The organism is Castellaniella ginsengisoli, from assembly GCF_040955415.1.
In the GTDB taxonomy this organism is placed as follows: domain Bacteria; phylum Pseudomonadota; class Gammaproteobacteria; order Burkholderiales; family Burkholderiaceae_B; genus Castellaniella; species Castellaniella ginsengisoli.
Genome location: NZ_CP158257.1, coordinates 332,060 through 559,430, shown reverse-complemented (window position 1 = coordinate 559,430; position 227,371 = coordinate 332,060). Strand labels below are relative to the sequence as shown.

201 protein-coding genes and 4 tRNA genes (2 of these 205 cut by a window edge) are annotated in these 227,371 nt (G+C 66.9%); 112 read left to right on the top strand and 93 right to left on the bottom strand.

What is annotated here, in order from left to right; all coding sequences use genetic code 11:
- On the top strand, window positions 1-95 hold the 3' portion of the coding sequence (locus ABRZ00_RS02645; protein ID WP_343837252.1) for a response regulator transcription factor. It extends 571 nt beyond the left edge of the window; the window shows 95 of its 666 coding nt (coding positions 572-666); its start codon lies beyond the left edge, outside the window; its stop codon occupies window positions 93-95.
- On the top strand, window positions 92-1,456 hold the full coding sequence (locus ABRZ00_RS02640; RefSeq protein WP_368640259.1) for an ATP-binding protein: 1,365 nt from the start codon (window positions 92-94) through the stop codon (window positions 1,454-1,456). The genes ABRZ00_RS02645 and ABRZ00_RS02640 overlap by 4 nt, the downstream gene beginning before the upstream one ends.
- A 48-nt stretch (window positions 1,457-1,504) precedes the next feature.
- On the opposite strand, the gene ABRZ00_RS02635 is transcribed toward ABRZ00_RS02640, so the two are convergent.
- The 9 genes from ABRZ00_RS02635 to ABRZ00_RS02595 form a co-directional block, all read right to left on the bottom strand.
- A complete protein-coding gene (locus ABRZ00_RS02635) occupies window positions 1,505-1,915 on the bottom strand; it encodes a DoxX family protein (protein WP_343837248.1) in 411 nt (136 codons plus the stop codon).
- Window positions 1,916-1,935: 20 nt separating this feature from the next.
- A tRNA-Pro gene (locus ABRZ00_RS02630) sits at window positions 1,936-2,012 on the bottom strand.
- Between the two features lie 66 nt (window positions 2,013-2,078).
- Window positions 2,079-3,968: an LTA synthase family protein gene (locus tag ABRZ00_RS02625; protein WP_368644406.1), complete on the bottom strand. Its 1,890-nt coding sequence runs from the start codon at window positions 3,966-3,968 to the stop codon at window positions 2,079-2,081.
- Window positions 3,969-3,980: 12 nt separating this feature from the next.
- On the bottom strand, window positions 3,981-5,237 hold the full coding sequence (locus ABRZ00_RS02620; RefSeq protein WP_368641242.1) for a phospholipase A: 1,257 nt from the start codon (window positions 5,235-5,237) through the stop codon (window positions 3,981-3,983).
- 118 nt (window positions 5,238-5,355) lie between these two features.
- Window positions 5,356-6,864, bottom strand: a complete 1,509-nt coding sequence (locus ABRZ00_RS02615) for an ATP-binding protein (protein WP_368644405.1) — start codon at window positions 6,862-6,864, stop codon at window positions 5,356-5,358.
- On the bottom strand, window positions 6,861-8,144 hold the full coding sequence (locus ABRZ00_RS02610) for an AMP-binding protein (protein ID WP_343837240.1): 1,284 nt from the start codon (window positions 8,142-8,144) through the stop codon (window positions 6,861-6,863). The genes ABRZ00_RS02615 and ABRZ00_RS02610 overlap by 4 nt, the downstream gene beginning before the upstream one ends.
- Before the next feature lie 20 nt (window positions 8,145-8,164).
- Window positions 8,165-10,714, bottom strand: coding sequence for an acyl-CoA reductase (locus tag ABRZ00_RS02605; protein WP_368641244.1), 2,550 nt, complete (start codon window positions 10,712-10,714; stop codon window positions 8,165-8,167).
- On the bottom strand, window positions 10,704-11,882 hold the full coding sequence (locus ABRZ00_RS02600; protein WP_368641245.1) for an acyl-protein synthase: 1,179 nt from the start codon (window positions 11,880-11,882) through the stop codon (window positions 10,704-10,706). Before ABRZ00_RS02600 ends, ABRZ00_RS02605 begins: the two co-directional genes overlap by 11 nt.
- Window positions 11,883-11,970: 88 nt before the next feature.
- Window positions 11,971-12,047: transfer RNA gene (locus ABRZ00_RS02595), tRNA-Arg, on the bottom strand.
- A 213-nt stretch (window positions 12,048-12,260) separates the two neighbouring features.
- Between ABRZ00_RS02595 and ABRZ00_RS02590 the strand changes: the two genes are divergently transcribed.
- The 3 genes from ABRZ00_RS02590 to ABRZ00_RS02580 all read left to right on the top strand — a co-directional run bounded on the left by ABRZ00_RS02590 (window position 12,261) and on the right by ABRZ00_RS02580 (window position 14,985).
- Window positions 12,261-12,569 (top strand): DUF485 domain-containing protein, encoded by a 309-nt coding sequence (locus tag ABRZ00_RS02590; RefSeq protein WP_368641246.1) that lies wholly within the window; start codon window positions 12,261-12,263, stop codon window positions 12,567-12,569.
- Window positions 12,570-12,580: 11 nt separating this feature from the next.
- Entirely contained in the window at window positions 12,581-14,290 is a 1,710-nt protein-coding gene (locus ABRZ00_RS02585) for a cation acetate symporter (RefSeq protein WP_368642807.1), read from the top strand.
- A gap of 215 nt (window positions 14,291-14,505) precedes the next feature.
- Window positions 14,506-14,985 carry a carboxymuconolactone decarboxylase family protein gene (locus tag ABRZ00_RS02580; protein WP_368641247.1) on the top strand — a complete coding sequence of 160 codons (480 nt, stop codon included), beginning with the start codon at window positions 14,506-14,508 and terminating at the stop codon, window positions 14,983-14,985.
- 8 nt (window positions 14,986-14,993) lie between these two features.
- Here ABRZ00_RS02580 and ABRZ00_RS02575 read toward each other — a convergent pair whose 3' ends face one another.
- From ABRZ00_RS02575 to ABRZ00_RS02555, 5 genes are all read right to left on the bottom strand, one after another.
- A complete protein-coding gene (locus ABRZ00_RS02575; protein WP_368641248.1) occupies window positions 14,994-16,202 on the bottom strand; it encodes a PLP-dependent aspartate aminotransferase family protein in 1,209 nt (402 codons plus the stop codon).
- A gap of 61 nt (window positions 16,203-16,263) precedes the next feature.
- Window positions 16,264-17,718 (bottom strand): phospholipase D-like domain-containing protein, encoded by a 1,455-nt coding sequence (locus ABRZ00_RS02570; RefSeq protein WP_343837226.1) that lies wholly within the window; start codon window positions 17,716-17,718, stop codon window positions 16,264-16,266.
- Entirely contained in the window at window positions 17,715-18,011 is a 297-nt protein-coding gene (locus ABRZ00_RS02565) for a hypothetical protein (protein ID WP_368641249.1), read from the bottom strand. The genes ABRZ00_RS02570 and ABRZ00_RS02565 overlap by 4 nt, the downstream gene beginning before the upstream one ends.
- A gap of 47 nt (window positions 18,012-18,058) precedes the next feature.
- Window positions 18,059-18,571: a multidrug/biocide efflux PACE transporter gene (locus tag ABRZ00_RS02560; RefSeq protein ID WP_368641250.1), complete on the bottom strand. Its 513-nt coding sequence runs from the start codon at window positions 18,569-18,571 to the stop codon at window positions 18,059-18,061.
- 58 nt (window positions 18,572-18,629) lie between these two features.
- A tRNA-His gene (locus ABRZ00_RS02555) sits at window positions 18,630-18,705 on the bottom strand.
- 195 nt (window positions 18,706-18,900) lie between these two features.
- Between ABRZ00_RS02555 and ABRZ00_RS02550 the strand changes: the two genes are divergently transcribed.
- The 4 genes from ABRZ00_RS02550 to bamC all read left to right on the top strand — a co-directional run bounded on the left by ABRZ00_RS02550 (window position 18,901) and on the right by bamC (window position 22,369).
- On the top strand, window positions 18,901-19,527 hold the full coding sequence (locus tag ABRZ00_RS02550; RefSeq protein WP_368641251.1) for an L-threonylcarbamoyladenylate synthase: 627 nt from the start codon (window positions 18,901-18,903) through the stop codon (window positions 19,525-19,527).
- 76 nt (window positions 19,528-19,603) lie between these two features.
- Window positions 19,604-20,257 carry a site-2 protease family protein gene (locus ABRZ00_RS02545; protein WP_368640266.1) on the top strand — a complete coding sequence of 218 codons (654 nt, stop codon included), beginning with the start codon at window positions 19,604-19,606 and terminating at the stop codon, window positions 20,255-20,257.
- An 82-nt stretch (window positions 20,258-20,339) separates the two neighbouring features.
- On the top strand, window positions 20,340-21,242 hold the full coding sequence (gene dapA, locus ABRZ00_RS02540) for a 4-hydroxy-tetrahydrodipicolinate synthase (protein WP_343837216.1): 903 nt from the start codon (window positions 20,340-20,342) through the stop codon (window positions 21,240-21,242).
- Window positions 21,243-21,244: 2 nt separating this feature from the next.
- Window positions 21,245-22,369 carry an outer membrane protein assembly factor BamC gene (bamC, locus tag ABRZ00_RS02535; protein WP_343837384.1) on the top strand — a complete coding sequence of 375 codons (1,125 nt, stop codon included), beginning with the start codon at window positions 21,245-21,247 and terminating at the stop codon, window positions 22,367-22,369.
- 98 nt (window positions 22,370-22,467) lie between these two features.
- On the opposite strand, the gene cysG is transcribed toward bamC, so the two are convergent.
- From cysG to ABRZ00_RS02500, 7 genes are all read right to left on the bottom strand, one after another.
- A complete protein-coding gene (gene cysG / locus ABRZ00_RS02530) occupies window positions 22,468-23,907 on the bottom strand; it encodes a siroheme synthase CysG (RefSeq protein ID WP_368641252.1) in 1,440 nt (479 codons plus the stop codon).
- Window positions 23,904-25,622: an assimilatory sulfite reductase (NADPH) hemoprotein subunit gene (gene cysI, locus ABRZ00_RS02525; RefSeq protein ID WP_368641253.1), complete on the bottom strand. Its 1,719-nt coding sequence runs from the start codon at window positions 25,620-25,622 to the stop codon at window positions 23,904-23,906. The genes cysG and cysI overlap by 4 nt, the downstream gene beginning before the upstream one ends.
- A gap of 42 nt (window positions 25,623-25,664) precedes the next feature.
- Window positions 25,665-27,470, bottom strand: a complete 1,806-nt coding sequence (locus ABRZ00_RS02520) for an assimilatory sulfite reductase (NADPH) flavoprotein subunit (protein WP_368641254.1) — start codon at window positions 27,468-27,470, stop codon at window positions 25,665-25,667.
- 160 nt (window positions 27,471-27,630) lie between these two features.
- Window positions 27,631-28,821, bottom strand: a complete 1,191-nt coding sequence (locus tag ABRZ00_RS02515; protein WP_368641255.1) for a JmjC domain-containing protein — start codon at window positions 28,819-28,821, stop codon at window positions 27,631-27,633.
- 42 nt (window positions 28,822-28,863) lie between these two features.
- Window positions 28,864-31,461, bottom strand: coding sequence for a DNA mismatch repair protein MutS (mutS, locus tag ABRZ00_RS02510; protein WP_368641256.1), 2,598 nt, complete (start codon window positions 31,459-31,461; stop codon window positions 28,864-28,866).
- A gap of 169 nt (window positions 31,462-31,630) precedes the next feature.
- On the bottom strand, window positions 31,631-31,942 hold the full coding sequence (locus tag ABRZ00_RS02505; protein WP_368641257.1) for a HigA family addiction module antitoxin: 312 nt from the start codon (window positions 31,940-31,942) through the stop codon (window positions 31,631-31,633).
- 262 nt (window positions 31,943-32,204) lie between these two features.
- Window positions 32,205-33,455 (bottom strand): IS256 family transposase, encoded by a 1,251-nt coding sequence (locus ABRZ00_RS02500; protein WP_368641258.1) that lies wholly within the window; start codon window positions 33,453-33,455, stop codon window positions 32,205-32,207.
- 164 nt (window positions 33,456-33,619) lie between these two features.
- On the opposite strand from ABRZ00_RS02500, the gene ABRZ00_RS02495 reads away from it, so the two are divergent.
- Both ABRZ00_RS02495 and gnd read left to right on the top strand, forming a co-directional pair.
- The gene (locus tag ABRZ00_RS02495; protein ID WP_368641259.1) at window positions 33,620-35,659 is read left to right on the top strand and encodes an OPT family oligopeptide transporter; all 2,040 of its coding nucleotides are present in this window, start codon (window positions 33,620-33,622) and stop codon (window positions 35,657-35,659) included.
- Window positions 35,660-35,749: 90 nt separating this feature from the next.
- Complete coding sequence (gnd, locus tag ABRZ00_RS02490; RefSeq protein WP_368641260.1) at window positions 35,750-36,781, top strand: phosphogluconate dehydrogenase (NAD(+)-dependent, decarboxylating); 1,032 nt, start codon at window positions 35,750-35,752, stop codon at window positions 36,779-36,781.
- Window positions 36,782-36,989: 208 nt separating this feature from the next.
- Here gnd and ABRZ00_RS02485 read toward each other — a convergent pair whose 3' ends face one another.
- The gene (locus ABRZ00_RS02485; protein WP_368641261.1) at window positions 36,990-38,153 is read right to left on the bottom strand and encodes a methyl-accepting chemotaxis protein; all 1,164 of its coding nucleotides are present in this window, start codon (window positions 38,151-38,153) and stop codon (window positions 36,990-36,992) included.
- Between the two features lie 506 nt (window positions 38,154-38,659).
- Here ABRZ00_RS02485 and ABRZ00_RS02480 point away from each other — a divergent pair.
- Window positions 38,660-39,508 (top strand): mechanosensitive ion channel family protein, encoded by an 849-nt coding sequence (locus ABRZ00_RS02480; RefSeq protein ID WP_343837196.1) that lies wholly within the window; start codon window positions 38,660-38,662, stop codon window positions 39,506-39,508.
- 29 nt (window positions 39,509-39,537) lie between these two features.
- On the opposite strand, the gene cysE is transcribed toward ABRZ00_RS02480, so the two are convergent.
- The gene (gene cysE / locus ABRZ00_RS02475; RefSeq protein ID WP_368640275.1) at window positions 39,538-40,452 is read right to left on the bottom strand and encodes a serine O-acetyltransferase; all 915 of its coding nucleotides are present in this window, start codon (window positions 40,450-40,452) and stop codon (window positions 39,538-39,540) included.
- 8 nt (window positions 40,453-40,460) lie between these two features.
- Complete coding sequence (locus ABRZ00_RS02470) at window positions 40,461-41,282, bottom strand: RNA methyltransferase (RefSeq protein ID WP_368641262.1); 822 nt, start codon at window positions 41,280-41,282, stop codon at window positions 40,461-40,463.
- A 40-nt stretch (window positions 41,283-41,322) separates the two neighbouring features.
- Between ABRZ00_RS02470 and ABRZ00_RS02465 the strand changes: the two genes are divergently transcribed.
- Both ABRZ00_RS02465 and ABRZ00_RS02460 read left to right on the top strand, forming a co-directional pair.
- Window positions 41,323-42,093, top strand: coding sequence for an inositol monophosphatase family protein (locus tag ABRZ00_RS02465; RefSeq protein WP_368641263.1), 771 nt, complete (start codon window positions 41,323-41,325; stop codon window positions 42,091-42,093).
- 13 nt (window positions 42,094-42,106) lie between these two features.
- On the top strand, window positions 42,107-43,684 hold the full coding sequence (locus ABRZ00_RS02460; protein ID WP_368641264.1) for a TerC family protein: 1,578 nt from the start codon (window positions 42,107-42,109) through the stop codon (window positions 43,682-43,684).
- Here ABRZ00_RS02460 and ABRZ00_RS02455 read toward each other — a convergent pair.
- From ABRZ00_RS02455 to ABRZ00_RS02445, 3 genes are all read right to left on the bottom strand, one after another.
- A complete protein-coding gene (locus ABRZ00_RS02455) occupies window positions 43,675-44,451 on the bottom strand; it encodes a UDP-2,3-diacylglucosamine diphosphatase (RefSeq protein ID WP_368641265.1) in 777 nt (258 codons plus the stop codon). The two genes, ABRZ00_RS02460 and ABRZ00_RS02455, sit on opposite strands and share 10 nt — an antisense overlap.
- On the bottom strand, window positions 44,444-44,953 hold the full coding sequence (locus ABRZ00_RS02450) for a peptidylprolyl isomerase (RefSeq protein ID WP_343837382.1): 510 nt from the start codon (window positions 44,951-44,953) through the stop codon (window positions 44,444-44,446). Before ABRZ00_RS02450 ends, ABRZ00_RS02455 begins: the two co-directional genes overlap by 8 nt.
- Window positions 44,954-45,107: 154 nt before the next feature.
- Window positions 45,108-45,761, bottom strand: a complete 654-nt coding sequence (locus tag ABRZ00_RS02445) for a tetratricopeptide repeat protein (protein ID WP_368647824.1) — start codon at window positions 45,759-45,761, stop codon at window positions 45,108-45,110.
- A 248-nt stretch (window positions 45,762-46,009) separates the two neighbouring features.
- Here ABRZ00_RS02445 and cysS point away from each other — a divergent pair, with 248 nt between their 5' ends.
- From cysS to ABRZ00_RS02415, 6 genes are all read left to right on the top strand, one after another.
- On the top strand, window positions 46,010-47,452 hold the full coding sequence (cysS, locus tag ABRZ00_RS02440) for a cysteine--tRNA ligase (RefSeq protein WP_368641267.1): 1,443 nt from the start codon (window positions 46,010-46,012) through the stop codon (window positions 47,450-47,452).
- 8 nt (window positions 47,453-47,460) lie between these two features.
- On the top strand, window positions 47,461-48,108 hold the full coding sequence (locus tag ABRZ00_RS02435; RefSeq protein WP_368642808.1) for a DNA-3-methyladenine glycosylase: 648 nt from the start codon (window positions 47,461-47,463) through the stop codon (window positions 48,106-48,108).
- Window positions 48,109-48,152: 44 nt separating this feature from the next.
- Complete coding sequence (locus ABRZ00_RS02430) at window positions 48,153-49,115, top strand: acetyl-CoA carboxylase carboxyltransferase subunit alpha (RefSeq protein ID WP_368641268.1); 963 nt, start codon at window positions 48,153-48,155, stop codon at window positions 49,113-49,115.
- Window positions 49,090-50,190: a tRNA lysidine(34) synthetase TilS gene (gene tilS / locus ABRZ00_RS02425; protein ID WP_368641269.1), complete on the top strand. Its 1,101-nt coding sequence runs from the start codon at window positions 49,090-49,092 to the stop codon at window positions 50,188-50,190. Before ABRZ00_RS02430 ends, tilS begins: the two co-directional genes overlap by 26 nt.
- A gap of 87 nt (window positions 50,191-50,277) precedes the next feature.
- Window positions 50,278-51,546: an aspartate kinase gene (locus ABRZ00_RS02420; protein ID WP_368642809.1), complete on the top strand. Its 1,269-nt coding sequence runs from the start codon at window positions 50,278-50,280 to the stop codon at window positions 51,544-51,546.
- A 70-nt stretch (window positions 51,547-51,616) separates the two neighbouring features.
- A tRNA-Ser gene (locus ABRZ00_RS02415) sits at window positions 51,617-51,709 on the top strand.
- 139 nt (window positions 51,710-51,848) lie between these two features.
- On the opposite strand, the gene ABRZ00_RS02410 is transcribed toward ABRZ00_RS02415, so the two are convergent.
- Together ABRZ00_RS02410 and ABRZ00_RS02405 are read right to left on the bottom strand one after the other, a co-directional pair.
- Complete coding sequence (locus tag ABRZ00_RS02410; RefSeq protein ID WP_368641270.1) at window positions 51,849-52,796, bottom strand: hypothetical protein; 948 nt, start codon at window positions 52,794-52,796, stop codon at window positions 51,849-51,851.
- Between the two features lie 69 nt (window positions 52,797-52,865).
- Complete coding sequence (locus tag ABRZ00_RS02405) at window positions 52,866-53,378, bottom strand: hypothetical protein (RefSeq protein WP_368642810.1); 513 nt, start codon at window positions 53,376-53,378, stop codon at window positions 52,866-52,868.
- A 165-nt stretch (window positions 53,379-53,543) separates the two neighbouring features.
- On the opposite strand from ABRZ00_RS02405, the gene ABRZ00_RS02400 reads away from it, so the two are divergent.
- The gene (locus ABRZ00_RS02400) at window positions 53,544-54,464 is read left to right on the top strand and encodes a phosphorylase (RefSeq protein ID WP_368641271.1); all 921 of its coding nucleotides are present in this window, start codon (window positions 53,544-53,546) and stop codon (window positions 54,462-54,464) included.
- Here ABRZ00_RS02400 and ABRZ00_RS02395 read toward each other — a convergent pair.
- Both ABRZ00_RS02395 and ABRZ00_RS02390 read right to left on the bottom strand, forming a co-directional pair.
- Window positions 54,461-55,690: a nucleoside recognition domain-containing protein gene (locus ABRZ00_RS02395; RefSeq protein WP_368641272.1), complete on the bottom strand. Its 1,230-nt coding sequence runs from the start codon at window positions 55,688-55,690 to the stop codon at window positions 54,461-54,463. The genes ABRZ00_RS02400 and ABRZ00_RS02395 overlap by 4 nt on opposite strands.
- Window positions 55,684-56,844, bottom strand: a complete 1,161-nt coding sequence (locus ABRZ00_RS02390) for an L-lactate dehydrogenase (RefSeq protein WP_368641273.1) — start codon at window positions 56,842-56,844, stop codon at window positions 55,684-55,686. Before ABRZ00_RS02390 ends, ABRZ00_RS02395 begins: the two co-directional genes overlap by 7 nt.
- A 252-nt stretch (window positions 56,845-57,096) precedes the next feature.
- Here ABRZ00_RS02390 and ABRZ00_RS02385 point away from each other — a divergent pair, with 252 nt between their 5' ends.
- The 18 genes from ABRZ00_RS02385 (at window position 57,097) to ABRZ00_RS02300 (ending at window position 75,716) form a co-directional block, all read left to right on the top strand.
- Window positions 57,097-58,341, top strand: a complete 1,245-nt coding sequence (locus tag ABRZ00_RS02385; RefSeq protein ID WP_368644404.1) for a porin — start codon at window positions 57,097-57,099, stop codon at window positions 58,339-58,341.
- A gap of 331 nt (window positions 58,342-58,672) precedes the next feature.
- Window positions 58,673-59,764 carry a porin gene (locus tag ABRZ00_RS02380; RefSeq protein ID WP_368641275.1) on the top strand — a complete coding sequence of 364 codons (1,092 nt, stop codon included), beginning with the start codon at window positions 58,673-58,675 and terminating at the stop codon, window positions 59,762-59,764.
- Between the two features lie 306 nt (window positions 59,765-60,070).
- Entirely contained in the window at window positions 60,071-60,385 is a 315-nt protein-coding gene (locus ABRZ00_RS02375) for a DUF4148 domain-containing protein (protein WP_368641276.1), read from the top strand.
- Between the two features lie 244 nt (window positions 60,386-60,629).
- Window positions 60,630-60,989 carry an NADH-quinone oxidoreductase subunit A gene (locus tag ABRZ00_RS02370; protein ID WP_343837148.1) on the top strand — a complete coding sequence of 120 codons (360 nt, stop codon included), beginning with the start codon at window positions 60,630-60,632 and terminating at the stop codon, window positions 60,987-60,989.
- A 10-nt stretch (window positions 60,990-60,999) separates the two neighbouring features.
- Complete coding sequence (locus ABRZ00_RS02365; RefSeq protein ID WP_043680684.1) at window positions 61,000-61,476, top strand: NADH-quinone oxidoreductase subunit B family protein; 477 nt, start codon at window positions 61,000-61,002, stop codon at window positions 61,474-61,476.
- 28 nt (window positions 61,477-61,504) lie between these two features.
- Window positions 61,505-62,116, top strand: a complete 612-nt coding sequence (locus ABRZ00_RS02360; protein ID WP_343837146.1) for an NADH-quinone oxidoreductase subunit C — start codon at window positions 61,505-61,507, stop codon at window positions 62,114-62,116.
- Window position 62,117: 1 nt separating this feature from the next.
- Entirely contained in the window at window positions 62,118-63,371 is a 1,254-nt protein-coding gene (locus tag ABRZ00_RS02355) for an NADH-quinone oxidoreductase subunit D (protein WP_368640291.1), read from the top strand.
- Window positions 63,372-63,399: 28 nt separating this feature from the next.
- Window positions 63,400-63,885, top strand: coding sequence for an NADH-quinone oxidoreductase subunit NuoE (gene nuoE, locus ABRZ00_RS02350; RefSeq protein WP_368641277.1), 486 nt, complete (start codon window positions 63,400-63,402; stop codon window positions 63,883-63,885).
- Window positions 63,882-65,249, top strand: a complete 1,368-nt coding sequence (gene nuoF / locus ABRZ00_RS02345; protein ID WP_343837137.1) for an NADH-quinone oxidoreductase subunit NuoF — start codon at window positions 63,882-63,884, stop codon at window positions 65,247-65,249. The genes nuoE and nuoF overlap by 4 nt, the downstream gene beginning before the upstream one ends.
- A 14-nt stretch (window positions 65,250-65,263) precedes the next feature.
- Window positions 65,264-67,594 carry an NADH-quinone oxidoreductase subunit NuoG gene (gene nuoG, locus ABRZ00_RS02340; RefSeq protein WP_368641278.1) on the top strand — a complete coding sequence of 777 codons (2,331 nt, stop codon included), beginning with the start codon at window positions 65,264-65,266 and terminating at the stop codon, window positions 67,592-67,594.
- Window positions 67,594-68,667 (top strand): NADH-quinone oxidoreductase subunit NuoH, encoded by a 1,074-nt coding sequence (gene nuoH, locus ABRZ00_RS02335; protein ID WP_368641279.1) that lies wholly within the window; start codon window positions 67,594-67,596, stop codon window positions 68,665-68,667. The genes nuoG and nuoH overlap by 1 nt, the downstream gene beginning before the upstream one ends.
- Before the next feature lie 10 nt (window positions 68,668-68,677).
- A complete protein-coding gene (nuoI, locus tag ABRZ00_RS02330) occupies window positions 68,678-69,166 on the top strand; it encodes an NADH-quinone oxidoreductase subunit NuoI (protein WP_269357307.1) in 489 nt (162 codons plus the stop codon).
- A gap of 16 nt (window positions 69,167-69,182) precedes the next feature.
- The gene (locus ABRZ00_RS02325; RefSeq protein ID WP_368641280.1) at window positions 69,183-69,809 is read left to right on the top strand and encodes an NADH-quinone oxidoreductase subunit J; all 627 of its coding nucleotides are present in this window, start codon (window positions 69,183-69,185) and stop codon (window positions 69,807-69,809) included.
- Complete coding sequence (gene nuoK, locus ABRZ00_RS02320) at window positions 69,806-70,114, top strand: NADH-quinone oxidoreductase subunit NuoK (protein ID WP_343837127.1); 309 nt, start codon at window positions 69,806-69,808, stop codon at window positions 70,112-70,114. Before ABRZ00_RS02325 ends, nuoK begins: the two co-directional genes overlap by 4 nt.
- A gap of 7 nt (window positions 70,115-70,121) precedes the next feature.
- Window positions 70,122-72,185 carry an NADH-quinone oxidoreductase subunit L gene (gene nuoL / locus ABRZ00_RS02315; protein ID WP_368641281.1) on the top strand — a complete coding sequence of 688 codons (2,064 nt, stop codon included), beginning with the start codon at window positions 70,122-70,124 and terminating at the stop codon, window positions 72,183-72,185.
- Window positions 72,186-72,196: 11 nt separating this feature from the next.
- Entirely contained in the window at window positions 72,197-73,684 is a 1,488-nt protein-coding gene (locus tag ABRZ00_RS02310; protein ID WP_368641282.1) for an NADH-quinone oxidoreductase subunit M, read from the top strand.
- A 12-nt stretch (window positions 73,685-73,696) separates the two neighbouring features.
- Window positions 73,697-75,181 (top strand): NADH-quinone oxidoreductase subunit NuoN, encoded by a 1,485-nt coding sequence (nuoN, locus tag ABRZ00_RS02305; protein ID WP_343837120.1) that lies wholly within the window; start codon window positions 73,697-73,699, stop codon window positions 75,179-75,181.
- 13 nt (window positions 75,182-75,194) lie between these two features.
- Window positions 75,195-75,716, top strand: a complete 522-nt coding sequence (locus ABRZ00_RS02300; protein ID WP_368640297.1) for a DUF2818 family protein — start codon at window positions 75,195-75,197, stop codon at window positions 75,714-75,716.
- A 12-nt stretch (window positions 75,717-75,728) separates the two neighbouring features.
- On the opposite strand, the gene ABRZ00_RS02295 is transcribed toward ABRZ00_RS02300, so the two are convergent.
- Window positions 75,729-76,808, bottom strand: coding sequence for an alpha-hydroxy acid oxidase (locus ABRZ00_RS02295; RefSeq protein WP_368644403.1), 1,080 nt, complete (start codon window positions 76,806-76,808; stop codon window positions 75,729-75,731).
- A gap of 157 nt (window positions 76,809-76,965) precedes the next feature.
- Between ABRZ00_RS02295 and serB the strand changes: the two genes are divergently transcribed.
- Window positions 76,966-77,817 (top strand): phosphoserine phosphatase SerB, encoded by an 852-nt coding sequence (serB, locus tag ABRZ00_RS02290; RefSeq protein WP_368641284.1) that lies wholly within the window; start codon window positions 76,966-76,968, stop codon window positions 77,815-77,817.
- Between the two features lie 79 nt (window positions 77,818-77,896).
- On the opposite strand, the gene ABRZ00_RS02285 is transcribed toward serB, so the two are convergent.
- From ABRZ00_RS02285 to ABRZ00_RS02275, 3 genes are all read right to left on the bottom strand, one after another.
- On the bottom strand, window positions 77,897-78,577 hold the full coding sequence (locus tag ABRZ00_RS02285) for a Fe2+-dependent dioxygenase (protein WP_368641285.1): 681 nt from the start codon (window positions 78,575-78,577) through the stop codon (window positions 77,897-77,899).
- A gap of 141 nt (window positions 78,578-78,718) precedes the next feature.
- Window positions 78,719-81,058 (bottom strand): TonB-dependent receptor, encoded by a 2,340-nt coding sequence (locus ABRZ00_RS02280; protein WP_368644402.1) that lies wholly within the window; start codon window positions 81,056-81,058, stop codon window positions 78,719-78,721.
- A gap of 306 nt (window positions 81,059-81,364) precedes the next feature.
- Complete coding sequence (locus ABRZ00_RS02275; protein WP_368641287.1) at window positions 81,365-83,623, bottom strand: TonB-dependent receptor; 2,259 nt, start codon at window positions 83,621-83,623, stop codon at window positions 81,365-81,367.
- 191 nt (window positions 83,624-83,814) lie between these two features.
- Between ABRZ00_RS02275 and ABRZ00_RS02270 the strand changes: the two genes are divergently transcribed.
- Complete coding sequence (locus ABRZ00_RS02270) at window positions 83,815-85,938, top strand: prolyl oligopeptidase family serine peptidase (RefSeq protein WP_368641288.1); 2,124 nt, start codon at window positions 83,815-83,817, stop codon at window positions 85,936-85,938.
- Here the strand turns inward: ABRZ00_RS02270 and ABRZ00_RS02265 are convergent.
- The 4 genes from ABRZ00_RS02265 to hexR all read right to left on the bottom strand — a co-directional run bounded on the left by ABRZ00_RS02265 (window position 85,935) and on the right by hexR (window position 93,999).
- Window positions 85,935-87,257: an MFS transporter gene (locus ABRZ00_RS02265; protein WP_368641289.1), complete on the bottom strand. Its 1,323-nt coding sequence runs from the start codon at window positions 87,255-87,257 to the stop codon at window positions 85,935-85,937. The genes ABRZ00_RS02270 and ABRZ00_RS02265 overlap by 4 nt on opposite strands.
- Entirely contained in the window at window positions 87,248-89,353 is a 2,106-nt protein-coding gene (locus ABRZ00_RS02260; protein WP_368641290.1) for a TonB-dependent siderophore receptor, read from the bottom strand. The genes ABRZ00_RS02265 and ABRZ00_RS02260 overlap by 10 nt, the downstream gene beginning before the upstream one ends.
- A gap of 296 nt (window positions 89,354-89,649) precedes the next feature.
- Window positions 89,650-93,138, bottom strand: a complete 3,489-nt coding sequence (gene mfd, locus ABRZ00_RS02255; RefSeq protein ID WP_368641291.1) for a transcription-repair coupling factor — start codon at window positions 93,136-93,138, stop codon at window positions 89,650-89,652.
- A gap of 15 nt (window positions 93,139-93,153) precedes the next feature.
- The gene (gene hexR / locus ABRZ00_RS02250; protein ID WP_368641292.1) at window positions 93,154-93,999 is read right to left on the bottom strand and encodes a transcriptional regulator HexR; all 846 of its coding nucleotides are present in this window, start codon (window positions 93,997-93,999) and stop codon (window positions 93,154-93,156) included.
- 191 nt (window positions 94,000-94,190) lie between these two features.
- On the opposite strand from hexR, the gene edd reads away from it, so the two are divergent.
- The 9 genes from edd (at window position 94,191) to ABRZ00_RS02205 (ending at window position 103,003) form a co-directional block, all read left to right on the top strand.
- Window positions 94,191-96,023: a phosphogluconate dehydratase gene (gene edd / locus ABRZ00_RS02245; protein WP_368641293.1), complete on the top strand. Its 1,833-nt coding sequence runs from the start codon at window positions 94,191-94,193 to the stop codon at window positions 96,021-96,023.
- 44 nt (window positions 96,024-96,067) lie between these two features.
- On the top strand, window positions 96,068-97,180 hold the full coding sequence (locus ABRZ00_RS02240) for a LacI family DNA-binding transcriptional regulator (RefSeq protein ID WP_368642811.1): 1,113 nt from the start codon (window positions 96,068-96,070) through the stop codon (window positions 97,178-97,180).
- 101 nt (window positions 97,181-97,281) lie between these two features.
- Window positions 97,282-97,956, top strand: a complete 675-nt coding sequence (locus ABRZ00_RS02235; RefSeq protein ID WP_368641294.1) for an amino acid ABC transporter permease — start codon at window positions 97,282-97,284, stop codon at window positions 97,954-97,956.
- Entirely contained in the window at window positions 97,953-98,609 is a 657-nt protein-coding gene (locus ABRZ00_RS02230) for an amino acid ABC transporter permease (RefSeq protein ID WP_368640311.1), read from the top strand. Before ABRZ00_RS02235 ends, ABRZ00_RS02230 begins: the two co-directional genes overlap by 4 nt.
- 108 nt (window positions 98,610-98,717) lie before the next feature.
- Window positions 98,718-99,500 carry a transporter substrate-binding domain-containing protein gene (locus ABRZ00_RS02225; protein WP_368642812.1) on the top strand — a complete coding sequence of 261 codons (783 nt, stop codon included), beginning with the start codon at window positions 98,718-98,720 and terminating at the stop codon, window positions 99,498-99,500.
- Window positions 99,501-99,520: 20 nt separating this feature from the next.
- Window positions 99,521-100,291, top strand: coding sequence for an amino acid ABC transporter ATP-binding protein (locus ABRZ00_RS02220; protein ID WP_343837087.1), 771 nt, complete (start codon window positions 99,521-99,523; stop codon window positions 100,289-100,291).
- Between the two features lie 9 nt (window positions 100,292-100,300).
- Window positions 100,301-101,098 carry a glutamine ABC transporter ATP-binding protein gene (locus ABRZ00_RS02215; protein WP_368644400.1) on the top strand — a complete coding sequence of 266 codons (798 nt, stop codon included), beginning with the start codon at window positions 100,301-100,303 and terminating at the stop codon, window positions 101,096-101,098.
- Window positions 101,085-102,035, top strand: a complete 951-nt coding sequence (locus ABRZ00_RS02210) for a sugar kinase (protein WP_368641296.1) — start codon at window positions 101,085-101,087, stop codon at window positions 102,033-102,035. Before ABRZ00_RS02215 ends, ABRZ00_RS02210 begins: the two co-directional genes overlap by 14 nt.
- Complete coding sequence (locus ABRZ00_RS02205) at window positions 102,035-103,003, top strand: 2-hydroxyacid dehydrogenase (RefSeq protein WP_368641297.1); 969 nt, start codon at window positions 102,035-102,037, stop codon at window positions 103,001-103,003. Before ABRZ00_RS02210 ends, ABRZ00_RS02205 begins: the two co-directional genes overlap by 1 nt.
- Before the next feature lie 30 nt (window positions 103,004-103,033).
- Here ABRZ00_RS02205 and eda read toward each other — a convergent pair whose 3' ends face one another.
- Entirely contained in the window at window positions 103,034-103,660 is a 627-nt protein-coding gene (gene eda / locus ABRZ00_RS02200) for a bifunctional 4-hydroxy-2-oxoglutarate aldolase/2-dehydro-3-deoxy-phosphogluconate aldolase (RefSeq protein WP_368641298.1), read from the bottom strand.
- 156 nt (window positions 103,661-103,816) lie between these two features.
- Here eda and ABRZ00_RS02195 point away from each other — a divergent pair, with 156 nt between their 5' ends.
- A complete protein-coding gene (locus tag ABRZ00_RS02195) occupies window positions 103,817-104,545 on the top strand; it encodes a 2-C-methyl-D-erythritol 4-phosphate cytidylyltransferase (protein ID WP_368647823.1) in 729 nt (242 codons plus the stop codon).
- A gap of 25 nt (window positions 104,546-104,570) precedes the next feature.
- Complete coding sequence (gene ispF, locus ABRZ00_RS02190; RefSeq protein WP_368641300.1) at window positions 104,571-105,071, top strand: 2-C-methyl-D-erythritol 2,4-cyclodiphosphate synthase; 501 nt, start codon at window positions 104,571-104,573, stop codon at window positions 105,069-105,071.
- Between the two features lie 69 nt (window positions 105,072-105,140).
- Here ispF and ABRZ00_RS02185 read toward each other — a convergent pair whose 3' ends face one another.
- From ABRZ00_RS02185 to ompR, 3 genes are read right to left on the bottom strand one after another with little or no spacing between them, the layout of a single operon-like run.
- Window positions 105,141-105,689 (bottom strand): peroxiredoxin, encoded by a 549-nt coding sequence (locus ABRZ00_RS02185; protein WP_343837072.1) that lies wholly within the window; start codon window positions 105,687-105,689, stop codon window positions 105,141-105,143.
- A 50-nt stretch (window positions 105,690-105,739) separates the two neighbouring features.
- Complete coding sequence (locus ABRZ00_RS02180; RefSeq protein ID WP_368641301.1) at window positions 105,740-107,167, bottom strand: ATP-binding protein; 1,428 nt, start codon at window positions 107,165-107,167, stop codon at window positions 105,740-105,742.
- Window positions 107,168-107,215: 48 nt separating this feature from the next.
- Window positions 107,216-107,950 (bottom strand): two-component system response regulator OmpR, encoded by a 735-nt coding sequence (gene ompR, locus ABRZ00_RS02175; protein ID WP_043680797.1) that lies wholly within the window; start codon window positions 107,948-107,950, stop codon window positions 107,216-107,218.
- 127 nt (window positions 107,951-108,077) lie between these two features.
- Here ompR and tsaB point away from each other — a divergent pair, with 127 nt between their 5' ends.
- Window positions 108,078-109,316: a tRNA (adenosine(37)-N6)-threonylcarbamoyltransferase complex dimerization subunit type 1 TsaB gene (gene tsaB, locus ABRZ00_RS02170; RefSeq protein WP_368641302.1), complete on the top strand. Its 1,239-nt coding sequence runs from the start codon at window positions 108,078-108,080 to the stop codon at window positions 109,314-109,316.
- The gene (locus ABRZ00_RS02165) at window positions 109,313-110,197 is read left to right on the top strand and encodes a uracil-DNA glycosylase (RefSeq protein WP_368641303.1); all 885 of its coding nucleotides are present in this window, start codon (window positions 109,313-109,315) and stop codon (window positions 110,195-110,197) included. Before tsaB ends, ABRZ00_RS02165 begins: the two co-directional genes overlap by 4 nt.
- Here ABRZ00_RS02165 and lplT read toward each other — a convergent pair.
- Window positions 110,189-111,493 (bottom strand): lysophospholipid transporter LplT, encoded by a 1,305-nt coding sequence (gene lplT / locus ABRZ00_RS02160; protein WP_368641304.1) that lies wholly within the window; start codon window positions 111,491-111,493, stop codon window positions 110,189-110,191. The two genes, ABRZ00_RS02165 and lplT, sit on opposite strands and share 9 nt — an antisense overlap.
- Window positions 111,494-111,667: 174 nt before the next feature.
- Here lplT and smc point away from each other — a divergent pair, with 174 nt between their 5' ends.
- The 3 genes from smc to ligA are packed head-to-tail and all read left to right on the top strand — an operon-like array spanning window position 111,668 to window position 118,372.
- Window positions 111,668-115,201, top strand: a complete 3,534-nt coding sequence (gene smc / locus ABRZ00_RS02155) for a chromosome segregation protein SMC (RefSeq protein ID WP_368647887.1) — start codon at window positions 111,668-111,670, stop codon at window positions 115,199-115,201.
- A 58-nt stretch (window positions 115,202-115,259) separates the two neighbouring features.
- Window positions 115,260-116,249 (top strand): cell division protein ZipA C-terminal FtsZ-binding domain-containing protein, encoded by a 990-nt coding sequence (locus ABRZ00_RS02150; RefSeq protein WP_368641305.1) that lies wholly within the window; start codon window positions 115,260-115,262, stop codon window positions 116,247-116,249.
- Window positions 116,246-118,372 (top strand): NAD-dependent DNA ligase LigA, encoded by a 2,127-nt coding sequence (gene ligA, locus ABRZ00_RS02145; protein WP_368647822.1) that lies wholly within the window; start codon window positions 116,246-116,248, stop codon window positions 118,370-118,372. Before ABRZ00_RS02150 ends, ligA begins: the two co-directional genes overlap by 4 nt.
- Before the next feature lie 81 nt (window positions 118,373-118,453).
- Here the strand turns inward: ligA and ABRZ00_RS02140 are convergent, their stop codons facing one another.
- Genes ABRZ00_RS02140 through msrB form a run of 4 tightly spaced genes read right to left on the bottom strand, consistent with a single transcriptional unit; the run spans window position 118,454 to window position 120,513 of the window.
- Window positions 118,454-119,245, bottom strand: a complete 792-nt coding sequence (locus ABRZ00_RS02140) for a peptidylprolyl isomerase (RefSeq protein WP_368641307.1) — start codon at window positions 119,243-119,245, stop codon at window positions 118,454-118,456.
- A complete protein-coding gene (locus ABRZ00_RS02135; protein ID WP_368641308.1) occupies window positions 119,242-119,529 on the bottom strand; it encodes a BolA family protein in 288 nt (95 codons plus the stop codon). The genes ABRZ00_RS02140 and ABRZ00_RS02135 overlap by 4 nt, the downstream gene beginning before the upstream one ends.
- Window positions 119,526-120,110, bottom strand: coding sequence for a septation protein A (locus ABRZ00_RS02130; RefSeq protein WP_368641309.1), 585 nt, complete (start codon window positions 120,108-120,110; stop codon window positions 119,526-119,528). The genes ABRZ00_RS02135 and ABRZ00_RS02130 overlap by 4 nt, the downstream gene beginning before the upstream one ends.
- A gap of 16 nt (window positions 120,111-120,126) precedes the next feature.
- The gene (gene msrB, locus ABRZ00_RS02125) at window positions 120,127-120,513 is read right to left on the bottom strand and encodes a peptide-methionine (R)-S-oxide reductase MsrB (protein WP_368641310.1); all 387 of its coding nucleotides are present in this window, start codon (window positions 120,511-120,513) and stop codon (window positions 120,127-120,129) included.
- A 249-nt stretch (window positions 120,514-120,762) separates the two neighbouring features.
- Here msrB and ABRZ00_RS02120 point away from each other — a divergent pair, with 249 nt between their 5' ends.
- The 4 genes from ABRZ00_RS02120 (at window position 120,763) to ABRZ00_RS02105 (ending at window position 125,755) form a co-directional block, all read left to right on the top strand.
- Window positions 120,763-121,914, top strand: a complete 1,152-nt coding sequence (locus ABRZ00_RS02120) for an ABC transporter substrate-binding protein (protein ID WP_368642814.1) — start codon at window positions 120,763-120,765, stop codon at window positions 121,912-121,914.
- 88 nt (window positions 121,915-122,002) lie between these two features.
- Entirely contained in the window at window positions 122,003-123,040 is a 1,038-nt protein-coding gene (locus tag ABRZ00_RS02115; protein ID WP_343837045.1) for a branched-chain amino acid ABC transporter permease, read from the top strand.
- A gap of 49 nt (window positions 123,041-123,089) precedes the next feature.
- A complete protein-coding gene (locus ABRZ00_RS02110; protein WP_368647886.1) occupies window positions 123,090-124,961 on the top strand; it encodes an ATP-binding cassette domain-containing protein in 1,872 nt (623 codons plus the stop codon).
- Complete coding sequence (locus tag ABRZ00_RS02105) at window positions 124,958-125,755, top strand: ABC transporter ATP-binding protein (protein ID WP_368647821.1); 798 nt, start codon at window positions 124,958-124,960, stop codon at window positions 125,753-125,755. Before ABRZ00_RS02110 ends, ABRZ00_RS02105 begins: the two co-directional genes overlap by 4 nt.
- Before the next feature lie 59 nt (window positions 125,756-125,814).
- Here the strand turns inward: ABRZ00_RS02105 and ABRZ00_RS02100 are convergent, their stop codons facing one another.
- The 10 genes from ABRZ00_RS02100 to ABRZ00_RS02055 form a co-directional block, all read right to left on the bottom strand.
- Window positions 125,815-126,783 (bottom strand): branched-chain amino acid ABC transporter permease, encoded by a 969-nt coding sequence (locus ABRZ00_RS02100; protein ID WP_343837040.1) that lies wholly within the window; start codon window positions 126,781-126,783, stop codon window positions 125,815-125,817.
- Window positions 126,780-127,667 carry a branched-chain amino acid ABC transporter permease gene (locus ABRZ00_RS02095; RefSeq protein WP_343837037.1) on the bottom strand — a complete coding sequence of 296 codons (888 nt, stop codon included), beginning with the start codon at window positions 127,665-127,667 and terminating at the stop codon, window positions 126,780-126,782. The genes ABRZ00_RS02100 and ABRZ00_RS02095 overlap by 4 nt, the downstream gene beginning before the upstream one ends.
- Before the next feature lie 84 nt (window positions 127,668-127,751).
- Window positions 127,752-128,960: an ABC transporter substrate-binding protein gene (locus tag ABRZ00_RS02090; RefSeq protein WP_368641312.1), complete on the bottom strand. Its 1,209-nt coding sequence runs from the start codon at window positions 128,958-128,960 to the stop codon at window positions 127,752-127,754.
- Between the two features lie 53 nt (window positions 128,961-129,013).
- Entirely contained in the window at window positions 129,014-129,730 is a 717-nt protein-coding gene (locus tag ABRZ00_RS02085; RefSeq protein WP_368641313.1) for an ABC transporter ATP-binding protein, read from the bottom strand.
- The gene (locus ABRZ00_RS02080) at window positions 129,727-130,509 is read right to left on the bottom strand and encodes an ABC transporter ATP-binding protein (RefSeq protein ID WP_368640326.1); all 783 of its coding nucleotides are present in this window, start codon (window positions 130,507-130,509) and stop codon (window positions 129,727-129,729) included. Before ABRZ00_RS02080 ends, ABRZ00_RS02085 begins: the two co-directional genes overlap by 4 nt.
- A 154-nt stretch (window positions 130,510-130,663) precedes the next feature.
- Window positions 130,664-131,308 carry an endonuclease III gene (gene nth / locus ABRZ00_RS02075; RefSeq protein ID WP_368641314.1) on the bottom strand — a complete coding sequence of 215 codons (645 nt, stop codon included), beginning with the start codon at window positions 131,306-131,308 and terminating at the stop codon, window positions 130,664-130,666.
- Window positions 131,305-131,967: an RnfABCDGE type electron transport complex subunit B gene (locus ABRZ00_RS02070; RefSeq protein ID WP_368641315.1), complete on the bottom strand. Its 663-nt coding sequence runs from the start codon at window positions 131,965-131,967 to the stop codon at window positions 131,305-131,307. Before ABRZ00_RS02070 ends, nth begins: the two co-directional genes overlap by 4 nt.
- Window positions 131,968-131,979: 12 nt before the next feature.
- Window positions 131,980-133,197, bottom strand: a complete 1,218-nt coding sequence (locus ABRZ00_RS02065) for a polyhydroxyalkanoate depolymerase (RefSeq protein WP_368641316.1) — start codon at window positions 133,195-133,197, stop codon at window positions 131,980-131,982.
- Window positions 133,198-133,369: 172 nt separating this feature from the next.
- Window positions 133,370-133,696: a ferredoxin FdxA gene (fdxA, locus tag ABRZ00_RS02060; RefSeq protein ID WP_368641317.1), complete on the bottom strand. Its 327-nt coding sequence runs from the start codon at window positions 133,694-133,696 to the stop codon at window positions 133,370-133,372.
- Window positions 133,697-133,910: 214 nt separating this feature from the next.
- Window positions 133,911-134,414: an NAD(P)H-dependent oxidoreductase gene (locus ABRZ00_RS02055; RefSeq protein ID WP_368641318.1), complete on the bottom strand. Its 504-nt coding sequence runs from the start codon at window positions 134,412-134,414 to the stop codon at window positions 133,911-133,913.
- Between the two features lie 97 nt (window positions 134,415-134,511).
- On the opposite strand from ABRZ00_RS02055, the gene ABRZ00_RS02050 reads away from it, so the two are divergent.
- From ABRZ00_RS02050 to accD, 4 genes are all read left to right on the top strand, one after another.
- Window positions 134,512-136,707: a bifunctional (p)ppGpp synthetase/guanosine-3',5'-bis(diphosphate) 3'-pyrophosphohydrolase gene (locus ABRZ00_RS02050; protein ID WP_368641319.1), complete on the top strand. Its 2,196-nt coding sequence runs from the start codon at window positions 134,512-134,514 to the stop codon at window positions 136,705-136,707.
- Between the two features lie 134 nt (window positions 136,708-136,841).
- Window positions 136,842-138,041, top strand: coding sequence for a tryptophan synthase subunit beta (trpB, locus tag ABRZ00_RS02045; RefSeq protein ID WP_368641320.1), 1,200 nt, complete (start codon window positions 136,842-136,844; stop codon window positions 138,039-138,041).
- 19 nt (window positions 138,042-138,060) lie between these two features.
- Window positions 138,061-138,891 (top strand): tryptophan synthase subunit alpha, encoded by an 831-nt coding sequence (gene trpA, locus ABRZ00_RS02040; protein WP_368641321.1) that lies wholly within the window; start codon window positions 138,061-138,063, stop codon window positions 138,889-138,891.
- A gap of 2 nt (window positions 138,892-138,893) precedes the next feature.
- Window positions 138,894-139,772: an acetyl-CoA carboxylase, carboxyltransferase subunit beta gene (gene accD / locus ABRZ00_RS02035; protein WP_343837008.1), complete on the top strand. Its 879-nt coding sequence runs from the start codon at window positions 138,894-138,896 to the stop codon at window positions 139,770-139,772.
- Window positions 139,773-139,888: 116 nt separating this feature from the next.
- Here accD and ABRZ00_RS02030 read toward each other — a convergent pair whose 3' ends face one another.
- Window positions 139,889-142,846, bottom strand: a complete 2,958-nt coding sequence (locus ABRZ00_RS02030; protein ID WP_368641322.1) for an Rne/Rng family ribonuclease — start codon at window positions 142,844-142,846, stop codon at window positions 139,889-139,891.
- A 483-nt stretch (window positions 142,847-143,329) separates the two neighbouring features.
- Between ABRZ00_RS02030 and ABRZ00_RS02025 the strand changes: the two genes are divergently transcribed.
- Both ABRZ00_RS02025 and ABRZ00_RS02020 read left to right on the top strand, forming a co-directional pair.
- A complete protein-coding gene (locus ABRZ00_RS02025) occupies window positions 143,330-144,292 on the top strand; it encodes an RluA family pseudouridine synthase (protein WP_368644398.1) in 963 nt (320 codons plus the stop codon).
- On the top strand, window positions 144,289-144,969 hold the full coding sequence (locus ABRZ00_RS02020) for an HAD-IA family hydrolase (protein ID WP_368641324.1): 681 nt from the start codon (window positions 144,289-144,291) through the stop codon (window positions 144,967-144,969). The genes ABRZ00_RS02025 and ABRZ00_RS02020 overlap by 4 nt, the downstream gene beginning before the upstream one ends.
- A 36-nt stretch (window positions 144,970-145,005) precedes the next feature.
- On the opposite strand, the gene ABRZ00_RS02015 is transcribed toward ABRZ00_RS02020, so the two are convergent.
- Together ABRZ00_RS02015 and ABRZ00_RS02010 are read right to left on the bottom strand one after the other, a co-directional pair.
- Window positions 145,006-145,716: an SAM-dependent methyltransferase gene (locus ABRZ00_RS02015; RefSeq protein ID WP_368641325.1), complete on the bottom strand. Its 711-nt coding sequence runs from the start codon at window positions 145,714-145,716 to the stop codon at window positions 145,006-145,008.
- Window positions 145,713-146,306 carry a Maf family nucleotide pyrophosphatase gene (locus ABRZ00_RS02010; protein WP_368641326.1) on the bottom strand — a complete coding sequence of 198 codons (594 nt, stop codon included), beginning with the start codon at window positions 146,304-146,306 and terminating at the stop codon, window positions 145,713-145,715. The genes ABRZ00_RS02015 and ABRZ00_RS02010 overlap by 4 nt, the downstream gene beginning before the upstream one ends.
- A gap of 141 nt (window positions 146,307-146,447) precedes the next feature.
- Between ABRZ00_RS02010 and ABRZ00_RS02005 the strand changes: the two genes are divergently transcribed.
- From ABRZ00_RS02005 to rarD, 18 genes are all read left to right on the top strand, one after another.
- Complete coding sequence (locus ABRZ00_RS02005; protein ID WP_343836996.1) at window positions 146,448-146,948, top strand: YceD family protein; 501 nt, start codon at window positions 146,448-146,450, stop codon at window positions 146,946-146,948.
- A 65-nt stretch (window positions 146,949-147,013) separates the two neighbouring features.
- A complete protein-coding gene (gene rpmF, locus ABRZ00_RS02000; RefSeq protein WP_043680877.1) occupies window positions 147,014-147,196 on the top strand; it encodes a 50S ribosomal protein L32 in 183 nt (60 codons plus the stop codon).
- A 31-nt stretch (window positions 147,197-147,227) separates the two neighbouring features.
- Complete coding sequence (gene plsX / locus ABRZ00_RS01995; protein ID WP_368640334.1) at window positions 147,228-148,274, top strand: phosphate acyltransferase PlsX; 1,047 nt, start codon at window positions 147,228-147,230, stop codon at window positions 148,272-148,274.
- A 22-nt stretch (window positions 148,275-148,296) separates the two neighbouring features.
- Window positions 148,297-149,271, top strand: coding sequence for a beta-ketoacyl-ACP synthase III (locus ABRZ00_RS01990; RefSeq protein WP_368641327.1), 975 nt, complete (start codon window positions 148,297-148,299; stop codon window positions 149,269-149,271).
- 10 nt (window positions 149,272-149,281) lie between these two features.
- Window positions 149,282-150,214 (top strand): ACP S-malonyltransferase, encoded by a 933-nt coding sequence (gene fabD, locus ABRZ00_RS01985; protein WP_368641328.1) that lies wholly within the window; start codon window positions 149,282-149,284, stop codon window positions 150,212-150,214.
- A 1-nt stretch (window position 150,215) separates the two neighbouring features.
- Window positions 150,216-150,956, top strand: coding sequence for a 3-oxoacyl-ACP reductase FabG (gene fabG / locus ABRZ00_RS01980; protein ID WP_368641329.1), 741 nt, complete (start codon window positions 150,216-150,218; stop codon window positions 150,954-150,956).
- Window positions 150,957-151,144: 188 nt separating this feature from the next.
- A complete protein-coding gene (gene acpP, locus ABRZ00_RS01975) occupies window positions 151,145-151,384 on the top strand; it encodes an acyl carrier protein (protein WP_043680887.1) in 240 nt (79 codons plus the stop codon).
- Between the two features lie 186 nt (window positions 151,385-151,570).
- Window positions 151,571-152,800 carry a beta-ketoacyl-ACP synthase II gene (gene fabF, locus ABRZ00_RS01970; protein ID WP_368641330.1) on the top strand — a complete coding sequence of 410 codons (1,230 nt, stop codon included), beginning with the start codon at window positions 151,571-151,573 and terminating at the stop codon, window positions 152,798-152,800.
- Window positions 152,801-152,849: 49 nt separating this feature from the next.
- Complete coding sequence (gene rpoE, locus ABRZ00_RS01965; RefSeq protein ID WP_343836984.1) at window positions 152,850-153,449, top strand: RNA polymerase sigma factor RpoE; 600 nt, start codon at window positions 152,850-152,852, stop codon at window positions 153,447-153,449.
- Window positions 153,450-153,458: 9 nt separating this feature from the next.
- Window positions 153,459-153,965 (top strand): sigma-E factor negative regulatory protein, encoded by a 507-nt coding sequence (locus ABRZ00_RS01960; protein ID WP_368640337.1) that lies wholly within the window; start codon window positions 153,459-153,461, stop codon window positions 153,963-153,965.
- A gap of 53 nt (window positions 153,966-154,018) precedes the next feature.
- Window positions 154,019-154,951, top strand: coding sequence for a MucB/RseB C-terminal domain-containing protein (locus tag ABRZ00_RS01955; RefSeq protein ID WP_368641331.1), 933 nt, complete (start codon window positions 154,019-154,021; stop codon window positions 154,949-154,951).
- A 26-nt stretch (window positions 154,952-154,977) separates the two neighbouring features.
- A complete protein-coding gene (locus tag ABRZ00_RS01950) occupies window positions 154,978-156,444 on the top strand; it encodes a DegQ family serine endoprotease (RefSeq protein WP_368641332.1) in 1,467 nt (488 codons plus the stop codon).
- A 276-nt stretch (window positions 156,445-156,720) separates the two neighbouring features.
- The gene (gene lepA, locus ABRZ00_RS01945; protein ID WP_343836975.1) at window positions 156,721-158,514 is read left to right on the top strand and encodes a translation elongation factor 4; all 1,794 of its coding nucleotides are present in this window, start codon (window positions 156,721-156,723) and stop codon (window positions 158,512-158,514) included.
- Between the two features lie 12 nt (window positions 158,515-158,526).
- A complete protein-coding gene (gene lepB / locus ABRZ00_RS01940) occupies window positions 158,527-159,414 on the top strand; it encodes a signal peptidase I (protein ID WP_368641333.1) in 888 nt (295 codons plus the stop codon).
- Entirely contained in the window at window positions 159,414-160,202 is a 789-nt protein-coding gene (gene rnc, locus ABRZ00_RS01935; protein WP_368641334.1) for a ribonuclease III, read from the top strand. The genes lepB and rnc overlap by 1 nt, the downstream gene beginning before the upstream one ends.
- Window positions 160,199-161,092 carry a GTPase Era gene (gene era / locus ABRZ00_RS01930; RefSeq protein ID WP_368641335.1) on the top strand — a complete coding sequence of 298 codons (894 nt, stop codon included), beginning with the start codon at window positions 160,199-160,201 and terminating at the stop codon, window positions 161,090-161,092. The genes rnc and era overlap by 4 nt, the downstream gene beginning before the upstream one ends.
- Entirely contained in the window at window positions 161,085-161,675 is a 591-nt protein-coding gene (gene recO / locus ABRZ00_RS01925; protein ID WP_343836966.1) for a DNA repair protein RecO, read from the top strand. Before era ends, recO begins: the two co-directional genes overlap by 8 nt.
- Window positions 161,676-161,690: 15 nt before the next feature.
- A complete protein-coding gene (gene rarD, locus ABRZ00_RS01920) occupies window positions 161,691-162,575 on the top strand; it encodes an EamA family transporter RarD (RefSeq protein WP_343836964.1) in 885 nt (294 codons plus the stop codon).
- Here the strand turns inward: rarD and ABRZ00_RS01915 are convergent.
- Window positions 162,544-163,980 carry a PLP-dependent aminotransferase family protein gene (locus ABRZ00_RS01915; protein ID WP_368641336.1) on the bottom strand — a complete coding sequence of 479 codons (1,437 nt, stop codon included), beginning with the start codon at window positions 163,978-163,980 and terminating at the stop codon, window positions 162,544-162,546. The two genes, rarD and ABRZ00_RS01915, sit on opposite strands and share 32 nt — an antisense overlap.
- A gap of 61 nt (window positions 163,981-164,041) precedes the next feature.
- Here ABRZ00_RS01915 and ABRZ00_RS01910 point away from each other — a divergent pair, with 61 nt between their 5' ends.
- Window positions 164,042-164,695, top strand: a complete 654-nt coding sequence (locus ABRZ00_RS01910) for a YitT family protein (protein WP_368641337.1) — start codon at window positions 164,042-164,044, stop codon at window positions 164,693-164,695.
- Window positions 164,696-164,975: 280 nt separating this feature from the next.
- Here the strand turns inward: ABRZ00_RS01910 and ABRZ00_RS01905 are convergent, their stop codons facing one another.
- From ABRZ00_RS01905 to ABRZ00_RS01895, 3 genes are all read right to left on the bottom strand, one after another.
- Window positions 164,976-165,677 carry a Bax inhibitor-1/YccA family protein gene (locus tag ABRZ00_RS01905; RefSeq protein ID WP_343835882.1) on the bottom strand — a complete coding sequence of 234 codons (702 nt, stop codon included), beginning with the start codon at window positions 165,675-165,677 and terminating at the stop codon, window positions 164,976-164,978.
- A 150-nt stretch (window positions 165,678-165,827) separates the two neighbouring features.
- Window positions 165,828-166,289, bottom strand: coding sequence for a DNA polymerase III subunit chi (locus ABRZ00_RS01900; protein WP_343835880.1), 462 nt, complete (start codon window positions 166,287-166,289; stop codon window positions 165,828-165,830).
- Window positions 166,290-166,308: 19 nt separating this feature from the next.
- The gene (locus tag ABRZ00_RS01895) at window positions 166,309-167,805 is read right to left on the bottom strand and encodes a leucyl aminopeptidase (RefSeq protein ID WP_343835878.1); all 1,497 of its coding nucleotides are present in this window, start codon (window positions 167,803-167,805) and stop codon (window positions 166,309-166,311) included.
- 62 nt (window positions 167,806-167,867) lie between these two features.
- Between ABRZ00_RS01895 and lptF the strand changes: the two genes are divergently transcribed.
- Window positions 167,868-168,983, top strand: coding sequence for an LPS export ABC transporter permease LptF (lptF, locus tag ABRZ00_RS01890; protein ID WP_343835877.1), 1,116 nt, complete (start codon window positions 167,868-167,870; stop codon window positions 168,981-168,983).
- A 29-nt stretch (window positions 168,984-169,012) separates the two neighbouring features.
- Here the strand turns inward: lptF and ABRZ00_RS01885 are convergent, their stop codons facing one another.
- On the bottom strand, window positions 169,013-169,984 hold the full coding sequence (locus tag ABRZ00_RS01885; protein WP_368644396.1) for a LysR family transcriptional regulator: 972 nt from the start codon (window positions 169,982-169,984) through the stop codon (window positions 169,013-169,015).
- Between the two features lie 198 nt (window positions 169,985-170,182).
- Between ABRZ00_RS01885 and ABRZ00_RS01880 the strand changes: the two genes are divergently transcribed.
- From ABRZ00_RS01880 to ABRZ00_RS01870, 3 genes are all read left to right on the top strand, one after another.
- A complete protein-coding gene (locus ABRZ00_RS01880) occupies window positions 170,183-171,340 on the top strand; it encodes an ABC transporter substrate-binding protein (protein ID WP_343835941.1) in 1,158 nt (385 codons plus the stop codon).
- Between the two features lie 34 nt (window positions 171,341-171,374).
- Complete coding sequence (locus tag ABRZ00_RS01875) at window positions 171,375-172,868, top strand: CoA-acylating methylmalonate-semialdehyde dehydrogenase (protein ID WP_343835875.1); 1,494 nt, start codon at window positions 171,375-171,377, stop codon at window positions 172,866-172,868.
- Window positions 172,869-173,014: 146 nt separating this feature from the next.
- The gene (locus tag ABRZ00_RS01870; RefSeq protein ID WP_343835873.1) at window positions 173,015-174,001 is read left to right on the top strand and encodes a CysB family HTH-type transcriptional regulator; all 987 of its coding nucleotides are present in this window, start codon (window positions 173,015-173,017) and stop codon (window positions 173,999-174,001) included.
- A gap of 7 nt (window positions 174,002-174,008) precedes the next feature.
- Here ABRZ00_RS01870 and ABRZ00_RS01865 read toward each other — a convergent pair whose 3' ends face one another.
- From ABRZ00_RS01865 to ABRZ00_RS01845, 5 genes are read right to left on the bottom strand one after another with little or no spacing between them, the layout of a single operon-like run.
- Window positions 174,009-174,743, bottom strand: a complete 735-nt coding sequence (locus ABRZ00_RS01865) for an ABC transporter ATP-binding protein (protein ID WP_368644395.1) — start codon at window positions 174,741-174,743, stop codon at window positions 174,009-174,011.
- Window positions 174,740-175,474: an ABC transporter ATP-binding protein gene (locus tag ABRZ00_RS01860; protein WP_368644394.1), complete on the bottom strand. Its 735-nt coding sequence runs from the start codon at window positions 175,472-175,474 to the stop codon at window positions 174,740-174,742. The genes ABRZ00_RS01865 and ABRZ00_RS01860 overlap by 4 nt, the downstream gene beginning before the upstream one ends.
- Entirely contained in the window at window positions 175,471-176,418 is a 948-nt protein-coding gene (locus ABRZ00_RS01855) for a branched-chain amino acid ABC transporter permease (protein WP_368644393.1), read from the bottom strand. Before ABRZ00_RS01855 ends, ABRZ00_RS01860 begins: the two co-directional genes overlap by 4 nt.
- A complete protein-coding gene (locus ABRZ00_RS01850; RefSeq protein ID WP_368644392.1) occupies window positions 176,415-177,278 on the bottom strand; it encodes a branched-chain amino acid ABC transporter permease in 864 nt (287 codons plus the stop codon). Before ABRZ00_RS01850 ends, ABRZ00_RS01855 begins: the two co-directional genes overlap by 4 nt.
- A gap of 30 nt (window positions 177,279-177,308) precedes the next feature.
- Window positions 177,309-178,526 carry an amino acid ABC transporter substrate-binding protein gene (locus tag ABRZ00_RS01845; RefSeq protein WP_368644391.1) on the bottom strand — a complete coding sequence of 406 codons (1,218 nt, stop codon included), beginning with the start codon at window positions 178,524-178,526 and terminating at the stop codon, window positions 177,309-177,311.
- Between the two features lie 252 nt (window positions 178,527-178,778).
- On the opposite strand from ABRZ00_RS01845, the gene ABRZ00_RS01840 reads away from it, so the two are divergent.
- Window positions 178,779-179,183, top strand: a complete 405-nt coding sequence (locus ABRZ00_RS01840; protein ID WP_343835865.1) for a DUF2325 domain-containing protein — start codon at window positions 178,779-178,781, stop codon at window positions 179,181-179,183.
- Between the two features lie 16 nt (window positions 179,184-179,199).
- Here ABRZ00_RS01840 and ABRZ00_RS01835 read toward each other — a convergent pair whose 3' ends face one another.
- Entirely contained in the window at window positions 179,200-179,787 is a 588-nt protein-coding gene (locus tag ABRZ00_RS01835) for a C40 family peptidase (RefSeq protein ID WP_343835864.1), read from the bottom strand.
- Between the two features lie 384 nt (window positions 179,788-180,171).
- On the opposite strand from ABRZ00_RS01835, the gene ABRZ00_RS01830 reads away from it, so the two are divergent.
- The 3 genes from ABRZ00_RS01830 (at window position 180,172) to acs (ending at window position 185,531) form a co-directional block, all read left to right on the top strand.
- Window positions 180,172-182,058 (top strand): propionate--CoA ligase, encoded by a 1,887-nt coding sequence (locus tag ABRZ00_RS01830; RefSeq protein WP_343835863.1) that lies wholly within the window; start codon window positions 180,172-180,174, stop codon window positions 182,056-182,058.
- Window positions 182,055-183,449 (top strand): MFS transporter, encoded by a 1,395-nt coding sequence (locus ABRZ00_RS01825; RefSeq protein ID WP_368644390.1) that lies wholly within the window; start codon window positions 182,055-182,057, stop codon window positions 183,447-183,449. Before ABRZ00_RS01830 ends, ABRZ00_RS01825 begins: the two co-directional genes overlap by 4 nt.
- A 102-nt stretch (window positions 183,450-183,551) precedes the next feature.
- The gene (gene acs, locus ABRZ00_RS01820) at window positions 183,552-185,531 is read left to right on the top strand and encodes an acetate--CoA ligase (RefSeq protein ID WP_368640350.1); all 1,980 of its coding nucleotides are present in this window, start codon (window positions 183,552-183,554) and stop codon (window positions 185,529-185,531) included.
- Window positions 185,532-185,596: 65 nt separating this feature from the next.
- Here acs and ABRZ00_RS01815 read toward each other — a convergent pair whose 3' ends face one another.
- Together ABRZ00_RS01815 and ABRZ00_RS01810 are read right to left on the bottom strand one after the other, a co-directional pair.
- Window positions 185,597-186,250, bottom strand: a complete 654-nt coding sequence (locus ABRZ00_RS01815) for a MarC family protein (protein ID WP_343835859.1) — start codon at window positions 186,248-186,250, stop codon at window positions 185,597-185,599.
- 75 nt (window positions 186,251-186,325) lie between these two features.
- Window positions 186,326-187,972: an electron transfer flavoprotein-ubiquinone oxidoreductase gene (locus ABRZ00_RS01810; RefSeq protein WP_368640351.1), complete on the bottom strand. Its 1,647-nt coding sequence runs from the start codon at window positions 187,970-187,972 to the stop codon at window positions 186,326-186,328.
- Between the two features lie 131 nt (window positions 187,973-188,103).
- Here ABRZ00_RS01810 and ABRZ00_RS01805 point away from each other — a divergent pair, with 131 nt between their 5' ends.
- From ABRZ00_RS01805 to ABRZ00_RS01790, 4 genes are read left to right on the top strand one after another with little or no spacing between them, the layout of a single operon-like run.
- Window positions 188,104-188,541: an acyl-CoA thioesterase gene (locus tag ABRZ00_RS01805; RefSeq protein WP_368640352.1), complete on the top strand. Its 438-nt coding sequence runs from the start codon at window positions 188,104-188,106 to the stop codon at window positions 188,539-188,541.
- Between the two features lie 40 nt (window positions 188,542-188,581).
- Entirely contained in the window at window positions 188,582-189,277 is a 696-nt protein-coding gene (locus ABRZ00_RS01800) for a CoA transferase subunit A (protein ID WP_343835855.1), read from the top strand.
- 11 nt (window positions 189,278-189,288) lie between these two features.
- Window positions 189,289-189,942: a CoA transferase subunit B gene (locus ABRZ00_RS01795; protein ID WP_343835854.1), complete on the top strand. Its 654-nt coding sequence runs from the start codon at window positions 189,289-189,291 to the stop codon at window positions 189,940-189,942.
- Window positions 189,943-189,953: 11 nt separating this feature from the next.
- Window positions 189,954-191,762 (top strand): aminopeptidase P family protein, encoded by a 1,809-nt coding sequence (locus ABRZ00_RS01790; protein ID WP_368644389.1) that lies wholly within the window; start codon window positions 189,954-189,956, stop codon window positions 191,760-191,762.
- Between the two features lie 13 nt (window positions 191,763-191,775).
- Here the strand turns inward: ABRZ00_RS01790 and ABRZ00_RS01785 are convergent, their stop codons facing one another.
- Window positions 191,776-193,197, bottom strand: a complete 1,422-nt coding sequence (locus tag ABRZ00_RS01785) for a PLP-dependent aminotransferase family protein (RefSeq protein WP_368644388.1) — start codon at window positions 193,195-193,197, stop codon at window positions 191,776-191,778.
- Window positions 193,198-193,446: 249 nt separating this feature from the next.
- Between ABRZ00_RS01785 and ABRZ00_RS01780 the strand changes: the two genes are divergently transcribed.
- Entirely contained in the window at window positions 193,447-194,733 is a 1,287-nt protein-coding gene (locus ABRZ00_RS01780) for an aspartate aminotransferase family protein (protein WP_368644634.1), read from the top strand.
- Between the two features lie 15 nt (window positions 194,734-194,748).
- Here ABRZ00_RS01780 and yghX read toward each other — a convergent pair whose 3' ends face one another.
- Window positions 194,749-195,636 (bottom strand): YghX family hydrolase, encoded by an 888-nt coding sequence (gene yghX / locus ABRZ00_RS01775; RefSeq protein ID WP_343835850.1) that lies wholly within the window; start codon window positions 195,634-195,636, stop codon window positions 194,749-194,751.
- Window positions 195,637-195,803: 167 nt separating this feature from the next.
- On the opposite strand from yghX, the gene ABRZ00_RS01770 reads away from it, so the two are divergent.
- From ABRZ00_RS01770 to ftsB, 4 genes are all read left to right on the top strand, one after another.
- Window positions 195,804-197,474, top strand: coding sequence for a CTP synthase (locus ABRZ00_RS01770; protein WP_343835848.1), 1,671 nt, complete (start codon window positions 195,804-195,806; stop codon window positions 197,472-197,474).
- 28 nt (window positions 197,475-197,502) lie between these two features.
- Window positions 197,503-198,357 carry a 3-deoxy-8-phosphooctulonate synthase gene (gene kdsA / locus ABRZ00_RS01765; protein ID WP_368641353.1) on the top strand — a complete coding sequence of 285 codons (855 nt, stop codon included), beginning with the start codon at window positions 197,503-197,505 and terminating at the stop codon, window positions 198,355-198,357.
- Window positions 198,358-198,494: 137 nt separating this feature from the next.
- Window positions 198,495-199,781: a phosphopyruvate hydratase gene (gene eno / locus ABRZ00_RS01760; RefSeq protein ID WP_343835846.1), complete on the top strand. Its 1,287-nt coding sequence runs from the start codon at window positions 198,495-198,497 to the stop codon at window positions 199,779-199,781.
- A gap of 18 nt (window positions 199,782-199,799) precedes the next feature.
- Window positions 199,800-200,075, top strand: coding sequence for a cell division protein FtsB (gene ftsB, locus ABRZ00_RS01755; protein ID WP_368641354.1), 276 nt, complete (start codon window positions 199,800-199,802; stop codon window positions 200,073-200,075).
- Between the two features lie 15 nt (window positions 200,076-200,090).
- On the opposite strand, the gene ABRZ00_RS01750 is transcribed toward ftsB, so the two are convergent.
- From ABRZ00_RS01750 to ABRZ00_RS01690, 13 genes are all read right to left on the bottom strand, one after another.
- Window positions 200,091-201,101: a hypothetical protein gene (locus tag ABRZ00_RS01750; protein ID WP_368641355.1), complete on the bottom strand. Its 1,011-nt coding sequence runs from the start codon at window positions 201,099-201,101 to the stop codon at window positions 200,091-200,093.
- 139 nt (window positions 201,102-201,240) lie between these two features.
- Entirely contained in the window at window positions 201,241-202,173 is a 933-nt protein-coding gene (locus ABRZ00_RS01745) for an Hsp33 family molecular chaperone HslO (protein ID WP_343835840.1), read from the bottom strand.
- Window positions 202,174-202,210: 37 nt separating this feature from the next.
- Window positions 202,211-202,720 carry an RDD family protein gene (locus ABRZ00_RS01740; RefSeq protein ID WP_368641356.1) on the bottom strand — a complete coding sequence of 170 codons (510 nt, stop codon included), beginning with the start codon at window positions 202,718-202,720 and terminating at the stop codon, window positions 202,211-202,213.
- A 193-nt stretch (window positions 202,721-202,913) separates the two neighbouring features.
- The gene (locus tag ABRZ00_RS01735; RefSeq protein ID WP_343835836.1) at window positions 202,914-203,102 is read right to left on the bottom strand and encodes a hypothetical protein; all 189 of its coding nucleotides are present in this window, start codon (window positions 203,100-203,102) and stop codon (window positions 202,914-202,916) included.
- A 127-nt stretch (window positions 203,103-203,229) separates the two neighbouring features.
- Window positions 203,230-204,747, bottom strand: a complete 1,518-nt coding sequence (locus tag ABRZ00_RS01730; RefSeq protein WP_368641357.1) for a THUMP domain-containing protein — start codon at window positions 204,745-204,747, stop codon at window positions 203,230-203,232.
- Between the two features lie 6 nt (window positions 204,748-204,753).
- Window positions 204,754-205,170, bottom strand: coding sequence for a CopD family protein (locus ABRZ00_RS01725; protein ID WP_368641358.1), 417 nt, complete (start codon window positions 205,168-205,170; stop codon window positions 204,754-204,756).
- A gap of 28 nt (window positions 205,171-205,198) precedes the next feature.
- Window positions 205,199-206,464 (bottom strand): glutamate-5-semialdehyde dehydrogenase, encoded by a 1,266-nt coding sequence (locus ABRZ00_RS01720; protein WP_368641359.1) that lies wholly within the window; start codon window positions 206,462-206,464, stop codon window positions 205,199-205,201.
- Between the two features lie 32 nt (window positions 206,465-206,496).
- Window positions 206,497-207,546, bottom strand: a complete 1,050-nt coding sequence (holA, locus tag ABRZ00_RS01715; protein WP_368641360.1) for a DNA polymerase III subunit delta — start codon at window positions 207,544-207,546, stop codon at window positions 206,497-206,499.
- Window positions 207,547-207,565: 19 nt separating this feature from the next.
- Window positions 207,566-208,186 (bottom strand): LPS assembly lipoprotein LptE, encoded by a 621-nt coding sequence (gene lptE, locus ABRZ00_RS01710; RefSeq protein WP_368641361.1) that lies wholly within the window; start codon window positions 208,184-208,186, stop codon window positions 207,566-207,568.
- Window positions 208,187-208,192: 6 nt separating this feature from the next.
- A complete protein-coding gene (gene leuS, locus ABRZ00_RS01705; RefSeq protein ID WP_368641362.1) occupies window positions 208,193-210,844 on the bottom strand; it encodes a leucine--tRNA ligase in 2,652 nt (883 codons plus the stop codon).
- Between the two features lie 202 nt (window positions 210,845-211,046).
- Window positions 211,047-211,214: a 50S ribosomal protein L33 gene (gene rpmG, locus ABRZ00_RS01700; RefSeq protein WP_003810296.1), complete on the bottom strand. Its 168-nt coding sequence runs from the start codon at window positions 211,212-211,214 to the stop codon at window positions 211,047-211,049.
- 22 nt (window positions 211,215-211,236) lie between these two features.
- Complete coding sequence (gene rpmB / locus ABRZ00_RS01695; protein WP_043681023.1) at window positions 211,237-211,473, bottom strand: 50S ribosomal protein L28; 237 nt, start codon at window positions 211,471-211,473, stop codon at window positions 211,237-211,239.
- A 62-nt stretch (window positions 211,474-211,535) separates the two neighbouring features.
- Window positions 211,536-212,714 (bottom strand): multidrug effflux MFS transporter, encoded by a 1,179-nt coding sequence (locus tag ABRZ00_RS01690; RefSeq protein ID WP_368642818.1) that lies wholly within the window; start codon window positions 212,712-212,714, stop codon window positions 211,536-211,538.
- Window positions 212,715-212,834: 120 nt separating this feature from the next.
- On the opposite strand from ABRZ00_RS01690, the gene ABRZ00_RS01685 reads away from it, so the two are divergent.
- The 4 genes from ABRZ00_RS01685 (at window position 212,835) to ABRZ00_RS01670 (ending at window position 217,598) form a co-directional block, all read left to right on the top strand.
- The gene (locus ABRZ00_RS01685) at window positions 212,835-214,094 is read left to right on the top strand and encodes a class I SAM-dependent methyltransferase (protein WP_368641363.1); all 1,260 of its coding nucleotides are present in this window, start codon (window positions 212,835-212,837) and stop codon (window positions 214,092-214,094) included.
- A 463-nt stretch (window positions 214,095-214,557) separates the two neighbouring features.
- Window positions 214,558-215,493, top strand: a complete 936-nt coding sequence (locus ABRZ00_RS01680) for an ABC transporter substrate-binding protein (protein WP_368642819.1) — start codon at window positions 214,558-214,560, stop codon at window positions 215,491-215,493.
- A gap of 10 nt (window positions 215,494-215,503) precedes the next feature.
- Window positions 215,504-216,358, top strand: a complete 855-nt coding sequence (locus ABRZ00_RS01675; RefSeq protein WP_343835826.1) for a proline/glycine betaine ABC transporter permease — start codon at window positions 215,504-215,506, stop codon at window positions 216,356-216,358.
- A 1-nt stretch (window position 216,359) separates the two neighbouring features.
- Window positions 216,360-217,598, top strand: coding sequence for a glycine betaine/L-proline ABC transporter ATP-binding protein (locus tag ABRZ00_RS01670; protein ID WP_368641365.1), 1,239 nt, complete (start codon window positions 216,360-216,362; stop codon window positions 217,596-217,598).
- Window positions 217,599-217,602: 4 nt separating this feature from the next.
- Here ABRZ00_RS01670 and ABRZ00_RS01665 read toward each other — a convergent pair whose 3' ends face one another.
- The 4 genes from ABRZ00_RS01665 to radC all read right to left on the bottom strand — a co-directional run bounded on the left by ABRZ00_RS01665 (window position 217,603) and on the right by radC (window position 222,027).
- The gene (locus tag ABRZ00_RS01665) at window positions 217,603-219,006 is read right to left on the bottom strand and encodes an MATE family efflux transporter (RefSeq protein WP_368641366.1); all 1,404 of its coding nucleotides are present in this window, start codon (window positions 219,004-219,006) and stop codon (window positions 217,603-217,605) included.
- Window positions 219,003-220,745 carry a glycosyltransferase gene (locus ABRZ00_RS01660; protein ID WP_343835936.1) on the bottom strand — a complete coding sequence of 581 codons (1,743 nt, stop codon included), beginning with the start codon at window positions 220,743-220,745 and terminating at the stop codon, window positions 219,003-219,005. The genes ABRZ00_RS01665 and ABRZ00_RS01660 overlap by 4 nt, the downstream gene beginning before the upstream one ends.
- 193 nt (window positions 220,746-220,938) lie before the next feature.
- A complete protein-coding gene (locus ABRZ00_RS01655; RefSeq protein ID WP_343835822.1) occupies window positions 220,939-221,199 on the bottom strand; it encodes a type B 50S ribosomal protein L31 in 261 nt (86 codons plus the stop codon).
- Between the two features lie 150 nt (window positions 221,200-221,349).
- Window positions 221,350-222,027 (bottom strand): DNA repair protein RadC, encoded by a 678-nt coding sequence (gene radC, locus ABRZ00_RS01650; protein ID WP_368641367.1) that lies wholly within the window; start codon window positions 222,025-222,027, stop codon window positions 221,350-221,352.
- A gap of 50 nt (window positions 222,028-222,077) precedes the next feature.
- Between radC and ABRZ00_RS01645 the strand changes: the two genes are divergently transcribed.
- From ABRZ00_RS01645 to ABRZ00_RS01625, 5 genes are all read left to right on the top strand, one after another.
- Window positions 222,078-222,548 carry an FKBP-type peptidyl-prolyl cis-trans isomerase gene (locus ABRZ00_RS01645; RefSeq protein WP_343835820.1) on the top strand — a complete coding sequence of 157 codons (471 nt, stop codon included), beginning with the start codon at window positions 222,078-222,080 and terminating at the stop codon, window positions 222,546-222,548.
- Complete coding sequence (gene ispH / locus ABRZ00_RS01640) at window positions 222,545-223,504, top strand: 4-hydroxy-3-methylbut-2-enyl diphosphate reductase (protein WP_368641368.1); 960 nt, start codon at window positions 222,545-222,547, stop codon at window positions 223,502-223,504. The genes ABRZ00_RS01645 and ispH overlap by 4 nt, the downstream gene beginning before the upstream one ends.
- 2 nt (window positions 223,505-223,506) lie before the next feature.
- Window positions 223,507-224,400, top strand: coding sequence for an NAD(P)-dependent oxidoreductase (locus ABRZ00_RS01635; RefSeq protein WP_368641369.1), 894 nt, complete (start codon window positions 223,507-223,509; stop codon window positions 224,398-224,400).
- Window positions 224,397-225,827, top strand: coding sequence for a YdgA family protein (locus tag ABRZ00_RS01630; protein ID WP_368641370.1), 1,431 nt, complete (start codon window positions 224,397-224,399; stop codon window positions 225,825-225,827). Before ABRZ00_RS01635 ends, ABRZ00_RS01630 begins: the two co-directional genes overlap by 4 nt.
- 285 nt (window positions 225,828-226,112) lie before the next feature.
- Window positions 226,113-227,371, top strand: partial view of an ABC transporter substrate-binding protein gene (locus ABRZ00_RS01625; protein WP_368642820.1) — the 5' portion only. The gene runs 295 nt beyond the window's last position; 1,259 of the gene's 1,554 nt are visible here — the first part of the coding sequence; it begins with the start codon at window positions 226,113-226,115; its stop codon lies beyond the right edge, outside the window.

Sequence of the window (227,371 nt, the reverse complement as noted above, 5' to 3'; positions counted from 1 at the left end):
AGGTCTTCGTCGCCCGCCTGCGCCGCAAGATTCCCCCCGGCTTGATCCAGACAGTGCGCGGCCTGGGCTATCGTCTGTCGGCCGATCCGCAATGAGGGCGCGGCGCCACTCGCTGCGTCTGCGCCTGCTGGTGATCGCCCTGGCCTGGACGCTGCTGAGCGTGGCGCTGGCCGGCTGGGGCATCCAAGGATTGTTCCGGCAGCACATCCAGGCGCAACTGCAGTCCGAACTGAACATCCACCTCAACCACCTGACCGCCTCGCTGCAGGTCGATGAGCGGGGCCGGGTCTCGCTGTCCTCCCAGCCGACCGATCCGCGTTTCAGCCACCCGTTCTCCGGCCTGTACTGGCAGATTTCGGTGCCTTCCGCCGGCACGCGCTTCGCCCAGTTGTTGCGTTCGCGCTCGTTGTGGGACGCGCACCTGCCGGATCTGGTCGATGGCCTGGAGCCGGGGCGGGATGTCGCGATGCCGGCGTCCGGTCCGGGCGGCGAACGGCTGCGGATGCGGGTGCGCGAAGTTCACCCCGCCGAAGGTCCGCTCGATACGCTGATCCTGTCGGTGGCGGCGGATGAGGCCTTGTGGGCCGAGCCGATCAGCCGCTTCGACCGCATGCTGGCCGTGGCGCTGGGCATCCTGGTGCTGGGCATGGGGGCGGCGGCCTGGATGCTGGTCGGCTTCGGGCTTCAGCCGCTGGCGCGGTTGCGCCAACGGCTGGCGGCGCTGCGTGAAGGCCGGGCGGAGCGAATCGAGGGCAAGTTCCCCATGGAAGTCCGGCCGCTGGTCGAGGATTTCAACCTGGTGCTGAGCCGCAACGCCGAGGGATTGGAGCGGGCGCGCATGCAGGCCGGCAATCTGGCCCATGCCCTGAAAACACCCCTGGCGGTGATGGCCAGTGCCGCCCAGGCGGAAGATCCGGCCTTGCCGCGCCTGGTGGCCGAGCAGGTCGAGGCCGCCCGGCGCCAGGTCGATTATCATCTGGCCCGCGCCCGGGCGGCGGCGGCGGTGCGTGTCACCGGCCTGCGCAGCCCGATCCTGCCCCTGCTGCAGGGCTTGGTGCGCGTGATGGATCGCGTCCACGCCGAGCGCGGGCTGGTCTACGACCTGAGTGGTGTGGCGGAAGACTTGGTGTTTCGCGGTGAGGCCCAGGACTTCCAGGAAATGCTGGGCAATGTGCTGGACAATGCCGGGAAGTGGGCGCGCAGCCGGGTCTGCGTCACCGCTTGCTGCCAGGATGGCGAATTATCGATTCAGGTCGAGGACGACGGCCCGGGCCTGAGCCCCGAAAGGGCCGAGCAGGTCTTCGAGCGAGGACAGCGGGCGGACGAGCGCACACCGGGCTCGGGGCTGGGGCTGGGGATTGTGCGCGATCTGGCCGACCTGTATGGCGGCTGGGCGCGGATTGAAACCGGCCGCCTGGGCGGCGCCCGGGTGATCATTACCCTGCCGGCCACCTGAGGCGGCCGCCCCAGGTGGCCGGCAGGGCGTATCCAGGATGGGAGGGCGTCAGTTCCAGCGGCCGTTGCGGCCGCCCAGGCTGTAGGCGCCCGCGCCGAACAAAGTGACGGCGATGCTGCTGAAAAGGAACAGGCCTTGCAGTTCCAGTTCCCAGCCGCCGGACTTGCCCAGCAGGAACAACTGGTCCATGTGGACCAGGCCGAAGACGAACAGCATGTTCAGTACGATCACAAGGCCGCCGATGCGCGTGAACAGGCCGAGGATGATCAGGATCGGCGCGACGACTTCGCCGAGATAGACGCCGTAGGCCAGGAAACCGGGCAAGCCATGCTGGCCGAGCATGTCCACGATCCAACCCACACCGCTGTCCAGTTTGGCAAGGCCGTGAAGCAGCAGGAGAATGCCCAGGCCCAGGCGAAGGACCAGCTTGCCCAGATCGTCGTACGCAGAAGAAGACATAGGGTTTCCTCGATCGTGGTTGGTCGGGGCGACATGATTCGAACATGCGACCCTCTGCTCCCAAAGCAGATGCGCTACCAGACTGCGCTACGCCCCGACTGGATCGCAAATTCTACCATGGGGCATAGGGTCAAAAGCCTTTGCGGACCTTGTTTTTGACGACCTAGGACAGCCGGAGCTCCGGCAGCGTGTGGGCGTGGTGCCGGTAGGCCCAGGTGGGCCACAGGGCATGGGCCAGGGCGATGCGGCCGAGCTCGAGATCCGGGCCGAGCGGCGCATAGCCGTCTGGCGCGGCATAGCGGTAGAAACTGGCCGCCTGGTGGGGCTCCAGCACCGCCAGGACATCGCCTTGCAGGTAGCCGTAGTGCTCTTCGTACTGCATCATGGCGCGGCCGCCCGCGTCGGGCCGCGTCAGGTCGTGGCCGATCATCGGGTGGGCATCGTCGATGCCGATCAGCGACAACAGCGTCGTCGGCAGGTCGATCTGGCTGATGATGCGGGAGTCTTGCCGCGCCTCGACTCCCGCGCCCAGGATCAGGGCGGGGATGTGGAAGTGACGCAGCGGGATGCGCTGGGCGCCGCCGACGCGGGAGTCGTGATCGGCGACGATCAGGAACACCGTATGGTCCCAATAGTCGCTGGCGCGGGCCTGCTCGAAAAAACGGCCGATGGCCCAGTCCGCGTAGCGCACGGTATGTTGCACCGTGGCTGGATCGCCGTCGACCGGGATGCGGCCGGCGGGGTATTCCCAGGGGGTGTGGTTGCTGACGGAAAAAGCCAGGTGCAGGGTGGGTTGTTCGCCGGGCTGCGACAGCAGCGCATGCAGCTTGTCGAACATGTCTTCGTCGCTGGCGCCCCAGGTGCCGACGAAGGCCGGCGACTCGAAGGTCGGCAGGTCGTGCAGTTCGTCGAAGCCGTTGCCCAGGAAGAAGCTCTTCATGTTGTCGAAGTGGGCCTCGCCGCCGTAGATGAAGCGCGAACGGTAGCCGTGGCGCTTGAGCAACTGGGCCAGGGTGAAGAATCGGCTCTGGGCGTTTCCCAGGCGCAGGGCGGCATCGGACAGCGTGGGCGGAAAGCCCGCCGTGACGGCCTCCAGGCCGCGCACCGAGCGGGTGCCGGTGGCGTACGCGCGGGTGAAGTTCCAGCCTTCGGACGCCAGGGCATCCAGGCAGGGCGTCAGGCCGGCGCCGCCCAGGTTGCCCACGTACTGGGCGCCCAGGCTTTCCTCGACGATCAGCACCAGGTTGTGGGGCCGGGCGGGCCGCCGGCTGGGCGGCTGGGCGTGCAGGGTGGGGAGCTCGGGGGGGCCTGGCGGGATACCGGCTTGCGCCTGGATGATGGCGTGCAGTTCCGGGTCGGGCAGATCGCCGTAGACATCGGCCGCCGCGCGCTCGTTCTTGATCGCATACAGGGCGAAAAGCACGTTGTACAGGGAAGTCAGGGGCAGGGTGTTGAGCAGGCTGTCGCCGCACCAGGCCACCGAGGCCGGATTGATCGGGCGGTGGCCCAGCGTGCCCCGGATGGCCAGCGCGACGAGGGCGGCGAACACCAGCGTGAGCAGGATACGCCAGGGCCAGGCGGGCAGGGTGTCGGGCTGCGCCTGGGCAAACAGCGCGTGGCCCAGCCAGGCCGCCAGACCCAGTCCCAGGGCGGCCGCCAGCAGAACCAGCTTATAGCCTTTCCACAACATGCCGAAGACTTCCTTGGGGTATTTCAGGTAGTCGATGTACAGGCGGTTGGGGCGGCTGTCGTATTCCCGGATGAACTGGGGCGTGGACACCTCCAGCAGCACGAACAGCAGCCAGACGGCCTGCAGCCACAGCCCGGTCAGGAAGACGGCGAGGGGGCGGTCGCCCGCCCAGGGCGCCAGCAGCAGCGGAATCCCGGCCCACATGGCGATCTGGTTCAGGTCGATGCGCAGGCCCCAGCGGAAGATCGGCCAGGGGCCGCCGGCCTCACGCACACGGGGCCATAGCCAGGCGGTCAGCAGCAGGCGGCTGAGCGTCAGCAGCGCCAGGGCCGCCAGGATGAAAATCCCGATCTGGGTGAGCATGGGATAGAGTCCTCAGGGCACCAGCGCAATGCCGATGCGCAGTTGCGGGTCGGATTTCTGGTGGTAGCCCAGCAATGTTTCGCCGTAGCCCCGGAAATACTGCACGTACAAGTAGCCGTTCATGTGCAGGAAGGTGCGCTTCAAGGGCCAGGCGGCTTCCAGTTGGGTGGCGTGGCGCCCGCCCGTGCCCTGACGGTACAGGCCCGACAGGATCAGGCCGTCATCGTGCGCCCAACGCAATTTCCAGTCCACGTAGCCCAGGGTGCCCGGGTAGTCCATATCGCGGTCGGTCCAGGCGTAGTACTTGAAGCGCGGCTGAAAGCTGAGCGTACTGCCGCCGTCGAAGCGGTAGTCGACTTGCGGCTGAACGTAGAAGTCATTCAGAGAGCGGGAATCCTTGTCTTCCTTGCCGTTGGATTTGTGTTCGAACCCGGCGTTCAGCCCTAGGGCCCAGCGCTTGTCGGCGGTTGCCCACAGCGCGTCGCGCGCCCAGAACAGGCTGGGATTGTACGTCGTGTCCACGAAGGGGATGGAGTCCGAATGCAAGTCCCACAGGGCGGTCTGGGTGTAGCCGAAATACCAGTTGTCCATGAAAGCCGGCCGGGCGGGATCGTCCGGGCTGAAAGGGCGGTATTTGAAACTGACCTGGAAACGGGCGTTGGCGCCGCCCCGGTTGCCCACGGCGAAGTAGACGGGCTCGTAGGAAGAAATCGCGTTCCGGAATGTATCGAAGGGCGACAGGCCGTTGGTCGGCATGGCCGCCGGCGCCGGGGCGGCTGCGAGGGCCGTGGCCGGTGGCGCGTCGGCGGGTGCGCCGGCGGTGCCCGCCGGCGTGTTCTCGGCGACTTGCGTGCCGGGGAGGATGGGATCGACCTGCAGCGCCAGCAGGGTGTCGGCCACGCCGTCCAGGCGCAGTGCCAGGATGCCATGCGCGTTTTCCGGCACCCGGCCGCTCCAGACCATGCGAGTGAAGGTATTGGCGGGCAGATCGATGGCGTCCGGCGAGGTCCGCAGTTGGAAGTGCGCGGGCAGGGACCGCCCCTGTGCATCGATCCATTGCCCCGTCAGTTCCCGTGCGACCGGGGTAGAGAGCGCGGCGCCGGTGTCGTTCGTCAGCAGGCCTTCAAGTTCGACGGTGCTGCCGGGGCCGGCCTGCGGGCTGGTCAACCGGTACGTCAGGCCCGCGTGGGCGGCGCCCGACGCCAGGCAGAGGCAGCCGATGGCAAGAACAAAAAAGTAGCGCAGGCCTGAGTACCGGAGGCGAAACATGATGTGGGAAGCAAAGGCAGAGTCGTGCCGGAACTTTAGCATTTGCGGCCGGGGCACACGTTTCGCAGTGTGTCCGTGGCGTGGCGGCCCGCATGGTGGGTGGCGACGTGGACAGGGATCAGCCACTGACTCTTTGCTGTTCCTGTCGGACCAGGGTCTTGAGCCATTCCGCTTGCTCGCCCACCGCGTGAATGGCACCGTAATCGAAATCCAGGTTATTCAGGTATTGCAGCGTCAGGGTGTAGGGCCATGGTTGCATGGGCGTCAAGCCGGCCAGGAAAAAGCCGTCGGCTTCAGCGACTTCGGTGGCGTATTGCGCATACGCGGAAGACAAGTCGATATTCAGATAGATGACGTCCACCTTTTCCCGGCACAAGCGTCTGCGTTCAGCCGCGAGCGAGGAGGCGAGCTCGGCGCCGGCCGAGGCGAGATTCATGAACGCGACATTGACCGACGGCTCGATCAGGGTGTCGAAGGCGGTGACGGCATCCTCAGCGGGGTGTGCGGTCAAGGCCGTTGCTTCAATCAGTGCGATGCCTGCGCCTGTTGCCAGCAGGCGGATCGTGTCGGCATGGCGGGCCGGAAGATACAGTGCCTGCTTAGGCAGCGGTTTGAGTGGGCGGATGCCGATAAAGGTGCTTTCTCTTTGGCTCAACTGGTCGTGGATGTGCCGAAACTCAAGATCGGCGGGGGCGAATCCCAGCAGCAGGGCGGTCACTTGGAAACCCAGACGAATTCCGCTTTTCTGTGTGAGGGGGTGATTGGTGACAGCATGCACGAATAGAATGCTGGCGTCGGTTTCAGCGGCTTGGCGGGTGACCTCGGCCGAAAGCTTTCTCAGCAGGTTCTGGCCGCGCCAACGCGGGTCGATCACGCCTATGCCCCATTCAACGGCAGCAGCGCCGGGCCCGCTGCTCATCAAGGCGGCATGGCCGGCCAGTTCTCCTCGTTCTGAGACGGCAACCCATGAGTGCAGCGTCTTGTCTTGCAAGCGGGCGACGATCCGCTGGGGGTAATAAAGAAAATCGCTGACGTAGCTATAGCCGTAGCTGCGATAGACCAGCCTGGACAGTGCCAGCGCCTCGTCTTCTCTCAAGGGGCGAATTTCTGCAATCGGGTCGACAGGCCCATCTGCCTGGACAGCAGCGCCTTCAGGAGCGGGAGAGTGATCCATCTCCTCAACGTGAGCCAGCGGCCGCAACCACTCAAGCAGTATGCGATAGCCGTCCCTCCCGCCGTTGTGCAGATGGTACCGATCGACCATGTGCTTGAGCAGCAACACGGAAAGCGAGGCGTCGTCACCTGCCTCGCCCGGCTGGTAACTCGGCACCATGCTCAGATCGAAGGGCAGAGCGCGGCATGCCACTTCCAGCCGCAAAAGCGTGCTGCGCAGTTCGATGCTGATTTCCAGATCGCCTTGCTCACTGCCCCCATCAAAGGCATGGCGCAGCAGTGTCAGAATCAGCTCTTCAATGGCGAGATTGATGGCGAAGCTCTGGCGTTCCGCCATTTCCGCCTGTTCGACAAACCAATGCGTGGCGTGCTGGACATATGCAATGGCGCCCATGCAGGCGGGTATCCGGAGGCGGACAGACGACAAGGGCGGGCCGGCAATCTGGCCGTTCATGGTTGCGGCTCCTGGCGGCGGTCCACGACCCGCGGGGTTTTTCCAGTACGCGCGTTGGTGATGAGAGCTCTGGGCTCGACCCATTGCACAATGACCGGATGAATGACGCCCTGGCCTGTGAGGTCGGCAATCATGGGGCGTTCACGGTGCAAAGCGTCGATCACTTTCTGGCCGAGACCGGGCGCAACGGCTTGCGGTGCCGCAACGGCAATGCGCAGGGTGCAGCGGTCGCGCTGCTCGATGTGCTCGATCAGCAACTGGAAATTGATGCAGTCGGAGCCCGGCACGTGCGAGAGCACATTCTGGACGTCTTCCGCGTAGAGCGATACCGGCCCGATGCGCGCGCAGTTGTTGCTGCGCCCGAGCACCTGGAAGCGCCTGAACGGGGTTCCGGGCGGGTCTACCCACTGGCCGCGATCGCCTACCGGGTAGCGCACAATGGGCATTAAGCGGCGTTTGAAGTTGGTGATGACCAGTTCCCCAATGTCTCCGGGCTCTTGGATTTGGCGGCCTGAGTCATCCAGAATTTCCAGCACGGTGCTGTCGTCAAAGCAGCGATGGATGCCGGGGTGGGTGTCGGGTTCGCTCCAGCCCAGTTCGCCATAGTCCACCCCCGCGATACCGACCGATTGCACTGCACAGCCCGGCAATACTCGCTGTAAAGCAGCAATCTGATCAGGGAAGATGGCCTCGCCCCCATACAGAAAGCGCTTCAACTGGATGCTGCCGGGTTTTGTGGCGGCGAGTGCGGGCAAGAGGGCCAGTAGCGATGTGGGCACGCCCGCGAGCGTTTCAATACGGAACTGTTGCAGCGTTTTGATGATCTCCGCTTCAGGGGCGGCGCCTGAAAGAGGAAACTGCACCCCCTCGCCGGCTTGCTCAATTGCGCGGCCAATAAAAAGAAAGGATGCATACATCTGGCCGCCGTAGAACATATTGGCAATCGGCTCACCCGGCTTCAGGCCTCCCCGCTTCATGCCCGCACCGAAGGCGGAGCACAGCGCCCGCCAGTCTTCATTGCTGAAGAAGGAGAACTTGGGGTTGCCGGTGGTGCCGCCGCTTTTGAAGATGGGACCATCGAGCTGGATGGTCGTCAATACCTGATTGCCGTCGGGTTGGTTGGCGGACCAGTAAGTGTCCAGGGCTGCCGTCGGCAAGGCGGCCAAGGGGGTGTGAGTGCCTGCGTAGCTGCCTTTCCAGAGCTTCCGGTAATAGGGCGAGTTCGTTGCTACGAAGTGCAGATGTCCGGCGAGCCGGGGGTGATGGGTGGGGGTGGTCATGGTCGCATTGAGGTGCCCGTTCAGTGGATACGGTGGTCGCAGACCGGCTTGAGTTTGCCGCTGGCGGCGACCCGCACAAAGGCAACGTCCGCAACGGTTTTGACTCGAAAATGAAAGGTCGTGCTGACCGTGCAGCAGAACTCCACCTCCGGGTAGTGCCGGCGGATGCTCTGGGCCACAACGTCTTCCGACAGACCGGATCCCTCATGGATCCACAGTTCCAGAATGATGTTGTTCCCTTCTTCAAGCACGTGCAACTGGGAAAGGCCGGAATACTCCAGCTTGGAGTCCAGAATATCCGAGAATCGGCGAGCATTGAAGAACGGCCCGCCGGCCTTGAAGAGGTCGCTGCTGCGGCCCTGGAGCTCAAAGCGGCGATCCTGGCGGCCGCAGGCGCACGGGCCTTCCAGCCAACGGCCGGTATCGCCGATTTCGTAACGGACGATGGAGGGGTGGCTGCGCAAACTGGCAGAGGTGGTCAGAAGGATGCGCCCGGTTTCTCCTGACGGTACGGGAGCATCTTCCTCCAGTGCGACGATCTCCATGTCTTGGATGGATTCGAACAAGTGATGCTCGCCTCCGGTGCAATGGGCGCATTGGTAACCGATGGGGCCGGCATCGTTCGAGCCGTAAGCCACGGATTTGACGGTGCGCACGCCAAAGGTTTCCTGCAGCCGCCGCCGCTGGGCGCGGGTAAGGGCTTCGCCCCCATAGAAAACCTTTTCCACGACGCCATTCAAGCGCTGTCCTTCTTGTTCGAACAGCGCGATCAGGTGGGAGGGCGAACCAATCAGGGTGTTGACTTTCAATTGCGCGATGGTGCTGGCAATCATGGCGAAGTCCGTGACCATGGCCATGGGGACGACCCGGGCGCCCATTTTTTCCAGAATCGTCCAGAAGCTGATGAAACTGCCATACATGTTTCCGGCCATGAACAGATTCATGGCGTAGTCCTGCTGCGGGTCGAAGCCGGCTGCAAGCAGGCCGTGGGCGGCTGTCTGCATCTGCGCGTGGTAGTCCGCCCAGGTAAAAGTGGAAAATACCGTCACGCCGCTGGAGCCGCCGCTGCGGAATATGAGTTCGGGAATCCCGACAGGCGCGGCGGCCTCTAGAAAACCTTGCTTGGTCATGATGGGAACGAGAGGCGGCGCACCCGGAGCGGTCGTTTCCAACTGAGAGAGGCTGCCTGTGTCATGTGCGGATTCCGGCGCATCGAGGGTGACGCGTCTTGTGAATTGCTGGAGCGCATACACGCCGTCATGGGGGGCTCCGACGTAGCTGTCGGTCATTTCGCCCGGGCGGACCACACGAGTCACGCCGGTGGCGAAGAGCGCGCGGGTCAGTTCAGCGAGCGAACCCAAGCCACATGCCAACCCGCAGGTTTGCAGCCAAGCCCGCATGGGACGCAGCATTTTGACCAGTTGGCCACGGTCGACGCGCTTGACCCAGATACTGCGAAACAGCGGAGAGGGGCGTAAACCTGGCCGGGTATCGACGTAAATACGCCAGCGGCCTTCGGGGTCCTCAATGACGCGCGTCAAGCCCAGCGCTTCCTCCGCTTTTGCAACCTGGGTGACGGTCGTGATTTCAGCTTGTTCTGCAGTTTCCGGCGTTTGCCCGGGGATCGTGGGCGAGATCGCGGCAAGATGCGCAGCCAGTTCATCCGCGTAAGCGTGCAGGGCTTCGGGGGCGCATTCCAGAAAGAGCGTCTGGGGGCTGGAGCATGCCTGCTGATCGAGGCGGCAGACATCTGCGGAAAAGGCCTTCAATGCCTGGGAGCGGGTCGTCTCGTCGGCCAGGATATCGGCTGCAAGATAACCGAACGAGAGCTTGTGGCCCCAGGTTACAACGCGAACCCCCTGCGGCGCCATGCGACGGATGGCTGCGATTGCCGATTCACCGCCCCAGGCAGAGAGGGTGTCCGCATGCGAGAACAGCGCCTCAAGCGTTGCGGATTCGCTCGATGGAAAACGCAGGACCGCAATGTAGTTGCGTAGCTGACCGCTGGCGTCGGCTTCGCACAAGGCTTCGGCAAAAACCGCTGCGAAGGAGGAGTCGCGGGCACTGAGTTTGACGATATTCAGGTTGCCGGCCAGCAGCCCTTCAATCAAGCCCAGTGCTGCGACCAGAAATACGTTGGAGGGCATTACATGCACAAGACAGCCCACCGGAAGCCATGCTTCAAACTGGCGGGCCGGGTACCGGCGCTCAATGCTGGCGGGGTGGGTCGCGCCTAGCTCTGCGCGCAGGCGAGCCAGCAGGGCATCACGCTGGAGAGCCTGTGCCGCCCCCTGCAGCAGCTGGGCGACTTCCTCTGGCTCGTTGGTGTGCGCTGCCAGTGCGGCAAGGCGCTGATAAAGCTCGGAGCCCTGTGCAAGCGAGTCGGCGACCTGCTGCGCGGCGGCAAGCAAAGCTTCAAGGGGGAAAGGTTGAACCAGCGTATCGGCGATGTGGGCCTCCAGCGTGCCGAGTTCATGCTCCAGCGCTTCTTGCGACAGCCATCGGCCGAACCAGAAGTGACGTTCGGTCGCACGTGCATCCATGGTGTGTTCCTTGTCTTCAATTTCCATTCGTATCGCCTCGCAGCAGTTGGGCGGCAGCGGCAGCGCAACTGCGGTTGGCTGACACGCCTGCCCGACCCAATACCTCGAACCAGGGTGCGGCACGGGCCGGGCAATCGCAACTGCCGGCAGGATGCTTGACTGCCAGGTCGCCCATGATGACGCTATGAGCCGGAACCGAGGTGATGTAGGGAGAGATAAAAGAAAGGAAACCCGGGGTCCCGTCTGGGACGGGTGCCAGTGTCTTCACATCGCGGATCACGACCCGCGCCCATGTGGGTTGATGCAGGTGTTGATGGGCGCAGCCGATGTAAGGCACGCTGTGCTCTACGGAGCCGAAGCTTTCGATGATGTGGCTGGGAAGGATGCCCAGTTGCCGTCCGATGCGAGACGCCATTTCTTCGCGTGAAATGGCCTTGTCGGCGTGGCTCTTCCAGCCGCCACCGAACACCACCCAGCTTCCCGGCGGCAATTTCAGGTCGGGCAGCCCCAGTTGCCGCATGCGTTCGAGTGTGAAATGCAGAAAAGCCGGAAATCCGATAATGCGCACGGGCGAGCTGCCCCGCGCCCAATCCTGCAGCTTGCGGGTCGTGCCGAAAGGATCGAACTCGTGCTTGCCGCCGCCCACATGGCGCAGCGTCCAGAATTGTTCTGCCGCGGGCGCATATCGTGTCAGAAATTGATTGGTGTTCGAGGTGCCGACCTTAAAGCCTTCATAGGGTTCAAAGCCGTTCACCAGATAATGAGCCGGTTCAGTCGAGGGAAAACCTCTTTCCTGCAGGCAGCGCTCAACCATGGCCCGGGCATTCGTGAGGGTGAAATCATCGAAGAACATCTGTGACTTCTGCCCCGTAGTGCCGGAAGAAGTGAGGTGAGCGACTACGTGCGACTGCGGAATCGAGCGGATCTCGTGCCCTTTGAACACGTTGGCGTGTACGCCCGGCATGGACAGCACATCTTCCAATGATTGGAACTGATCGGGGTCGATGCCGTTCAGGCGGGCGAAGTTTCTATACCAGGGGGAGCGATCCATGTGCCAGTGCGTGACATCGCGCATGGCTTGCATGAACAACTCATGATGCTCGGCCTCTGGTGTATAGGCATCTGGAATCGCACAAAAGGCCTGCACGGACGCCGGCACTTCATCGACACGTGCGGGGTCGGGTTCACTAAGCACTGCGCCTCTCCCTCTTGCGGGCCCCCGGGAATCGCGGAGGCTGCTTGATTAAATTAAAACAGGTTGTACGGCCATGGCGGTGAGCTTTTGGCCCGCCCTACAGGATTCGAACCTGTGACCTACGGCTTAGAAGGCCGTTGCTCTATCCAGCTGAGCTAAGGGCGGTCGGGGATGTGCGCCCGCGGATGCGGTCCGGGTCGCCGGTCGGGCGTGGACGGCTTGCGGGCGACGGATATGCGCGAATTCTGGATTCTAACGTGCATTCCAGGGCCTGGTGTTTTCCCTGATGTTTCCGGGAAGCGACGGGAGTGTAAGGCCCTCGTAAGGTCGGGTTTTTATCTTGCACTGCATCATACGAACCCCCACGAGGAGACCGACATGGGAGACCCCCGGACACAGCGCATCGTGTCGAACCCGAAATACCAGCTTTTGCGGCGCACGCGACTGCGCTATGGCTGGACCCTGGCTGTGGTGATGCTGCTGGTGTACTACAGTTTCATCGGCGTGATTGCCTTCGACAAAGAGCTGTTCGCGCTGAAACTGGGCGAAGGCGTCATGACCTGGGGCATTCCGGTGGGTTTCGGCGTCATCGTGTTCAGCGTGCTGATTACCGGCTTGTACGTGCGCCGCGCCAACAACGAGTTTGATCGCCTGACCCGCGAGATCGTGCAGGAGGCCGGGCAATGAATCTGAATCGCATGACGCCGCGCGCGTCGGCCATCCTGGCCCTGGCGTCCCTGGCCTCGACCGCGCAGGCCGCCGGCGGCGACCTGGGTGAGCTGCAGCGGCAGCCCACCAACTGGACCGCCATCGCGATGTTCGGTCTGTTCGTGCTCCTGACCCTGTGGATCACGAAATGGGCGGCCGGCCGGACTCGCTCCGCCGCCGATTTCTACACGGCGGGCGGGGGCATCACCGGCTTCCAGAACGGCCTGGCGATCGCGGGGGACTATATGTCCGCCGCTTCGTTCCTGGGGATTTCCGCCGCCGTGATGATCAACGGTTATGACGGCCTGATCTATTCCATCGGTTTCCTGGTGGGCTGGCCCATCCTGACCTTCCTGATGGCCGAGCGCTTGCGCAATCTGGGCAAATTCACTTTCGCCGATGTGGCGGCCTACCGCTTCAAACAGGGGCCGATCCGCGCCTTCGCGGCTTCGGGCACCCTCGTGGTGGTGGCCTTCTATCTGATTGCCCAGATGGTGGGAGCCGGCCAGCTCATCAAGCTGCTGTTCGGCCTGGAGTACTGGATCGCCGTGGTCGTGGTCGGCGTGCTGATGATGGTCTACGTGCTGTTTGGCGGCATGACGGCCACCACGTGGGTGCAGATCATCAAGGCGGCCCTGCTGCTGGCCGGCGCGTCCTTCATGGCGCTGATGGTGCTGGCGCACTATGGCTTCTCGCCCGAGCGCCTGTTCGCTGCCGCCGTGGAGATCAAGACCTTGGCCGCTCTGGATGCGGGCAAGGACGCGGCGCAATCCGGCGCGCTGGGCCAGTCCATCATGGGGCCGGGCAACTTCATCAAGGATCCGGTCAGCGCGATTTCCTTCGGCATGGCGCTGATGTTCGGCACGGCCGGCCTGCCGCACATCCTGATGCGCTTCTTCACCGTGCCCGATGCGCGCGAGGCGCGCAAGTCCGTGTTCTGGGCCACGACCTGGATCGGCTACTTCTATGTTCTGACCTTCATCATCGGTTTCGGCGCGATCGTGCTGGTGTCCACCAACCCGCAGTTCCTGGATGCGGCCGGCGCCTTGATCGGCGGCGGCAACATGGCGGCCGTGCACCTGGCGGACGCCGTGGGCGGCAATGTGTTCCTGGGCTTCATGTCGGCCGTGGCCTTCGCCACGATCCTGGCGGTGGTGGCTGGCCTGACGCTGTCGGGCACGTCGGCGGTGTCGCATGATCTCTTCGCCACGCTGGTCAAGAAGGGCCAGGCCACGCGAGAGCAGGAAATGCGGGTCGCCAAGATCACGACCGTGGTGCTGGGCATCGTGGCCGTGGTGCTGGGCATCGCGTTCGAGAAACAGAACATCGCCTTCATGGTGTCGCTGGCGTTCGCGGTGGCGGCCTCGGCCAATTTTCCGGTGCTGTTCATGTCGGTACTGTGGAAGGGCTGCACCACGCGCGGCGCAATGATCGGCGGCTTCGCCGGCCTGATCAGCGCGGTGGGCCTGACGGTGGTGTCGCCGTCGGTGTGGGAGGTGACGCTGGGCAATCCGGCGGGATCGGCCTGGTTCCCCTATGCCTCCCCGGCGCTGTTCTCCATGACGATCGGTTTCGTGTCGATCTGGCTGTTCTCGGTCACGGACCGCAGCGAACGCGCCCGGATCGACCGGGCCGGTTTCGAAGCCCAGACCGTGCGCAGTGAAACCGGGATCGGTGCGTCCGCCGCCAGCGCGCACTGATCCTGCGGGCGGCGGCCGGTGAGGGCCGCCGCTGCACGCGCTTCCCCGGGGCGGGCTGTGCCTGCCGCTTGTCCGGGGGCTCTCGCACCCCGGCGGCCGTGACAGGCCGCCGGGGTGTTTCTTTTTTCGGCGCGGACGCCACCGGTGGTCAAGCAAGACGCGATGGGCGCACAATGTCGGGTGTTTTTTGCCTGTTTTCCGGAGTCGAACCCATCATGACCCAGCGTCTCAACTACTATCTGGCCGCGCCCGAGGCCGCTCGCAAATACAGTGAATTCAGCCAGTTGCTCCATGCCGATCCTTTTCTGGCGGAAATCGGCCATCTGGTGACCTTGAGGGCCTCGCAGATCAATGGCTGCGCCTTCTGCGTGGACATGCACGTCAAAGAGGCCAAAATCCTGGGCGAGCGCGAACTGCGCCTGCATCATGTGGCGGTGTGGCGCGAGTCGCCTTTGTTCACGGCCAAGGAAAAGGCCATTTTGGAATGGACCGAGGCCTTGACGCGGCTTTCGCCCGAGGGCGTGCCCGATGCGGTGTTCCAGCGCGTGCGGGATCAACTGTCCGACAAAGAACTGGCCGCGCTGAGTTTTCTGGTCGTCGCCATCAACGGCTGGAATCGCCTGGGGGTGGCCTTCCAGCCGGTGCCGGGTTCGGCCGATGCGCAGTTCGGGCTGGACAAGGCCGGCTTGAACTGAGCCCGCGCCTAGGCCTGCATGGCTTTTTCCAGGGCCTGGGCCAGATCGGCCTTCAGGTCGTCCACGTGCTCCACGCCCACCGACATGCGGATGAAATTCGGTTCGATGCCGGCGGCCCGCATGTCGGCCTCTGTCATGGAGCTGGCCCACATGGATGCGGTGTGCACCGCCAGGGTTTCCACCCCGCCCAGGCTGACCGCCTGGGTGGCCAGTTTGAGCGCCCCCACGAAGCGTTGGGTGGCGGCGTAGCCGCCCCGGATCGAGTAGGCCACCACGGCGCCGAAGCCGCGCATCTGGCGGGCCGCGAGGGCGTGTTGCGGATGGCTTTCCAGGCCGGGGTAGAAGACCTGCTCGACTTCCGGCCGGGTTTCCAGCCATTGCGCCACCGCCAGCGCGTTGGCGTTGATGCGCTCCATGCGCAGCGACAGCGTGCGCAGGCCGCGCAGCAGCAGCCAGGCGTCCATGGGAGAAAGCACCGCGCCCAGGGTGACGTGCATCTTCCAGATGGTCTCGGCCAGCGCATCGCTGCAGCAGATGGCGCCCGCCATCAGGTCGTGGTGGCCGCCCAGGTACTTGGTGGCGCTGTGCACCACGATGTCGATGCCCAGATCGTGCGGGCGCTGGTTCAGCGGCGAGGCGAAGGTGTTGTCGGCCACGGTCAGGATGCCGCGCGGGCGGGCGATCTCGGCCACCGCCGCCAGGTCCGTGATCGACAGGCTGGGGTTGACCGGCGTTTCCACCATGATCAGTTTCGTGTCCGGGCGCAGCGCGGCGCGCAGGCTGTCCAGGTCCGTCTGGTCGAAGAAGCTGACCTGCACGCCGTAGCGGGTCAGGACTTCGGCAAACAGCTTGGAGGTGCTCATGTAGTGGCGCTGCTGGGCCACGACATGGTCGCCGGCCTTTAGCAGCGCCAGGATGGTGGTGCAGATGGCGCCCATGCCCGAACCCGTCAGCAGCGCGCTTTCAGTGCCTTCCAGGCCGGCGAGGATGGCCTCGACGCGCTTGTGCACCGGATTGCCATGGCGCGTGTAGAAGGTCGCCGGCCGCACGGTGGTGGCCATGCCCGAGAACTGCTCGGCGGTTTCGGCGCGAAAGGTGGCGCTGTAGTGAATCGGCGAGACCACATCGGCCCCATGGCCGCAGGCGGCATCGCCGTGCAGCACCAGGGTCTGTTCGCGCCAGGGCGCGTCGGGGGTATCGGGCCGGGACGGGTTCATGAAACGGGCTCCTGCGCAAGAATGGGACAGGCGCCCATCATACGCCCGGGACGCCGGCGCCTCAGAGATACGGGCTGGCCAGCCAGATGATCCGGTTGCGTAGCCGTTTCAGGTAAGGCAGGGCATTCAGGGTCTCCAGGGTCACGCGCTCGGATTGCTCGATGCCCGCGTCGATGCGCCGCCCGATCTGCTCGGCCAGGGTGCGGTCGTAGATTTCCAGATCCAGCTCGAAATTCAGCCGCAGGCTGCGCGGATCCAGGTTGGAGGAGCCTACGTAGGACCACGCATCGTCCACGGTGAGCAGCTTGGAGTGATCGAAGTTCCCCCGGCGGCGCCAGACACGGCAGCCGCCTTCCAGGACCTGGGCCAACTGGGCGGTCATGGCATAGTTCACCAGGCGCAGATTGTTGCGTCCCGGGATCACGATGTCCACCCGGATGCCGCGGCGCGCGGCCGTGTTCAGTGCGCCGATCAAGGTCTGGTCGGGCAGGAAGTAGGGCGACTGGATGCGGACGTGGCGCTGGGCCACGGCCAGAGCGCCCAGCAGCACGCGATGCGTGGCCGCCATGAAGCGGTCGGGGCCGCTGCGGATGCAGCGCGCCGGCACCCGGGGCGGCGGCGGCAGCGGAGAGACCCGGACCCAGTCTTCGATGCGCAGGCGCTCGCCGGTGGCGAACTCCCAATCATTGGCGAAGACGGCGAACAACTGGGTGGCCAGCGGCCCTTCGATGCGGAAGTGCGTGTCGTGGTCCGCCCGCCGGCCCGCCAGGGACGTCATGAAGCTTTCGCGGATGTTCATGCCGCCCATGAAGCCCAGGTGGCCGTCGACGAACAGGATCTTGCGGTGGCTGCGCAGGTTGGCGTAGGCCGAGCGCAAGCCCAGCGGGTTGGTCATGAAGCGGTCGGCGCGGATGCCGTTGCGCTGCAACAGGCGCAGGATGGGCGGATGGGAATAGCGTGCGCCGACGGCGTCGATCAGCACCCGGATCTCGACGCCGCGCGCCTGGGCGTCCCGCAGGGCCTCGGCAAAGCGCAGGCCGATGCGGTCGTGATCGAAGATGTAGCTTTGCAGCGCGATGCAGTGGTGGGCCTCGTCGATCGCCTGCAGCATGGCCGGATAGGCTTCGTCGCCGCCATCGAGCAGCGTGATGTGGTTTCCGTCCTGCAGCGGAAACCGGCCGACCTGATCGCACAGGATCCGCAGCGAGGCGAATTGCGGGCCGGATACCGGGGCGACGTCGCCGAAGGGCGCACGCGCGCTGTTGACGTAGTCCTTGATCAGGCGGCTGCGCTGGGTGGACATCTGGTCGTGGCGGATGCGGTTGATGCCCGCGATCAGATACAGGAAAGGGCCGGCGATGGGCGACATCAGGATCACCCCGACCCAGGCGATCGCCGCCCGTACGTCGTTCTTCTGCATGGCGGCCTTGGCCGCGACGGCCAGGCTGAAGGCCAGCGACAGCAGGGCGGCCAGGTGCGGCCAGTAGTCGGCCAGGAAATCGGAAAGGACGCTCATGGCGAGGAATCCGGGCCGGCTGGGCGCGGCGGGCCGTCGGGGTCGGATGCCTGCTCCGTTCCGGGGCGGCGGCGCAGGGATTCGAACCAATCCGGGTTGGGCCGGCCGGCGGCGGCGTATTGCTGATTGCGGGAATTGGAGCGCCAGACCCCGCCGCCGATGCCGGGCACGGGCTCGGTGCGATACCAGTACCAACGGCCGTCCGCGTCCTGCGCGGACCAGTGCCAGCCTTCGGGGGCCAGAGACCAGTCGGGAGCCGGGTCGGCCGGCGTGGGATCGAAGGGTGCGTTCATGCGGCTTTCCGGAGTGCGGCCGCCGCACCCGGCGGCGCGCCGGGCCGTCAGTCGGCTGCGATCAGATTCTGTCGAATCTTGTCATACCCGAGGTTGAAAAGAAAGCCGTAGGGCAGGTAGAACAGGACGAAGCCGATGTCCAGCACCAGGGCGTGCCAGAGAGAGATGTCCAGCCACCAGGCGACGAAGGGGATGGCGATCACGATCAGGCCGCCCTCGAAGCCGCAGGCGTGGGCCACCCGCGCGCCGTAGGTGCGCTCGAAGCCGGTGCGCGCCTGCAGGCGGTCGAACAGCCAGTTGTACAGCATGTTCCAGACCACGGCGATGGTGGCGATGACGGCGGTGAGCACGCCCATGTCGAACAGGCCGTGCCCGGTGATCCAGGCGGCCAGGGGGGCGGAAATGCCGATGGCGAGGATTTCGAACGCCAACGCGTGGAAGACGCGTTCGGATAACGGGCGGTCGTGGATCTGCATGGAGAAGGTTCGCTGCGGCGGTGTCGTCACCGCGTGGATGCGATCGGGCGGGGTCGTCCCCGCCAGCCCGTGAGCCGGGAGCACATATTCCGTGCGGCAGCCTTGGCTTTCTGCGCCCGGAGGCGGCACGGCAATAAAAAAATGGGGTGACCGATGGGGCTCGAACCCACGACAACCGGAATCACAATCCGGGACTCTACCAACTGAGCTACGGTCACCACTCAGAGAACAGGAATTCTAGCATGCCTGAAATCCTTTTGCAGGCAGTCGTCCGGCGCTTGATCGTCATCCCGTTTTAGGTCATGTTATCGGTTACGGATTTGATTTCAGCGGTTTGCCGGGGCCGCCCGGAAATTGGCCCGGCCGCAGGCCGTGCCCCTGGCGGCCGGACTTCTCCCATAAGGAACCCTCTCATGGCACAGATTTTCGTCGTCCACCCCGAAAACCCGCAATCCAGGCTGCTTCAGCAGGCCGGAGACCTGCTGGCCCAGGGAGGGCTGGTGGCTGTCCCCACCGATTCCAGCTATGCCGTCGTGGCGCGCCTGGACGACAAGGACGCCGCCGAACGCCTGCGGCGGCTGCGCGGCCTGGACGAACGCCATCATCTGACCTTGCTGTGCCGCGATCTGGCGGAAATCAGCCACTTCGCCAAAGTCGACAATCCCCAGTACCGGCTGCTGAAGCTGGCCACGCCGGGCCCCTGGACTTTCATTCTGGAAGCCACCAAAGAGGTTCCCCGCCGCGTTTCGCATCCCTCGCGCAAGACCATCGGCATCCGCGTGCCCGAGCACCGGGTCGCGCTGGCCCTGATCGAGGCGGCCGGCTCGCCGCTGCTGTCGACCACTTTGATCCCGCGCGATGAAACCCTGCCCCTGAACGACGCCCAGGACATCGTCGGCCGCTACCAGCACGACCTGGCCGCCATCGTCGATGGCGGCTCCTGCCCCTTCGAGCCCACCACCGTCATCGATCTGACGGAGGAACCCCCCAAAGTCGTGCGCGTCGGGCGCGGCGATCCGGCCGCTCTGGGCCTGGCCTGACACCGCCTGCGGCGCAAGCGGTTAAGCTTACGGGGTTTGCCGGCCATCGGCCGGCGCTTCGCACTTCCGAGTTCCTGTGGACAATCTGATCCAGACCCTCGCCGTCTATGCCCTGCCGGTCCTGTTCGCCATTACCCTGCACGAGGCCGCGCACGGCTACGTGGCGCGTTATTTCGGCGACCCCACGGCTGCGCAGGCCGGCCGCATCAGCCTGAATCCCCTGCGGCACATCGACCCGATGGGGACGATCGTCGTGCCGCTGGTCCTGCTGTTCACCACCAAGCTCATGGGCGGCGGGCTGCTGTTCGGCTGGGCCAAGCCCGTGCCGGTCGACTGGGGCCGCCTGCGCCGGCCCAAGCGCGACATGCTGTGGGTGGCGCTGGCGGGGCCGGCTTCCAACCTGCTGATGGCCATCGGTTGGGTGCTGTTCCTGCGCGTCTTGCTGATGGCGGGCCTGATCGGCGGCCCCGGGGATTTCTGGGCATTGATGGCACAGGCCGGGGTCCAGGTCAATCTGATCCTGATGGCGCTCAATCTGCTGCCGTTGCCGCCGCTGGACGGAGGGCGGATCGTCTTCAGCCTGCTGCCGCCCCGCCTGGCCTGGCGCTATGGCCGCATCGAGCCCTACGGGCTGGTGATCCTGATCGTGCTGATGATGCTCGGGTGGCTCTGGCCCCTGATGCTGCCGCTCCTGAAACTGGGCCAGTGGGTCGTCAGCGGATTTTTATAGATCGCCGGTCCGAATCCGGTAAACTTGGCTTTTTGTTTCGCTCGGGATCCTTTCCGGGCGTCTTGCGGAGGCATTCCTCATCATGGCCGGTTCGGATTCATCGACCCCAGTCTTTCAGGGCAGCATGGTTGCCCTGGTCACGCCCATGCATCCCGATGGGCAACTGGACCTGGAAGCCTTCCGAAAACTGATCGACTGGCACGTCGAGCAGGGCACCGACGCCCTGGTGGTGGTCGGCACGTCCGGTGAATCCCCCACGGTTACCGTGCAAGAGCAGGCCGAACTCATCGAACTGGCCGTGCGCCACGCCGACGGGCGCATCCCCGTGATCGCGGGCACCGGCGGCAATTCCACCGCGGAAGCCATCGAACTGCAGCGCCATGCCTACGCGGCGGGCGCCGCGGCCGGCCTGACGGTCGTCCCCTATTACAACAAGCCCACCCAGGAAGGCCTGTACCAGCACTTTCGCGCCATCGCCGAATCCGGCGACCTGCCCAGCATCCTGTACAACGTGCCGGGGCGCACCGTGGCGGATCTGTCCAACGAGACCATCCTGCGTCTGGCCCAGGTGCCCGGCATCATCGGCGTCAAAGACGCCACCGGCAATATCGCCCGCGGCGCCCAACTGATCGCGGCCGCGCCCGAAGGCTTCCATGTCATCAGCGGCGACGACCCCACCGCGGCCGCGCTGATCCTGCTGGGCGGCCGGGGCAATATCTCCGTCACCGCCAACGTCGCGCCGCGCCTGATGCACGACCTGTGCGCCGCCGCGCTGCGGGGCGACGTGCCCGAAACCCGCCGGCTGAACAAGCAGCTCGCGACGCTGAGCCGCGTGCTGTTCCTCGAAGCCAACCCTATCCCCGTCAAGTGGGCCGTCGCCGAGATGGGCCTGACCCAACTGGGCTACCGCCTGCCGCTCACCCCCTTGTCGGATTCGTTACGCACCGTTGTGCGCCAAGCCCTGATTGAAGCAGGTTCTCTGTGATGATGAAACACATGCCGCTTACCCGGACCAGCCTGGTGCTGGCGGGTCTGCTGTCCCTGTCCGCCTGCTCGACGCTCGGCCAATTGACCGGGCAGTCCGAGTCGATCGAATACAAGAGCACCGTCACGGGGGATCCGCTGTCGATTCCGCCCGACCTGACCCAAGCCAACAAGAACACCCATTACGTGGCTCCCGAAGGCGTTGCCCGTCTGAGCGACTATCAGGCCCGCCAGAACACGCAAAGCGCCGATCCCGCCGACCGCGTGCTGCCCCGGACCCCCGGCGTCGAGGTCATGCGCGACGGGACGCTGCGCTGGCTGGTCGTCAACGAACCCGCCGAAACCCTGTATCCGAAGATCATCGAATTCTGGGGCGAGCAAGGCTTCACCATCCACTCCCAGAACCCCCAGGCGGGCCTGATCGAGACCGATTGGGCGGAAAACCGCGCCAAGATCCCCGAGGGCTGGCTGCGCAACGCCCTGGGCAGCGTGCTGGACCAGGTCTTCGACAGCGGCGAACGCGACCGCTTCACCACCCGCCTGGAGCGCGTGAACGGCAAGACCGAGGTCTATTTCAGCCACCAGCACATGGAAGAAACCCCCACGGGCGATGGCACGGCCTTCAAGTGGGTCTTCGGCAAGGAAGATCCGGGTCTGAATGCCGCCATGCTGGCGCGCCTGATGGTCTACCTGGGCACCGACCAGCAGCAGGCCGCGCAGCAGGTCAAGGCCGCCGAGGCGGGCGCCGCCACGGTGTCTGCCGCCCAGCTCTCTGCCGACCAGACATCCCTCACCGTGGGCGAGCCTTTCGACCGGGCCTGGCGCCGCGTCGGCGTGGCCATTGATTCGGCCCGCTTCACGGTCGAAGACCGCAATCGCGACCAGGGCGATTACTACATCCGCTACCTGGATACCGATTCGGGCGAAAAGATCGAGCAGCAGACTGTCTTCGGCCGCCTGTTCGGCACGCGCAATACGGCGGAACCCCAGAAGCTGCGCATTCATCTGGCGCAGCAGGGCGGCGGCACCGAGGTCAGCGTGCGCGACGAGGCCGGCCAGCCCAAGGCCGACGACACGGCGCGCCGCATCTTGTCGGTGCTGGCGAAAAACCTGAAGGAAACCCAGTAGGCCGCATCCGCGTCATGCAGAAGGCCAGGATTGGAATCCTGGCCTTTTGCTTTCGAGGCGGGGGCCGCGAGGGGCCGGGCCCGCCGCGGACGCGCGGTTCAGGCGGCGGCCTGCCGCTGGATGTCGGCGCCGCCCGCCGGTGGCGTTTGCAGCGTCTCGCCGAACCAGGCCAGATCCATGCCCAGAGAGGCGGTCTCGCCGACGATGAGCAGGGCGGGCGAACGGATGGCGTGGCGGCGCGCTTCTTCCACGACCGATCCCAGCGTGGCATGCAGAGTGCGTTGCCCGGGCCGCGAGCCGTTTTCCACCAGGGCGCACGGCAGCCCGGAGGCATGGCCTTCGGCCAGCAGTTGCGCGCGCAGCGCCGGCAGACGCTCCACCCCCATGTAGTAGACCCGTGTCCGGCCATCGCCGCGCGTGGCGTCGGGCGACGCGAGAGGGCCGGTTTGCGCCCGCCGGTGCGCGGTGGCCAGCGTCAGGGATTGCGCGTGGTCGCGATGCGTCAATGGGATGCCGGCATAGGCGCCGCAGGCCAGTGCGGCCGTGATGCCGGGCACGACTTCATAGGCGATGCCGTGCCGCTTCAGGTGCTGCAGCTCTTCGCCGCCCCGGCCAAAGACCATGGGGTCGCCGCCTTTCAGACGCACCACGCACCGTCCCTGGCGCGCATGCGACACCATCAAGGCATGGATACGGGCCTGGGTGGATTCGTGCGGTCCGCCGGGCGCCTTGCCCACGTCGATCACGTGCGCGTCGCGCCGCGCCAGCGACAGTACGGCGGGGCTGACCAGGCGGTCGGCCAGGATCACGTCGGCTTCGTTCAGGGCGCGCAGCCCGCGCAGCGTCAGCAAGCCGGGGTCGCCGGGCCCCGCGCCGACCAGCAGCACTTTGCCCGCCGGGGGCGGGGTGCGGGCGGACAGGGCCTGATCCAGCAGGGATTCCGCCTCGTCGCCGCGGCCGCGCCGCAAGGCGCCCAGGACGGGGCCGTCCAAGAGCCAGTCGTAGAAGTCCCGGCGCGCCCGCAGTTGCGGCCGCGCCTGGCGAATGACCGGCCGCTTGCGCTGCGCCAGGGCCGCCAAGGCGCCCAGGGCCGGATCGAACAGCGATTCAATGCGCTCGCGCAGCCGCCGGGCGATCACGGGTGCGGCGCCGCCCGATGAAATGGCGATGGTGAGCGGCGCCCGGTCGACGATGGCCGGCACCTGGACGCTGGACAGTTCGGGGTCGTCCACGACATTGCAGAACAGGCGGCGGGCGGCGGCGGCGTCGGCCACGCGCCGGTTCTGTTCGCGGTCGTTGGTGGCGGCGACGGCCAGCCAGGCTTCGTCCAGCAGGGCGGGGTCGAATTCGCCCAGGCGCAGTTCGATCTCGCCCTGCTGGACGCGCGCTTGCACCTGGGGATGCGCGGCACGGGCGTTGACGATCACCCGGGCGCCCGCGGCGCGCAGCAGCGCGATCTTGCGTTCGGCCACCAGGCCCGCCCCGACGACGAGGGCCGTGCGGCCTTTCAAGTCGGCGAACAGCGGAAAGTGGTTCATGCCGCGCTCGCCTTGTTGCCGGGCGCCGCAATGTGCGGGTCGCGCGCGTCCGCCTGGATCACGCCGGCGCGCACCAGGAAGTCGCCGAAACCTTCCTCCGCGATGCGCTCGCGCGCATATTGGCCGAACAGGGCGTCCAGGCTGGACAGGATGTCGTCTTCGGTGATGTTTTCGCGGTAGAGAACGTTCAGGCGCTCGCCGATGAAGTCCGCGCCCAGGCGCAGGTCGTAGCGCCCCAGGGCGCGGCCGACCAAAGCGATCTCGCCCAGGTAGGGGCGCGAACAGCCGTTCGGGCAGCCCGACAGGCGCAGCAGGATGGGCGCGTCGCGCAGGCCGTGCGTATCCAGCAGCGCCTCCAGCTTGGGCAGCAGCACCGGGGCGTAGCGCTCGCTCTCGGCCATCGCCAGCCCGCACGTAGGCAGCGCGACGCAGGCGATGTGGTGGCGGCGGATGCCGCTTTGCTCCTTGTAGCCGTCCAGCCCGTATGCCTCGACCAGGGCGTCGATGGCGGCGCGGTCGGCCTCGTCCACATTGGCGATCACCAGGTTCTGGTTGCAGGTCAGGCGGAATTCGCCCTTCAGGATCCTGGCGATCTCGCGCATGCCGGTCTGCAGGCGCAGACCGTCCTGGTCCCACAATCGGCCCGAGGAGACGTACAGCCCCAGGTGCCAGCGTCCGTCCTCGCCGCGCGCCCAGCCGTAGCGGTCGCCGTTGCGTTCGAAGCGATAGGGGCGCAACGGCTCCAGGGGGGCGCCGCTGCGCAGCGCGACCTGCTCGCGGAACCAGTCCACGCCCAGGCGGTCCACGGTGTATTTCAGGCGCGCATGCTGGCGCTCCTTGCGGTCGCCGTGGTCGCGCTGCAGGGTGACCACGGCCTCGGCCACGGCCACGACGTTTTCCGGCCGGGTAAAGCCGATCAGCGTGCCCAGGCGCGGGTAGGTGGTCGGGTCGCCCGCCGTAGCGCCCATGCCCCCGCCCACCGCCACGTTGAAGCCTTGCAGTTTTCCGTCCTCGATGATGGCGACCAGGCCCAGGTCGTTGGCGAAGACATCGCAGTCGTTGGTCGGCGGCAGGGCGACGCCGATCTTGAACTTGCGCGGCAGGTAGGCGGAATTGTTGCCGTAGATGGGCTCTTCGTCCGCCGCCTCGCCGACCTGTTCGCCGCCCAGCCAGATCTCGGCGTAGGCGCTGGTGCGGGGCAGGAAGTGGTCGGACAGGCGCTGCACCCATTGTTGCGTCAGCGCGTGCTGGCTGGACAGGTGCGGGTTGACCGAACTGATGACCTGGCGGTTCACGTCGCCGCAGGCGGCGATGGTGGTGGCGCGAGCCTCGTGGATGCCTTGCATGAAGGCGCGCAGATTGCGCTTCAGGATGCCGTGCCACTGGAAGGTCTGGCGGGTGGTGATGCGCAGGCCGCGGGTGGCGTATTTTTGTGCCAGTTCGTCCAGGGCCAGCCATTGGTCGGGGCTGATCACGCCGCCCGGCAGGCGGGCGCGCACCATGAAGGCGTAGGCCGGTTCCAGTTTCTGTTTGCGTCGTTCATCGCGGATGTCGCGGTCGTCCTGCATGTAGCTGCCGTGGAATTTCAGCAGTTTGGTGTCGGCTTCGGGGATGGCGCCGGTGACCGGATTTTCCAGTTCGCGGGCGATGGTGCCGCGCAGGAAGCGGCTGCCGGTCTTGATGTCTTCCAGGGGGGACAGGGGGGAAACACTCATGTCGGGTATGGCTCAATAGGGTTGAAGAGGTGCCGGTCCGGATCAGTAGACGTCGCGCGCGTAGCGCCCCTGGGCCGCCAGGTCGTCCAGCCACTGGCGGGCGCCTTCGTCGTCCAGGCCGCCGTGATCCCGGGCGATGTCCAGCAGCGCGGCATGTACGTCGCGGGCCATGCGGTCGGCATCGCCGCAGACGTAGACGCAGGCGCCTGCTTGGATCCAGTCGTACACGTCCGCGCCTTGCGCCAGCAGCTTGTGCTGCACATAGATTTTTTCAGCCTGATCGCGTGAAAATGCCAGGTCGATGCGGTGCAGATGGCCGTCCTTCAACGCCTGCTGCCATTCGGTCTGGTACAGGAAGTCGCTGGTGAAATGCGGGTTGCCGAAGAACAGCCAGTTGCGGCCCGGGGCGCCGGCCTCGGCGCGTGCCTGGACAAAGGCGCGAAACGGCGCTACGCCGGTGCCCGCGCCGATCATGATGATGTCGCGGGACGCGTCGGCCGGCAGGCGAAAGCGCGTGTTTTCCTCGATGAAGACCGGAACGGTGTCGCCTTCGGCGCGCTCGGACAGGAAATGCGAGGCCACGCCCCAGCGGGCTTCGCCGTCCAGCTCGAAGGCGACGTGCCCGAGCGTCAGGTGGACTTCGTCTTCGGCCACGGCCGCACAGGAGGCGATCGAGTACAGGCGCGGAGTCAGTGGCCGCAGGGCCGCCACCAGTTCCGGCCCGCTCCAGCGCACCGGCCATTGGCGCAGCGCATCGATCAACTGATGCGTGCTCAGGTAGGCGGCCAACTGCTCCCGGGCGTCGGGTGCCAGCAGCGCCGTCAGGTCGCCTTGCTGCGCGCGTTCCGCCAGGGCCGCCAGGAAGGGGCGGGTCAGCACCGTCAGTTCGCGGTAGCGGCCCAGCCATTCGCCCAGAGGACGGCTGGCGCCCTGGTGTTCGACGGCATCGGCGGCATTCAGGCCGCTGGCCTCCAGGACGCGGGCGACCAGGGTATCGTCCTGCAGGGGCCACACGCCCAGGGCATCGCCGGGTTCGTAATGCAGCTTGCTGCCCTCCAGGGACAGCTCCAGGTGGCGGATGTCCTTGTCGCTGCCGCGGCCCGTGATGGGCTGGTTCAGCAGGACTTCGGCCTGGAACGGGCGGTCGCGGGTGAATTTCTCGGTCTGGGGATGCAGCGGCGTCACGGTCGCCTGGGGGGCGGCGGCCGCGCCGGCTTTCAGGGCCTCGCGCGCCTGTTCCAGGGCCCGGGTCTGCCAGGGGATGGCGACCGTCTCGACGTCCAAGTCGGCAGCGCCCGCCTCTTGCAGGCGCTGCGCGCCCAGCTCGGCCAGGCGGGCGTCGATCTTTTGCGAAATGCCGCAGAACGAGGGATAGCTGGAATCCCCCAGGCCGAGCACGGCGTATTTCAGCCGGGGCAGTTTGGGCGCGCGCTTGCCCAGCAGGAACTCGACCCAGGCGATGGAGTCGTCGGGCGGATCGCCGTCGCCTTGCGTGCTCATCACGACATAGAGCAGTTGTTCGTCCTTCAGCTCCTTGGTCTTGTACTGGTCGGCCCGGACCAGGCGCGCCTCCAGGCCCAGTCCCTGAACCTGTTCATACAGCCCGGTCGCCAGGCGCTTGGCATTGCCCGTCTGGCTGCCGTAGAGAATGGTCAGACGCCGCGCGGCGTCGGCGGCGGGCGCGGCCGCCACCGTCAGCGGCGGCGCGGATTCGCGCGCGGGCTGGCGGGCCTGGGCGACCCCGGCGAAATAGCCCGAGAGCCAGTGCAGGCTGGGGGACTCCAGCGTGCCGGCCAATTCGGCGATCAGGGCATGGTGGGCTTCGGGCAGGTAGTTCGGCGCGAGCATGGCACGGTCTTGTGGAAATGAAGGAAGCGTCCATTCTCGGACGCTTCCTTCATGCCGTGAACGAACCGATGCTTATGTCTTTATGTGGACATAAGCAAATTGCCTGAATGACCTGGCCTGACGAATCGGAGCGCCTTGCAAGGCGCGACATGGACCGGGCTCAGTCTTCCCAGTGCAGCCAGCCTTCCTGCAGCCATTCATCGAGCAGGGCAAGGGTTTCGGGCGCCAGGCGGCGCACCGCGCCGGCATCCAGCACGCGCCGGTCGGCCAGTGCTTCCAGGCCGGGCTCGGCGGCCTGGGGGGCGACCTCTCCGTTGATGAAAAGCTGCCGGCCGCTGTACATCAGCCGCGTGCAGCGGTCCAGGGCCAGGCGCCCGGAGGCGGGCACTCCGGCGCTCAGCGAGAGGGGGTCGTCGGCGGGATCGAACAGGGCGCTGTCGGGCAGTGAAGTCAGCCATTGCCCCAGGAACCGGGCCGCCACCGCCTGGTCCAGGCGGATCCTGGACAGCGTGTCCAACGTGGCCTGCACCAGCGTATCGGGCAGCGCCGCCGGTGTGCGGGTGGCGGGCGCGCCGGCGTCGGTGTACAACGCGGCCAGATCGGGCCCGGGCAGGCAGGGATGCCCGTACAGCCCGGGATCGCCCAGGTGCTGGGCGGAAATCTGGTCGGCGGCGGCCTCCAGCAAGCCCCGGGCCAGTGTGGCCTGGCTGGGTACGCGGAAACCGATCGACAGCGTCATGCAGTCGTTGCCCAGGGCAATGCCGTCATGGCAGACGTGCGGCGGCAGGTACAGCATGTCGCCGGGCTCCAGGATGTCGTCGGCTTCCGGCTGGAAATCGGCCAGGATCTTCAGCGGCAATCCGGGCACCAGGGCGCGGTCCGCCTGCCGGCTGGTGCGCCAGCGGCGCCGGCCGCTGCCTTGCAGCAGGAACACGTCGTAGCTGTCGTAGTGCGGGCCCACGCCGCCGCCGTCGGTGGCGATGCTGATCATCAGGTCGTCCAGCCGCGCGTCGGAAATGAAGCGGAACTGCCGCATCAACGCAGCCGAGGCGTCGTCGTGCAGGTCCACGCTTTGCACCAGCAGCGTCCAATTGGGCTGGGTGGCGGGCGGCAGCCGGCGAAACGGCCCGTTTTTCAGCGACCAGCCCCGCTCGCCGTGCGTGATCAGGCGGGACTCGACCTCTTCGCGGCGGGCCAGTGTCTGCACATCCTGGATCGTGACCGGCGGCTGGAAACCCGGGATCGCCTGGCGCACCAGCAGGGGCTGCTTCTGCCAGTAGTCGCGCATGAAAGCCTGGGGCGTCAGGCCGCCCAGCAGCGGCGTGGGCTGGTCGATGTCGGGGGGCTGCATGGCGGATGTCCTGTGAAGTGTCGGGCAGGCCGGGCGCGGCGCTCAGAGAAAATCGCGGCGCAGTTGATAGATCAGTTCCAGCGCCTCGCGCGGGCTGAGACTGTCGGGTTCCAGCGCCTGCAAGGCGGTGCGCAACGGCGCATCCGGGTCGCCGCCGGACTCCTCCTCGACCTGCTGCACGAACAACCCCAGTTGGGATTCCGCCCGATTGCGTGCCTCCAGCTCGGCCAATTCTTTGCGGGCGTGGCGGATCACCACCGGCGGGATGCCCGCCCGCTGGGCCACGTGCAGGCCGTAGCTCTGGCTGGCCGGCCCGGGCCGGACCTCGTGCAGAAAGACCACGCCATCGGGCGCATCGGCCGCCGCCAGATGGACGTTGCTCACGCCGTGGGTCCGCTCCGGCAGACGGGTCATCTCGAAGTAGTGCGTGGCAAACAGCGTCAGGGCGCGGTTGGTCGTCAGCAGCCGGTGGGCGATGGCCCAGGCCAGCGCCAGGCCGTCGTAGGTGGACGTGCCCCGGCCGATCTCGTCCATCAGCACCAGGCTGCGTGGCGTGGATGCGCCCAGGATCACGCCCGCTTCCATCATTTCCATCATGAAGGTCGAGCGCCCGCCGGCCAGGTCGTCGGCCGCACCGATGCGCGTGAAGATGCGGTCCAGCGGGCCGATCTTCGCGCGGGTGGCCGGCACATAGCTGCCGGCGCGCGCCAGCAGCGCGATCAGCGCCACCTGGCGCATATAGGTGGACTTGCCGCCCATGTTCGGGCCCGTGATCAGCAGCATGCGGCGTTCTTCGTCCATGCGGCAGTCATTCGGCGTGAAGGACTCGATGCTGTGTTCCACCACCGGATGGCGGCCCGCCTCGATCTCCAGGCAGATGTCTTCGGACAGCACCGGCGCGACCCAGCCATGGGCGCGCGCATGGTGGGCCAGCCCGGCCAGCGCGTCGATCCGCGCCAGCGCGGCGGCGCTGCGCGCCAGGGCCGCCGCGTGGGCCGCCGCCTGCGCGAGAATCTGTTCGTACAGCAGTTTCTCGCGTCCCAGGCTGCGGTCCCGGGCCGACAGGACCTTGTCCTCCCAGGCTTTCAGCTCGGGCGTGATGTAGCGCTCCACGTTTTTCAATGTCTGGCGGCGGCGGTAGTCGTCGGGCACCTTGTCGGCCTGGCCGCGCGAGACCTCGATGAAGAAACCGTGGACGCGGTTGTATTCCACCCGCAGATTGGCAATGCCGGTGCGCTCGCGCTCCCGGGCTTCGACTTCCAGCAGAAAGGCGCCGTTGTCGCCCGCCAGTTGGCGCAGTTCATCCAGCTCCGCATCGTAGCCCGGGGCGATCACGCCGCCGTCGCGCACCGCCAGGGCGGGCTCGGCGGCGATGCCGCGCGCCAGCAGCGCGTGCAGCGCCGGGTCGACGGGCACGTCTCTCAGGCAGTCGGCCAGCAGCCCCTGGGCGCCGAAGGCGGATGCGGTCGCCTGCGCTAGCGCATCCAGCCCCCCCAGCGCATCGCGCAGGCTGGCCAGCTCGCGCGGGCGGATCGTGCCCAGGGCCAGGCGGGTCGCCATGCGTTCCAGATCGGGCAGAAGCCGCAATGCATCGCGCAATGCGCGCAGCGCGCCATCGGCATCCGGCGCCTGCAGCAACTGCGTGATGGCGTCCTGGCGCGCCTGCGCCTGCGGATTGTCGCGCAGCGGCGCCTGCAGCCAGCGGCGCAACTGGCGGCTGCCCATTGGCGTGCGGGCGTGGTCCAGCGTGCTGAACAGCGTCGGCCCCTCGCCGCCGTTCAGCGTGTCCGTGATCTCCAGGTTGCGCCGCGTGGCCGGGTCCAGCACCACGTAGTCGCCGCCCGCATCCACCGACAGGCTGTGCACGTGGCTGAGCGCCTGCGTTTGCGTGGCCCCGACATAGCGCAGTAGCGCGCCCGCCGCCCGCATCGCCAGCGGCAGGTGATCCAGCCCGAAAGCGCCGACATCGTTCACGCCGAAATGGCGCAGCAGCGTATCGCGCGCGCCGTCGGCCTCGAAGTGCCAGTCCGGCACCCGGCTGATCGCCGCGTCCAGCCCGGAAACATCCAGCGGCTGCGTGTCCGCCTGTTCCGCGCAGACCAGTTCGGCGGGCGCGATGCGGGCCAGTTCCGCATCCAGCAGCTCGGGGGTCGATTCGCAGGCCTTGAAGTCGCCGTTGGCCAGGTTCATCCAGGCCAGGCCCAGTGTCTCTCGGCCATGGCCGCGCCCGCTGATCAATGCGGCGATCCGGCGGTCGTCGTTGGCCGGCAGCAGCGCGTCGTCGGTCAGCGTGCCCGGCGTCACCACGCGCACGATCTTGCGCTCGACGGGCCCCTTGCTGGCGGCCGGGTCACCGATCTGCTCGCAGATGGCGATGGATTCGCCCAGCGCCACCAGCCGCGCCAGGTAGCCCTCCATGGCGTGATGCGGCACGCCGGCCATCGGGATCGGCGCGCCGTTGGACGTGCCGCGCTTGGTCAGCGTCAGGTTCAGCAGCCGTGCCCCGCGCTCCGCGTCTTCGTAGAACATTTCGTAGAAGTCGCCCATGCGATAGAACAGCAGATGCGACCCGGCCTGGGCCTTGAGCTGTAAATATTGCTGCATCATCGGCGTGTGGCCGGAGAGATCGGGGGTGGACATGGGCGGAATGCTGGCGGGAGGTGAAACGAGGAGACCCGTATTATCGTTCAATGGGGTGGGGGATGTCTGGGGCTGGTTGGCGCCAGATCGTGGACGGCATGAGCGCGGGAGCCATGTTTTAGAAATCTACCTGGACCGTCGTGATGCCGAGTGAGGCAGCGGCCAGCACTTATGCCGGAGTCGGCTCCATGGGCTGGAGCGATTCCAGCACGGTTTGCAGATCGGTGTTGAGTTCGGCAGTGCGCAGATCGAAGGCGACTTGCAGGTTCAGCCAGGATAGTGCGTCGCCGCCGAAGTAGCGGCTTAAGCGTAACGCTGTGTCGGCCGTGATACCACGCCGTTCGAGCAGGATGTCGTTGATGCGTGAAGCCGGAACGAGCAGATGGCGGGCTAGTGCGTTGGCGCTCATGCCCAGAGGCTTCAGGTAGTCCTCACGCAGGATATGTCCGGGGTGTATGGGGCGCATGCCACTTTTGATCATGATTGAATCCTTCTGTAGACGTGTCCTTTGAAGCGAAGTGCTTTTCAGTGGTAGGCCACAATTCTGATCTCTTCTTGGCCTTTATCAGTCCAGAAAAAGTAAATACACCATTGTGCGTTGATTCGGATGCAGCAGCGTTCTTGCCGATTCTTATTTTATACCGCTTACCGGTATTCGATATGGGTGCACGAATAACAAGGATGGGTATTGATCGCGCGCGTGCGGGGTTGTCAGAAATTCCGTGTTTGAAGCGGGTTGAGCACTACACGGAAAGACGGCTGAATCGATCCTCATAGAGGATCGCGAACTGGTTCATGGCCTGCTTCCAGTCATGCGCGGATCGGCTCCATTTTGCCGTGATATTGCGCAGCGCCAGCCAGATCAGTTTAGCGGCGGCATCATCGCTGGGGAAATGCCCCCGAGTCTTGATGATCTTGCGCAGTTGCGAATTGATGTTCTCGATGGCGTTGGTGGTGTAGATCACACGGCGCACGGCCGGCGGGAAGGCAAAAAACGGAATCACCCGGTCCCACGCATTGCGCCATGCCGCGCTGACGGTCGGGAATTTCTGCCCCCAGGGACCGTCTGCAAAGGCCTCAAGTTCGGCCTGAGCAGCTTCGGCGCTGACGGCGGTATAGATCGGTCGGATGGCGGCAGCCAGCGCCTTACGGTCCTTCCAGCTCGCATAGTCCAGGCTGTTGCGGATCAGGTGAACGATGCAGGTTTGTAGCGTGGTGGCTGGAAAGACGGCTGCCAGCGCTTCGGGCATGCCTTTGAGGCCGTCGGTGACGGCGATCAGGATGTCGCACACGCCTCGGGTCTTCAGATCGTTGAAAACCTTCATCCAGAATTTGGCCCCTTCGGTGCCTTCGATCCACAGCCCCAGGATGTCACGGGTGCCGTCGGGCAGCACCGCCAGGGCCAGGTAGACGGCCTTGTTGCGCACGACCGCATCCTCGCGGATCTTGACCCGCAGGGCATCGAAGAACACCACCGGGTACATCGGTTCGAGCGGCCTGGCTTGCCAGGCGGTGACCTCCGCCATCACCTCATCGGTGACTGAGCTGATGAAGTCTGGTGAGACCTCAGTAGCGTACTGCTCCAGCAGAAAGCCCTGGATCTCGCGCACCGTCATCCCCCGGGCATACATGGCGACGATCTTGTCGTCAAAGCCCGTGAAGCGGCGTTCGTGCTTGGGGATCAGCAGCGGGGCGAAGCTACCATCGCGGTCGCGTGGCACTTCGATGCGGATCGGGCCGTCCTCGGTCAGCACGGTCTTGGCGCCCTTGCCATTGCGCTGGTTGCTGACCGCTGCCGGCTTGGCTGCCCCGGCCGGATAGCCCAGGTGATGGTTCATCTCACCGGCCAGGGCGCGCTCGATCAGCGCCTTCTTGAAGGCCAGGGACGCAGCATTGATGGCTTCGGCCGTCATCGGACCGTGACCGAACGACTCCAGCAACTCTGGAGCAATGGTCGGCAGCGCGGCTGGCTGGGTTCTTGGTTTGCGTGGCATAGACACTCCTTGGCGTCATGTTATGCCTCAAACACGAAATTAATGACAGGCCCGCGCGTGCCGAACCCTGATCGCGAATACCAGCCCGGCCCGTGACGAATTCCACCGCATGCTTCACAATGCGCGCATTACATCATCCATGTCTCAAAGGACTCACCCCCACTATGCCCGACTCGCACGCTTCGCTTAAAGAACTCACCCTGCGGGGCGTGATTCTGGGCGCTTTGATCACCCTGGTCTTCACCGCGTCCAACGTCTACCTGGGCCTGAAAGTGGGCCTGACCTTCGCGTCTTCGATCCCCGCAGCGGTGATTTCCATGGCGGTGCTGAGGGCGTTCCGTGACTCCAATATTCTGGAGAACAATATCGTCCAGACGCAGGCGTCTGCGGCGGGCACCTTGTCGGCCGTCATCTTCGTGTTGCCGGCGCTGCTGATGATGGGGTACTGGACGGGATTCCCCCTGCTGCAAACCGCCATGATCTGCGCCTGCGGCGGAATTCTGGGGGTGGTGTTCACCGTGCCGCTGCGGCGCGCGCTGGTCGTCAACAGTGACCTGCCGTACCCGGAAGGCGTGGCCGCCGCCGAAATCCTGAAAGTCGGGCAAGCTCCGGGCGAGGGCGCGGAAACCCGGCGGCAGGCTGGCGGTTTGCGCGACATCCTGCTGGGCGGGGCGCTGGCGGGCGGCTTCAGCCTGATGACGAGCGGCCTGCGCGTGGCCAGTGACAGCGTGGGTTATTGGTTCAGCGCCGGGCGCGCCGTATTCCAACTGCCCCTGGGGCTGTCCTTTGCCCTGGTCGGTGCGGGCTACCTTGTGGGCATCGTCGGCGGTGTGGCGATGCTGCTGGGCGTGGTGCTGTCCTGGGGCGTGGCCGTGCCCTGGCTGACGTGGCTTTCGCCCATGCCCGATGGCGTCAGCCTGGCGGACTTCGCCTCCGGTATCTGGGTCTCCAAAGTGCGTTTGATCGGCGCGGGCATGATTGCCGTGGCGGCGGTCTGGACGCTGTTGACGCTCATCCGCCCCATGATCGAAGGCATGCGGATTTCGTTGTCGGTGCTGAAACGCGGGCCGGGCGAGTCGGGGCAGAGCCGCACCGACGCCGACCTGCCGCCCGGGCTGCTGCTGAAGCTGACGCTGCTTATGATCTTGCTGCTGGGCGCGACGTTCCAGTCCTTCGTGGCGGATTCGGGCCTGCCCGCGATGGCCGCCTGGACCCTGGTGGTGGCCGGGGTCGTGCTGGCGTTCGTCTTCGGTTTTCTGGTGGCGGCCGCTTGCGGCTACATGGCTGGCCTGGTCGGCTCGTCGGCCAGCCCGATCTCCGGCATCGCGGTGATCGCCATCCTGGCCGCGTCCATGATCTTCATCGGTATCGGCCAGACGCAAGACCTGCTGGGCAACCCCGAATCCGTACGCTTCATGACGGCGCTGGCGCTGTTCTGCACCTCGGTCGTCGTGGCCGTGGCGGCAATTTCCAACGATAACCTGCAAGACCTCAAGACGGGCTGGCTGGTGCATGCGACCCCGTGGCGGCAGCAGATGGCGCTGATCATCGGTTGCGTGATCGGCGCGGTGACGATTCCTCCGGTGCTGGAGCTGCTCTACGAGGCCTATGGTTTCATCGGCAGCCTGCCGCGCGAAGGCATGGATCCCGCCCAGGCCCTGGCCGCGCCGCAAGCGTCGCTCATGATCACCATTGCGCAAGGTCTGTTCAGCCACACGCTGGACTGGACCTTCATCCGCCTCGGTGTGCTGGTGGGCGCCGCGCTGATTGCTTTCGATTGGGTTCTGGGGCGATTCAGCCGGTTCCGCGTGCCGCCGCTGGCGGTGGCCATGGGCGTCTACCTGCCGCCCACTGTGGCGACGGCGCTGTTCGTCGGCGCGTTGATCTCGTGGTTCGTGCGGGCCCGGATCCGCGCCCGGGCGCTGCCGGACGGCGCGGGCCGCGATCAGGCCGAGCAGGCCAGTGAGCGCACGGGCACGCTGTTCGCTTCGGGACTGATCGTGGGCGAGAGCCTGGTGGGCGTGGTGCTGGCCATCGTGATCGTGGGCTCCATGGCGTCCGGCGGCGGCGATGCGCCGCTGGCGGTGGCGGGGCCTGAGTTCGCACCGATCGCCACCGGCATCGGGCTGCTGGCCTTTGTAATCATGTGCGCCGTGTTCGTGCGGCGTGTGCTGGCGGCGGCCGGTGTGGCTGGAAAAGATTGACGCAACAGGTGCGTCCACTTCATATCCGGCGTGTCACGGCGCCGTGAGCTCCCTGTACCATTACCCCCAATGCAATTCACGGAGATTCACATGCACATCGGCATGGTCGGTTTGGGGCGCATGGGCGCCGGCATGGCGCGGCGGCTCATGGGGAAAAACATCCGTTGCGTCGCCTACGACCCGCAGGCAGACGCGGTCGCGCGGCTAGTGGCCGATGGCGCTGCCGGAGCCGGTTCGCTCACTGAGCTGGTCGCGCAACTCCCGCGTCCGAGAACGGTCTGGCTGATGGTGCCGGCGGGCCTGGTGGACGGGGTGCTGGACCAGCTCGTGCCGCTGCTCGAAGCGGACGATACGGTCATCGATGGCGGCAATTCCTGCTATCACGACGACATCCGGCGGGCCAAGGCGCTGGCGGGCCGGGGCATCCATTATCTGGACGTCGGCACCAGCGGCGGCGTGCACGGGCAGGCGCGGGGCTATTGCCTGATGATCGGCGGCGCCGCGGATGCGGTCGGGCGGCTGGAGCCGGTGTTCGCGGCACTGTCGCCGGGCCGGGATGCGGCCGCGCGCACGCCGGGGCGCGGCGACGAGGCGGGCACGGCGGATCAGGGCTATCTGCACTGCGGTCCTGCGGGAGCCGGGCATTTCGTGAAGATGGTGCACAACGGCATCGAATACGGGATCATGCAGGCCTATGCCGAAGGCTTCAACCTGTTGCGCCACGCGAATGTGGGCAAGGGCGAACATGCGGCCACTGCGGAGACGACGCCGATGCGCGATCCGCAGCACTATCAGTACGACATGGATCTGCCGGAAATCGCGGAGCTTTGGCGCCGGGGCAGCGTGATCGGGTCCTGGCTGCTGGACCTGACGGCGCGCGCGTTGCAGGCCGACCCTGAGTTGGATGGCTTCGCGGGGCGGGTGTCGGATTCCGGCGAAGGCCGCTGGACGCTGCATGCCGCCATCGATGAGGGCGTGCCGGTGCCGGTGCTCGGCGCGGCGCTGTTCGAGCGCTTCCAGTCGCGCGGCAATGCGGAGTTCGCCAACAAGGTTTTGTCGGCGATGCGCAAGGGGTTTGGCGGGCACGAAGAGCCGGGAACACAAACCGACCGCTCGGCGTAAGTCTTTGTTTTGTGGCCGGAATCAGGGAAATCCCGAGGTTTGTCCATGGGTTTGTCCACAGATCAGGTGGATAATTTCCTCCGGCTGTCGCTTGTCATGCAACGGTCATTTCTTCGCCTGTTGGATTATCTTCTTGATTTGAAAGAAGAAAATCAAGTCTCTCAGGACTTGTCCATGGCATTGTCCACAATCCGCGTGGATAAATCGCTCACGTCATCGCCAGCAAGGGGGCCTGCGGTTCGGCCTCTCGATCCACAGGCCGCTGCCCCAGCTTGAACACGGCCAGGGAGTCCTTCACTTCGTCGGCCAGGCGCTCCTGCTCGCCGGTGGCGCGGGCGGCCTGCTGCACCAGGCGGGTGTTCTGCCGGGTGACGGCGTCGATCTGCGACATGGCCTGGCTGATCTGCTCGATGCCGGCCGACTGCTCCACAGTGGCGGTCGTGATTTCCCCCATGAAGCCGGATACTTTCTGGATCGAGACGACGATTTCCTGCATGGTCCGGCCAGCGTGCCGCATGCGGGCCGCGCCGTCCTCGATGCGGTGAGCGGATTGTTCGATCAGGGCCTTGATCTCGTGCGCGGCGGCGGCGCTGCGCTGGGCGAGCGCCCGGACTTCAGAGGCCACGACGGCGAAGCCGCGGCCTTCCTCGCCGGCGCGGGCGGCTTCGACGGCCGCGTTCAGGGCGAGGATGTTGGTTTGGAAGGCGATGCTGTCGATGACGCCGACGATCTCGCCGATCTTCTGGGAACTGTCCGAGATGCCCGCCATGGTTTCGATCAGCGCATCCACGGTCTGGCCGCCGCTGGCGGCCACGCCTGACGCCTCGCCCGCCAATTGATTGGCCTGCCGGGCGTTGTCCGCGTTCTGGCGGGTGCTGCTGGCCAACTCCTCGATGCTGGCGGCGGTCTGTTGAAGGGCCGCGGCCTGCTGCTGCGTGCGATCGTTCAAGTCCTGATTGCCGGCGGCGATTTCCCGTGCGCCGTCGACCATGCGGCCGGTGCGCTCCAGCACCATGGAGATCATGGCTTGCAGGCTATCCTGCGTATCCTTCAGGCCCTGGAAGAGTTGTCCGATTTCATCCCGGGTCCAGACTTCGATGACGGCCGTCAGGTCGCCGGCGGCGATCCCGCGCAACAGTTGGCCGCTGTCCAGCAGAGGGTTCAGGACCATGCGCAGCAAGACCCGGTAGATCATCCAGGTCAGCAGAACGGCCGCCAGCGCGAGCCCGATCAGGCCGTGGCGCAGGCTGTCCGGCACCGGCGCGGCCAGCCACAAGGCGCCGCCGCAGGCCAGCAGGGTAGGCAGCAGCAGCGTCAGGAGGGAAAGTGTCAGCCGGACGCGCAGCGAGCGCCGCAGAAAGAAATGCTTCATGTCGTGTCTCCGTCGCAGCGTTCGGGCTGCTCGTTTTTATGGGCTGTCCCGGGCGGGTGCCGGACGGCGTGCCGCATGCCTGGGCGCACTGTATCCGGCCACTATATCGGCCCCCCGGAGGGGAGGACATTTGCGCGTGCCAATACCCATCATCACGCCGCCGTCATCCAGGGCGATTGTTGACCGCGTTTCCTAAATCCTTGTCCCGCCGCCGGAATCCGGGAAAACCCATGGTTTGTCCATGGGATTGTCCACAGGCGGGGTGGATAACCGCATGCAATCGAGGGCCGTCATGGACCGGTCATTTTTTCATCGGGGATTGCATCGTATTGATTTTAAAAATGAAAATTGAATCTCCCCGCACTTGTCCATCGCCTTGTCCACACGCTGCGTGGATAAAATCCTCCGGGCGGGCGGCGGGGCGTTCCGGCCAGGCGTGTCATGAACATCATCGGCCTGTCGCCGTAAAATCCCCTCTCTTTGAATCATTACTAGGGATTTCCATCATGGAACAGCTTCAGGCCTTCTGGGCCGGCATACCCGACCTCAGCGGCATGGCGATCAATCTCGGCATGACTTTGGCGATCCTGGTGATCGGCTGGGCCATCTCCAGTTTGTTGGGCCGCTGGATGCGCCGCATTGCGGACCGTTCGCCCCGGATCGATCCCACTATCGTGCCCATGGTGCGCAGCGTCACCGTCTGGGCGGTGCGCATCGTCGTGCTGCTGGCGGTGCTGGCCCGCCTGGGGGTTCAGACCGCCAGCCTGGTGGCCATGCTGGGCGCTTCCGCCCTGGCCATCGGCCTGGCCCTGCAGGGCACACTGCAGAATTTCGCCGCCGGCATCATGCTCCTGGTGTTGCGGCCGGTGCGGGCGGGCGAGTTCGTCGCCATCGGCGGCCAGGGCTCGGGCACGGTGGACGAGATCGGCTTGTTCATGACGCGCTTCGTGCAGGTCGACGGCATCCATATCCTGCTGCCCAATACGCTGGTCTGGGGCAGCCCGATCACCAACTACAGCCGCAACAAGACCCGCCGCCTGGACATGATGCTGGGCGTGCGCTACGACGACGACCTGGAGGCCGCGCTGGCGGCCTTGCAGGCGCTGGTGGACCAGCATGAGGGCATCCTGGCCGATCCGGCGCCTCAAGTCATGGTGATGGAATACCGGGACAGCACCATCATGGTGAACATCCGCGCATGGACGCCGGCGGACCAGTATTGGGACGTATATTTCGACCTGCACCGCCATGCGCCGCAGGCATTGCGCCAGGCGGGCCTGCGCTCGCCCATCCCCCTGCGGGAGGTCAAGTCCGTTCCCGCGCCGGTGGAAAAAGACAAGGCCGCCCACGCCTGATGCCCGCGGGGCGCGGCGCGGCAGCCCGGTTACTCCACCATCCGGTTCAGCCGCTCCGCATCCAGCGGATGCTGGCCGTTCTCGATACGCTGGCCCAGGTCTTCCAGGGCCGAGCACAGGCGCTGGATGCGCGCATCCTGCTGGGCAGTGTGGTTGATCAGTTCGTGCAGCACCTGGACCAGCGGGTCGTCGTCCGTGCGGCCCACGCCGTAGGGGGCGAAATCCTCTTGCGGTGTTGCGCCGTCGGCGGATGCGGCGGGCGGCTCGGCCCGGCCGCGCTGCAGCAGTTCCTGCAAGGGGCGCGCCGCCCATTCGGATTGCGGGATGTCCTCCTGGCAGGGTGACGCGGCGCTGCGCGCCGTGCCCGGCGCATCGGGCCGGCTGGCATGGCCGGCCGCCGCCTCGCCGGAGGCGGGCGCCGCCTGGTCTTCCGGCAGGATCACGCGCGCCGGATTGCCCACGGCGGTCGCACCGGCGGGCACGGGCTTGATCACCACCGCGTTCGACCCGACCCGGGCATGGGCGCCCACCGTGAAGCCGCCCAGGATCTGGGCGCCCGCGCCCACGACCACGCCCTCCTCCAGGGTGGGATGGCGCTTTTCACCTTTGTACAGCCGCGTGCCGCCCAGGGTGACGCCCTGGTAGATGGTGCAGTCGTCGCCGATCTCTGCGGTCTCGCCGATCACCACGCCGAAGCCGTGGTCGATGAACACGCGCCGGCCGATGCGCGCGCCGGGATGGATCTCGATGCCGGTCAGCAGACGTCCCAGGTGGGAGGTGAAGCGCCCCGCCCAGTACCAGCCGCGCCGCCACAGGCCATGCGCCATGCGATGGATCAGGATGGCGTGCAGCCCGGGATAACAGGTCAGGATTTCGATGCGGCTGCGGGCCGCCGGGTCGCGTTCGTGGATGCAGGCGATGTCTTCGCGAAGCTGGTCAAACATAGGTCGGTTCAGTCGTTCTGGGGCGTGGCGCGGTCGGCGCTGCGGATCATGGCGGTGCACAGGCCGCGCACCATGTCCACCTCGTCGGCGCTCAGCCGGTTGCGGGTCCACATCTGCCGCATGCGCGGCACCAGTTTCTTCGGATGCAGCGGATCCAGGAAACCCACGGCCAGCAGAGCCTGCTCGAAATGATCGAGCATGGCCTGGACGCGTTCGCTGCTGGCCGGGTCGGAGCCCGGGTCATGCCGGGCGTGGGTGTCGGGCAGGCGGGCCGCGCCGGCCAGGGGCAGCAGGGCATAGCGCATTTCCCAGGCGGCCAGTTGCAGCGCCTGGGATACGTTCAACGAACTGTACGCCGGATTGGCCGGAATGTGGCAGACGCGCTGGCACAGCGTGATGTCCTCGTTGGACAGGCCGGTGCGCTCGGTGCCCAGGACGATGGCGACGCGTGCGTCGGGCAGGGTCAGTTCGGCGGCCGACTGCACGGCGGCCTCGCGGATGTCGCAGGGCGGGGGGCCGATGGCGCGCGCCCGCGCCGTCAGGGCGAAGGCCAGGGTGGTGGGACCCAGCGCGTCGGCCAGGCGGGCGTGCGTGCACGCACGCGCCAGGATGTCGCCGGCGCCGCTTGCCAAGGCGAGCGCCTCGGGTTGGCGCAGGATGTCCGGGTCGGCGGGAGCCACCAGGTGCAGGTCGTGAAAACCCATGGTTTTGATCGCCCGGGCCGCCGATCCGACGTTGCCGGGATGGGTCGGGCTGACCATGACGAAGCGCACCCGGGAGAAAATATCCGGGGCATCTGTGGGGAAGTCGGAGGAAACTGGCGGAGTCATTTAAAATAGAGGGTCTGTCACCCGTGATCTTTGGAAACCTATGCACCCGATGCTCAACACCGCCATCAAGGCGGCACGCCGTGCTGGCGCCATCATTAACCGCGCCAGCCTCGACCTGGAACGCCTGAACGTGGCGCGCAAGGGGCCGAAGGACTACGTCACGGAAGTTGATCGGGCCGCCGAGGAATCCATCATCGACATTTTACGCACAGCCTACCCCGACCACGGCATCCTGGCTGAAGAGTCGGGCCCCCACCCCGTGGAAAACACCGAATTCCAGTGGATCATCGATCCCCTGGACGGCACCACGAACTTCATCCACGGCTTCGCCCATTACGCCGTGTCCATTGCGCTGATGCATCGCGGCCAGGCGGCGCATGCCGTGGTCTACGATCCCACGCGCAACGAGATGTTCACCGCCAGCCGGGGCAGCGGCGCTTTCCTGAACGACCGGCGGGTCCGGGTGTCGGCCTGCCTGCGCTACCACGACGCCTTGTTGGCCTCGCATATTCCCCAGTCCACGGCGCTGCCGGCGACCTCGCCCTTCGTGCCCCTGCTGGCAGAATGCGCGGCGGCGCGGCGCACCGGCTCCACGGTGCTGGATCTGGCCTGGGTGGCCAGCGGCCGCCTGGACGGCTTCTGCGGCGTCGGGCTGAAGCCCTGGGACATGGCGGCGGGCGGCCTGCTGGTGCTCGAGGCCGGCGGCCTGCTGGCCGATTTCCAGGGCGAACAGGGCTGGATGGAGTCGGGCAACGTGCTGGCCGCGCCGCCCAAGCTGTTCGCCCAGATGATTGCCCACCTGAACGCCTGACGGGATATCGATCATGGAATGGTTGGCAGACCCGTCCGCCTGGGTAGGATTATTTACCCTGATTGTCCTGGAAATTGTTCTGGGCATCGACAACCTGGTTTTCATCGCCATTCTGGTCGACAAACTGCCGCCCAAGCAGCGCGACCGCGCCCGCATCCTGGGCCTGAGCCTGGCGCTCATCATGCGCCTGCTCCTGCTGACGGTGATGTCGTGGCTGATCAAGCTCACCGAACCGCTGGTGAGCCTGGGCGCCCTGAGCTTTTCGGGCCGCGACCTGATCCTCATCGTGGGCGGATTTTTCCTGTTGTTCAAGGGCACTTTCGAGCTGCATGACCGCATCGAAGGCCGCACCCAGCACGCCTCGGGCTCGCGCCTGCATGCCGGCTTCGCGGTGATCGTGACCCAGATCGTCATTCTGGACGCGGTGTTCTCGGTCGACTCCGTGATCACGGCCGTGGGGATGGTCGATCACCTGGAGATCATGATGGCGGCGGTGGTGATCGCCATGGGGGTCATGCTGGTGGCGTCCAAGCCGCTGACCGCCTTCGTCAACGCCCACCAGACGGTGGTGATTCTGTGCCTGGGCTTCTTGCTGACGATCGGCTTCACGCTGGTGGCCGACGGCTTCGGCTTCCATGTGCCCAAGGGTTATCTGTACGCCGCCATCGTGTTTTCGGTGCTGATCGAAACCTTGAACCAGTGGGCGCGGCGCAACGTGCGCCGCGCAGAGCAGCGCCGCCCGCTGCGCGAGCGCACCGCCGAGGCCGTGCTGCTGATGCTGGGCCGCAAGCCCATGGCCGGCCCGGAACTCGAGGACAGCGAACACGCGCCGCCGCCGGTCGAGGCTTTCGGCGACGAAGAACGCAATATGGTCAGTGGCGTACTGACGCTCAGCGACCGCAACGTGCATTCCGTGATGACGCCGCGCACCGACGTATCCTGGATCAATCTGGACTTGCCGGCCGATGAACTGCGCGACCAACTGATCCGCGAGCCGCACAGTTTCTTCCCGGTGTGCCGGGGCTCTCTGGACGAGGTCGTGGGTGTGGGGCGCGCCAAAGACCTGCTGCTGGATCTGCTGGAGCACGGCGGCATCCGCGAAACCCGGCTGCGCGAACCCATCATCGTGCATGAAACCATCCCCATTCTGCAGCTCATGGAAACGCTCAAGCGCTCGCATGGGTTGCTGGTCCTGGTGGCCGACGAATTCGGCTCCATCGTCGGCGTCGTGACGCCGATCGATATCTTCGAGACCATCGCCGGCGAGTTTCCCGACGAGGACGAGGCGCCTGACATCATCGACCAGGGCGACGGCCGCTGGCGCGTGGATGGCGCCGCCGATCTGCATCACCTGGAGCACATTCTGCACACCGACGGCTTGGTCGACGAGCACGAAGAATACTCCACGCTGGCGGGTTATCTGCTTAGCCGGTTCGGCCGCCTGCCCGAGGTCGGCGATCATTGCGAACTGACGCATGAGTATGGCGGCGGATTCCGGTTCACCGTCGCCGCCCTGGAAGGCCGCCGCATCGCCGCCGTGCAGATCGACAGCCTGGAACCCCCCAGCCTCGAAGCCGATCCTCAGGATTGAGGGTGTTCTGAGGCCCGGATTCCGGCGGCGTCGATCTCGATCCAGCCACCCCGGGGGGCGGCGGCATGATCGAAATCCCAATCGGGCAGCACATAACGCCGTGCCGCGCAGCCATCGTCCAGCGTCAGCGCATGAAGGGCGGGCCGGTGCGTGTGGCCGTGGATCAGGGTCTGGCAACCCGCGGCGCGCAAGGCCTGCCCGATCGCGGCCGGATTCACATCCATGATCGCCATCGTTTTGGTCCGGCGGGCTTGCCGGCTGCGCGCGCGCGCGCGCGCGGCGATGGCGCGCCGCACGCCCAGCGGCAGGGCCAGAAAGGCTTTTTGGATCCAGGGTGTGCGCACGATGCGGCGAAAGCGCTGGTAGGCGAGGTCGTCGGTGCAGTATTCGTCGCCGTGGGCCAGCAGAATCGGACCGGCGTCCGTGTGCAGGACGGTGGGGGTGTCCAGCAGCCGGGCGCCCAGCGCATCGGCCAGGGCGCGGCCCATCAGGAAATCGCGGTTCCCGTGCGCCAGCCACAGCGGGATGGCCTGGGCGGTGGCGCGCAGTTCGGCCAGTGCCGCGGCCAGCCAGCCCGGCGGGTCGCGCAGGGCGTGGTCATCGCCGATCCAGGCATCGAAAAGATCGCCGCACAGGATCAGGGCGCCGGTATGGCGCCGGGCCTGCTCCAGGAAATCATAAAAGGCGAGCGCCGTCTTCGGGACGGCCTCGCCCAGGTGGATGTCCGAGGCGATCCAGACGGTGCCCCGCAGCGCCTGATTATTCAACCAGCGCGGCGCTTTCGATGACGACGTCCTCGACGGGCACATCCTGGTGGAAGCCCTTGCTGCCGGTCTTGACCTTCTTGATTTCATCGACGATCTCGGTGCCCTCGATGACGCGGCCGAAGACGGCGTAGCCCCAGCCGTTGGAGGTGGGCGCGGAGAAGTTCAGGAAATCGTTGTCGGCCACGTTGATGAAGAACTGGGCCGTGGCCGAATGCGGATCGGCGGTGCGCGCCATGGCGAGCGTGTAGCGGTCGTTCTTCAGGCCGTTGTTGGCTTCGTTTTCGACGGGGGCGTGGGTTTGCTTCTGCTTCATGCCGGGCTCGAAACCGCCGCCCTGGATCATGAAGTTGTTGATGACGCGGTGGAAAACGGTGCCGTCGTAGAAGCCTTCCTTGACGTAGCGGAGAAAGTTCTCGACGGTCTTGGGGGCCTTTTCGGCGTCCAGTTCGATCAGCAGATCGCCCTTGTTGGTGTGCATTCTGACGTGCGGATGAGTGCTCATGGCTGTGCTTTGAGTGGAAGGGGTGGAATCGGCCTGCGCGGCGGCGGCGCCGCCGGCAAGGATCAGGGCGCAGCCCAGGCTGCAGGCCCGTGTCCAGGGCAGGATGCGGGAAAGGAAAGAGGGATGGGACATGGAGCCGACCGGGGCAAAAAGCTTATTGTGCCCCAGGGGCGGGGATCTTGTCGCCCGCCGCCCGGGCGCGCGCGAAGGATTCCTGGGCCAGGCGCATCTGCACGTGCCCCAGGTTCTCCAGCGCCGGAGCGAAGGACGGGTCGGATACGAGCGCCATATCGAGCGCATCGCGGGCCAATTGCAACCGGCCCTGGCGGGCATATTCGATGGCCAGCGCGTTCCAGGGCTCGGGCAGTTCGGGGTAGTCGGTGGTCATCTGGCGCCACACCGCCATGGCTTCGTCGTGCCGGCCCAGCGCCGCCAGGGCGCGGCCTTCCTGGTAGCGCAACTGGACGTCGACGCCCAGCGCGGCCTGGATTTCGCGCGCGGCCTTTTGCTTGCCGATGATGTCCAGAGCCTCGTCGGCGCGCCCCGCGTCGATCAGCGCCGCGACGTGCCCGGAAACCTGCTCGGGCGTGAGCGGGATGGCGGTGTCGGTGGAGGGCGCCGCCTGTTTCAGCAGATCGGCGAAGGCCTGCCAGCCGTGTTCCGGAGGGGGCGCTTCGGTGAACGCCCCGGTGTCGGGGTTGAAGTTCAGGCTCGGCAAGCCGGTGCCGGCATCCGGAGACGCCGCGAAGGCCGGGCCGGCCGCCAGGCAGGCGCACACGGCCAAAACAGAAAAGAAGGAGCGGATCACGTCTCGGGGCGCCTATGGAGGGGGATTCTGGGGTTATCAGGAAGCCTCTGGACAAGCCCTCGCGCCGCCTGCGCCTGCGGTTTCGGGCCGCCTGCGCCTTGCAGCCAACCCGAATCCGCAGCGCCTGCTTACCGCTCGACTTGTTCAGAGGCACCCTGGGGACGGTATACTTGTCAGTCCATTTTACATCCCCGCGCGCTGCCCGCATGGTCCGGTGCGGCGGGTTCGCTCGTCTCATCCTGCCCGACATGCTCCATATCCACGACACCCTGACACGCCAGAAGATGCCGTTGCGCACAGCGGAGCCGGGGGTGGTGCGCATGTACGTCTGCGGGATGACGGTCTACGACTTCTGCCACCTGGGCCATGCGCGGATGCTGGTCGGCTTCGATGTGGTGCAGCGCTGGCTGCGGGCCTCTGGCTACCGGGTGCGCTATGTGCGCAATATCACCGACATCGACGACAAGATCATCCGCCGCGCCGTCGAGCGCGGCGTGACCATCCGCGCGCTGACCGGGTTCTTCATCGACGCGATGCATGCCGACGAGCGCGCCTTGGGGGTCCAGCCCCCCGACGACGAGCCGCGCGCCACGGAACACGTGGCCGGCATGCTCGACATCATCCGCGCGCTCGAATCCAAGGGCCTGGCCTATCAGGGCGCGGACGGCGACGTCAATTTCCCGGTGCGCAAATTCCCCGGCTACGGCAAGCTCTCGGGCAAGTCGCTCGACGATCTGCGCGCGGGCGAACGCGTCGCCGTATCGTCCGGCAAGCAGGATCCGCTGGATTTCGTGTTGTGGAAATCCGCCAAGCCGGACGAACCCGCCGACACCCGCTGGGATTCCCCCTACGGCCCGGGGCGGCCGGGCTGGCACATCGAGTGCTCGGCCATGAGCCACGCCCTGCTGGGCATGCCGCTGGATATCCACGGCGGCGGGCCGGACTTGAAATTCCCCCACCACGAAAACGAGATCGCCCAGAGCGAGGGCGCCTTCGGCGGCACCCTGGCCACGGCGTGGATGCATTGCGGCCCGATGATGGTCGATGCCGAAAAAATGTCCAAGTCCCTGGGCAACTTCCGCCGCATCCGCGACACGCTCTCCGTGGACGCCGCCGACGACCGCGCCGACTATGCCGTCAACCCGCGCGAGGCCGAGATGCTGCGCTTCTTTCTGGTGCGCAGCCATTACCGCAGCGCCCAGAACTACGCGCCCGACAACCTGCTCGATGCCCAGCACGCTCTCGACCGCCTGTACCAGACGCTTGCCAGCGTGCCGCCCGAGGCCATCGATCTCGATTGGAACGACTCGGCCGCGCAAGCCTTTCGCGCCGCCATGGACGACGACTTCAACACGGCCGGCGCCGTGGCCGTCCTGTTCGACCTGGCGGGCCAGGCCAATCGTGATTCCAGCGCGCGCGCCAGCGGCCTGATGCGCGCCCTCGGCGGCATTCTGGGCCTGCTGCAGGCCGATCCCGCCGTCTACCTGAAATCCCCCACCCGCTTTCTGGCGGGCGGCGCGCGCGCCGATACGCTGTCATCCGACGCCATCGAAGCGCTGATCGCCGAGCGCGCCCAGGCCAAGGCCGCCCGCGATTTCGCCCGCGCCGACGCCATCCGCGCCCAGTTGCGCGAGCAGGGCGTCGAGCTGGCCGACGCCGCCGGCGGCGCCACGCAATGGCGGAGGGTGTGACCATGGACATGCAGCATCACAGTCCCGCCGCGCTCAGGCCCGTCTACTGGGCTCAGGCCTGCGAGCATCTGGTGCAGCGCGACCGCATCCTGCGCAAATTGATCCCGGTCTACGGCCACGAATCGATCCAGGTGCGCCAAAGCCCGTTCCAGACGCTGATCCGCATCATCGTCGGCCAGCAGATCTCTCTGGCGCTGGGGCGCACGCTCTGGGCCCGGCTGGTGCAAACCTGCGGCAACGACATCCAGCCCGGCTGCATCGCCCGGCTCACCGAGGCTGAATTGCGCGCCCTGGGCCTGTCTTTGCGCAAGGCACAGTACTTGCGCGACGCGGCCGCGTTCTTTGCCGAGGCCGACCGTCTGGAACCGGCCTGGTGGGCGTCCCGCGATGACGCGGCCGTGATGGCGTTGCTGTGCGAGATTCGCGGCGTGGGGCGCTGGACGGCGGAAATGTTCCTGATCTTCTTTCTGGGGCGCCCCGACGTCCTGCCGCTGGACGATACGGCGCTGCTCAAGGCCATTTCCCATCACTACTTCAGCGGCGAGCCGGTCTCGCGCTTCGAAGCCCGCGAAGTCGCCCAGGCCTGGGCGCCGTGGCGCACGGTCGCCAGTTGGTACCTGTGGCGCAGCATGGATGCCGCCGCCGTCGAATACTGAAGACCGACCGGACCCCGAAATTCCACCCTGGAAATCCTGCTCTCATGCGAAATACATTTCTTGAATTCGAACAGCCTCTGGCCGAACTCGACCAAAAGATCGAAGAACTGCGCTACGTGCAGACTGATTCCGCCGTCGATATCTCCGAGGAAGTCAACCGCCTGCAGCAGAAAAGCCAGTCGCTGGCCAAGAGCATCTATGGCAAGCTCACGCCCTGGCAGACCGCGCTGGTGGCCCGCCATCCCCAGCGGCCTTACACCATGGACTACGTCCAGGCGCTGTTCACCGATTTTCACGAACTGCACGGCGATCGCATGTATGCCGACGACCAGTCCATCGTGGGCGGCCTGGCGCGTTTCAACGGCACGCCCTGCATGGTCATCGGCCACCAGAAGGGGCGCGACACCAAAGAGCGCGCCCTGCGCAACTTCGGCATGCCGCTGCCCGAGGGCTACCGCAAGGCGCTGCGCCTGATGAAGCTGGCCGAGAAATTCCGCCTGCCCGTGTTCACTTTCGTCGATACCCCGGGCGCCTATCCCGGCGTGGGCGCCGAGGAACGCGGCCAGTCCGAGGCCATCGGCCACAATCTGTACGCCATGGCCGGCCTGCGGGTGCCCATCATCGTCACCATCATCGGCGAAGGCGGCTCGGGCGGCGCCCTGGCCATTGCCGTGGGCGATACGGTCATGATGCTGCAATACGCCACCTATGCCGTCATCTCGCCCGAGGGGTGCGCCTCCATCCTGTGGCGCAGCGCCGACAAGGCCTCCGTCGCGGCCGAGGCTCTGGCCATCACCGCGCCGCGCCTGAAGGAACTGGGGCTGATCGACCGCGTCGTCAACGAGCCCGTGGGCGGCGCCCACCGCGACCCGGCCACCATGGCCCGCCAGCTTCAACGCGCCCTGGCCGACGCATTGCGCGAACTCACCAGCCTGGATGTGGACGAGCTGCTGCGCCGCCGCCTCGAACGCGTCTCGGCCTATGGGCGATTCCAGGAAGCCCGCTGACCGCACGCCGCGCTCCGGCAAGCGGCGGTTTCCCGCCGCATCGGGCGCTGCGCCCGATCCTTGGCGGCCGGCGCTCGACCCGGCGCTGCTGCACGCGCTCGATGCCGCTTTGGCGGCGCGCCCCGGCGATACCGCCGTCGGCGTGGCGCTCAGCGCCGGGGCCGATTCCGCCATGCTGGCGCTGCATGCCGCCCAGGCGGCCCGGCACCGCGGGCTGCGCCTGCATTGCTTCCACATCCACCATGGCCTGCAGGCCGGGGCCGACGGCTGGCTGATCCAGGCGCATCGGCTGGCGGGGCTGCTCGGGGCGGATTGCCATAGCCGCCGGGTGGCCGTGGCGGTCGACGGCCGGGGTATGGAAGCCGCCGCCCGGGACGCCCGCTATGCCGCCCTGGCCGGGCTGGCCGCCCACGCCGGCGTCGGGCACCTGTTGTTGGCCCACCACCAGGACGACCAAGCCGAAACCGTGTTGCTGCGGCTGTTGCGCGGCACCGGGCCGCTGGGCCTGGCCGCCATGCGTCCCGTGATGGAGCGCGACGGCCTGGTCTGGAGCCGGCCCTGGCTGGATCAGCCCCGTGCCGCGATCCTGGACTGCGCGCGGCGCTTCGAGGCCTTGAGCGGCTGGAGGCCGGTCAGCGACCCCAGCAACGGCGATGCCCGTTATGCCCGCGCGGCGTTGCGCACCGGATTGGCGCCGCTGCTGGATGCGCGCTGGCCCGCCTGGCGCGAAACCCTGGCCCGTCATGCGCGGCAAGCGCGGCATTTGTCGGATTGGGTGGACGAGGCCGTCCGCGACGAATGGCCGGCGCTGGATCCCTCCGCCGATGGCCGGACTTTTTCACTGGCGGCCTGGCGCGCGCTGCCCGCGCCGCGCCAGGCCGCCGTGCTGCGCCATTGGCTGCGCGCCCTGGGCCTGCGCATGCCCACCGAAGCCCGCCTCCAGGCCTGGCTGCGCCAGTTGCGCGGCGTCCACGCCCTGGGGCATGACCGGGCCGTGCGGCTGGGGCATGAGGGCGTTTGGATCATGGTGCGGCGGGGCCGCGTCCTCTGTGTTCCAAAAACCCAGGTAGAATAATTCGTTTTGCCGGGCCGCTTTTGGTGTGCGGCCAGCTCCTGCACGAACGCGCCAGGCCATGCGCCGGGCTCCAACCTTCGTCAAGGCATCATGCTAATCGTCCAAAAATACGGCGGCACCTCGATGGGTTCCGTCGAGCGCATTCAGAACGTCGCACGGCGGGTCGCCAAGTGGCACGCCGCCGGCCACCAGGTCGTCGTCGTGCCCTCGGCCATGTCGGGGGAAACCAACCGCCTGCTGGGCCTGGCCAAGGAAATCTCTCCCCAGCCCGACCTGCGCGAACTCGACATGCTGGCCGCCACCGGCGAGCAGGCCAGCAGCGCGCTGCTGGCCATCGCCCTGATGCGCCAAGGCGTGGCCGCGCGCAGCTACGCGGGCTGGCAGGTGCCGGTGCGCACCGACAGCGCCTATACCAAGGCCCGGATTCTTTCCATCGACGACACCCGCATCCGCGCCGACCTGGAATCGGGTCGCGTGGTGATCGTGACCGGCTTCCAGGGCATCGACGACGAAGGCCACATCACCACTCTGGGCCGGGGCGGTTCGGATACCTCGGCCGTGGCGGTCGCCGCCGCCATGGGGGCGGACGAATGCCTCATCTTCACCGACGTGGACGGCGTCTACACCACCGACCCCCGCGTCGTCCCCGAAGCCCGCCGCATGAACGTCATTTCCTTCGAGGAAATGCTGGAAATGGCCTCGCTCGGCTCCAAGGTCCTGCAGATCCGTTCCGTCGAATTCGCCGGCAAATACCAGGTGCCGCTGCGGGTCCTGTCCTCGCTCACCGATCCCCTGATCCCGGTCGACGAGGAAATGCACTCGGGCACGCTCATTACTTTCGAGGAAGACCAGAAAATGGAAACCGCCGTTGTCTCCGGCATCGCCTTCAGCCGCGACGAAGCCAAAGTCACCCTGCGCAACGTCCCCGACACCCCGGGCGTCGCCTATTCGATTCTGGGCCCCGTGGCCGCGGCCAATATCGACGTCGACATGATCCTGCAGAACATCTCCCAGCAGGGCATGACCGACTTCTCATTCACGGTCAACCGCAACGACTTCGCCCGCACGCTGGAGCTGCTCAAGACCCAGATCGGGCCGGCCGTGGGCGCCGGCGAAGTCGTCTCCGACGACAAGGTCGCCAAGGTCTCCATCGTGGGCATCGGCATGCGCAGCCACGTCGGCGTCGCCAGCCTGATGTTCCGCACCCTGGCCGAAGAGGGCATCAACATCCAGATGATCAGCACGTCCGAGATCAAGACCTCGGTGCTGATCAACGACAAATACATGGAACTGGCCGTGCGCGCCTTGCACAAGGCCTTCGAACTGGACCAGGAATCCGCCCAGGCCGAGGCCTGACGAGGGCGCCGGAGGCGGGGCGCGCCTTGTCGGCGCGAGCCGCTTCCTGTGCTAGAATTCCGGTCTTGCTGGAGACGTGGCCGAGAGGTTGAAGGTACTCCCCTGCTAAGGGAGCATGCGGCTTATACCCGCATCGAGGGTTCGAATCCCTCCGTCTCCGCCAGCAAGTTCTCAAACCCGTTGATTTCATTGATGGAATCAGCGGGTTTTGTTTTGTGCGCCACCATTCGGCCCCGTCTGTGCGCTGAACCCGCAGGCGGCGGCATTTTGCAGCCGCCGCGGTCCGCCTCCGCTGGCTGTGGTCAGGCCCGATCCAGCGCCTGCATATTCACGCCCGGGGCGGTCGCCTGGGCTTCGGGCGCCTGCCCGGTCCGGGTGATGATCGCCATCCGGTCCGGCCGGATCTCGTAGCGTTCCCAGAAATGCTGCAGATCGGCTGGTTCGCTCAGGTTGTAGACCCGGTTCTGCTGTCCGCAGACGATATAGGGCCCGCCGCCGTCGGCCATGTGCACCACATTCATCGCATGCGAGAACGGATAATTCTTGACCGGGATGCTGATGCAGCCGCGCGACCCTTGGCCGATCATTTCAGCTAGTTCCTGAACGAATCGGCCCTGGTCCTGGAGGGCCTGCCCGGGATTCTGGCTCATGAGCGCCTCGAAGGATCCGCGCCGCCCTTCGGCCACTTGATACAGTTTGGGCGCGTCCGTGCCGCGGCCCTCGGGTGTGAATTGCGCCAAGGTCCGATCCACTGCTGCGGCGCAGTGGACGCAGTTCTGGTTCAGCACCAGCGTGGGCTTTTTCAGGCTGACGAGGTCGGCGATGATGTGCAGCAGATTCTTGAAGCTGAACCATGTCCGATGGGGATTCGTATTCGTGGACACGAATTTGAGGAAATCCTGAGGCTGAGTGTTCAAATCCTTCTCGGCGCGCAGATTGAGCTCGTGATTCAACGGTGCGTCATCGGGCAGGAATGTCGTCTGCGTCCCTGTCGTGATGCCTGCTTCGGTCGTGTGACTGATCAGGCTCTCGAAAGAGTGTTCCGACTCGATCAGCTCAAACTCGTCTTGGGTGATCTCGCTGCCTGGCGGCATATCCCGAGGGGCGGGCACGTAGAGATCGACGAAATCATCCAGGTCGGAGTCGGGCTGTTGGTTCTGGATCGTCTGCGTGGGTGGCGCCGTGTGCAAAGCCTCTGCTTGTATGGGGCCGTGGGGCGTTGTGCCGCCCTGGCTTGGGATTGTGCTCATTGTGATTCCTTTTCTGGATGCTGGACCGTACTCTCTGTGACAAGGCACGGCTGGTAGTTCCAGACGACACTAGAATCTGGGCAGCGTGTCTCTGCGTTCGTACATCGGATCGGGGCCCGGATGGAATTTCGTCACCTGGCGGCCATCCGGCCCCATGAACACATACATCAGCGAATTCCAGGTGTGGTCCTGCTTGTAGCGGTAGCTCCAGACGATCTGGCGCACGTTGGGCAGGCCGGCGGTATCGATGATGGCGGGCGGGCCGAACTCGCAGCGCACCTGCTCGGCCGTCCAGACGCCTTGCTTCAGAATCTGGAAGTGCGCATCGGTCAGGATGGGTTCGACGCCCTGGACGCGGCCCTGGGCGTCCACCGTGGCGCCCCAGGCGTATTGCCCCAGGGGCTGGCGCGACCAGACGGCGCGGTCGCGGCCCTGGCGGTCCGTGCAGCGCAGCGTGGGGGCGCCGAACTGCGCCGCGACCTGCGCCAGCGGCGTGCCGGGCGGGGTTGCGGCGATGTGGGCGCAGCCCGCCAGCCAGAAACCCGCGCCCGTCATCAGGGCGCCTCGAAGCAGTGAGCGCATGCGTGGGCAGGAAAACATGAAGTGTCTCCGTGGGCGGTTTTCGACTCCTGATCGGGCATGTATGCCGGCGATCTCCTACAATCGGACCCATTCGCCGGCAGGGTTCGCGCCCGCGGGCGCGGGCGCGGCCAGCGGGACGAACAGCGCCCATGCGGGGGGAGGAATATGCATTCTAACTTCATGGAAGTCGTGCGTACGCGCAGCGACCAGGCCATCGCCTCGGGCGATTTGCAGCCCATCGTGGCCGAGCAAGTCGTCATCGAGGACCGGGGCCTGCCGTTCATCGTTCGCTGGGTGGCCGCGCTGGCCGCCAAGGATGCGGCAAAGCAGAGCGCCACGGCGCAGGCCCCGGCAGGCAGTCGGGAGATCACCTTGCCGGGCGGGCCGCGCGACCCCGATTTTAATCCTTTCCTGAAACCCGACCCCGCCTTGCTGGTCGGCCCGGTGGGCGAACATCACACGGCCATCCTCAACAAGTTCCCCGTGTGCCTGCACCATCTAGTGCTGGCTCGGCGCGCATTCGCCGAACAGCGCTCGCCGTTGGAGGAAATCGATTTTCTGGCCCTGGCTGCGGTGCTTTGCCGGGAAGGCGGCCTGGGTTTCTACAATGGCGGCGCCGCTGCGGGCGCCAGCCAGCGGCACAAACACGTGCAGTGGATTCCCGACGCGCCGGGCAATGCCTCGCTGCGCGCCCTGGCGGCCGGCTTGCCGGCGGATGCGCCGCAGGGCGCGGTCGTCCGCCACTCCGCGCTGGATCTGGCGCATTGCTTCGTGCGCGTCGATGCCGGCCTGGGCGCAGAGGCCGGCGCCAGCGCCCGGGCCATGCTGATCGCCTTCGGCCAGGCCTGCGCCGCTCTCGATCTGCGCCCCGGCCCCGACGGCCTGCTGCCGCCGTGCAACATGCTGGTGGGCGATGGCTGGATGCTGGTGCTGCCCCGCAGCCAGGAGCATTTCCAGGGCGTGTCCCTGAACGCGCTGTCCTTCGGCGGCACGATCTATGTGCGCGATCCGGCCCAGATCGAGGCCATCCGCGCCGCCGGCCCGCTGCAGGCGCTCGCCAGCGTCGGGCGGCCGGGGCCGGGCTAGGCAAAAAACCAGTAGCACACGCCGATCGAGGCCAGCACGCCCGCCAGGTCCGCCAGCAAGGCGCAGCCGATGGCGTGGCGCGCCCGCTGCACGCCGACGGCGCCAAAATACACCGCCAACACATAGAAGGTCGTTTCGGTGCTGCCCTGGACGGTCGCGGCCAGCAAGGCGGCAAAGCTGTCCGGGCCGGCGTGCTGCATGGTCTCGATCATCAGGGCGCGCGCCGCGCTGCCCGAGAACGGTTTGACCAAGGCGGTGGGCAGGGCGTCGACGAAACGCGCATCCAGGCCGCCGGCGTGCGCCAGCCAGCGGATGCCGTCCAGCAGCACGTCCAGCGCGCCGGAGGCGCGCAGCACCCCCACCGCGCACAGCATGGCCACCAAGTAGGGCAGCAACCCCTTGCACACATCGAAGCCGTCCTTGGCGCCCTCGATGAAGCGTTCGTAGACCGGGATGCGCTTCCAGGCGCCGACGGCCAGGAACGCGATGAGTATGCCGAACAGCACGAGATTGCCCAGCAGCGAGGACAGGGCGGCCACGGCGGCGGCGCTCATCGAAGCTAGCAGCGCCATGAAGCCGCCCAGCAGCAGCGCGCCGCCGCCCAGCCAGGCCAGCACCACCGGATCGTGCAGTCGCAGCCGCTGCATGAAGGCCACCGCCAACAGGCCTGTCAGCGTCGAGGCCGAGGTCGCCAGCAGGATCGGCAGGAACACCAGGGTCGGGTCGGCCGCGCCCTGCTGGGCCCGGTACATGAAAATCGTCACCGGCAGCAACGTCAGCGACGAAGCATTCAGCACCAGGAACAGAATCTGCGCATTGCTGGCGGTCTTGGGTTCCGGGTTGAGTGTCTGCAGCGCGTGCATGGCCCGCAGGCCGATCGGGGTGGCGGCATTGTCCAGCCCCAGCGCATTGGCGGCGAAGTTCAGCGTGATCAGGCCCAGCGCCGGATGCCCGGCCGGCACCTCCGGCATCAGGCGCCGGAACAGCGGCCCCAGCAGCCGCGCCAGCCCGTCCACCAGCCCGGCCGCCTCTGCGATGCGCAGGAAGCCCATCCACAGCGTCAGCGTGCCGAACAGCAGCAGCATCAGTTGGACCGATAGATCGGCCATGTCGAACAGGCTGGCGATCAGGCGGGCGAAGACGTCCGGATCGTCCAGGGCGAGCCATTGAAACAGGGCGGCAGCCGCCGCGACCAGAAAGAACCCGAGCCAGAGGATATTCAGCATACGGCTTCCGGATTCACCAGCACCCGCCGGTCCACGTCCTCGATCCGCGTGCGGCCGCAAAAGGCCATCGTCACATCCAGTTCGTTGGCCATCAATTCCAGGCAGCGCAGTACCCCGGCCTCGCCGTGGGCGGCCAGGGCATATAGAAACGCGCGGCCGATCAGCACGCCGCGCGCGCCCAGCGCCAGGGCGCGCAGCGTGTCCTGGCCGCTGCGCACGCCGCCGTCCATCAGCACTTCGATACGGTCGCCCACGGCCTGGGCGATGGCGGGCAGGGCGGCGATGGTCGATGGCGCGCCATCCAGTTGGCGGCCGCCGTGGTTCGACACCACCAGCGCGTCCGCCCCCGCCTCCACCGCGCGGCGGGCGTCCTGCGCGTCCAGGATGCCCTTGACGATCAGTTTGCCGCCCCAGCGGTCCTTGATCCAGGCCAGGTCGTGCCAGCTCAGCGTGGCATCGAACTGCTCCGCCGTCCAGGACGCCAGGGAGCGCATGTCCGCCACCCCCTTGGCGTGCCCCACGATGTTGCCGAACGCGCGCCGGGGCGTGCGCAGCATCTCCAGGCACCAGTGCGGCCTGAGCGCCAGGTTCGCCAGATTGGCGAGCGTCGGGCGCGGCGGCGTGGACAGGCCATTCTTGATGTCCTTGTGGCGCTGCCCCATCACCTGCAGGTCCAGCGTCACCATCAGCGCCGAGCAGCCCGCCACGCGGGCGCGGTCGATCAGCCGCCCGATGAACTCCCGGTCGCGCATCACATAAAGCTGAAACCAGAACGGCCGGCTGGTGCGGGCGGCCACGTCCTCGATCGAGCAGATGCTCATCGTCGACAGCGTGAACGGTACGCCGAAGCGCTCCGCCGCCCGGGCGGCCAGGATTTCGCCGTCGGCGCGCTGCATGCCCGTCAGCCCCGTGGGGGCCAGCGCCAGCGGCATCGCCGCGTCTTCGCCCAGCAGACGCGCGCGCAGACTGCGCCGGGCGATGTCCACCGCCACCCGCTGGCGGAATTTCAGCGCCTGCAGGTCGGCTTCATTGGCGCGGTAGGTGGATTCCGTCCAGGACCCGGAATCCATGTAGTCGTAGAACATGCGCGGCACGCGCCGCCGCGCGGCGCGGCGGAAGTCCTCGACGCAGGTGATCGTATTCAGGGCGGGCAAGGGGGCTCCGGAAGGCTGTGGCAATGGTCGTGATGATACGACGCCGCGCCGCGCGGCTATATGCCCGGCCAGCCATGCCGCGCTTGGGCTTCTTCGGGCCGGTCTTGGACCGCGCTTCACACTTGGATACCAATTCGGGGTAATCCCTGATCCGGCATCGGCCGGTCCGCATCATTGTTGTGAACATGCAACGTCTTCCCGGGAAACTGGCGGTTTTGTCCCGCCCAACGTGGCATTCGCCCCGGATTTTTGATGCAATACCTACAACTTCCCATCGCGGAGTTGGAAGAGCAGCGGCACAGGTTGTTGTTGGCCTGCTCTGATTCACACAAATCTACGGAGATTTCTTACATGAAAAAGACTCTGCTCGCTGCTGCTCTGCTGGCCGGCTTTGCCACCGCTGGCGTTGCTCAAGCGGAAACGTCCGTGACGCTGTACGGTATCCTGGATACCGGCTACGGCTACCAGAACTACAAGTACGATCACAATGGCGCTGACATCACCGCCAAGTCCTCCGGCCTGCGCGACGGCACCTTCAACGGCAGCCGTTGGGGTCTGAAGGGCGCCGAAGATCTGGGTGATGGCCTGCGCGCTATCTTCCAAGTCGAGGCCCACGTCAACCTGGGTGGCAGCGGTGGCGCCGCTCACAGCGGCTTCAACCGTCAATCCTTCGTCGGTCTGTCCAGCGACAACTGGGGTACCTTCACGATGGGCCGTCAGTACTCCGCCGGCGTGGATACCTTCCTGGTTCCCAATGGCGTGAACCTGGGTGATGCCGACAAGGTCTTCGGTTCCACCGGCCTGGGCGAAGGCACCCGCGTCGAAAACTCCTTCAAGTATGTCACGCCCGACATGTCCGGCTTCAAGGCTGTCCTGATGTACGGTACCGACAACGACGGTGGCACCACCGTGGGCCGCAACACCAACGGTTCGGCCTTTGCCAACCGCGGTTCCCGCGTGTCCGCTGGCGTCCTGTACGCCAACGGCCCGATCGCCGCTGGCGCCAGCTACGACCGTCAAAGCCAGACCGGTGCGATCGGTTCGGCTACCGATCTGGATGCCGCCACTTCCTGGCAGATCAACGGCTCCTACGACTTTGAAGTCGTGAAGCTGGGTCTGGCCTACGGTCAAGACCGCCACGGAAAGCTGGGCTGGAACGGCGCCGCTGGCGGCCTGACCGGTGTGGCCGTTCCCGCCGCCCTCGCCCTGGGCAACAACTTCAAGTCCAACAACTACCACGTCGGCCTGAGCGCCCCCGTGGGTGGCGGCACCCTGTACGCCGGCTGGAACTACTCCACGTCCAACCTGGACGACGCTGTGGCCGACGGCGGCTGGGGCGATGCTGCTGGCAACATCAGCACCTACCAAGTCAACTACTTCTACCCGCTGTCCAAGCGTACCGGTGTCTACACGTACGCTTCGTACGGCAAGAACCTGGGCTACGTGAAGGACCTGAAGGGTACCGAAGCTGGCGTCGGTATCAATCACAAGTTCTAATCGCATCGCGTGGCTTGTCCGCGCAAGCGATGTGGCCTGGTTCGCCGGGCCGTCACGAACTGCGGGGACTTCGGTCCCCGATGCAAAAAACCACCCCTCGGGGTGGTTTTTTGCATTTGCGGCACCTGGTTTCTTGCCGTCATCTGTTTGCCGAAAATCTGTCGATAAAATTTAATCCGCGTCCATCAAGAGGTAGACCCATAGCTGTCATATTCGAGTGTCAGACTTCGTATCGGTTCCGGCTGCAACGTCTCGTTGCGGCGTGGCCGGGGCAGCCCCGCTTGTCGTCGACAGGCTGCTCTGATTCATTCAACTTACGGAGATCTCCCTCATGAAAAAGACGCTCCTCGCTGCGGCGCTGTGTGTCGGCTTTGCCGGCGTGGCCCAGGCGGAAACGTCCGTCACGCTGTATGGCATTCTTGACACCGGCTATGGCTATAGCCAGGTCAAGTACGACAGAAATAATGTGCAGGGCTCAAGCACCAGCTCGGGTTTGCGCGATGGCATCTTCAACGGCAGCCGATGGGGCCTGAAGGGTTCCGAAGACCTGGGCGACGGCTTGCGCGCCGTCTTCCAACTGGAAGCCAATGCCAATCTGGGCGAAGGGTCGGGCGCCAAACACAGTGGCTTCGCGCGCCAGACGTTTGTCGGTCTGAGCAGCGACAGTTTGGGGGTCTTCACGATGGGCCGCCAGTACAACTTAGGCAACAGCTTTACCCATGATGTGAACGAAGGGGTGAGCTTCGGTGATATGGACCGGGCCTTCGGGGCGCAGGGCTCCAGCACCCGCATGGCCAATTCGTTCAAGTATGTCACCCCCGGTTTCTCCGGCTTCAAGGCCGGGATTGCCTACGGTAACCCCGAAACGACCGTCGCCCGTGTCAACGGGGTGTCCGCTTCGGATCGCAGCAACCACCTGTCGACCGCCCTGAAGTACGAGAGCGGCCCCCTCTTTGTCGCCGCAAGCTATGATCGCGCCAGCAGCACGCTGGATCACGCAATCACCAATTGGGCAATCGCCGGGGCCTACGATTTCGAGGTGGTCAAGCTGCACCTGGCCTATGGTCAGGACCGCTATGGCAAGCTGGGCTGGGCCAACGAAGCGAAAGACTTGTACGAAGAACTGATCGGCGCGTATTCGTTGGGCAAGGACTTCAAGTCCAGCAACTACTATGCCGGTTTGTCGGCGCCGGTTGGCGCGGGCGCCTTGGTGGTGTCCTGGTCGCGATCCTCGTCCAATCTGGACGATGCCGACAAGTGGGGCGACGCTGCCAAGACCCAGAACATCTACCATGTGAACTACAAGTACCCGCTGTCCAAGCGCACCTCCGTGTACGCCTACGGTAGCTACGGTACGGGTGTTGGTTACGCCGACGGCGTGAAGGTGAAAGAAGCCGGTTTTGGCCTGAATCACAAGTTCTGATCACTGCGCATAGAACCCCCTATGCCGCATGCGGCCCGGTTCGCCGGGCCGTCGCGAACGACGGGGGCTTCGGCCTCCGATGCAAAAAACCACCCTCCGGGGTGGTTTTTTGCGTCTATGCCGGACAAGCGGTTTCCGGGCGTGGCGGCCGATTATTGCCAAAAATGGAAAAATGAATTGGCCGCAGCCCCGTTTATCGCAGCGCAGCAAAAGCGCACACTGTTTCCAACAGAGCAGGGCATGACTCGCCAGCCGACATCCGGTGGCATCCTGCTTCGTCACACACCTGAACTGAAGGAAACTCTCATGAAAGTCACTACCGCCGCCTCCATCGCCCTGCTGTCCCTGGGCCTCGCTTCCGCCGGCATCGCCCGGGCCGATCAGGCCAACTACCCTGAAATCACGACGCCCAGCACGCAATCCCGCGCGGGCGTCGTCCAGGCGCTGCGCGTGGCCCAATCCCAAGGCCTGGTCATCGCGGGCGAGCAAGGCAGCTATCCCGGTTCGCGGGCCGAAGCCCCGGCCTTGACCCGCGCCCAGGTCCTGAATGAACTCAAGCAAGCCAAGAGCGCCGGCCTGCTGACCATCGGGGATCGGGGCCAGTACCCCCGCATGCTGTAATCACGGCCTCGGGCTTGAAAGCCGCAAGAGCCTGCCGCGCGGATGCGCGGCAGGCTTTTTTCATGGTGCCATTGCGCCATCGCCGCGTGGTCCGCGAGGAGGAGGATTCAGGCATCTGAAAGGCGTCCTGTGATCTTCTGAAATTCTTGATCTCGAATATGTTTCCACCTCGGGTTTTCCCGGCGGGCGGGCTTGTCGAAATGCTACAATCCCGTAGTTTGATCTTCCGGAACAGGGGCTGCTCATGAATCTGGCACAGTACTTTCCCGTGCTGCTTTTCATCATCGTCGCCACGCTGATCGGCGCAGCCCTGCTGGGCGCGGGCCGTCTGCTGGGCCGCAACGTGCCCGATCCCGAAAAGCTCTCGCCCTACGAGTGCGGTTTCGAGGCCTTCGGCGATTCGCGCATGAAATTCGACGTGCGCTACTACCTGGTGGCCATCCTGTTCATCATGTTCGACCTGGAAATCGCCTTCCTGTTTCCCTGGGCCATGGCCAATGGCGTGGTGGGCATGGTCGGTTTCTGGACGGTCGCCATCTTCCTGGGCGTGCTGACGGTCGGCTTCATCTACGAATGGCGGCGCGGCGCGCTGGACTGGGAATAAGGGGGTTCATATGGCTATTGAAGGTGTCATGGACAAAGGTTTCATCACCACCAGCGCGGACAAGTTCCTCAACTGGGCAAAGACGGGCTCGCTGTGGCCCATGACGTTCGGCCTGGCCTGTTGCGCGGTCGAGATGATGCATGCCGGCGCGGCGCGTTACGACCTCGACCAGTTCGGCATCATTTTCCGCCCCAGCCCGCGCCAGTCCGATCTCATGATCGTGGCCGGCACGCTGTGCAACAAGATGGCGCCGGCCCTGCGCAAGGTCTACGACCAGATGCCCGAGCCCCGCTGGGTGGTTTCCATGGGTTCCTGTGCCAACGGCGGCGGCTACTACCACTATTCCTACTCGGTGGTGCGCGGCTGCGACCGCATCGTGCCGGTGGATGTCTACGTGCCGGGCTGTCCGCCCACGGCCGAAGCCCTGGTCTACGGCCTGCTGCAGATGCAGAACAAGATCCGCCTGACCAACACCATCGCCCGCTAGGCGCCGGCCAACCGCTGATACATACGCTATGACACGGCTACAGACTTTAGACACGAATCTGCGCGCGGTCCTGGGGGCCTCGGCTGTCCTCACCGAGGACCGCGGCGAACTGACGCTGCTGGTGCCCGCCGACGCCTGGGTGGATACCTGTCGCGTGCTGCGCGACCATGCCAGCCTGCGCTTCGAGACCTGCATCGACCTTTGCGGAATCGACTATTCCGCCTGGAAGGCGCCCACCTATGATGCCGCCGATGCGCATCCCCAGCGCTTCGCCGTGGTGATCCACCTGCTGTCGGTCACGCACAACTGGCGTCTGCGGGTGCGGGCCTACATGCCCGACGACGCCTTCCCGGTGGCCGCCTCGCTGGTGGATATCTGGCCCTCGGTCGACTGGTACGAGCGCGAAGCTTTCGACCTGTACGGCATCGTCTTCGAAGGCCACCCCGACTTGCGCCGCATCCTGACGGACTACGGCTTCATCGGGCATCCGTTCCGCAAGGATTTCCCGATTTTCGGCCACGTGGAGATGCGCTACGACCCCGAGCAAAAGCGCGTCATCTACCAGCCCGTCACGATCGAGCCGCGCGAGATCACTCCCCGCGTCGTGCGCGAAGACCACTACGGCATAGAACGGTACTGATATGGCAGAGATCCAGAACTACAACCTGAACTTCGGCCCGCAGCACCCTGCCGCGCACGGGGTGTTGCGCCTGGTGCTCGAACTGGACGGCGAAGTCGTCCAGCGCGCCGATCCCCACATCGGCCTGCTGCACCGCGCCACCGAGAAACTGGCGGAAACCCGCACCTTCCTGCAGACGCTGCCCTACATGGACCGCCTGGATTACGTGTCCATGATGTCCAACGAGCATGCCTACTGCATGGCCGTCGAGCGTCTGCTGGGCATCGAGATCCCCTTGCGTGCGCAATACATCCGCGTCATGTTCGACGAGATCACGCGCATCCTGAATCACCTGATGTCGCTGGGCTCGCACGCGCTGGACGTGGGCGCCATGGCGGTGTTCCTGTATGCCTTCCGCGAACGCGAAGACCTGATGGATTGCTACGAGGCGGTCTCGGGCGCGCGCATGCACGCGGCCTACTACCGCCCGGGCGGGGTGTACCGCGACCTGCCCGACACCATGCCGCAGTACAAGGGCTCCAAGTACCGTTCCGATAAAGAACTGCGCGCCATGAACGAGGCGCGCTCAGGTTCGCTGCTGGACTTCATCGAGGACTTCACCAACCGCTTCCCGGCCTGCGTGGACGAATACGAAGTCCTGCTGACGGACAACCGCATCTGGAAGCAGCGCCTGGTCGACGTGGGTGTGGTGTCGCCCGAACGCGCGCTGGCGCTGGGCTTCACCGGCCCCATGCTGCGCGGCTCCGGCATCGAATGGGATCTGCGCAAGCATCAGCCCTACGAAGTCTACGACCGCCTGGATTTCGACATTCCCGTGGGCGTGAACGGCGACTGCTACGACCGCTACCTGTGCCGCATCGCGGAAATGCGCGAGTCCAACCGCATCATCCGCCAGTGCGTCGAGTGGCTGCGCAACAATCCCGGCCCGGTGATCACCGGCAACCACAAGGTCGCCCCGCCCAAGCGCGAGCGCATGAAGGCCGGCATGGAAGACATGATCCACCACTTCAAGCTCTTCACCGAAGGGATGCACGTGCCCGAGGGCGAGGCCTACGCCGCCGTGGAACACCCCAAGGGCGAGTTCGGCATCTACCTGGTGTCCGACGGGGCCAACAAGCCCTACCGCCTGAAAATCCGCGCGCCGGGCTTCGCCCATCTGCAATCGCTCGAGGAAATGTCCAAGGGCCACATGATCGCCGACGTGGTCACCATCATCGGGACCCAGGACATCGTGTTCGGCGAGATCGATCGCTAGCCGCGCGGACATCACAGGGAATCTGATTATGTTGCTTTCCGAACAAGCCTACCGGGACATCGACCGGGAAATCGCCAAGTACCCGGCCGACCAGAAGCAGTCCGCCGTGATGGCGGCGCTGACGATCGCCCAGGGCGAACAAGGCTGGGTCTCGACCGAAGTGATCCGCGACGTGGCCGCCTATCTGGGCATGCCGCCGGTCGCCGTCCAGGAGGTCGCCACCTTCTACAACATGTACAACACCAAGCCGGTGGGCCGCTATACGCTGACCATCTGCACCAATCTGCCCTGTGCGCTCCAGGGCGGCACGCAGGCGGCCGAGCACCTCAAGCGCACGCTGGGCATCGGTTTTCACGAAACCACGCCGGACGGCCTGTTCACCCTGGTCGAGGGTGAATGCATGGGCGCCTGCGGCGATGCGCCTGTGATGCTGGCCAATGGCACGCACATGTGCTGCCGCATGCAACCGGAAAAAATCGATGCCCTGATCGGCGCACTGAAGGAATCCGCATGAGCGCTCTGGACGTACTGCAGAAATTCTCCACGGACGCACTCTCGCCCGATCTCGGTGGAGACCCCGCCCGCAGCATGATCTTTCACGGCCGCCACATCCAGCCGCAGATCCTGGCCGACCTCGACGGCCACAACTGGGGCATCCGCGACTACATGGCGCGCGGCGGCTACGAAGCCTTGAAGAAAGTCCTCTCGGGCATGACGCCCGACGACGTGATCGCCGAACTCAAGTCCTCCAATCTGCGCGGCCGCGGTGGCGCGGGCTTTCCGACGGGCCTGAAATGGTCCTTCATGCCGCGCAACATCCCCGGCCAGAAATACGTCGTCTGCAACTCCGACGAGGGCGAACCCGGCACGTTCAAGGATCGCGACATCCTGCGCTACAACCCGCACGCCGTGATCGAAGGCATGATCATCGGCGGCTTCGCGATGGGCGCGTCCGTGGGCTACAACTACATCCACGGCGAGATCTTCCAGATCCACCAGCGTTTCGAGCAGGCGCTCGAAGAGGCCCGCGAGGCCGGCTTCCTGGGCGAGAACATCCTCGGCTCGGGCTTCAGCTTCCAGTTGCATTCGCATCACGGCTTCGGCGCCTACATCTGCGGCGAGGAAACCGCGCTGCTGGAATCCCTGGAAGGCAAGAAGGGCCAGCCGCGTTTCAAGCCGCCGTTCCCGGCCAGCTTCGGCCTGTACGGCAAGCCGACCACGATCAACAACACCGAAACCTTCGCCGCCGTGCCCTGGGTGATCCGCATGGGCGCCCAGGCCTACGCCGAACTCGGCGTCGAAAAGGCGGGCGGCACCAAGATCTTCTCGATCTCGGGCGACGTCGAGCGTCCCGGCAACTACGAGATCCCGCTGGGCACGCCTTTCGCCACGCTGCTGGAACTGGCGGGCGGGATGCGCGGCGGCCGCAAGCTCAAGGCGGTGATCCCCGGCGGCTCCTCGGCCCCGGTGCTGCCGGCCGACATCATGATGCAGACCAACATGGACTACGATTCCATCGCCAAGGCCGGCTCCATGCTGGGCTCGGGCGCGGTCATCGTCATGGACGAGACCCGCTGCATGGTCAAGTCGCTCATGCGCCTGTCGTATTTCTACTTCGAGGAATCCTGCGGCCAGTGCACGCCCTGCCGCGAGGGCACCGGCTGGCTGTACCGCATGATGAACCGCATGGAACACGGCCAGGGCACGATGGAAGACATCGAAACACTGGATTCCGTGGCGCATAACATGATGGGGCGCACGATCTGCGCCCTGGCCGATGCGGCCGCCATGCCGGTGCGCAGCTTCATCAAGCATTTCCGCGACGAATTCGTGCACCACGTAGACCACAAGGACTGCGTGGTTGCCAAGTATCTGTAGGGTCAGGACACGCCATGGTAGAACTCACCATCGACGGGCTTAAGGTCGAAGCCGCAGAAGGCAGCATGGTCATCCAGGCAGCCCACGCGGCGGGCCTGTACATCCCCCATTTCTGCTATCACAAGAAGCTCAGCATTGCGGCCAACTGCCGCATGTGCCTGGTCGAGGTCGAAAAGGCGCCCAAGGCCCTGCCGGCCTGTGCCACGCCGGTCACCAACGGCATGGTGGTGCACACCCGCTCGCCCAAGGCCATCGACGCCCAGCGCGCGGTCATGGAGTTCTTGCTGATCAACCACCCGCTGGATTGCCCGGTGTGCGATCAGGGCGGCGAATGCCAGTTGCAGGATCTGGCCATGGGCTACGGCGAATCGGCATCGCGCTATAAAGAACCCAAGCGCGTGGTCTTCCACAAACCCATGGGCCCGCTGATCTCGGCCGAACAGATGCAGCGCTGCATCCACTGCACCCGCTGCGTGCGCGTGGGCCAGGAAATCGGCGGCTACATGGAAATCGGCATGCTGAACCGGGGCGAATTCTCCGAGATCACCACCTTCGTGGGTGAGGCCGTCGAATCCGAGCTCTCGGGCAATATGATCGACGTCTGCCCGGTGGGCGCGCTGCTGTCCAAGCCCTTCATGATGGGCGCGCGCACCTGGGAACTCGCCCGCCGCCGCTCGATCAGCCCGCACGACAGCGTGGGCGCCAACCTGGTCGTGCAGACCAAGATGGACCGCGTGCTGCGTGTGGTGCCGTTCGAGAACGAACCGGTCAACGAATGCTGGATCAGCGACCGCGACCGCTTTTCCTACGCCGGCCTGTATGCCGAAGACCGCCTGCAGCATCCGATGGTGCGCGGCTGCGACGGCCAGTGGCACGAGGCTTCCTGGTCCGATGCGCTGCAATCCGTGGTCACCGGCCTCAAGCAGGTGCGCGAAGACGGCGGCGGCGCCCAGATCGGCGCGCTGGCCACCGAAACCGCCACCCTGGAAGAACTCGCCCTGCTGGCGCGCCTGACGCGCGCCCTGGGTTCGGACAACATCGACTTCCGCCTGCGTGGCGACGGCGCGGCCTTCGACGCCGTGCGTTCCGGAGCCCCCTGGCTGGGCCTGCCGATCGCCGAGTTGAACACCCTGGACCGCGTCCTGGTGGTGGGCTCCTTCCTGCGCAAGGATCACCCCTTGATGGCGCAGCGCCTGCGCCAGGCGGCCAAGCACGGCATGCAGTTGTCCCTGGTGGACAGCGTCGCCGCCGATCCCCTGGTGCCGGTCGCTGGCCGCCTGACGGTCAAGCCCTCGGCGCTGGTCGGGGCCCTGGCCGAGATCGCCGCCGCCTTGGCCGCAATCAAATCCCAGCCCGTGCCCGAGGGCCTGTCCGGCGTGCAGCCGGGCGAGGCCGCGCGCGCCATCGCCGCCAGCCTCGCCTCCGGCGAACGGGTGGCGGTACTGATGGGCAACCTGGCATTGGCCGACGACCAGGCCGCGCAACTCGCGGCCAACGCCCAGGCCATCGCGCGCCTGGCGGACGGTCGCTTCGGTTTCCTGACCCCCGGCGGCAACACCGTGGGCGGCTATCTGGCCGGCGCCGTGCCGGCCGAAGGCGGCCTGGATGCGCGCCGCATGCTGGGCGGCGAACCCCTCAAGGCCTATCTGGTGCTGCACGCCGAACCGCGCCTGGACAGCGAGCTGGGCGAACGCGCCGTGCGCGCGCTGCAGGGTTCGGCTATGGCGGTGGCGTTCACGTCCTTCCGCTCGGCGGCCGAAGACTGGGCCGACGTGATGCTGCCCATCGCCCCCTTTACCGAAACGTCCGGCACCTTCGTCAACGCCGAGGGCCGCGTGCAGAGCTTCAAGGGCGTGGCCGCTCCGGTGGGCGACACCCGCCCGGCCTGGAAGGTCCTGCGCGTGCTGGGCAATCTGATGGATCTGCAAGGCTTCGACGACGAAACCTCTGAATCGGTGCGCGACACCGTGATGGTGGGGGGGCTGGATGGCCGCCTGTCCAACGAGATCCGGCTGGCGCCGGCCGCATCGGCGCCGTCCGCCGGCCTGGAGCGCGTCGCCGAACTGCCGATCTACCGCACCGATGCCCTGGTGCGCCGCTCGCAGCCGCTGCAAGAGCACATCAATTCAGCGCCGCCGCGCGCGGCCATGAATGCCGCCACGCTGCAGGCGCAGGGCCTGTCGGCCGGAGACGCGGTGCGTGTGTCCACGGCCCACGGTTCGGCCGAACTGCAGGCCGCCCTGGACGACACCGTGGCCGACGGAGCCGTGCGCATCGCCGGGGCCTTTGAACAGACCGCCGCCTTGGGCATGGGCTCGGGCGCAATCCAGGTGGAGCGTTGCTAATGGACTGGCTGAACACCCTCAACGCCTTCGGCGCCGGCCTGATCGGCGAGACCCCCTGGCTGGTGGTCTGGACGCTGATCAAGATCGTCGTCATTGCGGTGCCCATCATCCTGTGCGTGGCCTATCTGACCTACTGGGAACGCAAGATGATCGGCGCCATGCACGTGCGCCTGGGCCCCACCCGAGTGGGCTATCGCGGCCTGCTGCAGCCCTTCGCCGACGTGTTCAAGCTGCTCACCAAAGAGCTGATCGTGCCGTCCAAGGCCAACCGCGTACTGTACATCCTGGCCCCGGTGGTGACGCTGATGCCGGCGCTGGCGGCCTGGGCGGTGATCCCGTTCCAGCCGGAAGTCGTGCTGGCCGACATCAATGCGGGCCTGCTCTTCATCCTGGCCATCACCTCGGTCGAGGTCTACGGCGTCATCATGGCCGGCTGGGCTTCGAACTCGAAGTACGCCCTGCTGGGGGCGCTGCGCGCCTCGGCGCAGATGGTGTCCTACGAGCTGGGCATCGGCTTCGTCATGGTCACGGTGCTGCTGGTGTCGGGCACGCTGAACCTTTCGGGCATCGTCGAGGGCCAGAGCGTCGGCCACTTCGCCGGCATGGGCCTGAACTTCCTGTCCTGGAACTGGCTGCCGCTGCTGCCGCTGTTCGTGATCTACGTCGTGTCCTCGGTGGCCGAGACCAACCGCCACCCCTTCGATGTGGTCGAAGGCGAATCGGAAATCGTGGCGGGGCACATGGTGGAATACTCCGGCATGGGCTTCGCGCTGTTCTTCCTGGGCGAATACGCCAACATGATCCTGCTGTCGGCGATGGCCGCGATCATGTTCCTGGGCGGCTGGGCCGCGCCGCTGGACTTCGCGCCCTTCACCTGGGTGCCGGGCTGGCTGTGGCTGGGCCTCAAGACCTTCGTGGTGGTGTCCATGTTCATCTGGTTCCGCGCGACGTTCCCGCGCTACCGCTACGACCAGATCATGCGTTTGGGCTGGAAGGTCTTCATTCCCCTGACGGGGATCTGGCTGGTGGTGGTGGCGATCTGGATGCAGACGCCCTGGAACATCTGGCAGTAAGGGGTACGAGATGGAAGCGATCAAGGATTTCTTCGGCAGCCTGATGCTGAAGGAGATGCTCGAAGGCATGCGTCTGACGGGCAAATACTTCTTCAAGCGCAAGATCACGCTGCGCTATCCGATGGAGAAAACGCCGGCCTCGCCGCGGTTCCGCGGCCTGCACGCGCAGCGCCGCTACGCCAACGGCGAGGAACGCTGCATCGCCTGCAAGCTGTGCGAGGCGGTCTGCCCGGCCCTGGCCATCACGATCGAGTCGCATCAGCGCGAGGACGGCACGCGCCGCACCACGCGCTACGACATCGATCTTGCCAAGTGCATTTTCTGCGGCTTCTGCGAGGAAGCCTGTCCCACGGACGCCATCGTGGAGACGCATCTGCACGAATACCATGGCGAAAAGCGCGGCGACCTGTACTACACCAAGGACATGCTGCTGGCCGTGGGCGACCGCTACGAGTCGGAAATCGCGGCTCGCCGCGCCGCCGACGCGCCCTACCGTTGATGCCGGGATACCGACCATGAGTTTCGATACTGTTCTGTTCTACCTGCTGGCCATCGTGCTGGTCGTGGCGGCGTTTCGCGTCATCACGGCCACCAGCCCCGTGACCGGGGTGCTGCACTTGATCCTGACCTTCTTCACCGCGTCCATGATGTGGATGCTGATCCAGGCGGAATTCCTGGCGCTGGTGCTGGTGATCGTCTACGTCGGCGCCGTGATGGTGCTGTTCCTGTTCGTCGTGATGATGCTCGACATGCGCACCGAGGGCCTCAAGCAGGGCCTCAAGGTCTATCTGCCGCTGGGCCTGACCATCGGCGGGATCATGGTGCTGGAAATGGCCTTCGTGGTGCTGCGTTCCTGGGGCGACGCCCCGGCGCTGCCGACCCCGGCCGATGATTTCGACAATACCCTGGCCCTGGGCACGGCGATGTACACCGAGTACGCCTACGCCGTCGAGATCGGCGGGGTGATCCTGCTGGTGGGCATGATCTGCGCCATCGCCCTGACCATGCGCAAGCGCTCCGACTATAAGCGCACTCATCCCGGCAAGCAGGTGCGCGTGCGCGCCGCCGACCGGGTGCGCCTGGTGAGCATCCCCTCGCAGAGCGAAACGGCCGATACGCAATCCGAAGGAGCCGAGAAATGACCATAGGCCTGAGCCATTACCTGATCGTCGGGGCGATCCTGTTCGCCGTGGGCGTATTCGGTTTCTTCCTGAACCGCCGCAACCTGATCGTGCTGCTGATGTCGATCGAACTGATCCTGCTGGCGGCCAACATGAACTTCGTCGCCTTTTCCATCGGGTCGGGCGATCCCGCCGGGCAGATCTTCGTGTTCTTCGTGCTGACCGTGGCCGCGGCCGAAGCCGCCATCGGGCTGGCGATCCTGGTGCTGCTGTTCCGCAATCTCAGCACCATCAACGTCGACAAGCTCGACCAGCTGAAGGGGTAGTCACGCCATGTCCGCACAGAATCTGTATCTCCTGATCGCCCTGGCGCCGCTGGTCACGGCCGTGATCGCCGGCTTCTTCGGCACGGGCTTTCTCGGGTCGTGGCTGGGACGCCGGGGCTCGCACGTCCTGACCATCCTGGGGGTGGCGATCTCCTTCATCGGTTCGCTGCTGGTGCTGCAGCAGGTGCTGGACGGCCAGACCTTCGAGGGCACGGTCTACACCTGGTCCATGATCGGCTCGGTCAAGTTCGAGATCGGCTTCCTGATCGATCCGCTGACGGCGCTGATGATGGTGGTGGTGACCTCCGTATCGCTGATGGTGCATATCTACACCATCGGCTACATGTCCGACGACCCGGGCTACCAGCGTTTCTTCTCGTACATCTCGCTGTTCACGTTCTCCATGCTGATGCTGGTGATGTCGAACAACATGCTGCAGCTATTCTTCGGCTGGGAAGCCGTGGGCCTGGTGTCCTACCTGCTGATCGGTTTCTATTACGGCCGTCCGACGGCGGTGTTCGCCAACCTCAAGGCCTTCATGGTGAACCGCGTGGGCGACTTCGGCTTCGTGCTGGGGATCGGCCTGCTGTACGCCTACACCGGCAGCCTCAACTACGCCGAGGTCTTCGCCCAGGTCGACCGGCTGTCCGGCCTGTTGTTCCCGGGCACCGAATGGCACCTGCTGACCGTGGTCTGCCTGGCGCTGTTCGTGGGCGCCATGGGTAAATCCGCCCAGGCGCCGCTGCATGTCTGGCTGCCCGACTCCATGGAAGGCCCGACCCCGATTTCCGCCCTGATCCACGCCGCCACCATGGTGACGGCCGGCATCTTCATGGTGGCCCGCTTCTCGCCCGCGTTCGAGATGTCGCCCACGGCGCTGTCGGTCATCATCGTGATCGGCGCCTTCGGCGCGCTGTTCCTGGGCATCCTCGGGGTGGTGCAGAACGACATCAAGCGCGTGGTGGCTTATTCCACGCTGTCGCAACTGGGCTACATGACGGTGGCGCTGGGCGCCTCGGCCTACCCGGTGGCGATCTTCCACCTGATGACGCATGCGTTCTTCAAGGCGCTGCTGTTCCTGGGGGCGGGCTCGGTCATCCTGGGCATGCACCACGACCAGGACATGCGCCACATGGGCGGCTTGCGCAAGTACATGCCGATCACCTGGATCACCATGCTGATCGGTACCCTGGCCCTCGTGGGCACGCCGTTCTTCTCGGGTTTCTATTCCAAGGAACACATCATCGAGGCCGCCGGCGCAGCCGGTGTCTGGGGCGCGAACTTCGCCTACTACGCGACGCTGTGCGGCGTGTTCGTGACCTCGCTGTATTCCTTCCGCCTGTATTTCCTGGTCTTCCACGGCAAGGAACGCTTCGACACCGAGCACGGCCCGGCCCATGTCCATCATGACGAAGGCCGCACCCTGGCGGCGCACGGCCACGACGAGCATGCGCATGACGGTGCCGCGCACGACGATCATCATGCCGGCGGCCTGCCCAAGGAATCGCCCTGGGTGGTGACGCTTCCGCTGGCGCTGCTGGCGGTGATGTCGGTGGTGGCCGGGGTCTGGTTCATCGATCCGCTGCTGTTCGACGGCTATTTCGGCAACAGCATCACGGTGATGACCCACCACCCGGCGATGGCCGAACTGGCGCACCACTGGCACGGCTGGGTGGCCTATGCGCTGCATGGCTTCACGACCGTGCCGTTCCTGCTGCTGCTGGCAGGCTTCGCGGTCGCCTGGTACTGCTGGCTGGTCAATCCGTCGGTGCCCGCCGCGCTGGCGCGCAGCCTGGCGCCCCTCTACCGCCTGCTGGACAACAAGTACTACTTCGACTGGTTCAATGAGAACGTCATCGCCCGCTTCGCCCGCGCCCTGGGGCGCGGCCTGTGGCAAGGCGGCGACCGCGGCCTCATCGACGGCCTGATCGTCAACGGCAGCGCGCGGCTGGTGGGGGCGGCGGCCGCCACGGCCCGCCTGCTGCAGTCCGGCTACATCTATCACTACGCCTTCGCCATGATCATCGGCATCATGGTATTTCTCACTTTCTTCGTCTTGATGGTTCACTGATGGCTAGCGAAATGGCGTCCTCTACACTCCCCTGGCTGACCCTCTCGATCTTCGTCCCGATTTTCTTCGGGCTGCTGGTGCTGCTGGTCGGCCGGGACGACAATCCGGGGCCGGCCCGGGTGCTGTCGCTGGTCGGCTCGGTCATCGGGCTGCTGGTGACCATCCCCCTGTACACCGGTTTCAACCCGGACACGGCCGACATGCAGTTCGTCGAGAAAACGCCGTGGATCGAGGCCTTCAACCTCAACTACCATCTCGGGATCGACGGCATCTCGGTGTGGTTCGTGCTGCTGACGGCCTTCATCACCATCATCGTGGTGCTGGCCGGCTGGGAAATCATCAAATCCCGCGTGGCCCAGTACATGGCCGCGTTCCTGATCCTGTCGGGCCTGATGATCGGGGTGTTCTGCGCCCTGGACGGCATGCTGTTCTACGTGTTCTTCGAGGCCACCCTGATCCCGATGTACATCATCATCGGCGCCTGGGGCGGACCGAACCGCGTGTACGCGGCCTTCAAGTTCTTCCTCTACACGCTGCTGGGCTCGCTGCTGACCCTGATCGCCTTCATCTACCTGTGGCACGCCTCGGGCGGGTCTTTCGACATCGCGACCTGGCACCAACTGCCCCTGGACTACACCGAGCAGGTCTTCATCTTCGTGGCGCTGCTGGCGGCCTTCGCGGTGAAGGTGCCGATGTGGCCGGTGCACACCTGGCTGCCCGACGCCCACGTCGAGGCCCCCACGGGCGGCTCCATCGTGCTGGCGGCGATCATGCTCAAGCTGGGCGCCTACGGGTTCCTGCGCTTTTCCCTGCCGATCGCTCCGGACGCCTCCCACAGCCTGGCCGGCCTGATGATCGCGCTCTCGCTGATCGCGGTGATCTACATCGGCCTGGTCGCCATCGTCCAGGACGACATGAAAAAGCTCGTGGCGTATTCGTCCGTGGCGCACATGGGCTTCGTCACCCTGGGCTTCTTCGTGTTCAACGTCACCGGCCTCGAAGGCGCCATCATCCAGATGATCTCGCACGGTTTCGTGTCGGGCGCCATGTTCATGTGCATCGGCGTCATGTACGACCGCCTGCATACACGCCGCATCGACGCCTACGGCGGGGTGGTGCACCGCATGCCGCGCTTCGTCACCTATTTCGTGCTGTTCTCGATGGCCAATGCGGGCTTGCCGGGCACCAGCGGCTTCATCGGCGAGTTCACGGTGATCCTGGGCGCGGTGCAGTACAACTTCTGGATCGGCCTGCTGGCCGCCACGGCGCTGATCTGGGGCGCGGGCTATTCGTTGTGGATGGTCAAGCGCGTGGCCTTCGGGCCGGTGGCCAACGAGCAGGTGGACGGTATGTCCGATCTCTGCAGCCGCGAATTCCTGATCCTGGGCCTGCTGGCCATTCTGACGCTGTTCATGGGCATTTACCCCAAGCCCTTCACGGACCTGATGCATCCCTCGGTGCAAGCCTTGCTGCAGCACGTGTCCCTCTCGAAACTGTAGGCCTGAACCACTATGCAAAATCTTTTCGACTTCGCGCTGGCGACTCCCGAGATCGTTCTGCTGGTGCTGACCGGGGCCGTGCTGCTGATCGACGCCTTCGGCAACGAGCCCACGCGGCGCATGACCTTCATGCTGACCATGGGCGCGCTGCTGGTCGTCATCCTGGTGTCCTGGGGGCAGTGGGGCGAGGGCACGCAGGGCCGCACCTTCAGCAGCCTGTACGTGGCCGATTCATTGGGCCATTTCCTGAAGATCCTGTCGGCGATCTCGGTCGCCGTGACGCTGATCTATGGCCGCGCCTATGCTGAAAAACGCGACATGATGGCGCGCGGCGGGGAAATGTACTCCCTGGCGCTGTTGACCCTGCTGGGCGTGTTCGTCATGATCTCGGCCGGCAGCATGCTGACGGTGTACCTGGGCGTGGAACTGATGTCCTTCGCCCTGTATGGCCTGGTGGCCCTGCGCCGCGATCATCTGGCCGCCACCGAGGCCGCCATGAAGTACTACGTGCTGGGCTGCCTGGCCTCGGGCATCCTGCTCTACGGCATGTCCATGATCTACGGCGCCACCGGCCAGCTCGGCCTGGTGGAGATCGCCCAGGTGATCCGCGACGGCGGCGCCGATCGCATGCCGCTGGTGTTCGGCGTGGTGTTCATCGTCTCGGGCCTGGCCTTCAAGATGACGGCCGCGCCCTTCCACATGTGGACGCCCGACGTCTACCAGGGCGCGCCGACCACGGTGACGCTGCTGGTGGGTTCGGCCCCGAAATTCGCCGCCCTCGTCATCACGCTGCGCCTGCTGATCGAGGCCCTGCACGGCATCGCGGTCGACTGGCAGCCGATGCTGCTGATCCTGGCCGTGCTGTCGCTGGCCGTCGGCAACATCGTCGCCATCGCCCAGTCCAACTTCAAGCGCATGCTGGCCTACTCGACCATCGGCCAGATGGGCTTCGTGTTCCTGGGCCTGATGTCCGGCGTCTACGAGGGCCAGGCCGGCGCCAGCGCCGAGGCCTACGGCGCCTCGCTGTTCTACGTCGTCATCTACGTGCTGACCACGTTGTCCACCTTCGGCCTCATCCTGCTGATGTCGCGCCAGGGCTTCGAGTGCGAGGAAATCTCCGACCTCAAGGGCCTGAACCGCCGCAATCCGCTGCTGGCCGGCGTGCTGATGCTGTCCATGTTCTCGCTGGCGGGCATTCCGCCGCTGTCGGGCTTCTACGCCAAGCTGGTGGTGCTGCAGGCCGTCGTCGGCGCGGGCCACGTGTGGCTGGCCGTGTTCGCGGTGATGTGCTCGCTGATCGGCGCCTTCTACTACCTGCGCGTGGTGAAGGCCGCCTATTTCGACGAGCCCGAGGACAGCATCACGCTGGGCGCGGGCACGCTGGCCACGCGCGGCGTCATGTCCGTGAACGGCCTGCTGGTGATCGGCCTGGGGATCCTGCCGGGCGGCCTGATGGCCCTGTGCGTGGACGTCATCCGCCAGTCGCTGGCTTTCTGAGGCGCGGGTCTTCATGTCCCTGACGGCGGCGGTCTGGATCGTCATCCTCTGTGCCCTGGTCATGGCCAACCTGCCGTTCCTGCTGGAGCGGCGGCTGGCGCCCTGGCCCTGGGGCGCGGCCTCCGGCGCCGGGCCGGCGGCGCTGCGCTGGGGCCTGGGCCTGATCTTCCTGGCCGGGGTGGCGTTGTGGTCCTGGGGCACGCTGGCGCTGGTCGGCGGGTCTTTCGCCGGCGGCGGCGCCGCCACGGCGCTGTTTCTGCTGAAGCTCCTGTTCAGTCTGGCATTCGCCTGGGCGCTGCTGGCCTTGCCGGGCTGGCGCGGCGGCACGGGCGGCGTCAAATCCTTTTTTGACCGGCTGCTGGAAGTCCTGGTGGGCTACGTGCTGGTCGGCACGCTGGGCTTCGCCCTGGAGCTGAACCTGGGCAATGCCTTTCCGCAGCGCTGGGAGTTCTATGCCGTGACCCTGGCCCTGTTCCTGGTGCTGGGCTATCCCGGCTTTGTCTGGCGCTACATGCTGCGCCGCCGGCCGCGCTGACGCCGGCCTGATTCAATAGAGCACGCGGGCGTCCACGTCGGCCAGCGTGCGGCAGCCCGTCAGGGCCATCGCCACTTCCAGTTCACCCCGCAATACCTGGATCAGGTGCGCCAGCGCCGGTGCGCCGCCCGCCGCAAGAGCGTGCAGCACGGGCCGGCCGATCAGCACGCCCCGGGCGCCGAGCGCCAGCGCCTTGAGGATATCCGTGCCGCGCCGGATGCCGCCGTCCACCAGCAGGGGGATGCGCCCCGCCACGGCCTGCGCCACGGCGGGCAGGGCCTCGCAGGTGGACGGCAGGGTGTCCAGGCAGCGGCCGCCGTGGTTGGACACGATCAGGCCGTCGATGCCGTGCGCCAGGGCCAGGTGGGCATCCTCGGGATCCAGGATGCCCTTGAGCCACAGCGGTGTGCCGGCCGGCAACTGATCCCGCAGCCAGGCCACGTCGTCCCAATCCGGTGCGGCATCGAGCAGGCCGCTGTCGAACAGGGGGCTGCCCCCCGGCGGCGCCGGCCGGGCCGCAGGCGGTGACAGGCCGTCCAGATGAACGGAGCGGATCGTATCCGGGACGCGAAAGCCGCTGCGCTGCTCGGCGTTGCGCACACCGTTGACCGGCGCATCCACCGTCAGCACCAGGGCGCGGGCGCCGGCCCGCAGGGCGCGGGTCGCCAGCGCCAGGGTGTCTTCGCGGCGGGCCTGGGCGTAGAGCTGGAACCACAGCAGCGGCGGCTCGGGCAAAGCGGCCAGGGCTTCGATGGGCGTGCCCGACTGGGCGCTGAGCACATAGGGGGTGCGGGTGGCGGCGGCGGCCAGGGCGGTGGCGGTCTCGGCATCGGCGTGGACCAGGCCGTGCCAGGCGGTGGGGGCGATCAGGATAGGGTGCGCCAGTGTTTGCCCGCCCAGCGTCACGCGGGTGTGGGCGCCCGCCATCGGCCGCAGCACCCGGCTGCGCAGCCGCAGCGCGGGCCAGGCGGCCAGATTTGCCTGGGCGGTGCGCTCGTCCGCGCCGCCGGATTCCAGCCAGGCCCAGACCGCCGGGTCCAGGCGTGAGCGGGCGAGTTCGGCGTAGTCCTGGGCGCAGAGCGGGGGGGTCATGGGTCGATGCGGTGGTTGGCTCAAACAGCAAGGATGCCATAGAGTCGCAGGCCGTGGGGGTGCCGCCCCGGCGAGGAGGGCAGGTCCGGGCGGGCAACGGCCCTTGCACAAGCGGCTAAAATGGCCGCGCTGAACTTTCCCGGACTGGAATCCCGACATGGCACACATCATCCTGCAGGCGCCGCGCCTGGCGGCGGCGGACATCGAGCGGCTCGCGGCCGTGGCCTGTGCGGGCGGCGTGCAGGAACTCGCCCCCACGGTGGTGCGCCTGCTGGACGTGGACCCCGATTGCCGGGACGAGACCCTGGCGCTGGCCGCCGCCGCGCGCATGGACGCGGCCTGGCTGGACACGGTGCGGCGCCTGGGAGACTGCCGGGTGCTGGCCATGGACATGGATTCCACCCTGGTCAATATCGAGTGCATCGACGAGATCGCGGATGCGGTGGGCCGCAAGGCCGAGGTCGCCGCGATTACCGAGGCGTCCATGCGCGGCGAGATCAAGGATTTCTCCGAAAGCCTGCGCCGCCGCGTGGCGTTGCTGCGCGGCGTGCCGGAAACCGCGCTGGAGCAAGTCTTCACCGAACGCCTGCGGCTCAACCCCGGGGCCGAGCGCCTGATCGAGGTCGTCCGCGCCCACGGCCTGAAAACGATCCTGGTGTCGGGCGGTTTCACCTTTTTTACCGAACGCCTGCGCCGGGGCCTGGCCCTGGACGAAGCGCATGCCAACGTCCTGGAAGTCGCCGGCGGCGTGCTCACGGGCCGGGTGCTGGGGGATATCGTCGACGGTGCGGCCAAGGCGCGCCATGTGCGCGCGCTGGCGGAGTCCATGGGCGCGGCGCCGGAGCAGATCATCGTCCTGGGCGATGGCTCCAACGACCTGCCGATGATGGCGCAGGCCTATTATTCAGTGGCCTACCGGGCCAAGCCCGTGGTGCGCGCCCAGGCGCGCTTCGCGCTGGATCACAGCCCCCTGGATGCGGTGCTGAACTGGTTCAGGTTGCGGCATTAGGCGGATTCGCGGCGGGTGATGCGGGCTCATCGGTCGGCGCTTCCAACCGCGAGGTTGGCCGGCGCCGGATTATCCGGCCCTACAGTTCGGACCACATGCGCAGCAGGTTGTGATACACGCCGGTCAGTTGAGCGACGATTTCAGCATCGGCGCCCGCCTGGATCAGGCGCTGGATGGCGATGTCCTGGTCCAGCAGCAGGGCGCGGCGGCCGTCGTCGCGCACCAGGCTCTGGGTCCAGAAGAACGAGCCGTAGCGCACGCCCCGGGTGACGGGGGTGACGCGGTGCAGGCTGGTGCCGGGATAGACCACGGCGTGGCCGGCGGGCAGCTTGATGCGCTGTTCTCCGTAGGTATCCTGGATGACCAGTTCGCCGCCCTCGTACTCGTCGGGGTCGCTGAAGAACACCGTGGTCGATATGTCCGTGCGCACGCGCGTGGCCGTGTCGGGCACCTGGAAGATCGCGTTGTCGATATGGAAGCCGTAGTGTTCTCCGCCCTCGTAGCGGTTGAAGCGCGGCGGCAGGATGCGCGCGGGCAGGGCGGCGGACATGAAGGTGGGGTTTGCCGTCAGGGCCTGGACGATGGCCTGGCCCCAGTGCTGCGCGGCGGGATGGTCCAGCGGCAGTTGCCGGTTGCGCTTGACCTGCGCGGCGATGTGGCCGGCGGTCCCGAGGCCGTCGGCCCAGGCCGCTTGTTCCAGGGCGGCGCGGCATTGGCGGATTTGTTCGGAGGTCAGCAGATCGGGGATGGACAGCAGCATGGCGGTTCCGGTCGGGCGTGAAGTGGGCTTCGGCAAAGCGCAAGCATAGCAACCCCGGGGCCGGGCGGGTATGCCGGCACCGGCCGGGAGCCGCCACCTGGCAGTAAAAAACGGGCCGGCCCAGGCGCGGGCCGAAGGGCCCTAGAAGCTGGCTTCGGCGCTCAGGATGACGGTGTGGCCCGCGCCCGGCACGCCGAATAGCTGGAAGCCGTCGGAGCTGCTGGACACCTGCTGATAGTAGAACGTGTCGAACAGATTGTTCACGTTCAGACGCAGATTCAGGTTTTTGTGCGCCCGATAGGACAATGCCGCGTTGGCGACCCAGTAGGACGGCGCGTAGACGTCCGAGGAGTGGCCGCCCTTGTCCGTGATGCGGTTGCCCGCGACGAAGCGCCGTTTGCCGATGTATTGCGCGCCCAGGCTGCCCGCGACCTGATTCGTGAAGTCGTAGGTCGTCCACAGATTGAAAGTCATGTCGGGCACGTTTTTCATCTTGCCGCCTGCTTGCAGCGGATCTGCCGCGTCTTCCAGGATTTTGCTGCGCATGAAGGCCGCGCCCGCATAGGCCGACCAGCGCGGGGTGATGGAGCCCGCCAGGCCCAGCTCCAGCCCGCGCACCCGCTCCTTGGCCGCACGCTGCGTCGGATTGCCTTCGTCGTCGGTGTCGCTCGGGTTGCTGCGTTCGACCTGGAACAGTGCGGCCGTGGCCAGCAGGCGACGGTCGAACAGCTCCCACTTGGTGCCCAGCTCCCAGGTGCTGGCCACGCCCGGTGAGTAGGTGGTGACGGTGGCCTCTTGGCCGCGGCCGCTCGTGCCGGCGCCGCCATCGCGCGAGGCGGCGGCCGCCGCCGAGGGCTGCGAGGCGCGGCTGTAGGACAAATACACGCTGCCGTTTTCGGCGGGCTTGTAGATCAGGCCCAGCCGGCCGCTCCAGATGCCGTCGCTCTGGCGGTAGGGCGCGACTTGGCCGTTGGCCTCGTACCATTTCACCTTGTAGCGGTCGTGACGCAGGCCGGCGGCGACTTCCCATTGCGGCGTCAGCGTGATCTGGTCATAGGCATAGACGCCCAGATTGGTAACCTCGGCGCCGCTGCTGTCCGTGCTGGTTTTGTTCGCCCAGGGGCCGCTGTAGCGGGTATCCGGGTTGCGGGCGTCGATGACATAGCGTCCGCCGCCGATGTCCGGCAGCCAGCGGCTGTAGGGATCCTTGCGGTAGCTTTCCTGGTAGTACTCCACGCCGGTGACCATCCGGTGGCGGACCGCGCCGGTCTGGAAGTCCAGGTTCAGGTCGGTCTGGTTGGCGAAAATCTTGCCGCGATAGGCGTTGGTGTTGCCGAACAAGCGAGCCACCGCCCAGTAGCCGGACGGATAGACCTCATTGCCGTTGCCGTCATACCCCCAATAGTTGCTGCCGCCGGGGCCGGGGATGATTTGCCCCTGGTGGGTGGCGCCAGGCGCATTCAGCAGCCGTCCGCCGGTCGTCAGGTAGGTGAAGCGCTTGGTCTGCGACCAGCGGGTGTGGTTGCGGATCGAAGCCTTGTCGGTGAAGTCGTGTTCCAGGTTCAGGTCGAAGGCATCGACTTCGGTTTCCTCGGTGTCGGCGTTCTTCAAGCCGCCCCAGTAATCCCGGCTGATGTACTGCATGCGCTCGCCGTCGCGCCCGACCGGTACGCCGAAGTCCGGGATGTTCTTGTCCTTCTGGTGGAAGTAGGACAGCGTGGCGCGCGTGGGTGTGCCCAGGCCGAAACTCAGCGAGGGCGCGAAACCCCAGCGCTCGAATTCAGTGGGGCCCCGGCCCGCGACGCGGTTGTGATGGCCCATGGCATTGATGCGGAAGGCCGTGGATTCGCCCAACTGGTGATTGATGTCCACCGTCGCCCGGCGGTACTGATCGGTGCCGGCGCCCAGGCTGGCGCGGTACAGGCTGCCCAGATGGGGCGTCTTGCTGACCAGGTTGACCGAGCCGCCGACGGCGGCCACGCCCGATTCGATCGAACCCGTGCCTTTGTAGACCTCGGCCTGTTCCAGGTTGAAGAGGTCGGTGCGGGTGGACAACTGGCTGTCGCGCACGCCGTCCACCGTGATGCTCTGCTCGGCCGAGAAACCGCGGATGGTGAACATGTCGCCCCAGCCCGCGCCGCCTTCGCCGGATGAGAACGTGATGCCGGGCACGTTGCGCAACACGTCCTGCAGGCTTTGCGCGCCTTGCTGCTCCAGGATTTCCGAGGGCACGATGCTGATGGTCTGCGGGGTATCGACCAGGGGAGCCTGGAATTTCACGGACTGGACATGGTCCACCTTGAAATCCGGCGCGCTGCCGGTCACCTGGACGGGCGCCAGCTCGGCCACACCGGTGGATTGCGCCAGGGCAAATCCGGGCGCCACAGTCAGGGCGCCGCACAGTGCCGCGCTCAGCGATGTCGTGTGACTTAATGGCCGCTTCGTGGCTTTTTGCGTGTGATGCTCGTTGATCGGTTTCATTTCTTGACAGAGGTCAATTTATTGAGTGAGAAGGCGCATGATAACCGTTCTCATTAAGAATTCAGAAATTTGTCAGGAAATAGTCAGGAAAATGTCAGATGGCAGGGTGGAATCAGGATGTCATGTAGGCAAATCACAACGACATGGGGCGTCCCTCCTGATGTAAGGACACGGGCGGCGCATGGCAAAACGCCCCTGCGGCGTCGAGCGCTGCAGAGGCGTTGATCGAAGGCTCGGGGCGGAGGCCTTGAGCCGGGTGTCTGGAAGCTGCGGGAGAGGGATCCGCCCTCGGGCCCGTCCTACCGCTCAGTACTTCAGGTTGGCGGTCAGGATGACCTGGCGGCCGGGGCCGAAGTCGGCATGGTGGTTGCCGTTGTTGTGGGCGTAGTACACCTTGTCGGTCAGGTTCAGGGCGTTCAACTGGAGGCTGAGGTTTTTGTTGAACTGATACGAGGCCATGGCATCGAAGCGCCAGTAGGCGGGCATGTAGGTTTCGAGGTTGCCGCCGCCGGCGCCGCCTTGATTGCCACCGAAGGTCTTGCCGCCGTAGTAGGCGCCGGCGCCCACGGTCAGCGGGGGCAGGACTTTATAGGTGGACCAGAGGCTGAAGCTGTGTTTTGGAGTGCCGGCCAGGGGGTCGCCTTCGCGGACGTTGCCGTAGTCGCCTTGAACCAGCTTGCTGTCCATGTAGGCATAGCCGCCGTAGACCGCCCATTTCGGGGTGATCTTGCCGCTGATGCCCAGTTCCAGGCCGCGCACCCGGGTCTTGCCGGCTTGGGCGGTGCTCCCGTCCTCAAGATCGATTTGCGCGTCACGGCGCTCGTTTTCAAAAAGGGCGGCGGTCAGGCCCAGGCGGTCGTCCAGCAGGTTCCACTTGGTGCCCAGTTCGATGGTTCGGCTCTTTTCCGGCTTGAGTTCATCCAGGGTGGGGCTCAGAGTCTCCTGATCCCCGCCAGTCATGGAGGGCGGAGTCGATGCGGTGGCATAGCTCAGGTAGATGCTGCCGTTTTGCGCCGGCTTGTAGATCAGTCCAAGCTGATAATTGAACATGTTCCAGGAGCCGTCCCCGGATACTGGAGATGCCGCGCCGCGGGGGACGGTTTCTCCGGAAATCCGGTAGCGGTCGAAGCGCAGCCCCGCATTGACCGAGAACTGTTCGTTCAGTTCGATGCTGTCGAAGAAATAGGCGGCCTGCGTGGTGGACTTGGCATCCAGGCTCAACGGATTGCGCGTGATGCTGCCGGACCAGGGGTCATTGGGATTGGGGTTGTAGAGCGGGGTGCAGTCCAGCGTACTCTTTGCGCTGCCTGGCAGCGAGGCCGGGCAGGCGGTGCCATTCATCGTGACGACGTTGTAGGAAGCGTTTTTCGTCGTTTCCCTGGACAGTTCGATTCCGGCATTGAAGCGATGCTTCAATCCGGCAGTCTCGAATTTCCCGGTCAATTCGGTCACATTGGCCAGGATCGTACTTTTCTGCCACCGGCTTTTGAGTCCGCGTTGGAGCCACCAGGTATTGGTGGGCGCATCGAGCCAGCGCAGGCCATCCCCTGGATTGGTCACGACGTAGTCGTTGATTGTTTCCCCATAGCGGGTGGCGTTGCGCACGGTCAGCCGGTCTGTGATGTCGTGCTCAATCTCGATGGTGCCGATGTCCGCCTGGGTCTTGCGGAAGTCGCGGTCATACAGACCGTAGAAAGTCTCGCGGTCCACATCGAGGATGCCGGTGTCGGTCTTGATGGTTGTGTTGCGCGTCAGCGGCACCCCATAATCCGGCATCCCGTCCGTCTGGTAGTGGTAGTAGCTGATCGAGGCGCGCGTCGGCGTGCCCAGGCCGAAGGAGATCGTCGGCGCCACGCCCCAGTTCTTGTAGTCCACGGCGCTGCGGCCCGGGATGTCGCCCGAGGCGCCCATGACGTTCAGGCGGAAGGCGGCGGTGTCGCTGAGCTGCCAGTTGCCGTCGGCGGTGGCGCGCAGGTATTTGTCGGTGCCGATGCCCAGGCTGGCGCTGGCGGCGCTGCCCAGGTGCGCGTGCTTGCTGCTCAGGTTGATGCTGCCCCCGCCCGTGCCGCGTCCGCCCAGGGCGGAGTCCGCGCCGCGGATGACTTCCACGCTTTCCAGGTTGAAGATCTCGCGCGTCTGGCCGCCGGCGTCGCGCAGGCCGTCCACGTAGATGTTGCTGGCCGAAGAGGCGCCGCGGATGAAGGGGCGGTCGGCCAGGGGCTGGCCGCCTTCGCCGGCGCCGAAGGTGATGCCCGGGGAATTGCGCAGCACGTCTTCCAGAGAAGTCGCGTGGGTGTCCTGGATGATGGCCTGGGGAATGATCTGGACGGATTTCGGCGTGTCCAGGAGGGGAGCCGTGAACTTGGCCTGCGACGCCTCGTCGGTCTTGTAGTTCCCGCCTTGGTCGCCCTGGACTTTCACCGGGCTGAGCGTGACGGGCTTGTCGGCGTTCTGAGCGTGGGCGCCGGCGGGCAGAAAGGCGCCCGGGGCGGCGAGCGCCAGGGCAAGGGACGAACCCAGCAGGGTTCGCGAGGCGGAAGGATGCGATGCCAAGAGCTTCTCCATGTGAATTTTATTAATGACAATAAGAATCAGTCGCATTCTATATCTCGTTAGTTGAAATATGAAGGAATGGTGGAGGTTGTTACAAGATCGATGTCAGGTATCTGTCAGGTTCTGTGGCGCGGGAGGCCGGGTGATAGAATTCCAGCGGCTCATTCCCGATCAGGAGCGAGGCTCCGATCCTTCACGCATCCATGTCCCCTTCTTCCGCGCGCCCCGGTCAAACGCCGGGTTGGCCCGATGTTTCCCCCCCTGAGGCACCCCGGGAAAGCCATGAAATCCGGCAACTCGGGCGCGTGCGCAATGATGCGTATGCCTGGATGCGCTTCATTCCGGCGTCCGGCACGCGCGCATTGGATACGCTGCCGTATCGGCTGCGCGATCACCTGCTGGCCGAGATGCGGTATGCGCAAGAAGTGCTGCAACCCCTGGATCCGGACGTCCGGCGGTTCCTCGACCGCCTGACCGCCGGGGCGCCGCAGGTGCGGGAACCCGCCCTCGATGCGTGCGAGGGCTGGCGCTACCATGTCTTGCCATCCGAGGGCGGCGCGCGCCCCGTTTTCGCCCGCACGGATGCGGGCGGACGGACGCAGCGCCTGTTCGATGAGGCGGCGCGCGCCGAGGGCCATGCTTACTATCGCGCGACGGACCATCAGCCCAGCCCGGACGACCGCTATTTCGCCTGGGCGGAGGACGTGGTCGGCGACGACCGCCACCGGATCTGCCTGCTTGATATCGGCAGCGGCGTGATCCGCACCGTGGTGCGGTCCGATGCCTTCGGCTACGGGGGGCTGGCGTTCTCGCCCTCGTCCCGCTACTTGTTCTGGATCTGGCGCGATGCGCACAGCCGGCCGGCCCGCCTGTACCGTTCTCCCGTCGAGGGCGGCCGGCCCGTTCTGGTGTACGAAGAGCGCGACCCCGCGATCTTCATGCGGGTGGCGCGTACCGCGGCCGGCGGGTTTGTCGCGTTGACATTGGCCGGCCCCGATACGGGCGAGGTCCGCCTGATCGCCGCCGGGGCCGAGACGCGGCCGCCCCGGCCGGTGCGGCCGCGGTGCCGGGGCGTGCGCTATGAAGTGGAAGAATGGAATGGAGCGCTGCTGATGCTGACCGATGCGGACGGCGCGGCCGACCGCAAGCTGCTGCGCCTCGATCCGGCCACATTCTTGCCCATGGATGAGCTGGTGCCGCACCGCCCCGGCGTGCCCATCGTCGCCCTGCGTCCCTTTGCGGAAACGCTGGTGCGGCTCGAACGCGCACACGGTCTGCATCGCCTTGTATTGATGCATGCCGATGGCCGGGAGACGCGGGTCGGCTTCGACGAGCCGGCTTACTGCATTGAAATCGCCGCGGCGCAACCGTATGGCGCCGGGCGGATGCGCATCCTGCACCAGGCGCCGGCCAGTCCGCCGCGCTGGATCGATGTCGATCTGGCGGACGGGCGCCGCCGCGTGGCGGGGCAGGCCATGCCGCCCGGTTTCGATCCTGCCGCCTATTGCGTCGAGCGTATCGAGGCGCGCGCGCCCGATGGGGAAACCGTGCCGCTGACCGTGCTGTCGCGCCGGGATGCGTCGGGGCCGCAGCCTGTGCTGTTGACGGGCTACGGCGCCTACGGCATTGCCCGGGAACCCGATTTTTCCTGGCCGGCGGCGGTCCTGGTGGAGGCGGGGTTTCGCTACGCCATCGCACACGTGCGCGGGGGTTCGGAGAAGGGCGCGCGATGGTATCGGGAGGGCTGCCGGGCACATAAGCGTCATTCGATGACGGACTTCATCGCCTGCGCGCAGCATCTGATGCGGATCGGCTATGCGGCGCCAGGCCGGATCGTGGCCCACGGCGTGTCGGCGGGCGGACTGCTGGTGTGCGGCGCGATGAACATGGCGCCGCAGCTTTGGGCGGGCGTCATCGCCCAGGTGCCTTTCGTCGACATGCTCAATACCATGAGCGATGCGGATCATCCGCTGGTGCCGCTGCTGCGTCCCGACTGGGGCGATCCCCTGGCCGACCCCGAAGCCTACGATTGGATCGCCGGCCTCTCGCCCTACGAGAATGTCGGGCGGGCCGATTATCCGCCGCTGCTCTGTACGGCGGGCTTGAAGGACGACCGCGTCCCTTACTGGGAGCCGGCCAAGCTGGTGGCCAATATCCGCCGGCTGGGCACGGGCGGCGCGCCGGCGGTTCTGGTGTTGAACCCGGACAGCGGCCACCAGGAAAGCGATGAGCAGCGCAGGGCCTTTGAACAGGCCGCTCTGTTTTGGGCCTTCGCCTGTCGCTGCGCGGGGGTGCCGGTGCCGCCGGGCAGGGCGGACCCGCCCTAGGCGAGGGGGGCCGTCGGCCGCGTCCGCTCCCGCAGCGTCCGCCGGACGGACAGCAGGGCGCATGTTGCCGAAACGGCCAGCGCCGGGACGGCGACGGCGGTGACGGCGTGCAGCATCCGCTGCTCGAACAGCCAGGCCGAGAGCGTGCCCGCCAGCAGGGGGCCGGCCGCGCCGAACAGCGAAACGACGAAGCTCCAGATGGCGAAGCAGCGCGCCCGCAGGGGCGCCGGGGCCAGATCCTGCAGCATGGTGGGCACCAGGGCGTTGGCCGTGCAGGTCAGGAACAGGAACAATCCCACGGCGACGAAGGCGTGGTCCAGCGCCTGCGCGGCCGTCAGCAGCAGGAGCACCGGCAGGGACGCGATCACCGACAAGCCCATGACCAGGGGGCGCGCCGCCTGGCCGATCAAGCGGGCCAGGGCGCGGTCCAGCAGGCCGGCCACGGGCAGGCAGCCGATGCTGGCGACGAGGATGATCAGGCCCATGGCCTGGCCGATGTCCCCGGGCGCGGCATGGTACCGGCGCTCCAGCGCCAGCGCGATCAACTGGTTGAGCGCCTGCACGGCGGTGATCAGGCAGCCGGCCGTGCCGGCGAACAGGCCGATGGCCTGCCAGCGGTGCCGCAAGAACTCGCGCAGCGAGGCCGCCGCCGCGCGGTCTGCCGCCGCAATGCGCCGGGCGGGGTCGGCGGTCAGGGTGCCGAGCAGCAGCAGGGGCAGCCCCGCCAGGCCGAGCAGCAGGAAGCCTTTGCGCCAGGGTTCCGCCTGCCAGGCGAACAGCGCATCTGCAGTGGACAGGAGGTTGCCGCTGAAATAGAAGCCGCCGCTGGCTCCGGCCGCCATCAGGGCGGCGAAGCTGAGGTTGGCCGCCACCCGGTGCCGTTCGGGCGCAAGGTCGGGAATCATGGAATAGACCAGCGGCACCATGGCGAATTCGGTGATGCCCGCCGCCGCGCGGCCGATGAAAAAGAGCGGGAAGACGTGGGCGGCGGCGCTCAACCCCATCAGGGCGGACGAAGCGGCGATCAGGCCCAGCAGCACCCGCTTGCGCGAGTAGCGGTCGGCCATGCGCGCCAGCGGGATCGCCAGCGCGCTGGCGATCAGGACGCCGGCCAGGCCCTGCAGCGCGCCCAGGGCGGCATCGCCGACGCCGAAGCTGCGCTGGATGGCCGACAGGGACACGGCCTGCAGCCCCATGTCGCTCAGTTGCAGACCGGCGGTGATGCCCAGGAAGGCGATCGTGAAAATGCCCCGCGCAGTCCAGGCCAGGGACTGCGCGGGGCATGGGACGGCCTGGGATGGATCCAGGCTCAGCGCCATTGATATTGCAACTGCATGTCGATGGTGCGTTCGCCGCCGTAGTAGCAAAGCCATGAGCAGGTGCTGACGTAGGTCTTGTCGGTGAGGTTGCGCGCGTTCAGTTGCACGGCCCAGTTGCGGTCGATCTGGTAGCGGGCCATCAGGTCAAACAACGTATAGCTGGGCACAATCAAACCGCGATTGTATTGTTGATCTTCGGTCGGGCCGTTGTAGCGTGCGCCGGCGCCTACGGTCAATGCGCCGCCGCGAGGCATGTCGAAACGGTGGTCGACCCAGAGGCTGGCCTGGTGCCTGGGGATCATGGGTGTGCGGATGGTCAGGCCGCCATTGATGTCCTGGCGGGAGTGGTTGTAGGTATAGGAGATCCTCATGTTGGTTCGCGATGTGATCCGGAAATCCCCTTCCAGCTCCACGCCTTTGTTGGTGCGCTTGCCGCTTTGCGACATGATTCCTGAAGCATCCGAGATCAAAGAATTCTTTTCCTCGATATCAAAATAAGCCAACGTCAGGGCGCCTTCCAGCCAGTCGGGCTCCAGTTTGACCCCGACTTCTTTCTGCTTGCCTATATAGGGCTGATAGGTACTGCCGCGGCTATCGACGCCGGCCTGGGGCTTGAACGACTCTGAATAGCTGACGTAAGGCGAGATGCCGTAGTCGCTGATGTACATGGCGCCGACATTCATGCTGTTGTGGCTGATGTCGTAGCCGGAGCTGGAGCCGGCGATCAGGCCGTCGCTTTTGGCATGATCGTGGCGGATGCCGGCGTTGAAATTCCAGTGCGATCCGACGCGAGCCTGGGCGGAGGCATACAGGCCTAGTTGCCGGCTATCCAGGTCGTAGGGGGGCGCCGTCACTGCAAAAGACTTGCCGTAGACCGGATTGAACATATCCAGATTGGGAACAGGCCAGCCGTTACCGTTATTGCGGCCGGAGGTATCGGACCTTAGATAGTCGATGCCGACGACGGGCAGAATTTCCACGGCATCGCCCACCTTCACGCGACCCTTGAGGCGGTGATCAATGTAATGGTTGCGCGTGATGCCATCCGTGAGCGTGTAGCCGCGTGTCAGTTCATGGTCGCCATCTGAACCGAAGGCGTAGACATTGCGCTGATCCAGGTCCAGGTACGAGAACTTGTAGTTCTGTTCAAAGGTCCAGTCTGGATTCAACTGATGGGTCAACAGCCAGCCGGCGCTGATCTGGGTGCGCTTCAAATGGTCGAAACCGGGCTCGCCCGCGTTCAGGCGCCGGTCGATGCGGCCGTAAGGCGTGCTGACGAGCGAGCCGTAGGCCGGCAGAAAGCCGTTGGTCGGACGGCCGTCCTCTCGCTGGATGCTGGTGAGCAAGGTCAGCGAGGTGCGGTCCGTGAAATCCACCGTCAGGCTGGGCGCCAGATAGTAGCTGTTCATGTCGGTTTCGCGCTGCATGCCGTCGGCGCGGCGGGCCTGGGCGACGATGCGGTAATAGACATTGCCGGCTTCGTTGGCGATGCCGTTGTAGTCGATGCCCAGGCCCAGGCGGTTGCGGTGCCCGGCCTCCAGGTTCATCAGCAGGGATTCTTTCTTGTGGGGACGTTTGGTCACCAGGTTGACCACGCCGCCGGTGTCTGAGGCGCCGAAGGTCAGAGCATTTGGTCCCTTGAGCACTTCAATCGACTCAACGCCAAAGATCTCGGGCTTCCAGACGAAATAGCCGTTCGGAGTCGTCGGCGTGCCGTCCAGAGAGGTGGATGCATCGAACCCCCGGATCTTGAACCACTCGACCTTGTTGTCCGCGCCATAGGGTTCGCTCAGGATGCCCGCCTGGTATTGCAAAGCCTCATCGATCTTGCGCGCGCCTTGCTCTTCAATTTCCTTCGCGCTGATCACGGCGCTGGAATTGGGGGCGTAGAAGTCCAGGCTCTGCAGGTCGCCGACCGAGCCGGTCACGGTCACGGCGCCCAGTTCTTTGACGGCCTGGCCGCTGCCGGCATCCGTTGCCTGACCGGTGCTTTCGCTGGGGGTGGTTTGCGCGCACAGGGGCATCGGGGCAGACGCCAGCAGCCCGGACGCGGCGAAGATAGCCCAGGCAAGAGGGGAATAGGAAAGTGTCCGCATGGTTTAGACGGCGGTGGAAGAAGAAAGAGGGAGGCCTTCCGGGCGTATGTAGCGACCCGCCGATGTCTGCTGGGCGAGTCCGCCCTGAAATAAGAAGGGGAGAAACATGACTTTCGTCAAGTTTCCGAATTCTAAACAAGAATCATTTGTAGTTCAAGTGTCAGGCAGGCTTGGGCCGTCCGGCCGCTTTCTCGGCCGTCCGCCTTTGCGGCCGTTGGCGCGGGCCGCCCGCGTCTTGGCGCCGGAGCGGACCTGTCCGCCCGCTTTGCCCAGCAGGCGGGCCATCCAGCGGCGCGCTACGCCGTCGCCGCCGCGCCCGCCAGCTTCTGCAGCAGGCCGCGCAGCTTCTGCACGCGGCCGGGCACGTCCACGGCGCCGCCGAAGGCGACCTTCAGGCGGTCGGGGCCGTTCAGGCGGATCTGGCGGTCCTGCTGCACCAGCTCGATGATGCGGATCGGATCCACATTGGGTTGGGCGGCGAACTGGATCGAGGCCTGGGTTTCGCCGGCGTCGATCTTGACGACGCCCAGCGGTTCGGCCAGCAGCCGCAGGCGGTGCAGCGACAGGAGGGTCTGGCCGGCCTCGGGCAGTTTGCCGTAGCGGTCGATCAGCTCTTCCTGCAGCAGGGTCAGCGCATCGGCGTCGGCGGCGTGCGCCAGGCGCTTGTACAGGCCCAGCCGGGCCTGGACGTCGGCGCAGTAGTCGGAGGGCAGCAGCGCCGGGGCGTGCAGATTGACCTCGCATTGGCTGCCGAAGGGCGATTCCAGATCGGGCTCCTCGCCGGATTTCAGGGCGCGCACGGCGGCGGCCAGCATGTCGTTGTACAGGCTGTAGCCGATTTCCTGGATGTTGCCGGACTGCGATTCGCCCAGCACCTCGCCGCTGCCGCGGATTTCCAGGTCGTGCATGGCCAGGAAGAACCCTGCGCCCAGTTCTTCCATGGACTGGATGGCTTCCAGGCGTTTCTTGGCGTTGGTGGTGATGGCGTCCTCGCCCGGGGTCAGCAGGTAGGCGTAGGCCTGGTGGTGCGATCGGCCCACCCGGCCGCGCAATTGGTGCAACTGCGCCAGGCCGAGTTTGTCGGCGCGGTGGATCAGGATGGTGTTGGCCGAGGGCACGTCGATGCCGGTCTCGATGATGGTGGTGCACAGCAGTACGTTGAAGCGCTGCTGGTAGAAGCCTTTCATGACTTCTTCCAGCTCGCGCTCGGCCATCTGGCCGTGGGCGACCGCGATGCGGGCCTCGGGGACGAGTTCCTCCAGACGCGCGCGGCGGTTGTGGATGGTTTCGACTTCGTTGTGCAGGAAATAGACCTGGCCGCCGCGCTTGAGTTCGCGCAGGATGGCTTCGCGCAGGGTGCTGCCGTCTTCTCGGCGCACGAAAGTCTTGATCGCCAGACGTTTCTGCGGCGCGGTGGCGATCACGGAAAAATCACGGATGCCTTCCAGGGACATGCCCAGGGTGCGCGGGATGGGCGTGGCGGTGAGCGTCAATACGTCGACTTCGGCGCGCAGGGCCTTGAGGGCTTCTTTCTGGCGCACGCCGAAGCGGTGCTCTTCGTCGATGATGACCAGGCCGAGTTGCTTGTAGCGCACATCCTTGGATAGCAGCTTGTGGGTGCCGATGACGATGTCCACCGAGCCTTCGGCCAGGCCGTCGATGGCCTTGGCGGTTTCCTTGCTGGTGCGAAAGCGCGAGAGTTCGGCGATGCGCACCGGCCAGTCGGCAAAGCGCGTGGCGAAATTCTGGGCGTGCTGCTCGGCCAGCAGGGTGGTGGGGCACAGCAACGCGACCTGGCGGCCGTTCATCACGGCCAGGAAAGCGGCGCGCAGGGCGACTTCGGTCTTGCCGAAGCCCACGTCGCCGCAGACCAGGCGGTCCATGGGGCGCCCGGAAGTCATGTCCTGGATGACCGCTTCGATGGCGGCGGCCTGGTCCGGGGTTTCCTCGAAGCCGAAGCCTTCGGTGAAGGCCTGGTAGTCGCGGGTGGGGAATTTGAAGTGCAGCCCTTCGCGTGCGGCCCGCCGGGCGTACAGGGCCAGCAGTTCGGCGGCCGTGTCGCGCGCCTGGCGGGCGGCCTTGCGGCGGGCTTTTTCCCATTGGCCCGACCCCAGCGGGTGCAGCGGCGCCTGGTCCGGATCGGCGCCGCTGTAGCGGGCGATCAGATGCAGTTGCGAGACCGGCACGTACAGGGTGGCGTCGCGGGCGTATTCCAGGTGCAGCAGTTCGATGGGGCCTTCGCCCAGATCCATGCTGACCAGGCCGTGGTAGCGGCCGATGCCGTGCTGCACGTGCACCACCGGATCGCCCACGTGCAGCTCGGCCAGGTCGCGCACCATGGCGTCGATGTTGCTGCTTTGCTCGTGCCGGTGGCGGCGCGCGCGTGCGGGGCGGCCGGCTTGCGCCGGGTAGAGATCGTTTTCCGTCAGCACCGCCAGCCCGGCGGGGGGCGCCTGGAAGCCGCCCGTCAGCGGGGCGACGACGAGCGAGAAATGGCCTTCCCGCCTTGCTTCGCTGTGCAGCCAGTCTTGCCAGGAGTCGAAGATGGCGTCGGGTTGCAGGCGGTAGTCGGCCAGCAGTTCGGCGATGGTTTCGCGCCGCCCGGCGGAATCGACGCAAAGCGCCGTGCATAGTGGGCTTGCGTCCAGGTGGCGGCGCAGGTCGGCCAGGGGGTCGTCCGCGCGGCGATTGACGGCGGCGGCCGGGCAGGGTGCGAAATCCGGATGCGCGCCCTCGTCGGTGAAGGCCAGGCGGGCGAGATCGCGCAGGCGGGCGTGGAACGCCTCGTCGTCCAGGAACAGGGCGTCGGGCGGCAGCACCGGGCGCTCCGGGTCGGATTTCAGGAACTGCCAGCGGTTGCGGGCGTCCTGGGTGAAGCGGGTGATGGCCGCCGGAACGTCGCCCAGCGTGACGGCGAGGGTGCCGGGCGGCAGGTAGTCGAACAGCGTGGCGGTCTGTTCGAAAAACAGCGGCAGGTAGTATTCGATTCCGGCGAAGGCAATGCCGTTGCCGATGTCCTTGTAGGGCAGGGCGCGGGAAGGATCGCCTTCGAAGACCTCGCGAAAGCGTGCGCGGAAACGGTTGCGCGCGGCCTCGTCCATGGGGAATTCGCGGCCCGGCAGCAGTTCGATCTCGCGCACCGGGTACAGGCTGCGCTGGGTGTCGCCGTCGAAGCTGCGGATCGACTCGATTTCGCGGTCGAACAGGTCGAGACGGTAGGGCAGGGCCGAACCCATGGGAAACAGGTCGATCAGGCCGCCGCGGATGCAGAATTCGCCGGGCGCGCCGACCTGGGTGACGTGGTTGTAGTTGGCCAGGGTCAGTTGGGTGCGCAGGCGTTCTTCATCCAGGGCATCTCCCTGGCGGAACTGAAAGGTGTAGGCCGCCAGGAATGAGGGCGGCGCCAGCCGGACCAGCGCGGTGGTGACCGGCACCACCAGGATGTCCACGGCGCCCTGGCTCAGCGCGTGCAGGGTGCGCAGACGCTCGGAGATCAGGTCCTGGTGGGGCGAAAAGCTGTCGTAGGGCAGGGTTTCCCAGTCGGGCAGGAAGCGCACGCGCAGGTCGGGATCGAACAGAGCGATTTCGTCGGCCAGGCGCCGGGCGGCCAGCGGGTCAGCGCAGAAGGCTGCGAGCGGGTGCCGGGCCTGGCGGGCCAGGGAGGCCAGCAGCAGGGCGTCGCCCGAGCCCGGCGGACGGGGCTGGACATAGCGCTGGCCGGGCCGCAGGGCGGCCAGGGTGGGCTCGATCGAAGGCAGGGTCAAGGCAGTGTTCGAAGCATCCATGGGGTATTCGGGGGATTACGGCCGTCGCTTGCCGATCAGGCTTTTCTTGGTTTTTTCCAGCACCCGGCTGGCCTGGTCGCCGCGCCGCAGGGCCACGCCCAGGGCCAGCACGTCGATGATCGCCAGATGCGCCAGTCGCGAGATCATGGGGCTGTAGAGCGCGGTGTCTTCCTGGGTGTCGGCCGTCAGGGGCAGAGTCGCCAGTTCGGCCAGGGGCGTGCCGGAGGCGGTGATGGCGATCAGGGGGCAGCCGTTGGCGCGCGCCAGCGCGGCGGCTTCGAGCAGTTCGCGCGAGCGGCCCGAGTGCGAGATCGCCACCAGCACGTCGGCGGGCCCCAGCAGCGAGGCCGCCATGCTTTGGACGTGGCTGTCGGCGTAGGCGGCGACCGCCAGATCGAAACGAAAGAACTTGTGCTGCGCATCGGCGGCGACGATGCCGGAATTGCCCACGCCGTAGAACTCGATGCGGCGGGCCTGCGTCAGCAGGCCGATGGCCGATTCGACGGCGGCGGGGTCGAGCCCGTCGCGCACGCGCAGCAGCGCCGAGACGGCGTTGTCGAAGACCTTGTCGGTCAGGCCGGCCACGCTTTCTCCGGGGGTGAGGGAAGAATGCACGTAGGGCACGCCGGCCATCAGGCTGGCAGCCAGCCTGACCTTGAAATCGGGCCATCCCGCATGACCCAGCGAGCGGCAGAAACGGATCACCGTGGGCTCGCTGACCTCGGCCGCCTGGGCGATTTCGCCGATGGTCATGCGCGCGACCTCGCCGGGACGGGCAATGGCCAGGCGCGCGACGCGGGCGGCTGCGCGGCTCAGCCGGGGCAGACGGGCGCGCAGCTCGGGCAGGATGGATGTATTCATGAGGGCATCAGTATAAAGGCGCGCTGTTGGGGCCGGGCCTGGCCTGCCCGGACAGTGCCTTGGCAGGCCGCAGACGAAAGTAGTTAATCTACTTAAAAGTATAAATAATTAATTAATATTGATAAAAATGTAGTTTTACTAAAAATAGTCCTATACTGGATCCTTCTCCATCCCACTTGCCGGAGGCCGCCATGACCCTTCATTCCGTCGTCCAGTCCGTGACTGCGCGCATCGTTGCCCGCAGCCGCGAAACGCGCGGGCATTACCTGGCGCGCAGCCGCGCGGCCTATGGGCAAAAGACGCAGCGCGCCCAGTTGGCGTGCGCCAATCTGGCTCATGCGCTGGCGGCCGAACCGGAGGACGCCAAGGAACGCCTGGCGGGTACGGAACGGCCCAATCTGGCCATCGTGTCGGCCTACAACGACATGCTGTCGGCCCATCAGCCGCTGGGCCGCTACCCGCTCTGGATCCGGCAGGCGGCCTTCGCCGCCGGCGGCAGCGCCCAGTTCGCGGGCGGGGTTCCCGCCATGTGCGACGGCATCACCCAGGGGCAGGCGGGCATGGAGCTGAGCTTGTTTTCCCGCGATGTGATCGCCATGTCCACGGCGATCGCGCTCAGCCACCAGATGTTCGATGCGGCGGTCTGCCTCGGGGTCTGCGACAAGATCGTGCCGGGCATGCTGATCGGCGCGCTCAGCTTCGGCCACCTGCCGGTGGTCTTCGTGCCGGCCGGGCCGATGCCCTCGGGTATCTCGAACGAGGAAAAATCCCGGGTGCGGCAACGGCATGCCCAGGGCGAGGTGGGGCGGGACGCCCTGCTGGCCTCGGAAATGGGCGCCTATCACGCGCCCGGCACCTGTACCTTCTACGGCACGGCCAATTCCAACCAGATGCTGATGGAAATCATGGGCCTGCATCTGCCGGGAGCCTCTTTCGTGCCGCCGGGCAGCGCGCTGCGCGAAGCCCTGACCCGTGAGGCCGCCCGCCATGCCTTGTCCTTGGTCGCCGGGGGCGGGCGCTTCACGCCGGTGGCGGAAGTCATCGATGAGCGCGCGCTGGTCAACGGCATCGTCGGCCTGCTGGCCACCGGCGGCTCCACGAACCACACCATGCATCTGGTCGCCGTGGCCCGCGCGGCGGGCGTGGCCATCGATTGGGACGACTTCTCCGATCTGTCGGCCGTGGTGCCGCTGCTGGCGCGCGTGTATCCGAATGGCGGCGCCGACGTGAACCAGTTCCAGGCGGCGGGTGGTATGGCGTTCCTGATTCGCAGCCTGCGCGAAGCCGGGTTGCTGCACGAAGACGTGACCACGATCATGGGCAAGGGGCTGGATGCCTATACGCGCCATCCGGTGCTGCGCGACGGCGCCCTGGCGTGGGAAGACGGCCCGCGCGCATCGGCGGACCCCTCGGTGCTGCGCGCAGCGCCGGCGCCTTTCAGTCCGGATGGCGGGCTCAAGCTTCTGCGCGGCAATCTGGGGCGCGCGGTGATCAAGGTGTCGGCTGTCGCGCCCGAACATCGGCTGATCGAAGCGCCCGCGCGGATCTTCGAGAGCCAGGCGGCGCTGCTGGAAGCGTTCCGGCGAGGCGAACTGGAACAGGACATGGTGGCGGTGCTGCGCTTCCAAGGGCCGCGCGCCAACGGCATGCCCGAGCTGCACCAACTGACGCCCGCGCTGTCCGTGTTGCAGGGGCGCGGCCATCGGGTGGCCCTGGTGACCGACGGCCGGATGTCGGGCGCGTCGGGCAAGGTGCCCGCTGCAATCCACGTGACCCCGGAAGCCAGCGTGGGCGGGCCGCTGGCGCGCCTGCGCGACGGAGACCGGATCCGGCTGGACACCATCGCCGGTACGCTGGAGGTTCTGGGGGATGCCGGCTGGCTGGCGCGCGAACCGGCCGGCTTCGATCCGCAGGCGTCGGCGCAGGGCATCGGCCGCGATCTGTTCGGCGTGGCGCGCGCTCAGGCGGACGGCGCCGAGCAGGGGGCCTGTTTCTTTCAATGGCCGCAGTGGGCGGGGCGCTGAACGCCGCACCCGCCGGCTGGCTACAATGAGGCGTTCGCCCGCGCATTGCCTGCGCGGGTCCGGCGCATGCGCGTCTTCTCCAGGCTTTTCCGCTCATGAGCAATCATCCGCCGCGCAGCACGATTGCCGACGTGGCTCGCCACGCCGGCGTCTCCAAGGCGACTGTGTCGCGGTTCCTCAATCACCGCGACACGCTGCTGTCGCCGGAAATCGCCCGCCGGGTCGAGGCCGCGATCGAGGCCCTGTCCTACACGCCCAGCCCGATGGCCCGGGCGCTCAAGCGTGGCCGCTCGCGGCTGATCGGCCTGGTGGTGGCCGACATCACCAATCCGTATTCGGTCGCCGTTCTCAGCGGAGCCGAGCAGGCCTGCCGCCAAGCGGGCTATCTGATGATGCTGTTCAACCTGGCCAACGAGCGCGAACGCGAAAGCGTGGGCCTGAAAGTGCTGTCGACCTATCAGGTCGAGGGCTTCATCCTCAACACCATGGGACTGGAGCAAGGCTCGGTGCTGACGCCCGTTCTGCGGGGCCGGCCGGTGGTGCTGGTCGATCGGCTGCATCAAGGGCTGGAAGTCGATTTCGTGTCGCTGGACAACGTCCAGGCCGTGCATGCCTGTCTTGATCACCTGCAGGAGGCCGGCTATCGGGAATTCCTGCTCGTCACCGAACCGTTGGGCGGGGTCAGCTCCCGCATCGAGCGCGTCCGGGCCTTCGAGAGCCGGCTGGATGCTTTGGGGCCACAGGCCGGCGGCCGCTGGATCGAGGTATCCGTCGACGACCAGGACGGCCTGGCACAGGCTTTGCGGGATTTGCGGGCCGGTGCGCGCCGCCCGCCGGCCGTGCTGGCGGTCAACGGGGTCGTCAGCATGCGGATCGTGGCTGCCGTCGCGCAACTGGGGTGGCGCCTGGGGCCGGACATCGGCCTGATCGGCATCGACGACACCCCTTGGGCGCCGTACGTCGGGCCGGGCATCAGCGCGGTGGCACAGCCTACCGACGCCCTGGGCAGTCTGGCGGCGCGCTGCCTGATCGAGCGCATCGGCGGGCTGGCCGCGCCCGCCCGTTCGATCCGCCTGCCGGGGACGCTGATGGCGCGGGGCTCGACACGGCTCGAATCTCTTGCCGCATCAGGCAAGGTGCCGGGGATCCGCGGCTGAGGCCGGTGGGCGGCCGGATTCCAGGGTAAGCACTGATTTTCGCTGTTGATATATTTCAGTATAATGAAACCGGTTTCATCAATGCGGCCCTGGCGATTCCCATGAATTACACCTTCCAGTTCGGACCGGTCTTCGAAGCGTGGCCGCTGCTGCTGCGCGGGACCTGGATGACGATCCAGCTTTCCGCCTTGTCGATGCTGCTCGGCCTGGGAGTGGCGGTATTGTGCGCCTGGGGCAAGACCTCCGGGCCGGCCTTGTTGCGCGCGCTGATCCAAGTCTACATCGAGCTTATCCGCAATACGCCGTTCCTGGTGCAACTGTTCTTTTTCTTCTTCGCCCTGCCGGCGATCGGCGTGCGCTGGTCGCCCTATACGGCGGCGCTGGTGGCCATGACGGTCAACCTGGGCGCCTACGCCACGGAAATCGTACGCGCGGGGATCGAAGCCATCCCCCGGGGCCAGGTCGAGGCCGGCCTGGCGCTGAACCTGTCGCGGATCGAGATCTTCCGCTATATCGTGCTCAAGCCCGCCCTGCGCGCCATCTATCCGGCGCTGACCAGCCAGTTCATCCTGCTGATGCTGGCCTCCAGCGTGGTGTCGGTGATCTCGGCCAACGATCTGACCTCGGTGGCGGCCACATTGCAGTCCGAAACCTTTCGCAGCTTCGAAATCTATATCGTCATCACGCTGATCTACCTGGCGCTGACGCTGTGTTTCTCCTACGTTTTTCGCCGGGTCCACGACCGGTACCTGAACTATCCGGACGGCCGTTCATGAGAACCTTCGGAATCACCGACTTCTGGTACATCCTGCAGGCCGTCCAATGGACTGTGCTGCTGTCGATCATTGCCTTCATCGGCGGCGGGCTGGTCGGCCTGGCGGTTGCGTTGGCGCGCACCGGTACGAACCGCGCCGCGCGGGCGCTGGCGACGGGCTTCATCCAGGTGTTTCGCGGCACGCCGCTGCTGCTGCAGTTGTTCCTGGTGTTCTTCGGCGCGCCGGTGATCGGCTTCGAGGTCGATCCCTGGACGGCCGCCGCCGTGGCGCTGACGCTGAATGCCGGCTCGTTCCTCGGCGAGATCTGGCGCGGCTGCATCGAGGCCGTGCCGCGCGGCCAATGGGAAGCCGCCGCCGCCCTGGGGCTCAACTACCGCACCCGCCTGCGCGATGTGATCCTGCCGCAGGCGCTCAAGATCGCCGTGCCGCCCACGGTCGGGTATCTGGTGCAGGTCATCAAAGGCACTTCGCTGGCGGCCATCATCGGTTTCACCGAGCTGACCCGGGCGGGGCAGATCGTGAACAATGCCACGTTCGAGCCCATGGTGGTGTTTTCCATCGTGGCGGTCCTGTATTTCCTGCTGTGCTGGCCGCTGTCGCTGCTGGCGGGGCGGATGGAGCGGCGCCTGGCATTGGCTCAGGCGCGCGCCTAGGCGGCTCGGTTTCCGGGGCGCAACGGCGTCCTCTTTTCAGTGTCCACCGGCCTCGGGCCGGCAACCTCACGGAGATGTTTCATGTTCAAGAACCACACCTTGCGCGGCATGCTGGGAGGCACCTTGCTGGCCGCCTGCGCCACACTGGCCATCGGCCTGGCGCCCGCAGCCACGGCGGAAACCATCGATCAGGTCAAGCAAAAAGGCGAGCTGACGATCGGCATGCTGGTCGACTTCCCGCCCTACGGCATCATGAACACCGAAAACCAGCCCGACGGCTATGACGCCGATGTGGCCAGGCTGCTGGCCAAGGATCTGGGCGTGAAGCTCAAGATCGTGCCCGTGTCCGGCCCCAACCGCATTCCCTACCTGCTGACCGACAAGGTCGATGTGCTGGTGGCTTCGCTGGCCATCACGCCGGAGCGCGCCAAGCAGGTGCAGTTCTCGAATCCGTACTCGGCCGCGCAGATCGTGGTGTTCGGCGGCAAGGACCTGGCGATTTCCGGCCCCGAGGGGCTGTCGGGCAAGCGGATCGGCGTCGCGCGCGCCAGCACCCAGGACATCGCCGTCACCAAGATCGCTCCCAAGGATGCCGACATCCGCCGCTTCGACGACGACGCTTCGGCCATGCAGGCGCTGCTGTCCGGCCAGGTCGACGCGATCGGCTGCTCCACCACCGTGGCCGCCGGCATCGCCCGCCGCGCCCCGAACCGCTTCGACAACAAGTTCGTGCTGATGCAGCAGGAAATGGCCGTGGCCATCCGTCCGGACCAGCCGGAAACGCTCAAGGCTTTCAATGAGCTGATCGACCGCAACATCGAGAACGGCGAGCTCAGCAAGCTCTACCAGAAATGGCTCGGCGCGCCGCTGCCCGCACTGAAGAAATCCTGATCGACTCCTGACTTGCCGCCATGACTTCGACTCCGACCCGAGATACGCCCTCCGGCGCCCCGATCATCCAGATCGAAAAGCTCAACAAATGGTATGGGCAGTTCCATGCCCTGACCGACATCGATCTGACGGTGGCGACCGGCGAGCGCATCGTGATCTGCGGACCTTCGGGTTCGGGCAAGTCCACCCTGATCCGCTGCATCAACGGCCTGGAAACCATCCGGGACGGGCGCATCGTGGTGGATGGCATTACGCTGGGCGCCGACGGGCGCGGGGTCGATGCCGTGCGGCAGGAAGTCGGCATGGTCTTTCAGCAGTTCAATCTGTTTCCGCACATGACGGTGCTGCGCAATTGCATGCTGGCGCCGATGCGTTCGCGCGGGCTCAAGGCCGAGCAGGCCGAGGCCCTGGCGATGGAGTACCTCTCGCGCGTGCGGATCGCCGAGCAGGCGCACAAATACCCCAGCCAGTTGTCCGGGGGGCAGCAGCAGCGCGTGGCCATCGCGCGCGCGCTGTGCATGACCCCCAAGGTCATGCTGTTCGACGAACCCACGTCCGCCCTCGATCCGGAAATGGTCAAGGAAGTCCTGGACACCATGATCGGTCTGGCCCGCGACGGCATGACCATGCTGTGCGTGACCCATGAAATGGGCTTCGCCCGCAGTGTGGCCGACCGGGTGATCTTCATGGCCGATGGCCAGGTCGTCGAGCAGGCGCCGCCGGATCAGTTCTTCGAGGCCCCGCGCCACGAAAAAACGCGCAGTTTCCTCGGCCAGATCCTGAATCACTGAGGAGCGATCATGCATGCGCAGATTCCGGCGCGCAGCGCGCTGGTGTCCCTGACCGCATTCGGCGCGGACGAAGTCCGGCGCCATGGCCAGCTCTGGTTCGCGCGCCTGTGCCGCGCGGGCGGCGCCGACGGCATCGAAGTGCGGGGCGAATTGCTGGGCGAGGATGCCGCCGGCGAGCTCGACGCGCTGGCGGCATGGGCCGATCCGGCCGCCCTGGTCCGCGTCTATTCCAGCCCGCGCGGCCTGTGGGACGCGGCCGGCGGCTTCGACGAGGCGGCGGTCCTGGAGGGCCTGGATCGCGCGGCCCGGCTGGGCGCGGGCTGGCTGAAGATGTCGATCGGCGGATTCTCGCCGGCCGCGCCGGCCGGCCTGGAGGCCTTGCGGGGCCTGCTGGACGGCGGCCCGGTCGAACTGCTGGTGGAAAACGACCAGACGGAAGCGGCGGGCACCGTCCCGGCGCTGTCGGCCTTCTTTCACGCGGCCGATGACGCCGGCGTACCGCTGGGCATGACCTTCGACATGGGCAACTGGCACTGGGTGGGCGAATGCCCGTTGCAGGCGGCCGGCGTGTTCGCCTCGCGGGTGCGCTACGTGCATTGCAAAGGCGTGCTGCGGCGTCCCGACCGCTGGGTGGCCGTCCCCCTGGAATCATCCGCCGCCCCCTGGCGCGCGGTGCTGCGGGCGCTGCCCGCCGCGGCGCCCCGGGCCATTGAATACCCTTTGACCGGCGCGGATCTCGCCCGGGTGACCGGCCAGGCGCTGGAAGCGCTGCGCCGACTGGAGCAATCATCCCATGACAGAGAGTGATCCGCTGGACGTCGTGACGCTGGGCGAGGCGATGACGATGCTGGTGGCCGGGCAGCCCGGGCCGCTGGAGAAGGTCGAGATTTTCCACAAGAACACGGCCGGCGCCGAGACCAATGTCGCCATCGGGCTGGCCCGGTTGGGGCTGCGGGTCGGCTGGGGCAGCCGCCTGGGGCAGGACTCCATGGGGCGCTATCTGCTCGACAGCCTGCGCGGCGAGGGGGTGGACTGCTCACGGGTGCGTCTGGTGCCGGGCGAGCGCACCGGCATGCTGTTCAAGGGCCGGGTCATGGACGGCAGCGATCCTCCGGTCGAATACCACCGGGCCGGTTCAGCCGCCAGCCGCATGCGGCCCGAGGACGTGGACCGGGCGTGGCTGCTGTCCGCGCGCCACCTGCATGCCACCGGCGTGTTCGCGGCGGTGTCGGCCGACAGCTTCCAGGTCTCGCGCATGACCATGCGCCTGATGCGCGAGGCCGGCAAGACCGTCTCTTTCGATCCGAATCTTCGGCCCACGCTGTGGCCCTCCACAGAAGCCATGCGCGCGGGCATCCACGAGCTGGTCGCCCTGGCGGACTGGGTGCTCCCGGGGCTGGAAGAAGGCCGCCTGCTGACCGGCGCGCAGACGCCCGAGGCCATCGCGCGCTTCTATCGCGACCTGGGTGCGCGCCTGGTGGTCGTCAAGCTCGGCCTGGACGGGGCGTACTACGATGACGGCGCCCACAGCGGTTACGTGCCGGCCAGTCCGGTCGAGCGGGTCGTCGATACCGTGGGGGCGGGCGACGGTTTTGCCGTGGGGGTGATCAGCGGCCTGCTCGAAGGCCTGCCGCTCGAACGCGCGGTGGTGCGCGGCGCCTGGATCGGCGCGCGCGCGGTGCAGGTCCAGGGCGATACCGAAGGCCTGCCCACGCGGACCTTGCTGCGGCTGGCGGGGCTGTGATGTCGCGGCAAACCGTTCTCGTCTATCGCGATCTGCCAGAACCGCAACTGGCGCGCATTCTTGCGGAGCACGAGGTCATCCAGGCCGATCCCCGCCGGGAAGATCAACGCGAGGCCTTCTTCGAAGCGCTGGGCCGGGTCCAGGGCATGATCGGCTCCAGTTTCCGCCTGGATGCGGCGCTGCTGGACCGGGCGCCCGCCTTGAAAGTGGTGTCCAGCGTGTCGGTCGGCGTGGATGCCTATCCGCTGGCGGCCCTGCGCGAACGCGGCATCGTGCTGTGCCACACCCCCGGCGTGCTGACTGAATCGGTGGCGGATCTGTTGTTCGGCATGATCCTGGCCACCAGCCGCCGGCTGTGCGATATGGCGGATCTGGTGCGCGAAGGGCGCTGGGTACGCAATGTCGGCCCCGAGGAGTACGGTTGGGATGTGCACGGCAAGACGCTGGGCATCGTCGGCTACGGCCGCATCGGCCGGTCGCTGGCCCGCCGGGCGGCCCTCGGCTTCGACATGCCGGTGGTCTACCATGCCCGCCGTTCCGTCGACAGCGGCCTGCCGCCCGGCAAGGCGCGGGCCGTCGGCCTGGACGAACTGCTGGCATGCGCCGATTTTGTCGTGCTGGTGCTGCCGCTGACCGAAGAGACGCGCGGCCTGATCGGGCCCGAGGCCTTTGCCCGCATGAAGCCCGGCGCGATTCTGATCAACGGCGCGCGCGGTCCCATCGTCCAGGAGCGCGCCCTGCTGGACGCTCTGGCGAGCGGCCGCCTGCGCGGCGCCGGGCTGGACGTGTTCGATGTCGAGCCTTTGCCGCAGGACTCGCCGCTGCTCGGTCATCCGCGCATCCTGGCGCTGCCGCACATCGGTTCGGCGACGCACGAGACGCGCGCGGCCATGGCCGCCTTGGCGGTCGATAATCTGTTGAGCGTATTGCGGGGCGAGACGCCCCCGGCCGCCTACAAGCCTGTCTGATCCACCGCGCGGGTGAACGCGCGCGGTGCGTCAGCCCGCCGCGAGCGCGCAGGCCTCGCGGGCCAGGGCGGTGATGGCGTCCCATTGCCGGGCTTCGATGGCGGCGGCGGGCGTGAGCCATGATCCGCCGATGCAGCCGACGTTGGGCAGCGCCAGGTATTGGGCGGCATTGCCCGCGTGAATGCCCCCGGTGGGGCAGAAGATCAAGTCGGGCAGGGGACCGTGCCAGGCGCGCAGCAGCGCCGCGCCCCCCACAGCTTCGGCCGGGAACAGTTTCTGCACCAGGAAGCCCAGTTCCGCCGCGCGCATCGCCTCGGAAGCCGTGGCGACGCCCGGCAGGAACGGGATGCCCGAGGCGCGCGCGGCGCCGGCCAGCTCTTCGGTCAGGCCCGGGCTGATGGCGAAGCGGGCGCCGGCGCGCAGGGCGGCATCCAGTTGTTGCGGTGTGCGCACGGTGCCCACGCCGACCACGGCGTCGGGCACCTGGCTCTGGATGGCGGTGATCGCTTCGAGCGCGGCCGCCGAACGCAGGGTGATTTCCAGGGTGCGGATCCCGCCCGCGACCAGTGAGCGGGCCAGGTCCACGGCCGTGTCCGGATCGCGGACCACGATGACGGGCATGACCGGGCTGAGTTCGATCAGTTCGAGAGCGTTCATGGGATCGGAAGGCGCGGCGCCAAGAAAATGAGAATGTAGTCATTCTACATGCGAAAGAAGAAATCATCGATATGCGACAATTTTGATTGTTTGACTACTTTTCCGGCGGCGCGAAAATCCCGGGGCGCATCCGCCCGTGGGCTAAAATCGCCCCTCATGAACGACACCCTGATCGCCTTGGTGCCCGCCGCCGGCATCGGCGCGCGCGCCGGCAGTGCGGACGGCCGGCCCAAGCAGTATCGAGACCTGGATGGTGAGCCCATGCTGCGCCGGACCGTGCGCGCGTTGCTGGCCGACGCCCGCGTCGCTCAAGTGCGGGTCGCGGTGGCGCCGGGCGATCCCTGGGTGCAGGCCGCGCTGTCCGGCTTGCCGCGCACGGTCTGGCGCGCCTGCGGCGGCCCGACGCGGGCCGAGACCGTGCGCGCCGCCCTGCGGGATGCGGACGTGGCTGACGCCGTCGGGGTGCTGGTGCATGATGCCGCCCGGCCGGGCCTGCCGGCCGAGGCCCTGGGGCGCCTGATCGACGCCTGCCTGTCGCGCGGCCGGGGCGGGCTGCTGGCGCTGCCGGTGGCCGATACGGTCAAGCAGTCCGCCGGCGGGGCGGGCCAGGAGGCTTGCGTGGCGCGAACGCTGCCGCGCGAAGGCCTGTGGCTGGCGCAGACGCCGCAGATGTTTCGCGCAGGCACGCTGCGTTCGGCGCTGGAGGCGTGCGCGGGCGACCCCCGCGTGACCGACGAGGCCTCGGCGGTCGAACTGGCCGCCGCTTCGGCGCCCGCGCCGCTGCTCGTGCGCGGCGCGCGCGCCAACGACAAGCTGACCTGGCCGGAAGATTTCGACTGGTTCGAGGACCGGCTGGCGGCGCGCCGCCCGCCGCCGGGCCGCTGAACGGCATTGCTCTGGAGCCGCCACCATGATTTCTCTCTTTCCTTTCCGTATCGGCCAGGGCCACGACCTGCACGTCCTGGTCGAGGGCCGTCCCCTCATTATTGGCGGCGTGCGCATTCCCTATGAGCGGGGTCTGGCCGGCCATTCGGACGCGGATGTGCTGCTGCACGCAGTGACCGATGCGATCCTGGGGGGAGCCGGGCTGGGCGATATCGGCCGTCATTTTTCAGACCGCGATCCGCGCTGGGCCGGGGCCGACAGCCGCCTGTTCCTGCGGGAAGCCGCTCGCCTGGCCCGGGAGGCGGGTTGGACCGTGGTCAATGTGGACGCCACGGTGCATGCCCAGGCGCCCAAGATCGCGCCGCACGCGGCGGCCATGGCGGTGTGCATCGCCGGCGACCTTGGAATCGATGCGGCGCTGGTCAACGTCAAGGCCAAGACCAATGAGGGCCTGGGCTATCTGGGGCGGGGCGAAGGCATCGCGGCCAGCGCCGTGGCGCTGCTGGCGTCTGCAAGACAGGCATGAGGCGATCCCCGCGGATCATTTCATGCCTGCCTTGCCGGGGCGGCCCGCCCGCTGCGGACGTGGGGCGCGCTACAGGGTGCCGCCGCCCACGGGGCGGTTGCAGGCGCACAGGCCTTCGGTCAGCAGTGCATCCAGTACGCGCAGGGTTTCCTCGGGGCTGCGGCCCACGTTGAAATTGTTGACCGACACGTGCTGGATGATGTTGTCGGGATCGACGATGAAGGTGGCGCGAAAGGCGACGCCCTCGGATTTGTCCCGGATGCCCAGCGGATCGACCAGCGCGCCGGCCGTATCGCTGAACTGATAGTGGTTGAGCTTGCCCAGTTCGGGGTTGTCGCGCCGCCAGGCGAGCTTGACGTATTCGTTGTCGGTCGAGCCGCCCATCAGCACGGCGCCGCGTTCTTCGAATGCATCGGCCAGGGCGTTGAAACCGATGATCTCGGTCGGGCAGACCTGGGTGAAGTCCTTGGGGTAGAAGTAGATCACCTTCCATTTGCCGGGGAAGGATGATTCGGTGATGTCCTCGAAGGCCGAGACGCCGTTTTCCTCGTGCTGATTGAATCCGGGTTTGACGCCGGTGACGCGGAAGGCCTCGAGCTTGTCGCCTATGGTTTTCATCGGGGCTCCTGAGATGAGTACGGCCATCGCGGCCGCCATCCCATTCTACGCTATGGCTCGCTCGGCAAAGCGCCGCGGGCGGCGCGGTTGCGCCGTTTCAAATCCTGTCCCTGGGATTTGGCCAAGGGGATTTCGATGCGCGCCAGCAGGCCTCGCGGGGTATTGGACGCCAGGGTGAATTTGCCGCCCACCTGGCCCAGCAGCCGCTCGACGATGGACAGACCCAGGCCGGCGCCGCTGACCCCGGTGCGGGCGGATTCACCGCGCGCAAAAGGCCGCAGCAATCGCTGGATGTCCGTCGCGGGGATGCCGATGCCCTGGTCGCGGACTTCGATGGTCAACTGGTTGCCGCTCTGATAGGCGATCAGCTTGATGCGTGCGCGCCCGTCGCTGGCGCTGCGGCCGTAGCGCCGGGCGTTTTCGATCAGGTTGCTGACGATGCGCTTGATGTCGTTGGCGCTGATGCGCGCCTGCAGGCCGGCTTCGATGCTGGCTTCGAGTTCACCGCCCAGGGATTCCGTGTGGCTGCGCTCGCGCTCGAACAGATCCCGCAGCGCGCGTGATACGTCGACGCCGGTCTCCGGCACCTGGCCCGCCGGACGCGCGTATTCCATCAATTGGCCGATGCTGTGGTTGATCTGGGCCAGATCCTCGTCGATGGCCTGGCGGGCCTCGTCGGTCATGTGGCTCATCTCGATTTCCAGGCGGATCCGCGCCAGGGGGGTGCGCAGATCATGGGAAATTCCCGCCAGCATGATCTCCCGGTCGGCCTCGTTCTGGCGCAGGTCGCGCGCCATCCGGTTGAAGGCGATGTTCATGTCGCGGATTTCGACCGGCCCCTTTTCGGGCAGTGGCGTGGGTGTTTCCCCGCGCGCCAGTTGCTGGGCGACCTTGGCCAGTTGGGCCAGCGGCTGGTTGATGAATCGCACGCTGATGGCCGCGCCCAGCAGCGCCAGCATGAGCGAGGCCGCCACCCACCCCAGCCATTCCGTGCCGGTGGTCAGGCGCAGTTGGTCGCGGTCGAAGACCAGCCAGTACATATCCTCGTTGATGTGGAAGCTGATCCAGATGCCGGGCACCTGATTCACGGACCACATGATGGCCGTCTGGCTGCCCAGCCGGTTGCGGATCCCGGCGGAGACGTGCGTCCAGTAGTCGGTGTGGGGCAGCGGCTCGAGGACGTCGGAAGGCTCGCGGGGCTGGACGCGCAGGCTTTCCTGGGTGGCCAGATCCAGCAGCAGGGATGGGCGCACGGGCGGCGGCGCATAAACCAGGGCCGAGCGCGTGATGCTGACTGTGGTGGCGACCCGTTGAGCGAGCTGGGAGGCCCGGGGGCCTTCCTCGATGTTGAAGACGATTTGCAGCCATGCCCCGAGGCTGACCAGCATCAGGAAGGCGATCAGCAGGAAGGAACGGCTGAACAGCCCCAGCCGCAGCCGGGGCCGGATGCCATGCCGGAGCCTTTTCAGGAAAGTCATGGTGCCTGGCCCGCCGACGGGCGCATGGCCCACGGTCGGAAAAGGAGGTTACTGGCCGCCGTCGGGCACGAAGACGTAGCCCAGCCCCCAGACCGTCTGGATGAAGACCGGTTTGGAAGGATTGGGTTCGATCAGCTTGCGCAGGCGCGAGATCTGGACGTCCAGGCTGCGGTCGAATGCCTCGTATTCGCGGCCCCGGGCCAGCTCCATGAGCTTGTCGCGCGACAGCGGGACTTTGGGGTGGCGCGCGAAGACCTTGAGCACCGAGAATTCGCCGGTGGTAATGGGCACGGCCTCGCCGTTGCGCGTCAGGGTGCGGGTGGACAGATTCAGCACGTAGGGGCCGAATTCCACGGATTCGTTTTCCTGGCTGGGCGCGCCGGGGTGTTCCTCGGTGCCCCGGCGGCGCAGGATGGCATTGACCCGTGCCAGCAACTCGCGCGGATTGAAAGGCTTGGTGAGGTAGTCGTCCGCCCCCATTTCCAGGCCGACGATGCGGTCGATTTCCTCGGCCTTGGCGGTCAGCATGATGATGGGCGTATTGTCGTGGCTGCCCCGCAGGCGGCGACAGATGGACAGGCCGTCTTCTCCGGGCAGCATCAAATCCAGCACCAGGAGGTCGAAATGTTCCCGCTGCCAGAGTTTGGCCATTTCTTTGGCGTCTTCGGCGACGTAGACATTGAAGCCCTGTTCGGACAGATAACGGCGCAGCAGATCGCGCAGCCTGGGATCATCGTCGACGATGAGGATCTTGCGGGTGAGGGTCTGGGTTTGCGTGTTCATGCGGAAAATGTAACAGGGTCGGGAATGAGGAGCCAGCGCTTATCACAACAAATTACACAATAAGCGTTTGGTCTTTGTTTTGGAAATAAAGAGCTTCCTGATGCCGCTCCTTTAAAATGTCGGGGCCATGGACGATTTTCACATTCTCGCGTTTGAAACATCAAGCACTTTATGCGGTGTCGCGCTGCTGTCCCGGACAGGCGGCCGGACACGGCTGCGCACGGCCATGCATGAGGGCCGCGCCGCGCACGCCGAACGCATCCTCCCCATGGCGCAAGACTTGCTGGCGCAGGCCGGCCTGGGTCGCGGCGAGCTGACGGCGGTGGCCTTCGGCCAGGGGCCTGGCGGGTTCACGGGGCTGCGCGTGGCCTGCGGCGTCGCCCAGGGTCTGGCCGTGGCGCTCGATATTCCCGTGCTGCCGGTGGATTCCCTGTGCGCGGTGGCCTGCCAAGGCGCCGGCGAGGATCCCGCGGGTGTTCACGTCGTGCTGCAGGACGCGCGCATGAATGAGGTCTACGCCGCCGTCTACCGGGCCGCCGGCGCGGACTGGACGACGCTTCAGGCGCCGGCGCTGCTGGCCCGCGCCGACGTGGCGGCCTGGGCCGGCCGCGAGTCGGCCGGGTGGGGGATGCAGGCGGGGGGCGGCTGGACGGCCCATGGCGATGCGCTCGCAGCCTTTCCCGGCCTGGACGGCGAACTCGAAGCCCTGGGCGGGCGGATTGCGGCGGCGGCGCCGCAATCCGCGCATGCCCAGGCCGGCACTATCGCCCGGCTGGCGCAGCGGGCCTGGAGCGCCGGGCGGGCCGTGGACGCCGCCCAGGCCTCGCCCGCCTATGTGCGCGACAAGGTCGCCTACACCACAGTCGAGCGCGCCGGCGGCCTGGGAGGCAATCCTCAGGTGGATGCGGCGGCGCTGACCCTGCACGACATGATGCCCGCGGACGTCGACGAGGTCGCCGCCATCGAGAGCCGGGTGCAGTCTTTTCCCTGGACCCGCAAGAATTTCGCCGACGGCCTGGCGGCCGGCTACCGCGGCTGGGTGGTGCGCCGCATGGGGGCGATGCTTGGCTTCGCCCTGGTGATGGACGCGCCGGATATCGTGCATTTGCTGGTGATCGGCGTGCGCCCCGACGCGCAGCGCCAGGGCGTGGGCGCGCATCTGCTGCGCCGTTGCATCGATCATTGCCGCCAGGCCGGATTGACGGCCCTCACGCTCGAGGTCCGCCCCAGCAACGGGCAGGCCATCGCTTTCTACCGCCAGCATGGCTTTGCGCAGGTCGGGCTGCGGCGCGGCTATTATCCGGCGCTCCAGGGGCGCGAGGATGCCTGGATCATGACCCTGACCCTGGCGGCGGACGCCGCATGAAGCCGCGCGCCCTGCTGCGTCCGGGCCAGATCGCCTGGCTGGCCGAAATCGGCCTGGACACCCATTGGCTCGCGGCGCGACCGGAGACGGGGGCGGAGACGCCCGCCGCCGCGGATCCGGCGGCCGACCGATCCCAGGCCCCTGCGCAGGCCGGTGCGGCGCCGGCGGCCGCCCCCGTTGCGGAAACCCCGCCGGGCGTCCCGCCCGAATCGCGTGTCCCAACCCATCCCGGCCTGGCGCGCGTGCGCGCCCCGGCCGGATTGGCGCAGCCGCCGGCCCCGGCGATCAAGGGCGCCGCGCCGGCAGAGTGTCCGGACCTGGCCGCGCTGGACGCGGCGGTGTCGGCCTGCGGCCTGTGCGGCAGGCACGCGCAGCGCGCCCTGGCGGTTCCTGGGGCGGGCCGGTCCGGGCGGCCGCATTATCTGATCATCGGTGAGCAGCCCGGCATGGAGGACGACACTAGCGGCCGGCCGTTCCAGGGCGACCAGGGCCGCCTGCTGGCCGCCATGCTGGCCGCCGCGCGCCTGCCGCATGCCGATTCGGTCTACCTGACCCATGTGGTGAAATGCCGCGCCGTGGGGGGGCGGGAGCCGTCCGCCGAAGACATCTCGGCCTGCCTGCCCTGGCTGCGCCGGCAGATCGTCCTGCTGAGGCCGCACTGGATCCTGGCCCTGGGCCGGGTGGCGGCTCAGGCTGTGATCGGCACGGATCTGGACCTGAACGCCTTGCGCGGCGGCCCGCACTGTCATGTCCCCGAGCAAGGCGAGCCGATCCCGGTCTGGGTCACGCACCAGCCTTCGTCGCTGCTGGTCCGGTCCGCCTGGAAGGCCGAAGCCTGGAGGGATCTGGCCGGGCTGGCGCAGGCGGTGCAATCAGTGTAGCGCCGTGCCGTGGCCTGTTTGCCCGATCATCCGGCTCAGTTCGGGATGCGCGCGGTGGTTGAGCCGGTTCCAGTGGATGAAGACCAGCATCAGGCAGGCCACCAGAATGCCGAACAAGGCGATGATCAGGTTGATCGACAGGCCCAGCCATAGCATCAGGCTGTACATGGCCAGCATCAGCAGGATATTCAGTTGCTCGTTGAAATTCTGCACGGCGATGGAATGGCCGGCGGACAGCAGCACGTGGCCGCGATGCTGCAGCAGGGCGTTCATGGGGACCACGAAAAAGCCCGACAGGCCGCCGATCAGCAGCAGCAGGCAGTACACCGCCCAGGGGGTGTAGACGGCCGGCATCAGCAGCACCACCAGACCCATGGCCACGCCCACCGGCAGCACCGACAGCGCGCGGCGCAGCGGCACGCGGCCGGCGAAGATCGCGCCGATGACGGTGCCGAAGGCGGCCACGCCCATCAGTACGGACGCCTGGTCGAGGCGATAGCCCAGGTGCTGCGCGCCCCATTCGATGACGATGAACTGCAAGGTGGCGCCCGCGCCCCAGAACAGGGTGGTGACCGCCAGCGAGATCTGGCCGAGCTTGTCGGACCACAAGATGCGCACGTAGCGGCCGAAGTTGCGGATCAGGGCCACGGGATGGGTCTGCTGGCGGGGATAGAAGGCGTGGGTGTCGGGAATCAGCAGATTGCACAGGGCGGCGGCGACGTACACCAGGCTGATCATCAGGATGGCGCTTTGCGCGGCGTTGTCGGCCAGGCTGTCCACCCAGGCGAGGGACATCAGCCAGGCTGAAACCGTCGGACTGATGAGCAGCCCGCCCAGTACGGTCCCCAGGATGACCGACAGCACCGTCAGGCCCTCGATCCAGCTATTGCCCTTGACCAGCAGCTCGGGCGGCAGCATTTCGGTGACGATGCCGTACTTGGCCGGAGAATAGGCGGCGGCGCCGATGCCGACGATGGTGTAGGCCACGAAGATCAGGACCAATTGGTATTGGTGGTTGAACCCGAAGGCGCCGTAGCTGAACATCAGCAGACAGCCGCAGGTCTTGAGCGCATTGGTGGCGAACATGACCCGGCCCTTGGGAAAGGCGTCGGCGAAGGCGCCGACGAAGGCGGCCAGGATCACGTAGGCCAGGGCGAACCACCATTTCATCATGGGAGCCATCCAATCCGGGCCGCTCAGGTCGGCGATCAGCCCGATTGCCGCGATCAGCAGGGCGTTGTCCGCGACAGACGATAACGCCTGTGCGGCCATGACCATGTAAAAGCCCTTGTTCAATCGCGGACCCCGATGTGGTTGACGAAGGGACGGATGCCGCAAGGCGCGCCCGTAAAAAAGAGTTGCAGTATAGCGGGTTGCCGCCGGGGAGACGGCGCCGGGCGTGGAGGTCGCCCGGTCCCGGTGCGTTATCATACGCTGTCATCCACGCACCTCGATTTTCCGTCCTGCACCGTGCGCCTCACGCAGATCAAACTTGCCGGATTCAAATCCTTCGTGGATCCGACCGTGATCCCCACGCCCAGCGAGCTGGTCGGCGTGGTGGGCCCCAACGGCTGCGGCAAATCCAACATCATCGATGCCGTGCGCTGGGTGCTGGGCGAAACCAAGGCATCCGAGCTGCGCGGCGCCTCGATGCAGGACGTGATCTTCAACGGTTCGGGCCAGCGCAAGCCGGCCGCGCGCGCCTCGGTCGAACTGGTGTTCGACAACAGCCAGGGCCGGGCGGCGGGGCAGTGGTCCACCTTCGCGGAAATCGCCGTGCGCCGGGTGCTGACCCGCGACGGCGCCAGCAGCTACTTCATCAACAACCAGCCGGTGCGCCGCCGCGACATCCACGATATTTTCCTGGGGACCGGGCTGGGCGCGCGCGGCTACGCCATCATCGGCCAGGGCATGATCAACCGCCTGATCGAAGCCCGCCCTGAAGAGTTGCGCGTCTATCTTGAAGAGGCGGCGGGGGTGTCGCGCTATAAAGAACGCCGCCGCGAAACCGAGAACCGCCTGTCCGACACGCGCGAGAACCTGACGCGCCTGGAGGACATCCTGCGCGAACTCGCCAGCCAGCTCGAGAAGCTGGAGTCCCAGGCCCGGGTGGCGGCCGATTACCGTGCGCTGCAAACCGAAGGCGAACTCAAACAGCACGCCCTGTGGCTGCTGCGCGAGCAGGCCGCGCGCGAGAGCCGTCAGACCCTGGCTGTGGAAACCGAGCGCGCCCAGGCCGAACTCGAATCCGCCGTGGCGGGGCTGCGCGCACTGGAGTCCGACCTGGAAACCCGCCGTGCCGCGCATTTCGAGGCCAGCGAACAGGTGCACCGGGCGCAGGCGGGCCTGTTTGAGGCCGGCGCCCAGGTCAGCCGCCTGGAAGCCGAAATCCGCCACGTCGTCGATTCGCGCAACCGTCTCCAGGCCCGCCGTGCGCAGTTGCAGGCTCAGCAACAAGAATGGGGCGACCAGCGCACGCTCAGCCAGACTTCGATCGAAGACACCCAGGCGCAGATCGAAGAGGCCGAGGCCCGTGCGGAACAATTGGCCGAGCAGGCGCAGCACGCCCAGGACGGACTGCCGGAACTCGACGCCCGGCTGCGCGATCTGGCCGCCCGGCGTGATGAATGGCGGCGCGCCCTGGCGCGCACAGAGCAGGACCTGGCGTTGGCCGCGCAATCCCAGCGGGATGCCGATGGCCAGTGGCGCGCCCTGGAAGACCGGCGCGCGCGCCTGGAGGGCGAGCGCGCCGCGCTGGGCGCGCCGGACCCCGCCGAGCTTCAGCGCTGGGCGGGGGAGTGCGAGGTTGCCCAGGCGCGTCTCGAAGAAGCCCAGGGGCGCTTGCTGGAACTCGAATCCCGCCTGCCCGGCCTGGAGGCCGCGCGCGCTGAGGCGCTGCAAGCCAGCCAGGCGGCCCGCCTGGATCTTGAAAGGCTCGACGCGCGCCGTCAGGCCTTGATCGCGCTGCAGGAAAAGATTCAGTCCGAAGATGCGCTGGAGCCCTGGCTGCAGCGCCAGGAACTCGGCGGCCTTGCCCGGCTGTGGCAGCAGTTGCGGGTCGATGCGGGCTGGGAAACCGCCCTGGAGGCCGTCCTGCATGAGCGCATGAATGCCCTGGGCTTGCGCACGCTGGACCATGCGCGCGCCTTTGGCCAGGATGTGCCGCCCGCGCGGCTGGCTTTTTACCAGACGCCCGATGGGGCCGGGCCGTCTGCGGCCGCGGGGCCGGATGCGCCCCGCCTGCTGGATTTTGTCCAGGCGCGCGACCCCGCGGTGCAGTCTCTGCTGGCCGTGTGGCTGCGCGGCGTGCATGTGGCCGACGACCTGGGCGCGGCGATCGCGCGGCGCGGCGAGCTGCCGCCAGGCGGCGCCTGGGTGCTGCGCGACGGACACCGGGTCGATGCCTGCAGCGTGCGCTTCTACGCGGCCGATTCCGAGCAGGCGGGCCAGTTGGCGCGCCGCCAGCAGATCGACAATCTGGCCCTTGAAATTCGCGCCGCGCAACTGATCGCCGACCAAGCCCTGGATGCCCACGCCCAGGCTGACGCCGCCTGCCGCAATCTGGGCCAGGCCTTGCAGCCGGCGCGCCAGCAAATCGCCGAGCGCATGCGGGCGCAGCACGATGCCCAGATCCACCACCAGCAGCTCAGCCAGCAGGCGGCGCAGTCCGACGAGCAGTCCCGGCGCCTGGACCGCGATCTGGCCGAATTGATCGAGCAGCAGACCGCGCTGGACGCCCGGCGCGCCGAGGCGGAAGCCCGTTTCGAAGCCCTGGATCAGGTGCTGGCCGAGCAACAGGAGCGCTTGGCCGAGCTGGATCTGCAAGCCGAAGACCTGGCGCGGCAGGGCGAGCAGGCGCGCCAGCGGGGCCGCGACCAAGAGCGTGCCGCCCAGGAGGCCGAATACGCCGTGCGTACGCTGCGCCACCGGTTGGACGAACTGCACCGCACCCTGCAATTGGCCGAAGAGCAGGCCCGCCGTTCGGGCGCGGAACTTGAATCCTTGCAGGGCGAATTGTTCGATCTGGACGAGTCCGTGGCGCAGGCCGGCCTGCAGGATGCGCTGGAGGCCCGGGCCGCGAGCGAAGAAGCCCTGCGTCAGGCCCGTCAGGAGCAGGATCGGGCGGCCGCCGCATTGCGCGAGGCCGACGAAGGTCGGCTGACGCTGGAGCGCGGCCTGGACCCTCTGCGGGCGCGCATTACCGAATTGCAGCTCAAGGAGCAGGCCTCGCGCCTGTCGGTCGAGCAGTTCGCCGAGCAGCTCGATGCCCGCCAGGTCGACCGGGACGCCCTGCGCCGCCACTTGGACGAGCAGACGCCCCAGTGGCGGAGTCTGGACTGGCTGCAATCCGAGGTCCAGCGCATCACCCGGCGTATTGAATCCCTGGGCGCCGTGAACCTCGCGGCGCTGGACGAACTGACGGCGGCGCGCGAGCGCAAGGGCTTCCTGGACGCGCAGCATGCCGACCTGCTCTCGGCCATCGAGACCCTGGAAAACGCGATCCGCCGCATCGACCGCGAAACGCGCGAACTGCTGTCGCAAACCTTCGAGACGGTGAATGGCCACTTCGGCGAGTTGTTTCCGCGCCTGTTCGGTGGCGGCGAGGCCCGTCTGACCATGACCGGCGACGAGATCCTGGACGCCGGGGTGCAGGTCATGGCCCAGCCGCCGGGCAAGCGCAACAGCACCATCCACCTGCTGTCGGGAGGCGAAAAAGCCCTGACGGCGACCGCCCTGGTGTTCGCCTTGTTCAAGCTCAATCCGGCGCCGTTCTGCCTGCTCGACGAGGTCGATGCTCCGCTGGACGATGCCAATACCGAACGGTATGCGAATCTGGTGCGCGGCATGAGCGACCAGACGCAGTTCCTGTTCATTTCGCACAACAAAATCGCCATGCAGATGGCCCGGCAACTGGTCGGCGTCACCATGCAGGAACAGGGCGTGTCGCGGATCGTGGCCGTGGACATGGACTCGGCCTTGCAGTGGGCGGCCGAGGCGGCCTAGGGATGTGCTCGCACTGCGTGATCTTGAGAACAGGCCCGGACCCGGATAAGAGGACTCTATGAGTGATTTGCAGATCTTGCTGATTTCGATCGGGGTGGCGCTGATCGTCGTCGTCCTGCTGTACAACGCCTGGCAAGACTGGCGGGCGCGGCGCAGCATGCGCCAGTCGCTGCCGGAAGCCGGCCACGATGTGCTGATGCGCGATGCGGCGCCCCGGCGCGAACCGGGGCTGTGGCCGGCCGGCCGCTCCGTGGCCGACGAAAGCCCGGAGGCCGATCCCGCCTGCGAGGCGGTCATCGACATCGCTCTGGCTCATCCCGTGGCGGGAGAAACATTGGCAGAAGCCCTGCGGGCCATCAGCCGTGTCGGCAAGAAGCCCGTGCGGGTGTTCGCCGAGCGCGAGGGCGGCGGCCATCGGGCCGAGGCGCTGCCCGGCGAGGCCTACGTGTCGCTGCAACTGGCGGTCGTGCTGGCCAACCGCAGCGGGCCGCTGACGGCCATCGAATGGTCCAACCTCTGGACCTTGGCGCAGAATCTGGCCGAGCGCTTCGAGGGTCTGATCGAGGCCCCGGACCAGGACGTGGTGCTGCGCCAGGCGGTGGAACTCGATGCGCGCTGCGCCGCCATGGATGCCCAGGTCGGGCTCATCCTGCAGTTGGCCCAGCCGCGTCCCGCGGCCGCCATCATCCAGGCGGCTGCCGAGGCGGGCTTCGTCCAGTGGCGCGGGCAGTGGGCCTGGATGGCGGAAAACGGCCTGCCGCGCTTTGTCCTGCAGGTCGACGCCCCGGAAGGCGAGTCCGCGCATCGTGTCGACCTGGTTCTGGACGTGCCCAACAGCCTGCCCGACGATCAGGCGTTCAGCCGCATGGTGGCCGTGGGACGCGACCTGGCCACGCGTCTGGAGGCCCACGTGCTGGACGATCAGGGCCGGACTTTCCAGGATGATTCCGCCCCCGCCATCGACCGCCAGATCAGCGCCCTGTACGATCAGCTCGACCAGGCGGGCTTCCTGGCCGGCACGGATCGCGCGGCGCGGGTGTTCTCATGACGCGGCGCCCCGGCGCGGGCGCCGCCGGGCAGGACCGCGAAGCCGCCGATCAGCGCCGCCTGGAGACGCTGCGCACCGAGATCGAGGCCCACAACCGCCGCTATTACGTCGAGGATGCGCCGTCCGTCTCGGATGCGCAGTACGACCGCCTGATGGCTGAACTGCAGGCCCTCGAGGCTGCGCACCCGGAGTGGGTGACTCCCGACTCCCCGACGCAGCGGGTCGGTGCGGCCCCGCTGGATCATTTTGGCTCTGTGCGGCATGCCGTGCGCATGCTGTCGCTGGGCAATGCCTTCGAGGCCGAAGACGTCGTCGCCTTCGACGACCGCGTTGCGGCCACGCTGATGGGCTCCGGGCTGCTCGCCGGCGCGGTCGCGCCGGCCGGGCCGGAGGGCGTGGTCTATGTCGCGGAATACAAGTTCGACGGCCTGGCCGTGAGCCTGCGCTACGAACAGGGCCGCCTCGTCCAGGCGGCGACCCGGGGCGACGGCGCCCAGGGCGAGGACATCACCGCCAACATCCGCACCCTGCGTTCGGTGCCGCTGCGCTTGCGCGGCGGCGAGGCGCCCGCCGTGCTGGAGGTGCGTGGCGAGGTCCTGATGACACGGGCGGATTTCGCGCGTCTGAACGAGGCCCAGACCGCACGGGGCGACAAGCCGTTCGTCAATCCGCGCAATGCGGCGGCCGGCAGCCTGCGCCAACTGGACCCGCGCATCACGGCGGCCCGGCCGTTGCGTTTCTACGCCTACGGCTGGGGCCAGATCCAGGATGCCGGCGGAACGGATCTGCGGCCGCGCGAGACCCATTCCGGGATGCTGGATTGGCTGGCCGGTTTCGGTTTTGCCGTCAGTCCCGACCGCACGCTGTGCCGGGGGGCGGCGGAGCTGCTGCGCTTCTACGAGGCCGTGGGGGCCTCCCGCGCCAACCTGCCCTACGAGATCGATGGGGTGGTATACAAAGTGGACGACCTGCGCGCCCAGGACGTTCTCGGCTTCGTTGCCCGCGCGCCGCGCTTCGCCATCGCGCATAAATTTCCCGCCCAGGAAGAAACCACCCGGCTGATCGGCATCGACGTGCAGGTGGGGCGCACCGGGGCCCTGACGCCGGTCGCCAGACTGCAGCCGGTCTTCGTCGGCGGCGTCACCGTCACCAACGCCACGCTGCACAACGAGGACGAGATCCGGCGCAAAGACGTGCGCATCGGCGACACCGTGGTGGTGCGCCGCGCGGGCGACGTCATCCCCGAGGTCGTCGGGCCCGTGCTGGCGCTGCGTCCGGCCGACGCGCCGGTCTTCGATCTGCAGGCCGTCTGTCCGGTGTGCCCGGTCTGCGGCTCGGCGGTCGAACGGCCGGAAGGCGAGGCGATCACGCGCTGCACCGGCGGGCTGTTCTGCCCCGCGCAGCGCAAGCAGATGCTGTGGCACGCCGCCAGCCGCAAGGCGCTGGACATCGATGGCCTGGGCGACAAGCTGATTGAACAACTGGTGGATACCGGCAAGGTTCGCACGCTGGCCGATCTGTACAAGCTGGCGGACCCGTCCGGAGGGGGCGAACTGGCGCTGTCCACGTATCCCCGCATGGGGGCGAAATCGGCGCGCAACCTGGTCGAGGCGATCAACCAGCGCCGCCGCCCGCCCTTGTCGCGCCTGCTGTACGCCCTGGGCATCCGCCACGTGGGCGAGACCACGGCGCGCGACGTGGCGCGGCATTTCGGCTCCATCGAGGCGATCATGGATGCCCCGGAGGAATCCCTGCTGCAGGTGCCGGATGTCGGCCCGGTGGTGGCGGCGTCTATCCGGCGTTTTTTCGCCGAGGCGCACAACCGCGAGGTCATCGCCGCATTGCGGGCCGAAGGGGTCGAGCCCCAGGCCGACGCGGCGCCAGCCGGCGAAAAGCCCTTGGCGGGCAAGACCCTGGTGCTGACGGGTACCCTGCCGACCCTGAGCCGCGACGAGGCCACCCGCCTGATCCTGGCGGCGGGCGGCAAGGTGAGCGGCTCGGTGTCGCGCAAGACCGCCTGGGTGGTGGCCGGCGATGACGCCGGCAGCAAGCTCGCCAAGGCCGCCGAACTGGGCGTGGCCGTGATCGACGAAGCCGGCCTGAAAACGCTGCTCGGCGGCTGAGCGCCGGGCCCACAAGAAACGGCCTCCCTTCCGGGAGGCCGTCGAGAGCCGAGGCAAGCGGCCGCAGGCTGCGCGGCGGGCTTACTTGTCGGTCTTGTCCACGATCTTGGCGTCCTTCATCAGGCGCTTCTGGTAGTCGGACAACGCCTGCTGGCGCATCATTTCTTCCAGTTGGGGCCGAGCTTCCTCGAAGGACGGAAAGGCGATCGGACGCACGTCCTCGACCTGGATCACGTGCCAGCCGAATTGCGTCTGCACGGGCTGGGCGCTGAGTTCGCCTTTCTTCATGCCTTCCACGGCCTGAGCGAATTCAGGCACGTAGTTGCTGGTCGGGCCCCAGCCCAGCTCGCCGCCGTTCTTGCCGCTGCCGGTGTCGATCGAGTCTTTCTTGGCGGCGGCCTCGAACGAGGTCTTCTTCGCCTTGATCGCCTTGATCAGATCCTTGGCCTTGGATTCTTCCTTGACCAGGATGTGGCGCAGCTTGTATTCCTGGCGCGAGGCCTGTTCGGCCTTGATGGTGTCGTATTCTTTTTTCAGGTCGGCTTCGCTGATGGGGTTGTCTTTCAGGTACTTGGCCATCAGGGCGCGCACCAGGATGCTTTGCGAAGCCAGCTCGGTTTCCTGCTGGACGGCGGGGTCTTTCTTCAGGCCGGCCTTCTCGGCGGCCTGGACCGCCACCAGGCGGTTGATCATTTCCTGCTTGACCTGATCGCGCAACTGCGGCGTATCCTGGGCTCCCTGGCTGATCAGCATGCTGACGAACTGGTTGAACTTGTCTTGGGAGATGCCCTGGCCGTTGACGGTGGCAATATCCTTGGCCCAGACCGGCAGCGTCAGAGAGCAGGCCAGGGCGACAGCAGCGATACGTTTCATGAAAGTCCTTCGATGGGAGGGGTGCCGGCCTCGATGGCCAGGGCGTGGATCGGATGGGGCATCAGATCCCGCACGCAATCATACACAAGACGATGGCGGGCGAGCGTGCCGAGCCCCTGGAATTGCTTGGACACGATATGGACGCGAAAGTGCCGCGCGCCACCCTGGGCGCCCGCGTGGCCGGCATGCAGATGGGAATCATCGATGATCTCCATCCGCGCGGGTTCGAGCGCGGCCAGGCGCGCGGCCAGCACGGCCTGCAGGTCGGTGCCTTCGGGGGTCATGCGCGCGGCTCGCCTTTGGGGTCTTCGGTTCGGGGCGCGGCGGATTCGGTCTGGATGTGCCGGCCCAGCCACAGGGACTGCGCCACCACGAACAGCAGCAGCAGGATCATCAGGCCGAAGACCTTGAAATTCACCCATTGCGCCTCGGTGAAGCGGCCGGAGAAGGCCACGTACAGGTTGAGGGCGCCGGAGGCGGCGAAGAATCCGGCCCAACTGTCGTTCAGGCGGTTCCAGGCGCGCTCGGGCAAGGCGATCTTGTCGCCCATCAGGCGGCGCATCAGGTTGCGGCCGGTGAACAGGCGCGCGCCCATGAGGATGGCGGCGAACAGCCAGTACAGGACCGTGGGCTTCCATTTGATGAAGGTGTCGTCGTGAAGCAGCAGCGTCGCGCCGCCGAATACGACGATCACCGTCAGGTTGATCCAGTGCGTGGGCTCGATCGCCCGGCCGGTCAGGCGCAGCCACAGGATCTGCAGCACGGCCGCCGCCATGGCGGCCCCGGTGGCGACGTAGATGTCGGCAAAGCGGAACGCCAGAAAGAACAGGATCAGCGGGAAGAGGTCGAAGAGGAGTTTTTTCATTCGGTCAGGGATGCGGTCATTCGGCCGGGATGAATTTCAGGGACAGCGAATTGATGCAGTAACGCAGGCCGGTGGGGGGCGGACCGTCCGGAAACACATGGCCCAGGTGGGCGTCGCAGAGGGCGCACAGGATTTCGGTGCGGATCATGCCGTGGCTGGTGTCGCGCAGTTCGCGCACGCGGTCGGGGGCCACCGGCTCGAAATAACTGGGCCAGCCGCAGCCCGCGTCGAACTTCGTGTCCGAGGTGAAGAGCGGCGTGCCGCAGCAGACGCAGACGTAGGTGCCCGCCTGGGTGGTATTCCAATAGCGGCCCGTGAACGGGCGCTCGGTGTGCTTGAGCCGCGTGACCGCGAATTCGTCGGGGGAAAGCTGCGCACGCCATTCGGCGTCTGTCTTGTCCACGAGGAACCTGTCGAGAATTTCACTTCAATCCTCCATCTTAATCGACTTTCGCATCAGAGGCGGCGGCGGGGCGTCGCGGCCGGCGCGTGGGGGCGTCGGGAAATTCCGGGCCGTAGCAGCAAATTGCGCCAGCCTGCGATAATATGACGCCCGTTCATGTGTTTATGCCGTGACCCGCCGGGTTCGCAGCCATGAATTGCATGGCCCGTCAAAAAACATTCGGAGACAAACATGACATTTCCGGTTTCCCTGCGGCTCGCTCTGGGTGTGGCCGCCTTGTCGGCCGCGCTGCCCCTGGCCGCGACCGCCCAGATCAAGGTGGGCGTGACGGTGTCGTCCACCGGACCGGCGGCTTCGCTGGGCATCCCCGAGCGCGATACCGTGGCGCTGCTGCCCACGGAAATCGGCGGCCAGACCGTGCAGTACATCGTGCTGGACGATGCCACCGACACCACGCAAGCGGTGAAGAACATCCGCAAGCTCACGGCCGACGATCACGTCGATGTCGTGCTGGGCACCTCGGTGACGCCGGCTTCGCTGGCCATGTCGGACGTCGCCGCCGAGACCGGCACCCCCATGATCAGCGTAGCCGCCAACGCCAAGCTGGTCGAGCCGGTGGACGGTCCGCGCAAATGGGTATTCAAAACGCCCCAGAACGATGCGCTGATGTCCGCCGCCCTGGCCGATGCCATGGTCAAGCAGCACGTCAAGACGCTGGGTTTCATCGGTTTCAGCGATGCCTACGGCGATGGCTGGCTGCAGGAAATGAAGGCCGCCGCCGAGGCCAAGGGGATCAAGGTCGTGGCGGCCGAACGCTTCGCCCGGCCTGACACCAGCGTCACCGGCCAGGTGCTGAAGCTGCTGTCGGCCAAGCCCGACGGCATCCTGATCGCCGCCTCCGGCACGCCGGTGGCCCTGCCGCAGCGCGAGCTGGTCGAGCGCGGCTACAAGGGCCGGATCTATCAGACCCATGGCGCCGCCAACAACGACGTGCTGCGGGTCTGCGGCAAGGCCTGCGAAGGCATGATCCTGCCTGCCGGCCCGCTGCTGGTGGCGGCCCAACTGCCCGACAGCCATCCGGTCAAGGCCAGCGCCCTGGTGTACGTCAATGCCTACGAGGGCAAGTATGGCGCGGGTTCGACCAATACCTTCGGCGGCCATATGTGGGATGCCGGCCAGTTGATCAACGACGCCATTCCCCGCGCGCTCAAGACCGGCGCCAAGCCGGGCACGCCGGAATTCCGCGCGGCCCTGCGCGATGCGCTGGAGCAGGTCAAGGAATTGCCTGCCTCGCAGGGGGTGTTCACCTTGAGTCCGACCGATCACGCGGGGCTGGACGAGCGCGGCCGCGTCATGGTGCAGGTCGTGAACGGCAAGTGGACCTACCAGCCGGACCTGTGATGATGCGCAGCGACGCCTTCTCCGCCCCGTCCTGCGCCGGTTTCCGGCCGCGGCCGGAAAGCGGCCGGCTTTCCGGCGGGAAGGCGCCATGGATCTGACGATTGCGCTGATCCTGTTGCAGGACGGCATCCTGAACGGCGCCATCTACGCGCTGCTGGGCCTGGCGCTGGTGCTGGTGTTCGTCGTGACGCGGGTGATCCTGATCCCCCAGGGGGAATTCGTCACCTTCGGCGCCTTGTCCCTGGCGTTTCTCGCCAACGGCCGGGTGCCTGGGACGGCGCATCTGCTGGTGCTGATGGGCGTGCTGGTCTGCCTGGCCGAAGCCGTCTCGTGCTGGCGCGCCCGCCAGTGGCGCGGCTATGGCCGCACGCTGGGCTGGGCGCTGGTCCTGCCGCTGGCGCTTGAGGCGCTGGCGCCGCTGGCGGCCGGCCCGGATGTGCCGCTGGCGCTGCGCGTGCTGTTCGCGCTGGCCCTGGTCGTGCCCATGGGGCCGATGATCTACCGCCTGGTGTACCAGCCGGTCGAGCAGGCCAGCGTGCTGGTGCTGCTGATCGTGTCGGTGGCCGTGCACTTCGCCCTGACCGGCCTGGGGTTGTTGTTCTTCGGTGCCGAAGGCTGGCGCACGCCGGCCCTGGTCGAGGGGTCGGTGCAGATCGGGCCGGTGACCTGGACCGCGCAGACTTTCGCGGTGCTGGGCACGTGCGCCCTGCTGATCGGCGGGCTGTGGCTGTTCTTCAGCCGCACCCTCTACGGCAGCGCCTTGCGGGCCACCGCCGTCAACCGGCGCGGGGCGCGGCTGGTCGGCATCAGCACGCGCGTGGCGGGCAGTCTGACCTTCACCCTGGCGGCCGCCATCGGCGCGCTGTCGGGCATGCTGATCGCGGCCATCACCACCATCTATTACGACACGGGCTTCCTCATCGGGCTGAAGGGCTTCGTGGCGGCCATCTTCGGTGGCCTGGTCAGTTATCCGGCCGCCGCCGCCGGCGCTCTGTTCGTCGGCATCCTCGAGGCTTTTTCCTCGTTCTGGGCCAGTCCCTTCAAGGAAGCCATCGTCTTCACCCTGATCATTCCGGTCCTGCTGTGGCGCTCTTTCGGCAGCGTCCACCTGGACGAGGAGGACTAGTGTCCCGTCTGCCGAGCGAGCTGTCCTGATGCGCCCGCGTCATGCCTTGATGATCCTGCTCCCGGTCCTGGCGCTGCTGCCGTGGATTCCGGGCGTGTCCGCCTTCTGGATCACCCAGATGAACTACATCGGGCTCTACAGCCTGGTGGTGCTGGGGCTGGTGTTGCTGACCGGAGTCGGCGGGCTGACCTCTTTTGGCCAATCGGCCTTCGTCGGCTTGGGGGCCTACAGCACGGCCTGGCTGACGACGGCTGCCGGCGTGTCCCCCTGGCTGGGCCTGGCGGCGGGCCTGCTGCTGACTTGCCTGGTGGCGTATGCGCTGGGCGCGATCACGCTGCGTCTGTCCGGCCATTACCTGCCGCTGTGCACCCTGGCCTGGTGCCTGGCGCTGTACTACCTGTATGGAAACCTGGATTTCCTGGGGCGCTACGACGGCATCGCGGGGATTCCGCCGCTGTCGATCGGCGGCTGGTCCCTGGGGACCGGACCCCGCATGTATCTGCTGATCTGGCTGATCCTGCTGCTGGCCCTGTGGGCCACGCACAATCTGCTGGACTCGCGCGCGGGGCGGGCCATCCGCGCGCTGCGCAGCGGCTCGATGGCTGAATCCTTCGGTGTCGATCTGGCGCATTACAAGGTCGTGATCTTCGTCTACGCCGCTTTGCTGGGCTGCGTGTCGGGCTGGCTGTACGCGCACATGCAGCGCGCCGTCAGTCCCAGCCCCTTCGGCCTGGGCTACGGGATCGAATACTTGTTCATGGCCGTGGTGGGCGGCTCGGGCAGTGTCTGGGGCGCGGTGGCGGGCGCCGCCGTCATCCTGATCGTCAAGGATCAATTGCAGAATGTGCTGCCCGGCCTGGTGGGCACCAGCGCCAACCTCGAATTGCTGGCCTTCGGCGTGCTGATGATCCTGGTGCTGCAGTTCGCCCGCGACGGCCTGTGGCCCGTGCTGGCGCGGCTGTGGCGGCAACTGGGGGGGCGCGCCGAACCGAACGGCCATGATCCGGCGCGACTGGCCGCGGCGCCCGGGTTGCCGCAGCGGCCCGCGCCTGCTGCGGGCGACCTGGTGCTGGAAGTGGATCGGGTGCGCAAGGAGTTCGGCGGCCTGGTGGCGGTCAACGACATCAGCTTCCGTCTGAGGGCAGGCGAGATCATGGGGCTGATCGGCCCCAACGGCGCGGGCAAGAGCACCACCTTCAACCTCATCAGCGGCGTGATGCCACTGTCGGGCGGCGCGGTCCGATTCATGGGGGAGCGTATCGACGGCCTGCCGGCGCGTGAAATCGCCCGCCGGGGCATGGCGCGCAGCTTCCAGCATGTGCAGTTGATGCCCGACATGAGCGTACTTGAAAATGTCGCGCTGGGCGCTCACCTGCGCAGCCGCGCCGGCGTGGTTGCGGCCGCGCTGCGTCTGGACCGCGCCGACGAGGCGTCGCTGTTGCGCGAAGCCGCGCGCCAGGTCGGGCGGGTGGGCCTGGGCGACGTGATCGACCAGCCGGCCGGCAGCCTGCCGCTGGGCCGGCAGCGCATCGTGGAAATCGCCCGGGCGCTGTGCTGCGATCCCATTGCGCTGCTGCTCGACGAACCGGCCGCCGGCTTGCGGTACCAGGAGAAACAGGCCCTCGCGGCCGTGCTGGATCAATTGCGCCGCGAGGGCATGAGCCTGCTCCTGGTCGAGCACGACATGGATTTCGTCATGAATCTCACCGATCACCTGCTGGTCATGGATTTCGGCACACGGCTGGCCGAGGGCGTCCCGGCCGACATCCAGCGCAATCCGGCCGTTCTGGAAGCCTATCTGGGCGGCCTCGATGACGCCTGGGATGAGCCCAGCCGCGGCGCGGACCGTCCCGTGCCGGAGGCATCCGGGCGGCCTGCCGGCCGCGAGGCCGTGGCGCACAGTCCGGGGGAAGCCACATGAATGCCGTGAATCATTCCGCCTCCGGCGCACGCGCGCCGAGGCCTGCCGGCCCCGTGCTGTCGGTCCGCGGCCTGTCGGCGCATTACGGTAAGGTGGCCGCGCTGGATCCCATCGACCTGACGGTGGGCGCCGGCGAGATCGTCACCGTCATCGGCGCCAATGGCGCCGGAAAATCGACCCTGCTGGGCGCCATCATGGGTGCGCTTCCCCTGCGGGGGCACAGCCGGGGTTCGATCCTGTTCCAGGGTGCCGAGATCCAGGGTTGGGACATCGAGCGCCGCGTCGGCCAAGGCCTGTCGCTGGTGCCGGAGCGCCGTGAACTGTTCGCCAGCATGTCGGTGCGCGACAACCTGCTTCTGGGCGGCTTTCGCCTGTACCGGGCGGGAGTACGCGGCTGGCGCGACACCCTGGACGAGGTCTATGCCCTGTTTCCGCGTCTGCGTGAACGCGCCGCCCAGGCGGCGGGCACGCTGTCGGGCGGCGAGCGCCAGATGCTGGCGTTGGGCCGGGCGCTGATGGCGCGTCCGGCGCTGCTGATGCTGGATGAGCCCAGCCTGGGCCTGGCGCCCCGCGTGGTGCGCGAGATTTTCCAGACGATCACCCAGTTGCGCAGCACCGGCGTTTCCATCCTGCTGGTCGAGCAGAACGCCCGGGCGGCCTTGCACGTCGCCGACCGAGGCTATGTGCTTGAAACCGGCGCCGTCATCCTGGAAGGCGAGGCCCGCATGCTGGCCGGCCACCCCCGAGTCATCGAAAGTTATTTGGGACTTGCCGGGACGCACCAGCGTCCTTGAGGACGCTGGTGCGCCCGGCAAGTCCGAGCGGCATGCAGGCCGCTCGGAGGCGGGCCGGCTCAGCCGGCTTTCTGCCGCCAGGCCAGCCATTCGCCGACGATTCCCCTGCGGAAGGCCAGCACGCAGATGATGAAGATCAGGCCGATGACGATGGTGACCGATTCGCCCAGCACACGGAACCACTCGATGCCGGTCTGATGCATCAGGAAGCGGCCGAACTCGCCGACCTTGTTTTCCAGCGCCACGACGATGATCGCGCCCAACACCGGCCCGGTCAGCGTGCCCATGCCGCCGATCAGCGTCATCAGGACGACGGTGCCAGACATGTGCCAGGTGGCATCGGACAAGGTGGCCGAGACGAACACCAGCGATTTGGTGGCGCCGGCCAGACCCGCGAGGGTGGCCGAGAGCACGAAGGCCAGCAGCTTGAAGCGGTCGACGTCGTAACCGAGCGAGATCATGCGCGGCTCGTTCTCGCGGATGGCCTTGAGCACCTGGCCGAAGGGCGAATGCACGGTGCGCCAGATCAGGGCATAGCCCAGTATGAAGATCAGCAGCACCACGTAATACAGGTTGATGTCCTCGGACAGATCCAGGCCCAGGATGCTGCCGCGCGGGATGCCTTGCAGGCCGTCCTCGCCGCCGGTGAACGGCGCCTGCAGGAAGTAGAAGAACAGCATCTGCGCCAGCGCCAGGGTGATCATGGCGAAGTAGATGCCGCTGCGCCGGATCGACAGGATGCCGAAGATCAGGCCCAGGACGCCGGCCGCGGCGGTGCCAAAGAGCAGGCCGCCGGCCGTGGGCCAGCCCCAGACCGCCAGCGACTGGCCGCAGGCATAGGCGGCCAGCCCGAGGAAGGCCGCGTGACCGAAGGACAGCAGCCCCGTGTAGCCCAGCAGCAGGTTGAAGGCGCAGGCGAACAAGGCATAGCACATGACCTTCATGATGAAGATCGGGTAGCCGCCCAGGGCCGGCAGCGCGGCCAGCAGGATGATGGCGGCCAGGTAGCCTATCAATTGACGATTCATGATTCTTTCCCGAACAGCCCGGCCGGGCGGATGAGCAGCACGATCACCATGATGATGAACACCACGGTGCTGGAGGCCTCGGGCCAGAAGACCTTGGTGAAGCCTTCGATAATGCCCAGCCCCAGGCCGGTGAGGATCGAACCCATGATCGAGCCCATGCCGCCGATGACGACCACGGCAAAGACGACGATGATCAGGTTCGAACCCATCAGCGGCGAGACTTGCAGGATCGGCGCGGCGAGCACGCCGGCGAAGCCGGCCAGCCCGACGCCGAAGCCGAAGGTGAGCGAGATCATGAGCGGCACGTTCACGCCGAATGCCTCGACCAGCTTGGGGTTTTCAGTGCCGGCGCGCAGCAGGGCGCCCAGGCGGGTTTTTTCGATGACGAACCAGGTCAGCAGGCAGACCAGGAGAGAGGCCACCACGACCCAGCCGCGGTAGATGGGCATGAACATGAAGCCGAGGTTCACGCCGCCCTGGAGCAGGGCCGGGGTGCTGTAAGGCTGGCCCGAGACGCCGTAGAAGCTGCGGAACAGCCCTTCGATGAGCAGCGTCAGCCCGAAGGTGAGCAGCAGCCCGTAGAGGTGGTCGAGCTTGTACAGGTGGCGCAGCAGCAGGCGTTCGAGGACGATGCCGAACAGGCCCACGACCACGGGGGCCACGAAGAGCATGACCCAGTAGCTTAGCCCGAGGTACTGCAGGCCCATCCAGGCGACGAAGGCGCCCAGCATGTAGAGCGCGCCGTGGGCGAAATTGATGATGTTGAGCAAGCCGAAGATGACGGCCAGCCCCAGCGATAGCACGGCGTAGAACGAGCCGTTGACCAGACCGAGCAGGAGTTGACCGAGCAGGGCCTGGAGAGGAACACCGAAAAGTTGTGTCATAGGGCTGCGGCGGAATCGGGCGAAAAGAGTGATGCGGCTCGCGGCCCCGCGCCCGAAGACGCGGGGCCGGAGGTCATGCGCCGGTTACTTGAGAAGGGCGCAAGTGGAAGTCGATTCGTCGCCGTAGACGGCTTCGGCCGGCAGCTTGCGCACGATGTTGTAGTAGTCCCAGGGCGCCTTGGACTGGTCGGGCTTCTTGACCTGCGCCAGGTACATGTCGTGCATCGCCAGGCCGTCCTTGCGGATGTGGCCGTCCTTCATGAACATGTCGTTGATGGTGGTGCTCTTGAGCTGCTTCATGACGGCGTCGCCATCATCCGTGCCGATCGCCTTGACGGCCTCCAGGTAGGTCTTGGCGGCGGAGTAGTCACCCGCCTGCAGGAAGGACGGCGCGCGGTTGTGCTGCTCGAAGAAACGCTTGGACCAGGCGCGCGAGGCATCATCCTGGTCCCAATACCAGGCCGTGGTCAGGTACAGGCCGGCGGTGTTGTCCAGGCCCAGGGCGTGGATGTCGTTGATGAACACCAGCAGGCCGGCCAGGCTCATGGTCTGGGTGACGCCGAATTCCTTGGCGGCCTTGACGGAGTTGATGAAGTCGCCGCCCGCGTTGGCCAGGCCCAGGACCTGGGCGCCGGAGCTTTGCGCCTGCAGCAGGAAAGAGGAGAAGTCGGTCGTGGACAAGGGCGCGCGCACGGCGCCCAGGTTCTTGCCGCCGGACTTTTCCACGACCTTCATCGTGTCTTGCTCGAGGGAATGGCCGAAGGCGTAGTCGGCCGTCAGGTAGAACCAGGACTTGCCGCCTTCACGCACCACGGCCGAACCCGTGCCGTTGGCCAGCGCGACGGTGTTGTATGCGTAGTGAATGGTGTAGGGCGTGCATTGGGCGTTGGTCAGCGCCGAGGAGCCGGCCCCGATCACCATGAAGGGTTTTTTCTTCTCTGCGGCCACGGCGGCCATGGCCAGCGCGGTGGCGGAATTGGTGCCGCCGATCAGCATGTCCAGGTGTTGCTGGTCGAACCATTCGCGGGCGCGTGCCGAGGCGATGTCGGCCTTGTTCTGGTGGTCGGCGGTCAGCAGTTCGATTTTCTTCCCGTTGATCTCGCCCCCCATGTCGGCAATCGCCATGCGGATGGCGTCGGCGCCGGCATTGCCGTCGATATCCGCATATACGCCGGACATGTCGGCGATGAAACCGATGCGGATCACATCGTCGGAAATCCCCGCGGCTTGGGCCGAGAGACCGAAGCCCAGGCCTGCAACGGCCAGTGCGGCGGATAGGGTACGCAGTTTCATGGGAAGTCTCCTGTATATGCCGGTCGTGCCGGCGAATCTGTGGAAAAGGCGTTTCAGACGCCGAGCAGGCTGTCCAGGGTGGATTGTTTTTCCTGGAGCTGGGCAGCCGGGAATTGTTCGACGATCTGGCCGTGTTCCATGACGTAGAAATGGTCGGCCAGGGGCGCGGCGAAGCGGAAGTTCTGCTCGACCATGACGATGGTGTAGCCCTTGGCCTTGAGGGTGCGGATCATGCGGTCCAGCGCCTGCACGATCACCGGGGCCAGACCTTCGGAGATTTCGTCGAGCAGAAGGAGGTTGGCGCCGGTGCGCAGGATGCGCGCCACGGCCAGCATCTGCTGCTCGCCGCCGGACAGGCGGGTGCCCGGCGAATTGCGCCGTTCGAGCAGGTTGGGGAACATGTCGTAGATCTCGGCCAGCGACATGCCGCCGCCCAGCGTGTCGCCCACGGTTGGCGGCAGCAGCAGGTTTTCTTCGCAGGACAGCGAGGCGAAGATGCCGCGTTCTTCGGGGCAGTAGCCGATGCCCAGATGCGCGATGCGGTAGGTGGGCAGGTGGATCGATTCGGTGCCCTGGATGCGGATCGAACCGGTGCGCCTGCTGGTCAGGCCCAGCAGCGCGCGCAGCGTGGAGGTGCGCCCGGCGCCGTTGCGCCCCAGCAGGGTGACGACCTGGCCGGGCTCGACGCGCATGTTCACGCCGTGCAGGACATGCGATTCGCCGTACCAGGCGTGCAGGTCGGAGATTTCGAGTGCCGAACTCGTGCTCATGCGTGGGCCCCTTCGAGTTCGCCTTGCGTAGTGCCCATGTAGGCCTCCATCACGGCGGGATTGTTCGAGACGGCAGCGTAATCGCCTTCGGCCAGCACGGCGCCGCGCGCCAGCACGGTGATGCGGTCGGCGATGGAGGAGACGACTTTCATATTGTGTTCGACCATCAGGATGGTGCGCCCGGCGCTGACCTGCTTGATGAGCCGGGTGACGCGATCGACGTCTTCGTGGCCCATGCCCTGGGTGGGTTCGTCCAGCAGCATGAGGCTGGGCTCCATCGCCAGGGTGGTGGCGATTTCCAGGGCGCGCTTGCGGCCGTAGGGCAGGTTGACGGTCATGTCGGTCGCGAAGTCGGCCAGATCGACTTCGGCAAGCAGTTCAAGGGCCCGGGCGTTGAGGTGGTTCAGGCTGTTCTCGCTGCGCCAGAAGTGAAACGAGGTGCCGGTGGCGCGCTGCAGCGCGATGCGCACGTTGTCGAGTACCGTCAGTTGCGGGAAGACGGCCGAGATCTGGAAGGAGCGGATGATGCCCTTGCGGGCGATTTCCGCCGGCTTGTCGCCGGTGATTTCCTTGCCGTCGAAGAAGATCTGGCCCTGGCTGGGCACGAGGAACTTGGTCAGCAGATTGAAGCAGGTGGTCTTGCCCGCGCCGTTGGGACCGATCAGCGCATGGATGTGGCCGCGTTGGACTTTCAGGTCCACGGAATCCACGGCGGTGAAGCCGAGAAAGGTTTTCGTGAGGTTGCGCGTTTCAAGAATGATGGGGGGTTCTGTGCCCATAGTGCCCTGTATCCAATGTCGCAATGCGGTGCCCGGTGGCGGAATGTTTCAAGTATGGAACTGCCTCTGACTCGGCTCTATAGGGGTTTTACAGAATTGCCGTTGTGTTGCGCGGATGTTGCGGTGCAATATTCCAAACCGGGGGCCGGCGGGTTCAGCCCGCGTCGAGGCGGGTCTTGTCAGGGTAATCGCACAGATCGGCAATCGGGCACTGGGGGCATTTCGGCTTGCGGGCGACGCAGACATAGCGGCCATGCAGGATCAGCCAATGGTGTGCGTCCAGCAAATAGTCTTTGGGCACCCGGCGCAGCAGGGCCTGTTCGACGGCCAGCACGGTCTTGCCCGGTGCGATGCCGGTCCGGTTGGATACGCGGAAGATGTGCGTGTCCACGGCCATCGCGGGCTGGCGGAACGCCGTGTTCAGCACCACGTTGGCGGTCTTGCGGCCGACGCCGGGCAGGGCTTCCAGGTCTTCCCTGCGGTCGGGCACCTGGCCGCCGTGCCGCTCCAGCAGCAGTTCGCAAGTGCGGATGACGTTGCGCCCCTTGGTCTTGTATAGGCCAATGGTGCGGATCGCCTCGGTCAACCCTTCTTCGCCCAGGGCCAGCAGCCCCTCGGGCGTGCCGTGGTTCGGGAAGAAGCGGCGGGTGGCGAGGTTGACCGAACGGTCGGTGGACTGGGCCGAAAGCATGACGGCCACCAGCAACTGGAACACGCTGCCGTATTCCAGTTCCGTCTTGGGGTGCGGGTTGGCTTCGCGCAGACGGCGGAAGCATTCTTCGATGGCGGTGCGTTTCATGGGCGTCGGGCGCGCGCCCGGGCCAGGGCCTGGGCGATGCGATCCTGTTTGTCGCGGGGGTCGGGCGCGGCCAGGACGGGCTTGTTGGCCAGGGTGCGGGCGGCCGGGCCGGCGGTTTCATCGTGGCGCGCCTGCAGACGGGCATTGCGGGCCTGGTAGCGCGCGCGGGCCGCGTTGGCATCGTCGGGCGTCCATTCGCGGCCCGCCGGAACCATGGTGATGCAGTCCACCGGACAGGGCGCCACGCAGCGTTCGCACCCGGTGCAGTCGGCCTCGATGACCGTATGCATGCTCTGGTTGGCCCCCAGGATGGCGTCCACCGGGCAGGCCTGGATGCACAGTGTGCAGCCGATGCAGTGGGCTTCGTCGATGAGCGCCACCCGGAACGGCTGGTGCGTGCCGCAGACCGGGTCCAGAGGTTTGGCCGGACGGCCCAGCGCCTGCGACAGGGCTTCGATGACGCGCGGCCCGCCCGGTGGGCAACGGTTGAGGTCGGCGCGGCCTTCGGCCATGGCCTGGGCGTAGGGACGGCAGCCATCATAGCCGCATTGCGTGCATTGGGTCTGGGGCAGCAGGGCGTCGAGGTGGTCGGTCAGTGTGGGCACGGTGGGGCGGAAACGCCCGGGGGACGGCGCAAGCCGTCCCCCGGAGGCGGACAATGGAGCCCGGGATCAGGCGTGGGCGCGAATGAACGAGGCTATTTTAGGACAGATCTGTTCGCGCCAGCGGCTGCCGGAGAAGATGCCGTAATGGCCGCAGCGGGCGGCGGTGTGGAGCTCCCGCATGGACGGAGCCAGGTTGGCGCACAGGCCGTGGGCGGCGTGCGTCTGGCCTTGGCCGGAGATGTCGTCGAGTTCGCCCTCGATGGTCATCAGGGCCGTTTTGCGGATGGCGGCGGGATCGACGCATTCGCCGTCGACCACCCAGGTGCCGCGCGGCAGGCGGAATTCCTGGAAGACGATGCGGATGGTGTCGAGGTAGAAGCGGGCCGGCATGTCGAGCACGGCGTTGTATTCATCGTAGAAGCGGCGGTGGGCCTCGGCGTCGCTGTCGTCGCCGCGCAGCAGGTGCAGGTAGAAATCGTAATGGGATTTCAGGTGCCGGTCGGGGTTCATGGCGACGAAGCCCGCATGCTGCAGGAAGCCGGGGTAGACCAGCCGGCCGGCGCCCGGGTAGCGGGACGGCACCCGGTGGATCAGGGTGTCTTCGAACCATTCGTAAGGCTTGGTCGTGGCCAGGCGGTTGACCTGGGTAGGCGATTTGCGCGTGTCGATGGGGCCGCCCATCATGATCATGCTGCGCGGCTGACAGGCATCATCGGCGGCGGCCAGCAGAGAAATCGCCGCCAGGACAGGCACCGTGGGCTGGCAGACCGAGATCACATGGGTGTCGGGCCCCAGGTGGCGCAGGAAGGCCTGGACGTAGCGGATGTAGTCGTCCAGGCCGAAAGTGCCTTCGCGGGCCGGCACCATGCGGGCATCGATCCAGTCGGTCACATAGACCTCGTGGTGGGGCAGCAGAGCCCGCACCGTGTCGCGCAGCAAGGTGGCGTGATGCCCGGACAAGGGCGCCACCAGCAGCACGCGCGGATCCTGGCGGCGGGTATCGCGGCGGAAGTGCACCAGGCGGCAGAAAGGCTGCGCCAGGGCGATGTCTTCGTGCACGGCGACTTCACGACCGCCGATCCGGGTGACGGGCAGGCTCCAGGCCGGCTTTTCGTAGTCTTTGCCCACCCGGTGCGCCAGCTCGTAGGCGGCGGCGAATTGCCGCGACAGCGGGGTGTAGGCCAGCGGGCTGTAGGGGTTGGAAAACAGGTGTGAACCGGTTTCAGTGAAAGCCGTGAAAGGCGCAAGAAGCGAGCGTTGCAGCTCGTGGAGGTCGTACAGCATGGGTATGCGTTCCGGTCAGTCTGATCCGGCGCGGGTCGCATGCCGGAGTATCGGTCGTCCGGACCTAAAGTACCGGTAAACGTGACAGGGCGCTACCGGAATTTCCCGTATATGAATCATATACGGTCCGGATGTGGGGTTTTGCAGACGGATCGGCGGGCGCCCTGGGGATTCAGGGGCGTTCCAGGTACTTCAGCTTGTCGGCGACGCCGTTCCAGTCGTCGGCGCCTTCCAGCGGGCTGACGGAACGATTGATGGGCCCGAAGAGCGGGGACAATTCGGCGTTGAGCGGGATGTAGTCGATCTGGTCCTGGGGGACGTCTTCTTCGGCGAAGATGGCGTTGGCGGGGCATTCGGGCACGCAGACGGCGCAGTCGATGCACTCCTCGGGATCGATGACCAGGAAATTGGGCCCCTCGCGGAAACAGTCCACGGGACAGACATCGACGCAGTCGGTGTACTTGCACTTGATACAGTTTTCGGTGACGACGTGGGTCATGGGGTGCTCCGGGCTTGCAGACGACGGCCTTGAAGGCGGCCAACCTGGATTTTACCGAATTTATCAGGGAGAACCCGCAGAGCCCGTGCGAGGGGTAGGGATGAGTCAGGACACCGAGCAGTCCCTGCGGACTGCTCGGTGTCCTGACGAATCGGAGCGCCTTGCAAGGCGCGACGTGGAGAGATGCTACGGCTTGAGAGCGGTTTTTATATTGCTACAGCAGCAAAGCGGCCAGGGTGCCCCCCAACTCCTCGCCGCGCGCGATCCATTCTTCGGGGACCGTCTTGGGGGCCAGGATGGCTTCGGGCGTCTGGGCCCGCATGGGCACGATCAGGGTCGGGGCGATGGCCTTCAGCCGCCAGCCGGTGCAGATGCGCTCCAGTTGCCGGCGCGCGCCTTCGCCGTCGGAGCCGGCGGTGATCAGGGCGCCGTAGGGCCGGCCGCTGATCCGGTCCAGCACGTGATAGTAGGTGCGGTCCAGGCATTCCTTCATGGCGCCGCTGAGCGCCGCCAGGTTTTCGGGCGCGGCGAACAGGTAGCCGTCCGCAGCCAGCAGGTTTTCGGTCCGCACGGTTTCGGCGGGACGGATCTGCAGATCCAGGCGGTCGTCCGCTCCGAGCTCGGCGGCGGCGGCCTGCGCGCCGGCGGCGGCCGCGCGGGCCATCTGCCAGGCGGCGCCGGTGCGTGAATGCCAGATGATCAGCAATTGGGTGGTCATGGGGTGGGTTCCTGCGTGGCCGGGCTCACTCAAGTAGTATAGAGTCTTCGAGTTTGAAAGCCTGGTTCGCAGGCCTCGTTTTCTTCTGTCCGGCATCATGAGTGTCCCTTCGCAGCCCGCTTCCGTAGATCCTTTCGGTCCCGAGTGGTTCGAGGCTGCCTGCGGCGGGCTGGGCGGGGCGGATGCGGCGGTCTTGCGCCAGGCGGCCGACTGGGTGCGAGAGCCGCTGCGCGGCGTGCGGGCCAGCACGGGCGAGGCGCTGGATGCGCACGCCGCCGCCGTGGTCCTGATCCTGCGCGACCTGGATACGGATGCCGCCACGCGGGCGGCGGCCCTGCTGGCCGTGCAGCCGGTGCCGGCGGGCGAGCTGTCGCGCGCCGACCCGCTGCGCAAGGCCTTCGGTCCCGAGATCGCTTCCCTGGTCCAGGGTGTGCGCGCCCTGTTGCGCCTGGGGGCCGTCGCCGGCCGGGCCGGCGACGTGTCCGGTACCGACCAGAAAGAAATGCAGCGCAAGATGCTGCTGGCCATGGCGGCGGATTTGCGCATCGTGCTGATGCGGCTGGCTTCGCGCCTGCAGTCGCTGCGCTGGCATGCGGCCAGCCGCACGCCCTGCCCGCCGGAATTCGCCCGCGAGACCATGGCGCTGTACACGCCGCTGGCCAACCGCCTGGGGATCTGGCAACTGAAATGGGAAATGGAAGACCTGTCCTTCCGCTTCCTGCAGCCCGAGACCTACAAGACCATCGCCCGCCAGCTCGAAGAAAAACGCGCCGAGCGCGAGGCCTTCATCGAAGAGGTGATGGCGCGCCTGCGGGCGGCGCTGGACGAAGCCGGCATCCAGGCCGAACTCAGCGGCCGGCCCAAGCACATCTACAGCATCTGGAACAAGATGCGCATCAAGCACCTGGAATTCCGCCAGTTGTTCGACTTGCGCGCACTGCGGGTCATCGTCGAGGACGAGCGGGCCTGCTACGCGGTGCTGGCGCTGGTGCATGCGCTCTGGACACCGGTGCCCGAAGAGTTCGACGACTACATCGCCCGCCCCAAGCCCAACGGCTACCGTTCCCTGCACACGGTGGTGGCCGATCCCGAAGGACGGGCCTTCGAGGTCCAGATACGCACCCGCGACATGCATCATTTCGCCGAATACGGGATGGCGGCCCACTGGCGCTACAAAGAAGCCGGAGCCCGGGGCGGCCAGGTGTCCGCCGCCGGGGAGTACGACCAGAAGATCGCCTGGATGCGCCAATTGCTGTCCTGGAAGGACGAAGGCGCGGCGGCGTTCGGGTCCGAGCCCCAGCCGGACGCACGCATTTACGTCATGACGCCCCAGGCGCGCGTGCTGGAGCTGCCCGCTGGCTCCACGCCGGTGGATTTCGCCTACCTGTTGCATACCGACCTGGGCCACCGCTGCCGGGGCGCCCGGGTCGATGGCCAGATCGTCCCCTTGTCCACACCCCTGCGCACGGGCCAGACCGTGGAAATCACCGCCGCCAAGTCCGGCGGCCCTTCGCGCGACTGGCTCAATCCCCAGTTGGGCTATCTGGCCAGCCCGCGCGCACGGGCCAAGGTCCGGGCCTGGTTCAATGCGGTCGAACTGCAGCAGCGCATCGCCCAGGGCCAGACCCTGGTCGAGAAAGAGCTGCAGCGTCTGGGCCGGACGGCCGTCAACCAGGAGCACCTGGCCCAGCAACTGGGCTTCGCCCGCGCCGACGACCTGTACGTCGCGGCCGCCAAGGAAGAGTTCAGCCTGCGGCAGATCGATCACGTGCTGCGCGAGCCCGAACCGGCCCGCGAGCAGCCCGACGAGGCCCGTGTCTACGCCAGCGATGCCGGCAGCGTCGCCCGCACGGGCAAGAGCGGCGTGCTGGTGGTGGGCGTCGATTCCCTGATGACGCAGTTGGCGCGTTGCTGCCGGCCGGTGCCGCCCGATGCCATCGAGGGTTTCGTGACGCGCGGCCGGGGCGTGTCCATCCATCGCAGCGACTGCCCGTCCTGGGCGGTTCTGGCGCAACGCCACCCCGAACGCTGCATCGAGGTCGCCTGGGGACGGACCAGCCAGGCCATGTACCCCGTGGATCTTGCCATCCATGCCCAGGACCGGCCCAATCTGCTGCGCGATCTCTCCGAAGTCTTCGCACGCCTGCGGCTACGGGTGGTACGCGTCACGACCCACAGCCGCCGTTCGCTGGCGCACATGGTGTTCACCGTCGAAGTGCGCGATGGCGAGCAGATCCGCCAAGCCCTGGTCGCCCTCAACGAATTGCCCGGAATCCAGGCCGGGAGGCAATGAGCGCGCCAGGCCGTCCCGGGCGCGCGGGCCCGGCGAGGGCGGTGCGCGGTGTCCGGGGGCGGCGGCCACGATCGGTTAAAATGCCCGTTTAGCCCGTGCGCCCGGCTTGTGGCGCCTTTGATGCGAGACTGGACTTGAAACCCTATCATCTGCCGGATGCCCAGGGGCATTTCGGAAAGTTTGGCGGTTCGTTCGTCGCCGAAACGCTCGTGCATGCCCTGGACGCGCTGCGCGAGGCCTACGCGCACTATCGCGACGACCCGGAATTCCAGCGCGAGTTCGCCTACGAGCTGGAACACTTCGTCGGCCGGCCCAGCCCGGTCTACCATGCCCGCCGCTGGTCCGAGCAACTGGGCGGCGCGCAGATATGGTTCAAGCGCGAAGACCTGAACCACACTGGCGCGCACAAGGTCAACAATTGCATCGGGCAGGCGCTGCTCGCCAAGCGCATGGGCAAGCAGCGGGTGATCGCCGAGACCGGCGCGGGCCAGCATGGCGTGGCCACGGCGACCGTGGCGGCGCGTTATGGCATGGAGTGCGTGGTCTACATGGGCAGCGAAGACGTCCGCCGCCAGGCCTCGAACGTCTATCGCATGAAGCTGCTGGGCGCCCGCGTGGTGCCCGTCGAGTCGGGCTCGCGCACCCTCAAGGACGCCCTGAACGAAGCCATGCGCGACTGGGTCACCCATGTCGAGGATACGTTCTACATCATTGGCACTGTCGCCGGCCCCGATCCCTATCCCCGGATGGTGCGCGATTTTCAGACCATCATCGGCCGCGAATGCCGCGAACAGATGCCGCGCGACGCAGGCCGCCAGCCCGACTACGTGCTTGCCTCCGTGGGCGGCGGGTCGAATGCCATCGGCATCTTCCATCCTTACATCGAGGACGAGTCCGTGCAGTTGATCGGTGTCGAAGCCGCCGGAGAAGGCCTGGATTCGGGCCGCCACGCGGCTTCGCTGAATCGCGGCGTGGTCGGCGTGCTGCACGGCAACCGCACCTATCTGCTGCAAGACGAGCACGGCCAGATCACGGAGACCCACTCCGTTTCCGCCGGCCTGGATTATCCCGGCGTCGGGCCGGAGCACGCCTGGCTGCACGACAGCGGGCGCGCGCATTATGTCGGCATCACCGACCAGGAAGCCCTGGCCGCTTTCCACGACTGCTGCCGCATCGAAGGCATCATGCCCGCCCTGGAGTCCTCGCATGCCATCGCCCACGCGGTGAAGCTGGCGCCGACCTTGCCGCGCGACCGGATCATCCTGGTCAATCTGTCCGGCCGGGGCGACAAAGACATGCATACCGTGGCCGAATACGGCGGCATCACGCTCTAAAAGCTCAGGAACACAAGCCATGACTTCATCGAATGCCCGTCTGGCGGCGCGCTTTGCCTCCCTGGCGGGGCGGGCCGCCCTGATTCCGTACGTGACGGCGGGCGATCCCCTGGTGGCGTCCACCCCCGCGCTGATGCACGCCCTGGCGGCGGCCGGCGCCGACGTCATCGAGCTGGGGGTGCCGTTTTCCGATCCCATGGCCGACGGCCCGGTGATCCAGCAGGCCGGCGATCGCGCCATCGCCGCGGGCGCCAGTCTGGGCAGCGTGCTGGACATCGTCGCCGAATTCCGCCGCCAGGACGCCGAGACGCCGGTCGTGCTGATGGGCTATGCCAATCCCGTCGAATGCATGGGCCAGGCCGCCTTCGTGCAGCGTGCCGCGCAAGCCGGCGTGGACGGTGTGCTCACCGTGGATTACACCCCCGAGGAATCCGTCGAGTTCGCCCGCCTGCTGGAGCAGGCGGGGCTGGATCCGATCTACCTGCTGGCGCCCACCTCGACCGACGGACGCATCCGCGAGGTGGCCCGGCTGGCCCGGGGCTACGTCTATTATGTTTCACTCAAGGGCGTGACCGGCGCCGGCCACCTGGACACCGATGACGTGGCCCGGCACGTAGCGGCCATCCGCCGCCACGTGAGCATCCCCGTGGGCGTGGGCTTCGGCATTCGCGACGCCGAGAGCGCCGCACGGGTGGCGCGGCATGCCGATGCCGTGGTGATCGGCAGCAAGATCATACAGATCATCGAGGAAGCGTCCCGGCGGGACGGTCCGCAGGCCGCCATCGGTGCGGCGGCCCAGTGGCTGGCCCAGGTGCGCCAGGCCATCGAACCCATCAGAAAAGAAGGCTGACCATGAGCTGGTTTGAAAAGATTCTCCCCCCGCGCATCAACCGGAACAGCGATTCGGCTTCCAAGCGCGTGCCCGAAGGTTTATGGGTCAAGTGCCCCTCCTGCGAATCGGTGCTTTATAAAGAAGACTTGCAGGCAACCTTGAACGTCTGCCCCAAGTGCAGCCATCACATGCGCATCGGGGCCCGGGCGCGGATCGACTCGCTGCTGGATCCTGACGGCCGCACCGAGATCGGCGCGCAGACGCGTCCGATGGATCCTTTGAAATTCAAGGATTCGCGCCGGTATCCGGAACGCGTGGCCGAGGCCGTCAAGCAGACCGGCGAGTCCGAGGCGATGGTGGTGATGAGCGGCACGGTCCTGTCGGTGCCGACGGTGCTGGCCTGCTTCGAGTTCGCCTTCATGGGGGGCTCGATGGGGTCGGTGGTGGGCGAGCGCTTCGCCCGCGGCGTTCAGGAATCCATCGACCGGCGGCTGCCTTTCGTGTGCGTCTCGTCCTCGGGGGGCGCACGCATGCAGGAGTCCCTGTTTTCTCTGATGCAGATGGCTAAGACCACCGCCATGCTGCACCAGTTGTCCGAGGCCGGCCTGCCGTTCATCAGTATTCTGACCGACCCGACGATGGGCGGGGTGTCGGCATCCTTTGCCTTCATGGGCGACGTGGTGCTGGCCGAACCCAATGCATTGATCGGCTTTGCCGGCCCGCGCGTGATCGAGCAGACCGTGCGCGAAAAGCTGCCGGAAGGCTTTCAGCGCGCCGAATTCCTCCTGACAAAGGGCGCGATCGATCGCGTGGTGGATCGCCGCGAGTTGCAAGCCGAGCTGGCGCACCTGCTGGCGTTGTTCACCCGCCAGCCGATCGAGGTCGTGAAAGCTGCCTGATCCCGCCCGGCCTGGCGCCTGCGCCCTGGCCGCGCCCAATGAAAAACCCGAAACCGGCTCAGCCGGTTTCGGGTTTTTTTTGCCTCGGGGGCCTGCGCCCCCGCAGGCGTTGCGGATCAATCCGAGGTTTCGACCTGCTGCAGCGGCTCGCTTTGCACCGGAGCGACCGGCTTGCGGGCGCGGCCCAGGGGCTTGGGGGGCGCGGGCGGCGCGTACGGCGTGCTGGCGCGGGTTTCGACCATCTGCATGCCGGCGGCCTGCAGGGAGGCGTCCAGCGAGGGCAGGGTGATCGGACGGGAGGCCTCTTGCGCCGCCGCCTGGGCGACGGGCTCAGACTCGGGTTCGGCCTGCGTTGCCGCTTCCGGCGCTGGGGCGGCGGGCGCTTCCTGGGGCTGGACATCGGCCTCGGCGGAGGCGGCCACCATCGGGTCAGGTGTTTCTTCCTGGATGGGGGCGGTTTCAGGAGCCGCGGCCAGTACCGGAGCAGGCTCCGGAGTCGGGGCCGTTTCGACCGGTTCCGGGGCGGCCGTCTCGGTCGTGGGCGCAGGTTCCGGGGCTGCCGCGGGCGCGGCCGGAGCCTCGGCGGCCTCGACGGGCCGGGCGGGAGTCACTGGGGCTTCATCGGCGAGGGGAGCCGCCGGCGTATCGCTTGCCAGGACCTCGGGGTCGAAGCGCGGCGTTTGGTGCGTTTCGATCGACGGCGTGTCTTCGTCGGCCGACACGGTTTCGGTGGCGGGCGTATCGGCGGCATCGCCGCTGCGACGGCCGCGACGGCCGCGACGGCGGCGGCGCTTGCGTTCCGGATCCGGGCTTTCCAGATCGGTGTCCGCTTCGGCGTCGACGGCGGGACCGGCGACGGGTTCGAGATCGCCCGCGGCATCGTCAGCGGACGGGCTTTGCGGCGCATTGGGCAAGCCGTAGGGGTTGGCGCCATCGGTGGGGGCCTGGACGGCGAGGTCTTCGGCCTGGGTGGCGATCGCCTCGCCCGTCTCGACAGCCGAGTCTTCCGAGCGGCCACGGCCACGGCCGCGGCGGTTGCGGCTGCGCCGCGGTTCGGCGGCGGTGTCCTGCCGGGCGTCGGCGGCGACCGGAGCATCGGTCTGGACCGATTGGATCTCGGCGGCCGACCGTTCGCGGCGGGTCGCGGAACGGCCCTCCGCGCGTTCACCGCGCTCGCCGCGCTCACCGCGTTCGTTCCGTTCCGTACGGCCGGCGCGTTCGCCTCGGGGCGCATCCGGACGGCGCTCGTTGCGGCGGCCGCCGGAACGGCCGGAGGCGTTGCGCCGACGACCGTCGCCCGACTCGCGGGCCGGGGCGGCCGCCGGTTCGGCCGCGGGCGCGGCCGTTTCGGCGGCAGAGCCCGTGATCCAACCGATCAGGCGCTTGAGCAGGCCGCCTTGCGGCGCGGTCGGCGCGGCGGCCGCCGCAACGGCCGCGCGCGGCGCGCGCTCGACGTGGGCCGGCGCCGGCTGGGCCGGCTGGATGCCCTTGACCAGGGCCTCGGGGCGGGCCTTGGCCTCCTGGGCCTTGTTCGGCTGCCAGACGAGTTTTTCCTCGGGTTCCTGGACGAGTTCGAAACTGGTTTTGTTTTCGTCCAGGCGCGGGTCGTCGTGGCGCAGGCGCTCGATGTGATGGTGCGGGGTTTCCAGGGACTTGTTGGGAATCAGGACCAGATTCACCTTCAGGCGGGATTCGATCTGGCCGATGTCGCGGCGCTTTTCATTGAGCAGGAAGGTGGCGACCTCGACCGGCACCTGGGCGTGCAGGGCGGCGGTGCCTTCCTTCATGGCTTCTTCCTGGAGCAGGCGCAGGACATGCAGGGCGCTGGATTCCGCATCGCGGATCACGCCGGTGCCGGTGCAGCGCGGGCAGGTGACGTGCGAGCCTTCATTCAAGGCTGGACGCAGGCGCTGGCGGGACAGTTCCATCAGGCCGAAGCGGGAGATCTTGCCCATCTGGACGCGGGCGCGGTCGAAATGCAGGGCATCGCGCAGGCGCTGTTCGACGGCGCGCTGGTTCTTGCTGTCCTCCATGTCGATGAAGTCGATCACGATCAGGCCGCCCAGGTCGCGCAGGCGCAGTTGGCGGGCGACTTCGTCGGCGGCTTCCTGGTTGGTGCGCAGGGCGGTTTCCTCGATGTCGGCGCCGCGCGTCGAGCGCGCGGAGTTGACGTCCACCGCCACCAGGGCTTCGGTATGGTCGATGACGATGGCGCCGCCCGAGGGCAGCGTGACCGTGCGTGAATAGGCGGTCTCGATCTGGTGCTCGATCTGGAAGCGGGAGAACAGCGGCACATCGTCGCGGTAGCGTTTCACGCGATTGACGTTGTCGGGCATGACCACGCTCATGAAGGCGGTCGCCTGGTCGTGGATATCGTCCGTGTCGATCAGGATTTCACCGATTTCCGGCGAGAAGTAGTCGCGGATGGCGCGGATGACGAGACTGGATTCCAGGTAGATCAGGATCGGCGCCTTGTTCTCGCGGGCGGCGGCATCGATGGCGGTCCAGAGCTGCAGCAGGTAGTTCAAGTCCCATTGCAGTTCTTCGACGCCGCGGCCGATGCCGGCGGTGCGGGCGATCATGCTCATGCCGGCCGGGATTTCCAGCTGGTCCATGGTTTCGCGCAGTTCCTGGCGGTCTTCGCCTTCGACCCGGCGCGACACGCCGCCGCCGCGCGGGTTGTTGGGCATCAGCACCAGGTAGCGGCCGGCGAGAGAGATGAAGGTGGTGAGGGCGGCGCCCTTGTTGCCGCGTTCTTCCTTTTCGACCTGGATGATGAGTTCCTGGCCTTCGGACAGGGCGTCCTGGATGCGCGCATTGCGCACATCCACGCCTTCCTTGAAGTAGGTGCGGGCGACTTCCTTGAAGGGCAGAAAGCCGTGGCGGTCTTCCCCGTAGTTGACGAAGCAGGCCTCCAGCCCCGGTTCGATGCGGGTGATGACGCCTTTGTAGATGTTGCCTTTGCGCTGTTCGCGCCCGGCGGTCTCGATGTCCAGATCGATCAGCTTCTGGCCATCGACAATCGCGACGCGTAATTCTTCTTGGTGCGTCGCATTGAACAGCATGCGTTTCATGAGTGGGTTTCTCCGTAGTCAGGGCGCGCCGGATTCGGCGCACGGCCACGGGTCACTCGGTGTGCGATGCGGCAGTCTGCGAGGGGATCGGTGCGCTGACGAGGTCAGGCCGCGCCGGTCTCCTGGGGAGGGGGCACGGTGCGCCGGTAGGCGCCAGGTTCTGTCAGCAGGGTGGTCAAGGGCACGATGTGTGGTTGACGAAATGATTGCTGGGAACGGCGGGCGCGGGCTGTGGGCCGCGTCCGGTGCGGAAGAGCGAGCAGAATCTACGGCGTCGCACGCGGCCTGACGGCGGTTCCGGCGCCCGGCGAACATGCGCGGGGGAAGGGAACCGGGACGGGGCCGGCGACCAAGGACCTGAAGGCTGGAAGTGGGGCAGTACAATGGGGTCCCTGCTGCCCGACGGAGATGCATCCATTGCGTCTCTACGCCAGGCGGTTTCCAGCCTCTATGGGCTGTTGCGATTATATGCCGCTTTTCCCTATGCGCAAAATAGTTGATTCGTCCGCCCCGCCGGCGCCGGCCGTCCGCCTGGTGGACGTCGGAGCCGAGCACGAGGGGCAGCGGCTCGATAACTTCCTTTTGCGGCTCTGCAAGGGCGTGCCCAAGAGCCACATCTACAAGGCCATCCGCGACGGCCAGGTGCGGGTCAATAAGGGCCGCTGCCGCGCGGAGACCCGCCTGGCGGCCGGCGATACGGTGCGCGTCCCGCCGCTGCGCCTGCCCGCGCCCGGGTCCGCGCCGCCGGCGCCGCCCGCCGCCTTCCCGGTGCTCTACGAGGACGCCCATCTGCTGGTGATCGACAAGCCCGCCGGGGTGGCCGTGCATGGCGGCAGCGGGGTGTCCTTCGGAGTCATCGAGCAGTTGCGCGCGGCGCGCCCCGACGAGCGCATGCTGGAGCTGGCGCACCGGCTGGATCGGGAAACCTCCGGCGTGCTGATGGTGGCCCGCAGCCGCAAGGCCCTGGTGGCGCTGCACGACATGATGCGCGAGGGCGGGGGGCGCAAGCATTACCTGGCGCTGGTCGTGGGCGACTGGGTCAACGACCGCCAGCACATCCGCCTGCCCTTGCTGAAATACCTGACCCCGGGCGGTGAGCGCCGGGTGCGCGTCGACGCCTTGGGCAAGCCCTCGCACACCATCATCACGCTGCAGCGCCGCTACGCCGGCCGCTACTCGCTGGTGGGCGCCGAATTGCGCACCGGCCGCACCCACCAGATCCGGGTGCACCTGGCATCCCAGGGGCATCCGGTCGCCGGAGACGAGAAATACGGGCCGGATGCCGTGCGCGCCGCCCTCGCCGCCCAAGGGTTCCGGCGCATGTTCCTGCATGCGCACCGGCTGGAGATCCCCCACCCGGTTTCCGGCGAACCCCTGGTCTTCGATTCACCGCTGCCGCCCGCTTGCCGGGCGTTGCTGGACTACCTGGAACAAGCCCGCCCATGACGATGTATCCGAATCCACCGGGGAAACAATACCGCGCCGTGATCTTCGACTGGGACGGCACGCTGCTGGATTCCACCCACCACATTGTGGGCGCGCTGCTGGGCGCCTGCCGCGACCTGGGGCTGCGCGAGCCGTCCCGCGAAGAGGCCGGCTGGGTCATCGGCTTGTCGTTGCAGGCGGCCTTGTACCGGCTGGTGCCTGAACTGGGCGCCGACCGCGTGGACGACTTCGTCGATCGCTATCGCACGCATTTCATGGCGTTGCAGCATGAAATGCACCTGTTCGAAGGCCAGGCGCAGTTGCTGCGCGACCTGAGCGCCGGCGGTTCGGTGCTGGGCGTGGCGACCGGCAAGAGCCGGCGCGGCCTGGACGATTCAATCAGGCGGCTGGGTCTGCAGGAAGTGTTCCGCGCCACGCGCACGGTCGACGAGGCGCGCGGCAAGCCCGACCCGGATATGCTGCTGCAACTGCTGGCCGAGCTGGACCTGGATCCCGCCGCCGTGCTGATGGTGGGCGATACGACCCACGATGTGCTGATGGCGCGGGCCGCCGGCGTGGACAGTCTGGCGGTCGCCTATGGGGCGCATGCGGCTTCCCTGCTGGAGTCGGCCCGGCCGACGGCCATGGCGGCCACGGTGCCGGACATGCAAGCCTGGATCCGGGCGCGGGTGGGCTGAGCGATCGCCCGGGCAGGGGCTCCGCGCCGGCCGGCTTCAGCTTGCCAGGTACAGAAACAAGGTCGGTTTGCGCTCGAAATCCGGCGGTCCGGCCTTGCGCCACTGGGATACGGTGCGCGTGGCGATGGTTTCGTCGTCGCAGGTCAGCGCGCTGGCGACGCACAGGCGGGTCGTATCGCGCAAGGTGCGCAGCAGGGCCTCGAACAGCGCGGCATTGCGGTAGGGAGTTTCGATCAGGATCTGGGTCTGCTGCTGCTTGTGCGAGGCCGATTCCCAGGCGCGCAACTGGGCGTCGCGCTCGTGCGCCTTGACCGGCGCGTAGCCATGGAAAGCGAAGCGCTGGCCCTGCAGGCCGCTGGCCATGAGGCCCAGCATGATGGAGGAAGGACCTGTCCAGGGGATGACGCTCAGGCCGGCGGCGTGCGCCTGGGCCACGACCAGGGCGCCGGGGTCGGCGACGGCCGGGCAGCCGGCCTCCGAGACCAGTCCGATGTCCTGGCCGTCGGGCACGGCGGCCAGCCAGGCGCGGATCTCATGGGCCTGCGTGTCCGGCCTCAGGGTGTGAATGGTGATTTCCTGCAGCGGCACGGCGGTACCGATCTGCTTCAGGAAGGCGCGCGCCGTTTTTGCGTTCTCGGCGATGAAGCAGCGCAGCGCGGCGGCGATTTCGCGGGCGGCCAGGGGCAGCCAGCGGTCTGGATCGGCCTGGCCCAGGCCGACGGGAATCAAATGCAGGGTGGTGGTCATGAAGCAGTCTCTTGAGAGTGCGCCAGGGGCTCCAGGCCGAAGTCCCGCAGCATGCGGCACAAGGCGATCAGGGGCAGGCCGATCAGGGCGGTGGGGTCGTCGCTGCGCATGCGCTCCATCAGCGCCACGCCCAGTTGCTCGGCCTTGGCGCTGCCGGCGGTGTCGTAAGGCTGCTCGGCGCGCAGATAGTATTCGATGCGGGCATCGTCCAGGGGCAGGAAGCGGCACTCGGTGGGCACTTGTTCCAGCAAATCCCGTCGCCCGTCGGTGACGCACAGGGCGGTGTGGAACAGGACATCCCGGCCGCCGAAGCGGCGCAACTGATCGCGGGCGGCCTCGAAGGATCCCGGCTTGCCGATGGCTTGTCCCTGAAAGACGGCGACCTGGTCCGAGCCGATGACCAGGGCGCCGGGGTGGCGCGCGGCGATCACGGCAGCCTTCTCGCGCGCCAAGCGCAGCGCCAGCTCCAGCGGGGTCTCGTCGGGGCGTGGGCTTTCGTCGATCTCCGGGGATTCGACGGAAAAGGGCAGCTTGAGCCGCCGCAGCAAAGCGCGGCGGTATGGCGAGCTGGAAGCCAGTACGAGCGGCATGGAGGACTCCTGATGAACGCCCGCCAGTTTACCGTGAGCGGGTCCGGCCGCCGCCGGCGGCGAGGTGTCGGGCCCACAAGTGCATTGACCCTGGGGATCATGATCGAGTATCATCTAGAGTTTTCCCGAGCAACAAACTTCATGGTCATCGATGCGGCCGGGTTCGCGCGGGCGGGACAAAGCCTGGATGGCGTTACGCAAGCCAAGCAATTTGCACGCCTGTGCCAGGATCTGCCCGAACCCCAGAACGGTGAAATCCGCTGGCAAGTGCGGGGGCGGTTCGATGCGCCGTCCGGGCAATCCTGGCTGGATGTCGAGGCCCGGGGGGCGGTGCGCGTCGTCTGCCAGCGCTGTCTGGAAACCTTCAGCTTGACGCTGCGGGTGTCCAGCACGCTGGGTCTGGTGGATACCCAGGCCCAGTTGGAGGCCATGGATGCGCTCGAAGCCGAGGGCGATGGCCCCGGGATCGAGTATCTCGTGGCCGACCCGCGCCTGGATGTCCAGGGCTTGGTCGAGGACGAGCTGATCCTGGTGCTGCCCTATGCCCCCCGCCACGATGAGTGTCCGGGAGACGGGGATGTGCCGGAGCCGCCTCGGCGGCCTTCGCCGTTCGCGGTCCTGAAAGGCTTCGGGAAAGACTGAATTTTCATTCAACACACGGGCTCGTGCTTACCTTAAAATGAGCGGCCCCGATCACAGGAGTCATCATGGCTGTCCAGCAAAACAAAAAGAGCCCGTCCAAGCGCGGCATGCATCGTTCGCACGATTTCCTCACCGCGCCCGCCACGGCCATCGAGCCGACCACGGGTGAATTGCACCTGCGCCACCACATCAGCCCGAACGGCATCTATCGCGGCCGCAAGGTCCTGAAGACCAAGAACGACGAATAATCCATCCGCGCCACGGTTCAGCCCCGCGCCGATGTCTCATTCCAGCCCGACCATTGCCATTGATTGCATGGGCGGTGACCATGGCTTGCCGGTCACCGTGCCGGCGGCGATGGCCTTCGCCCAGGCTCACCCGGATACCCGGTGTCTGCTGGTCGGCGATGAGGCGCTGATCCGCCAGGCGTTGCAGCAGAATGCGGCGCCCGCCGGGCAGTTCGAGATCCTGCATGCCTCCGAAGTCGTCACCATGCACGACTCCGTGGAGGTCGCCCTGCGCCGCAAGAAAGACTCCTCGATGCGGGTGGCGGCCCAGGCCGTCAAGGACGGCCGCGCCGATGCCGCCGTCTCGGCCGGCAACACGGGCGCCTGGATGGCGATCTCCCGCTATGTGCTGAAGACGCTGGACGGAATCGATCGCCCGGCCATCGCCACGGCGCTGCCCAACCAGAAGGGCGGAGCGACCACGGTTCTGGACCTGGGCGCCAATGTCGACTGTACGGCCGAGCATTTGTTGCAATTCGGCCTCATGGGCGCTGCACTGGTGTCTGCCGTCGACCGCCGCGCGCAACCGTCCGTCGGCCTGCTGAACATCGGCGAAGAGCTCATCAAGGGCAACGAGGTCGTCAAGCAGGCGGCCGACCTGCTGCGCGGCAGCGGCCTGAACTTCTACGGCAACGTCGAAGGCGACGATATCTTCAAGGGGACGGTGGACGTGGTCGTTTGCGACGGCTTCGTCGGCAATGTCGTCCTGAAATCCGTCGAAGGCCTGGCGCGCATGATCGGCGCCATGATGCGCGAGGAATTCCACCGCAACGCCTTCACCATGACAGCGGGTCTGGCGGCTTCGCCCGTCCTGCGGCGCTTCCGCGCCCGCGTGGACAATCGTCGCTACAATGGGGCGGCCCTGCTGGGCTTGCGCGGCATTGTCATCAAGAGCCACGGCTCCGCCGACGCCTACGCCTACGGCCAGGCGCTGCAGCGGGCCCGCGAGGCCGTGCTCAACGGCCTCCTCGAGGGCACCATCCAGCGCCTCGATGCGTTGCGCGGCCGGGCAGCGGGCGCCGCGGCCCCGACGGCCTAGTCCTTCTTTTTCCGGAATCGATATGCCTTACGCCAGGATCACAGGAACGGGCGGCTATCTGCCCCCACGCGTCGTCAGCAACGATGATCTGGCCGCCGATCTGGCCACACGCGGCATCGAGACTTCCGATGCCTGGATCACGGAGCGCACCGGCATCCGTCAGCGGCATATCGCCGACCCCGGCACCAAGACCAGCACGCTGGCCACGGCGGCCGCGCGCGCGGCCCTCGACAATGCCGGCCTGAAGGCCGAGCAGCTTGACCTGATCATCGTCGCCACCTCCACGCCGGATTTCATCTTTCCCAGCACCGCCTGCCTGGTCCAGGCCAATCTGGGCGTGGGCGGCGCGGCCGCCTTCGACGTCCAGGCCGTGTGCAGCGGCTTCGTCTACGCGCTCGCCACCGCCGACGCTTTCGTGCGCGCAGGCCGGGCGCGCCATGCTCTGGTGATCGGGGCCGAAGTCTTTTCGGGCATTCTCGACTGGAACGATCGCCGCACCTGCGTGCTGTTCGGCGACGGAGCCGGGGCCGTGATCCTGAGCGCCTCCGACGAGCCCGGCATCCTGGCCGCCAAGCTGAACGCCGACGGACGCCAGCAGCACATCCTGTGCGCCGCCGGCAACATCACGGCCGGGCAGGTCACGGGCGATCCTTTCCTGCGCATGGACGGCCAGGCCGTATTCAAGCTGGCCGTCAATTCCCTGACGCGCTCCGCGCGCGAGGTCTGCGACGAAGCCGGCATCGATGTGTCCGACCTCGACTGGATGGTGCCGCACCAGGCCAATATCCGCATCCTGAATTTCATCGGCCGCAAACTCGGCCTGCCCGACGAAAAACTCATCGTCACCCTGGACCTCCACGCCAACACTTCGGCGGCCAGCGTGCCGCTGGCGCTGGACGTTGCCTGGCGCGACGGCCGCATCCGCCCCGGCCAGAATGTGCTGCTGCAAGGGGTGGGCGGCGGTTTCACCTGGGGCTCCGTCCTCGTGAAAATCTGAAGACTGAATTATGAAGATTGCATTTGTATTTCCCGGCCAGGGCTCACAAGCCGTCGGCATGATGGATGCCTGGGCCGAAGATGCCGGCGTCCAGGCCACGCTGCGGATCGGCGACGAAGCCCTGGGCGAGGACCTCTCCGGCCTGATCGCCCGCGGCCCCGCCGAAACCTTGAATCTGACGACCCATACTCAGCCGGCCATGCTGTTGTGCTCCGTGGCGCTGTACCGCGCCTGGCAGCAGGCGGGCGGCGCAGCCCCCGCGCTGGTGGCGGGCCATAGTCTGGGCGAATATTCCGCCCTGGTGGCGGCCGGCGCCCTGGATCTGGCCGACGCGGTGCGCACCGTGCGCGTGCGCGCCGAGGCCATGCAGTCGGCCGTGCCGGTGGGCGAGGGCGGCATGGCCGCCATCCTGGGGCTGGACGACGAGACCGTGCGCCAGGCGTGCGACCAGGCCGCCGGGGACCAGATCGTCGAAGCCGTCAATTACAACGCCCCGGCCCAGGTCGTGATCGCCGGTCACACGGCCGCGGTCGAGCGCGCGTGCGAACGGGCGCGGGCGGCCGGCGCCAAGCGCGCCGTGTCCCTGCCGGTATCGGCGCCTTTCCATTCCCGTCTGCTGGAGCCGGCCGCCGCCGTGCTCGCCCAGGCGCTGGCCGGCGTGGCCCTGGCGGCTCCGGCCATCCCCCTGATCAACAACGTGGATGTCGCGCGCCCCGCCGATCCGGATGCCATCCGTGATGCGCTGGTACGCCAGGCCTGGCACCCGGTCCGCTGGGTGGAAACCATCCAGGCCATGAAGCGAGACGGTGTCACCCACATCGTCGAATGCGGCCCCGGCAAGGTCCTGGCCGGTCTGGTCAAGCGCATCGACCGCGAAATCAATACGTTCAACATCACCGATCCGGCGTCCCTGCGGCAGACGCTGGATGCTTTGGGAGACTGACATGTCTGAATCTGTGCTGGCGGGCAAGATCGCCCTCGTGACGGGCGCATCGCGCGGCATCGGCCGTGCCATCGCCCTGGAATTGGCGGCTGCGGGCGCCACGGTCGTGGGGACGGCGACGTCCGGGGCCGGGGCCGAGGCCATCACCGAAGCGCTGGCGCCGCAAGGCGGCCGCGGCGCGGTGCTGGAAGTCAACGATGCGGCAGCCTGCGATGCCCTGCTGGCCGAACTGGCCGGGCAGGGCGGGCCGCACATCCTCGTCAACAACGCCGGAATCACCCGCGACGGCCTCATCCTGCGCATGAAGGACGAGGACTGGGCCGCCGTGCTGAACACCAATCTGTCGTCCGTGTTCCGCCTGTCGCGCGGCGTGGCCAAGACCATGATGAAGGCGCGCTGGGGCCGCATCATCAACATCACCTCCGTGGTGGGCTACAGCGGCAACGCGGGCCAGGCCAACTACGCCGCCGCCAAGGCGGGCGTGGCCGGTCTGTCGCGCGCCCTGGCGATCGAGCTGGGCAGCCGCGGCATCACGGTCAACTGCGTGGCGCCGGGCTTTATCGACACCGACATGACCCGCGCCCTCAACGAGGCCCAGACCGCCGCTATTTTGCAGCAGGTGCCGCTGGGCCGGCTGGGCTCGGCGGCGGAGATCGCCCACGCGGTCGCCTACCTGGCCAGCCCCCAGGCCGGTTATGTAACAGGGACGACACTACACGTCAATGGTGGTATGTACATGTAGGGTTCGGGAACGGAACCTGCCCGTCTAAGGTAAAATCCGTTCAACCTCAGTAGGCAGGCCCGGACGCGACCGTGCTTCCTTCATGGAAGCCATCCGGCGGATGGGACTGTTTTTTTTGACACAAACCCGCAGCCCCGTTGGTCTCATTTGGCTATAATTCGCGGGATTTTTCCTAACTGGAGATATGCATGGAAAGCATCGAACAGCGCGTCAAGAAGATCGTCGCTGAGCAACTCGGCGTCAACGAAGCCGAGATCAAGAACGAATCTTCCTTCCTTGACGACCTCGGTGCCGATTCGCTCGATATGGTCGAGCTCGTGATGGCCCTCGAAGACGAATTCGAAACCGAAATCCCCGACGAGGAAGCCGAGAAAATCACGACGGTCCAGCAAGCGGTCGACTACATCACCTCGCACAGCAAGCAATAATCCTCACCACCCTGTTGCGGCTTGCCGCGCCAGGGCTCGACGGCCTGTCGCACCGAGCCGGACAGGCTGCCGGGGCGGTTCGCGGCGGGCGCCATTGCCGGGCTGAAACAGCCCGGCCCTCTGGCCCATCGCGAGCCGCCTTTTTCATTCTTATTTCTCCCTATTTCGATTTCAGGAGCCGAGTCAGTGAAACGACGTGTCGTCATAACCGGATTGGGCATCGTGTCGCCCGTGGGCAACGATGTCCAGACCGCCTGGGACAACCTTCTCCATGGGCGTTCGGGCATCGGCCGGGTGACGCGCTTTGACGCCTCGGTGCTCAACAGCCAGATTGCGGGCGAGGTCAAAGGCTTCAACGTGACCGACTACATCGGCGCGAAAGAAGCCAAGCAGATGGATCAATTCATCCATTTCGGCGTGGCGGCCGGCATCCAGGCCTGGCGCGACTCCGGCCTGGATATCGCCGCCGAAGACGCCGACCGGGTCGGCACCATCATCGGCTCGGGCATCGGCGGCCTGCCGCGCATCGAAGAAACCCAGATCGAATACCTCGAACGCGGTGCCCGGCGCATCTCGCCGTTCTTCGTGCCGGCCTCGCTGATCAACCTGATCTCGGGCCAGTTGTCCATCATGCTGGGCCTCAAGGGGCCCAGCTACGCCGTGGTGTCGGCCTGCACCACCGGCCTGCATTGCATCGGCGACGCCGCCCGCCTGATCGAATACGGCGATGCCGACGTCATGGTGGCCGGCGGGGCGGAAAGCTCCGTATCCCCCCTGGGCATGGGCGGCTTCGCCGCCATGCGCGCCCTGTCGACCCGCAACGACGACCCCGAGACCGCTTCGCGGCCCTGGGACCGCGACCGCGACGGCTTCGTGCTGGGCGAGGGCGCCGGCGTGCTGGTCCTCGAAGAATACGAGCACGCCCGCCGCCGCGGCGCGCGCATCTACGGCGAATTCCTCGGCTTCGGCATGAGTTCCGACGCGCACCACATCACCAGCCCGGACCAGGACGGCCCGCGTCGGGGGATTCTGCACGCGTTGCGCAACAGCGGCGTGAATGCCGACCAGATCAGCTACGTCAACGCGCACGGCACGTCCACCCCTCTGGGCGACAAGAACGAGACGGCGGCGCTCAAGCTCGCATTCGGCGACCATGCCTATAAACTGGTGGTGAACTCCACCAAGTCCATGACGGGGCATCTGCTGGGCGCGGCGGGCGGCATCGAGGCGGTCTTCACGGCCCTGGCGGTACATCACCAGGTTTCGCCGCCGACCATCAATCTCTTCAACCAGGATCCCGAATGCGACCTGGACTACTGCGCCAACGAGGCGCGCGACCTGAAGATCGACGTGGCGCTGTCCAATTCCTTCGGTTTCGGCGGCACCAACGGCTCGATGCTGGTGGGGCGCCTCTGACCGCGCGATCAGCCGCGCCTGCGATCCCGCCTCGCGGCGGGAGGGCGGCATGAGCGAGCGCGAAGTCGATCTCGCGCTGGTCGAGCGCGTCAGGCGCGGCGAGCGGCACGCCTTCGATCTGCTGGTGATCAAATACCAGCGCAAGATCATGCGGTTGCTGTCGCGCATGATTCGCGATCCGGCCGACATCGAAGACGTCGCCCAGGAGGCCTTCATCAAGGCCTATCGCGCCTTGCCCCAGTTCCGGGGCGAGAGCGCCTTCTATACCTGGCTGTACCGCATTGCCTTGAACACCGCCCGCAACTGGCAGGCGGCCAGTTTTCGGCGGCCTTCGGCCGTGGCGTCCCTGGAAAACGAAGACGGTGAAACTTTTGACCGGATCGATGGCCTAAGTGATCAGAGTACGCCCGAATCGCTGATGGCCAGCCGGCAGGTGGCCCAGACCGTCAACGAGGCCATCGACGAATTGCCGGACGATCTGCGCACCGCGATCGTGCTGCGGGAAATCGAAGGGATGAGTTATGAAGAGATCGCCAGCACCATGCAATGTCCCATCGGTACGGTCCGTTCGCGCATCTACCGCGCCCGTGAAGCCATCGCGGCCCGCCTGCGGCCGGTCATGGAACGCGATTCGGAACACCGCTGGTAAGGAGCCGTCATGAATGCGAAACCTGATGCCGCCGCGAGCGAGCACGCCTGGGAAACCTCGGTGTCGTCCTGGGTCGATGGCGAGGCCGACATCCGCGCCGAAGAGCTCGACACGCCCTACGGCCGCCAGCTCTGGGATACCTACCACCTGATCGGCGACGTCATGCGCAGCCCGGATCTGGCGATCCGGCCGTCCGACCGCTTCTACGCGCGGGTATCGTCCGCCCTGGATGCCGAACCCGCGATCGTCGCGCCATCCCCGCTGGTCCGGCGCCATGTATGGCGCAATGGCCTGTCGGGGCTGGCGGTTGCCGCCGCCGTGGCTTCCGTCGTCTGGATGGCCAGGCCTTTCTTTTTCGCCCCGGATGCGTCGCCGTCCGCCGTCCCGATCATGGCTCAGGCCGACGAGCCCGATGCCGCCGATCCGGAACTGGCCGACTATATGGCCGCGCACCAGTCGATGGCGGGTGCCGGCGCGGTGCGCCAGGTGTCCTACGACGGGATGGAGGCCCGCTGATGCCGGCTTGGGCGCGGTCCGGACGCCGGGCTGGCCTCTGCCTGGGGCTGGTCTTGTCGTGGGCCACCGCCTGGGCGGCCGAGCCCGATCCGCTGGCCTTCCTGCAGCGGGTCCAGGCCGCCGCGCGTACCCTGGATTATGCCGGCGTCACCGTCTACCAGCAGGGCCGCATGCTGCAAGCCACGCATTTGGTGCACTTGGTCGATGGCACGGGTGAACGCGAGCGCCAGGAAGTGCTGGACGGCTCGCCGCAGGAGTGTCTGAGGCAAAATGGTATCGAACAGTGCCTGCTGCCCGAGCAGAAACTCGTGGTGACGCGGCCCGCCCACAGCGATCATTTCCCGGCGCTGTTGCTGGGCACGGGCGAGACGCTCTCCCGGCACTACGATTGGGAACCCCTGGACCGCAGCTACCGCGTCGCCGGGCGGAAATGCGACGTGTCAGAATTGCGGGCGCGGGATGCCTTGCGCTACAGCTACCGGATCTGCACCGATGCGCAAAACCACCTGCTGCTCAAGGCCCAGACGCTGGATGCCCAGGGGCATCTGGTGGACCAGGTCGCTTTCACCCAGATCCATATCGGCGCCGACGTGCCCACCGAGGCGCTGGATTCGCGCTGGAACACGCGCGACTGGCGACTGCACGACGAGGCCAGCCAGCCGACCGATCTGACCGCGCGCGGCTGGCGTTTCACGTTGCCCGCCGGTTTCCATCCCATCGCCGAGCTGACCCGCCGGATCGGGGCCGGCCATGCGGTGGATCAATTGGTGCTGTCCGACGGATTGGCGGCGATTTCGATTTTCATTGAAACCTTTGATCCGGAACGCGATCAAAGTATCAGACAGGGCGGCCTGAAGCAGGGCGCGATCAGCATCTACCGCATGCGGCTGGCCTCTTATTGGCTGACTGCGGTCGGCGAGGTGCCCGCTCAGACCGTGCATGACCTGGCTCACGGCGTGCAATACCTGCCCCAGGCCGCCCATTGACTCTCATATCCTCCAAGGAGAATTCCATGGCTTTTCATCTGCCGTATACCGCCGTGGCACGCGCGGCGGCCGGCGCCGCAGTCAGCCTGGCGCTGGCCGCCGCCCTGCCTGCGGGCACCGCCCAGGCGCAGGCGACGACCGCCCTCAGTGCGGCACTGCCCGATTTCACCCAGGTGGTCGAGGCCACGGAGGCCTCGGTGGTGAACATCCGGACCACCGAAGCCGTGCCTGTGCGCCGTTCGCCCATGATGCCCGGCGACGGCGATCCCTCGGAACTGTTCCGCTGGTTCTTCGGCCCCGACTTCATGCCGCCCGGCTTCGGTCCGCAGGCCCGGCCCCGGCAGCAGCCCGATCCTTCTCAGGGCGAACGCACGGTGCCGCGCGGCATCGGCTCGGGTTTCGTGATCTCCGCCGATGGCTACATCCTCACGAACAACCACGTCGTGGACAACTCCAACGGCATCTTCGTCACCATGACCGACGGCAAGGAATACAAGGCCAAGGTGATCGGCACCGATGCGCGCACCGACATCGCCCTGATCAAGATCGAGGCCGAAAACCTGAAGCCTCTGCCCATCGGCGATTCGGATAAGCTGCGCAAGGGCCAGTGGGTGCTGGCGATCGGCTCGCCCTTCGGCCTGGATTCCACGGTCACGGCCGGCATCGTCAGCGCGATCAACCGCGACACGGGAGACTACCTGCCGTTCATCCAGACCGACGTGGCCGTCAATCCCGGCAACTCGGGCGGCCCGCTGATCAACCTGCAGGGCCAGGCGGTCGGCATCAATTCGCAGATCGTCTCGCGCAGCGGCGGCTTCATGGGCATTTCCCTGGCCATCCCCATCGACGAGGTGATGCGCGTGGTCGAGCAGCTCAAGGCTCACGGCAAGGTCACGCGCGGCCGCATCGGCGTGCAGATCACCGAGGTTCAGGACGAGGTCGCCAAGGCCCTGGGGCTGGACAAGAGCCAGGGCGCCCTGGTCAGCAGCGTCGAGCCCGGCGGCCCGGCCGCCAAGGCGGGCGTGCACCCCGGCGATGTGATCACGGGCTTCAACGGCCAGTCTATCAAGCACATGACCGACCTGCCGCGCCTGGTGGGCGCGACCCGTCCGGGCACGGACGCCACGATCCAGGTCTGGCGCAAGGGCAAGTCTCTGGAGCTCAAAACCACGGTCGCCGAACTGGACGACAAGTCGACCTCCCCGAAAACCGAGGCGCCGTCCGCGGATGAAAACTCGGACCGCCTGGGTCTGAAGGTCAAGGCGCTGCCGGCCGACGCCGGGGGGCAGGGCGTGGTGGTCGATCAGGCCGACGGCGCGGCCGCTGCGGCCGGGATCGAGCCGGGCGACGTGATCCTGCGGATCAACAACACCGACATCGCCAGTCCCAAGCAGTACGCCCAGGTCGTCAAGAGCCTGGACAAGTCCCGCCCGGCCGTCCTGCTGGTCAGCCGCGACCAGCAGTCCCAGTGGGTGATCATCAAGCCGCAATAAGCGCCCCCAGGGCCGGGCGATGCCCGGCCCGCCCCCGTGGGGCCAAGGAAACCCGGGGCGGCCCGGCGTTTCCTTGAGAGGCCACAGCCCGTCTTCGCGGGAAAAAGCTAAAATACGGCCTGAACGAGAAGGGGGCGCCCCGCGGCGTTCCCTTCTTGCTTGGGAACGCCGGGCGGCCCTCCGGCTCCGCCCTCCCGAAAGGCGGCGCCCGTGCCCGCCCCCCACTGCGCGGGGCCTTTCCATCCAGTCGCCTAAGACCCGCCTTTCTATCTTCCTATGGACCATATCCGCAACTTTTCCATCATTGCGCACATCGATCATGGCAAATCGACCCTGGCCGACCGCTTGATCCAGCGCTGCGGGGGCCTGCAAGCCCGCGAAATGGAAGCCCAAGTCCTGGATTCGATGGATATCGAACGCGAGCGCGGCATCACCATCAAGGCCCAGACGGCGGCGCTGAGCTATACGGCGGCCGACGGCCGCGTCTATGCCCTGAACCTGATCGACACCCCGGGCCACGTGGACTTTTCCTACGAAGTCAGCCGCTCGCTGTCGGCCTGCGAGGGCGCGCTGCTGGTGGTGGATTCCACCCAGGGGGTCGAAGCCCAGACTGTGGCCAACTGCTATACCGCGATCGAACTTGGCGTCGAGGTCCTGCCGGTCCTGAACAAGATGGATCTGCCTTCGGCCGACCCCGATGCGGCCGCCGCCGAGATCGAGGACGTGATCGGCATCGACGCCACCGATGCCATCCTGGCCAGCGCCAAGACCGGCCTGGGCATCGACGAAATCCTCGAAGCCGTCGTCGCCCGGGTGCCGCCGCCCCAGGGGGATCCGGATGCGCCGCTGCAGGCGCTGATCATCGACTCCTGGTTCGACAACTACGTCGGCGTGGTGATGCTGGTGCGCATCGTCAACGGCACGTTGCGGCCCAAGGACAAGCTTCTGCTGATGGCGACCGGCGCCACCCACCTGTGCGAACAGTTGGGAGTGTTCACGCCCAAGTCCCAGCCGCGCGACCGGCTGTCGGCGGGCGAGGTCGGCTTCATCATCGCGGGTATCAAGGAACTCGAACACGCCAAGGTCGGCGACACCATCACGCTGGCGGGCAAGCCCGCCGGCGGTGCGCTGCCCGGCTTCAAAGAGGTCAAGCCCCAGGTGTTCGCCGGGGTCTATCCGGTCGAATCCAGCGAATACGACCAGTTGCGCGACTCCCTCGAAAAGCTCAAGCTCAACGATTCTTCGCTGATGTTCGAGCCCGAGGTGTCCCAGGCGCTGGGCTTCGGCTTTCGTTGCGGCTTCCTGGGCCTGCTGCACATGGACATCGTCCAGGAGCGGCTGGAGCGCGAGTTCGACATGGACATCATCACCACCGCGCCATCGGTGGTCTACGAGGTTCTGAACCGCGACGGCGCGCTGCTGATGGTGGATAGCCCCTCGCGCATGCCCGAGGTCGGGCACATCCAGGAAATCCGCGAACCCATCATGACCGTGACGTTGTTCATGCCCCAGGAATACGTCGGGCCGGTGATGTCGCTGTGCACGGCCAAACGCGGCGTGCAACTGGACATGAGCTATCACGGCCGCCAGGTTCACCTGCGCTACGAGATACCGCTGGCGGAAATCGTGCTGGATTTCTTCGATCGCCTGAAGTCCGTGTCGCGCGGCTATGCGTCCATGGATTACGACTTCAAGGAATACCGCGTGGCCGACGTGGTGCGCGTGGACTTGTTGATCAACGGCGACCGGGTCGACGCGCTGTCGATGATCGTGCACCGCGCCAATGCCCGCCACCGGGGGCGGGACGTGGTCACCCGCATGCGCGGCCTGATCCCGCGCCAGATGTTCGACATCGCCATCCAGGCGGCCATCGGGGCCGAGGTCGTCGCCCGGGAAAACGTCAAGGCCCTGCGCAAGAACGTGCTGGCCAAGTGCTACGGCGGCGACATCTCCCGCAAGAAGAAGCTTCTCGAAAAGCAGAAGGCCGGCAAGAAGCGCATGAAGCAGGTCGGCAATGTGGAAATTCCTCAGGAGGCCTTCCTGGCCGTCCTGCAGGTCGAAGACAAATAAGAAAGGATACTCATGAGTTGGGATTTCGCCCTGTTGCTCTTCATTGCGTTGCTGGCGACGGGCCTGGTCTGGCTGCTGGACATTGCCGTCCTGCGCGGCCGGCGCCGCGCCCGGGCCGAGGCGGCGGCGCAGGCCTGCCGCAACAATGCGGCAGGCCTGGATCCCGATGCCCTGCAGGTCGAGTGCGACCAGGCCTATGAGCGGGCCGGCCGTCCATCCTGGTGGGTGGAATACTGCGTCAGCTTCTTTCCGGTGATCCTGTTCGTGTTCGTGCTGCGTTCCTTCGTGGTCGAGCCCTTCCGGATTCCGTCGGGCTCCATGCTGCCCACCCTGGAGAACGGCGACCTGATCCTGGTGAACAAATACGAGTACGGCATCCGCCTGCCGGTGATCGACCGCAAGATCATCGAACTGGGTTCGCCGAAACGCGGCGACGTGGTCGTTTTCCGCTATCCCGTCGATCCTTCGGTGGATTACATCAAGCGGGTGGTCGGAGAGCCCGGCGACGTGATCGAATACCGGGGCAAGGTCCTGTCGGTCAACGGCACGCCGGTGCCGCGCGAGCGCGATGGCGATTACTACGAGCCGGACCGGGCCGTCTACGTGGGGCAGTACCGCGAACAACTGGGCGAGGTGTCGCACCGCATCCTGCTGAACGTGAATGCGCCGCAGGATCTGATGCCGATCACCCGCTTTCCGGATTTCCGGGCATGCACCTACCTGCCCGACGGGGTGCGCTGCACGGTGCCGCCCGGCCATTACTTCATGATGGGAGACAACCGCGACAACAGCCTGGACAGCCGCTATTGGGGGTTCGTGCCTGACCGCAACGTTGTCGGGCGCGCTTTCTTCATCTGGATGAACTTCGGTTCGCCCAGCCGGATCGGCGGGTTCGAGTGATGGCCTCCCTGGATTCCCTGCAGGCTGCCCTGGACTACCGTTTTCGGGACGGCGGCCTGCTGGAGCGGGCGCTGACCCATCGCAGCCATGGCATGCCGCACAACGAGCGCCTTGAGTTCCTCGGGGATTCGGTGCTGAATTTCGTCGTGTCCACGCTCTTGTTCGCCGAGCACGCCGAAATGGACGAAGGCGATCTGTCGCGGGTGCGTTCCAACCTGGTCAAGCAGTCCGCTCTGGCCGACATCGCCCAGACCTTGTCCCTGTCGGTCCATCTGCGTCTGGGCGAAGGCGAGCTGAAGAGCGGCGGTTTCCGCCGGCCCTCGATCCTGGCCGACGCGCTGGAAGCCATCTTCGGCGCCATCTACCTGGACGGCGGCTATCCGGAAATCAGCCGCGTCATCGAGCGCCTGTACCGCCCGGTTCTGGCGCATATCGACTTGCGCACGTTCGGCAAGGATCCCAAGACCCTGCTGCAGGAACTCGTCCAGGGACGCGGCCATCCCCTGCCGCGCTACGAGGTTCTGGCCACGCGCGGCGCGGCGCACGACCAACTGTTCGATGTGGTTTGCGAGATCGCGCCGCTCGGCATCCGCGAACAGGCGTCCGGCACCAGCCGGCGGGCGGCCGAGCAGGCCGCCGCCAGCCAGGCGATCGCCGCCATCGAAGCCCTGGGGCCGGCGCGCCGGGCGGCGCGCCGCCGCAAACCGGCCCAGTTGTCCCTGCCCGTGGCCGTGGCCCAGGACGGCGCCCAGAGCAAGACCCGGAATACGCCCCAGGATAAGACATGAACGCCTCCACCCCCAGCCGCTGCGGTTTCGTCGCCATCGTGGGCCGTCCCAATGTGGGCAAGTCCACCCTGGGCAATGCCCTGGTCGGGGCCAAACTGTCCATCGTCTCGCGCAAGGCGCAGACCACGCGCCACCGCATCCACGGCGTACTGACGCGGGACCACGACCAGTTCGTATTCGTCGACACCCCGGGGTTCCAGACGCGCCATGGCGGAGCCATGAACCGCATGATGAACCGCGTGGTCACCCAGGCCCTGGCGGAGGTCGATGTCGTGGTCCACGTCGTCGAGGCCGGGAAATGGTCGGCGGGCGACGCCGGCGTGGTGCCGCTGCTGCCCAGGAACCGTCCCGTGATTCTGGCGGTCAACAAGGTCGACGCGGTCAAGGACAAGAATGCCTTGTTCGCCTACGTGTCGCGTCTGATGGAGCAATTTCCCTATGCCGCCGTGGTGCCGGTCAGCGCGCTGCGCGACGTGCAACTGGATATCCTGATTCAGGAACTCGCCCGCCACCTGCCCGAAGGCGAGCACCTGTTCGAACCCGACACCCTGACCGACCGGCCGCTGCGTTTCCTGGCGGCCGAGCTGATCCGGGAAAAAATCTTCCGCCTGGTGGGCGACGAGCTGCCCTATGGCTGCACCGTGGTCATCGAGCAATGGGAAGAAAACGCCGAGGGCGCGCGCATCGCAGCCTGCGTCGTGATCGAACGCGACAGCCATCGGCCCATCCTGCTGGGGGCGGGCGGCCAGCACATGAAGCGCATCGCCACCGAGGCGCGCCAGGACATCGTCCGGCTGCTCGAAAAACCGGTTTTCCTGGATGTTTACATCAAGGTCCGCAAGGGCTGGTCGGACCGCGAGGCGGCCCTTCGAGAACTCGGCTATGAGTAGACGCGGCCAGCGCATCCTGGATGCGCGCGGTTACGTGCTGCACGCCAGCCCCTGGCGTGAAACGTCCCTCATCGTGCAAGCCTTCACCCGCGACCATGGCTGCGTCGCCCTGGTCGCCAAAGGCGCCAAGCGTCCTTATTCAGTCCTGCGTCCGGTGCTGGTGGGTTTCCAGCCGCTGTGGCTGTCCTGGTCCGGCGCGGCCGAGGTCCACACGCTGACGCGCGCCGAATCCGGTCCCGTGCGCCTGCTCGACGGCCGGGCGATGATGTCGGGCTGGTACATGAACGAACTGATCCTGCGCCTGCTGGCGCGCGAAGATCCGCATCCAGGGATATTCGACGCCTACGAGGCCGCGCTGGACGTGCTGGCCGATGCGCGCGGCCGCTCTCATGCCGTCGTTTTGCGCCGCTTCGAGTGGCTGCTGCTGGAGCAGGCCGGCTACGGGCTGGACGCCCCGATGCCGGATTTCGACCGCACGGATGCCGAGCCGTTGTTGCGCCAGGCGCTGCGGGAGCGGCTGGACCAGTTGCTGGAGACCCCTTTGCGCACGCGCCAGGTGCTGATGGATCTGCAGCGCTACTGAGCGCCGCCCGGAAAAATGAAAAAAGGTATCCTGCTGTCGGTGGCGTCCTCGGCGTTGTTCGCCACGATGTACTACTACGCAACGTTGATGCAGCCCTTCGACGGCGACATCGTGTTCGCCTGGCGGATCCTGATGGGCTTGCCGATGCTGGCGCTGGTGGTGCAGCGGGCGCGCGGCTGGGGTGCGGTGCGCCAGACCGCCCGGGATTTTTCCCGGGGCCGCTTCCTGGCGGCCATGATCCTGTGCTCGCTGCTGCTGGGCGTGCAACTGTGGCTGTTCGTGTGGGCGCCGCTGCACGGCCATGCGTTGAATGTGTCCATGGGCTATTTCTTGCTGCCGCTGGTGATGGTGCTGGTGGGGCGGCTGTTCTACCGCGAGCGGCTGAGCGCCTGGCAGGTCTGGGCGGTGGCGTTCGCCGTGCTCGGCGTCGGGCACGAATGGTGGCGTCTGGGCGCGGTGTCCTGGACCACGCTGCTGGTGGCCTTGGGCTATCCGCCGTATTTCATGCTGCGCCGGCGTCTGCGGGTCGATGCGCTGACCAGCCTGTGGTTCGACATGTTCTTCCTGCTGCCGGCGGCCATCGTGATCCTGCAGGCCCAGGCGGCCGAGGCGGTGCGGCTGTTCGCCGCGCATCCGCGCCTGATCCTGCAAGTGCCCCTGCTGGGCCTGTTGAGTGCGGTATCGCTGTCCATGTACCTGGCCGCCAGCCGGATGCTGCCGCTGTCCCTGTTCGGGCTGCTGAGCTACGTGGAGCCCGTGTTGCTGTTCTGGGTGGCGTTCCTGCTGATGGGCGAGCCCGTGGCGCCGGCGCAGTGGCTGACCTATGTGCCGATCTGGATCGCGGTGGGGCTGGTGGCGGCCGAGGGGATCAGAAAACTGCCCCCGCGCGGCGCGGCCTGACCGCCGAGAGCGGTCTGCTTTCTTCGAGGCGGCGCCAGGCGGCGGCAATGCGTTCGACGGCCGCGCGCAATTCGGCCACGGGCCGTGTCCAGGGCAGCCGGACGAATGAATCCAGCCCGCCGCTGGGAGAAAACACGGGGCCGGGCGTCAGCACGACCTGGCTGGCCGCCGCCGCGGCGGCCAATGCGGTCGCGCCCCGGTGCGGAAGCTCGCACCACAACATCAGTCCGCCCGCCGGCGGCGTGAAGCGCCAGTCGGGCAAATGTGTTCCGACGAGATCGATCAAGGCGTTGCGCTGAGCGCGCAGGCGCTCGATCTGCAGCGGTGAAACAGGCCCCTGGCGCAGCAGATGCGCCGCAGCCAGTTGTTCGACGACAGGCACGCCGAGATCGAGGGACATGCGGGCCCGCACCAGTTTCTCCAGGAGCGGGCGCGGGGCGCGGATCCATCCGATGCGCAGGCCTCCCCAGTGGGTCTTGCTCATGCTGCCGAGCGTCACGGCATCGGCGTCGAAAGCGGCGAATGGCGGCGGCATGGCCTGTCCGTCGAGGGCCAGGGCATGGTGGGTTTCATCCACGATCGCCCGTGTCTCCCGAAGGCGCAGGACCTTTCCCAACTGCTGCCGTTGCGCCGCAGTCATCACGGCGCCTGTCGGGTTCTGGAAATCGGGGATCAGGTAGGCGAAATCCGGCCGCACCTGCTTGACCGTCTCGGCGATGCCGGCGATATCCCACCCGTTCCCGTCCAGCGGGGCTTCGTGCAGTTGCAGGTCCGCCGCGCGCAGTATCTCGCCGACGTTGGGGTAGGTGGGGGACTCGATCAGCGCATGACCGTGGCGCCGGGCGAGCGCGCGCACCACGACGCACGCGGCAGTCAGCGCACCGGGGGTGATCACAATCTGATCCGGATCGGTGGGCAGCCCCCGGGCGGCGTAGCCGGCCGCGACGGCTTCCTGCAGGACCGGCAGGCCGGATGGAAAATACCCATGCCTGCCCAGGTAGGCCGGCAGTTCCGACAGCGCCGTCGCGTAGGCCGCCATCACTTCGGCGGGGGCGGAGTCCGCGGCGCAGCTCAGGTCGATCCAGTCTTCGCCCGCGCCGCCCGCGACGAGCACGCGGTCATGGGCCCGCTCGTGGCCGCCCGGGACGGCTGTGAAGGTTCCCGAGCCCTGTGCCGCGTGCGCGTAGCCGCTGTCGCGCAATGAAGCGTAGGCGCGGGTGATGGTGGTGCGGGACAGCCCGAGGGCGGCGGACAATTCCCGTTCGCTGGGCAGGCGCACGCCGAGCGGTATCCGGCCGTCACCGATCAACAAGGTCAGGGCATCGGCCAGGCCGGCATGGATCGGCCCCGCAGGAAGGGAACCGACAAGTTCACGCACACGGCGTGCCGAAATGGTTTCTTTCATGCAGGCCACTTTCTCATGATTGGCTATTTTCCACAATGCCAGTCATCGGCATGATAGAGGCATGATCTCGTCTATCGAACTTGTCCAGCTTGGCCCCCTGGCGCAATTGCGCACGGGGAAACTGACCCGGCGTTTTGCGCAGTTGATGCTGGGCCTGTTTTTCTACGGTGTCTCCATGGCGCTGATGATTCGCGGCGGTCTGGGGCTGTCCCCCTGGGATGCCCTTCATCTCGGCCTGGCCGGCCGGTTGTCGCTGAGCTTCAGCACGGTGGTCATCGGCCTGTCGTTCCTGGTGCTGCTGCTGTGGATCCCGCTGCGCGAGATTCCGGGCGTGGGAACGATCGCCAATGCCGTCGTGATCGGACTGTCCGCCGATCTCGCCTTGCAGGTGCTCGATGCGCCCGGACACTTGGGTGCGCGCCTGCTGCTCACTGTGGGGGGCGTCTTGCTGTGCGGGCTGGCCTCGGCGCTGTATATCGGCGCCCAGTTGGGCCGGGGGCCCCGGGATGGCCTGATGACAGGTCTGCAGCGCGTGACCGGGCGGTCGTTGCGGCTGGTGCGCACGGTGCTTGAAATGACGGTGCTTCTCATGGGGTTGCTGCTGGGCGGCCTCGAGATGCTGGGCGTGGGCACGCTTCTGTTTTCTGTGCTCATCGGCCCGCTGACGCAGGCGCTGCTGCCCTGGACCCTGGTGGCGCCGGAGTACCGGCGGTAAAAAGGCCCCCACGCTGCGCCTTCGGCTTGCTGCCCCCCGAGGGGGCGCTTTTTGCCTTGGGGCGGCCCGGCGGCAAAAAAGGCCCCCACGCTGCGCCTTCGACTTGTTGTCCCCCGAGGGGGTGCTTTTTGCCTTGGGGCGGCCCGGCGGCAAAAAAGGCCCCCACGCTGCGCCTTCGGCTTGCTGCCCCCCGAGGGGGTGCTTTTTGCCTTGGGGCGGCCCGGCGGCAAAAAAACGGCGGGCCGAGGCCCGCCGGGGTGTTTCAGATGCCTGGAACGGTTTATTCGCGGTTGCCGCCGAAGATGCCCAGCAGCATCAGCAGGTTGGCGAAGATGTTGTACAGATCCAGGTAGACCGCCAGGGTGGCGGAGACGTAGTTGGTCTCGCCGCCCTGAACGACGCGCTGCAGATCGACCAGGAGAAAGGCCGAGAAGATGCCGATGGCCAGCACCGACAGCGTCAGCGTCAGGGCCGGGATCTGCAGGAAGATATTGCCCACCATCGCCACCAGCAGCAGCACCACGCCCACGAACAGGAATTTCTGCATGTGGGTGAAGTCGCGCTTGGTGGTGGTGGCGACGGTCGCCATGGTGCCGAACACGGCCGCCGTGCCGCCGAAAGCCAGCATGATCAGTTGGGCGCCGTTGCCCATGCCCAGGATATGCCCGAGCAGCCGCGACAGCATCAGGCCCATGAAGAACGTGAAGCCCAGCAGCAGGGCGACGCCCAGGGATGAGTTCTTGTTGCGTTCGATCATGAACATCAGGCCGATGGCGCCCACCAGGAAGATCAGGGTGCTGACGCCGGGGCTGGTGGCCAGGACCTGGTTCATGCCGGAGGACAAGCCGAGGGCGGCCCCCAGGACCGTGGGGATCAGCGAGAGCGCGAGCAGCCAGTAGGTGTTGCGCAGCACGCGGTTGCGGGCGGCGGCCGGCGCGGCGTAGGCGCCGGTATCGGGCAGGGTGTGGCGGAAGTCGGACATGGCGGTTTCCTGTAGTGCATGAGGCCGGTGCCGGGCATCGACCAGAGTGAATTCAATCTTACAACAAGCTGAATGCCGTCGTCCATGTGGGAAACACAGTGGCCGGCAGCATCCGGGCGGCGCGATGCGGCGGGTCTGTTCTTTAGACACTCAGGCGCCGCGATGGTTCCCTGCGGCGGGGTGGCTGCTTGGCAGGCGGTGCCCCCGGACATCATGGCCGGCCTGCTGGTACCGGGACCAGCGCGCACGGGCGGCCTGGATGTCGGCTTCGTGGCCGGAAACGATTTCCAGGATACGCTCGAAGCGTTCGGCCTGCGGGGGGCAGTCCAGGTCCAGGTTGAGCAGCCAGCCTCCCGGCGGCATGCCGGCCAGGGTGGCGGCGTCGGCCACCAGGATGACGTCGGCGCGGTCGGCCAGGGGGTCGTCGGCCAGGGCGTGCGGGATGAAACTGGCCGGTTCGAATTCCCAGAGCAGCGCGTCGAAGCGCCGCAGGCGGCGCTCGTCGGTGCAGTACACCAGCAGCCTGCGGCCCGCGCCGACATGGCGCGCCGCCGTGCCGCAGGCCATGCGCAGCCGGTGGGCTGCGCCGTAGGCGAAATCCACCCGGCTCATGAGGCGGCCCTGCGCGCGCTCATCGGGCGCATTGCCCCAGCAGGTAGCTCACCAGCAGGGGCACGGGACGGCCGGTGGCGCCTTTTTGCTTGCCCTCGTGCCAGGCCGTACCGGCGATGTCCAGGTGCGCCCAGGGATACTTGGCGGTGAAGCGCGACAGGAAGCAGGCGGCGGTGATCGAACCCCCCGGCCGCCCGCCGATATTGGCCATGTCGGCGAAGTTGGATTTCAACTGGTCCTGATAGGCGTCTTCAAGGGGCAGGCGCCAGGCCGGGTCCAGCGCCTGGCGGCCGGCGGCGAGCAGATCCGCCGCCAGGGTTTCATCCTGGGTGAACAGGCCGCTGTTGACGTGGCCCAACGCGATCACGCAGGCGCCGGTCAGGGTGGCGACATCGATCACGGCGGCGGGCTTGAAGCGCTCCGCGTAGGTCAGGGCATCGCACAGGATCAGGCGGCCTTCGGCATCGGTGTTGAGGATCTCGATGGTGCGGCCCGACATGCTGGTGACGATGTCGCCGGGCTTGTTGGCCGTGCCGCTGGGCAGGTTCTCGCAACTGGGGACGATGCCGATGATCTCGCGCGGCAGGTTCAGTTCGGCCACGGCGCGCATCGTGCCCAGCACGCCGGCAGCCCCGCACATGTCGAATTTCATTTCGTCCATGCCTGGGCCGGGCTTGAGCGAGATGCCGCCGGCGTCGAACGTGATGCCCTTGCCAACCAGCACGAGCGGGGCGGCCTTGCGGGCGGCGGCACCGGCCGGCGTGTGGCGCAGGACGATGAAGGCGGGCGGTTCGGCCGAGCCGCGCGCCACCGACAGGAAGGAGCCCATCTTCAACGCCTCGATTTTTTTCTGGTCGAGGACTTCGGCCTTGAGGGTCTTGAACTGCTTGGCCAGGTTGCGGGCGGTCTTGCCCAGGTAGGTCGGTGTGCAGACATTGGGCGGCAGGTCGCCCAGCAGGCGGGCGAGGTTCATGCCCGCGCCGATGGCGGCGCCTTGTTCCAGGCCAGTGCGCGCGCGGGCGGCCTGGCTGCGGGGCAGGTGCAGGACGAAGGTGCGCAGCTTGGCAGCCGGCTTGGGGCGGCTGAAAGTGGCGTCGTAGCGGTAGGTGGCCGCGCTGACCAGGCGGGCGGCGGTGCGGGCGCAGTCGGCCGCGTCGGCGTCCGGGCAGGGCAGGGCGCACAGGGTGGAGACCGCGTGCCCCAGGCCCGCGCGCACGCAGTAGGCCGCCAGGGCTTCGTGGGCGCGCGCCAGCGTGGCGGCATTGAAGCGGTCCTGAGCGCCCAGGCCGAGTAAAATGACGCGTTCGGCGGTGAGGCCGGCGGGGGCATGCAGTGTCAGGATGCCGCCCGGGGCGGCGTCGAATTCCGCCTTGATGATCGCGCGGATCGCCCCCTGGGTCGCCTGATCCAGGGCGTCGGCGGCGGGGCTCAGGACGCCGTCCTGGAACACCCCCACGGCCAGCGCCTGGGTCTTGAGCGTGTGCAGGGAGGCCGACGTCGTTGTGCTAAATTCCATTCGTTTTCCTTGGGTCCAGAAGATTCCGGGGGAGTAGACGGTCCATTATTCCGCATTTTCCCATGTCATTGTTCAAGCGCGCCGTCTTTTCCGAGATCACCAGCCATGCGGGCATCGTGTTTTCCACGCTGCTGGTGGTGTGGCTGAGCGTGCTGATCGTGCGCCTGCTGGGCGATGCGGCCAATGGCGACATCGGCGCCAATGTCGTGCTGGGCCTGGCGGCCTTTTCCAGCATCACCGCGCTGCCGGTGATCCTGTCCGTGACCTTGTTCGTGGCGGTGCTGACCACCGTCACGCGCAGCTACCGCGAGTCGGAAATGGCAGTCTGGTTCGCCAGCGGCCTGTCCCTGGGCCAGTGGCTGCATCCCGTGATGCGCTTCGCCCTGCCGGTCGCGGCCGTGGTGGCGGTGCTGACGCTGTCGGCATCGCCTTGGGCCTACGGCCAGATTGCCGAATACCGGCAGCGCTTCGAGCAGCGTTCTGATTTGTCCAAGGTCTCGGCCGGTCAGTTCATCGAAACCGACGATGGCCGGCGGGTGTTCTTCGCCGAATCGCCGACCCGGCCGGACGACGAACTGGGCCGGGTGGTGGCCCGCATCATCGAACCCGAATGGCTCAGCATCGTCACGGCGGAAAGCGCCGCGATCCGCACCGAGTCCAATGGCGACCGCTTCCTGGTGCTGGGGCCGGGACACCGCTACGACCTGAAATCGGGATCGCCCGAAATGCGCATGCTGGAATTCGACCGCTATGGCGTGCGCATCGAAAGCCGCACCGATCCCCGCGTCCAGGAAGCCAAGCTCCAGCAGGCGCTGCAGCAAATCAAGGCACGTCCGACGCTGGATCTGATCGCCCAGGGCGATACGGAATCGATGTCCCAACTGATGTGGCGGCTGTCGCTGCCGCTGGCGGTCCTCAACCTGGCGCTGATCGCCCTGCCGCTGGGGGCGGTGAACCCGCGCCTGGGGCGTTCGGGCGATCTGCTCATCGCCGGCCTGCTGGCGCTGCTGTACATGAATCTGATCAATCTGTCGCGCGGCTGGATCGCCAATGGCGTGCTGTCCTTCGGTGTCGGCCTGGTGCTGGTGCATGCGGTGTTCCTGGCCCTGGGCTTGGGCTTGATGTGGCAGCGGGTGCGCATGCCCAAGCCCAAGCGCCGCACGCCCGAATCTGCCTGAGGCCGGCGGCGGGCAACCGCTGCGGCGGCTCAATCCGGCGCGGCCGCCGCGCGCGAAGGGGCATAGGACGGCGCCCAGTCCTCGGCCGGCGTGCGCAGTTCCCGGGCGCTGCCGCACAGCAGGCCGCGGTTCAGCGCGACGGCCTGCTTCAGGTAGTCCCATAAGGCCATGACGCGGCGTGTGCGTCGCAGGTCTTCATGGCAGTACATCCAGAAGCTGCGCGTCACGAGTACGGCGTCGGCCAGTACGGGCACCAGCCGTTCGTCCTGGGCCGCCAGGAAACAGGGCAGGATCGCCAGCGCCTGGCCGCCCAGGGCCGCATGGTATTGGGCCAGCACGCTGGTGCTGCGGAAGATCACGCGCGACGGCTGCACCAGATCGTCCAGGTAGCGCAGCCGGTCGCTGAACAAGAGTTCGTCCACATAGCCGATGAAGGTGTGCCGGCCCAGATCGGCCTGCCGCCGGATCGGCGCGTGGCGGGCCAGGTAATCGCGGGTGCCGTACAGCCGCAGGTTGTAGTCGGCGAGCTTGGTGCACAAGTAGGGGCCGCGCTGGGGGCGTTCCAGGGCGATGGCGATGTCGGCCTCGCGCTTGGAGAGGCTGATGAAGCGCGGCACCGGCATGATGTCCAGCGTCATCGCGGGGTGGCGGCGCTGGAAATCCACCATCAGGGGCGTCAGCACCGTGCTGCCGAAACCCTCGGTGGAGCCGATCCGCAAGTGACCCGAAGGCATCTGGGCGTTGCCGGACAGGGCCTCCCGGGCCGCCAGCAAGGTGCTTTCGACCTGCTCCGCGTGGGCGAAGAAGCGCAGGCCTTCCTCGGTCGGGGTGAACCCGCTGGCGCGGGATTTCTCGAACAGCGTCACGCCGAGGTCTTGCTCCAGCGCGCGGATGCGCCGGGTGACGGTGCTGTGCTGCACCCCCAGCCGCTGGGCGGCGGCGCTGGCCCGCTGCGTGCGGGCGACTTCCAGAAAATAGCGGATTGCGTCCCAGTCGGCCATGAGTTTTGTTGTGCAAATATCATCAATGAATGTGCAAATATTTTGATGGTAATACGCTTTTTACACAACTACACTGGGGTGGGAGCCTAGGCTCACCGATCCCGCCCCGCAGAGGACGGGTCCAACGACAACGGAGACAAGACCATGCAGAAATTCACGCCGATCCTGGCGGCCTCTTTATGCGCCGCCGCCCTGTCCATGTCCGTTTCCCAGGCGGCGACCCCTCCCGTCAAGATCGGGGTGCTGACCGACATGTCGGGCACCTACGCTTCCATGGGCGGCATGGGTTCGGTGGCGGCCGCTCAACTGGCCATCGACGATTGCCTGAAGGCGCAGTGCAAGGGCATGGAGATCGAGCTGTTGTCGGCCGACAATCAGAACAAGGCGGACGTGGGGGCCGCGCGCGCGCGCGAATGGTTCGACCGCAACGGCGTGACGGCGATCGCCGACCTGACCAACTCGGCGGTGGCCCTGGCGGTGCAGAACATCGCCCGCGAAAAGAACAAGGTCGTGCTGTTTTCCGGCCCGGCCACCACGGACCTGACCAACAAGAGCTGCTCGCCGGTGGGCTTTCACTGGATGTTCGACGTCTATTCCCAGTCGATCGGCGGCGTCAAGGCCATGTTCGACAAGGGCGGCAAGTCGTGGTTCTTCATCACGGTGGATTACGCCTTCGGCCATTCCCTGGAAAAAGGCGCTTCCGACATGGTCAAGGCCCTGGGCGGCACGGTGAAGGGCGCCGTCCCCCATCCGCTGAACGCGCCCGATTTCGCTTCCTATCTGCTGCAGGCGCAAAGCTCCGGCGCCCAGGTCGTGGCCCTGGCCAACGGCGGCCAGGATACGGTCAACGTGATCAAGCAGGCGCGTGAGTTCGGCATCGTCGCGGGCGGCCAGCGCCTGGCGTCCCTGCTGGTGTTCCTGTCCGACCTGCGCGCCCTGGGGCTGGAGACCGCCCAGGGGTTGAGCTACGTGGACGGCTTCTACTGGGATTTTGACGACGCGTCGCGCGCCTGGTCCGACCGCTTTGCCCAGGCCTTCGAGGGCAAGAAGCCCACCATGACCCAGGCCGGCGTGTATTCCAGCGTGCTGCATTACCTGAAGGCCGTGGCGGCCACGGGCTCCACCGAGGGCGACGTGGTGGCGGCGAAGATGCGCGAGATCCCCATCCAGGATCCGATCATGCACAATGCCTCCATCCGCCCCGACGGCCGGGTGATCCACGACATGTATCTGTACGAGGTCAAAGCGCCTGCCGAGTCCAAGGGCGAATGGGACCTCTCCAAGCTGGTGGCCACGATTCCGGCCCAGGATGCTTTCCAGCCCCTGTCGGCTTCGACCTGCCCGCTGGTCAAGTGATTTCCGCTTTCATCGATTTATCCAGGAGGTTTGAATGAGCGACATCCCACGCGTCCCGCTGCTGATCGGCGGGAAACTCGTCCAGTCCGAAACCAAGGAATGGCGCGACGTCATTGATCCGGCAACCCAGGAAGTGGTCGCCCGGGTGCCCTTCGCCACGCCGGCCGAAGTCGAACGGGCGATTGCGGATTCCAAAAAGGCTTTCGAGACCTGGCGCAACGTCAGCCAGGCCAAGCGCCGTCAGATCATGGTGGATTTCGCCCAGTTGCTGCGGGAGCACACCCCGAAGATCGCCGAAGTCATTTCCCGCGAGCACGGCAAGACCCTGCCCGATGCCGAAGGCGAGGTCGCGCGCGGCCTGGAGGGCGTCGATCACGCCGTGTCGGCCAATACGCTGCAACTGGGCGATTACGCCGAGAACGCCGCCACCGGTATCGACGTCTATTCGATCATCCAGCCCCTGGGCGTGTGCGCCGGGATCACGGCGTTCAATTTCCCCGTGATGCTGCCGTGCTGGATGTTCCCCATCGCCGTGACCTGCGGCAACACCTTCGTGTACAAGCCGTCCGAGCAGGATCCGACGGCCTCGTTGATGGTGGCCCAACTGGCCCTGGAAGCCGGGTTGCCTCCCGGCGTGCTCAACGTCGTGCATGGCGGGCCGGACGTCGCCAACACCCTGTGCGATCACCCCGACATCAAGGCCGTGTCCTTCATCGGCTCGACCCGCGTCGGCACGGAGATCTACCGCCGCTCCTCGAACGCGGGCAAGCGTTGCCAGGCCATGATGGGCGCCAAGAACCACAGTGTCATCATGCCCGACGCCGACCGCGAGGCCGCCCTGAACTCGATGCTGGGCGCGGCTTTCGGCGCGGCCGGCGAGCGCTGCATGGCGATTTCCGTGCTGGTGCTGGTGGGCGAGGCGCAAAAGTGGCTGCCCGACTTCGTCGAGCGCGCGCGCAAGCTGAAGATCAACGTCGGCACGGATCGCCAGGCGGATCTCGGCCCGCTGATTTCACCCGCCGCCAAGCAGCGCGTCGAGGGCTTCATCCAGAAGGGCGTGGACGAGGGCGCCGAACTGCTGCTGGACGGCCGCGGCGTCCAGGTGGCCGGCTACGAAAAGGGCAATTTCGTCGGGCCGACCGTGTTCGGCGGCGTCAAGGCCGACATGAGCATCTACCGCGAGGAGATCTTCGGGCCGGTGCTTTCGGTGGTGCAGGTCGATACGCTGGAAGAAGCGGTGGCGTTCATCAACGCCAATCCCAACGGCAACGGCACCTCGATCTTCACGCAGGATGGCGGGCACGCCCGCTACTTCCAGAACAACATCGACGTCGGTCAGGTGGGGATCAACATCCCCATCCCGGTGCCGGTGGCCTGGTTCAGCTTTACGGGCTCGCGGGCCTCGAAACTGGGCGACCTGGGGCCCAACGGCCGCCAGTCGATCTACTTCTGGACGCAGACCAAGACCGTCACCGCCCGGTGGCAGGCGCACCCGCGCGAGGTCAACACCACGATCTCGATGAAGTGACCGGCCGTCCCGCCGCGCGCCTTGCGGGCGCGGCGGGCGCCCGAGGCCGGGGCGCGCCCCGTGCCTCGAACCTAAACAAATAACAAAAAGTCATATTAATCAGGTTCTATATTACATATAATGGCTCTTCCTATAGGGCCTTATCCATGAACCTGCAGCAATTCCGATTTGTCCGCGAAACGATCCGGCGCAACTTCAATCTGACCGAAGCGGCCCGTTCGCTGTATACGTCCCAGCCGGGGGTGTCCAAGGCCATCATCGAATTCGAGGACGAACTCGGCGTGCGCATCTTCGAGCGCCACGGCAAGCGTCTCAAGGGCTTGACCAAGCCGGGCCAGGCCGTCTCGGTCGTCATCGACCGCATCATGCGCGAGGTGGACAATCTCAAGAAAGTCAGCGATGAATTCGCCCAGCGCGACGAGGGCTCCCTGATCATCGCCTGCACCCACACCCAGGCCCGCTACCTGCTGCCGCGCGTGATCCCGGCGTTTCGCGCGCGCTTTCCCAAGGTCCACGTGTCGCTGGCCGAGGGCAATCCGGAACATCTGGCCAAGCTGGTCCTGCACGAGCAGGCGGATCTGGCCATCGCCACCGAGACCCTGGCCCAGACGCCGGGCCTGGTGGCCCTGCCGGTCTATTCCTGGGAGCACACGCTGGTGGTGCCCCCCGATCATCCGCTGACGGGCCTGACCTCCAGCGCCGCGCGCAATCTGTCGCTGGATCATCTGGCCCAGTATCCCATCGTGACCTATGACCGGGCGTTCTCGGGGCGGCGCGCCATCGACGCCGCCTTCGAGCAGGCCGGGATCGAGCCCGACATCGTGCTGGAAGCCATCGATGCCGATGTGATCAAGACCTATGCCGACATCGGCCTGGGCATCGGCATCATCGCGGGCGTGGCGTTCGATCCGCGCCGGGACAAGGGATTGGTCGGTTTGCCCGCCGGCCACCTGTTCGGTCAGCACACGACCAGCGTGGCGATCAAGCGCGGCGTATTCCTGCGCGATTTCGTCTACGTGCTGATGGAAATGCTGGCGCCGTCGCTGTCGCGCGACGTCGTGGCCGAGGCCATCGCCCAGCCGGCGCCTCCGGCTTCTTCCGGCCCCGTCGCCGAGGTGCGGGCCGTCGCTTGAGGGCCGCCTAGACGCCCAGGTAGGCGCGTTTCAGTTCCGGGTCCGCGATCAGGTCGCGGGCCGGTCCCTCGCGCACGATGCGGCCGGTTTCCAGCACATAGGCCCGATCGGCCGCCGCCAGCGCCAGATGGATGTCCTGCTCGACCAGCAGGATGGTGACGCCCTGGTCGCGGATGGCCGTCAGGGTTTCCATCAGTTGGTCCACGATGATCGGGGCCAGCCCCAGGCTCATTTCATCGACCAGCAGCAGGCGCGGGCGGGCCATCAAGGCGCGCGCCATGGCGCACATCTGCTGTTCGCCGCCCGACATGCTGCCGGCCAGTTGGCGCCGCCGCTCGGCCAGGCGGGGAAAAAGGCCGTAGACCCTGTCCAGATCGGCCCGTACGCCGGCCTGGTCGTCGCGCCGGTACGCGCCCATCAGCAGATTGTCCCGGACCGACATGCGGGGAAAGAGCTGACGGCCCTCCGGCACCTGCACGATGCCTTGGCGGAAGATCGCATCGGGCGTCAGACCGCCGATGGCGCGGCCTTCCCATTCGAGGGTTCCCGATCCGATCGGCAGAAGACCCGAGAGCGTGCGCAGCAGCGTGGTCTTGCCCGCGCCGTTGCTGCCCACCAGCGCCAGGAATTCGGCCTGCCGCACGTCCAGGGAGATCGAGTGCAGCACCTGGACCAGGCCGTAGCCGGCCGACAGGCTGCGGACCCTCAGCAGCGGTTCCTGCGGGGATGGCGTGGCATTCATGAGCGTTTCTTCCCGAGGTAGGCCTCGACGACGCGGCTGTCGGTGAGCACGCTGTCGGGGGCGCCGTCGGCGATCTTCTCGCCGTGGTGCAGCACCATGATGCGATCCGAGAGGGTGCGGATCGCCTTGATGACGTGTTCGATGACGATGATGCTGATGCCGGTGTCGCGCACTTTGCGGATGATTTCGATGACCTCTTCGATCTCCACCAGGTTCAGGCCGGCCATGACCTCGTCGCACAGCAGCACGCGCGGCTGCATGGCCAGGGCCTTGGCGAGTTCGAGGCGCTTGCGGTCGGGGCCGCCCAGGTCCTCGGCGCGTTGGCCTGCGTATTTGCCCAGCCCGACGAAGTCCAGGCACTCGCGGGCGCTTTCGCGCGCCAGGGCCAGCCTGGACTGCCCCTGGCCGCGGCCGAACAGGGCGCCGACCGCCACGTTGTCCAGCACGGACAGGCCCGGGAAGGGTTGCATGATCTGGAAGGTGCGCCCGATGCCCAGGCGCGCCCGGCGGAAGGCGGCCAGGCGGTCGATGCGCCGGCCGTCGAACCAGACTTCGCCCTCGGAGGGATCCAGGGTGCCGCTGAGCAGGCTGATCAGGGTGGTCTTGCCTGCGCCGTTGGGGCCGATAAAGCCCAGAATCTCGCCGGGCGCCAGCGCGAAGCTGACATCGTGCACGGCCACCAGTCCGGCGAAGCGGCGCGTCAGGCCGCGGGCCTCGAGAAGGGGTTTCATAGCCGGTGCATCCTGATGTTTTCGATGAAGTAGCGCCAGCCCGTGCGGCGGTAGCGCCGCGCCACGTCGGCCAGGCCGCGCGGCATCAGCACCACGGCGATCACGATGACGGCGCCGAAGAACAGGCCGGCGATGCTGGTGACTTCGCTGGAGAGGACTTCGGAGATGGCCGAGAGAATCAACGAGCCGACGATGGGGCCGAGGATCGTGCCCGGGCCGCCGAAGACCGCCATGATGATCATCTTCACGTTCAAGGTGATGTCGAAGGCGCTTGCCGGGTCGAGGAAGGTGATCCAGTAGGCATGGATGCCGCCGGCCAGGGCGCTGAACACGCCCGCCAGGGCGAAGGCGAGGACCTTGTAGCGCGTCGTGTCCACGCCCATCACGACGGCGCCTTCCTCGTTCTCGCGGATCGCGATCAGGCCGAAGCCGAAACGGCTGCGGGTCAGCCACCAGACCGTCAGGGTCGCCGCCAGCAGCAGGCCCAGGGACAGTTCGTAGAACAGCGGGTCGTTGTTCAGCGGCGGCAGCACCAGGCCGATGTTCTGCCCGGCCAGTTGCACATTGGAGACGATGGCCGCCATGACCTGCGCCAGGGCCAGGGTGGCGATGGCGAAGTAATGGCCCTTCAGGCGCAGCACGGGGACGCCCAGGCAGATCGCGAAGACGACGGCCAGGATGACGCCGAAGACCAGGCCGGCGGAGAAGGGCAGTTGCCATTGCACCATGGCGATGGCAACGCCATAGGCGCCCAGGCCGTAGAACGCGGAATTGCCGAAGGACGGGTAGCCGGCATAGCCGCCGATGATGTTCCATCCCTGGGCCAGCACGGCCAGGAGCAGCGTGCTGATGCCGAATTGGATGAACGTGTCCGAGCCATACAGCGGCAGCAGCGCGAGCGCCGCCAGCACGGCCAGGCCCAGCGGGATGCGAAGGGCTTTCATGCGGTTCTCCCGAGCAGGCCGCTGGGGCGCACGATGAGCACCAGCACCAGGACGCCGAAGCTGGCCACGTCGGTGAAGGTCGGTCCGGCATACAGGGCGGCCAGGGCTTCGATCAGGCCCAGGACCAGGCCGCCGGCGATAACGCCCAGGGGCGTGTCCAGGCCGCCGATGATGGCGATGGCGAAGGATTTGGCTGTAAGCGTGGCGCCGATGTAGGGGTTGATCTGCGACACGGTGCCGTACAGGCCGCCGGCGGCGCCGGCCAGGGCCAGGCCCAGGCCGAAGGTGACGGCGTACAGGTGGCGCGGCTCGACGCCGTGCAGGCGCGCCGCCGGCAGGTTCTGCGCGGTTGCGCGGATCGCCCGCCCCAGCCGCGTGTGCAGCAGGAAACGCCACATGGCCAGCGTCAGCACGATGGCCAGGGCGCAGGCCGCCAGGCGGACCACCGGGATGGTCAGGCCCAGGACATCGATGTTCTGTCCCGAATAGGAAGGGTTGATGGTGCGGAAGTCGGCCGAGAACACCAGTTGCGCCAGATAGGTCAGGACGACTTCCAGGCCGAAGGTGATCAGCAGCGTGTTGAACATGGGCGCCCGGGCGACCAGGTTCAGGATGCCGCGCTGGACGGCGTAGCCCAGGCCGAACATCAGGATCGCCGTGACCGGCAGGCCGAGAAAGGGATCCAGGCCCAGCCAGGCGAAGCTGTACCAGGAAATGTAGGCGCCCAGCATGATGAAGGCGCCGTGCGCCAGGTTGACGATGTTGAGCACGCCCCAGACCAGGGCCAGGCCGAGCGCCATGATGGCGTACAGCCCGCCCTGCAGGATGCCGTTGGCGAGGACTTGCAGCAGAAGATCCAAAGCGGGCTCCCCTGAATCGTGGAAGAAGGGTCAGCGCTGGGACCAGTCGGGCATCGGGTATTTCGCGTCGCGCAGGAATGTGCGGCCGTCGAACACGGCCACCGGTTTGCCGCCCTGCACCTGGATCACCGTCTGGTCGAGATCGATCTGGCCGTTGCCGGCGAAGGCGATGTGCCCGTAGAGGCTCTGGAAGTCGCTGGCGGCGAGGGCGTCGCGCACCGCCTTGGGATCGAGCGTGCCGGCCTTCTCGATGGCCTTCACGATGGCTTCGACATCGGCCGCGCCCGAGGCGGCGTGGTAGTCCGGCTCATAGCGGTACCGGGCGCCCCAGGCCTTGGCGAACTGGGCCGCATCGCCGAACCAGTCGTCCTTCAGGTCCTCGCTGGGCAGCCACGCGGTCATGCCGAAGGCATATTCGGCGTCCGCGCCCAGGGCCTTGCGGAAGTCTTCGCTGGGCACGCCCACGGTGAAGGAGTAGAGCTTGGGCGAGACGTCCAGACTTTTGGCCTGGCGCAGGAAGTTCAGGATCTCGGTCTCGTGCCCCGCCACCAGCACGGCGTCGACCTGCTTGGCCTTGATCTGCGACAGCAGGGTGTTGAAGTCGCTGGCATTGCTGCTGTAGCGCTCGTCGAGGGCGATCTTCAAGCCGGCCTGCTCCAGCAGGGGGCGGGTGCCCTTGGCCACGGAGACGTCGAACGCGTCGTCCGCGTAGAGCAGGGCGACCTGGGCGGGCATCGGCTTGAGTTGCTTGAGCATGGCGATGGTGCTGCCGAAGTAATTGCTGGCGGGCGCCAGGGTGCCGAAGACGTACTTGAAGCCGCGCGAGAAAATCTGGTCCGAGGCGCCGCCGCCTTGCACCATCGGGATCCGGTATTTTTCCGAGACGGCGGAATCGGCCAGGGCGAAGTTGCTGGCGAAGGGGCCGAGCAGGAAGTCCACCTTGTCCTTGGAAACCAGTTGCGTGTACTGGCGCACGCTGAGGTTGACGTCGGATTGGTTGTCGTAGATTTTCAGGGCCAGCGTGTATTGCTTGCCGCCGACCTTGATGCCGCCTTTGCGGTTGATCTGATCGACCGCCAGTTCATAGGCATCCTTGTAGTAGCGCCCCGTGTTGGCCACGGGACCGGTCAGTTGGACTGAAGCGCCCAGGACGATTTCGTTGCCGGCCGCCTGGCTGGTGGATGCGCCCAGGCTCAGGGCCAGGGCCAGGGCTGCGCAGGGCAGGCCGTCGCGCCATAGTGTGTGCATGATGTGTCTCCGGTTGGAAGATGGCTTGCCGGAAAGTGTGCGCCGCAAGGGGTAACAATTTTCTGAACGCACCTTGACGGCAAGCTGAATCGCTGCGGAGCGGATGCGCGCGCTCAGGGTAAATCCTGAGGCGTCGGAGAAATTTGTTACATCCAATCTAATTGCGTTTGTTAATGGGAATGATTATCATTAACTATCAAAACCATGATGACGAGCCGGTCATGCCGCACCGGCCATCCCAGGAGAACTCCCATGGCGCAATCCCAAGTCAGTGCTTTGATCGTCGGCGCGGATCGGTTGGGCAATATCCCCGACCTGCTGCGTGATCACAATATCGCCATCCGTCACCACATCAGCGGCCGCGACCCGGCCCATCAGAAGAAAGCGCCTTCCCTGCCCTCGGGCACGGATCTGGTCATCCTGCTGACGGATTTCCTGGGGCATAACGTGATGAAGACGTTCCGCCTGGCGGCGCAACGCGCCGGCGTGCGCGTGCTGGTGTGCCGCCGGTCGGTGTGCAGCATGCAGCAGGCGCTGGATCAGTGCGGGTACTGTAAAGCGTGCCCGTTGCGCGAAGACGATGCGGCGCGGTCGGCCACGCGCGCGCCGTCGTACAAGAGGCGCGGCGCGCAGGGGGGGCTGGCGCTGCAGGGCTGATGCGGGAAAGAGGCGGTCAGCGCCGGGCGGTTTCGGGCGGAACCTGGAGACGGCGCGCGCCGTTGTAGCGCTTGCGCCAGTAGGCGACGTCCATGCTTTCGACGCGGATGGAGGCGCCGGTGCGCGGCGCATGCAGGAACTTGTGATCGCCGAGGTAGATGCCGACGTGCGAGAACCGGTGGCCCAGGGTGTTGAAGAACACCAGGTCGCCGCGCCGCAGTTCATCGCGGTTCACGGAAATGCCTTGCCGGGCCTGTTCGCGCGCCTGGCGGGGCAGCTTGAGGCCCAGGGATTTTTCGGCCGCGTAGGCGACCAGGCCGCTGCAGTCGAAGCCTTCGCCCGGTGAGTCGCCCCCGTAGCGGTACTTGACCCCCAGGAATTTCATGGCGGTGGACACCATGCTCTTGGGCGCCGGGCTGGCGCCGAAGGTTTCGGAGTCGGCGTAATCGATGGCCAGGCTGCGTTTGTTGTCCAGCCAGGCGCCCAGGGGGTCGGATTGGGTGCTGAGCAGGTAGCTGTTGCGCAGCAGGTGATTGGAGGAGAGGTCGGCGTCGGCCGTCTTGCGCGGCTGGTTGGCGCAACCCGCAAGGATCGCGAGGCTCATGCACAGCAGCAGCTTCAGGGATCGGCCAGCCAACGGGCGGGACGGGTGCGGCTGATCTGGCGGTCGATGGGGCGGTGGCATGGGCGGATGGCTGGCGGATGTCGTCGCCCGCAGCCGTCTTGCGTGGCCGCGGGCGGTCGAAAGACCGCGACGCGGGTCGCTGACTGGCCGGATGCCGGACGCCGGGTTGATCTGGTAGGTTGCCCGCCCTGCGGACAACTGGCAAAGTGTAGTGGATCAGGCCGGCGGCGTAAAGCGCCGGCGTCAGTCTGGTGTCAGGATGACATTGTAAGTTCGGAGCCTGGGTGTAGCATGTCACCCATTCATTTCCTATAGAAACACCCGCAGCCCATACGGGCCGCAGGGTGGCACCGGAGACGATCCATGCAGAAAGTCCGCGAGTTCCATCGCCAGTCGATCCAGAACCGGGAGGCCTTCTGGGCGCACGAGGCCCAGCGCATCCACTGGGAAACCCCCTTCACCCAGGTCCTGGATTATTCACGCCCGCCGTTCGCGCGCTGGTTCGTCGGCGGGCGCACCAACCTGTGCTACAACGCCGTGGATCGCTGGCTCGACACCCAGGGAGACCAGCCCGCCTTGATCTGGGTTTCCACGGAGGTCGACCAGGAAATCGTCTATACCCGCGCGGATCTTGCGCGCGAGGTCAATGCCGCCGCGGCCACGCTGCGGGAACTCGGGGTCGTCCAGGGCGATCGCGTGCTGATCTATCTGCCCATGATCCCCCAGGCGGCTTTCTTCATGCTGGCCTGTGCCCGGCTCGGGGCCATCCACTCGGTCGTCTTCGGCGGCTTTGCCGCGCACAACCTGGCCCAGCGCATCGACGACGCCAGGCCGCGCGTGATCGTGTCCACCGATGCCGGTTCGCGCGGCGGGCGGCCCATTGCCTACAAGCCGCTGCTCGACCAGGCGATCGCCCAGTCGTCCCACGCCCCCGAGCGCGTCGTGCTGGTGAACCGGGGCCTGGCGCCCATGGAACTGACCGCAGGCCGGGATCTGGAATACGCATCGCTGCGGGCGCGCCACCTGGATGCCCAGGTGCCGGTCGTCTGGCTCGAATCCAACGAGCCCAGCTATATCCTCTATACGTCGGGCACCACCGGGAATCCCAAAGGCGTCCAGCGCGACGTCGGCGGCTATGCGGTGGCGCTGTGCGCATCCATGGAATACATCTACGGCGGCAAGCCGGGCGACGTCTATTTTTCCAGCAGCGACGTGGGCTGGGTGGTGGGCCATTCATACGTGGTCTACGGGCCGCTGCTCAATGGCCAGGCCACCGTCATGTACGAGGGCACGCCGGTGCGCCCGGATGCCGCCATTCTCTGGCGCATCGTCGAGGATCATCGCGTCAATGCGCTGTTTTCCGCGCCGACGGCGATCCGCGTCCTGAAAAAGCATGATCCTGCGCTGCTCAGCCGCCACGATCTGTCCAGCCTCGACCGCATCTACCTGGCGGGCGAGCCGCTCGACGAACTGACGGGCCAATGGCTGTCCGAGGCGCTGGGAAAACCGGTGATCGACAATTACTGGCAGACCGAGACCGGCTGGCCGATCCTGTCCGCCCAGCCCGGCGTCGAGGAAGTCCCGACCCGTTTCGGCAGCCCGTCCTTCCCGGTCTACGGCTACGATGCGCGGGTGATCGACGAGGCCACGGGCCAGGACTGCGGCCCGGGCCAGAAAGGTGTGGTGGCGGTCGAGCCGCCGCTGCCGCCCGGGGCGATGAGCACGATCTGGGGAGACGACGAGCGTTTCGTGCGCACGTACTTCCAGTCCTTTCCCGGCCGTCTCTGCTATTCCACCTCGGACTGGGGCCTGGTGGACAAAGACGGCTATTGGTACATCCTGGGCCGTACGGACGACGTCATCAACGTCGCCGGGCATCGTCTGGGCACGCGCGAGATCGAAGAATCCGTCAATACGCACCCGGCCGTGGCGGAATCGGCCGTGGTGGGGGTGGCGGATCAGCTCAAGGGCCAGGAGGCCATGGCTTTCGCCGTCCTGCGCAATCCGGCGGCCCTGGACGAGACCGGCGCCCGCGACCGGCTCGAAGCCGAGATCAAGCGCGTCATCGAGCAGCGCAATGGCGCCGTTGCCCGCCCGGCGCGCATCCTGTTCGTCAATAGCCTGCCCAAGACGCGTTCGGGCAAGGTCCTGCGCCGGGCCATCGTGGCCTTGTGCGAAGGACGCGATCCGGGCGACCTGACGACGATCGAGGATCCGGGCGCGCTCGACCAGATCCGCGCCGCACTGTGAGCGATTCCCGGGATATTTCCGAACCGGCGGCCGGGCCTCGGCCGGCGCCTTCGGGCGGGCCCGGGGACGCCGGGTGCGCCGCCTCGCCGCTGAGGCCGGGGGTGGGGCGGCGAGAGGTCTGGTCCTGGGCGATGTACGACTTTGCCAATTCCGGCTACACCACGGTCGTGCTGACCACGGTGTTCAACGCCTATTTCGTCGGCGTGGTGGCCGCTGGCAAAAGCTGGGGCACCCTGGCGCTGACGGCGGCGCTGTCTTCATCTTATCTGGTGGTGATGCTGTGGATGCCGGGCCTGGGTGCGCGGGCGGATGCCCGCGCCGGCCACCGCCGGCTGCTGTTTCTCAGCACCGCCGGATGCGTGCTGGCCACGGCCGCGCTCGCCAGCGTGGGGCCGGGCGACATCGTCCGGGGCCTGCTGTGGCTGGCGCTGTCCAATGTCTGCTATTGCATCGGAGAGTCGGCGGTCGCTTCGTTTCTGCCGGGGCTGGCGCGGCCCGAGTCCATGGGGCGGGTGTCCGGCTGGGGCTGGAGCTTCGGCTATTTCGGCGGCATGCTGGCCCTGGGCCTGGCGCTGTGGGTGGCGGCCACGGCCGAGTCCGGCGGGCTGGCCGCCCAGGATTACGTGCCCTGGATCATGGGGGTGACGGCCGCCTTGTTCGCCGTATCGGCGTTGCCGGCCTTCTTGTGGCTGCGCGAGCCCGTGGCGGGCGCCGGCCGGGAGCCGGTCGCGATGCTGGCCCAATTGCGGGCGGCGTGGCGCGAGACCCGCCGTGATTTCCCTGATTTCCGGCGCCTGCTGATGTGCATCGCCTGCTATCAGGCGGGGATCGCAGTGGTGATCACGCTGTCGGCCGTCTATGCCACCGAAGTCATGGGTTTCGGCATGCAGCAGACCATGCTGCTGGTGTTCCTGGTGAACATCGGCGCGGCGGTCGGGGCCTTCAGCTTCGGCTACCTGCAGGATCGCATCGGCCACCGCAAGGCGCTGGCCCTGACCCTGCTGGGCTGGATCGCCATGGTGCTGCTGGCGGTCTCGGCCCATTCGCTGGCGGTGTTCTGGTCGGCCGCCGCCCTGGCGGGCCTGTGCATGGGCACCAGCCAGAGCGCGGGGCGGGCCATGGTCGGGGTGCTGGCGCCGGCCGGCCGGCCGGCCGAATTCTTTGCCCTCTGGACGTTCGCCGTGCAACTGGCGGCCGTCGTCGGGCCGTTGTCCTACGGGGTGCTGGTCTGGGTCACGGAGGGCAATCACCGCGCCGCCCTGCTGGCGACCGGCCTGTTCTTCCTGGCCGGCCTGGCGCTGTTGAGGCGGCTGGATTTCGAACGCGGCCTTCGCGCCCGGGATGCGGGCGCGGCGCCCGCGCCGCTGCGGGGCCGGGCATCCGGCGCCTGAGCCGGGAGCGGGTTGCATTTGTCAGTATCGAGTAAGCATCGTGCGGTACGGTTGCAACATTCAAACATAAAGTGAATGCATCACTAAACACAGGAGCGAGCCATGACCACGGAGATTGAATCCATATTGGTGGAAAACCGGGTGTTTCCGCCCCCTGAAGACCTCGTCAAGCAGGCCAACGTGTCGGGCATGGAGGGCTATCAGGCCCTTTGCGACGAAGCCAGGCGCGACCCCGACGCCTTCTGGGCCCGTCTGGCGAACGAGAACCTGGTCTGGACCAAGCCCTTCACCCAGGTGCTGGACGAGTCCAGCAAACCGTTCTACAAGTTCTATCCCGATGGCCAGATGAACGTCTCGGCCAACTGCCTGGACAAGCATCTGGGCACCCCCACCGAAAACCGCACCGCCCTCATCTTCGAGGCCGACGACGGCCAGGTGACCAAAGTCACCTATAAAGAACTCCTCGCCCGCGTGTCGCAGTTCGCCAATGCCCTCAAGGCGCAGGGCTTCAAGACCGGCGAGCGCGCCGTCATCTACCTGCCCATGTCCATCGAGGCGGTGGTGGCCATGCAGGCCTGCGCCCGCCTGGGCATCATCCATTCCGTGGTGTTTGGCGGCTTCTCGGCCAAGAGCATCCATGAGCGCACCGTCGACGTGGGCGCCACGCTGATCATCACGGCCGACGCGCAGATCCGCGGCGGCAAGACCATCGCCCTCAAGAGCGCCGTGGACGAGGCGCTGGCCATGGGCGGCTGCGATGCGGTGCGCAAGGTCATTACCTACAAGCGCGCCGGCTCCGACGTCCAGTGGGATGCCAAGCGCGACCTGTGGTGGCACGACGTGATCCAGGGCCAGTCGACCGACTGCCCGCCGGTCGCCGTCGACGCCGATCATCCGCTGTTCATCCTGTACACGTCCGGGTCCACCGGCAAGCCCAAGGGCGTGCAGCACTCCAGCGCCGGTTTCCTGCTGTGGTCGCTGATGACCATGAAGTGGACTTTCGACGCCAAGCCGACTGACGTGTTCTGGTGCACGGCCGACGTGGGCTGGGTGACGGGCCACTCCTATGTCACCTACGGCCCGCTGGCCGCCGGCGTGACCCAGATCGTCTTCGAGGGTGTGCCCACCTATCCGGATGCCGGCCGCTTCTGGAAGATGATCCAGGAACACAAGGTCACGATCTTCTATACCGCGCCGACGGCCATCCGTTCGCTGACCAAGGCCTCCGAGGCCGATGCCAAGGTCCACCCGAAGTCCTTCGATCTCAGTTCGCTGCGCATCATCGGCTCGGTGGGCGAGCCGATCAATCCCGAAGCCTGGGTCTGGTACTACAACAATGTCGGCAATCAGCGCTGCCCGGTGATCGATACCTGGTGGCAGACGGAAACCGGCGCCCACATGATCACCCCGCTGCCGGGCGTGACTCCGTTGAAGCCCGGCTCCTGCACGCTGCCGCTGCCGGGCATCGACGCCGCCATCGTCGACGAGACCGGCGAAGAGGTCGAGCGCGGCAAGGGCGGTTTCCTGGTGATCCGCCGTCCGTGGCCTTCCATGATCCGCACGATCTGGGGCGACCCCGAACGCTTCAAGAAGACCTACTTCCCGGAAGAACTCAAGGGCTACTACCTGGCGGGCGATGGTGCGCAGCGCGACAAGGACGGCTATTTCTGGATCATGGGCCGCATCGACGACGTGCTGAACGTGTCGGGCCACCGCCTGGGCACGATGGAAGTCGAGTCGGCCCTGGTGGCGCACGACATGGTCGCCGAGGCCGCCGTGGTCGGCCGTCCGGACGACACCACCGGCGAAGCCGTGGTGGCTTTCGTGGTGCTCAACGGCCCGTTGCCGCAGGGCGATGATGCCGCAGCGGTGGCCAAGCAGTTGCGCGACTGGGTTGCCAAGGAAATCGGCCCCATCGCCAAGCCGCGCGAGATCCGCTTCGGCGAGAACCTGCCCAAGACGCGTTCGGGCAAGATCATGCGCCGCCTGTTGCGCGTGGTCGCCAAGGGCGAGCCGATCACCCAGGACGTGTCCACGCTCGAAAATCCCGGCATCCTGGATCAGTTGTCCCAGGTGCGGTAGCCGTGTCGCCCGCTGCGCCGCGCGTGCGCGGCCGCCTGCGCCGCAACGGGCGGTCCGGGCGGGGCTCAGTGCGCCAGCCCCGGCAACAGCGCCTTGAGGCCCGCGAACGTCATTTCCACGGCGATGGCCGCCAGGATCATGCCCATGATGCGGGCCATGATGACGCGCATCTTGGTCGAGAGCAGCTTGCCGATGGACGCGGCGAAGTACAGCACGACGAAGAGCGCCGCCAGGACCGCCAGCAGCACCAGGCCGAAGCCGAGGTACTGCCTGGACTGGTGGGCCTGGGCCCCGTAGATGATCAGCGTGGCGATGGTGCCGGGGCCGACGATCATGGGGAATGTCAGGGGGTAGAAGGCGGGGTTGTCCTCGACGTCCGCGCGGGCGGCCGGGCCTCCGGCGTTCTTTTCCTGGGTGGCGCGTTCGTGCGACGTGATCGGCTGGCCGTTGAGCATGCTCAGCGCGATACCGCTGAGCACGAGGCCGCCGGCGACGCGGAAGGAATCCAGGCTGACGCCGAAGAAGCGGATGATGTGGCTGCCGGCCAGCGAGATGACGACGCACATCGCAAAGGTATAGATCAGGATCGCTGCCGCCTGGCTGCGTTGCTCGGCCACGGTCTTGTTGGCCGTGACCGCCAGGAACAGCGGCAGGGTGATGAACGGGTTCATGATGGCGAACAGGGCGCCCAGGAACTTGGTGGCGAAGGCGATATCCATCGGCGATGGGCTCCCGCCCGGCAGATCTGCGTGATTGAATGGAACCGGGCGCCGCATGGACGCCCGGCGCGCATTTTACATGCCGTTGTAGACCGGCCCCTCGCCGCCCTGGGGCGTGACCCAGACGATATTCTGCGTGGGGTCCTTGATGTCGCACGTCTTGCAGTGCACGCAATTCTGGGCGTTGATCTGCAGCTTGTCCTCGCCCGTTTCGGTCTTGACGAACTCATAGACCCCGGCCGGGCAGAAGCGCGCTTCGGGACCGCCGAACTTCGCCAGATTGACGGCGACCGGAACGGTGTCGTCCTTCAGCGTCAGGTGGACGGGTTCGTTCTCGTCGTGGTTGGTGTTGGAGATGAACACCGAGCTGAGGCGGTCGAAGGTCAATTTGCCGTCGGGCTTCGGGTAGTCGATGCGCGCGCACTCGGCGGCCGGCTGCAGACAGGCGTGATCGGGTTTGGTGCGGTGGATGGTCCAGGGCATCTTGCCTTTGAACAGCCACTGCTCGATGCCGGTCATCAGCGTGCCGATGGTGCGGCCCTTCTTGAACCACTGCTTGAAGTTGCGCGATTTGTTCAGTTCGGCGTGCAGCCAGGAGCGCTCGAAGGCGGCCGGGTAGGCGGTGAGCTCGTCGTGGCTGCGGCCGGCGGCCAGCGCGTCGAAGGCGGCCTCGGCGGCCAGAGCGCCGGATTTGATCGCCGAATGGCTGCCTTTGATGCGGGAAGCGTTCAGCATGCCGGCCTCGCAGCCCACCAGCACCCCGCCGGGGAAACAGAGCTTGGGCATTGACAGCAGCCCGCCCGCAGTCAGCGAACGCGCGCCGTAGGCGATGCGCTTGCCTCCCTCGAAGGTGGTGCGGATCGCCGGATGGGTCTTGTAGCGCTGGAATTCCTCGAAGGGCGAAAGCCAGGGGTTGGCGTAGTCCAGGCCCACGACCAGGCCCACGGCCACCAGGTTGTCGTTCAGGTGATACAGGAAAGAGCCGCCGTAGGTGTCCGAATCCAGCGGCCAGCCGGCCGTGTGCATGACCATGCCGGGACGGGCCTGTGCGGGATCGACTTCCCAGAGTTCCTTGATGCCGATGGCGTAGCTTTGCGGATCCCGGCCGGCGTCCAGGCGGTATTTTTCGAGCAGTTGGCGGCCCAGGTGCCCGCGCGAGCCTTCGGCGAAGATCGTGTAGCGCGCCAGCAGCTCCATGCCGGGCTGGTAGGCGTCGGTGTGGCTGCCGTCGCGCGCCACGCCCATGTCGCCGGTCAGCACGCCGCGCACGGCGCCGGATTCGGTGTAGAGGACTTGCGCGGCGGCGAAGCCGGGGAATACGTCCACGCCCAGCGCCTCGGCCTGCTCGCCCAGCCAGCGGGTGACGTAGCCCAGGCGCACGATGTAGTTGCCGTGGTTCTTGAAACAGTCGGGCAGCAGCCAGGCCGGGGTGGCGCGCGCGCCCGACTCGGTCAGGAAGAGGAAGCGGTCGTCGGTGACGGCCACATCCAGCGGGGCGCCGCGCTCTTTCCAGTCGGGGATCAGCTCGCTCAGGGCCTGGGGATCCATCACGGCGCCCGACAGGATGTGAGCGCCGATCTCGGCGGCTTTTTCCAGTACGCAGACGCTGACTTCCTGGCCGCGCTCGGCGGCCAGTTGCTTGAGGCGGATGGCCGCTGAAAGCCCGGCCGGCCCGCCGCCTACGACGACGACGTCGTACTCCATCGATTCACGTTCGGTCATGGATGCGATTCCCATTGCTTGATGAGCGTTGGGCGGGGCCGGACCCCGCCGTGTTGCGGGCCATTGTATTGCAGATCGCTATACTGCACCTGTGCCGCCGGCCTCTCCGGCCGGCCATGAGGAGACTGCCTGTGTCGTCGGAACCCCTTGATATTCAAACACCTTCCGGAACGTTTGAAACCCTGGTCGATGTCCGCTGGGGCGATATGGACGCCCTGCGCCACGTCAACAACGTCGCCTACTTCCGCTACTTTGAAGAAGCCCGCGTACGTTTGTTTGCCGCGATGGGCCTGGACGGCGCGGGCGGACGCTATGGCGTGCTGGCCCACGCCTCCTGTGATTTTCTCATTCCGCTGATGTATCCTGCCCGTGTCGTCGTCGGCATGAAGCGCGTGCGCACCGGCCGGACCAGCCTGGAGCTGGACTGCTGGATCGCGGATGCCGGCGATGCCCGCACGCTGCATGCGCGCGGCCGCAACGTGCTGGTGTGCGCCGATGGCGGCACCGGCCGGCCCGTGCCCTGGACCGACGCCGACCGGCGGGCGATGGATCGCTGCTTCGCCGCCTGACGCGCCTCCGATTTCTGTTCATCTACAAAGGAACCGTCGTATGGATAAAGTCTATGAAAGTGCCGAGGCCGCTTTGCGCGGCGTCGTGGCCGACCAGCAGATGATCGCCGTCGGCGGCTTCGGGCTGTGCGGCATCCCCGAAGCCCTGATCGCGGCCCTGCGGGATTCGGGCGTGCGCAACCTCACCTGCATCAGCAACAACGCGGGGGTTGATGGATTCGGCCTGGGGCAGTTGCTGTCCACGCGCCAGATCACCAAGATGATTGCGTCCTACGTGGGCGAAAACAAGGAATTCGAACGCCAGTACCTGGCGGGCGAGCTGGAGCTGGAATTCACGCCCCAGGGGACGCTGGCCGAGAAGCTGCGCGCGGGCGGCGCCGGCATCCCGGCGTTCTTCACCGCCACCGGCGTGGGCACCGTGGTGGCCGAAGGCAAGGAAGCCCGCGAGATCGACGGCCGCACCTACATCCTGGAACGCGCCCTGGTGCCCGACGTTTCCCTGGTCAAGGCCTGGAAGGCGGATCGCAGCGGCAATCTGCTGTTTCGCCGCACGGCGCGCAATTTCAATCCCAACGTCGCCATGGCGGGCCGCGTCACCATCGTCGAGGTCGAGGAAATCGTGCCGACCGGCACCTTCGATCCGGACGAGGTCCATCTGCCGGGCATCTACGTGCACCGCATCGTCCTGAACGCGCATCCCGAAAAGCGCATCGAACAACGCACCGTCCGTCAATAAGGAGGCAGAACATGGCTTGGGATCGCGAACAAATGGCGGCACGCGCCGCGCAGGAATTGCAAGACGGGTTTTACGTCAATCTGGGCATCGGCCTGCCGACCAAGGTCGCCAACTACGTGCCCGAGGGCATGGAGGTCTGGCTGCAATCGGAAAACGGCCTGCTGGGCATCGGCCCCTTCCCCACGGACGACGAGGTCGATGCCGACCTGATCAACGCCGGCAAGCAGACCGTGACGACGCTGCCGGGCTCCTCGATCTTCGCTTCGGCGGACTCGTTTGCCATGATCCGGGGCGGCAAGATCAATCTGGCCATCCTGGGGGCCATGCAGGTGTCCGAAAACGGCGACCTGGCCAACTGGATGATTCCCGGCAAGATGATCAAGGGGATGGGCGGCGCCATGGATCTGGTGGCCGGCGTGCGCAAGGTCGTGGTGCTGATGGAGCACGTCGCGCGCGCCAAGGACGGCACCGAATCCCTGAAGCTGCTGCCCGAGTGCACGCTGCCGCTGACCGGGGTCGGCGTGGTGGACCTCATCATCACCGACCTGGGGGTGATGGAAGTCACCGGCGATGGCTTGCGCCTGACCGAACTCGCCCCGGGCGTGACGGTGGAAGAAATCCGCGCCAAGACGTCCGCCAAGCTGGACGTGTCCGCCGTCGCCTGAAGGAAATCGCCGTGACTCTGCAGCATCCCCCGGCGACGCCCGCCGAACGCGTCGCCGCCCTGCGCGGGCAACTGGCGCAAGCGGGCCTGGGCGCCTGCCTCGTACCGACCGCCGATCCGCATCTGTCGGAATACCTGCCCGAGCACTGGGCTGCGCGCGCCTGGCTATCGGGCTTCGACGGGTCGGCGGGCAGCCTGCTGGTCACGGCGGATTTCGCCGGCCTGTGGACCGACAGCCGCTACTGGGTCCAGGCCGAAACCCAGTTGCAGGGCTCGGGCATTGTGCTGATGCGCGCCGGCGCGCCGGACGTGCCGGATCCCCTGGACTGGGCGCTGGCGCATCTGGCGCGCGGCGACCGGGTGGCGGTCGATGGCCGGGTGATGGACCTGGCTTCGGAACGGCGCTGGCGGGCCGGGCTTGAGGCAGAGGGCATGGCGCTGGAATTGGGGCGGGATCCGGTCGGCGCCGTCTGGGCCGGCCGGCCGGCCCTGCCCGCCGCGCCGGTCTTCGAGCACATGCCGCCGCATGCCTGCCGCACGCGGGCCGGCAACCTGGAGGCCGTGCGCGCCGCCATGCGCGGCCACGGCGCCGCCTGGCATCTGCTGTCCTCGCTGGATGACATCGCCTGGCTGCTCAATCTGCGCGGCGCCGATGTGGATTACAACCCGGTCTTCCTGGCGCATGCGCTGCTGGATGAAAAGCAGGTACGTCTCTACGTGGCGGCCGGCAAGGTCGATGCCGCGTTGGCCGCCCGGCTGGCGGCCGATGGGGTGGTGCTGTGCGACTACGATGCGCTGGCCGCCGATCTGGCCGGTCTGCCGGCGGGCGCCGGGCTGCTGGTGGATCCGGCGCGGGTCACGGCGGGCACGCTGTCGCATGCGCCCGGGGTGCGCCGCATCGAGGCCATCAATCCGTCCCAACTGCTGAAAGCCGTCAAGACCCAGGCCGAAGCCGACCAGATCCGTCAGGCCATGGCGCAGGACGGCGCCGCCTTGTGCGAATTCTTCGCCTGGTTCGAAGCCGCCCTGGCGTCGGGCCGGCGCCTGACAGAGATCGACGTCGATACGCATCTGTCGGCGGCGCGCGCCCGTCGGCCGGGTTTCGTCAGTCTCAGTTTCGCCACCATCGCCGGCTTCAATGCCAACGGCGCCATGCCGCACTACCGCGCCACGGAAGCATCCCATGCGGTCATCCAGGGCGATGGCCTGCTGTTGATCGATTCCGGCGGGCAATACCTGGGCGGCACCACCGACATCACCCGGGTCGTTCCCGTCGGCTCGCCCTCGGCCGAGCAGCGCGCCGACTACACCACCGTGCTGCAGGCCCATATCGCCCTGGCGCGGGCCCGTTTCCCGGAAGACACGCCTTCCTCGGTGCTGGATACGCTGGCGCGCATGCCGCTGTGGCGCCGGGGGCTGGATTACGGCCACGGCACCGGTCACGGCGTCGGCTATTTCCTGAACGTCCACGAAGGCCCGCAGTCGATCTCGGTGCGCGGCCATGCGCGGGCCCATCAGGGCATGAAAGCCGGCATGCTGACTTCCAACGAGCCCGGCCTGTACCGCGACGGCCAGTGGGGCATCCGCATCGAGAACCTGGTGCTGGCCGTGCCGGCCGGGCAGACCGGTTTCGGCTCGTTCCTGGCATTCGAGACCGTGACGCTGTGCCCGATCGATACGCGGTGCGTCGTGCGCGAGCAGCTCTCAGCCGACGAAACCGCCTGGCTGGATGCCTATCATGCCCGCGTGCGCGAACGCTTGCTGCCCCTGGTGGACGGTGCGGCGCGGGACTGGCTGCTGGCGCGCACCGAGCCGTTGTAAGGCCTGGGCGCGCTCAGGCGCCGGCCGCCGCAGCCTTGCGAAAGAACGCCCAGAGCGCCGGATTGGCCGAATACGCCACATTGAAACGGAACCAGCCCTCGTCGCGCTGATCCGGGTAGAAATAGGCGCCCGGCGCCAGCCAGATGCCGGCCTGCAGCGCCCGGGCCGCGAGGCCGACGGCACCCTGCGGGCCCGCGGGCGTCTGGCGGGGCCTTGCCCACAGGAACAGGCCCGCGCCCGGTTCGACGGCAATCTCGAAATCCGTTTCGCGCATCATCTGGCAGACCTGGTCGTGAGCCTGGCCCAGGCGCTCCCGCACGCTGCGCAGGTAGGCGCCCTGCCGGCCATCGCGCAGCACCCGGTAGGCTGCGCGCTCCATGATTTCCGCTGAAGTCAGGCCGAGCGACATTTTGGTCTGGGCGCACCGCTGCAGCAGGCCCGCATCGCAGAGCAGATAGCCGACCCGCAGGGACGGCATCACGCTCTTGGCAAAGCCCGAGATGTAGACGACGCGCCGCGTGCTGGCGAGCGCGGTCAGCAACGGCGCGGGCTCTTGCAGCAGCTCGCGCGATACGTCATCTTCCACCACCAGCAGATCGTGGCGCTCCGCCAGTTGCAGCAGCCGGAAAGCGCCCGCCATCGTCAAGCTCGCCCCCGTCGGGTTGTGCAGCGCCGAGGATACGAAGACGGCGCGCAGAGGGTGGGCGCGCGCCAGGGCCTCCAGGACATTCTCGTCCAGTCCTTCCGGGGTGCGGGGCACCCCGTGCGCGACGATCCCGTTCAAGGCGAGAAGGCGCAACAGATTGGCGTAGCAGGGCGTTTCGACGGCCACATGGTCGCCAGTCCGCAGCGCGGTCCGGATCACGATGTCCAGCGCCTGCGTCGCGCCGTGGGTGAGCAGGATCTGCCCGGCGGCCGATTCCAGGCCGTAGCCGCCCAGGTGATCGGCGATGTGTTCGCGCAAGGGCTGGTAGCCCAGCGGGTGGCCGTACGAGGCCATCTGGCCCACGGGCACCCGCGCCAGTTGGCGCAGGGCGTGCTGCAGGCCGGCCTCGTTGTGCCAGTCGGGGGGCAGCCATCCGCACCCCGCCTTGATCGAGACAGAATGATCCGCGAAGACGTCCGACAGCAGCCAGGCGGGCCCGACCTGCGGCATCTGCCAGGCGGGGGCGGAAGGGCGGGCGGCTTCGCGGCGGGCGACGCGGTAATCGATGCCGGGGCGGGCCTGGAGCCGTCCGCAGGCGACGAGGCGGTTGTAGGCGGCCATGACCGTAAAGGTGGACAGGCGGTGATCGTGCGCGAATTGCCGGATCGACGGCAGCGCCATGCCGGGGCGCAGGATCCGGTCCTGGATGGCCTGCTCGATCGCGTCGGCGGCCTGGTCGACCAGGGTCCGCCCGTCGGGCGCCTGGCGCTGTGGCGTGAACAGAATCATGGCCGGGGTCGGAAACGGAGAATTCGCATGAAAAGGCCGCCAGGCCGGCACGGTGGGTGGAATGCTTCGCTCGGCCAATACGGTTTGTCGAATACGGCCAATACAGTAAGGACTCCATCCTAGCACCGTGTATGTTCTTTGCGCCACTGCCGATCCAGAATGAATCCGACGCCTTCCGATTGTCCGTTCTTGAGAGGTCGCATCATGAGTCCCGCTTCTTCGGTTGCACCGGATCTGTCCCATTTGTGGATGCCGTTCACGGCGAACCGGCAGTTCAAGGCGCATCCGCGCCTGCTGGCTTCGGCCAAAGGCATGTACTACACCGATACCGATGGCCGGCGGATTCTGGACGGCACGGCGGGCCTGTGGTGCGTCAACGCGGGCCACGGGCGGGAATCCATCGTCGCGGCCCTGCATCGCCAGGCCGAAACCCTGGATTACGCGTCCAGCTTCAACATCGGCCACGAAGATTCTTTCCGCGCGGCCACGGAAATCGCGGCCCTGATGCCCGAGGGGCTGGACCGCATCTTTCTGACCAATTCGGGGTCGGAATCGGTCGATACGGCCCTGAAGATGGCGCTGGCCTATCACCGCGCCCGGGGCGAGGGCCAGCGCACACGCCTGATCGGGCGCGAGCGCGGCTACCACGGCGTGGGCTTCGGCGGCATTTCGGTGGGCGGCATCTCGCCCAACCGCAAAGCATTCTCGGGCGTGCTGCTGCCAGGGGTGGATCACCTGCCGCATACCCACGATCTGGCGCACAACGCCTTTTCGCGGGGCCAGCCGGCCTGGGGCGGGGAGCACTTCGCCGACGCCCTGGAAAGCATCATCGCCCTGCACGACGCCTCCACCATCGCAGCGGTCATCGTCGAACCCCTGGCCGGCTCCACCGGGGTGCTGCTGCCGCCCAAGGGGTATCTGGAACGGCTGCGGGCCATCACTGAAAAGCACGGCATCCTGCTGATCTTCGACGAGGTCATCACCGGCTTCGGGCGCCTGGGCGCGGCCACCGCCAGCGAGTGCTTCGGCGTCACGCCGGATCTGATCACCTTTGCCAAGGGGGTCTGCAACGCGGCGGTGCCCGCGGGCGGCGTGGCCGTGCGCCGGGGGATCTACGATGCGGTGGTGGATGCCGCCGAAGGCGGCATCGAGTTCTTCCATGGCTATACTTTTTCGGCCCATCCCATGGCGACCGCCGCCATTCTCTCCACGCTGGAGCTCTACCGCGACGAGGGCTTGTTCGAACGTGCCCGCAGCCTGTCCGGCGCTTTCGGTGACGCCGCGCACGCACTCAAGGGCGCGCCGCACGTGATCGACATCCGCACCCTGGGCCTGGTCGCCGGGATCGAACTGGAGCCGCGTCCGGGCCGGCCCGGCGCGCGCGCCGCCGAGGTCTTCAACCGCTGTTTCGATCAGGGGGTGCTGGTGCGGTATACGGGCGACACCATCGCGCTGTCGCCGCCGCTCATCATCGAAGAAGCGCAGATCGCGCAGTTGTTCGAGACGATCTCGGCGGTTCTGCGCACCGTGGATTGATGCGGGATCCGGAGCCTACGCCAGCCAGCGCTTGAACCAGGCGATGCTGCGGCTCCAGGCCAGTTCGGCGGCCGCCTGGTCGTAGCGCGGGGTGGAGTCATTGTGGAATCCGTGGTTCACGTCCGGGTAGAGGTGGGCCTCGTAGACCTTGCCGCCGGCTTTCAGCGCCGCCTCGTAGGCCGGCCAGCCGGCATTGACCCTCGCATCCAGCCCCGCGTAGTGCAGCAGCAGCGGCGCCTGGATGCGGGGCACATCTTCGGGGCGCGGCTGCATGCCGTAAAACGGCACGGCCGCCGCCAGTTCGGGGTAGGCGACGGCCGCCGCGTTGGCCACGCCGCCGCCGTAGCAAAATCCGATGATGCCGACCTTGCGTGTCGATCCGGCCACGGTCGGCAGGAATTCGATGGCGGTGAAGAAGTCGTTCATCAGCTTGACCGGGTCGATCTGCCGCTGCAGTTCGCGGCCCTGGTCGTCGTTGCCTGGGTAGCCGCCCTTGGCGCTCAGGCCGTCAGGCGCCAGCGCCATGAAGCCCGCCTTCGCCAGGCGCCGCGCGACGTCTTCGATGTAGGGGTTGAGACCGCGGTTCTCGTGGACGACCACGACGCCCGGAACGTCGCCGGCCGCCTGGGCGGGCCGCACGAGGTAGGCGCGCACGGTGCCGTTGCCCTTGGGCGACGGGTAGGTGATGTACTCGGCGTGGATGTCCGGGTCGGTGAAGGGCACCTGCACGGCCAGCGCGTAATCGGGCGATAACGCGGCCAGGAGGGCGGCGGCGCTCAGGCCGCCGGCGGCGAACCGGGATGCGCGGCCGAGGAATTCGCGCCGGTCGATCAGGCCGTGCGCGTAGAAGTCGTAGAGTTCCAGCAGTTCCGGCGCAAAATCCTGGGCGGTCAACCTGGGCATGGCGTTCTCCCCGGGCGTTCGTGGATGACGACAGGAACTATGGTAGGCGAGACCGGGGCTGCGGTAAAGCACGCATGCGCGGCGCAAAACCGCCTGCCGGGCGGCGGCCCGAGCGGCTATAATTCCCATTTCCCGCTGCGCCCGTCCACACCGGGCTCCTATCCGACATGACCAAATACGTATTCGTCACGGGGGGCGTTGTCTCCTCCCTGGGCAAAGGCATTGCCGCGGCCTCTCTGGCCGCGATCCTCGAATCCCGCGGGCTGCGGGTCACGATGCTGAAGCTGGATCCCTACATCAACGTGGATCCGGGCACCATGAGCCCCTTTCAGCACGGCGAGGTCTTCGTCACCGAGGACGGCGCGGAAACCGACCTGGACCTGGGCCACTACGAGCGCTTCGTGTCCGCCCGGATGCACAAGGTCAACAACTTCACCACCGGCCAGATCTATGAGTCGGTCCTGCGCAAAGAGCGCCGGGGCGACTACCTGGGCAAGACCGTGCAGGTCATCCCCCACATCACCAATGAGATCCAGGATTTCATCGCCCGGGGCGCCAAGGCGGCCTTCGATGGCCAGGCCGACGTGGCCATCGTGGAAATCGGCGGCACGGTGGGCGATATCGAGTCGCTGCCTTTCCTGGAGGCCGCGCGCCAGATGAGCCTGCGCCTGGGCCGCAACCAGTGCGCCTTCGTGCACCTGACGCTGGTGCCCTACATTGCGTCGGCCGGCGAGCTCAAGACCAAGCCGACCCAGCACTCGGTACAGAAGCTGCGGGAAATCGGCATCTACCCGAACGCGCTGCTGTGCCGCGCCGACCGCCCCGTGCCCGACGACGAGCGCGCCAAGATTTCCTTGTTCTCCAACGTGCCCCTGGATGCCGTGATCTCGGTCTGGGATGCCGATTCGATCTACAAGATTCCCGCCATGCTGCACAAGCAGGGGCTGGACAGCCTGGTCTGCGACGCGCTGGCCCTCACCCCGCCGCCGGCCGACCTGACGGTCTGGGACCGCCTGGTGCACGATCTGGAAAACCCCCGCGAATCGGTCACCATCGGCATGGTGGGCAAGTACGTCGACCTGACCGAGTCCTACAAATCCCTGTCCGAGGCGCTGGTGCACGCGGGCATCCATACGCATTCCCGCGTTCACATCGAGTATCTGGATTCCGAAGAAATCGAGAGCCAGGGCACGGCCTGCCTGGCCGGGCTGGACGCCATCCTGGTGCCGGGCGGTTTCGGCAAGCGTGGCACCGAAGGCAAGATCAAGGCGATCCGCTACGCCCGCGAGCACGGCATCCCCTACCTGGGCATCTGCCTGGGCATGCAACTGGCCGTCGTGGAATTCGCCCGCAGCGTCGCGGGCCTGGGCGGGGCCAACAGCACCGAATTCGATCCCTCGGCGGCCCACCCGGTGGTGGCGCTGATCACCGAATGGCAGGATCGCGAAGGCAAGGTCGAGAAGCGCGACGCCGGATCCGATCTGGGCGGCACGATGCGCAAGGGCGCCCAGCGCTGCCCCGTCAAGCCGGACACCCGCGCCTACGAAATCTACGGGCCCGAGGTCAACGAGCGCCATCGCCACCGCTACGAGGTCAACAACGTCTACGTGCACCGCCTGGAAGAGGCCGGCATGGTGATCAGCGCTCGAACGCCCACGGAAAACCTGCCGGAAATCATGGAAATCCCCTCGCATCCGTGGTTCATGGGCGTGCAGTTCCATCCGGAATTCACCTCCACGCCGCGCGACGGTCATCCGTTGTTCACCAGCTACATCCAGGCCGCGCTGGCCTACCAGCGGCGCCAGTCGGAAAAGCCCCGGGCGGCCGAAAAGGCCTGAGCCCGGCCGCCCCGTCCAAGGAGTTCCCATGCAATTGTGTCATTTCCAGGCCGGTCTCGAGCATCCCCTGTTCCTGATCGCCGGGCCCTGCGTCATCGAGTCGCGCGAACTGGCTTTCGAGACGGCCGGCGTCCTTCAGGAAATGACGCGGGCGCTCGGGATTCCCTTCATCTACAAGAGCTCCTTCGACAAGGCCAACCGCAGCTCGGGCGCCTCGTTCCGGGGGCCGGGCCTGGACGAAGGCCTGAAGATCCTGGACGATGTGCGCAGCCAACTGGGCGTGCCGGTGCTCACCGACGTGCATGAGGCCGGCCAGGCGCGCGAGGTCGCGGCGGTGGTCGATGTGCTGCAGACGCCGGCCTTCCTGTGCCGCCAGACGGATTTCATCCAGGCGTGCGCAGCCACGCTGAAGCCCGTCAACATCAAGAAAGGCCAGTTCCTGGCGCCCGAGGACATGACCCAGGTCGTGGCCAAGGCGCGCGCAGCGGCCATCGACGCCGGCGGCGACGGCGGCAACATCCTGGTCTGCGAGCGCGGCGCGTCCTTCGGCTATCACAACCTGGTGTCGGACATGCGCTCGCTGGCGATCATGCGCGGCACCGGATGCCCGGTGGTGTTCGACGCCACCCATTCGGTCCAGTTGCCGGGCGGCCAGGGCACGCATTCCGGCGGCCAGCGCGAATTCGTGCCGGTGCTGGCGCGGGCCGCGGTGGCGGCCGGCGTGTCGGGCGTGTTCATGGAAACCCATCCGGACCCCGACCAGGCGTTGTCCGACGGCCCCAACGCCGTGCCGCTGGGCCGGATGCGCACGCTGCTGGAATGCCTGGCCGCGCTCGACCGCAGCGTCAAGCAATCGGGCATGCTGCAAGACGGCGGCCTGTGAGGCCGCTGAATAGTCGTTATAAACATCGCCGCGTGCGACCGGCCGGAGTCCCGGGGTAGACTGGCTCTTCCGGCATCCCGTTAAAATGGCGGGATTTCCTCTTTTCACCCATCCCTCACAGGCAGGACTGTCAGACCATGAGTGCAATCGTAGACATCATCGGACGCGAAATCCTCGACTCGCGCGGCAACCCCACCGTGGAATGCGACGTGCTGCTCGAATCGGGCGCCATGGGGCGGGCGGCGGTGCCATCGGGCGCGTCCACCGGCTCGCGCGAAGCCATCGAACTGCGTGACGGCGACAAGACCCGCTATCTGGGCAAGGGCGTGCTGCGGGCCGTCGAACACGTCAATACCGAGATCTCCGAGGCCCTGATGGGCCTGGACGCCCAGGAACAGACCTTCATCGACCGCACCCTGATCGATCTGGACGGCACCGAGGATAAGAGCCGCCTGGGCGCCAATGCCATTCTGGCGGCCAGCATGGCGGTGGCCCGCGCGGCCGCCGACGACGCCGGCCTGTCGCTGTACCGCTATTTCGGCGGCAGCGGCCCGATGCAGATGCCGGTGCCGATGATGAACGTCATCAACGGCGGGGCGCACGCCAACAACACCCTGGACCTGCAGGAATTCATGATCCTCCCGGTGGGCGCCGCGAGCTTTCGCGAGGCGCTGCGCATGGGGGCCGAGATCTTCCACGCCCTGAAAAAAATCATCGGCGCCAGCGGCATGTCCACGGCGGTGGGCGACGAGGGCGGCTTCGCCCCCAATGTGGCCAACCACGAGGCCGCGATCGAGTTGATCCTGAAGGCCATCGGCGAGGCGGGCTACGAGGCCGGTTCCCAGGTGGTGCTGGGTCTGGATTGCGCCAGTTCCGAGTTCTACCGCGACGGCAAGTACCATCTGGCCGGCGAGGGCGGCATCGCGCTCAGTTCCCAGGATTTCGCCAACCTGCTGGCGTCCTGGTGCGACAAATACCCCATCGTCAGCATCGAAGACGGCATGGCCGAAGACGACTGGGATGGCTGGCGGCTGCTGACCGAGCAGTTGGGCCGCAAGGTGCAACTGGTGGGCGACGATCTGTTCGTCACCAATACCAGGATCCTGCAAAAAGGCATCCAGCAGGGCATCGCCAATTCGATCCTCATCAAGATCAACCAGATCGGCACCCTGACCGAAACCTTCGCCGCCATCGAGATGGCCAAGCGCGCCGGCTATACGGCGGTGATCTCGCACCGCTCCGGCGAAACCGAAGACTCCACCATCGCGGATATCGCGGTGGCGACCAACGCCATGCAGATCAAGACCGGCTCTCTGTCGCGTTCCGACCGCATGGCGAAATACAATCAGCTCTTGCGCATCGAGGAAGAGCTGGCCGAGGTCGCCGCCTATCCGGGCGTGTCGGCCTTCTATAACCTGCGCTGACGCCGCGCGCTGGCTCCCATGCGCCTGCTGAGCCTCGTCCTGTTGGCCCTGACCGTGGCGACACAGTATCCGCTGTGGTGGGGCAAGGGCGGCTGGCTCAGCCTGCGCGATCTCCAGGCGCAGGTGCAGACGGAGACCGAGCAGAACGAGGCGCTGGTGGCGCGCAACAACGCCTTGCAGGCTGAAGTCCAGGATCTCAAGACCGGGATTTCGGCCATCGAGGAGCGTGCCCGCAGCGAACTGAACATGATTCGCGAAGGCGAATACTTCGTCCAGATTCTGCCCCGGCCCTGATCAGGGCCGCCGGTTTCAGGGCGCCGGCTCGCACGCGGCGGCGCCGGGCCCGGCGTCCGCTTCCATTCCCTCATCCCGTGCTGTGGCGTTTGCGCCCGGCGCTTCCTGCGCGCCCGGAGGCTGCGGAGCGGGCGACGGCCCGGCTGGCGCCGCTTCGCCCGGCGTCTGCCCGGCTGCCGGAACGGCGGCCTCGAGCGGCCCGGCCGTGCCGCCCTGTGCCGGGATCGCCGCCAGCCACCCCTGCGGCATCGCTTCGTGCGTGACCCGGCCGTCCGCGAGATCCGGCCAGGCGGCCGGGTGCGAATGCATGGCGATGCCGGCCCGGCGGCGAAAGGGCAGATAGCCGGCCGCCATCAGGCGGGCCTGGACAGGGTCTGCGGCCAGCGGCGCCAGGGCGCGCAGCAGGAGCGCCGTGCCCGGCACCAGGGGACGGTGCGGCCACCAGAGATCCAGGACCAGCGTGTTGGCTTCCTGGATCGTCAGGCCGGACCGCGGGCCGCGTCCCGCCGGCCAGCCCTGGGCCAGGCGGCGAGCCTGCTGCAGCGGCTGGTAATCGTTGCGGATCAAGGCCTGGCCCGGATGATCCCGAGGGGTGAGCAGGTCGGGATCGGCATGATCCAGGAATGCGGCGGGCGAAGGCCGCACGATGCGGATGTGCCAAGGGATGCCCAGTGTGGTGCGGCGCGTCCGCAGCGCCCGGCCGGCTGCGTCGGGATCGGGGTAGACCATGCGCAAGCCGTGCTCGAATGCCTGGGCGATGGCTTGAGGGCTGGCCTGGCGCACGGCGCCTGCCCGGGCGGATTCCATCAAGGCGAGGCTGAGCGTCTGGCGCAGGCCGGACCAGTGGGCGGCTTCCACGCCGCCCAGCCCCAGCGTCAGGATCGGAATGGCCGCCAGCAGAAAGCCCGCCGCCCCCGCGCCGCGCTGGCGGCCGCGTGAACAGGCGCGGCAGGCGGAGGCATGCCGCGGCATCGGATGGGCGGCGGCGCGGGCAAGCCCGGCCGGACCGGGGCGTGGAAGGAACATGCGGGGCAGTATGCGGCCCGCGCCCCGGTTCGACTAGTGTGGCAATTACGCCGTGACGGTTTCGCCCGTGCCCGTCCGCGGTCGGGCAGGGCCGGGATGGGGTCCGGGTGGGGCCCGGATCGAGCCGTCGCGCGGGGCTTCAGTGCAGCGAATCCGACCCGGGCGCCTGCAGTGAACCGGAGTCGTCGGCGAACAGGGCGGCGCAATCCACGGCGTCGAAATCGTAGGGCTGGCCGCAGAAGTTGCAGGCGATGTGTACGTGGCCCTGCTCGGCCAGAATGCTGTCGACTTCCGGCCGGCCCAGCGTGCGCAGCATGCCGGCGACCCGTTCGCGGCTGCAGGGGCAGTGCCAGCGCACGGCTTGTTCCGGGAAGACCAGCAAGTCGTCTTCCCAGAACAGGCGGCGGATCAGGGTGTCGGTATCGGTCGTGCGCAGTTCTTCGCGCTTGAGCGTGTCGGCCAGGGTCGTGCAGTGCGCCCAGGTTTCGTTGGAGTCGCCGGTCTGCTCCGCCGCGCCGGCCGGGGTCGATTCGCCCGGCATGCGCTGCAGCAGCAGCCCCGCGCAAGCGTGCCCATCGGCGGCAAGCCAGAGCCGGGTATCCAGTTGTTCCGAATGCTTCATGTAGTGTTCCAGGACGGCGGCGACGGTATCGCCTTCCAGGGGCACGATGCCCTGGTAGGCGGTCGCGCCGGCCTGGCGTCCCGAAGGGTCGAGCATCACGGTGAAGCGGCCCTGGTCGTCGGGGTTGAGCATGTCCTGCAGGCCGGCCCCCGGCGGCAGCGTCGCGCCTTCGCGCAGGTGGGCGGTGGCCCGCAGGTCCAGTGCCGAGGTGCATTCCACCATGATGAGGCGCACAGGGCCGTTGCCCTGCAGTTGCAGGACGACCGAGCCGTCGAACTTGATGTTGCTGGCCAGCAATGCGCTGGCGGCGGTCAGTTCGCCGAGCAGGCCGACGAGCGCCGGGGGCAGGTCCTGGTGGGCCAGGCCGGTCTGCCAGGATTGGGTCAGGCGCAGGGCCTGGATGCGGGTGCTGCGGTCGGCGGTCAGGTATTTTTTCAGAACATCGCTCATGCGGGGATTCCGGGAGTGCGCGGCCAGGCGCGGGGATTCACGAGGCGGGGGCGGCGCGCAAGTCGCGCAGCGCAGTGCCCAGCAGCCGGTCGTGTAGGAATTGGCCCTGGGGGTCGATCCAAGTCCAGAAAAAGATCGAGAACGGAGCGCAGACGATCAGGAGATCGAACGACGCCCAGCCCGTTGCACGCGACAGCCCGGCGATGGCCAGGGCGGTGATCAGCGGCAATGGCCACAGCAGCAGGTAGCGCAGCAGCATGCGCGGTCCCCGCAGGGGGGCGCCGCCCCTGTCCGTCAGGCGGATGTTCCAGGTCTTCATTGGCAGCGTCTGGCCGCCGCGCCGCCAGCAGGCCAGAAAATAGATGCCGATGGCCAGAAACAGAAACGCCTGGCGGCCGTGGCGCAGCATCAGGCCGCTGCGGCTTTGGGTCAGAGTGTCGAACAGGTAGCCGGCGAGAAACACCACGCCAAAAAGCAGCACGCCCTCGTACATCATGCAGGCGAAGCGGCGCAGGCGCGGCGGAGCGGGCGGTGCGGAAACGGTCATGGCGCGGCAGACGAACTTGAGAACCGTCCATTATCGCTGAAAACGGCGCGGCTCAATGCGGGCTTCGAGCGAAGCGCCGCCCTGGCGCACAGGCGGCCTGCGCGATGGGAACGCGTGTCACCTGGACCCGGGCTGCGGCAGAAAAGACACGGGCCGCCCGATGGGCGGCCCGGAGATCCGGCTGCCGGCAGGATCAGTGAGCGGTGCGGACCGTCTGGTGCACGCGGCCCTCGGGGGTGCGGAAGAAGCTGGCGACCTTTTTGAACAGACCCTTGATGGCGCGGTCCAAGGCGTATTCCTGCTGGGCCTCGATGGCTTCTTGCAGCAATTGGCGCTCCAGGGCGTCGGTCAGTCGGATGTCGGTGTTCTGCAGGGTCTTCATAGCAAGCCTCTTTGCTGTGGAAAGAGCGTTTCGCTCGGGTTAACCCTATTATAGGGAAAACCCTAGTTTCTATGCAAGCCCCTGGTTCGGACCGAGGGTCTGACAGGCGGTATCCGTGGTGAAAACCCTACGTCCGGTCCCGGTAGCCTGCGGTCACCAGTTCGAATCTGAACAGGCGGCAGTCCAGGGCGCCGTTGTGCAAAGGATGCCGCCGCCGGGCTTTCAGCCGCATCCTGCCGGGGAGATCGAGGTCGCTGGTGATGATGCCGAGCTGCCAGCCGCCGTAGTGGCGTTTCAGCCAGCTTGCCCATTCGGGCCACAGACCGGCATCCCCGTCCGCCAGCCGCTCCCCGTAGGGAGGGTTGGTGACGATCCAGCCGGCTGCGGCGGGGGGCGGCATTTTGCGCGCATCGCACACCTCGAAGCGGATGGTGTCCGGGCTCAAGTGGGCGCGGTCGGCATTGGCCCGTGCCGCTTCGATGGCGCCCGGCTGGATGTCGCAGCCGACCAGCGGCTCTTCCAGACGCGGGGCGATTCGCGCGCGGGCGTCCTCTTTCAGGTCGCGCCACAGGCGGGCATCATGGGTGCGCAGCCGCTCGAAGCCGAAGGGCCGCCAGATGCCTGGCGGCACGCCCAGGGCGATCCAGGCGGCTTCGATCAGCAGAGTGCCGCTGCCGCAGAAGGGATCCAGCAAAGGCGCGCCGGGCGGCCAGTCCGACAGGGCCAGCAGGCCGGCGGCCAGGTTTTCGCGCAGCGGGGCCTCGCCCTTGTCCAGGCGCCAGCCGCGCTTGAACAAGGATTCGCCCGAGACGTCCAGGTAGAGAGTGGCGCGCCGTTCGTCCAAGAACAGATGGACGCGGGCGTCGGGGCGGACCGTATCGATGTCGGGCCGGGCGCCCTCGCGGTCGCGCAGGCGGTCGCAGATGCCGTCCTTGGCCCGCAGATTGCAATACTGCAGGCTGCGCATGGGGCTGCGGATCGCCGAGGTATCCACGCGCAGGGAGTGTTCCGGCCCGAACCAGCGTTCCCATTCGGTGTCGCGCGCGAGGGCCAGGATGTCGTCTTCGCCGCGGACTTCGGCCTGGGCGACCTGGACCAGGACCCGGGTCGCCAGGCGGGAATACAGATTGGCGCGCAGCACGCCGGGCCAGTCGGCCTGGAAATGGCAGCCGGCGCGGCCTGCGCGCACGGCCTCGTAGCCCAGGGCCTGCAGCTCCAGCGAAAGCGCTTCTTCCAGGCCTTGGGGGCAGGGCGCGAAGACCTCGAAGGTTTCGGTGCGGCGTGGCAGGCGCGGTGTGCGCGGCAGGCGCTGGATCCGGGGCGTGTCCTCGTCCGGGACATCGGGCCGGGGCCGGCGTGCGGCAGCGTCGCCACGGGGCCGGTCGGCCGCGGGCTTCGGCCGCGCGGGGCGTTCCAAGGCCGGGGCGAAGCGTTTTTGGGTTTCCGGCCGAGGCGTCCGGCGGGTTGCGGTGTCAGTCTCGGCGCCGGCCTCGGCCTGCGCCCGCGCCGGTCGGGCATGCTCCTGCAGCGCCGCCTGGCGCGCCCGGGCGCCCGAGCGCTTGCGGGGTTTCTCGTCCGGCCCGGCGGGGGAGGCGCCGGCCTTTTTTTTCAGGCTCAGCGTCTTGCGTGTCGTGGAATCGTTCATTGGCGATCAGAAGGGTTTGACGACCACCAGGATCAGGACCAGCAACAGCAGCAGGACCGGAATTTCATTGAACCAGCGGAAGTAACGGTGGGTATGCCGGCTGGTGCCGGCGCTCAGGGCCCGCAGATGATGGCGGCAGGCCAGGTGAAAGATCAGCAGGCAGGCGACCGCCAGCAGCTTGGCATGCATCCAGCCCTGGCCCTGACCGATGCCGTACCCCAGCCACAGCCACAGGCCCAGGGCCAGGGCCAGGACGCCCAGGGGGGTCATGAATCGGTACAGGCGCCGGGCCATGCCCAGCAGGGTGGCGCGCACGGCCGGATCGCCGGCCTGCGCCAGGTTGACGTAGAGGCGCGGCAGGTAGAACAGCCCCGCGAACCAGGACGTGACGAACAGGATGTGGAAGGCCTTGACCCACAGCATGATGCGATCCTTTCGGTGTCGGAGGGATTCAGGCCCGCAACTGGCCTTCGCCGGTCAGCACCCATTTCTGGATGGTGAGGCCTTCGAGTCCGACTGGGCCGCGGGCGTGCAGGCGGTTGGTGGAAATGCCGATTTCCGCTCCCAGGCCGTATTCGTAGCCGTCGGCGAAGCAGGTGGGCAGGTTGACGTAGACCGAGCTGGAGTCGACCTCGCGCTGGAAGCGTTGGGCGGCGGCCAGATCTTCGGTGACGATGGATTCGGTGTGTTCCGAGCTATAGCGGGCGATGTGGTCCATGGCCTCGTCCAGGGAATCCACGACGCGCACGGCCAGGATGGGGGCGTGGAATTCCGTGGCCCAGTCGGCTTCCGTGGCGGGGAGGGCGCCGGGCAGCAGCGCGGCCGCGCGCGGGCAGGCGCGCAGCTCGACGCCCGATTCGGTGAATCGGGCGCCCGCGCGCGGCAGCCAGGAGGCCGCGAGGTCCGCATGCACCAGCAGGGTTTCCATGGCGCCGCAAATGCCGGTCCGGTAGGTCTTGGCATTGAGGACGATGTCCAGGGCCCGGTCGGGATTGGCGGCCTTGTCCACGTAGACGTGGCAATTGCCTTCCAGGTGCTTGATCAGGGGCACGCGCGCCTCGTCGGCCAGGCGGGCGATCAGGCCCTTGCCGCCGCGCGGGATGATGACGTCGATCCATTCCGGGTGGGTGATCATCTCGCCCACGGCGGCGCGGTCGGTCGTGTCCACGACCTGCACCGCATGCGCGGGCAGTCCCGCGGCCTGCAAGCCCGCCTGAATGATGGCGCCCAGGGCGCGGTTGGAGTGGAAGGCCTCGCTGCCGCCGCGCAGAATGGTGGCATTGCCGGATTTCAGGCACAAGGCGGCGGCGTCGATGGTCACGTTCGGCCGGGATTCGTAAATGATGCCGATCACGCCCAGCGGCACGCGCATGCGGGCCACGCGCATCCCGTTGGGACGGGTCGTGGTTTCGCTGAGGCTGCCGATCGGATCGGGCATGGCGGCGATCTGGATCAGGCCTTCGACCATCAGGTCCAGCGCCCGGTCGGAGAGGCGCAGGCGGTCCATCATGGGCGCGTCCAGCCCGCGTTCGGCGGCGGCGCGCAAGTCGAGTTCGTTTTCGGCCTGCAGCCAGGCGCGGCGTTCGCGCAGCCCGTCGGCCATGGCGCGCAGGGCGGCCGCCTTGGCGGCACCGGAGGCCGAGCGCAGGACGCGCGCCGCCTGGCGTGCCTGGCTGCCGAGGGCTTGGATGGAAAATCCGGTGGTGGTGTCGTTCATGTCGTGTCTGTGTAGAAAGAGGCGTCAGGCGCTCATCGGCGAGGCGATCCCGCGGTGGCCATGCGCATCACCAGGCGTTCCAGTTCGTCCCAGGGATCCCGGAGCAGGCCGTCCACTGGGATGCCCTTGATGATGCGGTCGATCTCGTGGGCGTGGCGCAGGGCCGGCGGCCAGGCTGAGGCGGGCACGCGGGCCAGCGCCTGGCGCGCCAGTTTTTCGCGCGCGCCGAACAGGCGCTGGGACCGTATCGCCGCATCCAGGCCGCTGCGGGCGTGGGGCGCCAGGCGCGCCAGGATGCGGATTTCCTCGCCGATGGCCCAGAGCACCAGCGGCAGGGCCTCGCCTTCGGCCTGCAGCCCCCGCAGCACGGTCAGCGCTCGATCCGCCTGGCCCAGCAGCATGGCATCGCGCAGATCATAGAGATTGTAGCGGGCCACGTTCAGCACGGCGGCCTGGACTTGTTCCAGGCTGAGCGGTCCGGCCGGATGCAGCAGGGCGAGTTTCTGCAATTCCTGGTGGGCCGCCAGCAGATTGCCTTCGACCTTGTCGGCCAGCCAGGCCAGCGTTTCGGCATCGGCGGTGTGCTGCTGGCGTTCCAGGCGGGCGGCGATCCAGTCCGTGAGCGCCGCGCGCGGGATGGAAGGAATGTCCGTCCAGGCGGCGCGGGACTTCAGGGACTGGACCCATTTGGCTTGCTGGGTGGTCCGGTCCAGTTGCGGCAGGCGGATCAGGATCCGCACATCCGGCAACTGGCCTTCGCCGGCCATGGCGGCCAGTTTCTGCAAGGTGTCGGCTCCGGTCTTGCCCGGCTTGCCGGTGGGCAGGCTGATCTCCAGGAGACGCAGGTCGCCGAACAGGGAGGCGTTCTGCGAGGCAGCCAGCGCCGTGCCCCAGTCGCTGCGGGCGTCCATCACCAGGTGGGTGCGCTCGACGCAGCCCAGCCGGACGGCGGCGGCGCGGTAGGCGTCGGCCGCCTCGGTCAGCAAGAGAATCTCGTCGCCGCTCAGCACCGTGCAGGCCGGCAGTTCCGAGGCGCCAGCGTAGTGCTCGGTCAGGCGGTCGGCTGCCGATGCGCGTGCCATGGCCCGGTGTCCGTCCGCGCTAGGGCCGGACCGACGCCGGGCCGGCCTGGGGCTGATTGCTGCGGACCGTGTCGTCCGGCATGGGCACGATGGGGCGGTCGGCGGCGTTGGCGTAAGCGGCCTGGACTTCCGGAGAACTCATGCGGCGCAGGATCTGGTCGATCAGGTTGTTGCGCATGTCCTTGAACGCCCGGTCGATTTCGCTTTCCTTGGCCTGGACGATGCGGTCGTTGTAGGGCAGTTCGCGCACGCTGTAGAGCGTCGTGGGCGGCAGCAGGACGTGGCCCTGGCGGTCCAGCAGCTCGAACTGAAACTGGAGATTCAGCTCGTATTCCTCGACCCGGCCATCGGCGTCCAGCGCCAGTTGGCGCAGATTCTGGGATTCGGCGATCTGGTGCAGGTAGACGTCGGCTTCCTGGCGGCGGTCGGTGAAGCGGGTGCTGGGCGAGTTGGCCGTGACGGTGCGCCGCAGCCGGGCGCCGAATTCGGAGTCCAGGTTGATGTTGGTGTAGATCGACTGGAAGGGCAGCGGCGTGGCCCCTTTCAGGTGGAAGCCGCAGGCGCCCAGCGCCAGCAGGGCGAAGCCTGCCAGGGCGAGGCGCAGGAGGCGCGGGAAAGGCGTGGCGAAGGACATGGGCATGGCGGTTCAGCCGACGACGTTGACCAGCCGGCCCGGCACGACCACGACGCGCTTGGGATCGCGGCCTTCGAGAAAGCGGCCGACGGCCTCGTGGGCGCGCGCCAGGGCTTCGATGGCGGGTTTGTCGGCGTCTTGGGGAACGTCCAGTTGGCCGCGGACCTTGCCATTGACCTGCAGCACCAGTTCGACCGTTTCGGCCCGCAGGGCGGCCTCGTCCACCTGGGGCCAGGGGGCGTCCAGCAAGTCGCCCAGGGCGTCGGCCAGGCCCAGCGCGCGCCATAGCTGCCAGGTGATGTGCGGCACCACCGGGTACAGGACGCGCAGCAGAATGGAGGCGGACTCGGCCAGGGCCGCGCCGGACACCCCCGCCTGGGCGGCCGATTCCAGCGTGTTGAGCATCTTCATGGCCGTGGAGACCACGGTGTTGTACTGGATGCGCTGGTAGTCGTAGTCCGCCTGGCGCAGCAGGCCGTGGATCTGGCGGCGCAGGCCCGCCGCGGCCTCGTCCAGCGCGGCGCCATCGACCGGCGCGGCGGCGTGGCGCAGGATGTCTTCGTGGCGGCCGTGGCAGAAGTTCCACAGGCGGCGCAGGAACCGGTGCGCGCCTTCGACGCCCGAATCCGACCACTCCAGGGTCTGTTCAGGGGGGCTGGCGAACATCACGAACAGGCGGGCGGTGTCGGCGCCCAGGCTGTCGATCAGGGATTGCGGATCGACGCCGTTGTTCTTGGATTTGGACATGGTGCCGATGCCGCCGTAGTCCACGGGGGAACCGTCGGATTTCAGCCGCGCGCCGACAATGCCGCCCTTGTCGTCGGTGATGTTTTCGATCTGATCGGGCCAGAAGTATTCAATGCCGCCCCGGGCGTTCTTGCGCGAGTAAATGTGGTTGAGCACCATGCCTTGGCACAGCAGCCGCGTGAAGGGCTCGGAAAACTTCAGCATGCCCAGGTCGCGCATGACGCGGGTCCAGAAGCGCGCATACAGCAGATGCAGCACGGCATGTTCGATGCCGCCGATGTACTGGTCCATCGGCATCCAGTAATCGTTGCGCTCGTCCACCATGGCCTGGTCGTTGCCCGGCGAGGTGTAGCGCATGAAATACCAGGATGAGTCGATGAAGGTGTCCATGGTGTCGGTTTCGCGCCGCGCCGGCTTGCCGCACGACGGGCACCGGCAGGACAGGAAGCCTTCATGCTTGGCCAGGGGGTTGCCGGTGCCGTCGGGCACGAGGTCTTCGGGCAGCACCACGGGCAGGTCTTTTTCGGGGACCGGCACCGGGCCGCAGTCGGCGCAGTGGATGATGGGGATCGGGGTGCCCCAGTAACGCTGGCGGGAAATGCCCCAGTCGCGCAGACGCCAGGTGGTGCGCAGTTCGCCCAGCCCCTGGGCGGCGAGATCGGCGGCCACGGCCTGGATCGCCTCGGCGGTGGTCAGGCCGTCGTATTTGCCCGACTGGATCGTGCGGCCGATCTGCTTGTCGCCGTACCAGTCCTGCCAGGCTTCGGTGGAATAGGTCTTGCCCTCGGCGGCGATGACCTGACGGATGGGCAGGCCATATTTGCGCGCGAAGGCGAAATCGCGTTCGTCATGGGCGGGTACGCCCATGACGGCGCCGTCGCCGTAGCTCATGAGGACGTAGTTGCCGACCCAGACGGGAACCGGTTCGCCCGTCAGGGGGTGGATGACGGACAGGCCGGTGGGCAGACCTTCTTTTTCGCGCGTGGCAAGCTCGGCCTCGGTGGTGCCGCCCTGGCGGCAGGCTTCGATGAAGGCGGCCAGTTCGGGGTTGTCCCGCGCCGCGCGGGTGGCCAGCGGATGCTCGGGCGCCACGGCGCAAAAAGTGACACCCATGATGGTATCGGCGCGCGTGGTGAAGACGTGCATCAGGCCGCCCTGAATCAGGGCGCCGTCCGCGTCGCGGATATCGTGGCGGAAGGCGAAGCGCACGCCGTCGCTGCGGCCGATCCAGTTTTCCTGCATCAGGCGCACGCGTTCCGGCCAGCCGGGCAGGCCGTCTTCCAGGGTGCCGAGCAGTTCCTCGGCATAGTCGGTGATCCGCAGGTAGTAGCCGGGGATCTCGCGTTTTTCCACGGGGGCGCCGGAGCGCCAGCCGCGGCCGTCGATCACCTGCTCGTTGGCCAGAACGGTCTGGTCGACGGGATCCCAGTTGACGGTCTGGGTCTTGCGGTAGGCGATACCCTTTTCGAGCATCTTGAGGAACAGCCACTGGTTCCATTTGTAATAGGACGGGTCGCAGGCGCACATCTCGCGCGACCAGTCGATCGCCAGGCCCATCGCCTGCATCTGCTTTTTCATGTAGGCGATGTTGTCGTAGGTCCATTGGGCGGGGGGCACGCCCGATTTCATGGCCGCGTTTTCGGCCGGCATGCCGAAGGCGTCCCAGCCCATGGGCATGAGGACGTTGTATCCGCGCATGCGCAACTGGCGGGTCATCATGTCGTTGATGGTGTAGTTGCGCACATGACCCATGTGGAGCTTGCCGCTGGGGTAGGGCAGCATCGAGCAGGCGTAGAACTTGGGCTTGGGCGAGCCGTCGGGCTGGGTGGCGTGCTCGGTGACGCGGTAGACATCGCCTGCGCGCCAATGGGCCTGGGCTTCGGTTTCGACCTGGTTCGGGAGGTAGCGTTCCTGCATGGATCTGTCTGGGAAATGGGAGTGAAAAGGGCCAGCCCGACATTATAGAGGGTCGTGGGCTTCGAAGGTCGGACGGGCGCCGCCGCCGTCCCCGGCGGCGTTCCCTCGCCGGACGGGCGCCGGCCATCGCCAAAGAAAAATCCCCGCTCGAGGCGGGGATTTCTGGAAGCCGGTGAGACGATCCGGGAGAGGCGATCCCGGATTATTTCAGCTTGGTTTCCTTGTAGTCGACGTGCTTGCGCGCGACCGGATCAAATTTCTTGATCAGCATTTTTTCCGGCATGTTGCGCTTGTTTTTCGTGGTCGTGTAGAAATGACCCGTGCCGGCGGTCGACTCGAGCTTGATTTTCTCGCGGATGCCTTTAGCCATGATGTGCTCCTATCGCGGCCGATCAGGCCAGTTCGCCACGGGCACGCAGATCGGCCAGGACGGCGTCGATGCCGTTCTTGTCGATGGTGCGCAGGGCCTTGGTGGATACGCGCAGGCGCACCCAGCGGTTTTCGGACTCGACCCAGAACCGGCGCGATTGCAGGTTGGGCAGGAAACGACGCTTGGTTTTATTGTTCGCGTGCGAGACGTTGTTGCCCACCATCGGGCCTTTGCCGGTTACTTGGCATACGCGTGCCATGGTCTCACCTCTGTTTGTGTATCGGGAAAGCCTTGCATTCTATACTGAAATTACTCGGTAAATCAAGCAGGTTGTCGGAAGGCCCCCTGGGCGATGCGGCTGAAAAGCCACGACAGGAGCGCGCAGGTAGTCAGCAGGGCCGTCAGGGGCAGGGGGGTGCCCGTGTGCCAGGCGCTGACGGCAAAGCCGGCCAGTGCGCCGCAAAACATCTGTATCGAGCCCATCAGGGCCGAAGCCACGCCCAGGCGCGGCCCCTGCTCGGCCAGCGCGAGGGCGGCGGCATTGGGGCCGACGAAGCCCTGGCTGGCCATGAACCCCATCAGGCACAGCATCAGCAGGGGCAGGGTGATCCAGTCCAGCAGGGTCAGCGCCAGGCCGCACAGCGTCATCAGCACCAGCGCGCCCTGGGCGCGGTTCAGCAGACGGATCGGGGGATGGCGGTTCAAGAGGCGGGCGCTGAACTGCGCGGCGATGATCAGAGCGGCCGCGTTCAGGCCGAACAGCAGGCCGAACCAGCGCGGATCGACGCCGTAGAGGGTGATGAAGACCTGGGGCGAACCTGAAATATAGGCGAACAGGCCCGCCGAACCGAAGCCGCCCGCCAGGGTATAGCCCATGAAGCCGCGATGGGACAGCAGCAGGCGGAAGTGGGCGGCGATGGCTCTCACGGCCAGCGGCGAACGCTGCGCGGCATCCAGGGATTCGCGCATGAGCAGCGCCACGGCCAGCCATAGCCCGGCGCTGATCAGGCCGATCAGGTGGAAGACGGTGCGCCAGGAGCCGAGCGTCACGGCCTGGCCGCCCAGCAAGGGCGCCAGGATGGGCATCACGCCCATCACCAGCATCAGCAGGGACAGGGCCTGGGCGGCTTCGCGGGTGTCCAGGTGGTCGCGGATCACGGCGCGGGGAACCACCATGCCGGCGGCGCCGCCGAAAGCCTGGACCACGCGCCACAGGATCAGGTGGTCGATGTCGCTGCTCAGCGCGCAAGCGATGGAGGCGAGCGAGAACAGCGCCAGGCCCAGCAGCAGCGGCGGCTTGCGGCCATAGCGGTCGGTCAGCGGGCCATAGGCCAGTTGCGCCAGGGCCAGGCCCAGCAGGTAGCTGGCGAGGGTGCGCTCGACCAGGCCCGGGTGCACGCCCAAGTCGGCCGCCATGGCGCCGAAGGCGGGCAGGTACATGTCGATGGCCAGGGGGCCGAGGGCGGCGAGCGCGCCCATCAGGATCAGCCAGGGCGGCATCGGCGGGGACGAGAAACGGGAAGCCATGGATGCGGAGGAGGGGCGCTTGAAGAGGGGCTTGATGCGGCCGGATTTGGCGCTACTATAGCAAGGTCTTGTACATGACCGAGGGAGGCTTTGTTGGCAGCGATTGCATCCATCATCGAAGACAAGCTGGGGGCCTTGCCCGTGCCGGTGTCCATGGAATTGCCGGATGGCAGCAGGATCGGCGCCCCGGACGCCGCGCTCCACCTGCGCGTGCGCGACGCCTCCGTTCTGGCGCACTTCGCAGCGGGCGAGGTGGGCGTGCTGGGCGAGGACTACGTCGACGGCAGGTTCGAGTTCGACGGCTCCATGCAAGACCTGATGCGCCTGGCGGCCGGCATCCTGCCCGGTTCTCCCGTCGATCTGGCCCGCTCGGGCTGGCTGACCAGCCTGGTGAAACGGCTGGTGTCGGTCTGGCGCCACTCGATCGAGCGCGATGCGCGGCAGATCGAATTCCACTACGACCTGTCCGACGATTTCTACGCCCTGTGGCTGGACCCGCGCCGCGTCTATTCTTGCGCGTACTATCGCGAGCCGGATTTCACCGTCGCCCAGGCCCAGGAAGCCAAGCTCGACCACATCTGCCGCAAGCTGGCCCTCAAGCCCGGCGAGCGTTTTCTGGACGTCGGCGGAGGGTGGGGTGGCCTGATGCTGTGGGCGGCGGAGCACTACGGGGCCGACGTCACCGGCATTACCCTGTCGAACAACCAGCATGCCTACGTCAACCGCCTGATCCAGGAAAAAGGCCTGTCCGGGCGCGTGCGCATGGAGCTGCTCGATTACCGCAAGCTCGACGAATCCCGGCCCTACGACAAGATCGCATCGGTCGGCATGTTCGAGCACGTGGGGCGCGCCCAACTGACCGGCTATTTCTCCAAGCTGCGCCGGCTGGTGCGGCCTGGCGGCCTGATCCTGAACCACGGCATCACGGCCGGCGGGCTGGACAACAGCGAGCTGGGCGCCGGCATGGGGGAATTCATCGAGAAATTCATCTTTCCCGGCGGCGAGCTGTCCCATATCCATTATGTGCAACAGACCCTGGCGGCGGCTGGCCTCGAAGACCTGGACGTCGAGAACCTGCGGCCGCACTATGCGCGCACGCTGTGGGCCTGGAGCGATGCCCTGGAGGCTCGCCTGGAAGAGGCACGCGCCATCCTGAACACCCCCCAGGGCGAGCGTTCCCTGCGGGCCTACCGCATGTATCTGGCGGGCTGCGCCATGGGCTTCGAGCACGGCTGGATCGCCCTGCACCAGATTCTCGCCCAGCCCCAGCCATCGGGACGCTCCGACGAACTGGACTATCCGGAAGGGCAGGCCTATCCCTGGCGGCGCGATTACATCTACCAGACCCGTTGATTCCGTCTGCTTCATCCGGCCGGGCGCCCGCGGTTTCGGGGTGCCCGGCGCCTGTGCGCATGCCGGTTTTGCAGGCTGGCAGGGTGATGTCCGGAAGCGTTTTTCCTTAACAGGGTTTATTTTCTTGTATCTGAGGTGTAAAATAGCCCTTCTTCGGTAGTTCTTTTTATCAATTCTGGCAGCGCCGTTCTTGGTTGACGGCCCTGTCTGTCCAGGGCGCTTCGCGCCTGTAGTGCTGGTATGTATTGGCGGCCAGCGGCCGTCTTCCGCACACCCTCCCCTAAGCTATGGCGTCGGCCCCGCATGGTGTGTCCGGCGTCTCCGTAACCCAAAGGAGGCATCTATGTCTATCTCTGATTTTTCGTCGCCCCGGGCGGCCCGTTCCCCCCGTCTGTCGCGCACCGTGCTGGGCGCCGCCTTGTCGGCCGTGCTGGCCGGCCTGTCGCTGGCCCCGTCCGTCTCGATGGCGGCCGAAGCGCCGCAATGCGAACTCGACCGCGCCGTGCGCTTCGGCGGCATGAACTGGGAGTCGAATCTGGTCCTGGTCGAGGTCGAGCGTTTCATCGCCAAGCACGGCTACGGCTGCGACACCGAAGTGCTGCCGACGGAAACCCTGCCGGCCCTGGCGGCGCTTGAGCGCGGCGATCTGGATGTCAACAGCGAAATCTGGCTGAACAGCACCCTGGAGCCCTGGACCAAGGCCGAGGCCTCTGGCCGCGTCAAGCGCATCGGCGACATCTACATGGGCGGCGAAGCCTGGTTCATCCCCAAGTACACCGCCGAGCGTCTGCCCGAGCTGAAGAAGGCCGCCGATCTGCCGAAGTTCAAGGAAGCCTTCAAGGATCCCGAAGAGCCGTCCAAGGGCCGCTTCTACGGCTGCCCGGCGGGCTGGGGCTGCGAAGTCGTCAGCACCAATCTGTTCAATGCCCTGGGCCTGGGCGACACTTTCACGCTGTTTTCCCCCGGCACCGGCGCCACCCAGAAGGCCGCCTTGACGGCTGCCTATCAGCGCAAGGAAAACGTCGTTTTCTACTACTGGTATCCGACGCCGCTGGTGGGTTCCATGGATCTGGTCAAGCTGGAGCTGCCGCCGTACGACGCCGACAAGCAGAAATGCCTGACCGACCCGAACTGCGAAAACCCGCAGGCCTCCGATTATCCCGAGAACCCGGTGTTCACGGCGGTCGCCACGAAGTTCACCCAGGATGCGCCGAAGCTGACCGAATTCCTCTCCCAGGTCAAGGTGCCTCTGGACGTCATGAACCAGACCATGGCCTACATGGAAGAAAACGAGGCCGAGCCCCAGCCGACGGCGATGTGGTTCCTGAAGAACAAGCAGGCTGTCTGGACCGGTTGGCTGCCCGCCGACGTGACGGAGCGCGTCAAGGCCGCCCTGTAAGGAGGCCTGCATGTTTCCTGAACTGATCGCGGCCCGGGACCTGCAACGGCCCATCGACGAGTTCGTCAATGGGCTGGTCATGCAGTATTCCGACCTGCTGCGGGCGCTGACCCAGCCTTTGCTGGATCTTCTGATCTGGTCCGACGACCTGCTGCGGCATTCGCCGTGGTGGGCGGTCGTGGCCGTCATCATGGGCCTGGCCTGGCTGAGCAGCCGCGCCTGGCGCTTCAGCCTGGCCATGGGGGCGCTGCTGTGCCTGGTGGGCGCCATCGGCCTCTGGGAGGCCGCCATGCAGACGCTGTCGCTGATGATCGTGGCGGTCGTGTTTTCGGTGCTGATCGGCATCCCCGTGGGGATCGCCATGGCCAGCTTCCGCTGGGTGCGCGCCGTGATGCTGCCGGTGCTGGACGTCATGCAGACCATGCCCAGCTTCGTCTACCTGATCCCGGTGGTCATGCTGTTCAATCTGGGCAAGCTGGCGGCGCTGTTCGCCACGGTGATCTACGCCGTGCCGCCGGTCATCCGTCTGACCGACCTGGGCATCAGGCTGGTGGACGCCGAGGTGCTGGAGGCCTCGCGCGCCTTCGGCGCCAACCGCCGCCGCCAGCTCTTCGGCGTGCAACTGCCGCTGGCGCTGCCCAACATCATGGCCGGCATCAACCAGACCACCATGATGGCGCTGGCCATGGTGGTGATCGCCTCCATGATCGGGGTGCGCGGCCTGGGCTACGAAGTCCTGCAGGGCATCAACCGCCTGCAGGTCGGGCGCGGCCTGCTGGCCGGCCTGGGCATCGTGGTGCTGGCCATCATCTTCGACCGCATCACGCAGCGTTTCGGCCGCCGCTGGCAGGTCCGGGGGAACTGACATGAGCAAGATCGAAGTCCGCAATATCTACAAGATCTTCGGCCCCCATCCGGCCCGCTGGCTGGATGCCGCCCGCGAAGGCCTCTCCAAGGAGGCCCTGCTGGAGCGCAGCGGCCACACTCTGGGGCTGCGCGACATCAGCCTGTCCATCGAAGAGGGCAACATCCACGTCATCATGGGCCTTTCGGGGTCCGGCAAATCGACGCTGATCCGGCACTTCAACCGCCTGATCGAGCCCAGCGCCGGCCAGATTCTGGTCGATGGGGTGGATGTGGTCAGCCTCACCCCGCGCGAGCTGGAACGCTTTCGCCAGAGCAAGATGAGCATGGTGTTCCAGCGCTTCGGCCTGCTGCCGCACCGTACGGTGCTGGACAACGCCGCCTACGGCCTGGCGGTGCAGGGCATGCGCCGCGCCGAGCGCAACGAACGCGCGCGCCACTGGCTGGAGCAGGTCGGACTGTCCGGCTTCGAGGCCCAGTATCCCCACCAGCTTTCGGGCGGCATGCAGCAACGCGTGGGCCTGGCCCGGGCGCTGGCCACGGATGCCGAGATCCTGCTGATGGACGAAGCGTTCTCCGCCCTGGATCCGCTCATCCGCCATGAAATGCAGGACCAGTTGCTGGCCCTGCAGGCCAAGCTGAACAAGACCATCGTCTTCATCACCCACGATCTGGACGAAGCTCTGCGCCTGGGCAATCGGATCGCCATCCTGAAGGACGGCGAGCTGATCCAGGAAGGCACGCCGGAGGACATCCTGCTGTCGCCGGCCAACGACTATATCGAATCTTTCCTGCAGGACGTGAACCGGGGCAAGGTGCTGAACGCGTCCCATGCCTGCAATGAACGCCCCTTGACGCTGACCATGCGCACCCGGCCGGCGCATGCGCTGGAGCGCCTGGCGGCCCGGGATTACGACTACGCCGCCGTGCTGGATGGCAAGCGCCTGGCGGGCGTGCTGATGCGCGATGATGCGCAGCGCGCCGTCCGGGAAGGCGCGCGGGATATTTCCCGGCATCTCAGCGACATGGCGTCCGTGCCGGCCTCGGCCGGGCTCGACGAGGTCCTGGCGCGCCTGCTGCGCACCCCCGCGCCGCTGGCGGTGACGGACGAGCAGGGCGAGTTCATCGGCGTGTTGTCGCGCAGCAAGGTCGTCGAACTGGTGACCACCGCCACCGCCGGATCGGGCGACGCCGATCCGGAGCCCGGGGCGCTGCCCGCCGAGGCGGGCCAGGCCGCCTGAGACGTCAGGCGGCGCGCGCCTGGCGCCGCAGCACGTGGCCGTACCAGGTGAACAGCAGCAGGGCGGACACCAGCAGGCCGGCCATCGCCATGATCCACATGGTAGCCGCCCCGACAGGGGCGCCCGGCATCAGCCAGCGCGCCGCCGGGGCCAGCGCGCCCGCGGCGGAGCCGTAGCCCAGCCACCAGCCGCCCACCAGGCCCAGGCCCGTCAATGCGGTGACCTGCAGGATCAGCGGCACCATGGCGATTTTGTAGGCGCGCAGGATGTAGGCGCTGATGCAGTGCATGGCGTCCCAGAAATGGAACCAGGGCGCGATCTGCAGCAGGGTCAGGGCGATCGCGGCGACCTGGATTTCGTCCGTGTAGGCACGCACGATGGCCGCCTGGCCCGACACTAGGATCGCGCCGGTCAGCAGGGCGCCGAGCGCCACCAGCCCGATTCCGTTCAATCCCGTGCGCCGGGCCAGGGCCGGATCGCGCGCGCCCACGGCCTGCGCCGTGAGCGAAGCGGTCGCCAGGCTCAGGGACATCGGCAGCATGTAGCACAGGGCGATCAGGTTGGCCAGGATCTGCTGGGCGCCGCTGACGTACAAGCCGTCGCGGGCGATCAGCAGCGCCATGAAGCTGAACGCGCAGACCTCGATCAGATAGGAGCCGCCCATGGGCAATCCCAGGCGCAGCAGCTCTTTCTGGTCCGCCCAGCGAGGGCGCCCCAGTTTCAGGGACAGGGCGCGAAAGGCGCTGCGGCGGCGGATCATCCACAGCCCGGCGGCGAGCATCATCCAGTTGACCGCCAAGGTGGCGATGCCCGCGCCCACGGCGCCCATCTCGGGCAGCCCCAGGCCGCCGAAGATGAACCAGACATTGAACAGCAGCTTGAAGGCGATGCTGCCGACGTTGATCGCCATGACTTCGCGGGTTTGCGAGATGGCCGTCGAGGTGGCGTAGATCGTGCGGAACAGCAGGGCCGAGGGCAGGGCCAGTGCCAGAGCGAGCAGGTAGCCGGCGACGCGCCGGCGGACATCGGGCTCGACGTCGCCCGACAGGCTGAGCCAGACATCGGGAAACAGCAGGCAGATACCGCCCAGAACCGACAGGGTCAGGGCGAGCCAGATGCCCTGGCCCCAGGCCAGGCCGGCTTCGCGCAGGCGGCCGGCGCCGAAGTGCTGGGCGATGATCGGGATCAGGGCGTGCACCACGCCCATCAGGCCGACGAAGACGGTGATGTAGACCGAGGCGCCCAGCGACATCGCCTGGAGGTCGGCGGCGCTGGCGTGGCCCACCATGGCCGTGTCCAGGACGGCGAAGACGATACCGGCCCAGGAACTGACCAGGATCGGCCAGGCCTGCCGCAGGATGGTGCGCCAGGGGGCGGGCGGCCCGCCGGCGTGCGGAGCGGAAATCATTGCAGGCGCAGGAGGCGAAACATTTCGTGGCGATCGGGTTCGCGGCGGCCTTCCCAGAGCGCGGGATGCCCGGCCATCCAGGCCTCGCCCGATTGCAGGCTGCGGGGGCTGAGCTGTTGCAGCAGCAGGGGGCAGTTGCCGTCGAAGCTGAATTCGATCCCGTCGAACACCAGGAAGGACGCCCGCTGGCCGCTGCCCAGCCCCTGTGTGCGGACGCATTCGCCAGGACGGCGGTATTGCTCGAGGGCGGCCGCCAGCGAGGCGGAGACGCCGCGGTAGCTGCGCACGTAGTCGAGCGCGGGCATCCACAGCGTGGCCAGCAGCAGCCAGGTGGTGATCAGGCCGCCGGCCGACAGCGCCGTGCCGCGCCAGAGGCCGGCGGGGTGGCTGCGCAGGCGCCAGCGCACCAGGGCGATCCAGGCGAGGGTGCCGAGGACGGCAAAGGTCGTGGCGGGCCAGGCGGGATGAGGCTGGAAGCTGCCGGTCTGGCGGACGATGTTGGCGGCGATCTGGGCGGGCCAGCCGGCCTGCAGCGCCACCCAGCCCAGCCAGACGGTGGCGGCCGTCAGCGAGAAGCACATCATGGCGAACCAGTCCAGGGTATTGATCACGCCGCGCCGCAAAGTGGGCAGGGCGAGGGCCGCCAGAATGGCGCTCGGCACGGCCAGCGTGCTGTACTCAGGCTCGAAAGGGTCGGCGCTGGCCAGCAGCGTCAGCAGGGCGCCGATGGCAAAACTCAGCGGGATGGCGACGTGCGGCGCGCGGAACCAGCCGCGCCAGCGCCATAGCGCCAGAAGGGCCAGCGGCCAGGTCGGCCAGAGGAACCACGGCAGATCGCGCAGGATGCTGCCCCAGGCGCGGGCGCTGGGCCAGGCGAAGGCGCTGCCTGTCCAGAGCAGCCAGCTTTCGGTCCAGTACGGGCCGAAGGTGCGGGCGGGAATCCACCAGAGCAGGATCAGCGTGGCGGCGATCAGCGTGCTGGCGGCCAGCCATTTGCGCTCGTTCGCGAGGGGGTGGCCGGGCAGGAAGGCGAGGGCCGCAGCCAGGATCAGGGGCAGGCCGCCCAGCCAGCCGCGCGCCAGGAAGGCCAGGCCCACGGCCACGCCCAGCGTGACGGCTCCCGATACCGGATGATCCAGCATGCGGGCCACGGCGTAGAAGGCCAGCGCCTGGCAGGCGATCACGGCCGGCACTTCGGAGGTTTCATGCATGCGCCAGACGATGCCGACCGTGGCGACGATCAGCAGCAAGGCGGCGTCGGCCAGCATGCGGCCGTAGTCGCGGGGGCTGGGCTCGCCGCCGAAAGGCAGGGCCAGCGGCTGGGATTCCGGGCGCCGGCCCAAGAGGTAGGTGCCATACCAGATCGAGCCGGTGAGCAGGGCGAACCACAGCAGATTGGGCACGCGCGAAGCGATGATGGCCGCGTCCAGGGAACTGTAGAAGAGCTCGAACAGGGGGCGCAGCGCCCAGATCGAGAAGGCGCCGACCCAGGTGACGAGCGGACCGTCCTGGGCCTGGGCCAGTTGGCCGACCTGGGGCAGCAGCCAGGCGTGCTCCTGGCCCGAGAGGGCCGTGAGCATGGTCGCCAGGCCCGTGACGTCGTCGGTTTTCCAGGGGTCGCGGTAGAACAGGCCGGCCAGGATATAGACCAGCCCGACGCACAGCAGGAACGGGCGGGGCAGTTTGGCGGCGGCCGTGGCCGTCAGGCGGGCGGGCGTCGATCGCAGGTCTTGGGACAGCACCGGAGAAGCACCAGGGAAAAGGGGCGGATGGCGCCCATGTTAAATGAAAAAGGCAGCCATCCGGCTGCCTTTTAGAGCGATTGCTGCTACGGGAAGAGGGAACCGCTCAGCCTGTTTTTTGCCGCCGGGCCGCCCCAAGGCAAAAAGCGTCTCTCGGGGGGGGCGGCAAGCAAGCGCAGCGCGGGTGCCCTTATTTCTTGACCGTGCCAGCGGTGCGGGCGAAGCGGGCGCGGAACTTTTCAACACGGCCGGTTTCGACGATACGCGTCTGGGCGCCGGTGTAGAAGGGATGCGACTCGGACGTCACGTCGCACTTGAAGAGCGGATAGGTCTTGCCGTCGATTTCGGTGGTTTCGCGCGAGTGGAGCGACGAGCGCGAAATGAACTTGTTGCCGGTCTGCAAGTCGAGGAACACGACTTCGCGGTACTCGGGGTGAATGCCTTCTTTCATGGTGGAATCCGTGGGTAGATGAATAGGGACCGCCAGCCTGGTGGAAGCAAAAACCCCCGGTCAAAAAGGGGGCGCACTGCATCAGAACCCTGGCAACGTATCCAAGATAAGCCCACCATTCTACTACGACGGCTGTCCAATATCCAGTGGCTACACCTGCCCCCGTTCCGCCAGGGAGGTGACTTCGGTCGCGCCGACGATCAGGTGGTCCAGCAGCCGGACGTCCACCAGGGCGAGTGCCTGCTTCAACTGGTGCGTCAGGGCGATGTCGGCCGGGCTGGGTTCGGCCAGGCCCGAAGGGTGGTTGTGGGCCAGGATCAAGGCGGCGGCGTGATGCCCGAGGGCGGCCTTCACGACTTCGCGGGGGTAGATCGAAGCGTGCGACAGCGTGCCGCGCGCGATTTCGCCGCATTCGATCAACTGCAACTGGCTGTCCAGAAACAGGGCGATGCAATGCTCCACACGCAGGTGGGCCAGGCGCAGGGCGCAGAACTGTTTGACCCGGCCGGGCTGGCTCAGCGCGCGGCCGTTGCGCAGCGGCTCTTCGATGGAGCGGCGGCTGAGTTCCTGGACTGCCAGCAGTTCGCAGGTCTTGGCCGGCCCCATGCCGGGGAAGGCCATCAATGCCGAGGATTCCGCCGACAGCAGGCGGCGCAGCCCGCCGAAATGCTCGATCATCCGGCGCCCCATGTCGGTCGCGTCCCGGCCGCGCGTGCCGGTGCGCAGCAGCACCGCCAGCAGTTCGGCGGAGGTCAGCGTCTGGGCCCCGTGCCGCAGCAGACGTTCCCGGGGACGCTCGGAACAGGGGGATCGAGTGTCTTGTGGCATGATAGGTCCTAAAATGATCGGGTTTGCATTGATTCCTTCACGGTGGCATTTTGACTTCATCTCAAGCCGCGCAGCACGTCCGTCCGGACTCTTATGTCACGCTGCACTACCGCATCGAACTGCTGACCGGCCCCGGGGCCGGCACGGCCTTCGTCGATACTTTCCTGGACCGGCCCGCGACCCTGCAGATGGGCATCGGCCAGTGGGCGCCCGGCATCGAGGCCCTGCTGCTCGACCGCCCCGAGGGGGATCACTTCACGGCGGATCTGCCGGCCGCCCAGGCCTACGGTGAGCGCAACGCGGATCTGCTGCGGTGGGTCAGCCGCGACGAGATGGCGCGCAACGCCCCGCCGGATACCGAATTCGAGGCGGGCGACATGATCGAATTCGTGGCGCCCAACGGCGGCCGTTATTCTGGCGTGCTCAAGACCTTGCGGGACGATGCCGCCCTGTTCGACTTCAACCATCCGCTGGCGGGCATCGATCTCCAGGTCGAGATCAAGATTCTGGGGGTCCTATGAGCGGAGAGACCGGGCCGGGCGCCGAGATCGTCCTGGCGCAGCCGCGCGGCTTCTGCGCAGGCGTCGACCGGGCCATCGAGATCGTCGAACGCGCCCTGGAGATCCACGGGGCGCCGATCTACGTGCGCCACGAGATCGTGCACAACCGCTACGTGGTCGAAGACCTGCGCGCCAAGGGGGCGATCTTCATCGACGAGCTGGAGGACGCCCCCTCGGGCGCCATCGTGATCTTTTCCGCGCACGGGGTCTCGCGCGCCGTGCGCGACGAGGCGCAACAGCGCGGCCAGCGCATCTTCGACGCCACCTGCCCGCTGGTGACCAAGGTGCACGTCGAGGTCGCCCGCATGCGCAAAGAGGGCCGCGAGGTCATCATGATCGGCCACAGGGGCCACCCGGAAGTCGAGGGCACGCTGGGCCAGGCCGATGACGGCATGTACCTGGTCGAGTCGGTCGAAGACGTCCTGGCCCTCCAGGTGCGCCGTCCGGACCACCTGGCCTTCGTGACCCAGACCACCTTGTCCATCGATGATGCCGCTCAGGTGGCCGACGCATTGCGCACGCGTTTTCCGGACATTGCCGAGCCCAAGAAAAGCGATATTTGCTATGCCACGCAGAACCGCCAGGATGCCGTGCGCATCATGGCGCCGCAGTGCGACCTGGTGCTGGTGGTGGGCAGCCCGAACAGTTCCAACTCCAACCGCCTGCGCGAAGTCGCCGAGCGCAAGGGCGTGACCGCCTACTTGCTGGACCACCCCGACATGATCGATCCCGAATGGGTGCGCGGCGCGAAGCGGGTCGGCGTGACCGCGGGGGCCTCCGCGCCCGAGGTCCTGGTGGAGCAAGTGATCGGCAGGCTCAAAGAGCTGGGCGCGCGCTCCGTGCGGCCGCTGGACGGGGTGCGCGAGCAGGTCGCCTTTCCCCTGCCGCGCGAGCTGTCCCGCAAGCGGGCGGACTGATCATGAAAATCGGATTCTGCGGGCTGGGCCGCATGGGCGTGCCCATGGTGCGCCGCTTGCTGCAGGCCGGGCACGAAGTCCATGTCTGGAACCGCTCGCCCGGTCCTCTGGGCGAGATCCGGGCGGCCGGCGCGCAGGTGTGCGCCACCCCGCGCGAACTGGGAGACCGGTGCGCCTGGGTGGCGCTGTGCCTGTTCGATGCGGCGGCGGTGCGCGACGTGGTGTTCGGCGCCGAAGGGCTGGCCCAGGCGGGCGCGCTCGAACTGCTGATCGATCACTCTTCCATTCCGCCGGCCGAGACGTGCGAGTTTGCCGATCGCCTGGCCCGCGCCAATGGCGCGGTCTGGCTGGATGCGCCGGTATCCGGCGGCACCGGCGGCGCGGCGGCCGGCACCCTGGCCATCATGGCGGGCGGTCCGGCCGACGCCTGCGCCCGGGCGACGCCGCTGCTGATGGCCTATGCCAGCCGGGTGACCCACATGGGCCCGACCGGTTGCGGGCAGGTGACCAAACTGTGCAACCAGACCATCGTCACCACCACCGTCGCGGCCATTGCCGAGTCCATCGCGCTGGCACGGGACGCCGGGGTGAATGCCGCCCGCCTGAATGAGGCCCTGGCCGGCGGATGGGCCGATTCCGCCCTGTTGCAGATCTTCGTGCCGCGCATGACGCAGGCGCCCGGGCCGGCCCAGGCCACCCTGGATACCATGCTGAAGGATCTGGATGCCGTGGCGGCGCTGGCGCGCGCGCAGGGCACGGCCATGCCGGTGGCCGCCGCCACCGGGCAAAGCTACCGTCTGGCCAGCCGTCAGGGCCTGGGGGCCGAAGACGCCTCGCAATTGATTCAACTATACGAACGCGCCCGCAAGCGCCCTGATGGAGAAGAACACCGATGAGCCACCGCTCGCTGAAGACCGCCGCCGGCCTGGTCGCCGCCCTGGCCCTTGCCTATGGAGGAGGCTCCTGGTATGCCGGGCGCCTGGCGCAGGATCGCATCGAGGCCTGGGTCGAGCAGGCCAACCTGGAAATCGCCGCCCAATGGACTTCTTCCGATCCGCGCCCTGTCTTGACGGTCCAGGATTATCGGCGCGGCGTGTTTTCTTCGGATGTCCGCTACGGTTTCCAGTTCCGCGACGAGGAAGGCAAGGATCAGGTGCTGAGCCTGCGTGATGCCCTGTCGCACGGACCCTGGCCCTGGGCGGCCCTGCGCCAGGGCGAATGGCGGCCCGCGGCGGCCTGGAGCGTGATCGAGCCGCTGCCGGGCGGTGCGTGGCAGCCCTGGTTCGACGCCATGCCGGCCGGGATTGCGCCCTGGACGCTGCAGTCGCGGGTGGGGTTCGATGGCGGGGTCGCGGCACGCTGGCACTTGGAGCCGGTCCGGCTGGCTGATGACCGGCTGGATTTCAGCGGCAGCCTGGTACGGATCGACTACGACCCGGACACGCGGATGACGGCTGTCTCGGGGCGGATCGAGCGCCTGGCCGCTTTCGATGCCGATTCCGGTGTCCGGGTGCGCCTTGAAGGGCTGGATTTCGACGGCAGCACCACCCGAAGCGGCGAGTCCGACCTGCAATCGCGGCAAGAGGCGCGGTTCGAGCGAGTCGGGATCGACGTGCCCGATGTGCCGCCGGTGGTGTTCGCCGGGCCTTCGCTGCGCTCGGACTCGGCCCGCACGGGCGGTTTGCTGGACAGCCGGCTGAATTACGACCTCGGTCAGTTGCAGGTGGACCGCCGGGACCTGGGACGGATCACGCTGGCTCTGTCGGCCGAACACCTGGACATGCCGGCGCTGCAGGCGCTGGCCGGTGCGCTGGAGGAACTGGGCGCCGACGAGGATGCGGACGAAGGGCTTTCCACTCAGGAGCAGCAGCAATTGCGCGCGCTGGCGGTGCCCGTGCTGGCGGCGGGGCCGCGCCTGGCGCTTGATGGCCTGCGCTGGGAAACCCCCCAGGGGACAAGCGAACTCAAGGCCGTGGCCGAATTCCGGCCGGCATCCGAGGATGCGCCCGCCGACCTGGGTGGTTTGATCGAAAACGCCATCCGCCAGGTGACGGCGCAACTGAGCCTGTCCAAACCCATGCTGCTGCAGGTCGTCCGCCAGACGCAGGCCAGCGGCGAGGGAGCCGACATGACGGTGGCGCTGGTCAGCATGCTGTTCGATCAATACGTCGGCCGGCTGGAGCGCCTGGGCCTGGTGCAACGCCGGGACGATGCGGTCACGGCCGATTACCGTTATGCCGACGGCCGGGTCACATCCAATGGGCAGGACATGTCGCCGGCCGATTTCGCCGCGCGGCTCGGCGGTTCGATGAGCCTGGAATGACGCCGGGCGCGGGGCGCCGGCCCGACGGGTGGCCCCGCGCCCCGCGGATCCCCGCGCCCCGCCGGCATTGCCTGATTCCAGGAAAATTGCGCAGTTCGTTCTCCGGGTAATCCTTGATGCCGATGACTGGAGCTTGCGGGGCTTTATGTGCTACTTTTCAAAAAATTTGCGGCAGCGGCGCCAATGCGTGTTCGACGCCGGGACTGCCCGCCATTCGTGGTCACATTCAAAGAGGTTACGATGAAGAAGATTTTCAAGCGGACGCTGGGCCTGGCCCTGGTGTCCATGGCCATGGCGACTGCGCAGGCCGCCACCACGACCTACGTTTACTGCTCCGAAGGCTCGCCCGAAGGCTTCAACGCCGCATTCTTCACGGCGGGCACGACCAATGACGCAACCCACCCGATTTTCGACCGCCTGGTTGAATTCAAGGCCGGCTCCACCGAGATTGTGCCGGGCCTGGCAGAATCCTGGGATGTGAGCGAAGACGGCAAGATCTACACCTTCCACCTGCGCAAAGGGGTGAAGTTCCACTCCAACAAGCTCTTCAAGCCGAGCCGCGACTTCAACGCCGACGACGTGCTGTTTTCGTTCCAGCGCCAGAAGAACGCCGACCACCCGTTTCATAAGGTATCCAACGGCTCCTACCAGTATTTCGAGGGCATGGGGATGGGCGAGCTCATCGACCGCATCGAAAAGGTCGATGACCATACCGTCCGCTTCGTCCTGGTCCGTCCCGAGGCGCCTTTCATCGCCAACCTGGGCATGGATTTCGCCTCCATCCAGTCGGCCGAATACGCCGACGCCATGATGAAGGCCGGCACGCCGACCAAGGTCGATACCGATCCCATCGGCACCGGCCCCTTCGAGTTCGGCACCTACCAGAAGGATGCGCGCATTCTGTACAAGACGTTCAAGGCTTACTGGGGCGACCAGCCCCTGGTCGACCGGCTGGTCTTCGCCATCACGCCCGACGCTTCGGTGCGCTATGCCAAGCTGCAAAAGAACGAGTGCCAGTCGATGCCGTATCCGAACCCGGCCGATCTGGATTCGATGCGTGAAAACAAAGAGATCCAGTTGCTGGAGCAGGCCGGCCTGAACGTCGGCTACCTGTCCTTCAACACAGAAAAGAAGCCCTACACCGACGTGCGTGTCCGCCAGGCCCTGTCCATGGCGATCGACAAGCCCGCCATCATCGCCGCCGTCTTCCAGGGCGCGGGCCAGCCGGCCAAGAACCTGCTGCCGCCGACGATGTGGAGCTACAACGATGCGGTTCAGGATTGGCCGTACGACCTGGAGAAGGCCAAGGCGCTGCTGGCCGAAGCGGGCTATCCGGATGGTTTCGAGACCGATTTGTGGGCCATGCCGGTGCAGCGTCCCTACAACCCGAATGCGCGGCGCATGGCCGAGATGATTCAGTCGGACTGGGCCAAGATCGGCGTCAAGGCCAAGATCGTCACCTATGAGTGGGGCGAATACCTGAAGCGTTCCAAGGCCGGCGAGCACCAGACGATGCTGATCGGCTGGACGGGCGACAACGGCGA

Coding starts and splice junctions, on each gene's coding strand:
- ABRZ00_RS02640 (WP_368640259.1), top strand. CDS start 92: ATGAGGGCGCGGCGCCACTCGCTGCGTCTGCGCCTGCTGGTGATCGCC.
- ABRZ00_RS02635 (WP_343837248.1), bottom strand. CDS start 1,915: ATGTCTTCTTCTGCGTACGACGATCTGGGCAAGCTGGTCCTTCGCCTG.
- ABRZ00_RS02625 (WP_368644406.1), bottom strand. CDS start 3,968: ATGCTCACCCAGATCGGGATTTTCATCCTGGCGGCCCTGGCGCTGCTG.
- ABRZ00_RS02620 (WP_368641242.1), bottom strand. CDS start 5,237: ATGTTTCGCCTCCGGTACTCAGGCCTGCGCTACTTTTTTGTTCTTGCC.
- ABRZ00_RS02615 (WP_368644405.1), bottom strand. CDS start 6,864: ATGAACGGCCAGATTGCCGGCCCGCCCTTGTCGTCTGTCCGCCTCCGG.
- ABRZ00_RS02610 (WP_343837240.1), bottom strand. CDS start 8,144: ATGACCACCCCCACCCATCACCCCCGGCTCGCCGGACATCTGCACTTC.
- ABRZ00_RS02605 (WP_368641244.1), bottom strand. CDS start 10,714: ATGGAAATTGAAGACAAGGAACACACCATGGATGCACGTGCGACCGAA.
- ABRZ00_RS02590 (WP_368641246.1), top strand. CDS start 12,261: ATGGGAGACCCCCGGACACAGCGCATCGTGTCGAACCCGAAATACCAG.
- ABRZ00_RS02585 (WP_368642807.1), top strand. CDS start 12,581: ATGACGCCGCGCGCGTCGGCCATCCTGGCCCTGGCGTCCCTGGCCTCG.
- ABRZ00_RS02580 (WP_368641247.1), top strand. CDS start 14,506: ATGACCCAGCGTCTCAACTACTATCTGGCCGCGCCCGAGGCCGCTCGC.
- ABRZ00_RS02575 (WP_368641248.1), bottom strand. CDS start 16,202: ATGAACCCGTCCCGGCCCGATACCCCCGACGCGCCCTGGCGCGAACAG.
- ABRZ00_RS02570 (WP_343837226.1), bottom strand. CDS start 17,718: ATGAGCGTCCTTTCCGATTTCCTGGCCGACTACTGGCCGCACCTGGCC.
- ABRZ00_RS02565 (WP_368641249.1), bottom strand. CDS start 18,011: ATGAACGCACCCTTCGATCCCACGCCGGCCGACCCGGCTCCCGACTGG.
- ABRZ00_RS02550 (WP_368641251.1), top strand. CDS start 18,901: ATGGCACAGATTTTCGTCGTCCACCCCGAAAACCCGCAATCCAGGCTG.
- dapA (WP_343837216.1), top strand. CDS start 20,340: ATGGCCGGTTCGGATTCATCGACCCCAGTCTTTCAGGGCAGCATGGTT.
- bamC (WP_343837384.1), top strand. CDS start 21,245: ATGAAACACATGCCGCTTACCCGGACCAGCCTGGTGCTGGCGGGTCTG.
- cysG (WP_368641252.1), bottom strand. CDS start 23,907: ATGAACCACTTTCCGCTGTTCGCCGACTTGAAAGGCCGCACGGCCCTC.
- cysI (WP_368641253.1), bottom strand. CDS start 25,622: ATGAGTGTTTCCCCCCTGTCCCCCCTGGAAGACATCAAGACCGGCAGC.
- ABRZ00_RS02520 (WP_368641254.1), bottom strand. CDS start 27,470: ATGCTCGCGCCGAACTACCTGCCCGAAGCCCACCATGCCCTGATCGCC.
- ABRZ00_RS02515 (WP_368641255.1), bottom strand. CDS start 28,821: ATGCAGCCCCCCGACATCGACCAGCCCACGCCGCTGCTGGGCGGCCTG.
- mutS (WP_368641256.1), bottom strand. CDS start 31,461: ATGTCCACCCCCGATCTCTCCGGCCACACGCCGATGATGCAGCAATAT.
- ABRZ00_RS02505 (WP_368641257.1), bottom strand. CDS start 31,942: ATGATCAAAAGTGGCATGCGCCCCATACACCCCGGACATATCCTGCGT.
- ABRZ00_RS02500 (WP_368641258.1), bottom strand. CDS start 33,455: ATGCCACGCAAACCAAGAACCCAGCCAGCCGCGCTGCCGACCATTGCT.
- ABRZ00_RS02495 (WP_368641259.1), top strand. CDS start 33,620: ATGCCCGACTCGCACGCTTCGCTTAAAGAACTCACCCTGCGGGGCGTG.
- gnd (WP_368641260.1), top strand. CDS start 35,750: ATGCACATCGGCATGGTCGGTTTGGGGCGCATGGGCGCCGGCATGGCG.
- ABRZ00_RS02485 (WP_368641261.1), bottom strand. CDS start 38,153: ATGAAGCATTTCTTTCTGCGGCGCTCGCTGCGCGTCCGGCTGACACTT.
- ABRZ00_RS02480 (WP_343837196.1), top strand. CDS start 38,660: ATGGAACAGCTTCAGGCCTTCTGGGCCGGCATACCCGACCTCAGCGGC.
- cysE (WP_368640275.1), bottom strand. CDS start 40,452: ATGTTTGACCAGCTTCGCGAAGACATCGCCTGCATCCACGAACGCGAC.
- ABRZ00_RS02470 (WP_368641262.1), bottom strand. CDS start 41,282: ATGACTCCGCCAGTTTCCTCCGACTTCCCCACAGATGCCCCGGATATT.
- ABRZ00_RS02465 (WP_368641263.1), top strand. CDS start 41,323: ATGCACCCGATGCTCAACACCGCCATCAAGGCGGCACGCCGTGCTGGC.
- ABRZ00_RS02460 (WP_368641264.1), top strand. CDS start 42,107: ATGGAATGGTTGGCAGACCCGTCCGCCTGGGTAGGATTATTTACCCTG.
- ABRZ00_RS02450 (WP_343837382.1), bottom strand. CDS start 44,953: ATGAGCACTCATCCGCACGTCAGAATGCACACCAACAAGGGCGATCTG.
- cysS (WP_368641267.1), top strand. CDS start 46,010: ATGCTCCATATCCACGACACCCTGACACGCCAGAAGATGCCGTTGCGC.
- ABRZ00_RS02435 (WP_368642808.1), top strand. CDS start 47,461: ATGCAGCATCACAGTCCCGCCGCGCTCAGGCCCGTCTACTGGGCTCAG.
- ABRZ00_RS02430 (WP_368641268.1), top strand. CDS start 48,153: ATGCGAAATACATTTCTTGAATTCGAACAGCCTCTGGCCGAACTCGAC.
- tilS (WP_368641269.1), top strand. CDS start 49,090: ATGGGCGATTCCAGGAAGCCCGCTGACCGCACGCCGCGCTCCGGCAAG.
- ABRZ00_RS02410 (WP_368641270.1), bottom strand. CDS start 52,796: ATGAGCACAATCCCAAGCCAGGGCGGCACAACGCCCCACGGCCCCATA.
- ABRZ00_RS02405 (WP_368642810.1), bottom strand. CDS start 53,378: ATGCGCTCACTGCTTCGAGGCGCCCTGATGACGGGCGCGGGTTTCTGG.
- ABRZ00_RS02400 (WP_368641271.1), top strand. CDS start 53,544: ATGCATTCTAACTTCATGGAAGTCGTGCGTACGCGCAGCGACCAGGCC.
- ABRZ00_RS02395 (WP_368641272.1), bottom strand. CDS start 55,690: ATGCTGAATATCCTCTGGCTCGGGTTCTTTCTGGTCGCGGCGGCTGCC.
- ABRZ00_RS02385 (WP_368644404.1), top strand. CDS start 57,097: ATGCAATACCTACAACTTCCCATCGCGGAGTTGGAAGAGCAGCGGCAC.
- ABRZ00_RS02380 (WP_368641275.1), top strand. CDS start 58,673: ATGAAAAAGACGCTCCTCGCTGCGGCGCTGTGTGTCGGCTTTGCCGGC.
- ABRZ00_RS02375 (WP_368641276.1), top strand. CDS start 60,071: ATGAAAGTCACTACCGCCGCCTCCATCGCCCTGCTGTCCCTGGGCCTC.
- ABRZ00_RS02370 (WP_343837148.1), top strand. CDS start 60,630: ATGAATCTGGCACAGTACTTTCCCGTGCTGCTTTTCATCATCGTCGCC.
- ABRZ00_RS02365 (WP_043680684.1), top strand. CDS start 61,000: ATGGCTATTGAAGGTGTCATGGACAAAGGTTTCATCACCACCAGCGCG.
- ABRZ00_RS02360 (WP_343837146.1), top strand. CDS start 61,505: ATGACACGGCTACAGACTTTAGACACGAATCTGCGCGCGGTCCTGGGG.
- ABRZ00_RS02355 (WP_368640291.1), top strand. CDS start 62,118: ATGGCAGAGATCCAGAACTACAACCTGAACTTCGGCCCGCAGCACCCT.
- nuoE (WP_368641277.1), top strand. CDS start 63,400: ATGTTGCTTTCCGAACAAGCCTACCGGGACATCGACCGGGAAATCGCC.
- nuoF (WP_343837137.1), top strand. CDS start 63,882: ATGAGCGCTCTGGACGTACTGCAGAAATTCTCCACGGACGCACTCTCG.
- nuoG (WP_368641278.1), top strand. CDS start 65,264: ATGGTAGAACTCACCATCGACGGGCTTAAGGTCGAAGCCGCAGAAGGC.
- nuoH (WP_368641279.1), top strand. CDS start 67,594: ATGGACTGGCTGAACACCCTCAACGCCTTCGGCGCCGGCCTGATCGGC.
- nuoI (WP_269357307.1), top strand. CDS start 68,678: ATGGAAGCGATCAAGGATTTCTTCGGCAGCCTGATGCTGAAGGAGATG.
- ABRZ00_RS02325 (WP_368641280.1), top strand. CDS start 69,183: ATGAGTTTCGATACTGTTCTGTTCTACCTGCTGGCCATCGTGCTGGTC.
- nuoK (WP_343837127.1), top strand. CDS start 69,806: ATGACCATAGGCCTGAGCCATTACCTGATCGTCGGGGCGATCCTGTTC.
- nuoL (WP_368641281.1), top strand. CDS start 70,122: ATGTCCGCACAGAATCTGTATCTCCTGATCGCCCTGGCGCCGCTGGTC.
- ABRZ00_RS02310 (WP_368641282.1), top strand. CDS start 72,197: ATGGCGTCCTCTACACTCCCCTGGCTGACCCTCTCGATCTTCGTCCCG.
- nuoN (WP_343837120.1), top strand. CDS start 73,697: ATGCAAAATCTTTTCGACTTCGCGCTGGCGACTCCCGAGATCGTTCTG.
- ABRZ00_RS02300 (WP_368640297.1), top strand. CDS start 75,195: ATGTCCCTGACGGCGGCGGTCTGGATCGTCATCCTCTGTGCCCTGGTC.
- ABRZ00_RS02295 (WP_368644403.1), bottom strand. CDS start 76,808: ATGACCCCCCCGCTCTGCGCCCAGGACTACGCCGAACTCGCCCGCTCA.
- serB (WP_368641284.1), top strand. CDS start 76,966: ATGGCACACATCATCCTGCAGGCGCCGCGCCTGGCGGCGGCGGACATC.
- ABRZ00_RS02285 (WP_368641285.1), bottom strand. CDS start 78,577: ATGCTGCTGTCCATCCCCGATCTGCTGACCTCCGAACAAATCCGCCAA.
- ABRZ00_RS02280 (WP_368644402.1), bottom strand. CDS start 81,058: ATGAAACCGATCAACGAGCATCACACGCAAAAAGCCACGAAGCGGCCA.
- ABRZ00_RS02275 (WP_368641287.1), bottom strand. CDS start 83,623: ATGGAGAAGCTCTTGGCATCGCATCCTTCCGCCTCGCGAACCCTGCTG.
- ABRZ00_RS02270 (WP_368641288.1), top strand. CDS start 83,815: ATGTCCCCTTCTTCCGCGCGCCCCGGTCAAACGCCGGGTTGGCCCGAT.
- ABRZ00_RS02265 (WP_368641289.1), bottom strand. CDS start 87,257: ATGGCGCTGAGCCTGGATCCATCCCAGGCCGTCCCATGCCCCGCGCAG.
- ABRZ00_RS02260 (WP_368641290.1), bottom strand. CDS start 89,353: ATGCGGACACTTTCCTATTCCCCTCTTGCCTGGGCTATCTTCGCCGCG.
- mfd (WP_368641291.1), bottom strand. CDS start 93,138: ATGGATGCTTCGAACACTGCCTTGACCCTGCCTTCGATCGAGCCCACC.
- hexR (WP_368641292.1), bottom strand. CDS start 93,999: ATGAATACATCCATCCTGCCCGAGCTGCGCGCCCGTCTGCCCCGGCTG.
- edd (WP_368641293.1), top strand. CDS start 94,191: ATGACCCTTCATTCCGTCGTCCAGTCCGTGACTGCGCGCATCGTTGCC.
- ABRZ00_RS02235 (WP_368641294.1), top strand. CDS start 97,282: ATGAATTACACCTTCCAGTTCGGACCGGTCTTCGAAGCGTGGCCGCTG.
- ABRZ00_RS02230 (WP_368640311.1), top strand. CDS start 97,953: ATGAGAACCTTCGGAATCACCGACTTCTGGTACATCCTGCAGGCCGTC.
- ABRZ00_RS02225 (WP_368642812.1), top strand. CDS start 98,718: ATGCTGGGAGGCACCTTGCTGGCCGCCTGCGCCACACTGGCCATCGGC.
- ABRZ00_RS02220 (WP_343837087.1), top strand. CDS start 99,521: ATGACTTCGACTCCGACCCGAGATACGCCCTCCGGCGCCCCGATCATC.
- ABRZ00_RS02215 (WP_368644400.1), top strand. CDS start 100,301: ATGCATGCGCAGATTCCGGCGCGCAGCGCGCTGGTGTCCCTGACCGCA.
- ABRZ00_RS02210 (WP_368641296.1), top strand. CDS start 101,085: ATGACAGAGAGTGATCCGCTGGACGTCGTGACGCTGGGCGAGGCGATG.
- ABRZ00_RS02205 (WP_368641297.1), top strand. CDS start 102,035: ATGTCGCGGCAAACCGTTCTCGTCTATCGCGATCTGCCAGAACCGCAA.
- eda (WP_368641298.1), bottom strand. CDS start 103,660: ATGAACGCTCTCGAACTGATCGAACTCAGCCCGGTCATGCCCGTCATC.
- ABRZ00_RS02195 (WP_368647823.1), top strand. CDS start 103,817: ATGAACGACACCCTGATCGCCTTGGTGCCCGCCGCCGGCATCGGCGCG.
- ispF (WP_368641300.1), top strand. CDS start 104,571: ATGATTTCTCTCTTTCCTTTCCGTATCGGCCAGGGCCACGACCTGCAC.
- ABRZ00_RS02185 (WP_343837072.1), bottom strand. CDS start 105,689: ATGAAAACCATAGGCGACAAGCTCGAGGCCTTCCGCGTCACCGGCGTC.
- ABRZ00_RS02180 (WP_368641301.1), bottom strand. CDS start 107,167: ATGACTTTCCTGAAAAGGCTCCGGCATGGCATCCGGCCCCGGCTGCGG.
- ompR (WP_043680797.1), bottom strand. CDS start 107,950: ATGAACACGCAAACCCAGACCCTCACCCGCAAGATCCTCATCGTCGAC.
- tsaB (WP_368641302.1), top strand. CDS start 108,078: ATGGACGATTTTCACATTCTCGCGTTTGAAACATCAAGCACTTTATGC.
- ABRZ00_RS02165 (WP_368641303.1), top strand. CDS start 109,313: ATGAAGCCGCGCGCCCTGCTGCGTCCGGGCCAGATCGCCTGGCTGGCC.
- ABRZ00_RS02150 (WP_368641305.1), top strand. CDS start 115,260: ATGAGTGATTTGCAGATCTTGCTGATTTCGATCGGGGTGGCGCTGATC.
- ligA (WP_368647822.1), top strand. CDS start 116,246: ATGACGCGGCGCCCCGGCGCGGGCGCCGCCGGGCAGGACCGCGAAGCC.
- ABRZ00_RS02140 (WP_368641307.1), bottom strand. CDS start 119,245: ATGAAACGTATCGCTGCTGTCGCCCTGGCCTGCTCTCTGACGCTGCCG.
- ABRZ00_RS02135 (WP_368641308.1), bottom strand. CDS start 119,529: ATGACCCCCGAAGGCACCGACCTGCAGGCCGTGCTGGCCGCGCGCCTG.
- ABRZ00_RS02130 (WP_368641309.1), bottom strand. CDS start 120,110: ATGAAAAAACTCCTCTTCGACCTCTTCCCGCTGATCCTGTTCTTTCTG.
- ABRZ00_RS02115 (WP_343837045.1), top strand. CDS start 122,003: ATGGATCTGACGATTGCGCTGATCCTGTTGCAGGACGGCATCCTGAAC.
- ABRZ00_RS02110 (WP_368647886.1), top strand. CDS start 123,090: ATGATCCTGCTCCCGGTCCTGGCGCTGCTGCCGTGGATTCCGGGCGTG.
- ABRZ00_RS02105 (WP_368647821.1), top strand. CDS start 124,958: ATGAATGCCGTGAATCATTCCGCCTCCGGCGCACGCGCGCCGAGGCCT.
- ABRZ00_RS02100 (WP_343837040.1), bottom strand. CDS start 126,783: ATGAATCGTCAATTGATAGGCTACCTGGCCGCCATCATCCTGCTGGCC.
- ABRZ00_RS02095 (WP_343837037.1), bottom strand. CDS start 127,667: ATGACACAACTTTTCGGTGTTCCTCTCCAGGCCCTGCTCGGTCAACTC.
- ABRZ00_RS02090 (WP_368641312.1), bottom strand. CDS start 128,960: ATGAAACTGCGTACCCTATCCGCCGCACTGGCCGTTGCAGGCCTGGGC.
- ABRZ00_RS02085 (WP_368641313.1), bottom strand. CDS start 129,730: ATGAGCACGAGTTCGGCACTCGAAATCTCCGACCTGCACGCCTGGTAC.
- ABRZ00_RS02080 (WP_368640326.1), bottom strand. CDS start 130,509: ATGGGCACAGAACCCCCCATCATTCTTGAAACGCGCAACCTCACGAAA.
- nth (WP_368641314.1), bottom strand. CDS start 131,308: ATGAAACGCACCGCCATCGAAGAATGCTTCCGCCGTCTGCGCGAAGCC.
- ABRZ00_RS02065 (WP_368641316.1), bottom strand. CDS start 133,197: ATGCTGTACGACCTCCACGAGCTGCAACGCTCGCTTCTTGCGCCTTTC.
- fdxA (WP_368641317.1), bottom strand. CDS start 133,696: ATGACCCACGTCGTCACCGAAAACTGTATCAAGTGCAAGTACACCGAC.
- ABRZ00_RS02055 (WP_368641318.1), bottom strand. CDS start 134,414: ATGACCACCCAATTGCTGATCATCTGGCATTCACGCACCGGCGCCGCC.
- ABRZ00_RS02050 (WP_368641319.1), top strand. CDS start 134,512: ATGAGTGTCCCTTCGCAGCCCGCTTCCGTAGATCCTTTCGGTCCCGAG.
- trpA (WP_368641321.1), top strand. CDS start 138,061: ATGACTTCATCGAATGCCCGTCTGGCGGCGCGCTTTGCCTCCCTGGCG.
- accD (WP_343837008.1), top strand. CDS start 138,894: ATGAGCTGGTTTGAAAAGATTCTCCCCCCGCGCATCAACCGGAACAGC.
- ABRZ00_RS02030 (WP_368641322.1), bottom strand. CDS start 142,846: ATGAAACGCATGCTGTTCAATGCGACGCACCAAGAAGAATTACGCGTC.
- ABRZ00_RS02025 (WP_368644398.1), top strand. CDS start 143,330: ATGCGCAAAATAGTTGATTCGTCCGCCCCGCCGGCGCCGGCCGTCCGC.
- ABRZ00_RS02020 (WP_368641324.1), top strand. CDS start 144,289: ATGACGATGTATCCGAATCCACCGGGGAAACAATACCGCGCCGTGATC.
- ABRZ00_RS02015 (WP_368641325.1), bottom strand. CDS start 145,716: ATGACCACCACCCTGCATTTGATTCCCGTCGGCCTGGGCCAGGCCGAT.
- ABRZ00_RS02010 (WP_368641326.1), bottom strand. CDS start 146,306: ATGCCGCTCGTACTGGCTTCCAGCTCGCCATACCGCCGCGCTTTGCTG.
- ABRZ00_RS02005 (WP_343836996.1), top strand. CDS start 146,448: ATGGTCATCGATGCGGCCGGGTTCGCGCGGGCGGGACAAAGCCTGGAT.
- rpmF (WP_043680877.1), top strand. CDS start 147,014: ATGGCTGTCCAGCAAAACAAAAAGAGCCCGTCCAAGCGCGGCATGCAT.
- plsX (WP_368640334.1), top strand. CDS start 147,228: ATGTCTCATTCCAGCCCGACCATTGCCATTGATTGCATGGGCGGTGAC.
- ABRZ00_RS01990 (WP_368641327.1), top strand. CDS start 148,297: ATGCCTTACGCCAGGATCACAGGAACGGGCGGCTATCTGCCCCCACGC.
- fabD (WP_368641328.1), top strand. CDS start 149,282: ATGAAGATTGCATTTGTATTTCCCGGCCAGGGCTCACAAGCCGTCGGC.
- fabG (WP_368641329.1), top strand. CDS start 150,216: ATGTCTGAATCTGTGCTGGCGGGCAAGATCGCCCTCGTGACGGGCGCA.
- acpP (WP_043680887.1), top strand. CDS start 151,145: ATGGAAAGCATCGAACAGCGCGTCAAGAAGATCGTCGCTGAGCAACTC.
- rpoE (WP_343836984.1), top strand. CDS start 152,850: ATGAGCGAGCGCGAAGTCGATCTCGCGCTGGTCGAGCGCGTCAGGCGC.
- ABRZ00_RS01960 (WP_368640337.1), top strand. CDS start 153,459: ATGAATGCGAAACCTGATGCCGCCGCGAGCGAGCACGCCTGGGAAACC.
- ABRZ00_RS01950 (WP_368641332.1), top strand. CDS start 154,978: ATGGCTTTTCATCTGCCGTATACCGCCGTGGCACGCGCGGCGGCCGGC.
- lepA (WP_343836975.1), top strand. CDS start 156,721: ATGGACCATATCCGCAACTTTTCCATCATTGCGCACATCGATCATGGC.
- lepB (WP_368641333.1), top strand. CDS start 158,527: ATGAGTTGGGATTTCGCCCTGTTGCTCTTCATTGCGTTGCTGGCGACG.
- rnc (WP_368641334.1), top strand. CDS start 159,414: ATGGCCTCCCTGGATTCCCTGCAGGCTGCCCTGGACTACCGTTTTCGG.
- era (WP_368641335.1), top strand. CDS start 160,199: ATGAACGCCTCCACCCCCAGCCGCTGCGGTTTCGTCGCCATCGTGGGC.
- recO (WP_343836966.1), top strand. CDS start 161,085: ATGAGTAGACGCGGCCAGCGCATCCTGGATGCGCGCGGTTACGTGCTG.
- rarD (WP_343836964.1), top strand. CDS start 161,691: ATGAAAAAAGGTATCCTGCTGTCGGTGGCGTCCTCGGCGTTGTTCGCC.
- ABRZ00_RS01915 (WP_368641336.1), bottom strand. CDS start 163,980: ATGAAAGAAACCATTTCGGCACGCCGTGTGCGTGAACTTGTCGGTTCC.
- ABRZ00_RS01910 (WP_368641337.1), top strand. CDS start 164,042: ATGATCTCGTCTATCGAACTTGTCCAGCTTGGCCCCCTGGCGCAATTG.
- ABRZ00_RS01905 (WP_343835882.1), bottom strand. CDS start 165,677: ATGTCCGACTTCCGCCACACCCTGCCCGATACCGGCGCCTACGCCGCG.
- ABRZ00_RS01900 (WP_343835880.1), bottom strand. CDS start 166,289: ATGAGCCGGGTGGATTTCGCCTACGGCGCAGCCCACCGGCTGCGCATG.
- ABRZ00_RS01895 (WP_343835878.1), bottom strand. CDS start 167,805: ATGGAATTTAGCACAACGACGTCGGCCTCCCTGCACACGCTCAAGACC.
- lptF (WP_343835877.1), top strand. CDS start 167,868: ATGTCATTGTTCAAGCGCGCCGTCTTTTCCGAGATCACCAGCCATGCG.
- ABRZ00_RS01885 (WP_368644396.1), bottom strand. CDS start 169,984: ATGGCCGACTGGGACGCAATCCGCTATTTTCTGGAAGTCGCCCGCACG.
- ABRZ00_RS01880 (WP_343835941.1), top strand. CDS start 170,183: ATGTCCGTTTCCCAGGCGGCGACCCCTCCCGTCAAGATCGGGGTGCTG.
- ABRZ00_RS01875 (WP_343835875.1), top strand. CDS start 171,375: ATGAGCGACATCCCACGCGTCCCGCTGCTGATCGGCGGGAAACTCGTC.
- ABRZ00_RS01870 (WP_343835873.1), top strand. CDS start 173,015: ATGAACCTGCAGCAATTCCGATTTGTCCGCGAAACGATCCGGCGCAAC.
- ABRZ00_RS01865 (WP_368644395.1), bottom strand. CDS start 174,743: ATGAATGCCACGCCATCCCCGCAGGAACCGCTGCTGAGGGTCCGCAGC.
- ABRZ00_RS01860 (WP_368644394.1), bottom strand. CDS start 175,474: ATGAAACCCCTTCTCGAGGCCCGCGGCCTGACGCGCCGCTTCGCCGGA.
- ABRZ00_RS01855 (WP_368644393.1), bottom strand. CDS start 176,418: ATGAAAGCCCTTCGCATCCCGCTGGGCCTGGCCGTGCTGGCGGCGCTC.
- ABRZ00_RS01845 (WP_368644391.1), bottom strand. CDS start 178,526: ATGCACACACTATGGCGCGACGGCCTGCCCTGCGCAGCCCTGGCCCTG.
- ABRZ00_RS01840 (WP_343835865.1), top strand. CDS start 178,779: ATGGCGCAATCCCAAGTCAGTGCTTTGATCGTCGGCGCGGATCGGTTG.
- ABRZ00_RS01835 (WP_343835864.1), bottom strand. CDS start 179,787: ATGAGCCTCGCGATCCTTGCGGGTTGCGCCAACCAGCCGCGCAAGACG.
- ABRZ00_RS01830 (WP_343835863.1), top strand. CDS start 180,172: ATGCAGAAAGTCCGCGAGTTCCATCGCCAGTCGATCCAGAACCGGGAG.
- acs (WP_368640350.1), top strand. CDS start 183,552: ATGACCACGGAGATTGAATCCATATTGGTGGAAAACCGGGTGTTTCCG.
- ABRZ00_RS01815 (WP_343835859.1), bottom strand. CDS start 186,250: ATGGATATCGCCTTCGCCACCAAGTTCCTGGGCGCCCTGTTCGCCATC.
- ABRZ00_RS01810 (WP_368640351.1), bottom strand. CDS start 187,972: ATGACCGAACGTGAATCGATGGAGTACGACGTCGTCGTCGTAGGCGGC.
- ABRZ00_RS01800 (WP_343835855.1), top strand. CDS start 188,582: ATGGATAAAGTCTATGAAAGTGCCGAGGCCGCTTTGCGCGGCGTCGTG.
- ABRZ00_RS01795 (WP_343835854.1), top strand. CDS start 189,289: ATGGCTTGGGATCGCGAACAAATGGCGGCACGCGCCGCGCAGGAATTG.
- ABRZ00_RS01785 (WP_368644388.1), bottom strand. CDS start 193,197: ATGATTCTGTTCACGCCACAGCGCCAGGCGCCCGACGGGCGGACCCTG.
- ABRZ00_RS01780 (WP_368644634.1), top strand. CDS start 193,447: ATGCCGTTCACGGCGAACCGGCAGTTCAAGGCGCATCCGCGCCTGCTG.
- yghX (WP_343835850.1), bottom strand. CDS start 195,636: ATGCCCAGGTTGACCGCCCAGGATTTTGCGCCGGAACTGCTGGAACTC.
- ABRZ00_RS01770 (WP_343835848.1), top strand. CDS start 195,804: ATGACCAAATACGTATTCGTCACGGGGGGCGTTGTCTCCTCCCTGGGC.
- kdsA (WP_368641353.1), top strand. CDS start 197,503: ATGCAATTGTGTCATTTCCAGGCCGGTCTCGAGCATCCCCTGTTCCTG.
- eno (WP_343835846.1), top strand. CDS start 198,495: ATGAGTGCAATCGTAGACATCATCGGACGCGAAATCCTCGACTCGCGC.
- ftsB (WP_368641354.1), top strand. CDS start 199,800: ATGCGCCTGCTGAGCCTCGTCCTGTTGGCCCTGACCGTGGCGACACAG.
- ABRZ00_RS01750 (WP_368641355.1), bottom strand. CDS start 201,101: ATGTTCCTTCCACGCCCCGGTCCGGCCGGGCTTGCCCGCGCCGCCGCC.
- ABRZ00_RS01745 (WP_343835840.1), bottom strand. CDS start 202,173: ATGAGCGATGTTCTGAAAAAATACCTGACCGCCGACCGCAGCACCCGC.
- ABRZ00_RS01740 (WP_368641356.1), bottom strand. CDS start 202,720: ATGACCGTTTCCGCACCGCCCGCTCCGCCGCGCCTGCGCCGCTTCGCC.
- ABRZ00_RS01735 (WP_343835836.1), bottom strand. CDS start 203,102: ATGAAGACCCTGCAGAACACCGACATCCGACTGACCGACGCCCTGGAG.
- ABRZ00_RS01730 (WP_368641357.1), bottom strand. CDS start 204,747: ATGAACGATTCCACGACACGCAAGACGCTGAGCCTGAAAAAAAAGGCC.
- ABRZ00_RS01725 (WP_368641358.1), bottom strand. CDS start 205,170: ATGCTGTGGGTCAAGGCCTTCCACATCCTGTTCGTCACGTCCTGGTTC.
- ABRZ00_RS01720 (WP_368641359.1), bottom strand. CDS start 206,464: ATGAACGACACCACCACCGGATTTTCCATCCAAGCCCTCGGCAGCCAG.
- holA (WP_368641360.1), bottom strand. CDS start 207,546: ATGGCACGCGCATCGGCAGCCGACCGCCTGACCGAGCACTACGCTGGC.
- lptE (WP_368641361.1), bottom strand. CDS start 208,186: ATGCCCATGTCCTTCGCCACGCCTTTCCCGCGCCTCCTGCGCCTCGCC.
- leuS (WP_368641362.1), bottom strand. CDS start 210,844: ATGCAGGAACGCTACCTCCCGAACCAGGTCGAAACCGAAGCCCAGGCC.
- rpmG (WP_003810296.1), bottom strand. CDS start 211,214: ATGGCTAAAGGCATCCGCGAGAAAATCAAGCTCGAGTCGACCGCCGGC.
- rpmB (WP_043681023.1), bottom strand. CDS start 211,473: ATGGCACGCGTATGCCAAGTAACCGGCAAAGGCCCGATGGTGGGCAAC.
- ABRZ00_RS01690 (WP_368642818.1), bottom strand. CDS start 212,714: ATGCCGCCCTGGCTGATCCTGATGGGCGCGCTCGCCGCCCTCGGCCCC.
- ABRZ00_RS01680 (WP_368642819.1), top strand. CDS start 214,558: ATGGCGGCCGAAGCGCCGCAATGCGAACTCGACCGCGCCGTGCGCTTC.
- ABRZ00_RS01675 (WP_343835826.1), top strand. CDS start 215,504: ATGTTTCCTGAACTGATCGCGGCCCGGGACCTGCAACGGCCCATCGAC.
- ABRZ00_RS01670 (WP_368641365.1), top strand. CDS start 216,360: ATGAGCAAGATCGAAGTCCGCAATATCTACAAGATCTTCGGCCCCCAT.
- ABRZ00_RS01665 (WP_368641366.1), bottom strand. CDS start 219,006: ATGATTTCCGCTCCGCACGCCGGCGGGCCGCCCGCCCCCTGGCGCACC.
- ABRZ00_RS01655 (WP_343835822.1), bottom strand. CDS start 221,199: ATGAAAGAAGGCATTCACCCCGAGTACCGCGAAGTCGTGTTCCTCGAC.
- radC (WP_368641367.1), bottom strand. CDS start 222,027: ATGCCACAAGACACTCGATCCCCCTGTTCCGAGCGTCCCCGGGAACGT.
- ispH (WP_368641368.1), top strand. CDS start 222,545: ATGAGCGGAGAGACCGGGCCGGGCGCCGAGATCGTCCTGGCGCAGCCG.
- ABRZ00_RS01635 (WP_368641369.1), top strand. CDS start 223,507: ATGAAAATCGGATTCTGCGGGCTGGGCCGCATGGGCGTGCCCATGGTG.
- ABRZ00_RS01630 (WP_368641370.1), top strand. CDS start 224,397: ATGAGCCACCGCTCGCTGAAGACCGCCGCCGGCCTGGTCGCCGCCCTG.